We start from the raw sequence: 166,883 nt of genomic DNA, 5'->3' as shown, positions 1-166,883 counted from the left end.
TAAGTCTGCTAAAGGGTCGTTGGAGACCACAACGTTGATAGGCAGGGTGTGGAAGCGTGGCGACACGTTAAGCTAACCTGTACTAATTGCCCGAGAGGCTTAACCATACAACGCCCAAGTGGCTTGTATGCACGCTATCGAAATCAGCTTGCTAGTTAAAGACAGACAACCAGTTACGCCTGGTGGCAATAGCGCTGTGGAACCACCTGATCCCATTCCGAACTCAGAAGTGAAACGCAGCTGCGACGATGGTAGTGTGGCATTCGCCATGCGAGAGTAGTACACCGCCAGGCACCTTATTCAAGCAAAAGGCCTACCCTCACCGGTAGGCCTTTTTGCGTTAAAGCGCCTGAATGAGGTTTCAGCCTTGAGCCGCTAAAATTTGATAGTCTGCTTCAGTGAGTGACCCTCTATAACGTAACCCTGCCAATCCTTGCAAGCCACCAGTATGAAAGAAACTAATACTACTGCCCTTGGGAAATGCGCCCTGTGCGATCAACTGGTACAAAGCAGACATGGCTTTGCCGGTGTAGATCGGTTCAAGGGTGATCTGATGGCGCTGTTTGAAATCCAGACAAAACTCCAGCAGCTGTGCATCAAAACGGCCATAGCCCTTGCCGGTATAACCGGTTATCAGCTGCCAGTTGTTTGTCTGTGGGCACCATTGTGTAATCCTGGCCGGCAAGCTCAGATCCTTCACCACGGCGATACCTAGCACTTGAGCATCTGGGTTACCAAGGGCTAACCCTGCGAGAGTGCCACCACTGCCGGTGGCTGTTACTATAAACTGGCTGTTGCCATGCGGGGTTTTGGTTAAATCCAGCTCTGATACACCTTGCACGCCAAGCATGGAACTGCCACCTTCCGGCACAATCAGAAAATCCGGATACTGTTGTTGCAACTGCGCTAACCAGGCTGGGTTGCTTCGCAAACGATAGTCAGTTCGACTGATGGGTACAAGCTGCATGCCTGAAGCAAGGCAGTGTTTTAGGGTTGGGTTCTCGGTATCCAGCTGATCGGTGCGAACCAAACCAATGGAGAGCAACTGATGCTGCTGGCAAGCTATGGCGCTAGCCGCCAAGTGATTGGAGAATGCACCGCCAAAGGTCAGGATGCCCTTTTTTCCTTGTTGCAGAGCGACTTTCAGTGGATAGTGCAGCTTTAATCCTTTATTGCCGCAGAGGGCATTGGCTGCTTGTGTTGTCTGGTAAAGCCATAGCCCCACTTGATGCTGATCAATGGATGGCTCCCAGATTTGTTGCCAGTTATTTGCTGGCTTCTTGATCATCATGCTAAGCTAAACCTAAAAGATACCTGAACAGAATTAAAACAACAGTAAAGTCGTGGATTATAACGGCTTTTAACGCAGGTTAGATCCTTTATGTGGACATCGCTTCAAAAGCTTTTTCAAAAGCATGTCAGTGAGCGTTCAGTCGCTGCACTGCATTGGATGAGTGACGGCTGCACTCTCATTGTCTTGAGTCAGGATAAGCTGTCGCTGCGTTGTACCTTTCGGCGAAGTCTGATGTTTCAAAACAATGACTGGCTAAGACCATTGCAAAAGCTACTTGCAGAGCTGCCCCCAGTTCAGCAAATGACGGTTACTCTGGCTCCTGAATTTTATCAATTGGTCCAGCTTGATAAGCCTGAAGTTCCTGAGAATGAACTAAAAGCAGCGCTACGCTGGCAACTGAAGGATTTGGTTTCGTTCGAGCCTGGTGACATGCAATTTGATTACATCGACTTACCGGGTGCTCATCAGCAGCAGAGTCGGCTTCAGGTGGTTGTAAGCAGCCAGAGGATGTTGCGACCATTGGTGCATTGTCTGCACAGCGCCAGAGTTCCGGTAAAAACGATACTACCGGAAGAGTGGGTGCTTAAAAATCTATTGCCGGCTCAAACGCAACCGGTGCTGCTGTTATCCCAAAGAGTCGGTCAGGACTTATCAATAATGATTTTACGCGCTGGCAGGGTATGCTTTTCGCGACGGGTTCGTGGATTACCGTCGCCTGAGCAGCTTAGCTTAGATAGTTTGCACCAAGGTTATTTGGATGCTCTCAGCCTGGAGGTGCAGCGTTCAGTTGACTATTTTGAAGGTCAGTTAAAGCAGGCGCCGGTCCGGCAATTGGTGTTAGCAATCAATACCGCTTTGCAGGCCGATATTGCCGGCTTTTTCCGTCAACTTGGCTTTGCTGAAGTGCAACAGCTGCAATTCAGCCAATGGCTACCGGAACTCGATCTTCAGCAACAAGCACAGTTCGCCACATCGTTGGCAGCCGCCCTGGAGTATGAAAGTACTGCAGAGCAGGAGGTCGGGTATGAAAACGCAAGTTAATTTGTTTGATGCTGCTTTATTACCAGTCACAGAACGCTGGAGCTTATCACAATTGTTGTTCGCGCTTGGTATTACAGTGTTGCTGCTTTCACTGGTTTGGGGCGGTATGATTTTTCAGCAACGTCAGATAAATCAAGACGTGCACAGTATTCAGCGGCAGTTACAGCAACAGGCATTGCATCAGGAGCAGTTTACGCAACTGTTGCAGCAACGTGCGCCTTCTGCGGAGCTGACTCGCAAGCAAGCTTTGTTGCAGGCCAGGTTGCATCGCAGCCAGCGCTTGAATGAGTTGTTGCTGCTGCAGCAGCAACAACAGCAGGTTCACTACTCACAGGTATTGACACACCTTGCAAAGGTTGATGTGCCTGAGCTTTGGTTAACTGAGTTTACCTTACATCAAAACCACAGTAGTTTTCGGGGATACTCTTTGCGTTCGGCTGCGGTACCTGGCTGGCTCCGCCGTTTGGCAGAGCTGCCGTATTTTGAAGGGCAGGGTTTTCAGAGCCTAACCATGCAGCAAGCAGATGAATCCGGGCTTTTGCTCTTTCAAGTGCAATCCCTACCTGGGAGTGCACCATGAATTGGCAACAACTAAAGCATCGATACGATACCCTAAAGCTACGTGAGCGGCGGCTGGTATTTTTTACGAGCTTGGCGCTGTTGTTGTGGTTGGTAGCAATCTATTGGTTGGAACCTGCCTGGCAAAGCACTCAGCAACAGCAGCAGGAGCTCCGTCAGGCAAGGCAGCAGTTGCAACAGACAGAGCTAAGTATTGCCGAGTTGCAGCGTGAGCTTGGGCGTGATATCGATCAGGATACCCGGCAGCGGATTGCGCGATTGGAACAACGTCTGGCCCTGGAGGAGCAGCAGTTGGCCGAGCGGGCGGTACATTTTATTGGTGCGGACAGAATGTTGCCGATGCTACAAAACCTCTTGATAAGCGACCCTGACGTTCGGTTGTTATCGTTAAGCAGCCAGGCCCCCAAAGTGATAGCGCATGACGAAGCGCAACAGGCACTGTTGTATGAGCACCGTATCCAGTTAGTGTTGCAAGGTGAGTATCAGGCACTGAGTGCGATGATGCAGCAGCTTGAGCAACTACCCTGGCAACTGGGCTGGCGCAATGTGCACTATCGCGTTATGCAACACCCTTTAGCTGAGCTTTCAATCGAAATTGTAACGGTGGGTGATCATGCAGATTTTATCCAGCTTTAGTGTTTTGTTGTTACTGATTAGTATGGCTGCCATGGCCGATCCAACCCGCCCGGCGCGGGGAGCTAGCCAGCTGAGCCAGCCAGGCGCAGCTGATGTCATCATGCAGCTGCACTTAATTCGATGGCAGGAGCACAACGCACATGCTGTGATTAACGGCCGGGTTCTGCAGGTAGGAGACGAAGTGAATGGGTACCGTTTGCAGGCGATCCATCCCGATCATGTGCAGCTGGAACAGGCGGGTGTACAGCAGCAATTATTTCTATTTCAGAAGATGACCCACAATAATGAATAAAGTATGTTTCAGACGGTTAAGCTTTAGCTGTGCGTTGGCAATCGGATTGAATGGCTGTCAAGGTATGCAAAGCGGCCATCAGGCCCAGCAGGCAAAAGCCACTTTAGAGCAAGCCGTGTCCGCATCACCTGCTCTAGCCGCGGCGGAAATCCCGCCATCGGTCACTCAGGATCTGTTGGCTATGGCAGCAAGGCCGCAACCAGAGATCATGGTGTCTGAACCACGTTTTAATGTTGCAGCCAGCCAGGTTGGGTTGCAGGATTTTTTTGCCTCCCTGGTTGTAGACACCGATTACAGTATCGCGGTACACCCGGATGTACAGGGTACTATTAGCCTGAATTTACGCCAGGTTACCCTGCCAGAGACCTTAGCGGTGGTGCAGGATTTGTATGGCTTTGATATTCGCCGGCAAGGCAGGGTGTATCAAGTACAGCCTGCTGGGTTGAGAACTGAAACCATCGCGGTGAATTATCTGATGTTAAAGCGCAGTGGCTTTTCTGCCATTTCGGTTAACTCCGGTGGCGTGTCGCAAGACATGCGAAGTGGGCATCAACAGCGTGGTCGCAGTGTGCAACAGCAAAATCAACTGTCGCAAAATCCGATGTTGGGTACTCAACAGGGCATGCAACAGCAATTCAGTGGCAGTAACATACACAGTGAGAGTGAAACGGACTTTTGGAAAGATTTGCAGGATGCATTACGTCAGATGCTTGGCTCAGGCGCTGATCGTATGGTGGTGGTAAGCCCACAAGCGGGGTTGGTGACGGTGCGCGGTATGCCGGATGAAATTGCTGCGGTACGAACCTTTCTTGGCGTTGCCGAGCAGCACCTGCAGCGTCAGGTGATTCTGGAGGCCCGAATTATTGAAGTGACTTTAAGTGATGAATTCCAGCAAGGGATTAACTGGAGTAATGCGCTGGCCTCGGTTCGCTCCACCAATTTCAATTTTACTACGACCGGCGTTACACCCGGTAACCCAACCAGCTCTGCCCTCGGAGGAGTGACTGCGATTTCTTTCAGCAACGCGGATTTTAATGGTGTGATCAATTTGCTGGAAACTCAGGGCAGTGCCCAGGTGTTATCCAGCCCCCGGGTGACCGCTATTAACAACCAGAAAGCTGTGATCAAAGTTGGCCAGGATGAGTATTATGTCACCAATATCAGCAGCGATACGACTGCTACGGTGGGGGGGACCATCAGCACACCGTCGATCGAGTTGCAGCCGTTCTTTTCAGGTATCGCATTGGATGTGACGCCGCAAATTGACCAGCATGGTCAGGTCATTTTGCATGTGCATCCATCGGTCACTGAAACTGCTGAACAAATCAAGACCATTCGGCTTAGCAACGAAGAGGTGGTGCTGCCACTGGCTCGTAGTAATATCCGCGAATCAGACACCATTATTCGTGCCCGCAGTGGTGAAATTGTAGTGATTGGCGGCTTGATGCAAACGGTTAGTACGGACTCTGTATCAAGAACGCCAGTGCTTGGCTCTATTCCTTTGCTTGGGCAACTCTTTACCAGCAAGAATACGCTGGAACAAAAAAAGGAACTGGTGATTTTGCTGCGCCCTGTGGTGGTAGAGCCGGAGCAATGGCAGCCGCATATTCAGCAATCGGCAGATAGCCTTAATCGCTGGTATCCCTGAGGCTCTGGCCATGTACCTTGAGCACTTTGAGCTGCAGCAGTTGCCCTTTAGCCTGACGCCAAACACGGTGTTCTATGTTGGGTTAGTGCCACACCAGCAAGCTTTTGAAGTATTGCAGACGGCGCTTACAGCCGGGGAAGGTTTTATTAAAATTGTTGGGGAGGTTGGCACTGGCAAAACCCTGCTGTGTCGCAAGTTGCTGCACTCGGCGCCAGCACATTGGCGCCTTGCGTACCTGCCAGACCCGTCGTTATCGCCTATTGAGCTGCGCTGGGCTTTAGCGGCTGAGCTCGGTTTGCACTATTCCGGCAATATTGATCAACAACAGTTGCATCAGCTACTGCAGCGGCATTTACTGTTGCTGGCCGCCAGGCAGCAGCAAGTGATCCTGGTGATTGATGAGGCACAGGCATTGCCTGATGAAACTCTGGAAACATTACGCCTGTTAACCAACCTGGAAACGGAGCAACGCAAGCTGTTGCAGGTGGTGCTCTTTGCTCAGCCGGAGCTGGATCTGCGGCTGGCCAAACATCGGTTTCGTCAGTTACGTCAGCGCATCAGTTTTTCTTACCAATTGCGGCCTATGACTGTGGCTGAGGTCGGGGCTTATGTCCAGGCTCGTTTGCAGATTGCAGGCAACTCAGATCTGCGCTTTAGCTCCTTGGCGCTGCTTGGGCTGGCTAAATACAGTCGTGGTATTCCAAGGCTGGTAAATGTTCTGGCACATAAAGCCTTGATGTTGGCCTATGGCCGGGGGCAGTTGCATATTAACTGGAGGCATATCCGTGCGGCGGCACAAGATACCGAAGACGTGCCAGCAGTTCGCTTTGCTGCCTGGGTACCGGCAGTCTTTATGTTGGTGACCCTGGTTGGGGCCGCATTCTGGCATTGGGGTCCTTTATGAGTGTGATCAATCAGATGTTGAAGGATTTGGACCAACGCCAGTTGGCTGCACAGTCTCAGCCAGGTGCATCGCGGGTGTTACCTTCGCAATCAGTGGTCCGACGCTGGTGGCTTCTTTTGTTGCCCGTCGGGATCCTCGTAGTGTTGCTATGGTTCTGGTCGCAATGGTCTGCAGGTAGTCAACAGGCGCAGCTATCTCCTGCTGCGATGGAAGCTGCAATTCCCGCGCTGGCAGCCGAGCCTGAGCTTAGTTTTGAGCAGAATGAGGCAGAACTTTCTCTGCTGGTAGCGACAGAAGCTGTCATTGAGAGCAGCAAAGAGCCTAAGTCAGGGTTGCTGCCAGATCCTATTGGCTCTACCGGGCCTGCAACGCCGCCTCAGGCGGTACAAGCCATGGTAGCGGAGCAAAAACCACAGCACGCGGTGGATGCCGCAGAAGCGCCGCAGGCACAACTGAAAATAGAGCGGGTTGAGTTAAGCGCGGTAGAGCAGCAACAGCGTTTGCGGCAACAGGCACTAGAGGCCGAGCAAGCGGGTCGGCCTGATGCAGCTCGTGCGGCATGGCAGCAGTTACAGGCCCAGGCTCCGCAGCAGCCCGAGGCCTATCAGGCTTTGGCTCGCATGGCGCAGCAGGCTGGTTATGAGGCAGGTAGCCAGTATTGGTTGCAATTGGGGTTGGCACAAGGGGCCGATGCCAGTCAGTTGGTGCCGCTGCTTGCTGCTAGCTATGGTCGTCAGCAGTTGTGGGCTCAAGCGCTTCAGGCATTATCACAGATGCATGAGTCTGGTTTGCAGCCTGCTGAGCTGGCACTTCGGGCCACGGCCTGGCAGCAACTGGGGGAGCATCAAGCTGCGGTGGTGGCTTTTGAGCAATTAGCCAGGCTGGAGCCTCAGGAGGGACGTTGGTGGCTGGGGATGGCTATTAGCTCCGATGCGTTAGGTCAGCGGTCTATGGCTGTGGCGCAGTTTCAACGCAGTTTGCAATTGGGGAATGATTTGAACCCGGCAACGAAAGAGTATATCCGGCAGCGTTTACAGGAGCTGAATTGAGCGATGGCGAAACCTAAACTGAAAATGCGGTTGGGTGATCTGCTGGTGCATGAGCAGATGATTACCGAGCAACAGCTGGAGCAGGCCTTGGCAGAACAACGCCAGACCGGGCGCAAGCTGGGTTCTACGCTGATTGATTTGAACCTGTTGCAGGAAGATGAGTTATTACGCTTTTTAGCGCAGCAACTGGCGGTGCCTTTTCTGGATTTAAGTCAGCAGCGACTGGATCCCAAGGTAGCGCAACTCTTGCCCGAAGTGCATGCCAGGCGCTCCAGGGCCTTGGTGTTGGAAGCGGATCAGCAGCAGGTTTTGCTTGGCATGAGTGATCCGGCCGATTTGTCGATCCTGGATCAACTGGCTCCCATGTTAGCCCCCCGGCAAATACAGATTGCGGTAGTGCGCGAAAGTCAGCTGATGGAAGCCTTTAACAACCTGTATCGGCGCACCAAGCAGATAGAAAGTTTTGCGACCCAGTTAAAAGAAGAATACGCCGAAACCAGCGATTTCGATCTTAATGCATTGAACCTGGACACCGAATCCGATACCACCATTGTTAAATTACTGCAGTCGATTTTTGAAGACGCAGTGCAGGTGCGGGCCTCTGATATTCATATTGAACCGGATGAAACACTGATCCGCATTCGTCAGCGGGTGGATGGCGTGTTGCAAGAGAGTACTTTGAATGAGGTTAGTATTGCTTCTGCTCTGGTGTTGCGATTGAAGCTGATGGCCAATCTGGATATTTCCGAAAAGCGATTGCCACAGGATGGACGCTTTCAGATCCAGGTAAAAGGTCATCGCATTGATATTCGTTTGTCGACCATGCCGGTGCAGTATGGCGAATCTGTGGTGATGCGGTTATTGGATCAAACGGCAGGGTTATTGTCGCTGGAACAAACCGGTATGCCAGATGATTTTATTCGGAAATTACGGCAACTGATGAAAAGCCCACACGGCATGATCCTGGTTACCGGCCCCACCGGTTCGGGTAAAACGACGACTTTGTATGGCATTTTGAGCGAGTTGAACCAGGAAGGCAGTAAAATTATCACGGTAGAAGACCCGGTAGAGTACCGTATTTCACGCATTAATCAGGTTCAGGTGAACTATAAGATAGGGCTGGGTTTTGGCGAGGTGCTCCGAACATCATTGCGGCAGGATCCGGATATTATCATGGTGGGGGAGATGCGTGATCAGGAAACCGCTGAGATGGGGTTGCGCGGCGCATTGACTGGCCATTTGGTGTTATCCACGCTCCATACCAATGATGCGGTTACCAGTACCTTGCGTTTGGTGGATATGGGGGCCGCACCATACCTGGTAGCCAGTTCGCTGCGGGCCATTTTGGCGCAACGTCTGGTGCGACGCATTTGCGAGAAATGCAAAGCGCCCTATCAGCCGGATGAACTGGAGCAGAACTGGCTGCGCCATAGCAAAGCAGATCTTGCCAGGCAGTACTGGCATGGTAAGGGCTGCCAGTCGTGCCATCACACCGGTTTTAAAGGGCGGGTTGGGGTGTTTGAATTATTGATTATGACCAAGCCTTTGGCCGACGCATTGCGACGGGGGGATAACGAAGCCTTTGCCTCGCTGGCCTATCACAGTGAGCATTTTCGTAGCCTGGGGCAGATGGCACTTGGCTATGCCCAGCAAGGGATCACCACGCTGGATGAAGTGATTCGGGTGTCGGAGTATCTGGAGGTTGAATCAACGGTCGTTGGTGGTTCAGATGCCTGAGTTCAGTTATCGGGCACGTGACGCGCAGGGCATGGCTGTACAAGGCCAGATGGAAGCCGGCAATGAAGCCGGTGTGGCTGATCTATTACGTCAGCGCCAGCTTATTCCGGTTTCAATAGAGCCGGTGCCGGTTCAGAACAAGACCGAACTTCGTCTATCAGGCTGGTTTAGCGGCATCAGTCTTAGTGAGCTAACCATGTTTTGCCGGCAAATGTATGCGCTGATGAAAGCTGGCATTCCGATGATCCGGGCCATTGAAGGGCTGGCCACCAGCACCAGTTCGGCGCGATTGCGTCAAGTATTGACTGAACTGGGTGGCGAGCTGGAAAAGGGCCGAACTTTATCGGTGGCGATGGCCGGTCATCCCAAGGTATTTAATCGGCTGGTTGTTAGTATTGTGCATGTGGGGGAAAACACTGGCCGCCTGGATGAAGCTTTTTTACAGCTATCGGAGTATTTGGAGCAGGAGCAGGAAACACGCAAGCTGATCAAGCAGGCTACTCGTTACCCGAGCTTTGTATTGATTGCACTGGCACTGGCTCTGGTTATTTTGAATGTGCTGGTTATTCCGCAATTTGCTGCCATGTTTGCGCGCTTTAATGCGGAGTTGCCCTGGTCAACCCAGGTACTGTTGGCAACATCTGCTTTTTTCCAGCAGTACGGCTGGCTGTTATTGGTGCTGCTGATTATCAGTGGCATAGCACTGCGTTACAGCATTGAAACGGATAAAGGGCGGGTGCGTTGGGGACGCTTTAAACTAAAGGTGCCGCTGGTCGGCGATATTATTAATCGCGCTACTTTGGGGCGTTATGCCCGCAGTTTCGGTTTAATGCTCAAAGCCGGAGTGCCGATGACCACTGCACTTAGTCTGGTGGCCGAGGCGGTCGATAACGCCTATCTGGGCGATAAAATTCGCGAGATGCGGCGAAAAATTGAGCGCGGTGAAAGCCTGTACCGGGTCAGTGCACAAAGTCAGATGTTTACCCCACTGGTGATGCAGATGGTAGCGGTGGGCGAAGAAACCGGCCAGATGGATGCCATGCTGGCGGAGGTCGCCAGTTTTTATGAGCGTGAAGTTGCCTACGATTTAAAAACACTAACCGCACGGATTGAGCCGATTTTGATCACCATAGTGGCCGTGATGGTGCTGATTTTGGCGCTGGGTATTTTCACACCCATGTGGGATATGCTCAGTGCCTATCGGGGAGGGAACTAGCCAAGTTGAAAAAGCGTGTAATTTTAACAAGTCGCTCTATACTAAAACAAAGTAACTCGGGAGATGGACGATGAAAAAGCAAGCAGGTTTTACCCTAATCGAATTGGTGATAGTGGTCATTATCTTAGGATTACTGGCTGCCACTGCGCTGCCTCGATTTTTAAATATTACCGAGCAGGCGGAAGATGCTGCTATCGATGGTGTGGCTGGTGGTTTCGCCTCTGCTGTCGGGCTGGTGCGTGCTCAATGGGAAGTCGAAGGCCGGCCTGCAGGCGAGGTTTTATACGATGGAGTCCCCGTAGCGGTAGGAACCAATGGGTACCCAAATGGTGGTGGGGCTGTGACAGCCGCAAGTTGTGCCACCATTCTTGAGGAGATTTTGCAAGCAGCACCACAGGCAACAACAACGGATACTCAGGCTGCGAGACGGCAGGCAAGTATTTTTGTGCGTACTGATGGTGATGCAACCTTGTGCCGTTATTATCAAACGCAGTCTATCCGGGCTATTGCAGATGGTGGTGTGGTTGATTCGACCACTCAAGGCAACCTTTTCCAATATGAACCGGGCACAGGCTTGGTTCGCGTATTTAAAAACTGACAGGACTTATTGACGTGATGAAAAGAAATCAAGGTTTTACATTGGTTGAACTGATTATTGTGATCGTTATTCTGGGTATTTTGGCGGTGACGGCTGCGCCACGGTTTTTAAATTTGTCCGGTGATGCACGTGCCAGTACGTTAAATGCAATCAAAGGCTCGTTGGAATCAGCATCCGCTTTGGTGTATGGCAAAGCCATTATTGCCGGTGTGCAGAATCAGGGTACCGCGACAGTAACGGATCCGGCGGGAGATATTGCTACTGTATTTGGCTACCCGGCAGCAACTACAGCGGCTATAGCAATTATGCTGGATCTGGGTGAGGATGATTGGACAGTGGTTGCGGTAGCAGATGCAGAGCCAGCGACTATTGCGATTACGCCAGGTAGCACCGCTTATACAGCAACAGAAGAGCAAGCCTGTCAGGTGCTCTACACCCAGTCTGCAGAGGCCCAGGCCAAACCCATCATTACTGTGCAAACGGCAGGCTGCTAGTTAAGGAGTCCGTATGGTCAGGCAGTACAGGTCATCGAACGGCTTTACCCTGGTAGAGCTGATTGTGGTGATGGTACTGCTTGGTATTTTGAGTGTGACTTTGCTGCCCCGCTTTTTTAGCGGGGCAGGTACGTCTGAATATCAGTATCGGGAACAGGCTCTGGCGGTGCTACGCCGGGTGCAGCTCCAGGCGATGCAATGTACCGATAGTGTTTTTTGTCCGGAGGCTCAGTTAGCATTAAGTGCATCTGCTTTGGGCATCACTGCGGATTGTCGTAACGATGCAACTCATCTCTGTATCGCCAGTCGCGATAATGTCACCTTAAGCGCTAACTTTAATCAGCTTAGCTTTGATACCCTGGGGCGCCCGCAGGGTTGTGCTGTGGCCTCACCGGCTTGTGTCATTACCATCACTGGTCGCAATAGCCTGCAAGTCTGCATTGAAAGCCAGGGGTATATCCGGTCATGTTAGCCACTAAGCAGCAAGGCGTGACTCTGATTGAGCTGGTGATTGGCATCACCGTGCTGGCGGTGGCGTTAACGCTGATCACATCGGTCTTATCACCACTCTTTGTCCGCAGTACCGATCCCTGGCATCAGGTGCGGGCGGCTGAATTGGGTCATAGTTTAATGAATGAAATCCTGGCCCGCTCTTTTGATCAACAGAGCGACCGAAGTGGCGGTTTTTTGCGCTGCGACGAGGGCGGCCCCCCCTGTACTGATCAAAATGACTATGGTCCGGATGGCGCTGAAACCCGGCTGTGGTTCAATGATGTGGATGATTTTCATGGTTTTGGCGCCGAGGGCAGTGCCATTCTCAGTAATATTCTGGCTGCAGAGTTGAATGATGCTTATCGGAATTACCAGGCTGAGGTCTTTGTGTCTTATGTTGATCCTGATCCGATTACGAATCGTTCTCCGTTGAAACGCATTGATGTGATCATTACCACGCCAACCAATACCGAAATCATCTTTAGCGCCTACAAGGGGAATTGGTGATGGTTGGTCGTGGCTTTACTCTGATTGAGCTGATTACCAGCATCGTCCTGCTAAGTATTTTGGCTATTTCGGTGACCAGCTTTATTGGCTTTGCTGCCCGGATGTTTGTGGATGTCAGCGAACGTGAACAACTGCTGGGGCAAAGCCGTTTTGCGATAGAGCGCCTAAGCCGCGAGTTGCGAAGTGCCGTGCCTAACAGTGTGCGCATAGCCAGCAGTGGGACTGTGCAATGTCTGGAGTTTACGCCTTTTGTCCTGAGTGGTTTGTATCTGCAGGCACCCATCAGCCCGGATGCTTCGGCTGAGCTGGAACTGGCCAGTGCTGCTGGTTTTGATGCTGTACAGGGCAATGAGCGGTTGGTGCTTTACCCACGTGACGCTGCCGATATTTATGATGCATCACGGGCTCAGAATGCGGCCTTAGAGGGCATTACCGCCGGAGCCTCACCTGCATTGGCGGTAGCGAATCTGACCGGCATTCACAGTTTTCCCCAGCACTCGCCTGAACGGCGCTTTTATCTGTTGGCAGCGCCTATCAGCTATTGCGTGCAGGGCAGCCAGCTTTGGCGTTATTCGGGCTATGACTTTTCTGCCAGCCAGCTAGCGCCTGCCGCCATGGGCACCGGTGTTTTAATGGCCGAGGGTTTGAATACGGCTGTACTGCCTGCAGGACAGGTATTTCGCTACGATGCGCCGGTGCTGAGCCGCAATGCCGTGGTGCATATTGTGCTGAACTTTGGCAGCACCTTGACTGACGACTTGTTTTTCAACCATGAGGTGCATCTGCCTAATGTACCTTAACATAAAACAACAAGCAGGCAGTGCGTTGGTGGTGGCCATTTTTGTGATTGTGGTGATCTTCGGCTTGCTGCTGGCAATGAGCCGGCTGCTACAAAGCAGCAGTGAATCGGTGGTGTACGAAGTCTTGGGGACCCGAGCCCTGTTTGCTGCCCAAAGTGGCCTGGAGTTGGCAGCAACGGAGCTTTTTCCTTTATCAGAGCCAACAGCAAACTGCCCGGATAACCCGGTGACCTATTGGTTTGCTGGTGAAGGTTTGCATCAGTGCCGGGCCTGGGTGACATGTAGGCCGTCCGGCTCCTCGGCAGAGGAGCAGTTGGAGTTGGATGGACGCAGCGGTCATTTATTCCATCTGACCAGTATCGGCCAATGTCGCAGCCTGGCGGATTGGTCGCAGCCTTCTTGCCAAAGCAACGAGCTCTGCACCAGTCGAACGGTACAGATGGAGGTGGGCTTGTGACTCATGGTGCAAGGCTGTTGCAGTGGGCGCTTTGGCTCTGTCTTTTGCTCAGTGCGGCGGCGGCAGCAGTACAATGCGATGAAATCTGGACACAGGCCATCCGTAGCAATAGTCCTGTACCGGCAGTGATCAACTATCCGGCACCAAACCCCAGCTTTCCTGAACCATTACAGGCTGGTGACTATTACTACGACAACAATGCAAACTGGCAAATTCCCGCCAATACGATCCGAACTACTGTTGCACCGACGGCGCGTTTATTTATCAACGGCAACTTGACCATAGGCGCCAATAGTCGTTTAAACGACACGGGTGTTGCTGAACATTTTATCCTGGTGGTGAGTGGGAGTGTCACCATTCAAAGTGGCACCCGTATCAATGGTTTTATTCTGGCTGGTGGAGCTATCACACTGAATGATAATGTACAGATCCAGGGAGGCATTACAGCCAAAGGCGCTTTGGCCAACTTTGGTGCCACTGTGCAGTTTGACGCTAATGCACTAACCCGGCTGCAGGGTGGAGGCTTGTGCAGTGCTACATTGGGGTGCCAGACCGATAATTTCAGTGATGGGCTTCTTTCCGAGGACTGGGTCACTTCGCGCAGCAGTGGTACCTTTACTCCCTCTATCGTGAATGGTCGCCTGCGATTAACCCAGGCGGTTGGTAACCAATCGACCTCTGTTACTTTTCAACGGCTGTTTCCTGCTGCTGACAACCTGGTCATTATTGAGTTTGATTATTTTGGCTGGTCACCTGCCAGTGGGCAAGGCGCTGATGGCATAGCCGTCATTTTGTCGGATGCCAGTGTTACCCCGCAACCTGGTGCCTTTGGCGGGTCGCTCGGTTATGCGCAAAAGGGGCCCGGTACGGATTGCCCGAATTGTCCGGGCTTTGCCGGCGGCTGGCTTGGGATTGGCCTGGATGAATGGGGGAATTTTTCCAACCCAACCGAAGGCCGGGTAGGTGGCCCAGGTTTTCGCCGTAATGCGATCTCTATTCGTGGGGCGCAAGCAAATCAGTACCGTTACCTGGCCGGGACGGCTGCCGGCCTTTCTCCACCCATTGATCAGCGGCCAAGCAACACGGCGGCACCGGGGCACCGCTATCGCATAGTTATTGACTCGCGCTTATCTGGCCAGGCACTGGTATCGGTAGCGCGGGATGTGAGAGCAGGTGCTGGTTTCCAAAACCTGGTGGAGCCTTTTAATGCCTTGGCACAGCCCGGTCAGGGAGCTGTGCCAGAGAATTTCTTTCTGTCTTTTACTGGTTCAACCGGCGGTTCCAACAATAACCATGAATTAGATAATGTCAGTATCTGCGCCCTGCGCTCTTTACCTGTTGGGGTGCAAATTGATCATTTTGAGTTTGACCACAGTGGCCAGGCGTTGACCTGCCAGCCGGAAACTTTAACGGTAAGGGCTTGCTTAAATGCGGATTGCAGTCAGTTGTATACTGAGCCGGTTACGGCCACTCTGAGCCCTCAGTTGGTGCCAACTGGAGAGTGGCTTGGTGGTCATACTATCAACTTCAGTGGTGGCAGCACTACGGTGCAACTGCGGCGTAGCACCCCAGGCTCAGTCACTGTTGGTGTAAGCGGCTCTGTGCCGGGTACCCGGCCCCTCAGCACGACCTTGTGCCGGGCCGGCAGCGGGCCGAAGAATACGACCAGTTGCACACTGAACTATGCCAGCAGTGGCTTTGTGCTTGAAATACCGGATGGGATTGCCAATCAGCCTGACTCCGATGTGCGCCTGCGGGCCGTTCGTCAGAGCGATGCAACTCAGGCTTGTGTGCCCGCTTTTTCTGATGTCACCCGCACAGTGCAGTTTTGGTCCGATTACATTACCCCCGATGCCAGCAGCCGGCCGGTATCCTGGCCTATTCTGGTGAATGAACAAGCTGTCAGCCTGTCAGGTACCAGCCCCAGCAGTCAAGTTTTGACTTTTAATGCGGCTGGCGAAGCTGTGTTGCAGGTGAACTATGCCGATGCAGGTCGGGTGCAGCTTACTGCGCGCTATCAAGGCTCAGCTGCCACCGAGGATGCCGGTTTGGTGCTGCAAGGGGCCGGGCAGTTTAGCAAGCGCCCTTACGGTCTCTGCGTACAGACCGCTGCAGATTGTGCGGCAGGCAATGCCAGCTGCCCGATGTTTGCACGAGCAGGGGAGTCCTTTCCTGTAGTTGTCAGTGCTCATGCCTGGCAGGATGGAGCCGCTGCGGTGTGTGCTATGCCAGTCACGCCAAACTTTAGCCTGGCTGGCATTGCGTTAGAGCAGGAGCTGTTGGCACCGGTGGATGGTATACCAGGCCAGTTGCAACCTGCCAGCTATCAGCATCAACGCGGTCTGACGGGGAGCACCCAGATCGATGCATTGCTCACAGAAGTGGGGGTCTTTCGCTTAACTGCCCGGCCTGCGCCTTTGTCTTATCTTGGAATGACGATACCGCCCGCCAGCAGTCAGCCGGTAGGACGGATTACGCCGGATCATTTTACCTTGTTGTATGCCGATATTACGTCAGGCTGTTCAGGCTTTAGCTACATGGGGCAAGAGATGGACTGGTCGCTGGATCTTCAGGCGCGAGCAGTATCTGGCCAGCCGACGTTCAACTATGTTGGTGACTTTGCCCGTGCAGCAGTGCAGTCTGACTTTGTCGCCGAAAATGCCAACAATGGAGTGGTGCTATCCAATAGGCTGGAGCCAGCTGGTCCGACATTGCAATGGCTATCGGGCGAAGCCAGTTGGCAGCAGACCGTTGTTTTTGGTCGCAGCCCAACGCTGGATGGTCCGTTTCAGATGATGCAATTTGGCCTGGATTTTGTCGATGGCGATGGCATTGGTTTGAGCGGGCTCGATATGAACCCTGGTACGAGCAGCGATTGTGCTTTGCTGGGGGAGTGCAGTGCTATCCGCTTGGCTGGTATGCAGGATATTCGCTATGGCCGGCTGGCGCTGGAGAGTGCCTTTGGGCCAGAAGATGAGCCATTGCCACTGGCCTTTCGAGCGGAATACTGGGATGGCGAACGTTTTGTGCACAATGCAGCTGACCACTGTACGCAAGTAACGAAAACTGAAGATTCGCTGACGACAGTGGAGGGCCCCTCTACACTTAGCCTTGATGGAGTGGGGGGATTGCTTGAAAATGGGCGTTTCCCAGCACAGACGTTGTACTTGAATCCTCCAGGCCTAGTTAACTACTGGATCATTGAGTATCGGGTGGATCCCTGGCTGCGAGATGGTGGTGTTAATTTGGATCAGAACCCGCAGGCTGAAGTGTTCTTTGGCCGCTATCGCGGCAATCCACGTCGGATCTACTGGCGTGAACCATTGCCATAAAGCGCTGTCGAAGCCATCAATTCAACGAATTGTTCTTTTCTGCAAGGAATTCAGTAAAAATGCTGGATAAAGCTGTTTTCTTGCGGCATTGTTACATAGAATAACCACAGAATTTTTGTCTATCTGGCACCCGAGACTGCAGGCAGCCCCTTAGGGCTCTGGCTGACAGCATCCGGGCTTGACTGAGCATAAGGATCAATCAGTTCCATGTTTAATAAACTGCGCGGTATCTTCTCCAACGACTTATCCATCGACCTGGGCACAGCCAACACTCTTATTTATGTGAAAGATCAAGGTATTGTGTTAAATGAGCCTTCAGTGGTTGCTATCCGGCAAGAGCGGGCCGGTGGCCCTAAGAGTGTAGCTGCGGTCGGTCATGCCGCTAAGCGGATGTTGGGCCGAACGCCTGGCAATATCAAAGCCATCCGGCCGATGAAAGATGGTGTAATTGCGGATTTCTATGTCACTGAAAAAATGCTGCAGCATTTTATCAAGCAAGCACATAGCAACAGTTTCCTGCGGCCAAGTCCGCGGGTACTGGTTTGTGTACCTTGCGGCTCTACCCAGGTTGAGCGTCGTGCTATTCGTGAGTCTGCACAGGGTGCAGGTGCCCGAGAAGTGTATCTGATTGACGAGCCGATGGCAGCTGCTATTGGCGCGGGTATGCCGGTGTCTGAAGCGACGGGTTCCATGGTGGTGGACATTGGCGGTGGTACCACCGAAGTGGCCATTATTTCATTGAATGGCGTGGTTTACTCCTCCTCGGTGCGTATTGGTGGCGATAAGTTTGACGATGCCATCATCAATTACATTCGTCGTAATTACGGCATCTTGATTGGCGAAGCCACCGCAGAGCGCATCAAAACTGAAATTGGCTCGGCCTACCCAAGTGATGATGTGCTGGAAATTGAAGTGCGTGGTCGTAATTTGGCCGAAGGGGTACCACGCAGCTTTACCATGACCAGCAATGAAATTCTGGAGGCACTGCAAGAGCCATTAGCGGGTATTGTCAGCTCGGTGATGGTGGCTCTGGAGCAATCACCGCCAGAGCTGGCATCGGATATTTCCGAACGTGGTATGGTGCTGACCGGTGGTGGCGCTTTGCTGCGTGATCTGGATCGTTTGCTGATGGAAGAGACCGGTATCCCGGTGGTGGTGGCGGATGAGCCGCTAACCTGTGTGGCACGCGGTGGTGGCAAAGCCCTGGAAATGATTGATATGCACGGTGGTGATGTATTCAGTTATGAATAATCCACAATGGTGGTGGCAGCTCTATGCTTTTAGGGCTGCCTGATGAACCCGATTTTTGAACGAGGTCCCTCTTTACGACTGCGGTTAGTTTTTGCGCTGCTACTCAGCGTCTGCCTTATGGTGGTCGATCGTTATACCGACAGCTCCACTCAGATACGCAGCTATTTGACAGCCGCCGCCAGTCCGCTGATTTACATCGCCAGCTTGCCCCAGGTGATTTTAACCGGTGCTTCTGAACAATTTATGTCGCATCAGCGCTTGCTGGCAGAAAACGACGTACTGCGGGAGCGGCTGTTGCAGCAAAGTGGCAAGCTGCAGCGATTGGAGTTTTTGCAGCAGGAAAACAATAAACTGCGCGAGTTATTGGGATCAGCTCCTGTGGCCGAAGGGCAGCGCTTGGTGGCTGAAGTGTTGGCCGTGTACAGTCACCCATTTAGCCACCAAATTGTACTGAACAAAGGCAGCAACGATGGAGTGACTGAGTTCCAGCCATTGATCGATGAGTTGGGTATTTTGGGGCAGGTGGTTAGTGTTGGCCCCACCAGTAGCCGGGCTTTGCTTATTACCGATACCACCCACGGTATTTCTTTGCGCATTGAACGAACCGGAGTCAGCGTCGTGGCTGAAGGACTTGGCCAGTGGGACCGCATTCGCCTGGTGCATTTACCACACAGCATTGATATCCAGCAAGGCGATCGTTTGGTGACGTCGGGTCTGGATGGTCGCTTCCCGGAAGGCTATCCGGTTGCCCGGGTTAGTCAAATCCAGCGTGATGTCAGTCAGCCGTTTATGCAGGTCCATGCAGAGCCTTTTGCCCAGTTGGATCGCATTCGTTATGTCTTGTTGCTCTGGCCTCAGGTTGAGCAGGTAATGCAAGAGGAAGAGCACTGATGCAAAAAGCCAAGGGTATTGGTGTTATTTATTTATCCTTATTACTGGCATTGATCTTAATGGTGATGCCCATGCCTGCCATGGTCAAGCTCTTCCGGCCTGATTGGGCTTTGCTGGTGTTGTTGTACTGGGTGTTGGCGTTACCCTTTCGGGCTAATATTGGCACTGCCTTTGTGGTGGGCTTTTGGGTCGATGTGCTGGTCGGGACCGTTTTAGGGGTGAATGCACTGGCATTCTCTTTGGTTGCCTTTGTGGTGGCCTCAAACCATCTGAAGATCAGGAATTTTTCCGTGCTGCAGCAATCCTTGTTGATTGGCTTGTTGCTGGCTTTGTACCATTTGCTTATTTTCTGGTTAAGCCACTTTCTGACCGGCGTTTACTTTCTGCCTGCATACCTGTGGCCGGTGCTCACTGGTACTCTGGTATGGCCATGGATTTTCTGGCTGCTGCGCCGGGTGCGACGACAATTTAAAGTACGTTAAGAACAAATCGATGAAAACTACCATTGGATTGGCTTCGGCCTCACCGCGTCGGCGTGAGCTGCTAAGCTTACTGCAACAGCCCTTTGAACTGGTTCAGGGCGAAGTGAATGAATGTCTGCTACCTAATGAGGCGGCACTGGACTATGTACAGCGACTGGCTCGTAACAAAGCGGAAGCTGGCCTTGCTGCCTGCGCGGGACGGATGCCGGTGCTTGGTGCCGATACTATCGTCGTGATTGACGATCAAGTGCTGGGGAAGCCTCGGGATCAGGACGACTTTCGCCGGATGATGCACCTGCTGTCAGGTCGCATCCACCAGGTTCATACCGCTGTGGCTCTGGTCTTTAAAGGGCAATTGTTGCAGCACCTGGTCAGTACCAGGGTGCACTTTTGCGTTCTGTCTGATCAGATGATCAGCGAATACTGGCACAGTGGTGAGCCGGCAGACAAAGCCGGTGGCTATGGTATTCAAGGGATAGGTGGTCGTTTTGTGGTGTCGCTGGAAGGCAGCTACAGTGCTGTAGTTGGTTTACCGCTGTACGAAACGGACCTGTTGCTGCAGCAGATGGAGGAAGCACTATGAGCTCTGAGCTGTTGCTGAATGTGACGCCCAGTGAGACCCGGGTGGCGCTGATTGAAAATGGGGTGTTGCAGGAAGTCCATATTGAACGTCAGGCCAAGCGGGGCTTAGTGGGCAATATTTACGTTGGCAAGGTCAGCCGGGTGTTGCCGGGGATGCAGGCCGCCTTTGTGTCCATTGGTTTAGATAAAGCTGCTTTTTTACACGCTTCCGATATCGTGCAGCCTCAGTTGGGTGAAGACGCCGAACCATCGTCAGTCAGTAAAGACATACGCGGCCTGGTACATGAAGGGCAGCTGTTGCTGGTGCAGGTGGTGAAAGATCCTTTGGGCACCAAAGGGGCCCGCTTAACCACCGACATTACCCTGCCTTCACGTTATCTGGTGTTTATGCCCGATGCCAATCATGTTGGTGTGTCGCAACGTATTGAAAGTGAAACAGAGCGGGCACGCTTAAAAGCCGTGGTCTCGGAATTTATTGATGAACACAGCGGCTATATTATCCGCACTGCCGCAGAGGGCGCGGGTGAGGAAGAACTGAAGCAGGATGCGCGCTTTTTAAAGAAGCTTTGGGCTAAAATCAGCAAACGCAAACAAAAAACCCGCAAAGAAGGCCGGGTGTACGAAGATCTCAATTTATCTTACCGGATCCTGCGAGACTTTATTGGCACCGATCTGGAACGGATACGCATTGATTCCAAGCTGACTTATCAGGAATTGCTGGCCTTTACCGATGAGTTTATTCCTCAGATGACCCCTTTGCTAGAGTACTACCCAGGCGAGCGGCCAATTTTCGATATGTTTGATGTTGAAAATGAGACCCAACGGGCATTGGAACGCAAAGTGATGCTAAAAAGCGGGGGCTACCTCATTATCGACCAGACCGAAGCGATGACTACGGTCGATGTGAATACCGGAGCTTTTGTTGGCCATCGCAATCTGGAAGACACCATCTTTAACACCAATATTGAAGCCACTCAGGCCATTGCCCGGCAGTTGCGGCTACGCAACCTGGGGGGCATTATTATTATCGATTTTATCGATATGCAAAATGAAGAACATCAGCGTCGGGTGCTGCATAGCCTGGAAGTGGCGCTAAGCCGTGACCGGGCTAAAACCAATATTCATGGCTTCTCTGCCTTGGGGCTGGTGGAGATGACGCGCAAAAGAACCCGAGAAAGTCTGGAACATATTCTCTGTTCCGATTGTCCAGTATGTAAGGGCCGTGGCAGTTTGAAGACGGTAGAAACTGTCTGCTTTGAGGTGCTGCGGGAAATTGTACGGGTGAATCGGGCTTACGATGCTGATGAGTTTGTGGTGTATGCGTCGCCAGCCGTGAAGGATGCCTTAACCAATGATGAGTTTCATAATCTGGCGGAAGTTCAGGTATTTATTGGCAAGCAAATTAGTGTTCAGTTGGAGCCCCTGTACAATCAGGAACAATTCGATGTGGTGATGATTTAGTGCAAAAAGTCGGACGGCTTTGTTTATTTTGTTTGCACAAACTGTGGCTATTGCTGGCTGTCAGTTTGGTGCTGCTGGCGGCGCTGGTATCTATCCTGCGTTACAGCCTGCCTTATGCCGCACATTATAAAAGCGGGATAGAAACCTTTCTCTCCAGTCAGTATGGAACTGAAGTGCGTATTGGTGAGCTCAGTGCCAGCTGGCAAGCGGGTGGCCCGGCTTTATTGCTGCATGAACTGGAGTTTGCCAGTGACAGCCAGCAATTGGGATTTTCCGTTGCCAAAGCCAGTATTCAGCTGGATTTTTGGCGCAGCATCCGCAGTATGCAGCTGCGCTCCAGCCATGTTGGACTCTCTGGTGTTGAATTGCGTTTGGTCGCTGATCATCTGCTTGCTGGCGGTGACGACAACCGGCAGGAGCCACTGACCGAGGCCCTGGAGCAGCTGTTTTTCCGGCAGCTACAGCAATTTATTATCCATGATAGCCGCGTCCGGCTGGAGTTAGCTCACAGCGCCCCGATTTGGCTGTCTGTACGGGAGTTGAGCTGGCGAAATCAAGGGTTGCGTCACCAGGGGCAGGGCCGCATTGCGGTTGAGGGGGTGACCGGTAACAGCTTGTCCTTTGTGTTGGATCTACACGGTGAGCGACTTGAAACTACCTTTGGTCAATTGTATGTGCAAAGTGAGCAACTGGACATTCAGCCCTGGCTTCGCCAATTTTTGCCGGAGCTGGCTGAATTGGAGTACGCCCACGTCAATCTACAGGCCTGGGGTCGGGTAGATCAAGGTGCGATTCAACGCATTCAGGTGGATTTGGCTGATAATACGCTGGGATGGCACGACCAGCAGCAACAGCAATGGCTTAAACTCAGCCAGGGGCAGTTGCTTTGGTATCCGCACAGCAGTGGCTGGTCCCTGTTCTCGTCTGAATTGCAGTTGAGCGATGCTGAACAGAGCTACCCCGGGATAGAGTTGCAAGTACACCGTAAACAGCAAGCGGTGTTTGGCCAGTTGCAGCAACTGCAGTTGGATGCACTGCAACCACTGATTGCCTTGATAGCAGAACAGCGCAGTGAGCTGGCTATGTTGGCACGACTGCAGCCAGGTGGACAAGTATCAAAGTTGTCCTGGCAGGTGCAACCTGATGACTGGCAACTGACAGCAGAGCTGGTGGACCTGCACAGTCAGCCTGATGGCGATATTCCTGGTGTGCAACAATTGAACGGTCACCTGGTTGCCGCGGCGGGCTTTGCTGAGCTCGAGCTGCACAGCCAGGACAGTGCGTTGCTCTGGCAGGGAGCATTCAGCGAACCGATGCGTTACCAGCAATTGCAGGCCAGGTTGCAGTTGCGTCAAAGCCGGAATAACTGGCAGCTCCGGGTGCATCAGTTCAGTATGCAGGATGAGCAGGTACAGGCTGATGCTCAGTTGGTGCTAAACTTTTCTGACCAGCCAGAGTTATTTCTACTGGCAACAGCCGATGGGGTAGCGGTCAGTAATGCCATGCACTTTTACCCGCGTCATTACATGCCTGCAAGTATTATCGATTACTTATCCGAATCCCTGCAAGGGGGCGAAGTCCGCCATGCCGCCACGCTCTGGCATGGGCCTTTGGCCAGCTTTCCATTTCGTCAGCAGGAGGGCGTGTTCCAGTCGACCGGTCAGGTAGAGCAGGGTCGGATGCAATTCCAGCCGGACTGGCCGGAACTCACTGGTATTGCTGCCGAACTCTGGTTTGAAAACAGTAGCATGCAGATTGAAAGTCGCGCTGCACATTTGTTAGGGCTGCATATCAGTGAGCAAGTGGAAGTCCGGATTGATGACTTGTTTCAGGCGGACACCTTATACATCGCGATTGAAACCGCGGCCGAGGCGCATGAAGTGCAAGCTTTGATGCAGCAATCCCCGCTAGCGGGCTCGGTAGGTGAAGCATTGGCCTATGTTGGTTTGCAGGGGCCGGTTCAGAGCTCGGTGCAGCTTGCTATTGGTCTGCAGCAGCCCAGTGTGCGGGCGCAGGGCAAAGTACGGTTTGATGGTAACCAGGCCTATTTGCGGGCTCCCGAACTAAAAATTGAACAGATCAGCGGCCAGCTGCAGTTTGATAATGACCGGATTGATGCTACTGAGCTTGCCGCCAGTTGGCTGGGATTGCCTTTTGCACTGCAACTGACGGGTCAGCAAGACAATGAGCAATACGAGCTGGGACTGCAATTGGCAGGACAACAGGACGCTGCCCAGTTGCTGAGTAAACTGCCCATCACACTGCCTGAGTTGGCCAGTGGGGATGCCGGCTGGCAACTGCAGTTGGATGTGCAATTGCCGGGTGATGGTTTTGCCTATCAGGCCCAGCTGCAGGCCAATTTTGACCAGACCGAACTGGCATTGCCGGCTCCTTATGCCAAAGCCGCTGGCGAGGAAGCAGCTCTGGAAGTCTGGGTGCAGGGTACTACCGAGCAGAGCCTGATCCGAGCAGCGTACTCAAAGCCACTGTATTTTCAGGCCCGTTTGCAACACGATAGCGGTGCGATGGATCAGGTATTGCTTCGGCTGGGAGGGCGGCATTACGGAACTCTGGAGCCAGGCCTGGTGGTGGATATTGAGCTGGAGGCAACCGAATTGATGCCCTGGTTTGAGCTGTTACTGCCTCCACTGACGGCGGACACGCAGGGGACCCACCGCCTTTGGCCTGCTTTAAGCCGGGTGCGGGGCCGGGTGGCCAGTATGCAATTGACCGACCAGTTGGCATTGCATCAGACCCTGTTCGAACTCACTCCCAATGAGGAGTACTGGGGGTTGCAGCTAAATGGCGCTGAGCTGGCCAGTCAATGGCGTTTTTATCACGACTGGTATCAGCGTGGCATCGAAATAGAGATGGATTATCTGCGTCTTAAAGCGCAAAGCACTGAGCAGCCCCAAACCGACCAGCAGCCTGCAGCAGAGCGGCAGCCAATGACCTGGCTGCAGCAATTGCCTCCCATTCGGCTGCGCTGTCAGGACTGCAGCTATAACTCCTATGCGCTGGGGCAGGTACAGGCCGAACTGGCCAATACTGAGCAGGGCCTTGAGCTCATACGTTTACAGGCTGACTATAAGCGCAACCAACTGCAGTTAAGTGGGTACTGGCAACCAGACCATGGTCTTGGCCAGAGCCATTTTCAGGGCCAGTTGAGCAGCCCGAACTTTGGGGCCTTGCTCAGTGAATACGAACTCAGCAGCGCCATCAGCGGCAGCCGGGCAGATATTCTGTTCGACTTGCACTGGCAGGGTAGCCCGCTGCAATTTGAGCTGGCCAGTCTGGGGGGAACCGCCAGTTGGTTGTTGGGCGAAGGCTCTTTGTCTGAAGTCAGCGACAAAGGTGCCCGTTTATTTTCGCTGTTTAGCTTGAACTCTCTGATGCGAAAACTACGGCTTGATTTTCGTGATGTGTTTGCCAAAGGCTTCTATTACAATCGGATGCAGGGGGATATCAGCCTGCACCAGGGGGTGGCGCAAACCAGCAACAGCACCATTGATGGCGTGGCAGGCAATCTTAGCATGCAAGGCTATGCGGACCTGGTGAACCGTAAGCTGGATTACCAAATGACCTTGGTGCCCAAGGTGACCTCCAGTTTGCCAGTGATTATTGCCTGGATGGTCAACCCGGTATCAGGCCTGGCGGCGCTGGCGCTGGATGAAATGTTTACCTCGGCCGAAGTGATTTCCCGGGTTAATTTCACGGTAACCGGTACCATTGATGAACCTATCGTGACCGAGGTGAACCGTCATAGTACCGAAGTGCCTGTGCCTGTCCGGGTAGCGCAGCCAAAGCCAGGCGATGAATCCGAGTTGCATAATGACCAGCCGCATGGTGACTGACTGGCAACTGTCGGCCTTGCAGTGGTGCAGCACACCAGAGCCGGCCGAGAACCTGGCCAGGCTGCGTGCGTTACTGGCTTTGCTGCCAAGGCATCCGCATCATCTGGTGGTGCTGCCAGAGTGTGCACTTATTTTCGGTGGGCCCGAGGGCTGGCAGCAAGGTTTTAGCGAGCCACTAGGACAGGGGCCCTGGCAGAGAGAATTGTCAGCGCTGGCATGTGAGTTTCAGCTTTATTTACTGCTGGGCTCTTTCCCAACCTTAAGTACCGATCCTGCCCGCTTTTCTGCCAGCAGCTTACTGTTTGCTCCTGATGGCAGTTTGCTGGCCGATTATCAGAAACTGCATTTATTTGATGTCGAGGTGGCGGACAGCACTGGTAGTTACCGCGAGTCGGACAGTACCATGGCGGGTGAAAAAGTCACGCTAGCCGATTGTCAGGGGCTGAAGCTTGGTTTGACGATATGTTATGATGTGCGTTTTCCCGGCCTGATGCAGCAATTGGCAGCGCAAGGCATGCAGGTGCTGGCGGTACCCTCAGCGTTTACCAGGGTAACAGGTGCTGCCCATTGGCACAGCTTGCTGCGGGCCAGAGCCATCGAAACCCAGTGCTTTGTGGTGGCGCCGAACCAAACCGGTGTGCATGCCAATGGCCGTGAGACCTTTGGTCATAGCCTGATTATTGATCCCTACGGCCGGGTGCTGGCGGATGCCGGCGTTGAGCCAGGCTGGATTAGCAGCCGTATTGATCTGAACGAATTGACGGCCGTGCGTCAGGCCATGCCACTTTGGCAACACAACCGTTTTAATTGTGAGTTGACACCATGAACCGAGTCGAACAAAACCTGCTGCATGCCCATGACCTGACCGAGCAGCAGTTGCAACAGAATTTAGGCTATTTGCTGCAGCATCAACTGGATTATGCCGATCTGTATTTTCAGTCCAGCGTGCATGAGTCCTGGGTGCTGGAAGATGGTTTGGTAAAAGACGGCTCTTTCAATATTGAGCAAGGTGTTGGTGTGCGCGCCATCAGTGGCGAGAAAACCGGTTTTGCTTATGCCGATACCATCAGTCAGGATGCGCTGCTGCAAACCGCCACTGCTGCCCGGGGTATTGCCAGCCATGGTCAGCAAGGCACAGTGAAAGCCTTTAGCCGGCGGGAAAATCAGGCGATTTACCTGCCGTGTGAGCCACTGCAAAGCCTGAGCAATACCGAAAAAGTGGCCTTGTTGCATCAGATTGAAGCCTTTATTCGCACACTGGATACGCGGGTTAAGCAGGTGATGGTCAGTTTATCCGGCGTGTACGAAGAAATGCTGGTGGTGGCCAGTGATGGCACCTTTGCCACCGATATCCGGCCGTTGATCCGGCTCAATTGCTCCGTGCTGCTGCAGCAGGGTGAGCGCCGCGAGCGCGGCAGTGCCGGCGGTGGTGGCCGCAGCAATTACGATTACTTCACCGCCGAGGTGGATGGCAGCCCGCGCTGGCAGCAGTATGCCCGCGAAGCAGTGCGGATGGCACAGGTGAATTTGACCGCCATTGATGCACCGGCTGGCACCATGCCGGTGGTGCTGGGCGCTGGCTGGCCCGGCGTCTTGCTGCATGAAGCGGTTGGCCATGGCTTAGAGGGTGATTTTAACCGCAAGGGCTCTTCTACCTTCAGTGGCCGCATAGGGGAGCAGGTGGCGTCCAAACACTGCACCATTGTCGATGATGGCACCCTGGCGCACCGGCGTGGCTCGCTTAATGTCGATGATGAGGGCACCCCATCGCAGTACAATGTGCTGATTGAAAACGGCATATTAAAAGGTTACATGCAGGATAAACACAACGCCATGCTGATGAATACAGCGCCTACCGGCAATGGCCGCCGTGAGACCTTTGCCCATCTACCGATGCCACGGATGACCAACACCTACATGCTGGCCGGCGACCATGCACCGGAAGACATTATCGCCAGCGTGAAAAAAGGCATCTATGCACCGAATTTTGGCGGTGGTCAGGTCGATATTACTTCCGGCAAGTTTGTCTTCTCGGCGTCGGAAGCTTACCTGATTGAAAATGGCAAGATCACGGCGCCGATTAAAGGCGCAACCCTGATTGGCAACGGCCCGGCTGCGATGCAGCAGGTGTCAATGGTGGGCAATGATCTGGCACTGGATGCCGGCGTTGGTGTTTGTGGCAAACAAGGCCAGAGCATCCCGGTTGGCGTGGGTCAGCCCACCCTGAAGCTGGATGCCATGACGGTCGGTGGTACCCAATAGCTATAAAGCCTTAGCTGGTGGGATTAGTTTGCCACTCAGGCAGCCAGTGAGTACACTCAGGCCCTTACGGATTTGTTTTAGCAACCCGCCTCAGAGCGGGCTTAGACCCCGAACCTTACAGGAAGAAGTTATGGCAGCATTTGGTACCGTTTTTATGCCAGAAATGGCAATGGCCCGCTTCAGTGACGGCGCCTGGAGCAGCGCAGAGATTGTTTCATCCAACAGCATCAGCCTGCACCCGGGTGCGCATGTGTTGCATTATGCCAGCACCTGCTTTGAAGGCTTAAAAGCCTTCCGCCATGAAGATGGTTCCATCCATCTGTTCCGGATGGATCGCAACGTGGCCCGGATGCAACAAAGCAGCGAGCTGTTGTCGTTGCCTGCCTTTGAGGCGCCGATGCTGGAGCAGATGATCATCGACATCGTGCAGCGTTTTGCCGCCGAAGTACCGGCCCCGCCGGGATCCATGTACATCCGGCCGACGCATATTGGTACCGAGGCGGCCATCGGCAAAGCGGCGGCGCCGACCTTATCCTCCATGTTGTATGTGTTGCTGTCGCCGGTTGGTGATTACTTCGCTGGCGGTGCCAAGCCACTGCGTTTGTTGCTGGAAGAAAATGGTGCCCGCTGCGCCGCCCATATGGGCATGGTGAAAAGCGGCGGCAACTACGCCAGCGCGCTGCAACCGATTTTAAAAGCCCGCGCCAGTGTGCAGGCCGATCAGGTGCTGTTTTGCCCGGGTGGCGATGTGCAGGAAACCGGTGCCGCCAACTTCCTGCTGATTGACGGCAATGAAATCATTACCAAGGCGCTGGATACCAGCTTCCTGCACGGCGTAACCCGCGATTCTATTTTAACGCTGGCACGCGATCTGGGCATGACGGTATCGGAGCGAGAGCTAAGTGTGGAAGAGCTGCTGGAACGCGCGGCCAAGCCAGGCGCCGAAGCTGCGCTGTCGGGAACAGCAGCCGTGCTGACCCCGGTGGGCACCTTGATCCGTGGTACCCAGGAGCACCAGGTCGGTAGCGGTGAAGCCGGCCCGGTCACCATGAAGCTGCGCCAGGCACTGAATGCCATCCAGTGGGGCAAAGCGGAAGACAAACACGGCTGGCTGCGCAAAGTCTAAACCGTACTGCGCTTCACAACAAAGGCCCGTTTTGGGCCTTTGTTTTGTGCAGTTAATCCATCAGACCAAAGCTGGTTAACACATTGACCAGTGCCGCTTGCCAGGCTGGTTGCAACTTCTGGAGCTCATCTTCTGACAGCAGCATGGAAGCAGCATTCCAGCGCAGGGTAAAGGGGCTGATTTTGGCTTGCTGCACCCTTCCAGCGGTATCCAGTAGCAGGGCCTGCAGCACAAAATCGTGCTGGTAATCCCCATGGGCATCCGCTTCCAGCCACTGATCAAAATCGGCGACACTTAACTGCAGCATCAGCCAATGGCTGACGCCAAGCTCATCCGAAAGTGCACCCAGTAAACGGCGGGTGGGTTTGATATCAAGGTTAAAACGATCTTCGCGCTCGAAGATTGAGCTTTGTGGATTCCAGTTCATGACCAATAGATAGCGGGAGTCATCTGTAGCCTGAGCAGTTAGGTACCCTTCGAGTTGCCAGGCCGAAGAAGCGTCCCATGCCCAACTAACGGGCATTGGTTTCAGCGTGCATGGCTCTGGGGTTGGAAAAGCACAATCCAGATAGTTGTAGCGAGTAGTACCATGAATAAAACGAAACTGCTCGATGCTGCCCCAAAAAATATCTGGCTTGTGCTCACGATCCCATGGCAATTGGTTGTTCAACTGTGGCGCCTTAGCCAAGGTCGAGTGCAGCTCAGTCGTTATCTGCGATTGAAGCTGCGTCAGCAGGGATGCATTCACAACAGCCCCATAAGAAGATGAAGCTTTGTATAAGGTTGTGCCGCGGTATTTTTTGTTGTCTTTTCTTTGAAAGATGCGGGTGGTTGGGTGACTGTCGATCAGCCGTGGATCCAAAGATACAGGCAACAGGCCGACATGTGTCAGCTGGTTTGTGGTCATGATCCAATGTGGTGCGCTTTCATCGCTTTGCAGGGCACGGTATACCCGATATTTGTCTAGCCAGCCGTTTGGATCTTCATCCCAGTTGTAGTGGTTAAAATCTATCGTGCTGCAGGCTGCAAGGCTTGCAGTGAAGAGCAGTATCAGAAGGTTGCATCGAATTGTATGGGCCATTAGTGCATCCCTTTGATGGTCAATTGTAAGTTGGCAAATAGCTGAAACAACGCCTGAAAGGCGGGGCAGGCTGCATTGTGCTCACACTCAGCAATGCTTTGGCGGATATTGCCTGCATTCAGTTGATACCATATCCTGCGATCACTGCGGGTTAATGATGACCAGAAAAAGCCGTCATCGTAATAGCTGGTCCCGGCCTGAAAGCCTTCCGTTGCAGCGGCAATCACTTCTCCTTGTCGGTTAATCAGCACCGCCTGGTAAGCCAGCGATTCAAAAAACTCAGTCCCCAGTCTGGCTTTTTCGCCCCGCCCCTGCCAACTGCTTTGTGTCAGGTAGGGCGGTATGCTGCCTTGGGGAACCAGGGTATTGCGGCCAATAAAAAGTAGCAACAGACTGTCTGTTGCCTGGTACTGTGGTTGCTTCATTGCCTCAGCAAAAACGGTACTTGCTCCCCAGGCCAACAGAGAGTTGTGTTGTTTTTCGGTATTATGAGACAGCTTTAGGCCTGGGTAATGCTGATTATGCACCGCAGGGGGCGGCAGCACCGCAAGATCGGTATGCTGCTGCAACCATCGTTCTGTCATCTGCTGCAATGACATCAGCAGCTCAGCGGTAAAGGCAACCTCAACTATCCGATCATCAGAGAAAGTGTTTATCAGAACCGGTAAGCGGCCAGGCTGAATACCATCAGGCATCGGCAGGTTGCGCAGCACAAAAGGCGGCCTGGCGTTTTCCACCGAGCAGAGGGTGCTTTTGCCGCAACGAGCCCGTTCATCGGCCAGAGCAGAAGCTGTACTAAAAACAAGCAGGGTAAGTGCAATAAGCAGGGAGTGTTTCATGGAAATAAACTCAGATTACGGCAGGCGCGGGATTATAGCACAGAGAAAATAATGTTAATATTTGGTCTCTCAACCGTTGAAAGCGTCTGGAGCTGGGTTTCTGTTGTGCAAGTTACGGAGAAAAACACCAGTTACAGCTTGGCTTAAAAGCCCCGGCTCTTGCTGATGCTGTAAAGCCTCTGTTTGTGTACTAAAGATACAACGGTAGACATCACAATTAATTACAGTCTAATCCTGCAAGGTAGGATAGTGTGATCCGGCAACGAGGTGATTCGGAGAAACATCATGTGGCGTACTTTTTTTCCATGCTTGGGCTTTATTCTGCTGCTATCTGCTTGTGGTTCGGATCCGGATGCGGAGATTTCCCCGCCCCAGGAAGCACCTTTTACCTTTCAGCATCAGGGGTTAACCGGCATCACGGTCAATCGCCTCTACCAGCAACAGGACTGGCTATTAGCTGCCACCAGCGATGGACTTTACCTTAGTCATGGCGATGGCAGTTGGCAGCAAGCCGGTTTGGCGGGTTACTCCCTGTTCGATGTGGTTGCCATTACCGAGCAGCACTTTATGGCCAGTAGCTACCGGCAGGATGACGACGGCTATTTCCACTATCTGTTATTCGAAAGCTACAATGCCGGTGCCGATTGGCTGGAAGTTAAACACCAGTTTGGTTTTGCCGGGGAGGAAGAAGGCATATACGGCTTGCTTTATGATGCAGAAAAGAGCCGTTTGTATGCCTCCGGGATAGAGGTACTGGCCTATTCGGATGACTTTGGCCTGAGCTGGCAAATCATCCATGGTTTTTGGGGCGGCTTTGGCCAACCTAAGTCGGCCTTGGCTTATCATGCGCAGCACAACGAACTCTGGTACGGTGGCCAGGGTGCCATGGAAAACCCGGTGCTTTTTCAGGTACCGCTTGATGGCTCTGAGGCCACCATTTACCCGACATTATTTCCAGCTCCTGCGGTCGTCTACGGTATCCGTTTTGCACCCAATGATGCCGATACGCTGTACATCAGTGGCGAAGGCGGTATCGTAAAATCGACCGATTATGGCAATCACTGGCACAATCTGTTCGGCGATGTCGATTACCGCTTTTATTACGATCTGGCGATTGATCCTGCTGACCCGCAGCGACTCTTTACGGCAGGCTGGGATAAAAAGTTTGATGAGCCTCAGCCGCTTATTTTGGAGTGGTCGTACGATGGCGGTGCCAACTGGCAACGCTATCAGTACCCGGCCGCGGCGAGCTTCTATGGCGGTGTGCGTAGTATGCTGCTGGTACAAGAGCAAGATGCCACTGTGCTTTATCTTGGGTTATGGCGGGGCGGTATTATGCGGGTCACACCGCGCTGATCATTCCCGCTTTGTTATACTCTGTAGATGCAGCGCCTTACATCCAACCCTTACCACTGCTTTGGCTGTGGTAGAGGAAGGTATTTGCGATTTTATCGGCGTCCGGTGCGGGCATATAGGGCACGGTCAGGCTGCCGGAAGCAAACACCAGTTGCAGGTGCATCAAACCGGCGCGACGCATCAGCCAGTGTTGTTGGCGGCTTAATTGCTGCAGTTTGTACAGCGGCAGGCAGTAATAATCCACCCCTATCACACCGCGGCGCAGGTAGAAGTAGTGCTCATCCACTGCATAGCCAAAGCGGCGCCAGCGCAGCAGTAAAAGCCCCAGCAACAGCGCAAATAGTGGCAGTAACAGATTGGCCAGCAGCGCATCGTCCGGGCGCAATGCCCATTGGCTGAAGCCCAGTGCCGGCAACCAGAACAGCAACAGTGAGGGCAGTAAAAAGCGCCAGTTCACTGCTGAAAAGGCGGTGCCACTGACGTTTTGGTCGGGCATGGCCTCCGTCATCAGAGCTCCGGCCTGCTCTGGCTGCAATGCGGGTACCATGATTTTGCCGTGACCGGCATGTCCCTGCGCCGCAGCCATGGGCATGGATTGCACCTGTTCGTAGTACAGATTGCAGCGGCCAAAGAGTTTATCCAGCCAGTCTTGTTGCAACTGCAGCCACTGCAAACGCGAGGGGCGCATGCTGATTTCATGGCGGGTAAAAAGGCCGCTACGCCGGATATAGCGCTTTTCGCTGCGCGTCAGGGTAAAACCATAGTAACTCAGTACTGCCGCTGCAATCGAAAACAAGGTGATCAACAGCATGATCATCAGGGTTAAGGTGAGCACTGCCAGTCCCAGCCAAAACCAGGATTGCTGCTCCGGATTAAACCAGTGGGCGATATCCAGCCCGAACCGTTGCATCAAGTCGCCTGCCAGGTTGCTAAGTCGGTTGTAAAAAGGGGCCGCCAGGCCAAGTGCCAGCAGTACCCGGTTATTGCTGATACCGTACAGCACCAGATCGCCGACCGAACGCTGACATAGCAGCTGTTCGTCCTGACTGGGGGCCGCTGCCGGACTCTTTGTGACCATGCTGGTTTCGGCGGCCGGGGCTGGCTCTGCTGGTGCTTGCGCCTGGTGAACTGCTTGCTGACGCTGGCTGGTATAAATCGCTTGTTGCAACTCAGTAGCCAGTGCTTTGGGTAAAGCCGCCAATTGAGCTTCCTGTTGCCTGGAGCCGGCGGTATCGAGTTGCAGGCACAGATGCCCGGTTGGGCGGTAGTACAGAGGTTGCAGCAAGCGCACATTCTGAATGCGGCTAAAGGGCAAATTGAGCTGGGTTTTTCTGAGTACACCAGAGCGGATCTCCACCGTATCAGCATGCACCCGAAAACGAAAGGCCAGGTAGCGCAGCAAAGCAATCAACAGCAACAGGCCAATCAGTGCCAGAAGGCCGAGGGCAAAATAGCCGGGCTGGCGCTTGATGCCCTGATAAAACACCAGCAAGGTTGGTGCTAAATAAGCAAGGTTGCCAAAGACAGCTTTGATCAGCCGCAGCGCAAAGTACAGCAGGGCAATGGGTGATACTCGTTGCCAGTGAGTCAGCGACCGTAAAACCGGGGTGGTGGTCGCACTGGCGTGTGGTTCAGTCATGCTGGCGGTTATCCTTATGCTGCAGGATAAATTGACGGATCTTCTTGGCTTCAATCAGCGGCAAGCCGGGGATTTCGAAGGTATGCATGGCGCCACCGGCACTAAATACCTGCAAGGTGGCAAGGCCAGCCCGTCGTTCAATCGGACCGCGCTTGAGTTCGATGTGCTGAATACGCAAAATCGGCTGGGTGACGCTTTTCTCAAACAGCAAGCCACTGTGAAAACTGATATCGTGTTCGCGTAGAGCATAGCGCTTACGCGGATAGGCCAGCAGACAGTACAGAGTTTTCCATAGACTGGCGGCAACCAACAGACCGGCAAAACCCAGCAGCAGCTTATGATTCGACTCATCCGGTTGCCAGAACGGTTGCAGCCAGTAGGTCAGCGACAATAGCACCAGCAGGAATGTTACGCAGCTATTGAGCCAAAAGGCCAATCGGTTGTAACGGGGCGACAGCGGCTGCCATGTCAGTTGTTGCAGCTCTGGCAACAGGCTGGGTGGCAGCGGTGCATTCTGAAAAGGCGTTGCGTCGGATGAGCTGCTAGCCATACGGCAGTGTTCCATTTACCATAAGTACGCCGAATGGTAACTGAATTTAGTGCTGCCGACTATGGCTTTTCAAAGGGCGAAGGTTGGGTTACTCCGCCTCCACCACCCAGGGCCGGATCAATTGAAACAGTTCACGAAAGGCTTTCGGTGGCTGCTGTTTCTGTTGCTCTTTTTGCGCCTGACGGATCAGCTGACGCAGCTGCTGCACGTCTACCTCCGGGTACTCGGCAACAAAGGCGGTGACGGCATCTTTTTCTGCCAGCAGGCGATCGCGCCATTGTTCCACCAGATGAAACTTGCGGGTAGCCGCCTGGTTGGTATTGCGGATCAGCGCCAGCGCCTGCTCAATCGGTTCGATATCCCGGCTGCGCATTAAACGGCCAATAAACTGGATATGGCGACGCAGCGCTTCGCGCTTGCTGGATAGCTTGTCGGCCAGCAGCAAAGCATCTTTCAATTCGTCGTCCATCGGAACTTTGGCACGGGAGGCCGGTGCCAGTGCCAGCAGCTCTTCGCCCAGTTTTTGCAAGGCTTCCATTTCGCGCTTTACCTGGCTCTTGCTCTTTAGCTCTTCGTCTTCATCCCAGTCGCCGTGGAGAAATTCTGTCATCTTGTCACTTATCTGAGTACACTATATGCCATCATTATAACGTATCGCGGTGGGAAAGAGCAGCGCCTTGCAACGAGCCTGCTCTTTATTGCAATAACGAGGGGCTATGCAAGCATCACAGCAGCACATACAGCAAGATATCCAGCAGGAAATTGCGGAAGTTAAAGAAGCGGTCAGCCAGGTTCTGGCGCATGCCAAACAGCTGGGCGCCAGCAGCGCTGAGGCGTCGATGAGCCGTACCCGCGGCCTGAGTGTCGAAACGCGCCATGGCGAGGTGGAAACACTGGAGTTTAATCAGGATGGCGGCCTTGGTATCAGCTTGTACTTTGGTCAGCGCAAAGGCTCGGCGTCTACCGCTGATCTCAGCCCGCAAGCGCTGAAGCGTGCGGTTGAAGCCGCGGTCGATATTGCCCGCTATACCTCGGAAGATCCCTGCGCCGGTGTCGCCGAAGCTGCCTGGCTGGAGTTTAACCCGCCAGAGCTGGATTTGTTTCACCCGCACCAGGTGGATACCAGCGACGCCATTGCCAGCTGTGCCCGCGCTGAGCAAGCGGCATTTGATTACGATAGCCGTATTGTTAATTCCGAAGGGGCGTCGTTTTCATCGCATCAGGGCATCAAAGTCTATGGCAACAGCCATGGCCAGTTGGTGGGGTATCCCAGCAGCCGGCACAGCATCAGCTGTGTGATGATCGGCAAAACCGAGCAGGACATGCAGCGCGATTACAGCTACAGCGTGCACCGCGACTTTACCCAATTGCTCAGTCCGGAGCAGGTGGGCCGTGAGGCGGCAGCAGAGACCATTGCGCGGTTGGATGCGCGCCAGGTGCCTACCGAGAAGGTACCGGTGATTTTCCGCGCGGATATCGCCAGCAGCTTGTTTGGCCATCTGGTCAGTGCCATCAGCGGTGGCAGCATCTACCGCCAGTCCAGTTTTTTGCTGGATAAGTTAGGCCAGCGTATTTTCCCTGAACATTTGAACATCATCGAGCGGCCTCATCTGCGGCAGGGGCTGGCCTCCAGTCCTTTTGATGCGGAAGGGGTGAAAACCCGCGACTTAGCCGTGATTGAGCAGGGCGTACTGACCAGTTGGTTGCTGACCAGTTACTCGGCCCGCAAACTGGGCTTGGCCAGTACCGGCCATGCCGGCGGTATTCACAACTGGCTGGTACAGCATGGCGAGCAGGATTTAGCGGCCCTTTGTCAGCAAATGGGCCGGGGCCTGTTGGTGACCGAACTGATGGGCCAGGGAGTGAACACCGTTACCGGTGATTACTCGCGCGGTGCCGCAGGTTTCTGGGTCGAAAACGGTGAAATCCAGTTCCCGGTGGCTGAAGTGACCATTGCCGGTAACCTGACCGAGATGTTCCAGCGCATTGTCGCCATCGGCAAGGATGTGGATGTGCGCGGCGGCGTGCAAACCGGCTCGGTGTTGATAGAGTCGATGCAGCTGGCTGGCAATTAACGGGTACAGTGCCAAACGCAGGCCCGCGTGAGCGGGCCTGCAGCAGGCAACGGATAGGCAGGCCTTCAGGCCAGCACCGAATCGAACAATTGCAAAAAAGTGGGCGCAGGGGTGACTTCAAGTGGTAGCTGCAGGCGCTTTGCAATCACCTCACTGCTCAGTACGCCGCGGATCTGATGACTATCGCGCTCCAACACCAAACAAAATGCTTCCCCCTCCCGTTGCAAGGTATGCAGTACATCCCCTATCTTACTGTGTGCTACATCCTGATAGGCCAGGGCTTTTAATTTGGTGCGTGGCAGCATCAGATCACGCACGGTGATCTCATCCCGGGCATCGCCCATCACCACCCGGCGCATAATGCTTTGTGCCGATAATTGCTGTGGGCTAATCAGTCCAACCAACTCCTCATCTGCATCTACCACCAGTTTCAGATGGCTGTGCTCGCGTTCCAGCATCATTAGCGCATCGGTGGCCAGGGTATCGGCTTCCAGCAAACTAGGCTGGTGCTGCTGAAAATCGGTGAGCCAGCTGATGGCCGGTGTATTCAGTTCGTGCGAATTACATTCATTGGGTTGTACCAGATGATCGTTGGCATCCAGCGGGTAAAGGGTCAGGTGTTTCATGGTCAATCCTCCGCAGCAGCCGTTTTGGCTGATGCAACAAAGCAGTTAGGCTCCTTGGCTGGAGCAAAAATATCGCTGTTGTGTCAGAAGGATAAAACCGGTGGGGCTCTGGCAGGGTTAGGATTGCGTGTCGCAGCCAGTTCAACAGTATTGGTATGGCTCGCCGTTTGTTGCAAGAATGCCAACAACGATGGCGTGACGTTTAGGGTTGCAGCGTCATGGTCATCGTGCGAGTCGGAGTGCTGCAGCCAGTCGCTGCTGTGCTGCAATAATGCAGCGCTGCAGTCCTGCAGTGGCAGCAGAGAGGCTTCGCTGCTGGCATAAGGTTGCGACTGGCTAAAGCCAGTGACCAGCAACAACAACCAAAGCGAACGGATCAACTGCATCAATGCTTCGCAAAATAGCTAAGGGTAGATCCTAAGATGGCGGTTGTGCCGAAAAAAGGCAAGGGGGGCACGTCAAAAAAACTGCGCGATGCGGTAGTTGGCGGTTGGCGCTACTTTGTTAAAAGCGACAGGCCGCAAGCGAGAGCTTACGGCTGTGCAGCTTCTTCATGCTTACTTGGCTTGCTGCTCGTCATGGCCAATTTTATACAAAAAGTACACTGCATAAAAAATGCACAGGCCAATCACAATGGCGAGACCAGTAAAAGAAATAAAGATCACCGGATCCGATATAAATTCTTGCCACAGGTTCATGGGATGCTCCTCCTGTCTGATAACTGCATTCAGTGTAGAAGCAAGTGGTTGGATGAAAACTGACCTGGATCAAGCTTTGCGGTGGCTGTGACAGCCAAGCTGTGGTTAGCGAGCCTGGCTTTGACGCAGATCAAATAATGTCTGCTGCCAGCGCTCAGTTGACGGGGCCAGCTGCGTTAGATAGTCACGGATCAAATCGGCAGCTTTACCGGCTGTGTGTTCTGGCAAGGCCGCGAGTAGAGCTTGCTGCTCCAATTGCTCTGCGGCCAGCTCGGCTTGCAGCAGGGCGGCTTTGATGGTTGGCTGCTCACTTAACTGGCGGCGTAATTGGCGAATCGGCAGGGTGACCTGCTGATTGACAGGCAGCACCGCCTGATGCAGTCGGGCTATCTCTGCTGCAGACCAGTGCCAGTGTTGTTGCTCTGCATAAAGCAATAACAGCAGCAGATTGACATTGGCACCCCAGTTATCCTGTAACCGGAGCAAAGGCTGCTGTATGGCTGGATAGCACTCAAGACAAAATTGCCAGAATTGCTCAGTAGTTGGTAACTTAGCCATGTTGCTGCCAGAAGGCTTGCTCGGTTTGCTCTAGTTCATCCTGCAACAAGAACCAGTCTTCTTCCACCTGAGCCAGGGTTTTGCTGGCATTGGCCTGTTCGGCCAGTCGCTCGGTCAGTTCCGCCTTGCGCACTGCTTCGTACAGCTCTGGCTCGGCCAGTAGCTGCTCCAGCTCAGTTAGCCGGGCCGTTAACTGCTCTTGTTGGGCTTCCGCCTGCTCCAGCTTTTTTTTCAGTGGCCTAAGCAGATTACGCAGCTCGGCTTCGAGGCGTTTTTGATCTTTGCGCTGGCTGGCACCGTCCGCTTTGGGCTCTACCTGGTTGTTTTGCTTGCGGCTGTCTTGTTGCAACCATTGGTAGTAATCCTGCAAATCACCGGCAAAAGGGGCGACCTTGCCATCGGCCACCAGATAAAACTCATCGGTGGTGCTGGTTAGTAAGTGGCGATCGTGCGACACCACCACAATGGCGCCTTCAAAGTCCTGCAGCGCCATCACGATGGCTTCGCGCATATCCAGATCCAGGTGGTTGGTTGGTTCATCCAGCAGCAGTAAATTTGGGCGTTGGTACACCAGCAAGGCCAACACCAGCCGGGCTTTTTCACCACCGGAAAAAGGTGCACAGGGCTCCAGCGCTTTATCACCATGAAAACCAAAGCCACCGAGAAAATCACGCAGGCTTTGCTCGCTGGCGGCCGGGTCCAGCCGTTGCAATTGCAGCAAGGCTGAGTCGCTTGGGCGCAGCGTTTCCAACTGGTGCTGGGCAAAATAACCCAGACTGATGCCGCTGGCGGTCCAAAGCTCACCGGCCTGGGCTGGAAGATTGCCTGCCAGGTGTTTGATCAGCGTTGATTTACCGGCACCGTTACGGCCCAGTAAGCCAATGCGGCTGCCCGGCAGCAGCTGAAAATTGATGTTGTGCAAAATGGTGTGATCGCCATAGCCCAGTTGCACTTTTTCCAGCTTCAGTAGCGGGTTTGGTAAGGCTTTGGGGGGGCGAAACGAAAAACTAAAGGGCGAGTCGACATGGGCTGGCGCCAGCATCGTCATGCGCTCTAAGGCTTTCACCCGGCTTTGCGCTTGCTTGGCTTTGGAAGCTTTGGCTTTGAAGCGGTCGATAAACTGCTGCAAATGCGCCACTTGCTGCTGCTGTTTCTCGAACATGGATTGCTGCTGAGCCAGCCGCTCGGCGCGTTGGCGCTCAAACTGGCTGTAATTGCCCTTGTACAGTTGCACTTGTTGGCGTTCAATGTGAATAATGCTGTCAGTGACGGCATCCAGAAAGTCGCGGTCGTGACTGATCAGCAATAAGGTGCCATCGTAGCTTTGCAGGTACTTTTCCAGCCAGAGCACGGCATCCAAATCCAGGTGGTTGGTCGGCTCATCCAGCAGCAAGAGTTGCGAGGGCTTCATCAGCGCCCGCGCAAGGTTCAATCGCATACGCCAACCACCGGAGAAGGATTTCACTGCCTGCTGTTGCATGGCGCCATCAAACCCCAGTCCCGCCAACAAAATGCCGGCTTTGGCCTCAGCGCTGTAGCCGTTTAGCTGTTCAATCTGTTGGTGCGCTGTGGCCAGCAGCTCGCCATCGCCGCCTTGTTTCAATAACTGCAGTAAAGGGTAGAGGGCTTCATCACCCTGCAATACATACTCCATTGCCGGGCAGTCCAGTGCTGGTGTTTCCTGCGCTACTGTCGAGATTTCCCAACTGGCCGGGATGCTCAGCTCTCCGGCATCGGGGGCCAATTGGCCCAAAAAACAGGCAAATAAGGACGACTTGCCGCAGCCATTGGCACCAATAATGCCAATTTTCTGGCCGGGGAAGATGGTCAGGTTGGCATCGCTGAACAGGGCTTTGCTGCCGCGGCGTAGTTCAAGTTGTTGCAGTTGGATCATGAAAGCATCTCGGTTGCGGGCTGGCACAAAGCAGGCAGTATACCTGAAGAGGGGGCTGCTCAGCGAGTACAGTGGGTGACCGTGCTGATCATTTCTGTGGCTACTGATGTATAATGGCCAGAGTTCACTGATCGAGAGTTTTATGGATACCCGCAAGAAAAAGCGCTTTATCGCCGGCGCAACCTGCCCCAAATGCCATGCCATGGACAGCATGATGCTGTTTTTAGAGCACAATGTAGAAAAGGTGGAGTGCGTACACTGCGGCTACCAGATGACCCAGCCGGATGCGAAGGTGAGCAAGGCAGCAGGCAGCAGTGAGCAATTGATTGGGGTTTTTAAGCCGGATTAACCTGTTAGTAATGCGGCGGCGGTGGCTCCTGATCCTGCGGCATCATTTCATCCTGCTCCTGCCGCTGCAATTGCTTCGCCAGCAGCAGTACCTGCTGCTGCAGTACCTTAATTTGCTTCTGGTGCTCCAGCAACTCTTTGCTCAGGTGCTGCATGGCATCATCCTGAAAAGCAATCTTACTTTCCAATTCAATAATATGAAGTTCGACTTTGTCGTGTTCTGAGGTGCTCATAATGTGATTCGCTTTGTTCGCGGTGCTGAAGTCTACGCAACCCGCTTAGTCGTTGTCCAGTTGGATTTGCCACACTTCAGCCAAACCACTGGAGCTTTCACTAATCAGTTGATTGGGGCCAAAAAAGGCGACTGCATGCACGGCCGCGCTGGGTGGCCGGCTGCCGACGCGGGGCGAGACCCGCCAGCGCTGCAATTCCCGGCCCGTTTGTACATCCCACAAGGCTAAGTTGCGGCTGGGGGCACCAGTGGCCAGCCAGCGGCCATCGTCGCTAAAGCGCACGGCACTGAAAATTTGCTGGCGGGCGGTAAATTGCAGGCGGCTCACCAGTTGGCCGGTTTGAATATCCCAGATTTGAGCGGTGCTTTGGCTATCGGCAGTAAAGGCAAAACGGCCTTGCGGGTCCAGCGCTACCTTGGTGACCCGGCTTGGGTGCGGAAAGCTGTGAATGATCTGGGCAGTCTCGGTATTCCACAAATAGGCCATGTAATCGTTGCCACCGGTCAGGGCAAAGCGACCATTGGGCGATAAATCGACGCTGTTGATGCGCTCACTGTGGCCGAGAAACTCCAGCCGGCGGCCACTTGCAAAGGTTATGTGTTGCACACCGCCATTGCCTTTGCCAATTAACAGATGCTCGGCATTGTGCGAAACGGCAATATCACGCACCGAGGATTCATCCAGTTGCCAGTAGCCAACATTCTCGCCATCGGCAATACGCCATAAGGCAAAGTTGGTGCGGTCGGCACTGAGCACATGGCTGTTGTTCGGGCTAATCGCCAATGCGAACACAATGTTTGCATCGGCATCACGATGGTTCCATTGATACATTAAGCCTTCGCGCTCAGTATCCCAAATGGTAATGCCATGCTGCACCGACGATTGCACCGCATAGCGGCCATCGCTGGAGATGGCTGCTGCATAGGTTGCTTGAGCTGCATGCTTCCACTGCTGTATCGGGGTGGTTTCCACCCGGCTACAGGCGGCTGTTATCAGCAAAAACAGGAAAATTGGCAGATATTTGCTGTGATGGCTTAACCTCATCTCCACAAACCGTTAGTATAGGATGACGATTAAAATCATAACACAGTGTGCAGCTTAGGCTGCCCGATTTGGAGAAAATAATGCGCGTAACAACCAAACTCAGCCTGGTGGCTGCATCCATCCTTGCTTTGTCTGCCTGTCAACCCGCTCCAACGGAAGGTCCGGTGACACTGGAGACGGACACTCAGCAGCAATCCTACAGCTTTGGTGTCTCTGCCGGTTACTATATTGAGAATGCAGTGGCTGAGCATCAGGCTATGGGCATTGATCTGGATGCCGATCTGATTGTACGTGGCATGAAGGATGCGATTGCTGGCAAAGCCATCGTAACAGAGGAAGAGATCCAGCAGCACCTGACTGCGCTGGATAAAAGCTTCCGGGAAAAGCAAGAGCAGCAAGCGGAAGCCGCAGCTGCTGAAGTTTTGGCGGCAGGTCAGGCGTATCTGAACGAAAATGCCAGCAAGGAAGGGGTGCAAGTGACGGAGTCCGGCCTGCAGTACGAAGTACTGGAGCAAGGCGATGGTGCTAAGCCTGCTGCTACGGATACCGTAAAGGTGCATTATCAGGGATCCTTGCTGGATGGCACGACCTTTGACAGTTCCTACGAGCGTGGTGAACCGATTGAATTCCCATTAAACCGGGTTATTCCAGGTTGGACTGAAGGTGTGCAATTGATGAATGTTGGTTCTAAGTTCCGCTTTACCATTCCGTCTGAACTGGCTTACGGTACCCGCGATATGGGCGTGATCCCACCGAACAGCGTACTGGTGTTTGAAGTGGAATTGCTGGATATCAAGACCGCCACTGAATAAAGCGGTATTTGTCTACAAAAAGGGCAGCTTTACAGCTGCCCTTGCTATTTTGGCCTGGAAACTTATCAGGCTGTGGTTTGCTGATCGCTGTGTTTATGATGCAGGGTATGGATCAACTCGTCTTCCAGCTCAAAGCGCCCTTCCAGCGCTTGTCCCAGATCGGATAGTTCCAGATCAAAGGCGCCACTTTGCCGGGTGCTGAAATGCTCGGCGTACTTATCGTTAAACTCGAGCGCCAAGTCGGTTGATACGGCAATTTTAGGATACAAGCGATTGGCCAGTTGGCGGCTGTCGGTGCCGTTGACAGCACATTCAGATACGATCTGCTCATACACCTCAAAATGACCGGCAGAGAGGTAATCCATCAGCAGTTGACAGAACTCTTGCACTGCTTCCTGACTTGGTTTGGCGCGCTGTTTGTCATCAAAGGGCGGTAAGCCTGCCAGTTTGCAGTAACTGATAATCAACTGCTGGCGTTCTGTCAGCCAATGATCGATTGCGGTTAAAGCGCCGCCCCACTTTTGTTGTGCTGCCTGAACCCGCCTGTACATGACTTGCTCCTTACCCTGTCTGGTCTTTGGTCTACTTAAAAGAATTCAGCTGCTAAAATCAATGGTTTTTTCATTGGTCTGAACTCTTTGACCATTTATCATACCCCCAGTCAGGCAACAGGCCAACCATTGTTGCCAAATGTTCCTAAAATGAGGATGGAGTATGATCAGTCACAGCTTACCGCTCAAGGCAGAGACTCATGGCTACTGGCTGGTAGTAAATCAGCAGAAAATTTACTGGCCACCAACACAGCATGGTTTGCACTACAGCAGCATGGCGGAGCTGGTGCCATTCTTTGGTGAACCAGAGCAAAGCGGCACGCTAGGCCTGTTTAATGGTAAGCCGGTGTATTATTGGGTGCTCAATGACCAGCGACAGGATGAAGAAAACTGGCTGAATCCCCGGCAATTACTGCAACAGGGTGAAGCGGTGTTTGAGCTGGCGGCCCGGGCTGTGCAGGTAGCGCTGTTTTTACAAACACATCGTTACTGTGGCCAATGCGGCTCGGCCATGCAACTGGTAAGCTGGGAACTGGCGGCTTTGTGCCACCGTTGTGGTCATCGCTGTTACCCGCGTATTGCCCCTTGCGTACTGGTGGCTGTGGTGAAAGACGATCAGTTGTTGCTGGCGCGATCCAGCCGGCACAAAGCGGGCTTTTTCTCTATTCTGGCCGGTTTTGTCGAGTCGGCCGAAACGCTGGAACAAGCCGCGGTGCGTGAAGTAAAAGAAGAAGTGGGCATTGATATTGACCAGCTAGAGTATGTCGGCAGCCAGCCCTGGCCCTTCCCCCATTCACTGATGACTGGTTTTATTGCTCGTTATGTCGGCGGTGCGATTCGGTGTCAGCCGAATGAAATTGAAGAAGCGCATTGGTTTGATTTAGCTGCTTTGCCAGAGGTACCACCGCTGCAAACGCTATCCGGGCAAATGATTGAACAAGTGAAGCAGCGAATCGCAGGCAATAAAAAAGCCACTTAACGTGGCTTAAATCACTAAGTGCTTGAAAACACAAGGTGATTAACAGGTCCCGTGAACGGGCTTCTTTATTCTTATTCTTCACTAGCGCCCTCATTTTATAGCAGATGTATTTTCAGCATACAAGCATCTTTTTGAACTTTTTTTGTGATATTCAGTCTGCAGTCAGTTTGATTCGGATCAGTATTCGAGCTAGAGCCCACTGGCTAGCAATGCTAAGATAACAGCATTCTTATTTGGATTGATGACATCATGCAATTAAAAAACGATCGTTACCTGCGCGCACTGTGCAAAGAACCTGTAGACCGTACCCCTATCTGGATGATGCGCCAGGCTGGCCGTTATTTGCCGGAGTACCGTGCGACCCGGGCTCAAGCCGGTGATTTTATGTCATTGTGCAAAAACCCTGAGCTGGCTTGCGAGGTCACCTTGCAGCCGCTGCGCCGTTACCCGATGGATGCGGCGATTTTGTTCAGTGATATTCTGACCATCCCGGATGCCATGGGCTTAGGCCTTTATTTTGGTGCAGGTGAAGGGCCAAAGTTTGAGCGGCCAATCCGTGATTTTATGGATGTGGTGAATTTGCCTATCCCGGATCCTGAGCAGGAGCTGCGTTACGTGATGGATGCGGTGCGTACCATTCGCCGCGAGCTGAATGGCGAAGTACCACTGATTGGCTTCTCCGGCAGTCCCTGGACCTTAGCGACCTATATGGTCGAAGGTGGCAGCAGTAAAACCTTTAGCATCATTAAAAAGATGATGTACAGCGAGCCGGAAGTGTTGCATATGCTGCTGGATAAGCTGGCGCAGAGCGTCACCTCCTACCTGAATGCTCAGATCGCTGCTGGCGCTCAGTCCATTATGATTTTCGATACCTGGGGTGGGGTGCTCACGCCGCGCGATTACAAAGAGTATTCGCTCAGTTACATGCAGCAGATTGTCGATGGCCTGACCCGTGAGGCCGATGGCCGCAAGGTACCGGTGACCCTGTTCACCAAAAATGGTGGTCTTTGGTTGGAGCAAATCGCCGCTACCGGCTGTGATGGTGTGGGCCTGGATTGGACCATGGATATCGGCCAGGCGCGCAAGCGCATCGGCGATAAAGTTGCGCTGCAAGGCAATATGGACCCGAATATTTTGCTCGGTACACCAGAGCGTATTCGCCAGGAAGTGCAAACCATCCTGGATGGCTACGGCCAGGGCACAGGCCATGTCTTTAACCTCGGCCATGGCATTACGCCTGATGTAGACCCGGAGCGGGTCAGTGTCTTTGTCGAGGCCGTGCAGTCGTTTAGCCCGACTTACCATATGAATACCGACGATTAAATATTCTTTTGGCCCACGAAAGCCTGGTCTTTAGCCAGGCTTTCGTGGGTATCCCTGGGTTTATAAACTTAGAAATTGTTTGAAACGGCTGCTGTGCCGGCGTGATACTTCTACCACACTGCCATTGCTCATGCAAAGTTGCAGGCTTCCTGCAACGGTCAGTTCAATCGCCCGGATCTGCTTGATATTGATGATGCACTGGCGGTTGGCACGGAAAAAAAGCTGGGCCGGCAAGCGTGTTTCGAGCTGATTTAATGTCTTGTGGACCAGTGGCCTGTGCCCATCAAAATGCACCTCGGTGTAGTTGCCGGCACTATTAAAAGAGATAATCTTGCTCAGCTCTATCATCCAGCATTGTTCACCATCTTTCACAAACACCGAGCTGTTGGTTTCAAGTTTTGAGAAGAGCTCAGTCTGGTTGGTTAACTTCTGATCCAAGCGTTGCAGTGCCTGCTTTAACCGCACAGGCTCTATCGGTTTTAGCAGATAATCGACAGCATCGTATTCAAAGGATCGCACTGCATAATGATCGTAGGCGGTGGTAAAGATAACTGCCGGCTGTTGGGGTAAAGCATCCAGTAATTCGAAACCGTTTTTGCCCGGCATTTGAATGTCTAAAAATACAACATCAGGTTGTAACTCTTGAATGGCAGGGATAGCACTGTCTGGCTCTGAAAATTCGCCAAGTATCTGAATATCATGGTATTGGCCTAGCAGGTTATGTAACTCAAGGCGTGCCAGGCGGGAGTCTTCAACAATAATGGCCGTCGTCATGTCAGCTCTTCGGTTGCAGTGGGAATGCGTAAATCAGCGATCACAGTACCGCTTTGTTCGTACAAGTGGAAGCTGGCCTGGTGCTGGAACAACAGCTGAAGTCGCTGCGCAATATTTTTTAGCCCGAGCTGTGTCGACTCAGCAGCGCTTGCACCTGGCTTCAGGCTGCCGTCATTGGTCACTTGAATGCACAGCTGTTGCTGTTGATGATAGATACGCAACTTAAGCCTGCCGCCATCTTTACGTTGCGCTATGCCATGTTTGATAGCATTTTCTATCAGCATTTGGATCATCATCGGCGGAATATGAAAGTGCGCTGGGATGACGTCAATGCGGGTTTGCCATTGCAGTCGCTGTTCATACTGAATGCCAGCCAGTGCTACAAAGTCCTGCACCGTATCAAGCTCACTTTGCAGCGGCACCAGGCTTTGGTTCGGTGCAGTTAAGCCGTAACGCAAGACGTTTGCCAACAAGGTTAAGCTATCGCGGGCCTGCGGGACACTTTCCAGCATTAAAGCGCGAATATTGTTTAAAGCGTTAAACATAAAGTGAGGGTTAATTTGCCCTATCAGCGTGTTTAGTTGAGCATCCTTTAACGCATTGGCCAATTCAAGCTTATCCAGTTCAGACTTACGCCAGCGCCGCAGATACTGACTGGCTAAGTAGAGACTGCTCCACATCAGCATGATGGGATAAATACCTACCAGGTTGGCCAATATCACCCGGGCATTAAACAGCGTGGCAGGGGCGGTGAAGGTCAGACTGAGCAAGGTTAAGATACACAGAATAACTGCCGCAGTTGCCAGCAGTGACAGCAACAATACTGGAACTATCATGCGCAGAATTGGCAGCTCAATGAGCTGCAGTTTGCGATAACTTAAGCGTAAGCCATGAGAACTCGCAACACCGAAGGTGATAAAGGCCAGATTGGCAAACAACTGCTCCAACACTCTGACGTCCGGTTGCAGCATCTGCAACAGAAAGTTGACGCTGGCTGCTATGAACCAGCCAGCCAGTTGGCACTTCCAGTAACGACTCAGTGGTTTTGTCATTGAGTTAGCCTGACAGAGTGAGATGGATTGGTAGTCTTCTGACACTAGCTTACCATTGCCACAACGCTAAGCCGAGATAATCAAACCTGAAACAGTAGACTGCAAAAGCGTTGGCGGCTAAGACACTGAGTACCGCAAAGTAGCGCGCAGGGCCGGAAGGCTCCAGGCGATACCTATAGAGTACAGCCGCTGTCGCGATGGCACCATGCAACGCAAAAGCAAGGGTCCCCCAATAGATGGTCAGTGTTTGCCAATTTACCTTGGCAGCTTCAGGCAGTGACAAATTAAATAATGCGACCAGCACTGCAGCCAATAAGGTGACGTTGACTAAAGGCAGTGCTCTCAGCCAGAGCTGTGCAGGCGAACTAAATTTCCCCCGGATGGCGTTAATAAGCCAGATGGGAGCATAGCCCAGCGTCAGCACAAAGATACTGCAGCAAAAGCCCAGCAGCAACATGGGCAACCAGGCGCTGAGGGCAGATACTTTCAGCAAATAGTCGCCATGTACTTCAATGGCAAATCCTTCGGGCGTGTGACCAATCACCTTCAGAGTAGCGTGGCTTTCACCGGCTTTGGCAAACTGGCCATGCCCCAGGTGTTGGTAGTGATTGGCGGCACCCAGGATAGGGGCTGCTAATAGGTCGCTGCCTTTTGTGGTAACTTTCCCTACGGCTGTGATAAAAGCAATACCGGCAAAGAGTTGGTTGCGGATATTGCTTGCCCGATAATAGCCATCGATTTCAGGGCGATCGATAGCAACCAGCGTGGGGGTGGCTATGGTCGCATCCGTCTGGAGATTTTGTGTGATGATGTCTGTTAGCCGTCGCAAGCGGACATTGCTGCTGTTGAGCATCACCACATAGCCCAGATCCAGCTCGCGGTTGTAGCCATACGACGTTAAAAAGCCATCAATGCCGCCATCATGGCCAAGCCATTCCCGGCCACTGCGGGTACTGGCATAAATGGCTTTGGCATAACCATAGGTGAGACCTTGCTGTGCGGCCAGGGTTGATTCAGGCCGCTCCAGCTGACGGATGCTGCTTGTGTCCAGGTGGGGCAGTTGCGCTGTTTGCGCCTGACTTAACAACCAAAGGCCCAGCTGCGCCATAGCGGCTGCGTTGCACTCTAAGTTACCGGCTGAGCGCAGATAAATTTGTTGAAAGGGAACCGTCTTCGCATGGCCAAAACCATGGCTTAGCCTGGGATCCGGCTTAAGGGATGTGCTGAGCTGACAGGATGACATCCCAAGAGGTTGCAGGACTTGCTGCTCAATATAGTCTTCAAAACGCTGTGTACTGTATTTTTCGATTAAATGTCCGAGAATGCCGTAACCTGGGTTGCTGTAGGCGTGTCTGGTGCCTGGCTGCCAGCGAACTTTTAACGATGCAGCATCGCGATTCACAGCATCCAGTAGTTGGATCCCAGGCTCATGACGATTATAAATATTGCGAAAGTGCATATCATCGAGCCCTGCTGTGTGCTCTAGCAAGTGAATCACACGCACAGGGTGGCTGCTTTGCCATGGGTTTTGCAGCAGCAGCGCCGGCTCCAGCTGCAGTACCTCATCTTGCAGTGAGAACTTGTCTTGCTGCACCAGTTGCATAATGGCCAGTGCTACCAGGGTTTTGGTGGTCGAACCGGCCCGGAATAAGGTGTTGTCACTGACTGGTATTTGTTGCTCTGAATCTGTAAAGCCGAAGCTGGCCTGCCACAGCAGTTGCTTGCTGTTAAAGACAGCAACTTGAGCGCCTGGTACTTGCTGTTCTTGCAGTATGCTGTCCAGTTGAGAGTGTAACTGCGCAAAATCCAGTGGACTGGAAGTAGCAAACAGGGGGCCGCTGTGTGCGTAGAGTAGGACGCAGAGGCTGAGTAAGGCGTGTTTTAGCATAGGGTGTTCTCCAGGCATCGTATTGATACAGCCCTACTGTAAGGCGCTGGAGAGCCTGAGTCTTAACAATTACATGGGCGGCAGTAGCAGCGGATAAGCGGTATTAAGCCGGCTGTGAAAGCCTGATTTAGGGCAAGCCTGACTCTCAGACTTGCCCCTTAGTTATTCAGAACAACCGGTTTAAGCCATTCAATGCCGCCACCCGGTAGGCTTCGGCCATGGTGGGGTAGTTGAAGGTGGTGTGCACAAAGTACTCGATGGTATTGCCGCCATTCTTTTGCATCATAATGGCCTGACCGATATGGACGATTTCTGCCGCCCGCTCGCCAAAGCAATGGATGCCTAAAATTTCTTTGGTCTCGCGGTGAAACAGCAGTTTCAAACTGCCGGCATTGGTGTTGGCAATTTGTGCCCGGGCCAGGTGTTTGAATTGGGCCCGGCCTACTTCGTAGGGAATGCGGGCAGCGGTGAGTTCCTGCTCGGTTTTACCAACCGAGCTGATTTCCGGAATGGTGTAAATGCCCACCGGGATATCGGTAATCAGCTGGCTTTCACACTGGCCCTTCACAATAGCGGTACCGACAATGCGGCCCTGATCGTAGGCAGCGCTTGCCAGGCTAGGGTAACCAATCACATCGCCCACCGCATAAATGTGCGGCACTTCGGTCTGGTAGTTGTCGTCGACCTTCAACTGGCCACGACCATCGGCTTTCAGCCCCACTGCAGCCAGGTTCAGGCTGTCGGTATTGCCGGTGCGGCCATTGGCAAACAAAATGCAGTCGGCTTTCATTTTTTTGCCGGATTTTAAATGTAGTACCACCCCATCGTCGCGGCCTTCGATGCTGTCGAATTCCTCACCATGACGGATATTGATACCGGAATTCCAGAAGTGGTAGCTGAGCGAATCGGAAATCTCGCTGTCCATAAAGGCCAGCAGGCGATCGCGATTATTGACCAAATCGACCCGTACCCCAAGGCCGCGGAATATCGAAGCGTACTCACAGCCAATCACGCCGGCACCATAAATAATGACATGGCGTGGATCGTCACGCAGCGACAAAATGGTATCGCTGTCGTAAATGCGCGGGTGATTAAAGTCGACAGAGGCTGGCCGGTAAGGGCGTGAGCCGCTGGCAATGACAATATTGGCGGCGCTAAGCACCTGCTTGGAGCCGTCGGCTTCGGTGATCTCCAGTTGGTGCGGGCCAACAAAGGTGGCATCCGCATGAAAAATCGTCACCCGGTTGCGATCGTAAAAGCTGCTTCTGAGTCGTACTTGTTTGCGAATAACGCCGGCGGCGTGCTTTAAAATTTCATCAAAGGTCAGGTGTGTTTTGTTTTCATCCAGCTGAAACAATGGGTTTTCTTTGTATTCAATGTAGCGGCTGACGGAGTGGCGCAGCGCTTTGGAGGGGATGGTGCCCCAATGGGTGCAGCCGCCACCGACCGACTGATAGCGTTCAATCACGGCGACCCGTTGGCCACTTTTGGCCAGGCTCATCGCCGCCCCTTCACCGCCCGGGCCGGTGCCGATAATAATGCTGTCAAAGTCGTAGGCAGGGGTTTTTTGCTTGTTTTTTGTCGCCACAGGCGGCTCCATCTTAGCGAGTTTCAAAATTAGTATAACAATAGCCTGATTTGACACTGAAAAAAAGCCGACGAAGGTCGGTACGACGGAGATTTAGCTGGCTGCTTGCTCAGGATACCTGGGCAGGACCAGCCGCACTTCCAGCCCAGCTTGGGTATTGGCTTGGGTATTGTGCAAACTGATGCTGCCGTTATGGGCTTCGATAATATCGCGGCACAGCGTCAGGCCAATGCCGGAGCCTTGTTGCTTGGTGCTGTAAAACGGCACCAGCGCATGCTGTAGTTGTTGCTCCGTCATGCCGCAGCCGCCATCTTGCAGCCGGATCTCTAGTTGCTGGTCGGATTCACGGAATTGCAGCTTGATTTGCTCGGGTGGGGAGCCGCTTTCAACGGCATTTTTTAGCAGATTCAGCAGCAGTTGCTGCACTTGCTGCGGGTCGGCCTGCCAGCTGCTTTGCGGCAAGGGGCCGATGAGCTCAAAATCGTACAAGTCCTGCAGTTGATTGACCAGCCGGCTCCAGTTGACGGGGTGTCGTTGCGGCGGAGGCAGTTTGGCAAAGTGGATATAAGCCTGCACAAACTGGTTCAGATCGGTGGCCCGCGCCTGCATGGTGCCAAACAAGTCAGCCAGCTCTGTTTGCTGCAGCTGCTTGGCGCGTTGCTGGCCAGAAAAAGCCAGGGAGGAAAGCGGGGCCAGGGTGTTGTTCAGCTCGTGGCCAATCACCCGCAACAATTTTTTCCAGGCGGTCAGCTCTTCCCGTTGTATTTCACGGGTCAGTGGTTTTAGCAAATACAGCCAATGCTGTTTGTGATTAAGTTGAAACTGATTGATGGCAAGGTGCCAGACGCTCTGATCCGCCAGGCGCAGCATGCCCGGCTGCTTTTGCGCTATGGCTTCAGCCAGGGCGGGGATGGCTTCTGTGACGCTGGCCAGCTTGCTGCCGGCAAAGGATTGGCTGGTTTGCAGCAGTTGCTGCGCAGCCGGGTTGTACATCAGCACGGTATCGCTGGTATCGGTCAGCAAAAAGGCGGAGGGGCTGCTTTGCAGCACGCTATCGAGCAGCAGTTCGCGCTGATACAAGGTGGCGCGCTCGGTTCGCAGTTGCGCCGACATCTGTTGCAGGCTATTCGCCAGACCGCCAAGTTGTCGGATGCACGCCTGATTGGCGCTGGTATTAAAACTGCCATCCTGCAGGTTTTGCGCATGCAGGTTCAGTGCTGCTATCTCCTGCATCAAGGGCTGCAGTGTCCAGTGCAGCAGCAAAGCTAGCCCCAGGCCTGCCAGGCAAATGGCCGCACTGAGCCAGGGGGCGCTGCCGATAAACAACCACTGCAGCCCTAAAGCCAGTGCAATCAGCAGCAGGCAGAGCAGATTAAAGCGGCTCTGGGTGCTGAGCGGGCGGTTAAGGAGCGTCAATGCCATAAAACTCCATCCGCCGGTACAGGGCCTGGCGGCTGATCCCCAACTGACTGGCGGCGCGCGAGATCACGCCCTCGGCTTGTCGCAGCGCCTGCTGCAGCTGTTCGCGGCTGATATCATCCAGCGCCCGTTTGTTCTGGGGCGTTTCCGGCAGACCCAGTGCTTCGGCCTGGATTTCCTGGCTGCTGCTTAGCAACAGGGCGCGCTGACAGACATTTTGCAGCTCGCGCACATTGCCAGGCCAGGGGTAGCGCAGCAATCGCTGTTCGGCGGCCTGGCTAAGTGCTTTTTGGCCGGCCAGAAAATGACGGGCCAGCGGCAGGATATCCTCTGACCGCTCGGCCAAAGCAGGCAGGGCCAGTTGCACCACATTGACCCGGTAGTACAAGTCCTGCCGGAAGCGACCCTCGGCAATGGCGGCGGTTAAATCGGTGTTGGTGGCGCTGATAAGCCGCACATCGACGGTACGGGTGACACTGGAGCCCAACCGTTCAAACTCACCGCTTTGCAGCACCCTCAGTAGTTTGGCCTGGCCGGATAACGACAAATTGCCAATTTCATCCAAAAATAAACTGCCACCATCGGCGGCTTCAAAACGGCCGATACGGGTTTTATGGGCACCGCTGTATGCGCCGGCTTCAGCGCCAAACAGCTCAGCTTCCATCAGGTCGGCGGGCAGGGCACCCATATTTACTTTGATAAAAGGTTTTTGTTTGCGCGGCGAATTGGCATGCAGCAGATTGGCAATGCCTTCTTTGCCAGCACCATTGGGGCCGGTGATCAACACAGCAGCATTGGCGGGAGCCAGCTGCAGCGCCATCTGCACCAGTTGCTGCATCGTGCTGCTGGCAAACACCAGGCCGCAGAGATCTTTACCGGCAAAAACGGCTTGCTGCTCACGCTCGCGCCGTTGCTGCTGGGCGGTTAAGACCTTCAGCTTCAGGGCATTGGCGACCGTCAGCAGCAGGCGCTGATCATCCCAGGGTTTGGCAATGTAGTCGGTGGCACCGGCTTTTACCAACTCGACGGCCATTTCCAGTTGGGTCCAGGCCGTCATCAGGATCACGGGAATCGTTGGGTAGTCTTGCTGCAATTGGTAAAACAGTGCTTTGCCCTGAACGCCCTGCATTTCGCCGGCGGCAAAGTTCATATCCTGCAGCACCAGATCCATGCTGTGCTGTGCCAGCAGTTGCCAGGCTTGCTCTGCCGTTGTGGCTGCATGCACCTGATAGCCCTGCAGTGAAAACAGTGTCTGCAGGGCCTGGCCAATTGCCGGATTGTCGTCAATTACTAAAAGGTTCAGCATCATTTATAAGGCTTTGGTGGCGCTGGCCGGGGAGACCCGGGTGGCAATGCTGGCAGGATACCATGTGGCCAGGGTGACACAAAGTAGCAAGATAGCGCTGGTGAGAAGTGGCAGCCACCAGTTGAGCGGTGGAATTGAGATCACTTGTGCTAGCGCCTGATTCAAAAACAGCGCTAAGCCCAGACCAAACAGGGCACCAAGAGCGGTGCAAAGCCAGTTTTCAGCGAGCAGCTCCAATGCAATCGTAATTTTAGTGGCACCTAAGGCGCGCTTGATCCCTATTTCTTGCTGTCGTTTCAATGCGTGAAAATGCGTACTGCTGTAGCTTGATATCATCGTCACCAGTAACATCAGTGCCGTTAAAATAGCGAGTAGCATCGCCAGACCATATTCATTGCTATACACCCGCTGATGTTGCTCGGCCAGGTTACTGATATGGAATAGCTCAATATTGGGTTCAACAGCGCGTAAAACATTGGCCAGTTGCTGCCGCACGGCTGCAGTTTGTGCAGGCTCCGTGCGAAGCAAAATACTGTAACCCCAGTCAACACTGTAGGGGGGCGTTACCTGTAAGCTGTTGAACATCACATTGTCACTGCGGCGCTGGCCATAGAAATCACTGATCACTGCGGCAACTCGGCCAAGGTTCACCTCGCGTCCGACAGCTGGCTGCCCGGCAAACAGTTGCTCGGCTATACTTTGGGTCAAGATCACTTCTGGCTGTGCCGTGTCACCAAAGGGGGTGGTATAGTGCGGCAGCTCGCCCTGCAATACGTTCACATTGAGCACCGTGAAAAAATCCTTGGACACAAAGTACAGCGGTACGTAAGGCACATTGGTTCGCTCTTCCTGCTCAATGTCATACAGATTACCTCCGTTACCGCCTTGCACCAGGACAGATTGATTGGCATAGGCGGCAGCGATAACGCCAGGAATCGCCTGTACCGCCTGAAGTTGTCGATCCAATAAGTCCTGCAATGCCGGATAGACACGTAACGAGGCGGTAGCGGGTTTCAGCTGCACCTGCAGAGTGTGTTCCAGATCAAGCCCTGTGGGCTGGGTAAGTTGTTGCTGGGTTTGTTGCGCCAGCAAGATACTGTTTAGCAGCAGTGCTAATGCCATGGCTAATTGCAGGAGCAGCAATGTGGTGACCACTTTCCGGCTGAACAACACTTTACAAAGTAAATAGAAAGACATGGTAATTACTCCTTAAGCTGCTGATTTAAATTGCCAAAAGAAGCTCGAAGCGACGGATAAAGCGTAACCAGGTAGCTGCAGGCGAAGGTGATCGTCAGTAAACTTAGTAACAGGGTCAGATTCCAATGAGAAAACAAGCTGTTATTCGGCAAGAGTTGGTTCATCAGCTGAATACAGGCATAGCCTGTCAGCAGTGCACCAACCAGAGTAAAGGCTGCCATTATCAGGACGTCGGCCAGCATTTGCTGCTGTAGCTGACTGCGGCTGGCACCCAGAGCACGGCGCAGGCTAAATTCGTACTGGTTACTGAGATAGCGGTTCAACGATAAATGGCTGGCGTTAAACAGGCATACCAGTAAAAAAAGCAGTGTGACCAGCGCAAAAGCCTTGATATCACCTGGATCATCACCGAAGTAATCGACAATGTCAGCCATGGCAATCAGCTGGTTGTTGATGGGGGAAGGGTGACGACCGGCGGCTTTTTCTGCGTTGGCCAAATTCAACATAAACTGTCGATACGCCTGCTGCTGTGCAGGGGTATCCAGTTGTACCCAATATTGCAGCATGTGCCGTGCACCGGTTCGGCCCTCGGTACTTAACTTGCGGTAATCGGTCTGGTCGAATGTCCTCGAGTTCGTTCTTGACTGGTAATTCAAGTCGTACCCTGTTTCCAGCGGCAGAAAAATATCTTCACCCGGACTTAAGTGATTACGGCCATTGGCATCGTACAAGCGTGGCAACATCTGCCAATGATCCAGCACGCCAATCACGCTGAAGTAGCGGTCATCCAGTAGCAACTGCTCGCCGATCACATTAATACGTCCAAATAGTTTTAGCGCCATAGCGCGACTAAGCAGCACTTCATCGCGGGCGTTGTCGTCAGGCCAGACCGAGCCATGGCGTAGGGGTACATCAAACATGGAAAAAAAATCGCGCTGGGTAATTCGAAGCGTCACTGGCACCGGCGGTTGCTCGGCATGAAGCCTGGCATAGCCATTAGCACTGTACATAGCTGCTTTGGCGGATGGAATATCACTACTGGATAGCTTTTGCACATTGCTGTAACTAAGGATCCTGGGGGGCAGACAGTCATTGCAATCGTGCGGCACTATTAAGGTCATCGGGAAAAATAACTTGTCGCTTTTGTGTGGCAGCGGATCGGAGTTCAACTGGTAATAAAACGTAGCATTGGCAAAGAAAACCCCTAGGCCGACGCTTAAAATAAAGATGGTGAGGGCATAGGGCAGCGGTGCTCGCTTAATGCTAAGCAGGCTGATCCGAATGTAGTAGATGAATTGCTCCACGCTCTACTCCTTAGGCGCTTTGCGCTGATAGAGGCTCATACAAAGTACTGTCGTGCAGCTGGCCATCGACAATCTGAATATTCCGACCAGCGCGGCGCGCCTGATCCGGATCGTGCGTCACCATCAAAATGGTGCAGCCCTGCTGGTTAATTTTTTCCAGCAGCTCCATCACCTGACGGGCCATTAACGAGTCGAGGTTCCCGGTTGGCTCATCGGCCAGTAAAATACGTGGCTCACCGGCAATAGCCCGCGCTATGGCTACCCGCTGTTGCTGGCCACCGGACAGCTGGCCCGGCAGGTAATCACGCCGGGCATGCAGCCCGACCAGTTCCAGTGCCTGTTCAATCCGCTGTTTGCGCTCGCTGGCTTTCAAGCCCCGGTAGCGCAGCGGCAGCTCGATGTTGTCGTAAATGCTGAAGTCTTTGATTAAGTTAAAGCTCTGGAAGATAAAGCCGATTTTTTCATTGCGCAATCTGGAGAGCGCCGCATCCGACAAGCCTTGGACTGAGGTGCCATCCAGCAGATAGTCGCCGCTGTCAAAGTTCTCCAGCGTACCAAGGATATTCAGCAGTGTGGATTTGCCGGAACCAGAAGGGCCGGTCAGGGCCGCAAACTCGCCTTCGTTCACCTGCAGGCTCACATCGCGCAGCGCATGGGTTTCAATCAGTTCGGTACGAAAAATTTTGCTTAAATTGCTGAGTGTTATCATCAGTTATCCCTATTCATTATCTGGAAAATCGTTAGTTCAGGTTGACCCGCTCTGAATTTTTAAAATCACTCAGATTGGAGACCACCCACTGCTCCCCCTCGCTGGCACCGCTGAGTATTTCTACCCACTGCACCGATAAGGCACCTAATTCCACTTGCTTACGCACTGCCTGGTTGTTCAGCACCTGATAGGCCTGACGGCCACCCCCAGAGCTGACAAAGTCGCCGCGGGCAATTTTCAACACATCGGGTTTGTATTCCAGAATCACCCGGGCTGATAAGCGTTGGCTTTGGCGCAGGCTTTGGTTGTCAATGGCGTCAAACCGCACCCGGGCACTGACCTGGTTGTTACGCACTTCTGCCGCTATGTGACTGATGGAGCCGTTCAGGTGCTGGTGGCCTAGTTGCACCTCCACCTGCTGGCCGGGGGCCAGCTCGCGGCCATAACTTTCTGGTACTGCGAGTTCTGCTTCGTATTGGCTTAAATCAATCACCGTGACCAGTGGTTGACCCGGCAATACATGGCTGTGTTGTTCGGTTAACCAGTTGCCTAACTGGCCGGTGACCGGGGCGGTAATATGTAAAGCGGCGACTTTGCGTTCCAGCTCGTTTACTACCAGGTGCTGGCGATGAATATCCTGAGCACGGGAGCTTTGTTCAAACCTAAGCTTATCTCTGGCCAGCTCCACTTTGCGTTTGGCGTGGTCAAACTCCAGTTCGGCTTTGGTCAGATTGTCGCCGGCGATATCAAAATCCAACTGACGGATCACGCCCAGCTCTATCGATTGGCTGGCACGCTGCAGCTCGCGTCGGGCGGCCAGTAAATTGACCTGAGCGGCATTCATCACCTGCTCCATATCCAGTTGTTGCTCCCGCGCGGCCAGCTCAGCGCGCTCGGCTTCACTTTGCATGCCTGACAGCACGGCTTCTTGTTGCTGCAAATCATTCTGCAAGGCCGGGCTGGTAATGGTGGCCAGCAGCTCACCCTGCATCACCGCCTCGCCAGGCTGTTTAAACAGTTGCACCTGGCCAGTCTCCTGGCTGTACAGGGTGGGGGCATTGGCTGCGACGATGCGCCCTTGCACCGCAATATCGCGTACCAAATCCCCCCGCTGCACCGTAGCCAATTGCAGCTGGTTGCGCGGTACTACCAGACTGGCGCTTTGCCCCAGTGACTGGAAAAAAGCCACCACCAGCAGCAAAGCGGTACCGGTGATGGCAACGGCTGGGAAAAATCGACGCAGCGCACTTTTGGCTGGTCGTTGAATGATGTGATCTTGTTGGCTGGTGCCCTGAATCATTGATCTGGTCCTTGCGTGATAACTGCAAGGGAACAGCAGTTTTAATGCCAATATTTATCTTGTTGATTTATAGGTGTATTTGTAGTTTGCTTTCCCCGCGTTTTGTGTCCGCGGACACTTTAGGCTGTCCGCGGGGGCTATTGCCAAAGTTGCCTGATCACGTAGAATCGGTGCAGGACTTTTACATAACAAGAATAACCAGCATGGAAACCTTGCCTCAACGCTGCGATAACTGCGGCACTGCTCTGGAAGGGGCCTTCTGCCATGAATGCGGTCAAGAGAAAAAGAGCTACATTCGCAACTTGACCGGGGTGCTGAGTGAGTTTTTCGGCGAGTTTAGCAACTGGGACAGCCGTTTATGGCGAACCTTATGGCCGCTATGGTTTCGACCGGGGTTTTTAACCCGCCGTTATGTGCAGGGACACCGGGTGCCTTATGTGCCGCCGCTGCGGCTGTATATTTTTACCTCTGTGCTTACTTTTCTTATTCTGGCCCAGTTGGTCCCGCATCAGGCGATTGGGGAAAGTTCTCACACCGATCCAGACAGCATTCTGATCGAAATTGAAGATGGCAGTAAGCTCACTCTTAGCGAGCTGATGCGGAAAATTGAAGCTGAGGCCCGTGGTGACGCAACAACAGAACCTGGCAATGAGCTGCCTCAGTTGCTTGGAGCGGAAAAGCTGCCCTATGAGTTGCCACTGCCTTTTATTTCCGATGCAACCCAGCAGCGGGTTGATGAGCGTTTTAATGCCTTGATTGCCAGCCCCAAGCTAGCGATCAATAAGTTTTTTTCGCTGGCACCGCAAATGATGTTCTTGCTGCTGCCGCTGTTTGCCTTATTGCTGAAGCTGATGTACATCCGCTCCAACCGCTTTTACATGGAACACCTGATCCTGGCGTTGCACAGTCACAGTTTTATTTTGCAAATGGGCGTTTTTGTGTTGCTGCTTGGTATGTTGCAAAGCAGCATCCCCTGGGGCTGGCTTGCCAGCCCGGTCGGTTGGCTGAAAACTGCTTTACTGTGGTGGATCCCTCTGTATTTGCTGCTGTGCCAAAAGTTTTACTACCAACAAGGGTGGGGTAAAACCCTGCTGAAATTCTGGCTAACCAGTTCCATCTACAATCTGACTTTCATCAGCGCTTTTCTGACACTGATTGTGCTCAGTGTGCTGTGGATGTAGGAATGCGCCGTATGTTTTTGGATAACAACGGCATCGCTATGCGTAAAAGCCAGGTTTACAACTCGCTATGAAAGAGCTTCGCGCTTTTTTACTACTATTTGAAACCTTTATCGGGTTCTGTCTGCCCTTGTACTTGTGGGTTTTTGGGGTAATGTTGAGCCCCTTGCTATTGTTAGCTTTGGTAGCTGAGGGAGCCTTTGAGCTGGTGTTGCCTTTGATTGCACTTGTGTTAGGGGCTTTTGGTGTCTGGGGAGTATTGCAGTTGATGATTAAAGTGCTTAGGCCCGATGCCCGGGTGGCAGCACCTGGGATCTTACTAAGATACATTGCCTGTGGTCTGGTCGCGCTGCTGCTGGCGTCAGTTTTTATTGGCCCGCCACCCATGAGCCTGGTTTTGATGCTTGCTCCACCCATTGTGGTTTCTGCTCACTTTTTATATTTGAGCCGGCAGTATCTGTGGCCGAAGACTGCACCGTCACAGCGGTAACGGTGCTAACGCAATCTCAACGGATAAAATAGCCAACTGTGCGCCACTCATCCTGTTCGAAGCTTAATGTCAGAGTTTCAATGGCTGCAGCTTTGTGTTCAAACTGGCTTTGTAAGGTCAGGATCAGGTAACGGCCATCCGGTGCGCCGGGCAAAGAGCTGTGCTCTTGTTGGCTAAGTATTGTGCGGCTTTGCAAGGCCCCAAAAGGTTGCCGTGCCTTTTGCACCATCTGCTGCCACTGGGTTTCAGTCAGTTGCTGCTGCACTATAGTGCCGGCCTGCTGCCAACTGGTTTCATACTGGCCTTGATCAATCAACTGCAGCCAGTTTAAGGCTGTGTTCTTGCCATCCGCGGCGGCAAAACAAAAACTGCTAAACAGCAGGCAGCAGCTGGCAATAAGGTAATGTCTCATAACGGATCAGGCTCCTTTGCTGAAAAGGGCGGGACTGTTTCGCCGCTTGCTTACCATAATAAAAAACTATTTTGTGAAATAAAAGGTTTTTATTTGTGATGTTTTTGGCGGTCTGACTGCACGGCGTGTAGCAAAGCATCCCTATTCTGGCTGAAGTGTTGATCCGAATAGTTGGTCATCCAAAGCAATAATAATGGCTGTAACAAGTCTTGCCGTGTTTCGATGCTGTAGTCGCCTCCACTGAGAGCATCAATCAGGTCTGCTGCAATTTGACGGCAGTACCATAGGCCAGCAGCTCGCTGGAACCGGCCAAAATTGCGCTGGTGGTAAAACGAATACCCACCACAGCATCGGCGCCCAGTTTGCTGGCTTCTTCCACCAGTCGCTGAATGGCTTTATCCCGCGCTTCGCTCATCATCTCGGTGTAGCCTTTCAGTTCGCCGCCAACAATGCCTTTCAGGCCAGCCATAATATCGCGGCCAACATGCTTGGATTGCACTACATTGCCGGTGACAACACCAAGCACCGCTTGGATCTGATAGCCGGGCAGGGTATCGGTGGTGGTAAATAACATGGCAGGGCTCCGCTAGCACAGTGAGCATTTAAAGTAGCGAACCTGCGGGTAAAACTAAAGGAGCTTGCTTGCTCTAATTTGTAACGAAGGATGAATGGGCTTGTGATTCATGCTTAAAGCCGGGCTCTTGATTAATGTTATGTGACAAATTCAATTTTTGTGAGTTGCCTGATTGTTGGTGCATCACATTTCCATTATGATGCGCCAACCAAAAACAACATGGATCTGGTGGAGACTCTTCAAAGACATGAAGGTTTCTTAAGCATTCCAGAACCGCCTAATTAAGCAAAGGAGAGCTTTTTCGATGAAGTACCTGTTACCGGCATTATTCTTGTTTCTTGGCGGCTGCGCCTCAACCCTGCCAACGGCCCAGTACACCAACACCAGCACAGTCATTGCGGCGGCAGCGGAGGTTGCACCAGACGGAGTTACAGGTGAATTTATTCTGCCTATCAAAGCATCAGGTGTACGACGTGGGAAAGTTTTTTTAAATACGCAGCTGGACTACCGGGATCAACGGTCGATTACTGTTGCTATCTCGCCAGAAGTTGCAGCAAAGCTTGCCGAGCAACACGGTCAATCGCCAGCTGAGTTTTTCATCAACAAAGATATCCGGGTTAAGGGCACGGCCAGACGCGTAACCATAGATTTATTCTGCCAAGGCAGGTTAATGGATACCTACTATTATCAAACGCATATCGAAGTGACCAATCCTGCACAAATCGAGCTGTTAAATTAAGCCTGCTGCCTGTCTGGGGGAGCTGGAAGAGTGGATGGCATCAGCCCCGAAACCGGGACTGATGCCAGGCGCTTACCCCAGCCAGGGCTGGCTGGTTTTGCGGCTTTGCTCAAAATCGCTAATTTGCGGCGCGAACTGCTCGCTGCTGCCGATAAAATCCAGCCCGCTTAACAAGCGCTGTTTGATATCTGGATCAATCTCAAAGCCCAGCGCGGCATTGTTGCCAAAGCGGATTTCCTGATTTTTTAAATCGATTTGCCACTGCTGCGGCCCTTCGCTGCAGCGGGTGAACAGGCTGTCGATATTGCCCTTGCTCAGCGCAATCAGCAGCATGCCGTTGTTGGCGCAGTTGTTGTAGAAAATATCGGCGAAGCTCTCGGCAATAATCACCTGAAAACCATACTGCTGCAGGGCCCAGGGCGCATGCTCCCGGCTGGAGCCGCAGCCGAAGTTGGCCCGGCTTAGCAGGATATTAGCCCCCTGATACTGCGGGAAGTTCAGCACAAAATCCGGGTTTGGGCTGCCATCGGCCAGATAGCGCCAGTCGTAAAACAGCGCTTCGGCAAAGCCATCGCGGCTGACCGAGGTCAAGAACTGCTTTGGAATGATCTGATCGGTATCAACGTTGTTTTTATCCAGCGGGCAAACCAGGCCGCTGGCAAATACCGGGTGGATGCTTGGATTCATGCCCAGTCTCCTGTGGTGATGTCTACAAAACGGCCGGCAATGGCAGCGGCGGCAGCCATGGTCGGGCTGACCAGATGGGTACGGCTGCCGCGGCCCTGACGGCCTTCAAAGTTGCGGTTGCTGGTCGAAGCGCAGCGCTGACCGGCATCAACCCGGTCGTCGTTCATGCCCAGGCACATCGAGCAGCCCGGCTCACGCCATTCAAAACCGGCATCTTTGAAAATGGTGGCCAGACCTTCGCTTTCGGCCTGACGCTTCACCTGGCCAGAGCCAGGCACTATCAGGGCGCGCACGCCGGCAGCCACCTTTTTATCCTTCACCAGGCTGGCGGCAGCGCGTAAATCTTCAATCCGGCTGTTGGTGCACGAGCCGATAAAGACCACATCCACCGCTAGGTCGGTCAGCTTCTGACCAGGCTGTAGCCCCATGTACTCGTAAGCACGGCGGGCGGCATCCTGCTTGCTGCTTTCGCTGAAGGACTCGGCAGATGGAATGGGTTGATCGACCGCGATCACCTGCTCCGGGCTGGTGCCCCAGCTGACTTGTGGCTTGATTTGGCTGGCATCCAGCGTGACCACTTGATCAAACACAGCGTCCGCGTCTGAATACAGGCTTTGCCAGTAGCTGACCGCCGCCTCCCAGTGCTCGGCTTTGGGCGCATGCTCTTTGCCTTGCAAATAGGCGATGGTGGTGTCGTCCGGCGCAATCAAACCGGCTTTGGCGCCCATTTCAATGCTCATATTGCACAGCGTCATCCGGCCTTCCATGCTCATGGCGCGGATGGCGCTGCCGCAAAACTCGGCGACATAGCCATTGCCACCGGCGGTGCCCAGCTGGCCAATCACCGCCAGGATCACGTCTTTTGGCGTCACATGCGCCGACAGCTTGCCGTTAATTTCAATCTTCAGCGTTTTGGCGCGCTGCTGCGGCAGGGTTTGGGTGGCCAGCACATGCTCGACTTCGGAGGTGCCGATGCCAAAGGCCAGGGCACCAAAAGCGCCATGGGTCGAAGTGTGTGAGTCGCCGCAGACAATGATCATGCCAGGCTGGGTTAAGCCCAGCTCCGGGCCAATGACATGCACAATGCCCTGATCCGGGTGGGTTAAATCCAGCAGTGGAATGCGGTGCTCATCGCAGTTCTCTGCCAGGGCTTCCAGTTGCTTGCGTGAGGTTTCGCCTGCGGCGTCCATGCTGCGGCGCTGGGTCGATACATTGTGATCCATGGTGGCAAAGGTCAGATCCGGCCGGCGCACCGGCCGCCCGGCCTGCTTTAAACCGGCAAAGGCCTGTGGCGAGGTGACTTCGTGGATCAGGTGGCGATCGACGTACAGCAAATCGGTGCTGGCATTTAACTGACCGACAACATGGCTCTGGTAAATTTTCTGGTATAAGGTCTGGCCCATGCTCAGGCTCCTGCAATGGCGTTGGCGATGGCACTGCCGACATCGGCGGTACCATAGGACGAATCGGGTTGAATATCGCGGGTGACAATGCCCTGCTGCAGGCACTGCTGCACCGCCTGCTCAATGGCTTTGGCGGCGTCTTCCAGCCCAAAGCTGTAGCGCAGCATCAGGGCGGCACTTAAAATTTGGGCGATGGGGTTGGCAATGCCCTGGCCTGCGATATCCGGCGCGCTGCCACCGGCCGGCTCGTACAGGCCAAAACCACTGCCATTCAGACTGGCCGAAGGCAATAAGCCCATCGAGCCGGCAATGGCGGCCAGCTCATCGGATAAAATATCGCCGAACAGGTTGTCGCACAGCAGCACATCAAATTGCTGCGGGCTGCGGATCAGCTGCATGGCGGCGTTGTCGATGTACATATGCTCCAGCGCAACATCCGGGAAATCTTTCGCTACTTCGGTCACCACTTCGCGCCACAAAATACTGGTTTGCAGCACATTAGCTTTGTCGATGGAGGTCACTTTGTGGCTGCGTTTTTGCGCCGCTTCAAAAGCGACCCGGGCAATGCGGCTGATTTCGGCAGTGCTGTAGGTCTGGGTATCGAAGGCGCTGTTCTCGCCACGGCCTTTTTCACCAAAGTAAATGCCACCGGTCAGCTCGCGTACGCACAGCACATCCATGCCCTGACTGCTGACCCGCGGGTGCAGTGGCGATAACTCGGCAAAGGCCGGGTAAATCTGGCCAGGACGCAGATTGCAGAATAAATCGAAGGTTTTACGCAGCGGCAGCAAAGAGCCGCGCTCGGGCTGTTGATCCGGTGCCAGCCCGGTCCACTTCGGGCCGCCGACCGAGCCAAACAAAATGGCATCGCTTTGCTGGCAGATGGATAAGGTCTGTGGCGGCAGTGGCTGACCAACGGCATCAATGGCAGCGCCGCCGACCAGCGCCTCGGTGCGCTCGAAAGTCACGCCAAAACGCGCTTCCACCGCATTCAGTACCTTGTGGGCTTCGGCCATCACTTCCGGCCCAATACCATCGCCTGCCAGGACGGCAACCTTAAAACGTGTCTGACTCATTCTGTTTCTGCTCCTGCGGTTCGTTGACGCGCTTGCTTGCAGGCATCGACCTGCTGGGCGCGTTGGATCATATTCAACACATGGACATAGGCCAGCACCGAAGCGCGGACAATGTCGGTGGCAAGGCCGGCACCATGAAAACGGCGGCCTTCAAATTCGGTAATAATATCGACCTGGCCCAGCGCATCTTCGCCGCTGCCTTTGGCGGATAAGTTAAAATCCACCATCCGGATGGGCAGCTTGCTGATGCGCTGTATGGCCAAAAAAGCGGCTTCGACCGGGCCATTGCCGGTGGCCGCTTCGGTCAGCAGGTCGTCGCCGCAGCGCAGGCCGACGGTAGCACTTGCCACATGGCCGGTATGGGTGGAGGAGCTTAAAAACTCCAACCGGTAAAATTCATCCTGCTCCTGCAGGTTCTGGAAAAACACCAGGGCTTCCAAATCGTAATCAAACACCCGGCCTTTCTGATCGGCCAGTGCTAAAAAGCTCTGGTACAGCTCTTCCAGGTTGTAGTCGTTTTGGCTGTAGCCCAGATCGCTTAACCGGTGCTGGATCACATGGCGGCCGGAGCGCGAGGTCAGGTTCAGTTCGTTCTGACGAATACCCACTTGCTCCGGGGCCATGATTTCGTAGGTATTCTGTGCTTTTAACACCCCGTCCTGATGAATGCCGGATGAGTGGGCAAAAGCATTTTCGCCGACCACCGCTTTGTTCGGCTGAATGGGCATATTGCAGATCTGGCTGACCAGATGCGAGCTGCGGTAAATCTCGGTGGTTTTAATATCGGTGTACAGCGGCGCGAACACATCCTGGCGGGTTCGTACGATCATCGCCACTTCTTCCAACGAGCAGTTGCCGGCACGCTCGCCAATGCCATTGACGGTACACTCAATCTGGCGCGCCCCGGCCTGCACTGCGCTGATGCTGTTGGCCACGGCCAGCCCTAAATCGTTGTGGCAATGCACGCTCAAACGGGCTTTGTCGATGTTCGGTACCTTGTTTTTCAGCGCATGAATAATGGCGGCAAATTCGGTTGGAATGGTGTAGCCCACGGTGTCCGGGATATTGATGGTGGTGGCACCGGCGGCAATGGCCCGCTCAATGATGTAACACAGATCGTCTATTGGAGTGCGACCGGCATCTTCGCAGGAGAACTCGATATCGTCGGTGTAACGGCTGGCCTGGCGGATGGCCGCCACCGCTTGCTCGGTCGCCTGCTGCAGGGTTTTACGCAGCTTGTACTCCAGGTGCAGCGGCGAGGTGGCGATAAAGGTATGGATCCGCTTGCGCTCGGCGTCTTTTAACGCTTCGCCGCAAGCTTCAATATCGCCGGCCACGGCCCGGGCCAGGCCACAGATAACCGGGCCTTTGACTTCGCGGGCAATGCGCTGCACCGAGTCAAAATCACCGGGGGACGACACCGGGAAGCCGACCTCCATCACATCGACATTCAGCCGGGCGATGGCATGGGCCAGTTGGATCTTTTGCTTCTGGCTTAAACTGGCCCGTAGCGCCTGTTCGCCGTCACGCAGGGTGGTGTCGAAGATCCAGATTTTATTGTCCGCACTCATGCTGCTTTTCCTTTCATCGTACTTGTCAGTGGTAGGCCCCGGCTGGGATGGTGCTGCCTAAAAGCAAAAAACCCCGGCCTTAGGCACGGGGTTTTTTCAGAATTTGGCTGCGTTACTTGCGCACAGCACCAACTGCCCCGTGTGGTATACGACGGAGGAGGAGGTTGATAATAATGCTGTGTTGGCAAGCATTCAGTGGCATTGTGGTTCGCCTTATTTTTGTACTGGCTCTATTAGTACCACCATTTATTTTGTGTTGCAACAGTATAGATGGCTAAACGTCGATCTTTTTCAGTGGTCGGTGCAGCCGGTAAGTCACGGCCAAACCCCGTATTTTCGCGGCTTTGCAGCCGGTGTCGCAAAAAAAAGACAGTATAACCACTTGTTTTTAAATGATTTTGTTTTCATGTCGTTTTTGCTGTCGCCAATCGGAGACACTTTCGCAGTCCTCTTTCACTGGTTTTTATCTAAGTGATTGATAGTTAACAGATAATAAACTTGGCACAACAGTTGTATTAATCACCTCAGAACGCGCTGGAATTTCACCATGAATTTTGTATCACAGCGCCTGAGGAGAATACGATGGACCCTGTCATTGCTACGTTGGTCACTTTTTTGATTCTGAATCTGATGCTGGTTACGGCCATGCTGCGTCGTATCGACCTGAACAATGAAAGCGTAATCGCCTGGGAACGTGAGCAGGCATTGGCAGACGCTGCTGCAACAGCCCTGTCGCCAGAGGTTGAGCCTGTCACGGGCAACTAAGTCCCCTTGGCAGCGACAGTCTGGGGATGTTGTCACTCCGCTCTCAGACTGTTGCTTGCCCTTAAAACACGGTATGCTTGAGCTAAATCGGACGACCGTATCCAATCGATGAAACTTCAACTGCTGCAAACCGCTTCCCTGCGACAACTGGTGTTGTCCAGCTTTGTGCTGGCGCTGATCCCAGTGGCGGTGTTGATGTGGCAAAGTCACCGTGCGCTAACCGGCATCAGCCAGCAAGCGGTGGAGCAGGCCAGCAACTCGGCTGCCAGTGTGCGGCGGATGGAGCAAATGCAAAACCAGGTGGTGGACATCGAGCGCGCCATCCGCCAGTTTGCCGTGCTGAAAACCGAAGCACTGGCCCGGGTGGCGCAAAACCATCTGGCCAGCTACCAGCAACTGTTGCCTCAGGTCTGTCAGTCACTCAGCGAAAGTACCTTATGCCAGCAACAAGAACTCACCCTGCAGCAGCTCAATCAATCTTTTACCCAGCAAAGTGCCGACCAGCTCGAACCCTTGTTGCAGCAACTACGACAGCAGCAAGGCCGCTTGTCGCAGCAGATCTGGCAACAACTGGAGCTGCAACTGGCGGCGCAGCAGCGCGATGTCGCCTCCGCTCAGCAACAACTGACCTGGCAAACCATTCTGTTGGTGTTTTTAACTCTGCTGTTGGTAATTTGGGGTTCGCGCCGTATTACCAGCCCGGTCACCATGCTGGAGCGGATGATCCGCGCCATTGGCCGGCAGCAGCCGTTTCCGGAAGCCAGAGTGCAGGGCCCGAAAGAGCTGACCGAGCTGGGCGAGCAGCTGCGGGTACTGGCTGGTCGCTTGCAGCAACTGGAGTCCTTGCGGCTGATTTTACTGCGCCATGCCTCGCATGAACTGAAAACGCCGTTATCCAGTATCCGGGAAGGCTGCTCCTTACTGACCGAGGAGTTGGTCGGGCCTTTAACGCCCCAGCAGCAGGAAGTGGTGGCCTTGCTGAACGGCAGTGCCGACCGGCTCAGCCAACTGACCGAGCAGTTGCTGGATTACAACCGCTTACTGCAACAAGCCAAACCTGAGTTAAAATGGCATCCGGCTCGCGCCATGATAGAAGCCTGTGTGCAGGACCATACCCTGGCGCTGCAGCAGCGCGGCCAGGCCATTCGGCTTAATTGCCAGGTGGAACAGCTGTACACCGATGGCATGTTGTTCCGGCGTATTTTGGATAATCTGATCAACAATGCCCAAGCCTATGGTGCTGAGAACAGCGAAGTACGGATTGAATTGCAGCAGCATGAGCAGCAGTGGTGGCTGGATGTCGCCAACAAAGGCCACAGCATAGCGCCCGAGCAGCGCGAACGTTTGTTTGAGCCTTTCCAGCGCGGCCAAAGCCCGCGCCACGATCAGGTGCAGGGCTCCGGTCTTGGCCTGTCCATTGTCGCAGATTGCGCCCGCTTGCTGGGTGGAAAAGCCGACATTGTCGATTCACCTCAGGCGGATTTTTGTGTCCGTATCCGCCTGCCTTTGCCCGAGGAATTGGTATGAAAGTGATCTTGGTTGGTCTGGTGCTACTGAGCCTGGTGGGGTGCCAGTTGCTTGGTTCGCAGCAGGCTGCACCCGAACCTGAGGTTGTGCCCGATCAGGTAGAGCTAGAACCCGAGCCGGAGCCGACTGCGGAGCCACAGCGACAACTGACCCTTGCCGACGACAGCGACAGCCTGCTGGCCTGGTTGCAGTTTCGCCAGCAGGTGCTCAGCAGCAGCTCGCTGCAACGGGAGCAGTGGGAGTTGGAGGAGCAGCCTGAACTGGCCGCCATCCAGACCAGCCTGATGCAGCTGCACCCGGAGAACAACTACTTAACCCGTTTTCGGGCCCAGATGCAGCTGGCCGAGCACCTGATGCTGGCGGCGCCGGATCTGGCTGCTTTGTTTGGCTGGGACCTGGCCTTTAACCAGAAGCTGCTGGAAGCCGAGTCGGCCATCAGTGCGCTGTCGCGCACCCTGGCCGATGTGCAGCATGAACACGAACAGCTGCGGGCCCGCAATCTGGAGCTGGAGCAACAAATCGAAGCCCTGACCCAGATTGAAGCCCGATTGAATCAGCCGGATAACGGAGTGAACAATGAGCAACCCTGAGGGCCGCGTCTTATTGGTGGATGATGATCCCAGTTTGCTGCGTTTGCTGACGCTGCGACTGGAAGGCGAAGGCTTTGTGGTGCTGACCGCCGATTGTGCCGAAGCGGCGCTGGATGTGCTGGCCAGGCAGGATGTGGAGGTGGTGCTGAGCGATCTGCGGATGCCGGGGCTGGATGGCATGGCCTTGTTCGATGAAATCGCCCGCCGCAATCCCGGCTTGCCGGTGATTTTAATGACGGCCCATGGCTCCATCCCCGAAGCGGTAGCCGCTACCCAGCGCGGTGTGTTTGGTTTTTTAACCAAGCCGCTCGATCACAGCGAGCTGCGCGATATTCTGCAGCAGGCGCTGCACCAAAGCGTGCCGGAGCAGTCGGATTGGCGCGCGGCCATTATCAGCCGCTCCGAGCAGATGGAAACCGTGTTGCAGCAAGCGCAGCGGGTGGCGCAGCGCGATGTCAGTGTGCTGATCACCGGCGCCAGTGGCACCGGCAAGGAGCTGCTGGCGCGGGCCATTCACTGTGCCAGCCCGCGGGCAGAAAAACCCTTTGTGGCGATTAACTGCGGCGCTTTGCCCGAGCACCTGCTGGAGTCCGAGCTGTTTGGTCACACCAAAGGCGCCTTTACCGGCGCAGTCAATGAGCACAATGGCCTGTTCCGTGAAGCTGATGGCGGCACCTTATTTTTGGATGAAATCGGCGATATGCCGTTGCCGCTGCAGGTCAAATTATTGCGCGCCTTGCAGGAGCGGCAAATCCGGCCGGTTGGCAGCAGCAAAACCATCCCGATCAATGTGCGGGTGCTGTCGGCCACCCACCAGGATTTGCAGCAGGCGATGGGCGAGGGCAGCTTTCGCGAAGATTTGTACTACCGGTTGAATGTGGTCAATTTGCAGTTGCCGCCGCTGGAGCAGCGGCCGGAAGATATTCCATTGCTGGCGCGCCATGCGCTGCAGCAAAGCGCCGAGCGTCATCAGGTCAACGCCACCCGCTTTACCGACGATGCGATGCAGCTGCTCACCACCGCCAAATGGCCGGGCAATGTCCGCCAACTGGTTAATGTGGTGGAGCAGTGCGTGGCTTTAACCCATGGCCCGGTGATCAGTGCCAGTTTGGTCGAGCAGGCCTTAGCGCAGGACAGCAGCTACTGGCCCACCTTAACCGAAGCGCGCGATCAGTTTGAGCGCCAGTACCTGGTGCGGGTGCTGCAAATGACCGACGGCCATGTCACCCGGGCGGCTGAGCTGGCCGGGCGTAACCGCACTGATTTTTACAAGTTGCTGAAAAAACACGATCTGAGCGCCCAGCAGGTGACGGAAGACAAAGAAGCCAGCGAGTAAAGCGCCCGGCCAGTCCAGGCTGGGTTAAAACCCAGCGCTGGGCCATGGTATACTGCGGGCAGTAACCGTGTTTAAGGAAACCCCATGACTGCCATCACCCCACCGGAGGTTGAAACCCCGGAATTGATCAAAGCCAAAATCACCAGCGAAACCGCCCGCATCAACTGGCTGGAACTGCAAAAATTCTACGCCGCCGGTTCGGTGGTGGCGGTGGATCTCAGCCTGGATTTGGTGGATGTGGCTTATGCCTTTAGTCAGGACCACAGCCAGCAGGTGCAAAGCTGGTTGACGCAGGGGCAGGTGAAGCGGGTCGAGGAAGCACAAGCCAAACAGTGGTTTGATGCCGAGCAAGAGCTTTGGGCTGTGGTGATCGCGCCCTGGGTGCTGGTGCAGGACAAACCCACCGCCAGCCAGCTGAACTAAGCTGTCCGCCACAGGTTGGTGGCGGACCTTATATCCCAGACAGAATAAAATCGACCGCGGCCATCACCTCAGAGCGGTACGCGGTCAGATCATAAGCCTGACCCCTAAGCTGACTGCGATCAATCCCGGCAATGTCCTGAGTTCTTACAATAAACACCTCACCATCAAGCGCGCAAGATGGATTTAGTCTGGTCAGGCTCATCGGCGCTGCGATTTCAGCCGGCGAGAGCGGAATCACGACCGTTGTTTTCAACTCGCTCAATAAGTCGCTTTGAATATCCAGCAAGTAGGGGTATTGCTGTCGTGTCCTCGGGTTGGCGTTTTTGTACGCAAAAAACTGCGCCATCAGAACTTCCTTACACTGTCACTGAAGGTGCCGTTGGCTTCAACAAATTGATTGTAGGCCTGAATGGCATCGGCGTTCTCGCGCAACCATTGTGCCCGTTGCTCGTTTCGTACTTGCTCGGCCAAGGCTTGCTCCAGTGTCGCGGACAGGTTGATGTTCAGCCCCCGGGCTTTTTCGAGTAAATCGCTATTGATGCTGACATTAGTCGGCTTTTTAGCGGCTCGGGTGTCGTAGGCATGGTTCATAGCTGTTACTCCATACAAGGTATGTGCATATCATATGCGTATAGGGTATGGAAAGCAAGGCTGCATGGCAATGGCACCAGTCAGTCTTACGGCAGGGCGAAGACCTGTGCGCTTTACCATCCTGCAGGCTTCGGCTAGAGTGTTTAAAACACCAGCCGGAGCTTTTATGGGCGCAGACTACAAAACCGTTGCCAGTTCCAAGGTCACCTTATCGCAGCTGATGCTGCCATCGCATTCCAATTTCAGCGGTAAAATCCACGGCGGTTACCTGTTATCCTTAATGGATCAGGTGGCGTTTGCCTGCGGCTCCAAGTTCAGCGGCCGCTATTGCGTCACCGCTTCGGTCGACCGGGTGGATTTTCTTAACCCGATCGAAGTCGGCGAGCTGGTCACCTTAAAAGCCTCGGTCAATTTTGTCGGCAGCAGCTCCATGGTGATCGGCATCCGGGTCGATGCGCAAAACATCCAGACCGATGCAGTGAAGCACTGCAACTCTTCCTACTTCACCATGATTGCCAAAGACGAGCAGGGCCAAAGCGTACCGGTGCCACGGCTTATTTTAACCAGTGAGCTGGAAGTGATGCGCTACCTGCAAAGCGCCGAACGTATCCGCCAACGCAAAGCCCGCCAGGCGATGACACTACCCTGCGGCGGCGCCCTGCAGGCCGCACTGACCGAAATCCGCCAGCATTTTGATGCGAAAATTGAACTGGCTGATTCTGAGCTTAGTTAGGGTTGTATAGGCTTAGATGGATGCATCGGTGTTTGCTGGTGGCACTAGCTGTTTTCTTCTGTAAATGATTGTCATCATTAAAAAACTGGATTTTGTTGGGTGCATAAATTTCACAAATCCGGTCTGGTCTGTGCCTAAACATGGATTATTAGATCGAATAAGAATTAAAAGTAAGGAGAGCGTATGGCCGATTGGCTCAATGCAATTGAAATAGAATCAAAGTCCTATAAATGTGGGTTCTGTGGGAATGTTGTTGCATCTGCTCATGGATATGCTGATCGTCGTACTAGTTTTCTTCGCATAATGATTTGTCCACATTGTACTAATCCAACTTATTTCGGGAATGGGGTTCAAATTCCGCAAGTTGCTCCTGGTAATGAGGTGCATCACCTTCCAGGAGATGTTGATGCTTTATATAAAGAAGCGAGAAACTGTGTTTCAGTTAATGCGTACACCTCATCTGTTCTTGCTAGCAGAAAATTACTTATGAATATAGCTGTGACGCAAGGGGCAGAAGAAGGAAAAAGCTTTTTCCACTATGTAGAGTTTCTAGCTAACAACGGCTTTGTTCCACCTAACGGCAGAGGCTGGGTAGATCACATCAGAAAGCGCGGTAACGAAGCAACGCATGAAATAGCAATCATGTCCCAAGATGTCGCAGAGGAACTTATCGCATTCATAGAGATGCTGCTCAAATTTATATACGAGTTTCCAGCTAGGGTTCCAGCTGCTGATTAACTTTTAACAAGGTATAAAAAATAGGCTGGTGGTCAATTATGTTTAGTGAACAAGAACAGCAGATAAAAAAGCTATTGGATGCAAAGTTTTTTTCCATAGCACTTTGGTCTGTGATAAAAGTCGCAGTTGCAGTTTTTTTGATTATGTATTTTGAGTACGGTTTATATGTTGTCATTGGTTACATTATTTATATATTAGAGAGCTCAATGCACACAAAGCATATTAATAATCAGCAGGTTGAGTTGCAGCTAAATATCATTCATCGGAAACTTGATGAGCTTAGCAAAAAGTAAATGAGCCTTAACAAAGCGCAGTACTCGCGGCCTGCGACCGCTGGGATACCACCCACTGCTCAGTCGTTACGCGAGTGCTTTACGTCATACACTCCAGTAACATCCAAACTACCTATGGAGAAATGAATTGTCGCTATTACATCAAATTCAGGAGTCAGTAGTCCAAGAGGGAACCGATTTGGGCTCAGTTTTGTTAAAGCTTAGGCTTCTTGCTGCAAGGCTTGGTAGTGAGATTCTAGAAGTGTGGGTTAAGCATGAATCTGAAGGCTACCCTAAAGACGCAGAACTCCCTGACTACAGAATTATAGGTGTCAGTTACCGAGGAACGTTCTCTGGCCCGTTCGGCTCAGGTGGTAATCATCCCAGAAAATAACTGACGTCAAAAGTAGAATTTTCTCGTAACATAAACGCAGGAGATTCTGCATGAAAACATCAAAATTTAGCGACAGCCAGATCCTGGCAATTTTAAAACAAGCCGAGGCAGGCGCACCTGTTCCTCAACTATGCCGTGAGCATGGCATGAGCTCAGCCACCTTCTACAAGTGGCGTGCCAAGCCGCAGCCAGTTGTTCTGTCTGACGAGAAGTCATCGGTTTACAGGCAGGTACTGAACTGATAGCGCGGCGCACAGTTCTTTCAGTGTCTGCTCGTAGAACGGTTCAGCGTCTGCCAGCGCGAAGTCCAACTGCTTTAGTACCTCCATGTTCAACACGCCGCACACCCGGACCCAGCCGTTGAGGAACACATGCATCGCCACCGGCGGCAGGCGTCCGCCGGTGCGCTGCGAGTAGGCACATAGTTGTTCGCTCAGTGCAGGAGACAGTGTGTTAGTTGCGGGTACCGGGAATGATTTGTGCCGCCAGATGCGAGCGACTTCCTCCAGGAATAGTTCGCCGAAGGCGCTTCCGGCGTCGCTGGCTTCGGCCAGGAAAGGGCTGGCGAACAGGAACCGGAACTCCGCGGGATGGGCAGTCGCCCAGGTACGCATGGCCCGGCACATTGCGAGCAGAGGCACAGTGGCGGTGCCAGACTTTTCGCCCGCCAATGCAATCCGCCCGGCAAGTTCGTCGTACAACTGCGAGGCTAGCGCGGCAAGCAGGTCGCGGTGACTGCGGTAATAACGGTAGAGTGCCGGCGCGCTCATGCCCATCGCGCGCGCGATAGCGCTGATAGTAACGGCATCCGGACCTCCCTCGACCAGCAGGTGGCGTGCGAGCCCGTGGATTTCGGCGAACACCGCTTTGCGCAACCGCTCTCGGCGGCCAGGGTTTGAAGGGATCATGAGACGAGCCTAATGCAGACCGCGCTTGCCGGGCGCCCAAAAGGGTTTGACCTGAATCCGCGTCGGTTCCCAGCCCTCCGCAATCAGGTGCCTGCGCACTATCTGGCACGTCTTGGCTTCGCCGGCAACGTAGGCCAGAGTGTTGTGCGCCGCAACACCAGCGTTCGCGACTGCCTCCAGCAGGCGAGTCGAGGCCACCGGTGAGGCACCGAGCCGGTACACCCGACGTAGTTCACCGTTAGTGACGGTGAGTGGTAGCATTGCGTCCGGATTCTCGGCCTCGACGATGGCGATCGACTCTTCGTCCGCGCCGACGGCACGAAGCATCGGCCCGAACGCCACTGATGCGGTCTCGTCGCCGACAAACAGATGACGCGGTGCGCTGCCGACCAGGAAGTTGCCCTGTGGTCCCCAGAACCGGACTCTGTCGCCGCCGCGGACCTCGCGCATCCAGTTCAGGCCGATGCCGTCACCGTCACTTCGATACAGATGTGCCCGCAGCTCGAACGCCAGTGCCTGCCTGTCCCAGTCCCAGATCGTGTAGGTGCGCATGGTTTCCACCGGCCGCAGGATGCCGTAAAGCGAGAACGGGTCCCGGATTTCGATGCGTACATGCTGCCCTGGCGCGTAGTTGAGCCTGTGCATAGCCGGGCAATGAATGCGGACCGCGCGCCAACACCCCAACGTTTCTGCCTGGATAACGACACCATCGGCGAAGTGCTTGGCGAAGAAGCGAGGCAACGGGTTGATCGTGGAATGCGTGGCGGGTTGGCGTCGAGTAGGGGGGGCCATTTAGGTATCCTGTTAGTTTCGTATAGCCATTAACTAAAGTTATAGGCTATAACGATTTTCGAGAAACTGCAATAGGGTATCCGGTTCCGAGGCTGCCGCCAAGTACCTCACTGCGTATTCTGGTCCAAAGTGAACACCCGTTCTGATTTAATGTGAACACCTATTCTGGCGCAAAGTGAACACTTTTGCCCGATTTCCAGAATCAGTGTTCACATAATTCCAAAAATTCGGGGCAAAATTTACGATCTAGTGGTATTACATCGAAAAAGGATTTAATACAGAACGTTGATGACTTCGTAGCTGCTATCTCAGTGCATGGTGAGAAGTCACAAACTGATCTTTGCTACGATGAATTAGCGTTTGGTAATTTTATTGTTAATTTCTATGTTGATCTGCCAGCCTGGCGATGAGCGGGTACTTGCGGTGATGAATCAGTTTTCTTCCACTGAAATGCAGCGCCTGCAGCATGCTTCGGCGCTTTACGACGAGCATTTACTGGCCATTGCCGCCAGCGCCCTGATTGGAGCCAGCAAACATCAATACAATGCATTTCAGCAGTCCATTGTCCGTTATCAGCAAGCGCTGATGGATTTGCATGACGTCAGCCAGGCCAAGACACAGGCGCGTGGTGCTCGCGGCCGGGGTGCTTACAACCCGCAGTTAGCGGCAAAAGAAGCTCAGGTCCGCCGCTTGCATGCCGACATGCAGCAACGCTTTCAATCACAGCTGGCGCGCTACAAAGCCAATCTGGGCACGCAAGCCAACCGCTCCACGCTGGCCAATGTGGATCGCGGTGTTAATGTCGCCCGCAGCGGCCGCTCAATGCACAGCAATACCGCCGAAATGGCATGCTTTGGGAGGGGCGTTTGAAATCATCCAACAGCAGTGGTCAGCCAAAAATTTTAGCTGGAGTTTCACTTGCACATGCTATTAAAGAAAAGATGGGGCAGGATTATCATGGCTTGCTGCCGCCTCATTTCGCTCTTGGTATGGTGGCATTATTTAAGCTGGCGCAACTGTATTCAGTGCTTTGTATCCTTTTAGGCTGTGTGTGGTTGCTGCTGAGCCAACAAAGCGTTCATCCGCCATTGCTGACTGCACTAGCCTTATCAGCAATCGTTGCAGCTGCGATTGCAGCTTTCCTCTTCAGTACTAAAGGGTTCAAAAAAATGGTGTGCTATCAGCAACGAGTGTTGCATATAAAGCAGGAGCTGTTGAAGAAGCGAACCAAGTCTGCTTAAGGAAAGGGTGCTCCCCGAAGCGTCCAGGACCTGATTAGAGCCAGTAACTTTAGGATTAGCTCAAAATTCTCGAGCTTATCCGTAGATGGAAATTGGTCATAAGAAAGATATCGCCTGCTTCGATTTCCGCAAGTGCATCAGATCGGTATACCAGTGCATTTTATCCAGTGTGGCAGCAATCGAATTGGTAAAGATCAATTGCGCTTTTCCCCCTCATAAAGCACAGTTAGTAGTACATTCGCACACAGGGTTATGTTGCCATGACAAAGCTCAGAGTAGATGAAGATAGCCGTCCGTTATCCGGCTTCGGGGCGGGAATAGCATCCTTCGTGAAGCAGGTTAACGAGACGCAGCGCCCGATAGTGCTAACTCAACATGGCCGTAAGGTTGCGGTGCTGATCGGCATAGATGAATACCAACGCATGCAAGAACGGTTAGAGCTGCTGGAAGCTATTTACGCTGCTGAAGCGCAAATAAAGAAGGGTGAGGGGGTGCCTCATGCCGAGGCGAAAGCAATGATTTTAAAACGGTGGCGTACATGAAGCAGGAATGGACCAACCCGCTGCGCGGCTTTCCGCGTTAAACTCGAGCGTTAGTAGATATGATAGAAACTCTATTTCAACTCGCGGTACTGGTTTCTTTGCCAACTTACTTTGGTGTAAGGCATTACTATGAGTATGAATCTTTTAATCGTACTTTGTGGGGGTTTTCGGAAAAGCTTGCCGCTTTATTCTTCATTATTTACATTGGCTTTTTTTTGCTAGTTGGTAAGGAGTACTTGTATTCTTTACGTGAATTTGGAACGGAAAACAGAAAATTTGGCACATTTTTTGTGTTTCCTTCTGTTGCATTTGCAATTGCAATGTTTCCAAGGATTGCGGCAGAGTTTTCTGATAATTATTCAGGGTTGGCTGCAACAGGAATGCAGAGGGCAATTGGCATTTTTGGTTGGATTTATTTATTTATCCTGTTGTTTGTTTTAGTTTTTTAGTGATTTTCTTCGTTAGCGCTTGTTAGCGCATCATGGTCTGTTTCGCCGCAGCAGTGAGCACAAATGGCTTCATCAAGCGTCTTCACTATCGAGTTCACTGATCAAGCTATTGAGATCATAATCGGCATCACCACTTTGTTCCCCTTCGAGCAGGAGTTGTCGCAGTGACTGCAGTTTGGCTTCCTGATTTTCGAGTAAGCGCAGTGCCGAGCGAATCACTTCACTGGCGGAGCCGTAACGCCCATTTTCAATCTGGCTTCTAATAAAGCTTTCGAAGTGATCGCCAAGCGTGATGCTGGTGTTTTTAGCCATGAATAGCCCCAAATACCAAAAAGTACCTAATTATGGTATCTGATGACTTTAAGCGCAAGGCGCATAACCACTAAAGTCTTGAAATGGATGGCTTACCTATCTAAGTGCTGCGGCAGTTTCTCGAGTATCTTTTCGCAGAGTTGATGGGTTAACAACGCAGCATGGTTGGCTGCTGAGTCCGTTTTACCCGTTTTCAGTAACTGGATAAACTGGTCCAGCATAGCAACAAAACCACGCTTATACAGCGTACTTTGCCAGTCATCAAAGCCCAATATCTGGCGTTGATTGTGGCAGCTGTATTCACCCTGCCTTAAATTATCGATTTGCCAGTGCTGATCCTGGCTAAAATACTCCAGCCGCTCAAAGCTGCTACCGGCCATTCTATTCATGGCCGCACTGAACAAGGCATCCTTGTAGTGCCACTGCAGCTGTACACTGCATAATGCTGTAGCAGTGCTGTGTTGAAACAACTGAAAGTCACACTGCTGTAGGCTCGATACCCCACTGACATGACGGACAAAATCCACCACGTGAATAAAGTCATCGTAGATAAAAGTACGGGCTGGGGCGCACTGGTTATGTCGGTGCTTTTGATAATGAACTTGCAGTGGTTTCGTCGCCAGTGCCGGCTGATACAACGGCGCATAGCGCCGGTTAAAACCAACAAAAAATGGCAGATTTTTCTGCTCGGCCAAATTAATCAGCTGTTCGCACTCCGGGAGCCTATCGCTGATCGGCTTATCCACAAAAACAGCGATACCCGCTTGCAGCAGTCGCGTTGCAATAGCGAAATGGCTGCTGGTGGCACTGTGGATCATGACCGCATCCGGTTTCGCTGCTATCAACTCAGCAAGATCTGAATACGTTTCCTCAATGCGGTATTGTTGCGCGAACTGAGCCAATACCTGAGCGTTACGGGTGCAGAGTAGCGGCACTATCTCTGCATGTCCGGTCACTAAAGGCAAATAGGCTTTTTGCGCTATATCCCCTAACCCAAGTAGTGCGATACGCATACGCTTCCCTTTCTCCAATTCGCGAACACCCGGCAGCGCTGCAATGATGGCAGCGCTGCCTTGTCACTAGGACTCTTTGACCACATCAATAAAGTACTTCACTTCGCCTTCTACCGTCTCCCGGACCAGACCATGCACATCGGTCTCAAAGCCCGGGAACTGGTCGTTAAAGGCGCGGGTAAACTGAAGGTACTTAAGAATGGTTTTATTAAAGCGCTCGCCTGGCACCATCAGCGGAATACCCGGCGGGTAAGGGGTGACCAGCATCGCGGTGACACGGCCTTCGATAGCATCAATAGACACCCGCTCAATTTCCCGGTGCGCCATCTTGGCCCAGGCATCCGCCGGAGTCATCGCCGTTTCAATATTCGACAGATACATCTCGGTGGTGACTTTGGCTACATCAAACTGCCGGTAAATATTATGAATTTGCTGACAGAGATCACGCAGGCCAACGCGCTCATACTGCGGGTTTTTCGCCACAAACTCTGGCATTACCCGCCACATCGGCAGGTTTTGATCGTAATCGTCTTTAAACTGCTGCAACTCGGTCACCATCGAGTTCCAGCGGCCCTTGGTAATGCCAATGGTAAACATAATAAAGAACGAATAGAGGCCGGTTTTCTCAATGATAATACCGTGCTCAGCCAGATACTTACTAACAATCGTGGCCGGTATGCCATGCTCGTCAAACTGGCCCTGCAGCGTCAGGCCCGGGGTAATAATGGTGGCTTTGATTGGGTCCAGCATATTAAAGCCAGAAACAATATCACCAAAGCCATGCCAGCTATCCGTGGCATGCAGCATCCAGTTATCACGTTCGCCAATGCCTTCTTCCGGCAAATGCTCCGGGCCCCAGACGGTAAACCACCAGTCATCATCACCAAACTCTGCATCCACCTTGCGCATGGCCCGTCTGAAATCAATCGCTTCGAGCAAGCTTTCTTCCACCAGTGCGGTGCCGCCTGGTGCTTCCATCATCGCCGCTGCCACATCACAGCTGGCAATAATGGCGTATTGCGGGCTGGTCGAGCTGTGCATTAAATAGGACTCGTTAAAACGGTGGGTATCGAGGCTGCGGTGCTGGGCATTTTGTACCAGAATTTGCGACGCCTGCGATAAGCCGGCCAGCAATTTATGGGTCGACTGGGTGGCGAAGACCAGGGTTTCTTCAGAGCGCGGCCGGTCTTTCCCAATGGCATGCATATTGTGGTAAAAGCCATGGAAGCTGGCATGCGGCAACCAGGCTTCATCAAAATGCAGCGTATCGATGGTGGAGCCCAGCTGCTGCTTAATTTCTTCCACATTGTACAAAATACCGTCATAGGTACTTTGGGTAATGGTTAAAATACGCGGTTTTTTGTTTTTGGCGTTGCGGGCAAAAGGGTTGGCTTCAATCTTTTTCGCGATGGACTCAGGCGAAAACTCGCTTTTCGGAATGGGACCAATAATGCCGTAATGGTTGCGGGTTGGCATTAAAAATACCGGGATGGCGCCGGTCATAATGATCGAGTGCAAAATAGATTTATGGCAGTTGCGATCCACCACCACGATGTCACCCGGTGCCACCACCGAGTGCCAGACCATTTTATTCGAGGTCGAGGTGCCGTTGGTGACAAAAAACAAATGATCGGCGTTGAAAATACGGGCAGCATTTTGCTCACTTTGCGCCACCGGCCCGGTGTGATCCAGCAGCTGGCCTAACTCATCGACCGAGTTGCAGACATCGGCCCGTAGCATGTTCTCGCCAAAGAACTGATGAAACATCTGGCCGACCGGGCTTTTCAAAAAGGCGACGCCGCCCGAGTGCCCCGGGCAATGCCAGGAGTAGGACGAGTCCTCGGCATAATCCATCAGCGCATTAAAAAACGGCGGTGCCAATGCATCCAGGTACTTTTTCGCTTCGCGGATAATATGGCGGGCGACAAACTCTGGCGTGTCTTCAAACATATGAATAAAGCCGTGCAGCTCGCGCAGAATATCGTTCGAAATATGCCGGCTGGTGCGGGTTTCGCCATATAAAAAAATCGGGATATCGGCATTGCGCTTGCGCACTTCTTGCACAAAGGCCCTAAGCTCGGTCAAAGCGGCACTGACTTCGGCATCGGTGCCGCTGCCAAACTCTTCATCGTCAATCGACAAAATAAAACAGGAGGCACGGCTGGCTTGCTGGGCAAAGGCCGTTAAATCCACGTAGCTGGTGTACCCCACCACTTCAAAACCGTGGCTGCCGATGGCCTCGGCTAAATCACGGATGCCTGAGCCAGAGATATTCTCGGAGCGAAAATCTTCATCGATAACAATAACTGGAAAACGGAATTTCATCGGTTCATCCTTCGTTGTAAGCGGTTGTTTGCCGGGCCTTTATCAAACGCTCCGGCTTGACGTTCTGCAAGACCGTTCCGTGTGTTTTTTGCTCGGGCTATAAGGGGCTTGCCTTTACTGCATTCTACCCGTATTGCTGTACCCATCTGCAACGATTTGCAAAAATAATTCATCCGATACGTCTGGTTGGCAAACGGCCATGGCAATGCTTAAGGAGTGTGATATTATCACTTTATTGCCCAGGTTATTTGTCATCATTGCGAGTCCGTTATGCCGGTTATCAGCCCCACAGCCCCGAAAATTTCTGCATTATTTCGTTACATAGAGCAACTGCAAGGCGATGCGCCCTGGGGCCATCTGCTGGATGCTGGTACCGGCGTCAATTCTCTGCAATGGATCAGCACGTTAAAAACTGAGCGCTGGACCGCCATTACTGCCTCCGAAGCCATGGCCCGGCAAAGTGCGCAACATTACCCGACCGCCATGCGGCCAGACGATCGGCTGGTGGTTGGCAACTGGATGGACGAACAGCTGCTGGCCGGTGAGCAGTTCGATACCATTTTATTGGATTACTTTATTGGCGCCATCGATGGCTTTGCGCCTTATTGGCAGGATCAGGTACTGCCACGTATTCGCCAGCACTTAAAACCAGGCGGGCGCTTGTACATCACCGCACTGGAGCCTTATGTGCCACTTTACCGCAACAACGAGGTCGATCAATTTGTCACCGAACTTGGCCGGCTGCGCGATGCCTGCCTGTTACTTGCGCAGGAGCGCCCTTACCGCGAATACCCAGCCGACTGGACCTTACGCCAGTTGGAGCGCAGCGGCTATCAGGTGCATAGCTGCAAGCATTTTGGCATCCGTTACGGCGAGCGTTTCTTGCTAAGCCAGCTGGGCATGTGCCGCCAGCGCGCCCAGCGTTTTGGCAACCAGGCGCTGACCGATGCCATGCTGCGCCACGCCGATGCGCTGCAACAGCGCGGTGAAGCCCTACTGGCAGAGCACGGCGTACTCGCCAGCGGCCATGATTATGTGATTGCTGCCAGTGTGCCGGGTTAGTTTGATGGTCAGCATTGAATGGATGACTGCCTGAATTACACCTGAGCATCCTAACCCCATATAGGTGAACTGACGCAATGAGAATGGCATTTAAAACTGGATTGGTTCTGTTCCTTACGCATTGCGTCTTATTGTATGCCACTATGGGGCGGGATTTAGGCGTTTGGTCGGAAATCCTGCTGGCGTCCATCTATCTTCCTCTGATGCTGCTGCAGCAACTTGGTGTACCTGTCCTCGGTGCGGCAGAATCCTGGGGCTGGCCTGCACCCACTTTGCTTGGTTATGTGCTTCTTGTGCTGTTCTGGTTGGGGAGCTGGATGCTGGTTGGGTATTTAATCACACGAGTCATGCTACAAATAAGATAATTACTGACAAACTTGTACTAATGAGCCCAGTCTTGTTCTACCTTCAGAGCCAGCTTATTTTTTCGACTAATAGCCAATAGGTTCTGGCCTGCAATGGCGTTATACTGAGTAAAATCCTCTGGTTAGCATAGGGATGGTGAGATGTCGCACCGGGCCCATTTATTTTCCTTGCGCATTTGCCATGCTCTGCGTGAAAGCCTGGCCGAGGGCTACAATCGGCGCAAGCTGATGAAAGATCTGCTGGCCGGTGTGACGGTGGGCATTATTGCCATCCCACTGGCGATGGCGCTGGCCATTGCCTCGGGGGTGCCGCCGCAGTATGGCCTGTACACCGCCATCATTGCTGGTTTTGTGATTGCGCTGACCGGTGGTTCGCGCTTTAGCATCTCGGGCCCAACCGCGGCCTTTGTGGTGATCCTCTATCCGATTGCTTTGAAGTATGGCCTCAGCGGCTTGTTGCTGGCCTCGGTGCTGGCCGGAGTGATGCTGGTGGCTATGGCATTGTTTCGGCTTGGCCGGTTGATTGAGTACATTCCTGAATCCGTCACCCTGGGTTTTACTTCCGGCATTGCCATCGTGATCGTCATTTTGCAGCTCAAAGACTTCTTTGGTTTGCCGCTCGAGGCCCTGCCAGAACATTTCGCCGATAAGATCTGGCTGCTGGTGCAGACCATGCCGCAAGCCGGCTGGGCCAGTGTGCTGGTGGCCAGCACCACCTTACTGGTGATGATTGGCTGGCGGCGCTTGAAAACGCCGGTTCCACCGCATTTACCGGCGCTGTTGGTGGGCACCTTGCTGGGCATGTTGTTGCTGCATTTTGGCGCTGATCTGGCGACAGTCTCTTCCCGTTTTAGTTATCTGACCAGCGATGGCAGCCTGGCCGCCGGTGTACCGCCGTACTTGCCTTACTTTGACTGGCCCTGGAACCGCCCCGGCCCGGATGGGGTGGCGCTTAGTTTTAGCTGGCAACTGGCGAAGGATTTGCTGGCGGCCGCTTTTGCCATTGCCATGCTGGGAGCCATTGAATCGCTGCTGTGCGCCGTGGTGCTGGACAATGCCAGTGGCCGGCGGCACAGTGCCAACAGTGAATTGCTTGGGCAGGGGCTTGGCAACATCATTACGCCATTCTTTGGCGGTATTACCGCAACGGCAGCGCTGGCTCGTTCTTCCGCCAATTTCAATGCCGGGGCACAGTCGCCCGTTGCCGGCATGGTGCACGCCCTGGTGGTGTTGCTGGCACTTTTGCTGCTCACCCCTTTATTGGCCTATATCCCGATGGCGGCGCTGGCAGCCTTGCTGGTGATGGTGGCCTGGGGCATGAGCGAAGCGCCGAAAGCAGTGCATTTGTTAAAAACCGCGCCACGCAGCGATGTGCTGGTGTTTATGGTGTGCCTGCTGCTGACGGTGATTCTGGATATGGTCATCGCCATTACCGCTGGCATTTTGCTGGCGACCTTGCTGTTTATGAAAGATATCGCTGCCATGACCAAAGTGACCGATATCTCCAAAAACCGCAAGCAGGTGGAACAGCCATTACCAGCAGGCTGGAAGGTACTGAAAATCAGTGGCCCGCTGTTTTTTGCCGCCGCCGATCGTATTTTTGCTGAAATTGGTTTACTGAGCGCGCAGCAGCGCGGCTTGCTGTTGTATATGGATGGGGTGCCGCTGCTGGATGCCGGCGGCCTGGCAGCCCTGGAAAAACTCAGAGCACAGTGCCGCAAACAGCAGGTCGAACTGCTAATCGCCGATCTGCAGTTCCAGCCTCTTAAAACCCTGGCTAAAGCGGGTGTGCAGCCTGAGCCAGGCATCCTTACCTTTTATCCGACCTTGCGTGAAGCGCTGGAGCAGTTGTATGCTCGACAGTCTAGCCCCCTGAATTGACAGCAGCATGCCAACACTTGTAACCATTGAGGTTTTTACCAACCCTGTTGAGGCCCATCTTGCCAAAGGGCGGCTGGAAGCTGAAGGGATCCCTGCCTGGATCGCGCATGAGCATCATATCTGGGCGAACTGGAGTCTGTCTCAGGCCCTCGGTGGGGTCAGAGTGCAGGTTCAGGCAGAGCAGGAAGTACAAGGCCGGACTATTTTGCAGCAGCATCTGGCTGGGGAGTATGAGGCCTCCTTGCAGCAGGAATTTCCGGATACAGAGCCGGAGGGATGCCCCCATTGCGGCGCGAAAGCCATCCAGCACAGCATACCACCAGCCATGCTGCTGTTGCTTATCTTAACGCTGGGGGTCGTCGGGGTTATTTTTCCGGTGCGTAAAGCCAGGCATCGTTGCCACGGTTGCGGCCATCGATGGAACCTCTAGCAACCAAGCTCTTTCTACCTCCAAAACTCCCCCTTGTGCTATGGTTATGGCTGCAAACGTATCAGGAAGTACCCAAACTCACCACAAGGAGGTTTTATGTTTTTTCCCGCGATGGCCTTACTACTAAGCACTTCTGCCATGTCAGCTGGTACCGGCACACTGTGGCTGGACGGTGAAGCCTTCCCGGTGGAAGTGACCAGTTGTGCTGAAGATCCGGAAACAGCTGGTGCACGGGGCACGCTGGCCGATGGGCAAAGCGTCACGCTGATGTTGCAACGCTGGCCGGGTATGCACGCATTGTCGGTCACTTACGACAACGCCCAGTGGGTGCATCGCGGCCCTGAAGACAGTGCAGAGGCCCCTGAACTCAAGCGCTGGGTGGACGATGGAATATTGAAAGCCTCCGGCACGGTCTCGGTGTTTCCGCCGATCCGGCAGGCCAGCATGACGGTGCGCTTTGAGGGGCGTTGCCCTGGCTAAGCGCTAGAGCGTATGCTGCTCCAGGGCAGCTTTCAGCGCCGGGCTGAGCGCTTTGGCTTTTTGCAGTTGGTAGTCAAAATGCACCAAAGCCGCTTTGCCTTCGGCGCAGCAGTGGCCGTGCTGCCAGGCTTGCTGGGTGACCTCAAAAGAGCTGTTACCAATCCGACTGATCCAGCTGCGCACTTCTACCTCACTGCCATAATGCAGCTGGGCTTTAAAATCCACTGCTATGCTGGCAACGATCAATGGCCAGCGCTTTAGATCCAGCTCTGGGGTGAAAATCTGAAAAATAGGCGTGCGGCAGGCTTCAAACCAGACCGCGACCACGGTATTGTTAATGTGACCTAACGCATCCGTTTCTGAAAAACGCGGTTGTATAACTTCTGTGAACATTGCAAGAGAGACCCATGACTGATTTTATTGAGGTGTACGATGATGCGCTAAGCCCGGCTTTTTGCCAACAGCTGATCGCTGATTTTGAGCAAAGCGCACACAAAGCTCCTGGCCGCACCGGTGGTGGGGTAGATCCCAGCAAAAAAATAAGTACTGATCTGTACTTAAACGAGCATGCCGCATACCAGCAGCACCTGCACACCATTATTGAAGCAACGTCCAACTATGCCGAGCAGTATTTTCGGAAGCATCACTTTGCTTTGATTGGCCCTATTGCATTGACCATCCGCCATCCACAAACCGGCCAGCCGGTGGCATTGACCCACGATAATTTTACCGAGTTCGGTAGTGATAAAGTGGCTGACTATATGCGGGCCTTGTTTCGGATTGGTGCGGTGCAAATGCAAAAGTACGACGCCGGCAAAGGCAACTACAATTACTGGCATTCCGAAGTATATCCGCAGCAGCCACACAACGAGGCTTTGCACCGGGCGCTGTTGTTTATGTTCTACCTGAACGATGTTGAGGACGGCGGTCAGACCGAGTTTTATTACCAGAACAAAGCCATCCAGCCTAAAACCGGTCGCATGGTGATAGCACCGGCCTACTTTACCCATACCCACAGAGGCTGTATTCCGGTATCCAACGATAAGTACATTCTAACCAGTTGGATTTTGTTTCAGCGTGCGGAGTATCTATACGGCAGTGCTGGCTAAGGGGCATGCAAAGAGACCGGTTCAGTCGCGAGGGCGCAGAGGAAGTGCGCCCTTATTAAGTAAAACAATATCACAATTCAATTGACAATCATTATCATTAGCGCTTAGGATCCTGCCCCAAACAGAACAACAAGAGCAGTGGTTACGCACACTGCTGATTGACGATTCATTCTTAAGTTAAGGGGTATCATCATGGCTGTAGGAAGAACATTTACACCCAATAAATTAGCGTTGGCACTGGCACTTGGTGCTATGCCACTGACTACTCTGGCTGGCGAAGTTGTTGGCGACGACGATGGCGCACAGCGCTCATCAGCTCCGCGCATTGAAGTGATCCGTGTGAAAGGCGATCAACTGAGTCATGCCCATATTGAAACCGGTACGGTGATTTTGATCAGTCGTGATCAGATTGATGCTATTCAGCCTTTGTCGACCGAAGACGTATTGCGCCGTGTCCCGGGTATCAATATCAAGGGCGAAGAAGAAACTTCCATTGTTGCCAACTTTGGTTTACGTGGTTTGTCGGCCAGCGAATCCAAATCACTGGTGCTGGAAGATGGCGTACCGGTAGCTCCGGGGCTTTTTATTGGCAATGATCGTTATTTCAACCCGCGTATTCAACGTATGGACGGTGCAGAGATCTTAAAAGGCTCGGCGTCGTTGCGTTATGGCCCATCCACCATTGGCGGTGTTGTCAACTACATCACCAAAACACCGGATAACGGTGTAGAGCTCTCTGGCCGTATTGGTTCTTTCAATATGCGTGAAGCCAGCATCGAAGCCGGTGGTAAAAATGCTTCGGGCGATGCGTATGCCGGTGTGGTCGCCACCCATGCCAAGAGCGATGGCTTTATGGACAAAGGCTACGAGATGAGCGATGTGATGGTAAAAGCCGGCACCGCCATTGGTGACAACCAGCGCATTGGTGTGAAATTCTCTTACCATGAAAACGATGCCAATATTTCTTACCGTGGTTTGCTGTTGAACGATTACCTGGCCGGTGAGCGTTACAATCCGGCACCGGACGACTGGTATCTGCAAGATCGCAAAGCTTTTGACGTAAACCACGAATGGACTATCAACGACACCACCACCCTGAAAACCCTGGTGTACTGGAGTGATGTCAGCCGCGATTACTGGCGTTACAATGTGGATACGGCTGCATCCAATGCTGCCGGGCGTTGGGTTTATACTGATGATTTAACCGGCAATAACCGTAGCTTCGAGCGTTTTGGTGTCGAGACCCGTCTGAGTCTTTCACATCAGTTGGGTGACCTGGCTGCTGACACTGAGTTTGGTTTACGGCTGATGCGCGAAGAGTCCAACGATATGCGTATTCGCGCTACCCGCGCATCGGATCGCACTGGTGTGAATGACCGCCATATTGTTGACTCGGCCGATAGCATCGCCGCCTATGTGCAAAGCCGTATTGAACTGACTGAACGCCTGGCGGTAACACCAGGGGTGCGGATTGAGTCGTATGAGCAAGAGCGGGAAATCCTGACTCAGAACAATGCTTCAGCCAAAACCAGCAACACGGAAGTATTGCCAGGTCTGGGAGCGACGTATGAGCTGACTCCTGCTGTGCAACTGTACGGTGGTGTATACCGTGCGTTTTCTCCGGCATCCAATGGCGTGGCCCTGGATGGCCTGACCGATCAGAAGCTGGATGGTGAGCGGGCTACCAACTATGAGATTGGTATCCGTGGCAGCGAAGGCGCGCTGAGTTTTGAAGTGGCTGCTTTCTATATGGACTTCAGCAATCAGGTGGTAACGGGCAACAGCGATCCAAACTTGTCTCAGTCCAATGCAGGTAAAACCGAGCACAGCGGTATGGAGTTGGCACTGGCTTATGATTTTGGTGCCGGTTTTAGCCTGGATACCAATGCCACCTGGATCCCAACCTCTAAGTTCAAGACCGGTGATCACAAAGACAATCGTTTGCCGTATGCCCCTAAGTTTATGGCCAATATTGGCTTGAACTACAGTGCAGATAACCTGAAAGCGGCGCTGACAGCACACCACCGTGGTGAGCAGTACGGTGATCCGAGCAATCAGGTTGAGTTGCCAACCGGTGCCGGTGGTGGCATCTGGGGTGGCTTGCTGCCTTCGTATACCGTGTTGGATCTGACTGCACAGTACAGTGTAAGCAATGAGTTTACCCTGTTTGGTGCTGTGAAAAACCTGACCGACAAGCAATACATCGCTGGTTTGCGTCAGGGTATCTATGTTGGCCCGGAGCGCTCTTTCGAGCTGGGCTTCCGTTACCGCTTCTAACCGCTCTGTACTAGCTGGTCACTGCCAGTCCATGGCAGTGACCAGGACCTACCTATCCCCCATATTTTCCCAGTCTTCGGGTTTTACTCCTTCCTGTTATTGCTCTGCTGCTGATGCTCGGCAACTAGCCCCTATGCTAGATGATAATTGTTTACATTTGCTATTGATCTTAATGGTGAGAATCATTATCATTTGCACCGCGCTATCGAGTGTCCCCAATCTGGCACCGTTATAACAACAGGAGAAACGAATGAAAACCTTCCGTCGCAGTGCTGTCGCTGCCCTTGTCGTGTCTGCTATACACCTACCAGCCTTGGCCGGAGTCAAGATGGATTTGCCGGAGTACGATGGCGAAGTCATCGTTGTCACCGCTGCAGGCTTTGAACAAAAGCTGATTGATGCACCTGCCAGCGTCACTGTGGTTACACGGGAGGAATTAGCGGCCAAGCCTTTTACCAGCCTGGCAGATGCGCTACGCGATATTGAAGGGATTGATGTTGGTAGTGGCCAGGATAAAAACGGCAATATCAGCATTACCATGCGGGGCTTGCCATCCGATTATACGCTGGTGTTGTTTAATGGGCGTCGTCAAAGCGACATTGGCAACATAGGCCCCAATAACTTTGGTAACAGCCAGTTTATGTACATGCCGCCACTGGCTGCGATAGAGCGCATTGAAGTAGTGCGTGGCCCTATGTCTACCTTATATGGTGCTGATGCCATTGGCGGGGTTATTAACATCATTACCCGGCGCCATATGGACAGCACGCATGGCAGTGTGACAGCCAGCTACAACTGGCAGCAAGACAGCCAGTATGGTGATGATAAAAAACTGGACTTATTTTTAAGCGGACCAGCCGGTTTAAATGGGTTGGTGTATCAACTGCGGGCTGGTATTTATGACCGGGATGATAGCGATCCAAGCTATCAGACGGCATTGCCCTTGCCGGATGGTAGCATCTGGTCGGAGCAAGGCAATTTCGGTGATCGCAAAATTGTGGCAGCAAAGAATTGGAATGCTGGTTTTTCATTGAACTATGCCTTGACCGAGCAACAGGATGTGGCGGTTGAATACGATATATCTAAGCAGCGTTACGACAACCGTCTGGGGCAAACCGGCACACTGGATTCGCCAGAAAGCCTGTGGCGGGCCAGTCGCGGCATTGTGATGCCCAGAGTCGGTTATACGCCATACCAGCGGGTAGAGCGGGAACAGTTTGTGCTTAGCCATCAGGGGCGCTTTGATTTTGGCAATTGGCAAAGCGCATTAACCAAGAGCCGCAGTGAGAACTTTGGCCGCTCTTTACCGCTGACGGTGCAGGAACGTTTGCAGGTGCAAGCCATTTGGGACCAGGCCATTGCTGATCAGGGCGTGACAGCTCCGGTGCTGACTGATGCCATTCGGTCGCAATTGGAAGATGAGTTTTTACCACGGCCGCTACGTACTCTCAAAATTGATAATCTGATCATCGATACCAAGCTGGAATCGCAGTGGCAGAACCATTTCTTTGTGGTGGGTGCGCAATACTTTAATGCCGATATGGAAGACGGTGTTTTTGGCATGTATGGTGATGGCTACCGCGCAGGTACCGAAGCCAAACACCGTCAATGGGCTATTTTTGCTGAAGACAGCATGGATCTGACCACTGATTTAACGGCAACTCTGGGTGCCCGCTACGACCATCATAATATTTTTGGTAGCCAGGTCAGCCCGCGTGCTTACCTGAACTGGCGTGGTTTAAGCAACTGGACGCTGAAAGGCGGCATCAGTACCGGCTACAAAACACCGCGTCCAGAGCAATTGTTCTCCGGTATTACCGGCTTTGGTGGTCAGGGTACCAGTCCTTTTGTCGGCACGCCTGATCTGCAGCCGGAAACCAGTATCAACTACGAAGTCGCGGCCTATTACACCGGCAGCGATCGCTTCAGCGGCAACATCACGCTGTTTTACAATGATTTTAAAGACAAAATTATTACTCAGGATAGCTTGCCCAATTGTGAGGTGGCGGCGGCTGGTGAAAGCTGTGTCGATGTGGGGGCTGGATGGGCTGATTTAGGCTACGTTAGTTTTAGCCAGGCAGCCAATGTCGATAAATCCGAGACCCGTGGGGTTGAACTGGCAGGTAAGGTGAAACTGAGCGACAACTGGTCCATGACAGCGAACTACACCTTTACCGACAGTGAAGTTAAAAGTGGCAACAATCAGGGCTTACCTCTGGTTAGCACGCCACGGCATATGATCAATGCCAATCTGAGCTGGCAACTGACTGAGCCATTCTCTTTATCGCTGATCTCAGAAATTCGCAGTAAGCGCTTCCGTGGTACTCAGATTGATCAAGGCCCGGATGGCCCTGAAACCAATAAACTCTACTATAAATCGTACCAGTTGTTCCATCTATCAGCCATGTATCGGGTATCGGATGCCTGGGTGGTCAGTGCTCGCATCAACAACCTGCTGGATGATGATTTATCCAGTCGTACTTGTCGACTGACCGAAGCGCAGGATGCTTACAGCTGTACATCGGATTACAACACCTCGATGAAAGCACGTAGCTTCTGGCTGTCTGCGACCTACAACTTCTAAGGTGGCGGATGAAGCCTAGTCCGTTCAATCTGCAGCGCCTGATGCGGGCGCTGCATACCTACAGCGCGATGTGGGTGCTGTTGTTGTTGCTGTTTTTTTCTATCACCGGCATCACCCTTAATCACCCGAACTGGCAGAGTCAGTGGGGCAGTTATCAGCGCCTGGAATTGCTGCCTGTACCGGCTGAGTTGCAGCGTGATGCGATGCCCGAGGCACCGGATCAGCAACACTGGTATGCGCAGGAAGTGCAGCAGTGGCTGCAGCAACAGCATGGTGTGCGGGCTACTGAGTGGCGCTATCAGTTTGATAATGATGATGAACTGCTGGAGCTGGAGTTTAAGCGCCCTGCTGGTTATGTCACGGCGCTGCTGGACTTTGACGCGGCTGAGCTGGAATTGGAGCAGGTGTTTGCCGGTTATCTGGCGCTGGCCAATGATTTGCACAAAGGACGTGATGCCGGTGGTCTTTGGGCCTGGTTGATTGATATCACGGCTATCAGCTGCCTGGTGTTTGCGCTGACTGGTTTTTATTTGCTGCTGAAATCGCAATCGATGCGAGCCATCGGCAATACCTTGGCATTGCTGGGTGGCATGGCCGCCATTCTGATTTACCTGATGTCTTTGCACATCTGAATTTGCAATTTAATGAAGGGAGTTTGTATGCGATCACTGTTGTTTACTGCTGCGTTATTGCTTGGCCTCGGCTTGATTGCTCCGGCCAGTAAAGCGCAGGAACTTACTATCTCACTGGAATTGCCGGTGATAGAAACCGCTCAATACTATCGACCTTATGTGGCTGTCTGGGTGGAGGATGAAGCGCAGCAACCGGTACGTCTGATTGCGCTTTGGCGTAAAGAGCCAGACTGGCTGAAGGATATTCGTCGCTTCTGGCGCAAAATTGGCCGCAGTGAGACTGAACTGGTCGATGCCCGTACCGGTGCTACCCGCACCCCAGGCCGTTACCAACTGAGTTGGGATGGACTGGATGATGCCGGCCAGCCATTGCCAGCCGGTGAATACACTGTTTTTGTTGAAGCCTCGCGTGAGCAAGGTGGACGCAGTTTGCAACGTCAGAGCTTTCAATGGGGCGGCGCGGCTCAGCACTATACCCAGGAAGCGATGCCGGAGCTGGGCGAACTGAAAATTACTCTAAACTAAAAGGACCATCACGCATGAAAAAAATGATTTTAGCAACCCTGTTAACGCTGTGCAGTGCCAGTGCTGCAGCCCATACCTTGTGGGTGTTACCCAGTCACTTTGTGCTGTCATCGGAGGACAGCTGGATTTCGGTGGATGTATCAGCAGCCAATATGACTTTTGTGGCAGACAAAGGGGTGAGCCCGGCCAATCTGTCGATTGTTTTTCCGGATGGTCAGCGCCAGGCTTTTGCTCAGAGTTACCAGGGCAAGCGTAAGTCGCAAGCAGATCACCAGTTGACCATGGATGGTACCTACCGCATTGAATTGGGTGGGCCGGCACGTTACTTCACCTTTTTCCAGGAAGATGGTCAGCGCCGTCGTATTATGGCCAATAAACAAGAGCGGGCAGCTCAGTTACCAGCCAATGCCACCAATGTTGTTACCACCCGTAGCCGTGGCCGGGCACTGAGCTATGTGAGTGTCAATGCCCCCAATCAGACGGCACTGGCACTCAGTAATGATGGGCTGGAGTTAAAGCTGTTGACTCATCCGGCCGATGTGGTGGCGACCGAGCCGGTGCGCTGGCAGTTTGTGCTGGATGGCAAGCCGGTGGCTGATGTGCAGGTAGAATTGTCGCGCGAAGGCGAGTTGTACCGGGACGATGCCGGCCGTGAGGTGCTAAGCTCAGATGCCAATGGTTATCTGACCTTTACCCCGCAGGTGCCAGGCCGTTATGTGATTGAAGCCAGCGTGCAACTGGACAGCAGCAATGCGCTGGCAGATCAGGTGCGCGAAAGTTTGACCCTGACGTTTGAAGCCGCCTTGCCTTAATCGTTTAGCGATAGGGTAAGATCATCTTCAGATGAGGAATATCGTCTTCCAGGTAGGGTTCACTGGCTGCCTGGAAGCCGTGTTGTTCATAAAACTGCTGCAGATAACACTGGGCAGAAATATGAATATCCATACGTGGCCAGTGTTCTTTGGCCACGGCGATGGTTTTCTCCACCAACACCTGGCCCAGCCCTAAACGCCTGGCCGTTTGCGAGACGCAGACCCGGCCCACGCCAGGGTAATGATCAAAGGCCACTCCAGGCGCCAGTACCCGCGAATAGGCAATCACTTTGTCGCCTTTTTTCAGCAACACATGCCGGGTTTGCGGATGCAGGTCCCGATCATCCAGTTCCGGGTAAGGACAGTTTTGTTCTACCACAAAGACATCGACACGCAGTTGCAACAGGGCATACAGCGTATAGGTATCCAGTTGCTCAAAAGTCAGCACCTGCCATTGCATGCAGTTTGGCTCCTTGCAGATTATTCATACCGTTTTACTATACCAGAACTGGCAAAGTGGGTGTGAGCAAAAGGCTGCTTTGTGCTTCGCTCAGCGCCAAAGCTCCGACAAGGGAGTGTCCGGGCTAAAGCGATCAGCAATTTGGGCTTGCAGTAACTCGGCACAGGCCAGCGCATCGGTTAGCGCATGGTGCGGCCGGTAATCTGGCAAACCATAGCGGCGGCGACTATCTGCCAGCCGAATGGAGACCGGTTGGCGGCCCAGCAATTTATCCAGCAGGCTGGGTGGTCTGGCCCGATGCAGCCGTGCTTCCAGCTCCATGGTATCGATCACTGGGAAATCAATGCCTTCACCAAGCCTGTCCCGCAAGGTTGCGGCTAAGAAAGGGCGTTCAATGCCACGAAAATGCACCACCACTACCTTGCCGGCCATTTGCTGCAGCAGTTCGGGTAAGATCTCGGTGATATCCGGCGCGCTTTCGATGGCGCTATGGGTAATGCCATGCACCACCACCGATTGTTCAGTTAAAGCAAACTTGGGTTTGAGCAACCAGTGCCGGGCCTGACTGCTGTGGATCCGGCCAAGGCTCATCGGCACTGTTCCTATGCTTAAAATGCCATCGCGTTTGGCATCAAAACCGGTGGTTTCAAAGTCCATAGCCAGCAGTGGTACCTCAGACAGGATGCTATCGGCAGCAGGAATTCCTGCCTGGTAATACTGCTGCAGTGCCCAATGCCTGCTTTGCTTAGCCCGATTGGCAAAGTGTTGCGGCCAGTCAGCCACGGCCGGATCACCAGGCAGGCGGCGTTGCTTCTGTTTGGCTGGCCCCAGATACAGCATATCAGCTCCGGTTGCCCTGATAGCGAAACTTCAGGTACTTCTGGGCGTTACTGAGCACCTGAAAGGCTTCTTTTAAGTTACGGCGCTCAAAATCAGACAGCTGCTCCGGTGCCAGTTGATTATCCGGCTCGTCACCGGCTTCCAGCGCCAGTGCCTGATGGCGAATACGGGCCATGGCTATCACCTCCAGCGCATCGCGCAAATCCTCGCCGCGCCCTGGTGGCAGTACGCCGGCTTTGATGATGGCTCTGAGCCGGGCGAACGAGTTATTCTCGCTGCAACCAATCGCCAGCGCATGCACCCGAATAAGATCTGCCATCGGCGCGGTACCCCGACGTTTGATATTCAGCGAGTTGTTCTGCCTGCCATCTTTTTCCATCACGAAATCTTTGAAAAAACCCAATGGTGGTGTGCGCTGCAGTGCATTACGTACCATGGATGCGAGAAAAAGAGGGTGCTTGGGTGCCTGTTGCCAAATACTGCGGTTTAATTGCTCCGCCCATTCCAGCCTGCCCCAGACGCCAGCCAGATCAAAGAAAATAGAACTATGCAGTAAGCGCTCAGCACTGGGAGCTGTGATCCAATCCCGAAAATATTGCTGCCAAACGTGCAGGGGCTGCCGCCACCTGGGATTGGTGGCCATGATGTCACCGGTGCAATAGGTGTAGCCACAGGCGTCCAGGCCATCGCAGACAAATTGGGCCAGTTCTTGGAAATAGGCATCGTGTTGTTCCGGCACAAAATCGTTGTGCAGAATAAGCGCATTGTCCTGATCGGTGACAATCAATTGCTCTTCCCGTGCCATCGAGCCTAATGCTAAAAAGCAATAGGGCACAGGCGGCGGGCCTAACTGTGCTTCAGCCAGTTCCAGCAAGCGTTGTTTAAAACTGCGGCCAATCACTGCCATAGCGCTGCCTATCATATGAGAGTTGGCATCTTCGTTCACCATACGCACAAAGCAGGCACGTACATCCGGCACCAGAGCCGCCAGCTCGCTGACCGATTGCTGACGGAAAATACTGCTGACTACAAAAAGGCTGTTTTTCGACTCGTAACGAATAATATCGGCTATGGCAATCACCCCAAGCGGCTGACCTTGCTTTAATACCGGCAGGTGATGCACATTGTGGCGCAGCATCAGCAGCATGGCCTCGAACACAAATTGATGATGCGAAATGCTAATCAGCTCGGTGGTCATGATGTCGCGTACCGGGGTTTCGAACGGCAGCCCTGGTGCAACCAGGCGGTTGCGCAGGTCGCGGTCGGTCAGAATTCCTGCCATCTGTTGCTCTGCCATCACCAGCAAGGATGAAACGCCGGCTTCTTGCATTGCCATGGCGGCGTCACGGGCACTGCTGTCGATGTCCAGCAGCACCGGAGCTCTGCTGATCAGGGTGCTGACTTTCGAGGTCATCAGCTCATTGGCATCTGCCCGGCGATTGGGGGTGTTTTTACGGCGTTCCTCATCGCTGATCTCAACATAATCGGCAAAAAAATCACTTTGCTCACACAGTTGATCAAACTGCTCGGCCGGGATCAGATACAACAAGGTGTCTTCCAGCGCTGTCGCAGGGAAACGGACTTTGCGGTTTCTTAGCAAGCCCTGCTCGGCAAAAATGCCACCTTCACTGAGGCGGTTGTACAGCTCACCGGTACGACGAAAGGTTTCTACGGCGCCACTGCGAATCACATAGAGTGCATCCAGTGGTTGATCGAAGCGAAGAATGGGCGTGCCAGCCTTGAAATAGCAGATATCGATGTTGCTGGCGACTTGCTGCTGCAAGTCATCCGGTAATTCTTGAAAAGGTGAGTGCCGTTTCAGAAACTCCAGAATTTCAATTTGTTCAATCTGCATAGTAAAAGCTGCCTGGCTATGGAGTGTGTCGGGGCGTATTGCGACGCCCCTTCCGGATACGGCTGCCATGTACCTCTGATGACTCAGGCTTTTCCCGGCCGTGGTTCAGACATTAATCCTTTCACCACTGCGATACAAGCCACCAGTAATACTATGGTAAAGGGAAAACCTGTGGATACGGCCATGGCCTCAAGAGCTTTTAAGCCACCTCCCACCAGCAATGCAATGGCAACCAGGCCTTCAAAGGTACACCAGAAAACCCGTTGTGGTGTGGGGGCATTCACCTTGCCGCCGGCGGCAATGGTGTCGATTACCAGGGAGCCGGAATCAGACGAAGTAATGAAAAACACCACCACCAGAATAATGGCAATAAAGGATGTGACTTGGGCCCAGGGCATAAAGTCCAGCATGTTGAACAGCTGCAAGGGCAACTCCGCCGAAGCGGCAGCCTCGTAGCCATGATCGACCACCTGACGAATGGCAGTCCCACCAAACACCGACATCCAGAGTACACAGGCCAGTGATGGGATCAGCAAGGCTGAAATAAGAAATTCACGCACGGTACGACCACGCGAGACGCGTGCGATAAACATCCCGACAAATGGAGACCAGGATATCCACCAGGCCCAGTAGAAGGCAGTCCAGCCTTGTGCAAAATTGGCATCTTCGCGGCCAATCGGATTGGCCAGTGCCGGCAAATGGTGCAGGTAAGCGGTGAGGTTTGCCACAAAACCAGTCAGAATCGCTACTGTAGGCCCGACAATGATGACAAAAAGCATCAGCAGTGCTGCCAGCGTCATATTGATTTCCGACAGGCGTTTTACCCCGGCTTCCAGGCCCGCCAGCACTGAAACCAGAGCGATTAAAGTAATACCAATCACCAGCAGCACCTGCATGGCGGTGTCCTGCGGCAAACCAAACAGGTAATTCAAACCGGCACTGGCCTGGGCGGCGCCCAGACCCAGCGAAGTGGCCAGGCCAAATAAGGTGGCGAATACGGCGAGAATATCAATGATATGACCAGGCCAGCCCCAGACCCGCTCACCAAGCAATGGGTAAAAAACCGAGCGTACGGTTAACGGTAATCCCTTATTGAACGAAAATAATGCCAGCCCAAGCGCCAGTACCGCATAAATGGCCCACGGATGCAGCGCCCAATGGTAGATGGTGGCGGCCATACCCAGCCGTTCAGCTGCGGAAGCATCGCCACCCGCTCCGCCTAAAGGCGCCGAGTCGGCACGGACCCCCTCTTCAAAACTGGTACCGGCATAGGCATTGCTGAAGTGGGTGAGGGGCTCAGAAACACCATAAAACATCAGGCCTATGCCCATTCCGGCAGCAAATAGCATCGAAAACCAGCCCAGGTAGCCAAAATCCGGCGTAGCCTCGGTGCCGCCAAGTCGGACCTTGCCGAGGGGGGATACGATCAGAACCAGGCACAGCACTACAAAAATATTGGCCGCGGAGATAAAAAACCAAGCAAGATTCGAGGTAAGCCAGCCGCGTAAGCTGGCAAATACAGGTTCTGCCTGGCTATGGAAGCTGATGGTCAGGATCACAAAAGCGATCACGCTCAGACCAGAGATTAAAAATACCCGGTTGTGAATATCCAGGCCAAAGGGGCCCACTTGTACCACGATATTGTCCTGACCTATCTGGTAGTCGGTATCGATTGGATTGACCTTGCCATCCGGCTTCAGAGGGTCATTTGGATCTGCCATCAGTGCTTCTCCTGGTTGTCGTTGTTTGTTGCAGCGTCAAAGAGCAAAGGCCTGAGACAGGCCTTCGTTGGGCAGGCTAGAAATAATAGCCAATATTGATGTTAAAGCGTCGTTCGGTATCGTTGCTGTCACCGGAAGCGGAGCCACCGACGAAGGGTTGGTTGCGGGCATGCACTAAATCGAAGTAGCTAAAAAAGCCGCCGGCGGCAACGGAGAAACCAGTGACATTCATCCAGGTGTCGGCGGTGTTGTCGGATTTGTCGTATACCAGGCCATAGTTGTTGTAGAACTGCATCCCGGTCACCGGCCCCCATTGCACCGGCAGGCTGTAGGCCAGATTGACGGTGCTGGTTGTGGCCTTGGCGGCAATGCTGTCAAAAAAAGCATAACTACCTACCGCCATACGATCCATACCATCGACATTGTAGCGATACTCACCATGTTGCAACTGCAGATTCCAGCGATCAAAGTGGCTGTTTAGATGCAGCGCCCAGGCGTTGTAATTGCCAGCCCGGCTCACGCCATCGTGCAGGCCACCATGCAGGGCCGAGATACCGACTTCGGTGGTGACCCCTTCACGGTGTTCAAAATGATAGGCAAAACGGCCGGATAGGGTGTTGTATTCCCCCAATGGCTGGGCCGGGTCATCATAAATGCCATCGCCGGGCAAACGAAAACCAACCACATCGTACGAATAGCGATCGGCCCGGCTGCTGACATAGCCATCGACCCCACCCAGTTCATCATTTTTGAAAAAAGCCAGATCCAGCTGCCAGTTGTCTTTGACGCGGCGCTTGAACAGGATGCCTAAATCGTGGTCGTCTTCCAGGCCAAGGTAGTAGTTGGTGCTGAAAAAGTAATTGTGGGAGTTGTAGGGCCAGTTGCCGAAAGGTACCTGGGTAATGCCGGCCTGTACCTGCCAGTCTTCGTTCAGCTGATAGCCAACATAGGCGTATTTTACCGCCGTCATGTAATCGAAAAAGCGGATTTCGGCATTCAGCAACACATCACCAATACTGCCGTTTAAATTCAAACGGAAAATATCAAAAGCAAAATCACCACCACGGTTTTTATTGCCATCGCTATACGAGGTATGGCTGTAGTTGGTGCGGATAGCGCCGCCCAGCGAAATACCATCACTGCTGGCTTTAGCCGGCTCCAGGTTTTTCAGGGTAGAGGCCACTGCCGTACTGCTTTGCTCCACGCTCTCAATGCTCTGCTGCTGGGCTGCCAGTTGTTGTTCCTGCTGCTCAATTTTTTGCTCGAGCAGTTGCAGTTGTTGCTTTAACAGTTCCAGCTGCTGGCGCAGCTCATCCACATCGGAGGCGTGCAGGGTGAAGGGGCTAAAAACCAGGGCGAGACAAAGCGCCAGGCGACTTTTACAGTGCATGGGGTTTACCTGTTTGATATAAATAAAGATTTGTAAGGAAGATCATAGCTTAAATCTGGCAGGAACCCAAATTTACGGCATACTTAATCCATCTCTTAATTAACTTTGTAAGGTCGGCAAAGTATGGCCATGTTTGCATTTAAAACCATGCGCAATCAGATTTCTGTTATCGCAGGCAGTTGCTTAATTGTCGTGGTTGCAGCCAGTATCGGGCTCGGTGTTGTACTGTCGCATCAATTGTTCCAGTTCAACCGGGCCAGCAGTACCGCCTTGTTTCAGCAAGAGGTAGAACGATCACTAACTAATCAGTTGCAAGTGCGGGCGGATGAAATTGAGCACCTGATTGTGCAATCACTGGGGGTAGCCAAGGGGCTGGCGGATAGCATGCAGTCACTGATGGACTCCGGTGCTATAGAGCAACTAAGCAGAGAGCACATCAGTGAACTGGTGCATACGGCCATGCGCAATAATGCTCAAGCTCTGGGGGCCTATATTGTCTGGGAGCCGAATGCGGTAGATGGGCGTGATGCTGAATTCCGTGGGGAAGGGCGTCACTCCACCGATGAGGGACAGTTTGGCCCATACTGGACCCGCGACCAGCGTAACCGACTGGATCTAAGGCCAGTGACCACCACGGATCTGTACAGCGAAACCCGGGATGCCCAGGGCATGCGCCTGAACGAATGGTACCTGTGTTCCAGAGATCGCCGCAATTCCTGTGTGATTGATCCTGCAGTGTGGGATGTGCAGGGCGTGCCTACCCTGATGAGCTCCATTGTGCATCCGGTGTTAAGCAACAACCGCTTTGTGGGGATGGCCGGTGTCGATATCTCTATGGCGTTTTTACGGCAGTTGTTGGCGGAGTTGGATACGGAGTTGTACCAAAGTGCTGGCGATTTACGCATTGTGTCTTACCGTGGTTTTTTGGTGGGCAGTACCCAAAGCCAACAAGGGGTGGGGGAGCCTCTGGCGGCCGCGGAGTGGCAGCAGTTGCAGCCCTTGGTGCGTTCTGGCAATGCCAGCTTCCGACAACAGGGAGACGACTTTGTGGTGACAGTACCCATTGCGCTCAGTGCTTTTGAAACGCCCTGGTTATTGGAGTACAAAGTGCCTATGGCGGTTGCTTTGGCAGAGATGGTGCAACTGAGCGATACCTTAAGCAGTCGTTTTAACCAGAGTTTATTCTGGCAAGTGTTGCTGGGAGTTGTCGTGGCACTGGCGGGGGCTGCCTTACTCTTTGTCGTAGCTGGCCGTCTGGCGAAACCCTTGCAGCAATTAACATTGATGGTGGATAACCTGGCTCAGTCGGATGGTGATTTAACCCAGCGTATCGGTTTAAAACGGCAGGATGAAATAGGCCAGCTTGCTGTTGCATTGGATCTGTTTCTGGATAAAACCCATCAGATAGTACGGGATACGGCCCTGCTGGTACAGAGCCTACAACAGTCATCAGCTGCAAGTGCTGATATTTCACAGCGTACACATCAGGAAGTGGCCCAGCAGCAACGCTCGATCGAGCAGGTGGCTACGGCTGTGACTGAAATGTCGAGTACCGCCTCGGAAGTGGCATCGCAGGCATCTTTAACGGCTGAATCCGCCCAGGAGGCAGCGGGCTCTGTGCAGCAAGGCGATCAGGCGGTGGTCACTACGGCTCAGGTTATTAGTGAGCTGGCCGACAGCATGCAGCAGGCCGGTAGCATGATGAGCGAACTGGAGCAGGCCAGCAGCAGCATTAACAGCATTGTGGAGGTGATACGCAATATTTCTGAGCAAACCAATTTGTTGGCACTCAATGCTGCTATTGAAGCAGCCCGGGCAGGGGAACAGGGCCGGGGTTTTGCGGTGGTCGCCGATGAAGTCCGTAGTTTGGCATCCCGAACTCAGGATTCTACCGGAGAAATCCAACAGTTGATCACCGAGCTGACCGGCAAAACTCAGGCGGTAGTGCATGCGATGCAGCAAAATCAGCACATGACCGGGCAAACCCAGCAGCAAGCTAAAGCGGCACAACAAAAACTGGAATTGGCGATAGAGGCCACGCACCGGATTAGTGATGCCGCCACCCAAATAGCCAGTGCGGCTGAAGAGCAAAGCGTGGTGAGTGAAGATATCAGCAAGAATGTGGTTGAAATCAGCACAGCGGTCGCAAGCTTAAGCCAGGCCGCAACCGATGCGGCCGAGCAAAGTCAGTTGATTGCAGCTATTGCGCGGGATATTGATGCGCAGGTTAGCCGCTTTAAATATTGATCAGGTCGCCATCCCGAAGCAGTCTTCTGGCTGGCGACTAGTAAATACCGGAGGAGAGATAGCGATCGCCACGATCGCAGATAATGGCGACTATCACTGCATTATCGAGCTGTTCTGCCAATTGCAAGGCAGCATGAACCGCACCACCTGAGCTTACGCCGGCAAAAATACCTTCCTCCCGGGCCAGCCGGCGCATAGCGGTCAGCGCATCCTGCTGGTCGATATCGATCACCCGATCGACCCGGCTTTTATCGAAGATCCCCGGTAAATAGGCTTCTGGCCAGCGGCGGATACCTGGGATTTGGCTGCCTTCTGAGGGCTGCAAGCCAACAATTTCAATTGCCGGGTTTTGTTCTTTTAGGTAGCGTGACACGCCCATAATGGTGCCGGTTGTGCCCATGCTGGACACGAAGTGCGTAATTTTGCCTTGGCTTTGCTGCCAGATTTCAGGGCCGGTACCGGCGTAATGGGCTGCCGGGTTATCCAGATTGTTGAACTGATCCAGCACGATGCCTTTGCCTTCGGCTTGCATGCTAAGCGCCAGATCACGCGCCCCTTCCATGCCTTGTTCTTTGCTCACTTCAATCAGCTCGGCACCATAGGCGCGCATCCCGGATTTGCGCTCTTCGGTAGCATTGGCCGGCATAATCAGTGTCATGCGGTAGCCTTTAATGGCCGCTGCCATAGCCAGAGCAATGCCAGTATTGCCGCTGGTGGCCTCGATAATGCAATCACCAGGCTTGATGCGGCCACTGGCTTCTGCCTGCAAAATCATATTCAACGCCGGTCGGTCTTTCACTGAGCCTGCGGGGTTATTGCCTTCCAGCTTCAGCAGCACAGTGCTGCTGGTATGGCTGGCCAGACGCTGCAGCCGTACCAAAGGGGTCTGGCCGACATAAGATTCGATGGTAGGGAACATGCTGATCACCTGTTGGTCAATTTGCTTCAGTATACCCAAGTTCACCAGCTGCTGTCAGGCGCTGCAGATTGTCGCAAATAATGGCGGCGGCAATGCCAACATTTAACGACTCCGCATCGCCAAAAGCCGGGATGGTAATTTTACGGCTGATGCATTGGCCCACTTCCTTGCTGATGCCATTGGCTTCATTGCCCAGCACAATAAAGCCACCCGGCTTAGTCAGGCTAAGCTGATGAATGTTTTCACCTCCCAAATAGGCGCCATACACCGGTAGATGGCTGTTGGCCAATACCTCGGGCAGCGCCAGATAATGCAGTTGTACCCGTAAAAAGGAGCCTTTGGCTGCTGCCACAACTTTGGGATTGTAGCAATCCGCGGTATTGGCTGAGCAGAGAATGTGCTGAATGCCATACCAGTCCGCAATCCGGATAATGGTACCCAGGTTGCCCGGATCATTGATGTTATCCAGCACCAGGGTCCATTGTTCCGGTGTGGCCTGAAACGAGGGCCATTGTGGCATGCTGACAAGCGCCAAGGCTGCATCATTGCTGGTGAAAGTGCCCACCTTTACTAAATCCTCACTACTGCAAGTGTGGACCTGAAGTGCTGTCTGAATGGCTTCCGGGTGCTGCTGCAAAAAGCCTTCAGTGGCAAACAAAGCGGGCACCCGCCAGCCGGAAGCCAGCACTTCCAGTACGGCTTTTTCGCCTTCGACGATAAACTGCTGCTCCGCCTTACGGTATTTTTTCAGGTGCAGGGACTTTATCTGCTTGACCCATTTATGGCTGATCATGGTCGCATCGTATTTAAGGTTTCTTGCCACGTATTTTAACCAGACTTTGCTACTCTGTCCGATTAAATTCGCTGCTCCCCCCTTGCTTGTCGATGATCTCGTCTCCAAATAGTAGATAAGGGAAACATTTCAGCGCCAGGATGGTCCATGAAAAGAGTTTCCCACTTTCAAGTGATTATCAAAGGAGTTGTCTATGCAGATCCAAATCAACAGTGATCGCAATATCCAGGCCGATGAGCGTTTGGCTGAGTTTGTCCGTGATACGTTAAAAAGTAAGTTAGAGCGCTTTTCTGATCACATTACCCGGATTGAAGTGCACTTAAGCGATGAAAACAGCACTGCAAAGCAGGATGGCAATGACAAGCGCTGTTTGCTGGAAGCCCGCCTGCAGGGGATGGACCCTATGGCAGTGACCGAGCATGCTGCAGTAGTTGGTCAGGCGGTCACCGGTGCTGCTGACAAGCTGCAGCGCAAGTTAAGTTCGGTGATTGGTAAGCTGCGTGATAAGCAAAGCCGCTCGGTCAGCCCTGATTTTTCTGAGCCAGAGCCAGCAGAGCCTGAGCAGGGCTAAACCCCAGTAAGACCTTCACACACGGAAACGGCGCCATAGGCGCCGTTGTTCGTTATTCGCGGTGAAACACTTTGTTGCCAGCCAGCCAGGTTTGCAGCACTTCCAACTGCCACAGCTGCTCTGGCTCCATGGCAAAAGGATCCTGCTCCAGTACAATAAAATCTGCCCACATACCAGGAGTCAGCGAGCCCAAACGCTCCTCCTGAAAGGCACCGTAGGCGGCATCGCGGGTAAAGCTGCGCAGGGCTTCGGTTAACGTAAGCCGTTGCTCGGGCAGCCAGCCCCCGACCGGCTGGTTGTGCTGGTCCTGCCGGGTGACGGATGCGTGCAAGCCATAAAAGGGGTTGGCCAGCTCGACCGGAAAGTCTGAGCCACCCACAATGGGGCTGCCCTGATCGACAAAAGTACGCCAGGCATAAGCACCGCGCAGCCGTGCTACGCCCAGTCGATCACCGGCCATATTCATATCCGAGGTGGCATGCACCGCCTGCATCGACGGCAACACATGCAAGGTTTTAAAGCGCGGAATATCTTGCGGCGAGACGATTTGAGCATGCTCCATCCGGTGACGACCTTGCGCTAATTGCTCCTTGGTTGCTATCTGCTCAAATCTATCCAATACCATACGGTTGGCCCTATCGCCAATGGCATGCACATTGGCCTGAAAGCCTGCCTTGATGGTAGCCTGCATCTGGGCAGTCAGCCGGTCCGGCTCTGTCACCAGCAAACCACGATGGTCAGGCTGATCACTGTAATCGGCTAACAGGGCTGCCCCACGACTGCCCAAAGCGCCGTCACCGTATAGTTTTACCGCCCGGATCAGCAGCAGATCCCGCTCGTCGTCGATAATACCCTGATCCAGCCAGTCCTGTAGATCGGGGTTACGGGCCGAGAGCATGGCATAAATACGCAGTGGTAAGGCGCTTTCTGCCCGCAGCCGTTGGTACAGCTGTGCCAGGCTGCTATCAATGCCAGCATCGTGCACACTGGTAATACCCAGCGACAACAGCTCGGCAAAGGCAGCTTCCAGTGCCTGAATCACCTCGGCCTCATTCGGTTCTGGCAAAACAGCACCGATATACTGACGGGCGTTGTTGAGCAATACGCCTGTCGGATTACCCTGTTCATCACGCAGAATGCGGCCACCGGGTGGGTCCAGCGTATCTTTGGTAATGCCAGCCAGTTTCAGCGCCTTGCTGTTGGCCCAACCGGCATGCCCATCAATGCGGCTTAGCCAGACGGGCCGGTCTGAAACGGCTTCATCCAGCAAGGCCGTGCTTGGGAATTCGTTGTTGTCCCACAGTACCTGATTCCAGCCGCGGCCCTGGATCCATTGTTGCTCCGGGTGACGAGCGGCAAATTCAGCGACCCGTTCCACCGCCTCTTGCTCGCTTTGAGTGCCGCGTAGTTCTACCTGCATCAGGTTCTGGCCCAGCCCCAGAATATGGCCGTGGCCGTCAATCAGGCCTGGCAGAATCGCTTTGCCCTTGCCATCCTGCCAGTTGGCATCGGGAAAATCTTGTTGAATGGCATCGCCGCGGGCCAGTACTTTGCCGCTGTCGGTATCGATAATCAGTTGCTGAAATTGTACCAGTTGGCCATCGGCATCAAAGCCATAACCCTTGATATTGGTCCAGCCCAGTTGCTGGGCGAAAGCACTGCTGCAAAGCAGCAGGGCAGAGGTAAGCGCTAGTATGGATCGCATGGTCTGTTCCTGAAGTTATTGTTATGGTGTTGATTATTTTTATAAGCTGCATCCGACGGCGCCAAGCCGTCGGATTGACTATAGCAGCTGTTATTTGCCGTTGTCAGGCTCTGCGATGACTGGGGGGCTGGCAACGGCCAGGCGGATCATAGCTTTAATTTGCTCGACAATGGCGGCTGTGGTGTCGGGCTCAAAAGCAGCGATGCGTGGTGTGTGGATATGACCCGCCGGCAGCTCTGGGTTGTAGCGGTCACGCAGCAAAATGCTACGGTAGGAAATCTCATTCGACAAATAGCCACCACCACCGCCCTGCACCGCGGTTTGATCAGCTAATTCGGCCAGAGACTGAGCGGCAAACTCGCCACGCTCTAAGCTGGTGACAGTGCGATTGTCATTGATTTGAAAACGCCCCTCGGCCTGCATCATGGCCTGATAGGGCAGGCTGTAGGCAACAAACTCCGGGCCTGCCAAAGGCACACCATCCAGCAGTGGCAGCACTGGGTTGTTGGCGTTGCCGCCAGTGAGCACATTCAGGTTATCCGGAGCTTCGGCACTGCGGCGTCGGCCTGGGAAGTGCTCCAGATCAAAGTGCTCGCGGCCCATACTGACTGTTAGCAGCATATCGATGCTTTGCTGTTGCAGAAGTGGGCTTAGCAACTGTTCGATCATGCCCTGATCAAAATCGACAAAGCGCACTGGGATCATCGCACTTTGTACTTCGATTTGCTGGCCATCTTGCTGAAATACCCAGCCATCCAACATCAGGGCGGTGACACCGGACGGGTTGGACTGGTTCAAATTGCGATCCAGCAAGAAGGGATCGAATCCTGTCAGCAAAATACGGACATCGCTGTCTTTTGAAAACCGAATGCTCAGCTGACCACGGCTACTTAATTCTAAGGCTTCGAGCAGCAGCGGCAAGTGGGTACAGGCTTGTTGTTGCTGACACCATTGACCAAGGGCCTGTGTCATCATTAGCCGGGCCCAGTACAGAGCCCGATCATCGTAGTCGGGGGTGGTACTGGCCTGATAGACTGCTTGTTGCCACAATTGCTCACCATGCTGGCGCAAGCGGGGTGCCAGATCCTGGCTGTGTTCGGTGAGTTGGAGCTCCAAACGCAGGTTATTTACCAAAGGTTCAAAGCGACTGAGCACCTGCGGCATCGTTTGCCAGGCGGCTTCCAGTCGTTGCTCTTCGATTGTTTCTGTCAATGAACTATCTGCCTGCGCTGATAACATAAAAAAAATGCAAGTAAGGCTAAGCATGGTACGCATCAGGTATTTCCGGTTTAAAGTGGATAACTCACTTTAGCATGGAATCTTGCCGTGGGCAGCAAGGCTACCTGAGCAAACAGGCTTACACTATACCGCCCTGACACAACTTGGCCGGATCCAGCAAAGCTTTAAGTTCTTTTTCCGTTAAATCGGTTTCCTCCAGCGCAACGTCCAGCACCGGCCGTTGTTGCTGATAGGCTTTCTTAGCGATATCAGCCGCTTTCATGTAGCCGATCACCGGGTTTAAGGCGGTAATCAGAATGGGATTGCGATGCAGTGCTTGCTGAATATGGGCTTCATTAACGGTAAAGCCAGCAATGGCCTGGTCTGCCAGTGCCTGGCAGCCATTGGCCAGGAGTTCAATGCTCTGCAACAGGTTGTAGGCTATCACTGGCAGCATCACATTGAGTTCAAAATTGCCGGACTGACCGGCCACCGTAATGGTGCTGTCGTTGCCAATCACTTGTGCACAGAGCATGGCAACAGCTTCCGGCACCACCGGGTTGACCTTGCCGGGCATAATGGATGAGCCCGGTTGCAGGGCCGGTAGTTCGATTTCAGCCAAACCAGCCAGTGGGCCGGAGTTCATCCAGCGCAGGTCATTGCTGATTTTCAGTAGGGAGACAGCTAAGGTCTTAAGCTGACCCGACAGAGTCACACTGAGATCCTGGCTGCTGATGCCAAAGAAAAAATTATTCGCCGGGCTGAACGGGTAGCCGAGCTCATTGCTTAGCTGCTGACAAAAACGGCTGGCAAAGTCTGGATGAGCATTGATGCCGGTACCGACCGCCGTCCCGCCTTGCGGTAACTGGCGCAAACTGTGCAGCAAGTGCTGCAGTTGCTCGCGGTTATGCAGTAGCTGGCTTTGCCAGCCACTTAGTACCTGACCAAAGGTAACCGGCATGGCATCCATCAAATGAGTACGGCCGGTTTTTACCAGATGACCAATGCTGCGTTCTTTCTGTTGTACTATGGTTAGTAAATGCGCGAGCTTTGGCAGCAGTGCCTGTTCCAGCGTCAGAACGGCACTTAGTTGGATCGCGGTTGGGATCACATCGTTGCTGCTCTGCCCAAGATTGACCTCATCATTTGGGCTGACGGGTTCACCAAGCTGCTGACTGGCCAGTGTGGCCAGCACCTCGTTTACATTCATATTGCTGCTGGTGCCAGAGCCGGTTTGAAACACATCAACCGGGTAGTGCTTTAAGTCGGTTTGCTGCAACTGGGATTTGGCCGCTGTGATAATGGCATCCGCTTTGGTCGCAGCCAGTAATCCCAATTGTTGATTGGCCCCGGCTGCTGCCGCTTTGATGTGCAGCAAGGCCTGAATAAAGCGCACCGGCAGGGTTAAGCCGCTTAGTTGAAAGTTTTGCACTGCACGCTGAGTTTGGGCCTGATAGAGTGCATCGGCAGGTACCTGCAGTTCTCCCATGCTATCGCGTTCGGTACGTGTGGTCATTTCAGAGCTCCTTTATTCGGTGACTGGGCTACGGTATACAGTCGTTGGTTCAGATCGGCGCGTAACCGGCAAATCTTGCGATAGGCATCAGGCTCGGCCTGATACAAACGCTGTAAAGCCAGTAAAGGCAGGTACAGTTGATCGGCAGCCTGTTGCCGGCAGACGCCATTGGCTAACGCTGCGGTCAGTTGGGCCAGTAAGAACAGACTGCGTTTGAGCACCCATTCTTGCAGCAAGCGATTGGATGAACTGGCTAACTGGCCGGCCAGGCGACAGCCTTGGCGAGTATAATCGGCAATCAGGCAGGCATTGAGCTCATCTTGTGTCAATCCGATTTGCAGCTGTTGCTCAAGTCTACACCACTTCATCCAGCTTGCCTGAAAATCAACCATCTTGCTTTCCAACTGTATGGCACAAAAGTTACAGAGTAAAGTATTGCAAATGAGAATGATTTGCAATAGGATCCAATGCAAATAAGAATCAATACCAACAAAGGAGTAACCATGCGTTGCTTTGCTGCTGTGTGCTTGCTAGGGCTGTCGATGCAAGCGATGTCTCACACCCCTTATTTATTGCCCGCAGATTTTGAGGTGCCGCGCAGTGGCTGGGTCAGTCTGGAGGCCTCTTTTGCCGATACGTTTTTTGTGCCGGAAGTCGCTTTTAACAATGATGGCTATCAGGTAATTGCCCCAGATGGCCGACCGCATAGTCCTGATACCTTGTTTACTGGCCGGGTCCGTACTTTGGTAGAACATCAGCTGCAGCAGGAAGGGACCTGGCGTTTTAGTACTGGCCAGCGTTACGGTGCAGAATTTCGTACCTACCTGCTGAATGGCCGCCGGGGCAGCGTGCGGGATCCAAATCAGCCCTTGCCGGAAGGGGCTGAACCATTGGCACATTTCCAGGCGGTGACTCTGGCGGAAGCCTATGTTTCGTTAGGGCAACCGAATGAAAGGGCGCTGCAACCGCATGGGCAGGGGCTTGAGCTGGTTTTTCAAACCCACCCGAACAGTTTATTTGCTGCCGAGCCTATTCAGCTGCAGTTGCTGTTCGATGGCAAGCCATTACCAGAGCAGGTGGTGCGTGTCTTTGCTGCTGGCAGCGATGACGATTCTCCCGCCGAGCTAGAGCTGGAAAGCGATGCTCTGGGGAGCCTTCATTTCCAACTGCAGCAGCCTGGCCGGTATTTGTTGTTAAGCCGATACCGTCACCCAGCACCCGAGACCGCCTCTGTGCCTGAGTACAGCTATAGCTACAGCGTTGTCATTGATGTCACCCACTAATCAATCTAAGTAAGAAGGAACAGCACCATGACCTATTCAACCCGCACCCTGTTGGTTTTTCTGGCCACCAGTGCCTTATACCTGCAATCGGCTGCGGCCTCTGTATTGCCATTTAGCAGTGTGGAAGAGCCTTTGGCTGAGCAACGTTATCGCTTTATTGATCGTTTTGCCGCCGATGAACAAAACCAGGTCAGTCGTCAGGACTTTCTGAATGCCTGGCAACAACGTTTTACGGCATTATCTGACTTCGCTGCAGGCAAAATCAGCGAAGAAGTTTTTGTCGCCTTTGAAATGACAGAGTTGGAGCAGCAGCTGCTCAATGCGCGGGAAGCGCATATACGACAAACGCTTAACCGTTTTAATGCGTTGGATCGCGATAATGACGGCAACATCAGTTGGGAAGAATACCAGGCCTCAGGTCAGCGTATTTTTGACCGCTTTGACACCAATCAAAATGGCGTCGTCGCTGTGGGTGATCCTGATCCGGCCCCTCGCCGCCGTGCCCAAAGTAATACGCAAACTGATAATGAACGCCGCCGGGTTCGTTCTTTATTGGCGATGCCAACCACGCACAATAATCAGGGGTTTCTGACCATGTTTGCCACGGATGATAAGCAACAAGTGAGCTGGCAGGATTTTGAACAGCAGCGCCGCAGTGTGTATGACCGTACCGATGTGAATGGCGATGGTCTGGTTAGTCGCGGTGAATACCTCGATGAGTTTATGTCCAGAGTAGCGCGGCGGGAGCAGGAAGTTCGCCAGACGCATAAAGAGCTGGCACAGCATGTGTTTCGCCAGATGGATCAAGCACAGCGGGGCTGGCTAAGCAAAAAAGATTTTGTTGCCTACGGGCTGGCGGTGTTCCAGTTGTGGGATACCACCAATGAGCAGCAGATCTCAGAAGCTCAGCCATTGCCGGAGCAAGAGCCTCAGTTGCAATTGGCAGTCCGCCAGCCTTGATAACCATATTTCACATTCACTATTTGATCAGTTAAGGAGTACAGCTTGCGTACTGTAGTAAACAAATCGTCTGTGCGGTTGCTTTGGCTGGCCTGTGCTGCCGCCATGTCTGGCTCACTCTGGGCCCAGCAGGCACAGTTGCCTGAAGTGCAGGTAACCGCCGAAGCGCCAGAGCCAGAGAGTTCCGCTCAGATTAATCAGCAACGCGTCAGCGCTGCTGAACTCAATGAACAGCAGGCCAGTCAACTGTCTGATGTTGTGCGCTATGCGCCTGGTGTGACGCTGACCAATATTGGGCGTTTTGGCTCGACAGGCTTTAACATTCGAGGGATGGATGGCGACAGGGTCGCTATTACCGTGGATGGTCTGGCCCTTGCTGAGCGGCTGGATCCATCAAACCTGGCGCCCTATGCATTTTTCCGCTCTGGTCGCGGCGGCATTGAACTGGATAGTTTAAAGCAAGTTGAGATTTTAAAAGGGGCCGATGCGCTGCTGGCTGGCAGTGGCTCACTGGGTGGTGCTGTCTTGTTCCAAACCAAAGACCCTGCTGATTTTCTGCAAACCCAGGGCGATGAAAGCCATGCTGGCATTAAGTTGGGGTTTGACGGGGCTTATCACGAACGGCAGTTTAGTATCTCGGCGGCGAATCGCAGTGGTCCGGTGGAATCCATGGTCTTGGTCAGTCGTCGGGATGGAGAGCAGCAACGCGTTCCCCATAAAGGCGATGATGTGACAGGTGGTGCGCGCAGCATCCCGGAGCCGCTGGATAATCAAAGCCTGAATGTTCTGGCAAAATTGCAATGGCAACTGCAGCCTGAACATCGGCTGGGCTGGACTGTAGAGCAATTCAAAGCCAATGCGGAGGCCGACGAGCGGGCTAAGATTGGCGGGACTTATTTGAGCCGGGATACGGATGATGAAAGTCGCCGGCGTCGTGTCGGGATGGATTACCAATGGCTGGCCGGCTCGCCCTGGTTTGATGCGCTTAGTCTGAAATTCGATTGGCAGGATACACGTAACTTTGGCGTGACTAAAATGCTGATGGACTATGCAACCTGCCCGGAGGGGATTCGGCCCTGCATGCGTCACGAGGATCGTGGCTTCCGTCAGGTGCAGCAGCGGCTGGCGTTGGCATTTGATAAAGAAGTGTCGCAGGGCACCTTGCATCAGCAGTGGCTGTATGGCGTGGGGGTGGAGCGCAAGCGTATTTCCAGCTGGCGTACCAATACGCACTTTTTAGGGGAGAGTGACCAGGTAGGTCGCAGCGAAGCATTTGCCTTTGTGATCCCTCATATTGACATTGATCAATGGTATCTGCTGGCGCGCGATCAGATTACTTTGGCCGGTGGCAGCCAGTGGACTTTGGGGCTGCGTTACGATGATTTTAATTACAAACCTGAGTTGTCTGATTTGCTGCAAGATCAGTCCGGCACCATTACCTCAGGTCGCTTTAGTAACCTTAGCGGCCAGATCAGTTACCAGTACCCACTGACTGACTCTCAGCAGCTCAAAGCACAGTGGGGACGGGGCTTCCGTATGCCAAGTGCCGACGATATGTACGGTGGCGTCAGCAGCTCCACGGTGACAGACATTAACGGTGACACTGTGGTGATCTGGAGTTCTGCAGCTAATCCGGATTTAAAAGCTGAAACCAGTCAGAATCTGGAGTTGGCCTGGAGCTGGCAGCCGGCAAGACGCCAACAGCTACAACTCTCTGTATTCCGCCAGGATTACCGCAATCTGATCGAGTCTCAGGTGCAAACACGTTTGCCTGATCTGCAGTATCAGCAGTGTGTACGTGGAGAATGTACCTTGATTGAGGGCAACAGGTACAGTCAACCGCAAAATATTGGCCGGGCCAGGGTGCAGGGTATTGAGCTGGAGTCTTTACTGCAGTTGAGTCAGGCTTTTAGCTTGCGGCTGGCCGGCAGTCGCCAATATGGCAAAGACAGCCAGGGGGAGCCTCTGCTAAGTGTCAGTCCGGCCAATGCGTTGGCATCGTTGCGCTATCAGGCACCGGGACAGAACTGGCAATTGCTGACCACAGTGCAGCACCTGGCGGGAAAAAATGAGGCCGATACCCTGCAAACTCAGGCGGACGGCAGTAGGACCTCGGCAGTATTGCAAGTGCCTGGTTCTGCTACTGTGGTAGATGTGAATGCCAGTTGGGATCTGACGGCCGCACTGCAGTTACAGCTTGGGATCTTTAACCTGTTTGACCGCGAGTACTACCTGTGGGATCGGATGCGTTTTATTCACCCTGGCGGCGGTGGTCCTCGTGGTGATGTGTCACCAGGTACTGATGGTTACCGGCGTTTTGCCGAGCCTGGGCGCTATGTCAAAGCCAGTGTAAGTTATATCTTTTAAAGCTTCTCCCTGGAGGCGGTGCTTTCAGGGGGAATAATCCGCGTTCCTCTGGAGTTTAGCGGCTTTCGCAACCACCTGCCGGGAAGACAGGTGGTTTTTTTATTTTCATGGGAACCATTTTTTCCCTTGGTAATCGAAGCGGAATTGGTTATTTTTGTGATAGTATCCTAAAATCGCTGAGGCAGTGGTCACCACTGTCTGTTGTCAAACCCTAGAACGATAAAAGCGCTTTCGCATGCCGCAACCTATGCACACTCTTACAAATGGGCTTCCAACGACACATCGGCGCATCCTGTTGTCACTGGTGTTGGTTAGTGGCTTGATCTTGCTTTGGCCAGGCAGTTCAAAGCCGGAAAAACCTCTGGTAACACTGATGCCAGCTTTACTTACCGCCAGTTGGGTTCAGTTGGGGTGGGAAGATAGATTGCAGGAAAGCTGGTCAGAATGGCAGCAGGCATTGTTATCAGAGCCAGAGCCGGAAGTGGATGACAGTGTCATTCATTACGCCATTCAATCCGGGGACAGTTTAAGCCGAATTTTTTCCCGTCATGGATTTAGTCAGCAACTGATGCATCACATTATGGCGGCCGATCAATCCTTGCTGGCATTGGATGTGTTACGACCTGGCCATACTTTTACTTTTCGGCTGGATGAACAAGGTGAATTGCAGTCGATGGAGCTCTTTGTGCATGCTGGTAACCGAGTGTTATACCAGCGTGAGAGCGATGGTGAGTTCAGTTATCAGGAGTTGCTGGACGAAGGTGAGTGGCACAGCCAAACCTTGGTGGGGGAAATTCACGGCAGCTTTTATGTATCTGCGCAGCGGGCTGGTTTGAACGATGCTGAAATTGCGACAGTCAGTCAGTTGTTTAGGGATAGGGTAAATTTTTCGCGTGATATTCAGGCTGGTGCCCGTTTTCAGGTAGTGCGTAGCGACAATTATGTCGGTGAAGAGGCCACCGGCCAAAGTCGGATCGAAGGGATCCGGATATTTAATCGCAGACAACAATTGACGGCTTTTCTGCACGACAATGGTCAATATTACGATGCCGATGGCAACAGCCTGCAACGGGCTTTTATGCGGATTCCTTTGCAGCGTGAATACCGTATCAGTTCCGCTTTTAATCCGCGTCGGCTGCATCCGGTCACACGGCGAGTTTCTCCGCATAACGGCACCGACTTTGCTACCCCCACAGGCACCCCTGTGTTGGCTGCGGCCGATGGTACCGTGATCCGGGTAGAAAACCACCCCTTTGCTGGCCGCTACATTGAAATTCAGCACCATGGCCAATACAAAACCCGCTATCTGCATCTGGACAGGGCTCTGGTTCGGAATGGGCAACGGGTTGAGCGCGGCCAACGCATCGCTCTTTCCGGTGCCACTGGCCGGGTTACCGGGCCACATTTACACTATGAGCTGCATGTGAACAACAGACCAGTCAACCCGATGACAGCGAACATACCGCTGGCACAACCTATTCCGGATGAAGGCCGAGATGCCTTTTTTGAAAAGGTTGCTTTTATGATCCAGCAGATGGATGAAGAAACCCTGCTGGCACAAAAGCGCTAAGCTAACTGTTCTACTCTGATGCTGGCTTATCTGACGCTGTTTGTCAGCGCTTTTACCGCAGCCACCTTGCTGCCCGGTTCTTCTGAAGTATTGCTACTGGCTTTGCAGCAGCAGGGCTACTTGTTGTTCTGGCTTTGGCTATCGGCCACCCTGGGCAACACCCTTGGCTCCTGTGTCAATTGGTACCTCGGCAAAGAATTAAATCGTTTTCAGCATAAGCGCTGGTTTCCATTCACCCCTGAACAAATGACAGCAGCCAGTCGCCGCTTCCAGCGCTATGGCAGCTGGAGTTTACTGCTCAGCTGGTTGCCGGTGGTTGGCGATCCGCTCACTCTGATCGCTGGTGTATTGCGGGTGCGCTTCACTTTATTTCTGCTGCTGGTGGCACTTGGCAAAGGGTTGCGCTATGCCGTGTTGCTGGCTGTCGGTCATGCGGTATTTATCGTTTGTTCTAGCTGTTCTTAATTCGTATGTCCTGGCAATGAAAGACAGAGCTGTGTTGACTGCTTTAATGAATGAAATAGCAAATAATTTACTTTTTATACTTTGGTAAATTCCTGTTGAAAATACACTCGGCCTGAATTAACTTGCTAAGCAAATATCCTTGGAATGGAAAATATATGCTCAATCGTTTAATAGCAATTTCGATGGTCGCTATAGTGTTGGTTGCCTGCGGAGGCTCGGGTGGTGATAACAGCCCAGGTACAGCCAATAATGCCCCGACCTTAGGTGGGCCTTTGGCATTTTCGGTCAATGCACAAGAACGGCTGGTAATGAACTACACTTTAACCGATCCAGAGAATGATCCAGTGACTGTCAACTTTACTCAGTTACCGGCCTGGGTGTCGCACCGTGTGGAAAACCAACAGCTCATAGTGACCGTTGAGCCGGATTTTTTTGATATTGGCGATACTCGTTTGTTGCTGACGCTGTCGGATGGTAAAGCACAGCGACAATACAACATTGATATTACCGTGAGCGACAATCCTGCACAGTGGCAAATGGTGTCAAAAAATAAGGAAAACTTCGTCGGCCAGTGGGATCTTGGTGGTTTCTTGCAGTTGCATTTGTATGCCAATCAGACTGGCTTTGCGGTCGATCAAGATGGTGAGAGCTTTCATCTGCAGTGGTTCTATCGTGAGCAAGGTTACGTAGAGATTTCCAGTACCCAACTGAACTGCACGAGTGACTGCTATGATTATCTTGAATTGTTTGTGATAGCAGAAAGAGATGATTTGCAATACTGGGGGCTGGAGTCAGACGATGAACTCCTGGCTCTGATGGCTCATCGTTATCAAGAATTACCCCAGTATGAAGGTAGCTATGTTTCGTCAACTCAATCTGTGGCCCAGGTATTGTCTTTTCCAACAGATAGTAAGGTGGTGGAATGGGAGCTGCCGGTTACCATCGGTTCAGCTGGCAGTAACCGAAGCTGGTTCCAGCGTTTCGAGCTGGAGGTCAATGATGACTTTAGTATTGCTGTGAGGCAACATGAAAAAAGCACCTCTCAGCTTCCTTTCTATAATCTTCAGTTTTATACCTCTGATCAGGTTACATTGCTCTCTTCATTGGAAGCAGTGACGCTGCTGCCGTCCGCAGAAAACATGTTGGTGATTGAATTTCAGATGAAGGTCGAACTGGCAGATCCAAGTATTGAGCCGGAACACTATGACGGTCTGTCTGAGTTATTGGGTAGGGGTAATACCCATACAATTACGTTGTTGCAGGCGAGCCCAGCTGAGGTTCCTGCTCTTCAGTTCGGCAGTCCTTATGTTTCCGGATTTCGTTTTGAACAAGCAATGCCCGAGCACAACTTCTTATTTGGTGGTAATGAGGTTATTTTTCACAGCAATCAGCAAGGTGTCGCTCATTTTTACATTCCCGGTATTGAGCTGACCAATGAAGTTCCTTTTAGCTGGCGCACCGAGCAAGACCACTTGTTCATTGAATTGGCAGGCCGTGAATACAGTTATTACTTTCTTCGAACGCCGACGAATGGTGTTAGTTTGGTTGCAGAAAATGGGGTGTATTATCCCTTTGTTCACAGCGAGACAAATCAAACGGTGTCTTTAGCCGGTAGTTATTTAGTGGAGTCCACAAACTTTCAATTTGATCATTCGCGCATGTACCATACTTTCTATGATGATTACAAAGCCATGCTATTTGGAAGTTATTCGCAGGGCTCTGCCAACTACCTGTGGCGAAAAGAAGACAATGGAAGTGTAACCACTCTTTTTGCCACCAACTGTGCGCTATGGTGGATGAGCTTTACCGATTGTGAGTCGTATCTGAAGCAGTTGCAGCTTGATGGAATAGCAACCTGGCTGCAATACCGAAATTATCAGTTAATTGCTGAAGATGAGCAATCCATTGTGGTCCAGTTAAACTACTATCATGATAACTTGTCGTCAAAGCAGTCTTACCAAAGCATTCAGCGTTGGCTGAAAATCCCTGCTGCTCAGTGACGGCAGGGATTCTTCACTTCACAGGCTGCGTTTGCTGATAAAGCTGCGCAGCCTTACGAGCTTCCTCAATCCGCTCGGCTGTTGCCGGGTGGGTACTCAGGTACTTGAGCAACTGCTCGGATTGTCCGCTATCGCCGTGTTGTTCAGCAAATACAGCCATGGCTTCGGCGAAGGCTTCAGGGGAGCGCCCCATAGCCACCAGGCTGGTATAGGCAAATTGGTCGGCTTCGCGCTCCATATCCCGGGAAAAAGCATTCTGCAGCATGCCTGAGCCTGCCCCGAGAATTAACTCACTCAGAGCCTCGGCATCACCAAAAAATACACCAAAGACCAAGGCAGCTCCAAGTGATTGCGCCACCAGGCGCATACTGTGTTGTTCTTCAACATGACCGATTTCATGCAACAGAATGGCCAGTAGGGCGTCAGGCTTGTTTTTGAGTAACTCCACCAGAGCATCTGTCATAACCACTGTGCCATCTGGTAGTGCAAACGCATTAGCACCTAAGAAAGTGGACTGGTAAAAATGCAGCTGGTACCCATCGTATGTCAGCTCCAGGCTGTGCAGAGCTTCTTGCCAGAGTGCTTGCAGCTCTTCCTGTTGCTCTTCGGACAAGGTACTTGGTTGTAAGATGGTTTTTTGTAAAGCATAGAAGGTTTGCTGACCCATTTGCTGACGGACTTGGTCTGGCACAAAGGGGACCATGGCGCTGGCCATGGCTGGCATTGCTACAGTGACCAGCAACCAGAGCGCCAGAGGGGCCAGAATAACGGCACTGAGAATACTCAGACGGTTGCTTTCCAGCCAGGCTGCAAGGCGAAAGTGAGCCGCCTGCTGCGGCCAGCGAAAGCTGGCATCATCCGGCCGGAAAATACCGCCATCAGTCAGCTCAAGCTCCACCGGTAGGCCTGGAATAATGGAGGCAAAGTGATAGTCTTCAGCAGCACACTCATACAACAGGTGCTCAGTATTTTGCTGGAAGACTTTTAAGCTGCCATCGTCTGCCAGCACGGCTGTCGCCGGGAACAAAGTGCTTTGTCCCGGCTTTTGGAAGTGGCCAGCTACAGCTTGATCACCGCGCATCAGGCCAACGAGATATCAACATCGAACAAACCAGCAGCTTCTTCACCGAATGCTGCCGTCTGTTGTTGTACGGTATCCACCAATTGATCAATGCCAGGTTGCAGCGTTAGGCTGGTAGCATTGGCCAGATAAGCCGTTTTGCGTACTCGGGCCCAAGGATAGGCTAAACCGAAGGTGCACAGGATTGCCAGTAAGTTACTGACAGTGAGCCAGAGGTAAGGCATGACCTGCATCTTGGATGCAAAACTTGCTGTATCTGGCAATACAGTGCGGCTAAACAAGTGATTGCGAATCATGCATTTGTAAATAGCGCCACTTAGCATCAGGATCAGCCAATACAACAGAATAATACCAAACACCAGCACCATGGCCCATTCAGCTCCAAAACTAAAAGGAAACAGGAAGGCAATCACAAAGCCCAGTATAACAGCGGTCATGATCACACCAGTGACTACTGCCATAATAATAAGAACGGCGGCATAGTAGGTTCCGGCATCATTGTTCACTTGCAGCCGTTTACCACCATAGCTGATATTGCTGTGCAAATACTGGTCAATACGTTTCAGCACCCAGGGCATCAACAGATAAAGGGTAAAGATCGACAATATCGGCAACAGCAGGAAGTTAATAAAGGCATCGGCATAGCTGCCATGAAAATCAAAACGAACATTGCGGTAACTGGTCATTCGCATGGAAAAGCGCATGCTAAGTACGATCAAAAAGGGCATAAGAAACATTAAGCCTAGTGCCATCAGTAAGCCAGCAATAGGAGCAACAGCAGACAGAATGAAATAACTGGCAAACAGGGCGACAGCAATCAATCTGCCTTTTAAGATTTGCAGGGGTTTGGCCAGATAGCGGAATGGCTGGTCTTCAATACGGGTATGGCCATAAAAGTATTGATTGGTTCTGACTTTGGCCCAAGCGCTGTAGATACCAAGTGTGAGAATGCTCAGCAAAATGTTCACAATCCAAATACCAAAAAACTCGCCAGCTTTGCCGGAGAACTCAACCTGAGCATGACGGCTTTGTTCGATTATGGGGGAGGTACTGCTTTCCATAGGACTGCTTCCTTGTTGCTGCAATGTAAAAAGAAGTATTATAACCGAACAGTAGGGGGTTACAGCAAGGAGTTTTTGTTCACGTGGCTTTGTTTAAAATAGACCCAAAGCTCACCTAATGGTGAGCTTTGGGTAGTTGCTAGTACCTCGCTGCCTGGTCTTCCGCCGGCAGTGCGGCGCGGATAAAGTTGCGCAAATCATCGTTGGACTTTTTCAAATCCTCGTAGCGCAGGTACATCATATGGCCGCTGCGGTAGCCGGCAAAGTGCAGCCGGTCGCGCATTTTGCTGCTGGGATCCAGTTGCCACATGCTGTACTTGGCATCAAAGTAGTTGGTGGCGCCATCGTAGTAACCCGCTTGAAACAACACTTGCAGATACGGGTTTTGCGCCATGGCCTGGCGCAGATTGTCACCGGTGTTGTCGTTGGTTCTGTCCCAAGGGTGCACCGGGCCGAACATGTTGTACTTGATGTCGGTGACGTAGTTCAGATCGTTGCGAATGTAGTGGTTGATGGCCGGGGTGAACGAGTGCAACCAGGATGTCAGCTCTGCCCAGTAATCCGGTCGCTCGCCAACTTCTTTCTTATCAATGCCTAAGTAGCGGGAGTCCAGCCGGCCGACGGTTTTACCCTGCTCGCGTAGCAAATCTTTCCAGAAAAAGGCGGTGTCGATATCCAGGTTGCTGCCGAGCACCGACTGCAAGGACAAGCCAGAATAGCGGGCTACCTGCTCGGCAATGCGTTGTTTTTCGGCATCCTCGATAAAGGCACCCTTGGCCAGCGCCGGCAGGTACTGATTCAGGGTGAAGTCTTCCACTTCTGGCAATAACTCATACAAGTCGCGCTGCTGCAGATCCGCTGGCAGCACGCCATGGTACCAAGCGGTAGCCGCGAAGTAAGGCAGGCGGTTGGCGGCTTTCACCGGTCCCTGACGGTCGATGCCCATATCAGTTGGTGACACCAAAATGACGCCATTTAAGTACATCCATTGACGGTTTTGCAACTCCAGCGCCAGGCCCGCCACCCGGGTGGTGCCATAGCTTTCACCAATCAGAAATTTCGGTGACGTCCAGCGATTGTGACGGGTGACAAAGGTGTTGATCCATTCGGCCAGGTAGCTGACATCGGCATTCACGCCGAAGAACATCTCACGCTGTTTCTCCCGGGATAACAGTTCGCCCTGGCTATTGGGTACCACCCGTGAATAGCCGGTATTGACTGGATTGACAAATACAATATCCGCCACATCCAGCACCGAGTAGGGGTTGGTTGTTACGCCATAAGGCTGCACCGGGTAGCCTTCGGTATCAATGTTTAACACTTTTGGTCCGGTGTAGGCCACATGCATCCAGACCGAGGCTGAGCCCGGGCCGCCATTGAATGAAATCATCAAAGGCCGTCTGCCGACATCGGACACATCGGTACGGCGGTAGTAGGTGTAAAACAAGGTGGCTACCGGCTCGCCCTGTTCATCCCAGACTGGCTGGGTACCGGTTAAAGCACTGTACTGCACCCGCTGGCCGTTAATACGGGTTTGATGTTTGGTTTCCACCGCCTGATCAATCTCGATCTGACGGCTGTTGGCGTAACTATAGCTGCTGCTAACCAGCAGACAGAGCAGGATAAGCGGACGAAGCATACTGTTTATTCGAATAGCAATAGGTTGTTGCATTTAAGCGGAAAAAAACAACTAGTACCAGAGTCCTGCGGCTAATAACGGTTGGGTACGATAAACCTCATCACCTTCCCTTAAATGGGTATCTTTACTGCTAGCTATTGCCTCTGGTTTTATGCGTATTATAATGCAAATCATTCTTATTTTGTTTTGTCTGGGGTGACTGTGCGTTTGTCGTACTTGGTGTGTAGTTTAGGGCTTGGAGCTTTGCTCGGGGCAGGTTGGTCTCATGCCGCCAGTGTGGAGTTAGGGCGGGTGTTGGTACTGGCTGAAGGATTAAGTCAAGAGGAAGAGCGACAACTGAATCCTGTTGCCAAACAGATTATTGATCGTACCGAACTGGACAAGTTCGATGATCAGACCGTTGGGCAGGTTCTGCGAAGAGTAGTTGGTATCAGCTACTCGGGGCCACCCGGAGTGGTAAAGGATGTGCGGATGCGGGGGATGGATAAAGGCTACACCCAGCTTTTAATTGATGGCGAGCCGGTGCTGGGCACTGCTGGTAAGGAACAACTGCAAGTGGATCGGTTACCGGCCGCTCTGATAGAGCGTATTGAAATCATGCGAAACCCAACGGCGGATGTCGAGCTGGCCGGTGTGGGAGGCACCATCAATATCGTGCTACGTAAAGCTCCAGAGCAACGTTTGGCAAGCTACCGTCTTGGTGCCGGCGTGCAAGGTGATGGCCGGAGCGGTGAGCTGGGTTTGCTCTTTGGCAATCGCAGTTCGGATTTTGGCTGGTTGCTAAACGCATCGGCTCAGCGCCGGCTGGAGCGACTGGAAGATGAACGCCGTCAGCTCAATGCGGATGGCAGTTTACGTCAGCGACAAACCGAGCAAAAGCCGGCTGATATTGATGAGTACAGTCTGGCGCCCCGTTTTGACTGGCAGATCACTGAGCAGTGGCAACTGGAAGTTGATCCTTATCTTTCCTGGACCCGTGAAGACAAGGAAAAAGCCAAACAGGAGTATCGGGCAAATGGAGCTTTGCATAAAGCTGAACAGGAACAGGAAGAGCGGGATCGGCTGCTGAGTCGCTTGCGCCTTGGTTTAGTGCACCAGCACGAGGCAGGGCATCGTACCCGGCTGCGTCTCAGCAGTCAGTATGGTCGTGAAGATAAAGACAAGTGGAAGCAAGAGTTTGATGGCCAGGGCCAGCTGAGTAAAAATGAAGCTGAGTGGGAAGAGAAACGTGAACGTGAGCACAGCTTGCGCTTGGTGCATGAACGAGCACAACAAGGGCTGCATCGTTGGCGGTTTGGTGCCGATGTTCGTGAGCTGGATCGTGATGGCATCAAAGAAAAAGCGCGTGATGGTATTCACTTTGAACCAGACAAAAGTGAAACTCTGGATGAGCGTTATTACGCCCTGTGGCTGGATGATGAAATCCAGTTGCATGAACAGCACATCCTCACTTTGGGGGCGCGCTATGAGCAATCCAGACGGCGTCAGGACTTTGACCCGGTCGCCAATAAACCCAGCGTATTTAGCCCAAGCGCTCATTACCAGTGGTGGCTGGGCGAGCAGACGATAGTACGTTCCAGTATCGCCCGCACAGTGCGGTTGCCGAAGCTGGGCGATATCAGCTCAATGGTTGAAGAAAAAGACGGTGACATTTTTAAACCGGATAAATCCGGTAACCCTGAACTTCGGGCCGAGCGGGCAACCGGACTTGAGCTGGGGCTGGAGCATTACCTGGCGGCTAAACAGGGCTTGGTGGTGATCAATGCCTTTCAGCGACGGATCACTGATTTGATTGAAAAAACCACCCGCCTGGACAGCAGTACAGGGCGCTATATTGAACGACCGGATAATGTAGGTAATGCCAGCTTGTATGGACTGGAGCTGGAAGGCCGCTATGCGCTGGATGCGCATGGTTTACCAGGCTTGCAACTGAGCGCCAACTACAGCCGTTTGTATTCGAAGGTTGATTTAAAAAATGATCAGCCAGAGCGTCGCATGAAAGATCAGCCAAAATTTACCGCAAACCTAGGTATGGATTATCAGTGGTCACCACAGCTGAGCTTTGGTGTGGCCTTCAATTATCTGGCGGCAACCGTGGAAGACGAAGTACCGGATGGCAAGCTGAAAATAAAGCGTGAAAGCGCAAAGCGCTTGCTGGATGCTTACCTGGCTTATGACTTTGGTAGCGGTTACCGGTTAAGGCTCAGCGGTAGCAACTTGCTGCAGGATACTAAGTCAAGAACGGAGCAACAATTTAACCTGGATGGCAGCTTGGATCGCATTGAGCTGCGTGATGAAATGCCAAAACGCCTGGTCGCACTTAGTTTCGAAGGTCGATTTTAAGCCGAAGGAGGCCATATGAAGCTTCGTTTTAATGCCAGACAATGGCACAGCTGGATCAGTCTGATTTTGGCCGTACCGATGTTTTTGGTCGGCATCACAGCCGTATTACTGGCCCACGATAAGTCCCTGGGGCTGAAAGATCGTCCGGTTTCCGTCGGTTGGTTGCCCGGCTACAGCGAGCTGGCGATCCGGTACGAGCAGCAGTCTGTGCGTGCCTTGCATGTGCAAGCGGATGGCGCCTTACTGCTGGGCACCAAACAGGGCGTGTACCGGTTAAAGTCGGAGCAGTTGCAGCCACTGGGTGCCAACTATCAGGGCGAAATGCGGGCGTTTGCTGAATGGCAGGGCCAGTTATTTGGTGCGGCCAAAGATGGCATCTGGCGCTATGAGCCCGGTGGTGATCAATGGAAGCGACAGCTTAAAGGGGACTTTCATGCCTTAACGCTTAACGGTGGGGAAGTATTGGCCAGCGATAAAGACGGCCAGGGCTACCGGTTGGACTCTCGAGGTTGGCAAGCCGCTACCCCCTGGCAACAGGGGATGGCAGCTTTACCGGTGCAGGCTGTAGAGCAGGTGACTCTAGGAAAACTGGTGAAGGATATTCATACCGGCAAAGCTTTTACCGGTGCGCGCTATGAGTGGGTGTTTATCGATGTGGTGGGCTTTGTGTTGGTATTCTTGTCTTTGACAGGAGTGTTTTTATGGTGGCGAAACCAACGCCGGCAACAGCAACTGCAACAGCCGCGACCTGAACCTAAACCAGAAAAAACCGGAATAACCGAGCCAGTCCTTACAGGGACGGAACAGCCGCTGCATGATCACTGAAGCTTTGCTGTGGCTGTTGCTGTTGTTTTCTGTTGCGGCTCTGTTGGTGCTGTTGTACTGGACACTGCATGGATTGGCCTGTTGGTTGCCACGCATCTGGCAAGGCTTGCAAAAGCAACCTTTACGGCTGCAAGTGGTTAGCCGGCAGGATGTCAGTGATGATCTTTTTTTGTTGCAACTCAAAGCTGCAGGCTGGCGGCGTTATACCGGCAGCTTACCAGCTTTTCGGCCTGGGCAATATCTGACGTTGCTGTTGCCCGCAGCACAACAGGCGCAACTGAAGCGCGCCTACTCACTGGCGGCATGGCAGGCACGGCCTTTTAGTTACCAGTTGGGTATTAAGCGTGAACCGGGCGGTCGCGGCTCTGGCTGGTTGCATGCGGAGGTTCAACCAGGCGTGCGTTTGCTGGCACAGCGGCCACAGGGGCACTTTGTATTGCGGCACGCCGAACAGCCGGTGGTACTGCTGGCAGGGGGTATTGGTATCACGCCACTGCGTGCCATGTTGCACCGGTTACAACGATTGACCAGGCCGCCACGAACCTTGCTGTGTTACGGCGCTCGTAACCAGCGGTCCTTATTGTATTGGCAGGAATTTGAGCTGCTAACGAAAACGACAGACTGGTTTGAGTTTTATCCGCTGCTAAGCCAGCCAGACGCTTGCTGGCATGGTCTGACCGGCCGATTATCCGCCTCACAGGTGCTGGCCTGGCTGGGTGAGGATGCGCAGCAGGCGCACTACTATTGCTGTGCCAGCAATGCCATGATGGACGAAATTTTCCAGGGATTGACGGCGGCAGGTATTCCGGGCGAGCGCTTGCATCGCGAAGCATTTGCTGTGGCTGCCAATCTGGATCAGCAGCCGTATCCGGTTTCTGTGCAGGGTCATACCTATGAGTTTTCGGGACAATCCAGTTTATTGCATGCGCTGGAAGCATGGAATCTACCCGTTGAAGGGGACTGCCGGGCTGGCGATTGTGGTCTTTGCGCCATGCGCCTGCAGCAAGGGCAGGTGCGCTGGCTGTTACCCGATGTTGCGGCAAAAGTTCCGCCACAGCAGATCCTTTGTTGTTGCACGGTACCTGCGTCACCGATCGCCCTAGCGTTTTGCTCCGGTTCACCCGGCGGGAACGGATAAGCATGCTGGTAGAATCGGTTTGCTTGTGTTAATGATAATTGATATCATTCGCATCTAATTTACTCTCATTTCTACCTGGAGTCATCCATGACAGCTGTTGCTTGTCTGCCTGAGTTTACTGTCTGGGCAGAGGATAGCAAACCTATGGTTATGCAGGCACAAGGTCCAACCCGCAGGAGCGATGTTGGCCTGGTGCTGCTGGTGCTGCTGGGGCACCTGCTGGTGTTGCTGGCTGTTGGTCAGGTGGGTACAGCGCAGCCGATAGTGCAAGCTCCAGTGCTGCAGGGGGCTTTGGTTCAGGCCGCAGCGGCCGTGCAACCTGAACCTGTGGCGGAGCAGGTCCCTTTGCCTGAGCCGAAGCCTGCAGAGCCTGCGCCAGAGCCAGAGCCTGTATCAGAGCCGTTGCCGGTAAAAGACGGGCAATTGGCGTCTGTTCCAAAGCCGCTACCAGAGCAACCAGCATTCGATCCCGTTGTCAAAGAGCATGCAGAACAGCCTCCTGAACCGGTCGCTCAGCCGCAAGAGCCGGCACCGCCCGCCAGTGCCCCGGTCACGGCACCCAGAGCCGATGCCAGCCATCTAAACAATCCTGCGCCGGCTTATCCCATGCTGTCACGCCGGCTCAGGGAACAAGGCACCGTATTGCTGGAGCTGTTGATCGAAGCCGATGGCCAGATCAGTGAGCTGGCCGTGCTGCAAAGCAGCGGCTTTCCAAGGCTGGATCAGGCTGCACTGGAGGCAGTAAAGCAGTGGCGCTTTGAACCAGCCCGGCAAGGGGATACCGCTATTGCCTATCGTTACCAGCAACCCATAACCTTTCAATTGCACTAGCAGGAGCATCCATGGACAGCACCTCAATGAGTTTTTCCAATCTTTGGTTGTATGGCGATCCCCTTAGCCGGGCAGTGATGCTGTTGCTGTTGCTGATGTCGCTGGTAAGTTGGAGTGTGCTGGTGATCCGGGGCTATCATCTGTGGCGTCTGCATCAGCCGGGCCAGGCTGCGATGCAGCGCTTCTGGCATTGCCAGAGTTTTGTTGATGGGCTAACGGTGCTGCAGCAACAGGGTTCGGATAATCCATACCAACGCCTGGCGCTGGAAGGAGCCGATGCAGTGGAACACCATCGGTTGCATACCTCTGATCTGCACGGCCACCTGCCGCTGACCGATTGGTTAAGCGCTTGCTTACGTGGCAGCATCGAGAACTCGATGGAAGGGTTGAACCGGGGGCTAGCTATTCTTGCCTCGGTGGCCGCCACGGCACCCTTTCTGGGGCTGTTTGGCACGGTCTGGGGCATTTATCAGGCTTTGATCAGCATCAGTGCATCCGGTCAGGTGGCACTGGATAAAATTGCCGGCCCGGTCGGGGAAGCACTATTGACCACGGCAGCCGGCCTGGTGGTCGCTATTCCGGCCTTGTTGGGGTACAACGCTTTAAGCCGCGCAAATCGTGGCGTGCACAGCAAGTTGAACCGCTTTGCTCATCAGTTGCATGCCTATTTTCTGACCGGCGCAGCCCCGCTGCAGCGCAAACAAACACAGTTACGAGAGGTGCGCTAACATGGCTTTTGGAGGCGGCCTGGAGCCGCAACAGGACATGATGACCGAGCTGAATATGACCCCTTTGGTGGATGTGATGCTGGTGCTGCTGATCCTATTCATGATCACCATGCCGTTACTGACCCAGGCGGTAGTGGTGAATCTGCCAACGGCCAGCGAACAACCTGTGCAGACAGATCCTGAGGTAGTGGTGTTGTCGGTGGATAAAGATGGCTTATGGTACTGGCAACAGGATTTGGTTACCGAGCAGCAAATGCAACAGCGCTTGCTGCAAGCGGCTGCTCAGCAGCCGGTCCTGCATCTGCAAGGCGATAAAGATGTGCCCTATCAGCATATGGTGCGTTTAATGGCGCTGGTGCAACAAGCAGGGATTGAGCAGCTTGGCTTTGTGACGGTACCTGCAGATTGAAAATACATCCTAAAGACGAATCATTATCAATGCTATCCTGTTGATGGTAAAGCATTTTTTTGTTTTTATTTCCGTTTTAGGCTATGCTTAGTACCCGTTTAAATTTTCGGAGTTTGCTATGCAAGGCCATCCGCAGGTGTTGGCGCAACTGAATCAGTTGCTTACCACCGAATTAACCTCGATTAATCAGTACTTTTTGCATGCCCGCATGTACAAAAACTGGGGCTTAAAAGGCCTGAACGATGCGTGCTACAAAAAATCCATTCTGGATATGAAGCAATCCGACAGCCTGATTGAGCGCATTCTGTTTTTGGAAGGGCTGCCGAACCTGCAAGCATTGGGCAAACTGAATATTGGTGAAGCGACCGAGGAAATGCTGCAATGCGATATGGACTTTCAGTTGCAACAAGTGCCGCAACTCAAGCAAGCCATAGCGCTGTGTGAGCAGCATCAGGATTATGTCAGCCGTGACCTGCTGACCGAGATGCTGGAAGATGAAGAAGAGTACATCGACTGGCTGGAAACCCAGCAGCACCAAATCAGCAGTATGGGGCTGTCCAACTACCTGCAACTGCAGACAGGAGGTGATTAATGCAGGGCAAGCAAGTCATTATTGACGCATTGAATACCTTACTGGCCAATGAACTCAGTGCGATGGATCAGTACTTTATCCATTCGCGCATGTACCAGGACTGGGGCCTTCAGAAGCTGTATCAGCGCATCGACCATGAATTCGACGATGAAAAAGGCCATGCCGCTGCTTTGATTGAGCGTATTTTGTTTTTGGAAGGGGTACCGGATCTGAGCAAACGCGATGGCATCAAGGTGGGCAAAGATGTCCCCGAAATGCTGCAAAACGATCTGGATGTGGAATACCGGGTGGATGCCTTACTCAAAGATACCATGGCGTTGTGCGAGAAAGAGCAGGATTACGTCACTCGCAGCATCTTGCAACAGCTGCTGGATGACACCGAAAACGACCACGCCTACTGGCTGGAACAACAGCTGCGCCTGATCAAACTGCTGGGCCTTCCCAATTACCTGCAATCGCAAAGTTAAATTTAATCGAAGCCCGGATGCTATGTAGTGTAAAATACCAGCGCCGGGTTTATTGCGATGTGGGATGAATTCATGGCTTTTGAGACGGATAAACTTATCAGGCAAGAAGAAAGTTGATAAATACCAGAATATTGGTAATCACAAGACCTTGACCAATACGCAGCATGATTTCACAGTTTGCAGCTTTTGCATCTGCAGTATACTTTCCCACTAACAGCCAATATTGCAGCATGAATAATACTGGTAGCATAGAAATCCCGCGGATGTCTTTTGCTATAACCCAGTCCATTCTCTCTGAGTTGGTAGTCAAGTTATTGTAGATATGCGGTAGCAACATAAAAAACAAAAAAACCGTCAGTACTGGCCAGTGCAGTAGGCCTAGCACAATAAACCATCCAATTTTCCGTTTCGACCATAAAGAGTTGTCACCCTCAGCGATTTTCTGCCTGTCTAAGGCTGTGTCCTGCTTATGCGAAGGATTGGGTTTGATCATGAAGACTTGACGAATGCTACATTGGTCATAACATAGTACACCTCGATCCGGCATTAAGAATAATCGCCAATCCAATCCTTCACTGGTCGTTGCTGTAGCTTCGATCACAGAGCTAGGTAATCTGTAATCAGGGAAAATGTTTTGCAAAAAATGGGCATGCAGTGCTTTACGCTCGCCTTGTTTTAGTCTGCGTCCTGTGAGCCGTGTAAAGTATACTGGCTGCTCTAGCTTAGTGGTCGCATGTTTTGGTTGCGCTGCGTAGGCGTAAAAGGGAGCGTTTAATATGTTCAACCAACTGGATGTAGAACGAGGCTCCAGACGGTGCCCGTACTCACTACAGGTTAAATAGAGCTTTCGTTGTAGGACACTATGTCGAACTGCAGTGATTGCTTCTGAGGGAAGTACAGCACATTGTGCTGACGCTGGTTCTGCATACACCAAAGCGGCAAAACTCCCCAGAATAAAGGCAACCCCGTACATCAAGGCGATTTTCATATTTCTCATCATCCGTGTTTAAAAAATCCATATGTTTGTAAAGTGGGTAGCTTACTGAAAAAAGGTGTAGGCGCAATCAGAATATGCATACAGCTAAGTATTCGGGAACTAACTTGCTGGTATCAATCGCATAAGACAATCACAAACAGTGAGTTCAACCGCACTTAGGATAGCAGTTTTAGGGCATGGCAGACCAGCCGTAGGGGAGAGCTACGATGGTTTGCTCGATGGTAAATAGTTGCTAATGCAAGCTTGTACTGGCGGCACTCACCCAATTTTGGGCGCGCTGCGGTGTGACTGACTCGGTACTTGCGGCTTGATGGGTATACAGCAGTTGTCGCAGCCGGCAGGACTCACGCAGCAAAGCTACGGTTGCCGGATGGCTGCTACAAAGCAGAGATTGTAACTGCTGAAAATCCCGTAAAGCCCTGTTCAGCAGTGTACTGCAACGTTTTATGCGCCCCTGGCGGTAGTAGGTATCGGCCAGATTCTGCACTGCAATGGATAAACAAATGATGCCAAGAGCAGCACCCTGCGCGGGTTGTTGCAGCAACATCGGTAAGTGATGACGCAACAGTAGAATGCTGTGCAGATAAAAGTGGCTGGCACTTTGCCAGCGTTGCTGAGCAAATTCATGATTGCCCATGCGTTGTAATGTTTTCCAGTCTTGAATCAAATCCATAACCACCTCCACAAATTTTCTAACCAGCATGCCTTGCAATTCAATTTAATGCAAATGATAATGATTATCAGTTTGCTGTTGCTCTACTTTGGAGAATCTTATGGTCTTTGAACTACCTGCTTTACCTTACGCTTATGATGCACTCGAGCCTTACGTTGATACCCTTACCATGCAAATTCATCATCAGCGCCATCATCAAACCTACGTCAATGGCTTAAACCAGGCGCTGTCTGACACCGATTATCAGGATTGGCCTTTGACCAAACTTTTGCAACGGATCCAGGAGTTGCCGCCTGAGCTGCAAACGGCAGTTCGTAATCATGGTGGCGGTCATGCCAATCACTCCTTGTTCTGGCAGGTGATGTCACCGCAAGGCGGCGGCGAACCAACGGGGGATCTGGCCAAAGCGATTCAATGCGATTTTGATGGCTTTCATATTTTCAAACAACAGTTTACCCAGGCAGCACTCAGTCGTTTTGGCAGTGGCTGGGCCTGGTTGGTGATCAATGATCTTGGCCGGTTGGAAGTGACCAGCACTGCCAATCAGGACAGCCCCTGGATGGATGGGCAGATCCCTATTCTGGGGTTGGATGTATGGGAGCATGCTTATTATTTGAAGTACCAGAATAAAAGACCCGAGTACATTGACGCCTTTTATCAGGTAATCCACTGGTCGGAAGTTGCCAGACGCTTTACCGCGCATGAGTAAACAGCCCAGGCAATGTTCTAGGTTTAAATCAATTTATATGGCTCATCTTAATCCATTAAAGCGAACGCCATCATCGATTTAAATTGAGAACAATTCTCATTTGATTTTGATCCTGAGCCGCTTTTTCATCCTATAATAAAGTGAATGACTTTTCGGAGAGAGCAATGAACACTGCCAGCCTGGCCAAATTTAGCAAACTAAACCCAAGGAAACTGCTGGGTTGGGCTATTTTATTGTTAGGTGCTGGTTATGGCTTGCAGCAACTGGCTGTTCTTATGGAGCAGCAGGAACATGTTCGTTATGCATTCTATGCCGGTATGGCGGCGGCGGCAGCCACCGCCTTAGGTGCTATTCCAGCCTTGTTCTCCCGTCGTCTCTCCGCCCGTTTGCATGCAGCTATGTTGGGTTTTGGGGGCGGGGTCATGTTGGCAGCCAGTATTTTTTCGCTGATTGTGCCAGCACTGGCGCTGTTTGAAAGCAGTACTCAAAGCTGGCAAGGGCCCTTGCAAGTGGCTGCAGCTATTCTGATGGGGGCTTTGCTGATGCTGGCACTGGAACGCAGTGTGCCGCATGAACACTTTATTAAAGGAGCCGAAGGCCATCAGGCATTGGCATTAAAGCGTAGCTGGTTGTTCGTAATCGCTATTATTCTGCACAATATTCCGGAAGGACTGGCCATTGGTGTCGCTTATGCCAGTGGCGATGCAGTAGGCGCTTCGGCGCTGGCGACCGGTATCTCTTTGCAAAATGTACCGGAAGGCTTTGTGGTGGCCATGGCGTTACTTGCTGTAGGTTACAGCCGGTTGGTGGCCTTGAGCGTTGGTATGTTATCTGGCCTGGTGGAGCCCATCATGGCGGTGACCGGCGCCATTGTGATGACCAACCCGATGCTGCTGCCCTGGGGCCTGGCGATGGCGGCAGGTGCGATGTTGTTTGTGATTAGCCATGAAATGATCCCGGAGTCGCACCGTCAGGGTCATGAAATGGCCGCCACCAATGGTTTGATGTTGGGCTTTGTGTTGATGCTGGTGCTGGATACCGCACTGGGATAATAAATTAATTTGTGATACTATCACAAATTAATTGAAATTAGGAATCATTCGCAATAAAATGCGATCTCTATTGTTGAACGCTAGGAGATCGCATGAAACCCAATATCCATCCTGAGTACCGTCAGGTACTGTTTCACGATATGGCAGCCGATGCCTATTTTTTGGTAGGCTCCACCATTCAAACCGAGCGCACCAAAACCTGGAGTGACGGCAACACCTATCCATATGTGCCGCTGGATGTGTCCAGCGCCTCGCACCCCTTTTACACCGGCAAGCAGAAGCAAATCAGCAGCGAAGGCCGGATGGCAAACTTCGGCAAAAAGTTTGGTCGTTTTTTGGCAACTAAAGGAGATGCCTGATGAAAGTGTTGTCGTCGTTGAAGTCGGCTAAAAATCGCCACCCGGACTGTCAGATCGTCAAGCGGCGCGGCAAAGTCTTTGTTATTTGCAAAAGCAATCCGCGTTTTAAAGCACGGCAAGGTTAAAGTACGCTAGACTCACTGTGATAATATCACACTTTAGGAGTTGCTATGTTGTGGCAATTGATGTTGGCCGCATCCTTGGTGGTGTTGGTAGCAGTGTTTGGGGGAGTATTGTTGCTGCTGGCACGCCCCTGGCTGAAGTGGCTACAGCCTTTGTTGTTGTGCCTGGCTATTGGTGTCTTACTGGGCAGTGCTTTTTTGCATCTGATCCCGGAAGCGTTAGAGCTCTCAGCCTCATCGCAGCCGGTGATGCTGGCAGTCCTGTTTGGCTTCTTGTTGTTCCATGGGCTGGAGCAGGGATTGCACTGGCACCGCCATGAGCTGCCAACGCAGGAAGAAAAACTGCCGGCCTATGCCCGGATGAATCTGCTGGGCGATGGCCTGCACAATGCGGTCGATGGCATTCTGATAGGCGCCAGCTTTCTGGTCGATCCGGCGCTGGGCTGGGCCACCACGCTGGCGGTGGTATGGCATGAACTGCCGAAGGAATTGTCGGATGTGGCCATCCTGCTGCATGGCGGTGCCAGTTTTAAGCGTGCCATCGCATTAAATGCGCTGTGCAGCCTGCCGGTGTTTGCCGGCGCTTTGTTGCTCTATCTTGCAGGCCAATGGCTGGTACTGCCACTGGCGGCGCTATTGGCCATCACAGCAGGTGGTTTCTTATACATTGCCTTGATCGATCTCTATCCGCTGCTAAAAGGCTTGTGGCAACAACGGCTGCTGTCACAGCATCTGGCCTTGTTTACGGGTATTGGTTTGATGTTGGGCTTTGTGCTGTTGGAAGGGCATTAAAGCCGGCTGCAGCCTGTACAGCCGGCTTTGATTGGAGCAGATCAGAAGGTCAGGCCATGAAACTGAAAGGGTTTGGCCTCTGAAAATTTGGCCGAAGTTTCACCGGCATACACCTGATTGGCATCGGCGCGCAGCACTTTGACCGGGGCATTTTCACTAAAATCCAGTTTCGTCAGGTCGACCCAAAAGGTATTGGGCGTCAGCGCGGTTTCAAAGAAATAACGCAAATGCTTGTGATCGGCCACTACCCGCCATTGGGTGGTGGATAAATTGGGGTAGCCTTCAATCTGATAGCCATAGGGTACCGAGGTATTGCGGATCACGCTAAAGACGCTGGCGGTAGCGATGTGAGGATCGCTGGTTTGCGGAATGCTGTGGATGTAGTAGTGCGCCCGCACAAAACGATCCGGGGCTTTCACCGTACCCGGTAAAAACTGATTACCCGGAATGCTGTCCCAGTACTTTTGAATGGCCAGTTGCTGCTGATACGGCGGATCATTGGTCATCACCACGTAGGATGGGTCATGGTGGATCACCAGCTTGCCTTCGATGTACTCGAAAATGGCGTTATCGCCGCTTGGATCCGACAACGATAAATGGATGGTGGTCATTCTATCGGTGCCTGGGATCACGTCGGTCACCACCACAAAGTCTTCCCGGCCAAGCGCGGCTACCGCTTCGGCGACGGTAGCGAAGTTATCCAGCGCATACTGTGCCCACAGCGAAATGGCCAGACCGGGCTTATCACCTTGTGGGCTAAAAGTTGGGTATTCGGACTCCACCAGCCACAGCATATTGGCCACCAGGCCTTTTTCGTTCATGCCATCCGAAGTGGCAATATCCCAGGAGCTGACCGCCAGGCTACCGTATTTGGCAGTCCAGCGCACCGAGTTAGCACCCACTTCGCCCTGTCGCTCGATGCCGCGCGGAAAGACCCAGAGATTGGCTGGTATTGGCATGGAAAAATCCATGCTTCGCCCGGTCAGAATGGTCTGTTCCGGACCCTTGTACATCACCCGGGTGCAGGCCTCTGCCTGCTGGCTGGTGATAGCGAAGGTCAGACTGGCGGCTAGCAGCAGGCTACTTATTTTATTCAGCGAAAAGCTTTTATTCAGCGAAAAGCGCATCGGTTCCATCTCCATGGTTACTTTGGGATAAGCATCTTGCTTAGTCTAGTCAGGCCACACTGTTTTGACCAGATTTACCTCTATTTAACCTGAGCAGTACTGCGACATTATGTCGCATCCCCGCAGCAGCTTGCCTCTGGTAGAGTAAATCAAATCAATTCAAAGGTTTATTCATGATTTCTAATATTTGCTTGGCACTTATGGCCATGAGTACAGCTGCCTCAGACACGCCTACCAAGGGAGCGGCTGCACCGGATGGTGTTGAAGTGATGGTAGTGACCAGCAGCCGTCAGGCGCAGGCACTAACCAACCTGGCGGAATCGGTCGCTGTGTTGGGTGAAGACAGCATCCAGAATGTCAGCCCCGGCCACCCGGCTGAGCTGTTAAACCGGGTATCCGGGGTGCATGTGAATGACTTGGGTGGTGAAGGCCATATGACCGCTATTCGCCAGCCTATCACCACCGGCGGGGATTACCTGTTTTTGGAAGATGGCCTGCCAACCCGGCCAACCGGCTTTTTTAACCACAATGGGTTGTATGAAATTGATATGCCAAATTCCGGCCGGGTGGAAGTGACCAAGGGGCCGGGCTCTGCGCTCTATGGCAGCGATGCCATTGGCGGCATTTTTAATATTCTGACCCCAGAGCCGACCGATCAGCTCAGTGGCCGGCTGCAAGCCGAGCTTGGCAGCGACGGCTGGCAACGTGGCCTGATGGCCGTGAGCGGTGCTTTGAATGCACAGCACCGGGCCCGGCTGCAACTGAATCGCACCCAAAGCGATGGCTTTCGGGAAGAAGCCGATTATCAGCGTTTTTCCAGTAGCCTGCGGCTGGACAGTGACCTCACACCGCAGCTGCAACTTAAAACCCTGGCCAGTTTTGGCAGCATTGACCAAAGTGGCACCTCGGGCTTAAACCAGGCTGATTTTACCAGTAATCCGCGCAAAAACCGCTTTCATGGCGATATGGGCGCGCGCGATGTGCAGGCGTTTCGGTTCTCGACGGAACTGCGTTATCAGCTGTCCGATCGCAGCGAATGGATGTTGACACCCTTTTACCGCAACAACCGCTCGGATCTGATGCCCAGTTGGATGCTGACCTATGATCCGGTGCTGCAATCCACCCGTTTTTCCTCCTATGGGCTACTGACACAGTTCTCGCAGCAGGCGTCAGCGGACTTCAACTGGACAGCCGGGTTGGATCTGGACGTGACACCTGCCACCTTCCGCGAGCAGCAAATCAGCATCGTGATGCAGGAGGATATTTTTGTTGATTACCAGCAAACCGGGCGAACCAATTACCACTACGATGCGGATCAAACCAGCATCTCGCCCTATGCGCAGTTGCAATGGTTTGCCTCCGAGCAATGGATCCTGAGTCTGGGCGCGCGGTACGATTGGTTTGAAGTCGATTACACCGATCGGCTGGATCCGTCGGTGCCACAGCAAGTAGGGCGTACTACCTGGCTTCGGCCTGAGTCGCAGCGTATTCGCTACCAGCAGCTGAGTCCCAAATTCGGCGTTGTTTACAAGCTGGCCCAGAATCAGCAGCTCTATGCCAATCGCCGGCATGCCTTTCGGGTGCCTTCGGTCGGGCAGGTGTTTCGCCCGGGTTCCAGTCAGGATACCACCGAGCTAAAACCGGTCACTGCCATCAATCATGAATTAGGCTGGCGGGCGCAGCTGGATGGGCTGCGACTGGATGCCAGTGTCTACGATTTGCAAATCAAAGACGATGTGGTCAGTTACATTGATGGCAACACCCGCAAGGTGATCAATGCCGGCCAAACCTCGCATCGGGGGCTGGAGCTGATGGCCAGCTGGCAACTCAGCGACGCCTGGACGTGGAACCTCAGTGGCACCTTTACCCGGCAAAAGTACCGTGATTTTCAGTATTTATTTAGCTGCTTTCCGCCGGCCTGTGTGCCTGCTATCAACGAAACCCGCAACTTTGCTGGCTTTGAGGTGGGCAAAGCGCCGCGTCAGCTTTGGCAAAGCAGCCTGAGTTACCAGCCACTCAGCATTGAGGGGCTCTGGCTGGAGCTGGAATGGCAGCAGGTTGGTCGCTACTACACCGATGAGACCAACACCAATACCTACCCTGGGCATGATCTGTTCAACCTGCGGGCGCGCTATCAAATTGGCGAACACTGGCAGCTGGCCATTCGGCTAATGAACCTGACTGATAAGACCTATTCCAGCCTGACCAGCAACCAGGTAGGCTCGACCGACATCGACTACCGGCCCGGTATGCCGCGCAGCGTTTTTGTGTCGGCGACCTGGCAATTTTAGGCTGTATAGAGTGAGGATGTAGCCATGACCACATCAAACGCAATACGTACCAGTCAGTTGGTGCGCTGGCACCGTGTACTGCTCTGGTTGGGTGGCATCACTTTGCTGCTGTTTGCGCTAACCGGGGTGTCGCATCCCATTATGAGTTGGACCGGCCCGCAGGCCGTTACTATGCGACCGCCGACACTCAGTTTGAGCGAAGCCGAGCTGAACCAAGCCATGCAGCGGTTGCAGCAAGCCAATCTGCCCGCTCAGTCGCTGGTGAAGCTGGTGCCCTATCAGCAGCAGGTGCTGTTGCAGCTGACCCCGGATTTGCAAAGCCCACGCCAGTACCTGAGCTTGCATGATGAAGATAGTGCCATCAGCGATCAGCAGATGGCTATTTGGCTGGCCAGTCATTACAGCGGTTTGGATGAAAGCCAGGTGCGCAGCAGCCGGTTGCAAACCGAGTTTGACAGCGCCTACCCGTCGGTCAATCGCTTATTGCCGGTGTGGCAGGTCGATTTTGACTCCGGGCTTAGCCTGTATGTGCATACCGAAACTCTGAGCCTGGCGGGCATTACCAATCGCTATAAAACCAACTTGCAGGCGCTGTTTCGCCAGTTTCACAGCTGGCAATGGCTGGATGGGGTGCCCATCATCAAAGCCCTGGTGATGACGCTGTTGCTGGGCAGTGCCTTGTTGCTGGTGCTGACTGGTGGCTGGCTGTTGCTTCGACTGCCGTTTAAGGCAAAACGTCGCGGCCTGCGCCGCTGGCATTATCTGTTGTCCTGGGGATTATTGCTGCCGGTGACGCTGTATTTGCTGACTGGCATCTACCATTTTGCCTACAAGTACGTAAAGCCCGAGACACTGGGCTTAACGGCCAGCAGCGCTCAGCCATTACCAGAGCATTGGCAGCTGCCGGCAGGCGTGTTGCCGACCGATGCTGTGCTAAACAGTGCCAGTCTGGTACAGGGGCCCGCTTCGCACTGGTACTGGCGCTTATCACTGCACAATGCCGCACAGCAGGCCGATCGCCACAGCCGCTTTGCCGGTCAGGCATCAGAGCGCGGGGCGCTCTTTATTCCGCTGCTGTCGGATGCACCGGCGCTGGACGATGCTTCCTATGCGCAGCTATTGGCGGAGCGCTTTATTGGGCTAACCCCCGAAGCGATATCCGGACAACAGCTGGTGCAGCGTTTTGGGCCGGATTACGATTTTCGCAACAAGCGCCTGCCGGTCTGGCAGCTTGATTATGCGAAGGGGCGGATTTTTGTCGACAGTGCCAGTGGTCAACTGGTCGAGCAACAAAGCCGCAGCAGCCGCTATGAGCGTTACAGCTTTTCCTTTGTGCACAAATGGGGCATTTTGCAGCCCTGGCTGGGGCGCGATGGCCGCGATAGGGTGGTGGTTGGCATGATGGCACTGGTGTTGCTGCTGGCCGGCATGGGTTTTGCGATGCGGCTTAGACGGCGTTAATCTTGCTCAGAGCCAGGTAATAGGCTATAAATAGTCCATTAAAAGACTACTTAGAGCCTATGGCCGGATTTGCAATGCGTATTGAAACCATCAGTTACATCAAACAGCATGCTGCCAAGCTGGAACTCGAAGAGCCGATTGTGGTGACGCAAGGTGGTAAAGCGGTGTATCGGATAGAGTCTGAAGCCAGCGCCCGCCTGCGGGATGAAGGCATTGCCTTGCTAAAGTTGATGAACCTGGCCGAGCGCGATATCCGTGATGGTCATACCTTAACGCTGGATGAAAGCCTGCAGCAGTTGCGCCAAGCGCTGAGCGGAGCGTCAGAATGACGCAACTGGTGGTGACCCGACTGGCGCACCAGACCTTGTTGATGCTAACCCGCTATATGACCGAGTTTCTGGGTGCCGAGCAAGCGCTGTCATTGGCAGAGCAATTGCTTGGGTACTGTAAAGAGCGGTTAGACCCAGGGCAAATGGGCCCTGGGCCGTTGCAGTTTCCACTTTGCTATGAGCTGGAGCGGTTGGGGGTGACCGACTACCGACAAATCACGGTCGATAAATACAAAATCCTCTATCGCTACGATGCCGATAAGGATACCGCTTTTGTGATGGCTTTTTTACGGCAAAAACAAAGCGCTCAGCAACTGCTGATTGCATACAGTTTGTTGCCCTGACGTCCTGTTACTCATGCTGGCTGCGATACGACTCATGGTATTCCCTTAACTGCGAACTCTTAATTGCGATGCGATCAGCTGCGACACTATGTCGCATGGTGCTTTTGGGCGGCAGCCGTTATCCTTATTGCAGACTTTTCCACTGCAGTGCGATAGTCTGTGATGACATTTTGCAACGGCTGCCTGGCAGCCGTCTTTTTTGTGGAACCTGTGTGTCATGCTTTCCCTGACTGTTCTTGAACCGCAGCACCAATTGCGTCAGTTGGCCCGCTTTCGTTGGGGGGTGATTGGCTTTATTGCACTGGCGATGCTGGCTGCCTGGTTGCTGCATTACCCGGTTAGCTCCTGGCCTTTGCTGTTGCTCTTACTGGCCCTTTTTGCTGCTTCCAATCTATTGCTGCCTGTACTACCCAATGCCAGCCATTACAGCATGCGCTTGTATGCGCTCTATGCATTGGCAGATATTGTGTTGTTGTGCTGTATGCTGCTGTTAAGCGGTGGGGTCAGCAATGGCCTGGTCGCACTGTTGCTGTTGCCGGTGGCAATGGCTTCGGTGCTGTTGCCTGGCCGTTTGTGTTATCTGGTGGCGTTAATTGCAGTTCTGTCGTATACCTTGTTGCTGCAGCTGGGTGATCTCAGTGCGCTGTCAACTGCCGGCCCCTGGTTGGAGCTGCAGCCGGAAAACGCAGCCACCCCAGCGCATGCGCATCATGGCACTGGACATGGCGTTGGACATGGTAGTTTTGATCAGCATCTGCTGCAAATGTGGTGGGCCTTTGCACTTTCTGCCGGTTTGATCAGCTGGTTTATCAGTGCTCAGGCCCGGCAAATTCGCAAGCAAGCCAGAGTGCTGAACCAGTTGCAGCAACAACAGCTGCGACAGGAGCAGATGTTGGCTCTGGCCACCTTTGCTGCTAATGCCGCCCATGATTTAGCTACGCCGATCCAAACCATGGCATTGATTGCCGACGAGCTTCAGGTCGACGCCACTCAGGCTGAACAGTGGCAGGACTTGCAACAACAACTGCAGCGTTGTCAGCATCTGGTGCAGCAGCTGCGTCAGGATGCCGGTAGTTTACGTCAGCCGCAGCAAGCCGAACCGGTATTGCAACTGACCGAGCAAACGGTACAGCGTTGGCTGGCCAGCCGGCCCGATATTGAAGCCGACTGTCAGTTTGACAGTGATGCCACTGATTTTTTACTGGCCGAGCCGCAAAGCCTGGCGGCGGCCTTGCTGAATATTCTGGATAACGCCGCTGATGCTAGCCTGGCGCGGCAACAACCCAAGCTTTCAATTGCTTGCCAGCTCAGCGAACAAGGCTGCAGCATCCGCATCCGCGATTATGGCGAGGGCTTTTCCGAGCAACGCTTGCAGGAGCTGGGGCATTTGCCACAGCTTAGTAGTCAGGGCCTTGGCATCGGTCAGTTTCTGGCCAATGCCAGCATCGAGCGATTAGGCGGTAAGGTCGTCCGCAGTAATCTGGCCGATGGCGGGCTCACCTGCATTGAGCTGCCAAGGAATCCGGTATGAATGAGTCGCAGCGCATCAAGCTGGTGCTGGTCGATGACGATGCGGTGCTGCTGCGCACCCTGGCACGACGTTTTGAGCAAACCGGTGCCAGCGTGGTGACTTTTGCCGAGCCCTGCACCAGCGCCCAACTGATTACCGAGCAAGCCGATGGCTATCTGCTGGATTTGCGTTTTGCCAGCCAGTCTGGCCTGAGTTTTGTCGAGCCGCTGCGTACAGCGCTTCCCAACTGCCGGATTGTGCTGCTAACCGGCTATGGCAGCATCGCCAATGCAGTTCAGGCCGTGAAATTAGGTGCCGACGACTACCTGACCAAGCCGGTCGATTTTCAGCAGTTACGCCAAGTACTTTGCGGCCGGAATTTGCCTGCGGAGGCAGGCCTGCAGGCAGCTGACCCCCCCGACAACCAGACAGCGTCCAGTCTGCTCAGCCCTGATCAGCTGGAATGGGAACATATCCAACGGGTACTGACCGAACAGGATGGCAATATCTCGCAAACTGCCCGGGTGCTGGGCATGCATCGCCGTACTTTGCAGCGTAAGTTGCTAAAACGCCGCCCTTAACCGCTGTATTGGCTTTGTTCATCTTGTTTTAATCTATTCGCTGTGTTCTGTTCATCCAGTTGCAGGTTTTCCCTTCATGCCTCAGCAGTAAAGTAGTGCGTGTCCGGTGTGACTGCACCCTTCACTGAAAAGGAAAACCTATGTCGATTCGAATTGTATCCATCATTTCTGGCACTGTGCTCAGCCTGGCTGCTTTGCAAGTGGCTGCAGCGCCGGTGGTCAATAACAACATCACCGAAGCCGAGGTCAAAGCTGCCCAACAGGCCTGGGGACAGGCACTAATTGCCATCAGCTCCGCCTACAGCGAAAGCGGCCGTGATAAGGCGGAGCAAAAAGCTCGCTCGGTGCTGGACGCGGCTTATGGCTATGGCCATGGCGCTGTATTGTTTAAGCCTACATTGGCCAGTGGCGAACAAACCTTTCGTACCAGTTATGAGGGGGCTTTGGCCTATTTTGTTGGCGGCAACAGCACATTTCCCGATGACAGTGGCTTTGCGCTGAAAGGATGGACCGGTTATCAGTTTAACAACGCGGCGGTGTACATCAATGGCGACCTGGCACTGACCATGGGCCATGTGATGCTGACCGATGCCAGTGGTGCCGTCACTACCGTGGACAAAACCTGGGGCTTCAAAAAAGACGAGCAAGGCGCACTTCGCATCGTACTGCATCACTCGTCATTGCCGTTTAGCGCTAATTAAGGGAACGAGTAGGGGAGCAATGGCAAGGATGCCATTGCCAGGTTAACGTGATTTAGTAAGTAAGCTGGTTATTGTTTCTGTAAGTGTTGTTCATCCCAACCCAGTTTGGCTGGCCATCTCTCCTCTGCGGCCAGCCTTTTTTATTCCGGCTGCAGGCAATACCCCAAACCGCGGCGGGTATGCAGCAGCTTGACTGCATGGGATTCATCAATTTTTTTGCGTAGCCGCGCCATATACACGTCCACTATGTTGGTGAGCGGGTCTTCATTCAGCCCCCAGACATTGGTCAGAATCCGTTCCCGGCTATAGACTTTGCCGCTGTTGCTCATCAGCAACTCCAGAATACCGAGTTCCTTGGCCGTTAACTGCAGTGTTTTACCGGCGCGTTGAGCTTGCATGCTGTCTAAATCCAGCACCAGATCGGCCACCTGTAACTGACGTTGATGCAGGCTACTGACATCCCGTTTCGCCAGGGCTTCAATCCGGGCTAATAGCTCTTCAAAGTGAAACGGCTTGCCCAGATAGTCATCGGCACCGGCCCGCAGACCCCGCACACGCTCATCAACTTCGGATAGAGCCGATAAAATCAGAATACGCGCCTGAATTTGCTGGCTGCGGATTTGCTGGCACAAGGTCAGGCCATCCAGTTGCGGCAGCATACGATCCAGCACAATCACATCCGGTTCGAACTGCCGCACCATCTCCAGTGCATGCAAGCCGTCCTGCAATAGCTGAGTCAGGTAGCCCTCGGCTTTTAAGCCTCGTGATAAAAAGCTGCCAACTTTCTCATCGTCTTCAATAATCAGTATTTTCATGCTGGGTTCCGCTAAAAAGTGGCAGCTTAAGGCATACTCGGGTGCCTCGGGGCTGATTGGGATGCAGTTCAATGGTGCCATCCTGCACTTCCATAATGGCTTTGGCAATGCAAAGACCTATCCCCAGACCATCGGGTCGGGCGCTTCGGGCCGCGATCCCGCGGAAGTGACGCTGAAACAAGCGATCCTGTTCTTCTGCGCTGATGCCAATGCCCTGATCGGCTAGCTCCAACTGCAGTTCATTGTCACTCAGTGCCAGGCTAAGCTGCAGCTCTGGGTTATTGGCGGCATACTGCTGGGCATTGTCGGTAATAATCCGCAGCACACTGGCAAATTTGTCTGCATCGAGCAGCAACCAGGCGTCGGCCGGTAACTCAGCTGGCGTGTTCAGCGTTAACTGGTAGCCGCTATTCAGCTGCTGTTGCACCGTAGCCGTGGCCAAAGCCTGAAAATCCAGCACGCTGATGCGCTGCAAGTGCACTTGCAGTAAGCGCTCTTCACCTCTTGCCAGCAGCAACAAATCCTCAATCCGCCGGCTTAATTGCTGGCTGGCGGCCAGAATGCGGCCAAAGGCTTCTTTGTATTCAGCGCTGTCTTTGTCCTTGCCGCGCAAGCTGATTTCGGCTTCGCCCTGAATGCTGGTGGCTGGGGTGCGCAGCTCATGGCTGATATCCGCCAGCAATTGCTTTTGCCGGTGCTCGGTTTCATGCAGTTGGGCCAGCGCTTGCTGCAATTCAGCGGTACGGGCCTGAACCCGTTGCTCAGTCGCTAGCTGGCTTTGTTTCTCCTGGCGGGCAAAATCTTCAATGTAGCCTGACATCAGGTTAAATTGCCGGGCCAGTTCGGCAAATTCGGTTGGCCCCTGTTCCTGAATGCGGTGGGCAAAGTTGCCTTGCTGCAACTGCTTGGTGCCATCCAGCAGCCGCTGCAATGGCTGGCTCAAGGCCCGGGATAAATGCCAGCCAATCACAATGGCAAACAGCAAACCAAGCAGGCTGATCAGCAGCATGGTGAGCTGCACCTGTTGCACGGCAGAGAGCGCATCCGCCTCGGTACTGCTGGCCCGCTGTTTTTGATCGGCAATGGCCTGCTGTAACAATTCAGACAGATCGGTGTCCTGAAACTTATCAAACAAGCTAATCAGGGTACGCCAGCGCTCCAGATCATCCTGATAGGCAGCGATTTCACGGGTTTTCAGTGCATGTTCCAGCGTGTGCAAATTGGATTGCAGCAAGGAAATGACTTTGACCTGCTGCATAATAAGCTGCAAGTCGGATTCATTGGTGCTGTAAAGTTGATCGCGAATGGCCAGTTGATCCAGGGTCTGCAACTGCTGTTGCATGCGGCCAAACAAAGTATCGCGAAAACCGGTATTGGCATCTTCGGTCAGCAGGTACTCGGCCAGCCAGACTTTGAGCCGTTGTTTATCGGCCCGCAGCGAAATAAACTCGGTCAGCATCTGGTTGGCAATGCGGTTGCGCTTGGTATGAAATTCCGAGTTTTGCTGCGCCCAAAAACCAATACCCGACAGCAGCAGGCTAATACCCACCAGAATACAGAGCGATACGATCAGTTTGCGTAAATACATCGATATAGCCCATTCACTGCACTATCAGGCAGTATATGGGCTTTATCGGTTTGGATCATGAATATCGGGTTAAATTCATGGATCGCTTTGCGTTCATCAGCAACAGGGTTGCAAGTGCTTACGCTTTTTCGCTTGAGTGCGCCGCAGAGCCCCAAGAGCAAAAAGACCGGCCAGCAGACCGCCAAAGCTTGCAGGCTCAGAGACAGTGGCCTGCTGGTTAAAACGAATACCAACCTGATAATACCCGTTTTGCCAGCCAGTGATAAATTGATACTGCGGTAACTGGCTAAGGCCCGTGAAGCTGACTCTCTGTTGGTCGAACCCCGTTACGCTTTGTGCGCTGAATAAACTCCAGACATCGTCCAGGCTGGGTAACCAGTTGGAGAGATCCAACGTCAGCCAGCTATCAGCACCAAAGGCCAAATCGCCATCAATTGCCAGCAGGCTAGTTGCAGCCAAATTGCTCAGACTCAAGCTAAGCTCTCCATCCAGTAGGGCATTGCCCTGCACATCTAGCTGCGCATTGGAGTCGATAGCGAGAATATCCCCAGCGTTGATTTGAAGATCGGCCGCCATCTGCCAAATGCCTTGCTGCACTTGCCAGGACTGGAATTGCTCAATATGACCAAAAGAGCCATGACCATCGCCGGTGAGAAGCAACTGATTCTGGCCAGTACCGCCCAGAATGCTGCCCTGAATCATGCTGCCGGCATGCAGCTCCAGGCGGTCATTCCCACCCCCCATATCAATAGCAACCCCTTGATTACGGCTGATGATGCTACCTTTGTTAATCAGGGTATCGTCCCAGTCGCCACGCAACTGCACCCCTTCATTCAGCGCATCAATGGTACCGGCATTGACCAGCAGGGTGGCACCAAAGGCCGCTCCGCCATCGCTGTCATCTATCAGGATCCCCCGATCGCTGCTGTAAATGGTCGCCCCACTGTGATTGATGATACGACCACCCCCCATGGCAATGCCATCTGCCCGATTAGGATCGCCATTCTTTACCCCAGCTGCGCCAATGCCTTCAATCCAGCCATAGTTTTCAATATCGCCGATAAAGTCGATATCAATGCCATCGCCATCCCCTTCGCTAAGCTGCGGATTGTAGCGGCCTGAGATCACACCGTAGTTCAGTACCCGGCCATTGCCATCCAGGTTCACGCCTGAGCCATTCCAGCCAATAATGGTACCGTCGGCCTGATTAACCACTTCAATAAAGCCATTGCCGGTGACGCCATGACGAGCCCCCTCGATACGTCCACCCGCCAGATTAAACACCTGGCCATCGTGCTGCTGAAAATCAACGCCATCGGCCGAGGTGCTCTCAGCGCCCTCCACCACACCGGCACCGCCGGCACGAATCAAACCAGCATTAAACACCTGGCCATGGCCGCCCGGGCGAACAGCATCGGCATCGGCACTTTGGATGATGGCACCGGCATGGTTGTGGATAATGGCATGGGCAGCCGTGCCAGTGACTGAGTTAAAATCAAGCGCTTGGCCGGAGTCATCACCAAGGCCAGTGGTTTCGATAAGGCCATCATTTACCAGCACTAAGTTGCCGCCGGTGAGATCGTAATTAACCCGAATGGCGTCGTTTTGCGCCTGAATCACGCCACTGGCGCTGTTGTGAATGTCGATAAACCGCTCACCACCATCACCATTAATATCAATACCACGGCGCCCCTGGCCCTGACTGCTGATGGTACCGGAGTTGTTGATGGCCACTGTGGTCAGATTGCCGGTTCGAATGGCATCGTGCTGCACCGAGTGCATCCTACCAAGGTTGTTCAGGATCAGCTCGCCTTGCTGCATGTCAGCAAAGTCCAGCACCTGGCCTTCATTGGATCGCATGGTACCGGCATTGTCGATGTGGGCGGAGCCAAGGATCCCGGAACTGAAGTTCAACCGGAAGGCATCGTTGTCACTGTCAATCAGCGCATGCTCACGATTATACAGCTTAATATGGTAATTGGCTGATGTTGTATTGCCTTGGGTGTCGATGGCTCTGGCCCCATTTGTAGCAAGCACCTGGCCACTATTATCAATGCTTACAGTACCTTCCTGGGCGGCTGACCATCTAATCGTCTGATTTCCTGGCTGCTGCAAGGTAGCACCGATACCAATAGTTCCTGTTTCATTCCCTGTTAACGTCTGGCGACCTGTCACCATCTCACCGTCTTTGATGGTAAAAGGGGTAGCGAGCACAGGCTGACTGAGAAAAGCTGAGCTAATGCAGATTGCGAGTAGAGACTTGATCATCGGAGACTTCATAGCACTTTCCTTGTTGGCAAGACAGATGAAAATGCATGTTAAATTCACGATATGACAAGGCTGTGACACGGCAGAGCTTTGCGTTAGCTTTCTTGTTACCACACAGGATCGAGGGTCAGCAGCAGACGTTTACCTGAACTGGCCGGTGAGCGGTGACTGATGGCATAACACTGGCTGTCTTCCCAGCCACTGCCTTTGAGCAGAGCAACATCGGCAGTTTGCAATTGCATGGTGGTTTCAGGCCGGGCAATGGGCCCGCCATGCCACTCGGTCGCAGGGCCGCTGTAGGTGCAGACCAGCCGGCACAGCAGGTGGTCGGTATGAAATTTGGGACACATAGGCTTTTCGAGCACCCGCAGGCGCAGCCCAAGCTGCGGACAGTCCATCAGGCAGCCAAAGATGTCCGCCAACTGCTGGATATCGGCAATAAAGTCGGCTTTGCCACTGCCTGTCGGCAGAACATCCGTCAAGGCATTGGCAATCTCATCGATGGGCAGCATACGTTGCAGCGGCAATTTCAGTTGCTCCAATAGCACTTTGCAGTACGAGTCTATGGCAGGTGCAAATACACGCTGCCAGACCGCCAAATTGACATCGGGCTCGAAAATCGCCAGCAGGCTGTCACGCTCTGAACCTAGTTGCTGTCTGGCAAAAGAGTTGGCTGGGTTGGTTTGTGTGACAGGCTCTGGCCGAATGCGGGCAATGGTACTCATGCCTGGGCGTCTACCTTGATATTGATCTTACTCCAATCATGAGCCATAACGGCAGTGCGCAGGCCATCGCGGTTGTGCAGGATCTGATTCAGCAAGGTGGTCTTGCCTGCACCCAAAAAACCGGACAGCACGGTGACGGGTAAAGGCGTAGAGGTTGTGGTGGCCATAAGGACCTCAAAAGTGTGATGGTATAACATCGCAATAGTAGCATGCTGGCTAGCTCTGTAAAGCCCAATCAGCCGGCGATACAAGCAAGCGCCTGACAACCTTGGGCTGTGTCAGGCGCATCATCAGCGATCTGTGAATGGTGTTATGGCAGCCGCCGCTGCTGGCCAAGCTGATAAAATTCACTCTGGGGTGACCAGTTGGGCCATTGGCCTGAGTTGGCCAGCTCTTCCAGCACGCCGTAATGCAATTGGGTATCTTGCAATAGAGCACCAAAGTCCCAATCGTCACTGAAGGTATCGTCCGGCGTATGGTAGCGGCTTTGCGTGGCTTGCAAAGCCGCTTCGCCAACGCCAGTGCCGCCTGACAGGCTGTCGGTGCCTGGCCCCATAAACAAGCCTGGGACACCGACCTGGGCAAAGGCAAACTGATCAGAGCGGTAGAAAAAGCCTTTTTCCACTTCCGGATTGCCGGCTACAACCCGGCCCTGACGCTCGGCCTGGCGGCGAACGACGTCATCCAGCTCTGATTGGCCTAAACCAATGATCCAGACATCGCGGGTTGCCGGCACCGGCAACAGCGCATCGATATTGATGTTGGCGACGATATTGGCCAACGGCACGGTGGGGTTGGCGGCATAATGCTTGGTGCCCAGTAAGCCAGACTCTTCCAGCGTCACCACCAGGAACAACACCGAACGTTCAAAACCGCCTTGTTGCTGCGCTTTAGCTGCAATTTCCAGCAGAGCCGCCACGCCACCGGCATTATCAATAGCGCCATTGTAAATGGCCAGTTCGCCACTTTCTGAGGTAATGGCTCCCAGATGGTCCCAGTGGGCGGTGACCACTATCCACTCATCAGCACGGCTGGTGCCGGGGATGCTGGCAAGCACATTGTCGGAACGACCGGTTTGAACGTCCAGCTCGATGCTGGCACTGAGTTGATGGCCGGTTAGTGGAACTGCCTGAAAGCCTGGTTGGTGGGCCGCAGTTTTTAAAGCCTGAAAATTCAGTCCGGCACTGGCAAACAGCTGTTCTGCACCCGTGCTGGACAGCCAGCCAATAACGGGGGTCTTCTCACTGCTGTTGTCGGCTAAATCAAACTGGGCCCGCTGCATCATGTTTTGCGCCACAGCAAAGCCATAACCGGCAGCTTCGGTGTCATGCACAATCAGGCAGGCCGCTGCTTGTTGCCGGGCACACTCTTCGAACTTGTAGGTCCAGCGGCCGTAGTAGGTCATTTCCGGGCCTTTAAATAAAGCTGGATCCTGGCTGGCAAAGCCAGGATCGTTCACCAGCACAATCACGGTTTTACCAGTGGCATCAAAAGCCGCGTAGTCATGCCACTGGTATTCCGGGGCTTCAACGCCATAACCCGCAAAGACAATATCGCTGGGTTCAAGTGTGACTTGCGTTTGACCGGTACGGGAGCTGATCACCAAATCGCTGCCTATCTCAGGTTGCCAGCCGCTTGGGCTACCGCTTAGCTGCACCTTTGGATTGCCGATATTGGTGACTTGCATGTAGGGCACGGCCTGGGTATAGCTACCGGCATGACCGGGTTGCAAACCCAGTTGCCGGAAGTGTTCGACCAGGTAATGCACCGTGCGGGTTTCGCCTTCGGTGCCCGGCTGGCGGCCCTGAAACTCATCGCTGGCCAGGGTGCGGATATGCTGAGCCAGTGCTTCGGACTGGAAATCAGGCAGGGCCTTGCTGGCAGCAGGTTCAGGTGCTTTACTGCAAGCGCTGAGAGTCAGGCCTAGCAGTGCCAACGTCAGTAGGGGGTGCTTGTTCATTGTGATTCCTTAGTGTGATGGCTATCGGCAAATACAAAAGGTTTACCTTGCGGCGGTCCCAGCACTTCATCGCTGTGCATCACCAAACGACCGGCAATGATGGTCGCGATGGGCCAGCCGGTGACTTGTTGGCCGTGATAGGGTGTCCAACCGGCTTTGCTGGCGATCCAGCGGTTGTCGATGGTGCGCTGGGCTTTTAAATCGACCAGGGTAAAATCGGCATCGTAGCCAACGGCGATGCGGCCTTTGCCCGTCAGGCCAAAAATTCGGGCCGGGTTGCTGCTGGTTAAATCGACCAGCCGCTGCAAACTGAGCTTACCGGCGGCGACATGGTTCAGCATCACCGGCAGCAGGGTTTGCACTCCGGTCATGCCACTGGGGGAGTCCGGGTAGGGGCGGGACTTTTCCTCCAGGGTATGAGGCGCATGATCGCTGCCCAGAATATCGACCGTGCCATCGGCGATGCCTTGCCACAGGCCTTGCTGGTGCTTGCTATCGCGAACCGGCGGGTTCATCTGGGCCAGACTGCCAAGGCGCTGGTAGCAATCCGGCGCCACCAGTGACAAATGATGCGGGGTGGTTTCTACCGTGACGCGATCTTTAAAGGCTGCCAGATAGGCCATTTCATCGGCAGTGGAAATATGCAGAATGTGCAGCGGCCGGTTGGCTTGTTCGGCCAGAGCGATGATCCGCTGAGTGGCCAGCAGGGCACTTTGGGCATCACGCCATAGCGGGTGGTTTTCAACCTCGCCGGCGGTCAGGGCTTTGCGCTCACGCAACCGGGCTTCATCTTCGGCATGAATGGCCACCCGGCGCCGGCCATCCTGCAAGATGTGCAGCAGCAGCTCGTCTTGCTCTGCCAGTAAGTCGCCAAAGGAGCTGCCCATAAAGACCTTGATGCCAGCACAACCCGGCAATTGCTCAAGCGCTGCCAGCTGGCCCAGATTGGCGGCACTGCCGCCAATGTAAAAAGCATAATTGCAGTAGCTCTGCTCTGCGGCGATGCTGAGCTTTTGCTGCAAGCAGTTAGCAGAGAGCGTCAGCGGATTGGTATTGGGCATTTCAAAGAAGCCGGTGATGCCACCCAGTACCGCGCCTTTGCTGCCATGATGGATGTCTTCTTTGTGGGTGAGCCCCGGCTCACGAAAGTGCACCTGGGTATCGATCGCGCCGGGCAACAGGTGCAGGCCTTGGGCATCCAGCTGGCGTTTGGCCTGCCAGCCGCTACCACCAATGGCGGCAATGCGCCCGGCAATCACAGCGACATCGGTTTGCTGCAGTCCCGCTGGGGTCATCACCTGTGCACCCTGGATCAGCACATCGGCGTCTTTGTGCTGGATGCGGGTTAACCAATCGGTCGCGTTCATATTATGGCTCCCTGGAAGCATGAATTCGGGCATAAGCATCGTGCGGATGCAGGCTTTCCAAATGCTGTACCTCAATGCAAACATCGGGGTACTGTGGAGCTAAGCTGGCAGCAAGGCGGCGCGCGGCATCTTCAACAAACATCAGATTGGCACCATTTAACCGGGCAAATTCCTGCTCATCGGCACGTTTGACTGCCGTTTGCACCGGGGTGGCTAAAGCCGTTTCGGCCTGTTCAATAACAGCACTGATCGGAAAGCCGCTGGCAGCCGCTGTCAGCGATAGCTCAATGCTGGCGACACTGCGCTGGCTGTGGGGCGTGGCATAGCTGCCGTGCTGCAGCAGCCAGTCGGCTACGTTGGCTTTGGGCAGGACTTCATCGCTAAAATCGGCCAGAAACTTTTGTTGCAGCAATTGCCGGCTTAAGGCAGCCGAGCAGGGGCAGGTCGATGAATACTGCACGGCCACGGTTAGCTTTAGCTGAAAGCCTTTAGGGCTCAGGCTGGCTTTCAACTTGATCGGATAACGGCGCCAACCGGCAAGATCTGGCGTCACCAGCGCCGGGCGCTTGCAGAGGCGATCAAAAGAGAGCTCCATTAGCACCTGATCGCTGTGGCAATCCTGATGACTGTGCAGCAATTGCTGCAGCAGTTGTTTCAGGTTCGCTGGGGTGCACAGCTGCTTATCGGCAAAGTCATTCAGTAAACGGTACAGGCGCGACATATGGATGCCGCGCGCATCGGTTCTTGGCAAATTAATGCCAATGCTGGCTTTTACCTGTTGCACCATGGCATCCCCGCCATCGGATACCTGCAGCAGCAAATCCAGCTGCTGCATACCTACTTCATCCAGCTTACTGCTGGCTTGCTGCAAGGCTTGCCGGGTGATGTCCGGCAACTCTGTTTGCATCATGATTGGTTCCTGCTCCAACGACAAAGTGTGATAGTATCACATTTTGTCGTTGGAGCATGCCTGCTGGCCGCAGTTTTGTTGCGATAGAGCGTTGCATGCTTTAGCATGCCCCGATTTTTAAAAGTTTGTAGTGGAGTTGCAGATGCTAAAACTGTCCCCGTTGGCCTGCGCTGTTGCGTTGGCGTTGCCTGCTGTGCTGAGTGCAGGTGAAGTGTCTTTGGATGATGACCGGGATGACGCCCGGCTGGAGCGCATTGAAGTGCGCGCCTCTGGCTTACGCCGTGATGTGGTAGAAATGGCAGGACCGGTCTCGGTGCTAAGCGGCGATGAGTTGCTACGCCGTACCGAAGCCAGCATCGGTGAAACCTTAAAGTTCGAACCTGGGGTGCACGGCAACTACTTTGGCCCTGTGGCATCCAGCCCGGTGATCCGTGGCCTGGATGGCCCGCGGGTGCAGGTGATCCACAATGGCATGAGCACCGGCGATGTCTCGCGCGAAGGGCCGGATCACACCATTACCGCCGATGCCATCACGGCCCAGCAAATTGAAGTGCTGCGTGGCCCGGCGACCTTGCTCTATGGCAGTGGCGCCATTGGTGGTGTCATTAATGTGGTGGATAACCGTATTCCCCGTAGCGCCCTGGCACAGCCGGAAACGGTGTTGCAAGGGCGTTTGAACAGCGCTGCTGCCGAGCGTTCGCTGGCCTTTGCCCATGACAGCGCAGCCGAGAGCCTGGCGTTTCATGCCGACGGTTATTACCGCAAGGGCAATGACTACCGGGTGCCGGAATATCAGAGCGATGAAGGCTTTCGCAGCAAGCGGCTGGACAATTCCTGGTCGGAGCATCAGGTGCTCAATCTGGGCTCCAGCCATGTCGCCGACTGGGGATTTGTCGGTATCAGCTATGGTTACATCAGCAGCGAATACGGCTTGCCGGAAGGGCCACAAGACCCGCTGGATGACGATGATGGCGAATTGATTAAACTGAACCAGCAGCGGCTGGCACTGGCGGCCGAGTACCGGCCACAGCATGCCAACTGGGAGCTGCTGACCGCCGATTTGGCCTTTACCGATTACGACCATGCCGAATACGACGATGGCGAAGCCGAAACCGAGTTTACCAGCAAGCAGTGGGAGCTGCGACTGACCGGCACCTATTTGCTGGACTCAGGCTGGCGCGGTATTGTCGGTTATCACGGTACTGTACGGGATTACGAAGCGCTGGGCGAAGAAGCCTTTACGCCCAATACCGATACCGACAGCCATGCACTTTTTGTGTTGCAGGAAAAAAGCTTTGGTGATCTCAAATTTGAGTTTGGCAGCCGTTTTGAACGTTTAACGCAAAACGCCAGCGAGGTCGAGGATGTGCTGGGCGTGCGCGATATTCGCGATCCTTTCAACCTCTTTAGCTGGTCGGTTGGTGCGGTCTATCAACTGGCCGATGGCCATCAGCTGACCGCTGCTTTTAGTCAGGCCCAGCGGGCACCGGCGGCCAACGAACTCTATGCCAATGGTATCCATGTCGGCACCCGCTCGTATGAAATTGGCACCGCCTATCGGGTGACGCACAGCGATGGCCAAACTGAAATCCTCAGCGATGCCAGTTTATCCAAAGCAGAAAAAGCCAACAACGTCGATTTCGGGGTGCGTGGTCAACTGGATAGCGTGCAGTATCAGTTCAACCTGTTTTACAACCAGATTGATGATTTCGCCTATTTAAGCAATCTGGGCTTTGAGATTGCCGGCTTTGATGCCTACCAATACCGGCAGGACGATGCCCGTTTGCATGGCGCCGAAGCCAGTATCCGCTGGCAACTGGCACCGGACCATCAACTAAGCCTGATGGGCGATCTGGTACGGGCCCGGCTCAAAGATGGCGGCGATCTGCCGCGGATCCCGCCGTTCCGACTGGGGGCGGAGTACCAATACACTGCTGATGCCTGGAGTGCTCAGCTCGGGGTAATGCATCATGGCCGACAAAGCAAGGTTGCTGCCAATGAAACGCCGACCGACAGCTACACCCTGGTCGAAGCCGCGCTGAACTACCATTTCAGCTGGCAGCAGTGGGAGCTGATGGCCTTTGCCAAAGCGCAAAACCTGACCAATCAGCTGGCTTTTGTCCACAGCTCTTTTATCAAAGAGGATGCGCCTTTGGCTGGTCGCAATCTGACGGTTGGCATGCAACTTCGTTTCTGATCTTCCGGCCAGAACGCTGCCTGTGGTATAACAGCCACAGGCAGTAAACGAAGGAGCTGGTATGGCAGGCTGGTTGGATCTTATCGCGATTTTTTGGTTTTTAACCATTTGGGTTGGCTACACACTGTACGCCAAACGCCGGGCCAAAACCGTCAGTTGCTTGTCCTTTGAATTGCGTCGCAAACGCAACGACTGGATGAAGCAGATGCTGAGCCGCGACAACAAAATGGCCGATGTCGGGCTGATTTCCACCCTGGAGCGCAATGTCAGCTTTTTTGCCTCCAGCACCTTGCTGGTACTGGCGGGTTTGTTAACTGCTTTGGCCTCGGCCGATAAAATCAGCCTGGTACTGCGCAATATTCTGCCCTGGAGTTCGCAGGCCGAAGTCTCTTTGCAATTGAAGCTGTTGTGCATCGCCCTGATCTATGTGTTCGCTTTTTTCCAGTTTACCTGGTCGCTGCGCCAGTACGGTTTTGGCGGCGTTTTGATTGGGGCTGCGCCGGATGGCCGCAGCATGGAAGAAGCCGATCGTCAGGCTTATGCGCTGCGTACCGCCAAAGTGATTGACCAGGCAGGCCATTCTTTTAACTATGGTCTGCGTGCCATGTATTTATCACTGGCCGCTTTGGCCTGGTTTATCGATCCGGTGTTTTTTATGATGGCCACGGTGCTGGTGGTGGTGATTATGAAGCAGCGGGAGTTTCATTCTAAGGTATTGCATGCGCTTAGAGATTGCTAAGAAGTGGCGCTGAAACGGCAGTTAAGATACCGTTTCAGCAAACCCTGGGGTTATTGCACTTCGAAAGCCCTTATTACCCGGTTCACGCCATCGACATGACGGGCTATTTCGACCGCTTTGTCGGCTTCTGCCGGTGTCACCAGCCCCATCAGAAAGACTTCGCCGTCTTCGGTGACGACTTTAATATTCAGGCCGCTGATGGCACTGTCGGATAAGAACATCGACTTTACCCTGGTGCTGATCCAGCTGTCCCGGCTGCGGGTGGATAATGAAATGGTGTTGCCGACCCGGATTTGATTGTGCACATCCCGCACACTTGCTAAATCCCGGGTAATTTGACCGGCACGTTGCCGGACCTGCTCACTTTCTACCTGGCCGGTCAGCAGGACCACGCCATTGTAGCTAACCACATTGATTCGGCCTTGTTTGTTTAGCTCTTCTTCCGTAAACAGTTGACGGGCACGCATGCTGATGCCTTTGTCGTCAATCTGGTAACCAAGGGTACGTCTGTCTTGCGCCGCCACTACGGCAGCACCACCGCCTGCTACCACAGCCGCAGCGCAACCTTGCAAAATACCTACCGTGAGTAACAGCATCCAAAGCTGGTTCTTATTCATAGCTCCCCCTGTTGTGGGAAAAGGTTTAATTCAATCAGTTCGCACAGACAATGCAGCAAAAAGGCATAACACTCGAACACCCTGGCATGACGGTGGGCGGGAACCCGTAGCTCGGTATCCTGGGCATTCAGTAAACCTGATAACTCATCTGCCCCTTCGACGGTCAGAGCGACCACGCTCATATCGCAGGTGAGTGCTGCTTCGACCGCTTTGATCAGGCTTTGTTCGGTGCCTCGCAAAGAAATAACCAGCAGAATATCGCCTTTTTGGCCCAATGCCTTGACCTGGCGGGCGTAGTAATCGCAATTTTGGCCAGAGCCGGCATGCATGGCTGCCAAATCCTGATGCAGTGCCATAGCCGGCAGGCAAGGGCGCTCAGTTTCGTATTGATCCAGCAGCAACTGGGCAAAGTGTTGTGCCAGACTGGCACTGGCGCCATCGCCACAGCACATCACTTTACCGCCCTCAATCAAACTACTGACAATCCGAAAGGCTGCTTGCTCTATGGGGCCTGCCAGTGCTTCACTGGTGGCGATCATAGTTTGAATGTTTTCGCTAAAGAGCTGGCGAATTTTGTCTTGCATCTAAGATCCTGTTCTGGCTGTTTCTATGAGGGCACCCGCCCTGTTAGTTTGCCTGAATCGCATTTTGGATCCAGTTAAACTGGTAGGGCTCGGTACCACTGATGGTTAGCACATCAAAGCGGCATGGCCCTGTGTGTTTGCTGCGTTGCAAATAAAGTTGTGCGGTGCGCAGCAGTTTTTGCTGTTGCCGGTAACTAATAGCTGCACTGGCCCCGCCATAGCTATTGGATGCGCGGTATTTGACTTCAACAAACACCAGTTGCTCCCCCTGTCGCATCACCAGATCAAGCTCACCCAGTTTGGTGTTGTAGTTGCGGGTTACTGAGCTCAGGCCTCGTTGTTGCAAATAGTGTTCTGCCAATTGTTCATACAGCACACCAAGCGTATTGGCCATGGCTTAGGGCTCCTGTATCAGCTGCAGCTCTCGTTGGCTGTAACGTGCCCAATTGAGCTCCCGCCGTATCGTTTGTGTCTCGGTCAGGCCAAGTGTCCCTGTCAGACCACGATAGCGCAGCGCCGGAAAGGCCCGTTGTTGCTGGAGCTGTGGGATTAAGAGCAGTGCGTCATACCCCATCGCAAACAAACGTTGCAGGTTTTCGTCCTGCTCCGGAAACAACTGATCAAACTCTGCCCGTAGTGCCTGGCTCTGTTGGTCCGATAGCATCCAGGGCATGTCCGTCAAAGTAAGGCCGGCCAAGTCCCGATGATCGCTGCGATCGGCCTGAATGCTGTGGCTACGTGAGCTGGCGTAGATTGGCAAGCTCGGAGCCGTTGGGCTGACGGATACATCCAGAAACGGCTTGATCAGCCTGGTTTGAGTTGGATCCGCAATCAGATAGATGGCATCAATATCCAGTCGGCTATGTGGCTCTGACTCCACGGTGCCCGGAATCAATTGACTAATCTGACGTACCCGTTGGCGGCTTTGCTCCAGATCCAGTAAGCGGGCGATCACCGGCTCCAGCTCATCACGGGATTGAAAGCTATAAAGCTCGGGGCTGGAATGACCATATTGCTGCCATTGCCGGCTAAAGTGACGCGCCAGGCGCTCGCTGCCGGGGTTTTGCGCATAAATCACAACTGGCCGGTTGAAGTTCCTGCGCTGAAAGAACTCCGCCAACTGACTGCCTTCGTCTTCCAGACTCAGACTAAAAAAATAGTGTTCGTCGTTCAGTGACTGCTGTTGACTACTCTGGTTTAAGAACAATGTCGGCCATAACCAATTGGCATCTTGTTGAATACTATCGACCTGGCTGCGTTGCAAGGGGCCAATAACAAAATCGATATTCAGTGCTTGCAGCTCCTGAGAAAGCAGCTCAGTGCCTTGCATGCTATCCAGGAAAAAAAGCTCCAGTTCGGGTTGATTGGATGCGGCAGCCAGAATGCCATTCTGAATGGATTGCGCATGCTGTCTGAGCTGACCGTGAATGGGTAACAATACCGCAATCCGCTTAGGCTGGTAGGGAACCAGTTCGGTTAATTGCCCTATGGCCGTGGGTAATTCGGACACATCCGGCATATAGGCATAATTTCTTTGCCACTGGTGCAATGTTCGGGTCAGATCGCCGGATTGTTCCAGTTGCTGCTGCACCGAACGGGTCAGTTGCAGCCAGGCCAGTGTGCGAGGCCCTGCATCAACCCGCAATTGATTCAACTGCACTGGGTCCAATTGGCTAAGCAAGCGCCACAGCCGTTGCCATTCGTCTCCGGAGTGCTGTTGCAACGCCGTTAACTCATCCCATTGCAACAACCAAAAGGCGGCTTTACCAGGCTGGTTCAGCTGTTTAAACAAACGGGCCGCGGCCAGACTAAAGGCAATGCGGGCATCCTCATCAAGTTGCCCAAGGTTGGTTTGCTCAACGATACTTAAAGCGGTTTGATACTGTTCCAGTTGCAGCCAGGCCTGCAACTCCAGGGCAGGCAACTGGCCTTGCAACCATGGCTCGGGCTGAACCGCAAGCTCCCTGGTTATCGACAAGGTTAGGGTAGGATCGGCCTCTTTAAGAGCAGCCGATGCTGCTTTTAACAACAACGCCGGCTGACGGCTTACGGACTCCCTGGCCGCTTGTTGCAGCCAGTATTGGGACGAATGCTCGCTGTCATCCGGTGGTAACTCAACAGTGCTGCTGCTATCCACAATGGGGGCAGGGCTCTTTGGAGCAGGTTGCTGAGCACAGCCGGTAACAATGGCTACCATCAGGCCAAGCGCGAGGTATGGCTTTTGTTTGCTGCTAATCACAATGCACAGTACCATAGTCAAATGTTGGCACTATCTTACTGAGTCCTACTCATAAGCTCAAACAAAAGCGATCAGATGACTACTGAAACCGGACAACTGTACATTGTAGCAACCCCAATCGGCAATTTGGCCGATATCAGCCAGCGGGCGCTGGATATTCTGGCAAGGGTCGATTGGATAGCGGCCGAGGATACCCGGCACTCCTCCCGCTTGTTGCAGCATTATGGCATTCAAAGCAAGCTGCTGGCGCTACACGATCACAACGAAAAACAGCGGGCAGCCTCTTTACTGGAAAAGTTGCAGCAAGGGCAAAGCATTGCGCTGATTTCCGATGCTGGTACCCCTTTGATCAGCGATCCTGGCTACAGCCTGGTGCGTCACTGCCAACAGGCCGGAGTGCAGGTCGTGCCGGTACCAGGTGCCTGTGCGCTGATTGCTGCGCTATCGGCTGCCGGCTTGCCGACCGACCAATTCCTGTTTATTGGCTTTTTGGCCGCCAAACAACAGCAGCGGCTGAATCAGCTGCAGGCTATTCCTGCCGGGGTAGGCACTTTGGTCTGTTATGAAACAGCGCGGCGCATTCAGGACACCCTGCAGGATGTGCAGCAAGTGTTCGGCCACGAGCGCGAACTGGTGCTGGCCAAGGAGCTGACCAAAACCTTCGAGCACTTTGCCCGTGGCACCGCCGAAGACATTTTGCAGTGGTTGCAGGAGGATGCCAAGCGCTGCCAGGGCGAAATGGTGTTGATGATAGCGCCAACGGCGAAAACCGAAAGCGAAATCAGCGAAGCCGCGCTGCACACTCTTAAGCTGTTAATGGCAGAGCTGCCACTGAAAAAAGCCGCCGCCCTGACAGCAGAGATCCACGGCCTGAAGAAAAATGCGTTGTACCAGCATGGCCTGAGTTTGCAGCAAAAGTAGGGGGTTAGAACAAAAAAAAGCCACTGTCGTAAAGGTGTCGTATAGTTGTCGCCCTATTATCGGCGTTTAGTCGTAAAAGTTTCCTGACTTTTGGTAGAGCATGAAGTTGCCTCACCAACTAAGAGATTATGGGTACGTATGAAAATAAATGCAGAATTGATTTTTGAGCTACGGACCAAGCGGTCATGGTCACAAGAGGAGTTGGCTTTAGCGGCTGGCGTAAACTTGAGGACCATACAACGCATTGAGAAAGAGGCCTCAGCATCGTTGCAAACCAAAAAGGCGTTAGCCGCTGCACTTGACATACCTATTTCTGATCTGGAACCTCAGGAAACATCAAAGATGAAAAAGTATGAGTATAAAACCATCGAAATTCAGACCAAAGAGGGCTTCCTGTCTGGGCTAAAGAAGCAAGAGCTGCCAGATTTTGAGTCTATCTTGAACAAAGAAGGCCAAGAAGGCTGGCTGTTAGTTCAAATTTTGAGCCCCGAGCTAGCTCAAGGTGTTTGGTCGGGTAAAACCGGTAATTTGCTTGCTCTGTTGCAACGTGAGTTAACAACGTAAGTTCAGTTTACTTGGTTTTGAAAAAGCGACCCTGAGGTGAAGCAGCGTCGGCCTTGATTTGGTGCGCCGAAGGAGTATGATAATATCATACTATTCGTGTGTCAGGAGCTGCAGCCATGAGCATGCACCGTAAAACCATTACGCTGACTGAGCAGCAAGACAACTGGGTGAAAAGCCAAATTGAAAGCGGGCACTTTGGCAATGATAGTGAGTACATCCGCGATCTTATCCGAAGGGATCAGCAGGCGCAACAGCGTCTTTCGATGCTGAGGCAGGCCCTTGCTGAAGGGGAGTCGAGCGGGACACCCAAGCCACTTGATCTTGCTGCCATCAAAGCCGCTGGCCGTCAGCGCATGCAAACGGAAAATTCGTGATCACCTTGCGCATTTCACCGAAAGCAGAATCCGACCTCATCGGCATCTGGGTGTATAGCTGCGAAAAATGGGGTGCTGATCAGGCTGATAACTACCTGGATCGGATGGAAACAGGAATGAAGCAGCTGACTCATCATCCGTTGCTTGGCACGGACTATGCTCATGTCCTTCCAGGTTATCGCAGATTGCAGGTCGAACAGCACGCTGTTTTTTATCAAGTACTGAAAGCTGAGATCCTCGTTATCCGTGTGCTGCACCTAGACATGGATGCCCCCGCAAGGTTGCTGGATTAATTAGATGCAACCCTGAGTTTGCCATCTCTTGCTCTTTGCCTCTATCAAGCCGTTGCATCTTATTTGCGAAACCCCGCCCAAAATAATACCTGCGCTTTCGCTGCATTTAACGTATACTGCGCGCCGAGTTGGCCAGGGCAATCGCTGCTTGCATGTGCAAGGGGAGGAAAGTCCGGGCTCCACAGGGCAGAGTGCCAGGTAACGCCTGGGCGGCGTGAGCCGACGACTAGTGCAACAGAGAGCAGACCGCCGATGGCCCGCTTGCGGGATCAGGTAAGGGTGAAAGGGTGCGGTAAGAGCGCACCGCGCGACTGGCAACAGTTCGTGGCACGGTAAACTCCACTCGGAGCAAGACCAAATAGGCCCCCGATGGTACGGCCCGTACTGGGGGCGGGTAGGTTGCTTGAGGTGCATGGCGACATGCATCCTAGAGGAATGGTTGCCACCTTGGAAACAAGGTACAGAACCCGGCTTATTGGCCAACTCACTTCTTTTTTTTGTTTGCTTTTCTTTTGTGACCGCTTTGATTGGTTCAAAGCCGCTCTGCCGCGTTGCTCTTACTTTCACTCCCACTTTCCTCCACAGAATCAGGCATTTTGCTGCAGCCTGCATTTTTGCTGGATCTTTCCTGTTAAATATGCACCGCTTTTACCTTGACAATGGTCGGATCACGGCCCTAAACTGTAGCATTGTGGGGATTTGTGGATAATTGTGGATCGCGATGGATCAGTCGCTGATCTCAGGGCACAACTATGCTTCGTGGCTCGTTTACACTGACAATGGACACCAAAGGCCGGATCGCGCTACCAGCGCGCTACCGCGACTTTCTGCTGTCCGAGTGTTCCGGCCAACTGATTTGCACCATCGATCACAAAGATCCCTGCCTGATGTTGTACCCCTTAGCTGAGTGGGAAGACATTGAAGAGAAACTTAAGCGTTTATCCAGCTTTAATGCGCAGGAATTGCGCTTAAAGCGTTTGCTGTTAGGCCATGCCTCCGAGTGCGACATGGATAAGAATGGCCGTATTTTGTTGCCTGCGCCGCTGCGCAGTCATGCCAGCCTGGAGAAAAACATTCGCCTGGTTGGCCAATTGAATAAATTCGAGATCTGGGATGAAGCCGCCTGGTTAGACCGTGTGGAACAGGACATGGCGCTGGAGCGGGACATGCCGGCTGAAACTGAACTTTCTGAACGATTACAGGACTTTGCACTGTAAATGACTGCCAGCCCTCATACCTCCGTATTATTGCAGGAAGCAATTGACGGACTCGCCATTCAACCGGACGGGATCTACCTGGACGGGACTTTTGGCCGTGGTGGACACAGTCGCCAAATTCTTGCCAGGCTCTCTGCCGAGGGCCGTTTATATGCGATTGATCGCGATCCCGCCGCTATTGACGCTGCAGCCCCACTGCAAGCCGATCCCCGCTTTCACATTAGCCGCAGCCCTTTTGCGGCGCTGGAACTGATCTGCCAGCAACAAAATATTTATGGCCAATTGGACGGTATCCTGTTGGATCTTGGCGTCTCCTCCCCACAATTGGATGACGCTGAACGAGGCTTTAGCTTTATGCGCGATGGGCCATTGGATATGCGGATGGACCCCGATGCCGGTCTGTCGGCCGCAGAATGGTTGGCCAGTGCTGATGTGGAAGCCATTAGTTTTGTGCTTAAGGCCTATGGTGAAGAAAAATTTGCCTGGAAAATTGCCAATGCCATTGTTGCAGCCCGCACCGAAGCGCCACTGACCCGTACCCGGCAACTGGCTGAATTGATAGCCGCTGTGGTGCCGAAAAGTCCAAAAGAAAAAAAACATCCGGCCACCCGAAGCTTTCAGGGCATCCGTATTTACATCAACAGTGAGCTGGAGCAAGTCAAGCAAGCGCTGGATGCGGCATTGAAGGTGTTAAAGCCAGGTGGCCGTCTGGCAGTGATTAGCTTTCACTCGCTGGAAGATCGCTTGGTGAAGCAGTTTATGCGTCAACACAGCAAAGCTGCACCTGTGCCGCGAGGCTTGCCACTTACCGATGCGCAGCTTAAGCAGCATTTGCCGCTAAAGCTGGCCAGTAAAGCGATTATGCCGACCGCGGCAGAGCAGGCAGCGAACCCCAGAGCACGCAGTGCTGTGCTGCGGGTCGCAGAGAAAACCGCGGAGGTGCCGGCATGAGTCAGATCCGCTTAACTCAGGTGATTCTTACCGACTGGCGACGCTTTCGCTGGCCGGTGCTATTGCTTGCTGCCTGTGTGTTCACTGCCTTGGCCGTGGTGCAGCTGTCACACAGCAACCGCTTGCTGGTGAATGCACAAAATCAATTGTATCAACAACGGGATGCACTGGATGTCGAGTGGCGTAACTTGTTGTTGGAGCAACGTGCTTTGTCGGAGCACAGCCGGGTTGAAGATATTGCCAGTGCACGTTTGAACATGCTTCGTCCAAGTGGCGAGCGTGAAGTGGTGGTGACCTTACCATGAGCAGAGCCGCACAAAAAACACACGCGAAGCGGAATCAGGCACCAGGCATTGTTGGCTGGCGTTTTGTGTTTGTAATGTTGGCATTGTCTACTGTCTTTGTGGTGCTGGTGGCCCGTGCGGCTTATTTGCAGGTACTGGAGCCTGAGATGCTGGTCACTCAGGGAGATTTGCGCAGTTTACGGGTGACTTCCAATAGCGTATTGCGTGGCATGATTTTAGATCGCCATGGCGAAGAGCTGGCTGTCAGTGTGCCGGTACAGGCGATCTGGGCCGATCCTAAAGTGGTGCTGGAGCGTGGCTCTCAGCAGGATATCCGCCGTTGGGAAGCTTTGGCGGAAGGTTTGAATATGACGGCCGAACAGCTTAATAGCCGCATAGGCAACGACAGCCGTCGCCGCTTTGTCTATCTGCAGCGCCAGGTTAGCCCGGCTGCGGTAGATTATATCCGGCGTTTAAATGTGCCTGGTGTCTATTTCCGTCAGGAGTCACGTCGTTTTTATCCGGCGGGTGAAGTCACTGCGCATCTGATCGGATTTACCGATATTGATGATGTGGGTGTGGAGGGGATTGAACGTCGGTACAACACACTGTTAACCGGTACGGCGGGCCGCACGCTGGTACGGCGGGATGCCAAAGGACGTGATATAGAGGTCCTGGAACGCGAAGATGCACAGCCGCCGCGTAACCTGCAGTTAAGTATCGATCAGCGTCTCCAAAGTGTGGCGTACCGCGAGTTGAAAAAAGCCGTGCTTACTTATGGTGCAACTTCAGGCTCTGTGGTAATTGTGGATGTACACAGCGGTGAAGTGCTGGCAATGGCCAACAGCCCATCCTACAACCCAAATAATCGCCGCAATACCCCGGTACACCATTTCCGTAATCGCGCCATTACCGATATGTTTGAGCCAGGCTCTACCATCAAGCCATTGCCGATCCTGGCTGCACTGGAGTTTGGCAGTGCCGATTTGAACACGGTGATTGATACGGCGCCGGGCATGTTGCGGGTTGGTGGCAGTTGGGTGCGTGATGTTGGCAGCAACAATGGCAAGCTGGATTTAACCGGCATCATGCAAAAATCCAGCAATATTGGTGTTACCCGCTTGGCCTTGTCGATGCCACATCAGCATCTGCTGGACTTATACTTTTCGATGGGACTTGGCGTCGATACCGGTTTGAACCTGACCGGCGAGAGTTCTGGCATGTTGAGCCACCGTAGCCGCTGGTCAGAACACGAGCTGGCCAGCCTGTCTTTTGGCTACAACCTGTCGGTGACTGCCGTACAACTGGCCCGGATGTATGCCACCATTGGCAATGGCGGCATCTTACGACCACTAACCATTCTTAAATCCGAGCAAGGTTTGCCTGGCGAGCGGGTGCTATCAGAAAGCTATGCTCAGGCCATGCTGGAAATGATGGAGGCCGTGGTAGAGCCTGGTGGTACGGCTACCCGGGGGCGGGTTGATGGCTATCGGGTAGGTGGTAAAACCGGCACCACACGCAAAGCCGTAGCTGGCGGCTACGGCGATGATTACGTGGCTTCATTTGCTGGTGTCGCTCCCATTTCCAATCCACGCTTTGCCACTGTCGTGGTGCTGAATGAGCCTGCCAGCGACTATTACCATGGCGGAGAAATTGCCGCACCAGTTTTCGCAAATATTATGAACTCGGTACTGCGACTGAAAAACATCACACCAGATGCTGAAGGGGTGCGGATTTCAAAACGCCAGGGAGGTCCGGATGCAGGTTAACACTGCTGGCCGTTGGCTGGGTGCTCTGGCAGCACATCTGCCAGAAGTTGCCTTAAACGATTTGCAAATTGATAGCCGTAAGGTTGGTCCGGGCGATGTATTTATTGCACTGCCAGGTCATCAACAACATGGTAATCATTTTATTGCTCAAGCGCTTGCGCGAGGTGCAGAACTTATCCTGACCGACGAGTTGCCTGCTGAGTTTGCAGAACATTCCAAGGTATTACTAATCAGGGATTTACCCACCCAAGTGCAGGCATTGGCCAGTCAATTTTATCAAAAGCCAGCAGCCAGTTTGCATTTGATTGCTGTCACGGGGACCAATGGCAAGTCCAGTACTGCTTGCTTTGTGCAGCAACTGGCACAGCAGCTGCATCAGCGCTCAGCCGTGATTGGTACTCTGGGATATGGCCGTCCAGGCAATTTGACTCCGTTGCCGAATACCACGCCACATCAGGTGGAGTTGCAGAAAATCCTGGCCAGTCTGCGGCAGGACCATTGCAGCTTAGTGGCGATGGAAGTTTCATCCCATGCGATAGTACAACAGCGGATCACTGGCTTGCAGTTCGATGTTGCACTATTTACCAACCTGAGTCGTGATCATCTGGATTATCATGGCAGCATGGCTGCCTATGGTGCCGCCAAAGCCCGTTTGTTCACATCCGATTATTGCCGTCAAGCTGTTGTGAATGTATCCGACTCTTTTGGTGCCAGCCTGGCTGCCCAGTTGCAGGTGCCCTATTGCGCCGTAGGCCAGCTTGAGGATTGCATCGGGCACGATCGGTATCTTGGCTACCATCAGCTTGAAGCGGTGGCAGGTGGATTTCGCTGTCGCTTGCAAAATGGCGAGCAGGAGCTAACACTGCAATTGCCGCTGATGGGGGATTTCAACGTAGCCAATGCAGTAACGGCCATTGCTGCTTTGTGGCTGCAGGGCCTGCCATTAGCTGAGCTGGTTCAGGCCGGTCATTTTTTGCAAGCCATCCCTGGTCGGATGGAGCAGTTCGATTTTCCTCACCCTATCACTTTGGTCGTTGACTACGCCCATACCCCGGATGCACTGCAGTTGGCACTGCAAGCCCTGCGCTCACATTGCAAAGGGCATTTGTGGTGTGTTTTCGGCTGCGGCGGCGATCGTGATCAAGGCAAGCGTCCATTGATGGGACGGGTGGCTGAACAATACGCCGACCGGGTCGTGATCACATCAGACAACCCCCGCCATGAGGATATGGTGCAAATTTGTCAGCAGATAGCCGCTGGCATGTCGGAAGGGGCTTGCTATCAAATCGAACCTGATCGCGAGTTAGCGATTAAATTGGCGCTTACTGAAGCGCAAGCAGGCGATATCATTTTGCTGGCGGGCAAGGGCCATGAAAGTTACCAGCAAATCGGGGATGAGTTCCGCGACTACGATGAACGTGCTTTTATTGCTCAGTTGCAGCGGGAGATGGGCTTATGATCGCGCTGAATACACAAACCTTGGCCACCATCACCGGTGGCATCCTGGTTGGTGCTGAGGTGGCAATTGCCTCTGTCAGCACAGACAGTCGTCAAATAACGGCAGGTGATTTGTTTGTCGCCTTGCGTGGAGCTTCCTTTGATGGCGAAGCATTTGTTGCCGAGGTTGCTGAAAAAGGGGCCGTGGCTGCCCTGGTGCATAGCCCTTTGCCGGTGGCTATACCGCAGGTTGTGGTGCCGGATACAACCATTGCTCTGGGTAAGTTGGGGGCCTGGGTGAAACAGCAAGTGCCGTTGGCTTCTGTGGCCGTGACAGGCAGCGCCGGTAAAACCACGGTGAAAGAAATGCTGGCCGCTATCCTGGCACGACGCGGTAAGGTGCTGGCCACCGCCGGCAATTTTAACAATGCCATTGGGGTACCACTGACCTTGCTGCGGCTTGGTCCTGAGCATCATTTTGGCGTGTTCGAGCTGGGTGCCAATCATCAGGGCGAGATCGCCTATACCAGCGCACTGGTTCAACCGGATGTGGCTATTATCACCAATGTGGCTGAAGCACATCTGGAAGGATTTGGAGATCTGCAAGGCGTCGCCCGGGCCAAAGGCGAAATTTTCAGCGCGTTAAAGCCTGGGCAGGTAGCCGTTATTCCAGCCGATAGTGAATTCACCATGTATTGGCAAAGTCGTTTGGCGAAGCAGCGGGTGCTTACTTTTAGTGTGACTGGTGAGGCAGATTACCAGGCTGCCCATGTGCAGTTGGATAGCCATGGTAATGCTGGCTTTGAGCTGATTTGTCCGGCTGGTCGGAGCTTTATTCAGTTGACTGTTCCAGGAGTGCATCATGTGGCCAATGCATTAGCAGCGGCAGCAGGGGCTATGGCGCTTGGAGCCAGTTTACAGGATGTGCAGCTTGGCTTAGCCCAGCTCACCAGCATCAAAGGCCGTACTCAGGTGATTGAGGTGCGGGATAACCTGCGGATTATCGATGACAGTTACAACGCCAGTGTCGGGGCTGTCAAAGCAGCTATTGACCTTTTGGTCAGCTACAGCGGCCAACGGGTGTTGGTGTTGGGGGATATGGCAGAGTTGGGCACTGATGCGCGTTTGTACCACGAACAGGTTGGAAAATACGCAAAGGAGCAAGGGGTTAATCTATTGTTCACGCTGGGCGTGCTATCACAGAGCGCCAGTGACTGTTTCAATGGTCAGGGGCATCATTTCAGTGCGCGCCAGACATTGGTTGAGCGACTGATTCCTTATTTAGCCCAGCAAGCCACTACCATCCTGGTGAAAGGTTCACGAAGCGCCAATATGGAGCTGGTGGTGCAAGACTTGCTAGAACGTTGTCAGCAGGAGACCCCCCAATGCTAGTGTGGCTCGCCGAGTACCTTACTCAGTACATGACTTTCTTTAACGTCTTTAGTTATCTGACGTTTCGCTCGATTCTGGGCATTTTAACGGCCCTGCTCCTGAGTGTGTACTTCGGCCCTAAATTAATCGCCCGCTTGCAAGCGATGCAAATTGGTCAAATGGTTCGGAATGATGGGCCAGAGAGCCACTTTTCCAAACAAGGTACTCCAACCATGGGGGGCTTGTTAATCCTTGGTTCTGTGCTGATTAGCACTTTGCTGTGGG

At 53.3% G+C, this 166,883-nt stretch carries 165 protein-coding genes, 2 rRNA genes, 1 other RNA gene and 2 pseudogenes (1 of these 170 running past the window's edge); 103 read left to right on the top strand and 67 right to left on the bottom strand.

Annotated elements, in window-relative coordinates; all coding sequences use genetic code 11:
• Both ABC502_RS05285 and rrf read left to right on the top strand, forming a co-directional pair.
• A 23S ribosomal RNA gene (locus ABC502_RS05285) occupies nt 1-107 on the top strand; the annotation flags it as partial.
• Nucleotides 108-178: 71 nt separating this feature from the next.
• Nucleotides 179-293 (top strand): 5S ribosomal RNA (gene rrf / locus ABC502_RS05280).
• 68 nt (nt 294-361) lie between these two features.
• On the opposite strand, the gene ABC502_RS05275 is transcribed toward rrf, so the two are convergent.
• Entirely contained in the window at nt 362-1,291 is a 930-nt protein-coding gene (locus ABC502_RS05275) for a pyridoxal-phosphate dependent enzyme (protein ID WP_330089240.1), read from the bottom strand.
• Nucleotides 1,292-1,381: 90 nt separating this feature from the next.
• On the opposite strand from ABC502_RS05275, the gene ABC502_RS05270 reads away from it, so the two are divergent.
• The 25 genes from ABC502_RS05270 (at nt 1,382) to ABC502_RS05150 (ending at nt 28,985) form a co-directional block, all read left to right on the top strand.
• Nucleotides 1,382-2,335, top strand: a complete 954-nt coding sequence (locus ABC502_RS05270; protein WP_330089239.1) for a hypothetical protein — start codon at nt 1,382-1,384, stop codon at nt 2,333-2,335.
• Complete coding sequence (locus tag ABC502_RS05265) at nt 2,319-2,915, top strand: PilN domain-containing protein (RefSeq protein ID WP_345915114.1); 597 nt, start codon at nt 2,319-2,321, stop codon at nt 2,913-2,915. The genes ABC502_RS05270 and ABC502_RS05265 overlap by 17 nt, the downstream gene beginning before the upstream one ends.
• The gene (locus tag ABC502_RS05260) at nt 2,912-3,550 is read left to right on the top strand and encodes a hypothetical protein (RefSeq protein ID WP_345915113.1); all 639 of its coding nucleotides are present in this window, start codon (nt 2,912-2,914) and stop codon (nt 3,548-3,550) included. Before ABC502_RS05265 ends, ABC502_RS05260 begins: the two co-directional genes overlap by 4 nt.
• Nucleotides 3,528-3,842: an MSHA biogenesis protein MshK gene (locus tag ABC502_RS05255; protein ID WP_345915112.1), complete on the top strand. Its 315-nt coding sequence runs from the start codon at nt 3,528-3,530 to the stop codon at nt 3,840-3,842. Before ABC502_RS05260 ends, ABC502_RS05255 begins: the two co-directional genes overlap by 23 nt.
• A gap of 64 nt (nt 3,843-3,906) precedes the next feature.
• Nucleotides 3,907-5,490, top strand: coding sequence for a pilus (MSHA type) biogenesis protein MshL (gene mshL / locus ABC502_RS05250; protein ID WP_330089235.1), 1,584 nt, complete (start codon nt 3,907-3,909; stop codon nt 5,488-5,490).
• Nucleotides 5,491-5,500: 10 nt separating this feature from the next.
• The gene (locus ABC502_RS05245; protein ID WP_345915111.1) at nt 5,501-6,394 is read left to right on the top strand and encodes an AAA family ATPase; all 894 of its coding nucleotides are present in this window, start codon (nt 5,501-5,503) and stop codon (nt 6,392-6,394) included.
• The gene (locus tag ABC502_RS05240) at nt 6,391-7,443 is read left to right on the top strand and encodes a hypothetical protein (protein WP_345915110.1); all 1,053 of its coding nucleotides are present in this window, start codon (nt 6,391-6,393) and stop codon (nt 7,441-7,443) included. Before ABC502_RS05245 ends, ABC502_RS05240 begins: the two co-directional genes overlap by 4 nt.
• A 3-nt stretch (nt 7,444-7,446) precedes the next feature.
• Nucleotides 7,447-9,180: an ATPase, T2SS/T4P/T4SS family gene (locus ABC502_RS05235; protein ID WP_330089232.1), complete on the top strand. Its 1,734-nt coding sequence runs from the start codon at nt 7,447-7,449 to the stop codon at nt 9,178-9,180.
• A complete protein-coding gene (locus ABC502_RS05230; protein WP_330089231.1) occupies nt 9,173-10,396 on the top strand; it encodes a type II secretion system F family protein in 1,224 nt (407 codons plus the stop codon). The genes ABC502_RS05235 and ABC502_RS05230 overlap by 8 nt, the downstream gene beginning before the upstream one ends.
• Before the next feature lie 70 nt (nt 10,397-10,466).
• Nucleotides 10,467-10,994, top strand: a complete 528-nt coding sequence (locus tag ABC502_RS05225; protein WP_345915109.1) for a type II secretion system protein — start codon at nt 10,467-10,469, stop codon at nt 10,992-10,994.
• A gap of 17 nt (nt 10,995-11,011) precedes the next feature.
• Nucleotides 11,012-11,488, top strand: coding sequence for a prepilin-type N-terminal cleavage/methylation domain-containing protein (locus tag ABC502_RS05220; protein WP_345915108.1), 477 nt, complete (start codon nt 11,012-11,014; stop codon nt 11,486-11,488).
• A gap of 13 nt (nt 11,489-11,501) precedes the next feature.
• Nucleotides 11,502-11,960 carry a type II secretion system protein gene (locus ABC502_RS05215; RefSeq protein WP_330089228.1) on the top strand — a complete coding sequence of 153 codons (459 nt, stop codon included), beginning with the start codon at nt 11,502-11,504 and terminating at the stop codon, nt 11,958-11,960.
• Nucleotides 11,954-12,487 (top strand): prepilin-type N-terminal cleavage/methylation domain-containing protein, encoded by a 534-nt coding sequence (locus ABC502_RS05210; RefSeq protein ID WP_345915107.1) that lies wholly within the window; start codon nt 11,954-11,956, stop codon nt 12,485-12,487. Before ABC502_RS05215 ends, ABC502_RS05210 begins: the two co-directional genes overlap by 7 nt.
• Complete coding sequence (locus tag ABC502_RS05205; protein ID WP_345915140.1) at nt 12,487-13,287, top strand: type II secretion system protein; 801 nt, start codon at nt 12,487-12,489, stop codon at nt 13,285-13,287. Before ABC502_RS05210 ends, ABC502_RS05205 begins: the two co-directional genes overlap by 1 nt.
• Complete coding sequence (locus ABC502_RS05200) at nt 13,277-13,744, top strand: type II secretory pathway component (RefSeq protein WP_330089226.1); 468 nt, start codon at nt 13,277-13,279, stop codon at nt 13,742-13,744. Before ABC502_RS05205 ends, ABC502_RS05200 begins: the two co-directional genes overlap by 11 nt.
• Complete coding sequence (locus ABC502_RS05195; protein ID WP_345915106.1) at nt 13,741-17,076, top strand: DUF6701 domain-containing protein; 3,336 nt, start codon at nt 13,741-13,743, stop codon at nt 17,074-17,076. Before ABC502_RS05200 ends, ABC502_RS05195 begins: the two co-directional genes overlap by 4 nt.
• Before the next feature lie 207 nt (nt 17,077-17,283).
• Nucleotides 17,284-18,327 (top strand): rod shape-determining protein, encoded by a 1,044-nt coding sequence (locus tag ABC502_RS05190; protein ID WP_091345165.1) that lies wholly within the window; start codon nt 17,284-17,286, stop codon nt 18,325-18,327.
• 42 nt (nt 18,328-18,369) lie between these two features.
• Complete coding sequence (mreC, locus tag ABC502_RS05185) at nt 18,370-19,218, top strand: rod shape-determining protein MreC (RefSeq protein WP_345915105.1); 849 nt, start codon at nt 18,370-18,372, stop codon at nt 19,216-19,218.
• A complete protein-coding gene (gene mreD / locus ABC502_RS05180) occupies nt 19,218-19,700 on the top strand; it encodes a rod shape-determining protein MreD (protein ID WP_330089223.1) in 483 nt (160 codons plus the stop codon). Before mreC ends, mreD begins: the two co-directional genes overlap by 1 nt.
• A gap of 10 nt (nt 19,701-19,710) precedes the next feature.
• Complete coding sequence (locus tag ABC502_RS05175) at nt 19,711-20,283, top strand: nucleoside triphosphate pyrophosphatase (RefSeq protein WP_345915104.1); 573 nt, start codon at nt 19,711-19,713, stop codon at nt 20,281-20,283.
• Nucleotides 20,280-21,743, top strand: coding sequence for a ribonuclease G (gene rng, locus ABC502_RS05170; RefSeq protein ID WP_330089221.1), 1,464 nt, complete (start codon nt 20,280-20,282; stop codon nt 21,741-21,743). The genes ABC502_RS05175 and rng overlap by 4 nt, the downstream gene beginning before the upstream one ends.
• Entirely contained in the window at nt 21,743-25,597 is a 3,855-nt protein-coding gene (locus ABC502_RS05165) for a YhdP family protein (protein WP_345915103.1), read from the top strand. Before rng ends, ABC502_RS05165 begins: the two co-directional genes overlap by 1 nt.
• Nucleotides 25,575-26,423: a carbon-nitrogen hydrolase family protein gene (locus ABC502_RS05160; RefSeq protein ID WP_345915102.1), complete on the top strand. Its 849-nt coding sequence runs from the start codon at nt 25,575-25,577 to the stop codon at nt 26,421-26,423. Before ABC502_RS05165 ends, ABC502_RS05160 begins: the two co-directional genes overlap by 23 nt.
• Complete coding sequence (gene tldD, locus ABC502_RS05155) at nt 26,420-27,859, top strand: metalloprotease TldD (RefSeq protein WP_345915101.1); 1,440 nt, start codon at nt 26,420-26,422, stop codon at nt 27,857-27,859. The genes ABC502_RS05160 and tldD overlap by 4 nt, the downstream gene beginning before the upstream one ends.
• Before the next feature lie 130 nt (nt 27,860-27,989).
• Nucleotides 27,990-28,985 carry a branched-chain amino acid aminotransferase gene (locus ABC502_RS05150; protein WP_345915100.1) on the top strand — a complete coding sequence of 332 codons (996 nt, stop codon included), beginning with the start codon at nt 27,990-27,992 and terminating at the stop codon, nt 28,983-28,985.
• A 52-nt stretch (nt 28,986-29,037) separates the two neighbouring features.
• On the opposite strand, the gene ABC502_RS05145 is transcribed toward ABC502_RS05150, so the two are convergent.
• Together ABC502_RS05145 and ABC502_RS05140 are read right to left on the bottom strand one after the other, a co-directional pair.
• Nucleotides 29,038-29,892, bottom strand: coding sequence for a hypothetical protein (locus ABC502_RS05145; protein ID WP_345915099.1), 855 nt, complete (start codon nt 29,890-29,892; stop codon nt 29,038-29,040).
• Nucleotides 29,893-30,065: 173 nt separating this feature from the next.
• Nucleotides 30,066-30,905 (bottom strand): hypothetical protein, encoded by an 840-nt coding sequence (locus ABC502_RS05140; RefSeq protein ID WP_345915098.1) that lies wholly within the window; start codon nt 30,903-30,905, stop codon nt 30,066-30,068.
• Nucleotides 30,906-31,190: 285 nt separating this feature from the next.
• Between ABC502_RS05140 and ABC502_RS05135 the strand changes: the two genes are divergently transcribed.
• On the top strand, nt 31,191-32,261 hold the full coding sequence (locus ABC502_RS05135) for a hypothetical protein (RefSeq protein ID WP_345915097.1): 1,071 nt from the start codon (nt 31,191-31,193) through the stop codon (nt 32,259-32,261).
• Nucleotides 32,262-32,298: 37 nt separating this feature from the next.
• On the opposite strand, the gene ABC502_RS05130 is transcribed toward ABC502_RS05135, so the two are convergent.
• The 3 genes from ABC502_RS05130 to yjgA form a co-directional block, all read right to left on the bottom strand.
• The gene (locus tag ABC502_RS05130; RefSeq protein WP_345915096.1) at nt 32,299-33,900 is read right to left on the bottom strand and encodes a PH domain-containing protein; all 1,602 of its coding nucleotides are present in this window, start codon (nt 33,898-33,900) and stop codon (nt 32,299-32,301) included.
• Nucleotides 33,893-34,450, bottom strand: coding sequence for a PH domain-containing protein (locus tag ABC502_RS05125; protein ID WP_330089209.1), 558 nt, complete (start codon nt 34,448-34,450; stop codon nt 33,893-33,895). Before ABC502_RS05125 ends, ABC502_RS05130 begins: the two co-directional genes overlap by 8 nt.
• Nucleotides 34,451-34,538: 88 nt before the next feature.
• Nucleotides 34,539-35,060 (bottom strand): ribosome biogenesis factor YjgA, encoded by a 522-nt coding sequence (gene yjgA, locus ABC502_RS05120; RefSeq protein ID WP_345915095.1) that lies wholly within the window; start codon nt 35,058-35,060, stop codon nt 34,539-34,541.
• A gap of 106 nt (nt 35,061-35,166) precedes the next feature.
• Here yjgA and pmbA point away from each other — a divergent pair, with 106 nt between their 5' ends.
• The gene (pmbA, locus tag ABC502_RS05115) at nt 35,167-36,525 is read left to right on the top strand and encodes a metalloprotease PmbA (protein WP_345915094.1); all 1,359 of its coding nucleotides are present in this window, start codon (nt 35,167-35,169) and stop codon (nt 36,523-36,525) included.
• A 65-nt stretch (nt 36,526-36,590) separates the two neighbouring features.
• Here pmbA and ABC502_RS05110 read toward each other — a convergent pair whose 3' ends face one another.
• The 5 genes from ABC502_RS05110 to ABC502_RS05090 all read right to left on the bottom strand — a co-directional run bounded on the left by ABC502_RS05110 (nt 36,591) and on the right by ABC502_RS05090 (nt 40,301).
• The gene (locus ABC502_RS05110) at nt 36,591-37,151 is read right to left on the bottom strand and encodes a CBS domain-containing protein (RefSeq protein WP_330089206.1); all 561 of its coding nucleotides are present in this window, start codon (nt 37,149-37,151) and stop codon (nt 36,591-36,593) included.
• An 83-nt stretch (nt 37,152-37,234) separates the two neighbouring features.
• Nucleotides 37,235-37,537 (bottom strand): hypothetical protein, encoded by a 303-nt coding sequence (locus ABC502_RS05105; RefSeq protein WP_345915092.1) that lies wholly within the window; start codon nt 37,535-37,537, stop codon nt 37,235-37,237.
• A gap of 171 nt (nt 37,538-37,708) precedes the next feature.
• Entirely contained in the window at nt 37,709-37,849 is a 141-nt protein-coding gene (locus tag ABC502_RS05100; RefSeq protein ID WP_330089204.1) for a DUF3149 domain-containing protein, read from the bottom strand.
• Between the two features lie 105 nt (nt 37,850-37,954).
• A complete protein-coding gene (locus ABC502_RS05095; RefSeq protein WP_345915091.1) occupies nt 37,955-38,407 on the bottom strand; it encodes a TIGR02444 family protein in 453 nt (150 codons plus the stop codon).
• On the bottom strand, nt 38,400-40,301 hold the full coding sequence (locus tag ABC502_RS05090) for an ATP-binding cassette domain-containing protein (protein WP_345915090.1): 1,902 nt from the start codon (nt 40,299-40,301) through the stop codon (nt 38,400-38,402). Before ABC502_RS05090 ends, ABC502_RS05095 begins: the two co-directional genes overlap by 8 nt.
• 142 nt (nt 40,302-40,443) lie before the next feature.
• Here ABC502_RS05090 and ABC502_RS05085 point away from each other — a divergent pair, with 142 nt between their 5' ends.
• On the top strand, nt 40,444-40,650 hold the full coding sequence (locus ABC502_RS05085) for a YheV family putative zinc ribbon protein (RefSeq protein ID WP_330089199.1): 207 nt from the start codon (nt 40,444-40,446) through the stop codon (nt 40,648-40,650).
• A 4-nt stretch (nt 40,651-40,654) separates the two neighbouring features.
• Here the strand turns inward: ABC502_RS05085 and ABC502_RS05080 are convergent, their stop codons facing one another.
• Nucleotides 40,655-40,882, bottom strand: coding sequence for a SlyX family protein (locus ABC502_RS05080; protein ID WP_330089198.1), 228 nt, complete (start codon nt 40,880-40,882; stop codon nt 40,655-40,657).
• Nucleotides 40,883-40,927: 45 nt separating this feature from the next.
• Nucleotides 40,928-41,926: a hypothetical protein gene (locus tag ABC502_RS05075; RefSeq protein WP_345915089.1), complete on the bottom strand. Its 999-nt coding sequence runs from the start codon at nt 41,924-41,926 to the stop codon at nt 40,928-40,930.
• Nucleotides 41,927-42,006: 80 nt separating this feature from the next.
• On the opposite strand from ABC502_RS05075, the gene fkpA reads away from it, so the two are divergent.
• Complete coding sequence (gene fkpA, locus ABC502_RS05070) at nt 42,007-42,738, top strand: FKBP-type peptidyl-prolyl cis-trans isomerase (protein ID WP_330089196.1); 732 nt, start codon at nt 42,007-42,009, stop codon at nt 42,736-42,738.
• Between the two features lie 65 nt (nt 42,739-42,803).
• On the opposite strand, the gene rsd is transcribed toward fkpA, so the two are convergent.
• Nucleotides 42,804-43,289, bottom strand: a complete 486-nt coding sequence (rsd, locus tag ABC502_RS05065) for a sigma D regulator (RefSeq protein WP_330089195.1) — start codon at nt 43,287-43,289, stop codon at nt 42,804-42,806.
• 163 nt (nt 43,290-43,452) lie between these two features.
• Here rsd and nudC point away from each other — a divergent pair, with 163 nt between their 5' ends.
• Entirely contained in the window at nt 43,453-44,268 is an 816-nt protein-coding gene (nudC, locus tag ABC502_RS05060; protein WP_330089194.1) for an NAD(+) diphosphatase, read from the top strand.
• 249 nt (nt 44,269-44,517) lie between these two features.
• Nucleotides 44,518-45,591 carry a uroporphyrinogen decarboxylase gene (gene hemE, locus ABC502_RS05055; RefSeq protein WP_345915088.1) on the top strand — a complete coding sequence of 358 codons (1,074 nt, stop codon included), beginning with the start codon at nt 44,518-44,520 and terminating at the stop codon, nt 45,589-45,591.
• Nucleotides 45,592-45,651: 60 nt separating this feature from the next.
• Here hemE and ABC502_RS05050 read toward each other — a convergent pair whose 3' ends face one another.
• From ABC502_RS05050 to ABC502_RS05005, 10 genes are all read right to left on the bottom strand, one after another.
• Nucleotides 45,652-46,365, bottom strand: a complete 714-nt coding sequence (locus tag ABC502_RS05050; RefSeq protein ID WP_345915087.1) for a LytTR family transcriptional regulator DNA-binding domain-containing protein — start codon at nt 46,363-46,365, stop codon at nt 45,652-45,654.
• Nucleotides 46,362-47,417, bottom strand: a complete 1,056-nt coding sequence (locus ABC502_RS05045) for a histidine kinase (protein ID WP_345915086.1) — start codon at nt 47,415-47,417, stop codon at nt 46,362-46,364. Before ABC502_RS05045 ends, ABC502_RS05050 begins: the two co-directional genes overlap by 4 nt.
• 49 nt (nt 47,418-47,466) lie before the next feature.
• Nucleotides 47,467-49,305 (bottom strand): serine hydrolase domain-containing protein, encoded by a 1,839-nt coding sequence (locus ABC502_RS05040; protein WP_345915085.1) that lies wholly within the window; start codon nt 49,303-49,305, stop codon nt 47,467-47,469.
• 166 nt (nt 49,306-49,471) lie between these two features.
• The gene (sthA, locus tag ABC502_RS05035; RefSeq protein WP_345915084.1) at nt 49,472-50,905 is read right to left on the bottom strand and encodes a Si-specific NAD(P)(+) transhydrogenase; all 1,434 of its coding nucleotides are present in this window, start codon (nt 50,903-50,905) and stop codon (nt 49,472-49,474) included.
• Nucleotides 50,906-50,986: 81 nt separating this feature from the next.
• Entirely contained in the window at nt 50,987-52,315 is a 1,329-nt protein-coding gene (locus ABC502_RS05030; RefSeq protein WP_345915083.1) for an ATP-binding protein, read from the bottom strand.
• Nucleotides 52,296-53,618 (bottom strand): sigma-54 dependent transcriptional regulator, encoded by a 1,323-nt coding sequence (locus tag ABC502_RS05025; RefSeq protein WP_345915139.1) that lies wholly within the window; start codon nt 53,616-53,618, stop codon nt 52,296-52,298. Before ABC502_RS05025 ends, ABC502_RS05030 begins: the two co-directional genes overlap by 20 nt.
• 3 nt (nt 53,619-53,621) lie before the next feature.
• Nucleotides 53,622-54,815 (bottom strand): FtsX-like permease family protein, encoded by a 1,194-nt coding sequence (locus tag ABC502_RS05020; RefSeq protein ID WP_345915082.1) that lies wholly within the window; start codon nt 54,813-54,815, stop codon nt 53,622-53,624.
• Nucleotides 54,816-54,820: 5 nt separating this feature from the next.
• Nucleotides 54,821-56,119, bottom strand: coding sequence for an ABC transporter permease (locus ABC502_RS05015; protein ID WP_345915081.1), 1,299 nt, complete (start codon nt 56,117-56,119; stop codon nt 54,821-54,823).
• 10 nt (nt 56,120-56,129) lie between these two features.
• Nucleotides 56,130-56,828, bottom strand: a complete 699-nt coding sequence (locus ABC502_RS05010; protein WP_345915080.1) for an ABC transporter ATP-binding protein — start codon at nt 56,826-56,828, stop codon at nt 56,130-56,132.
• A 31-nt stretch (nt 56,829-56,859) separates the two neighbouring features.
• A complete protein-coding gene (locus ABC502_RS05005; RefSeq protein ID WP_345915079.1) occupies nt 56,860-58,128 on the bottom strand; it encodes an HlyD family efflux transporter periplasmic adaptor subunit in 1,269 nt (422 codons plus the stop codon).
• A 203-nt stretch (nt 58,129-58,331) separates the two neighbouring features.
• On the opposite strand from ABC502_RS05005, the gene ABC502_RS05000 reads away from it, so the two are divergent.
• Both ABC502_RS05000 and ABC502_RS04995 read left to right on the top strand, forming a co-directional pair.
• Complete coding sequence (locus tag ABC502_RS05000; RefSeq protein ID WP_345915078.1) at nt 58,332-59,309, top strand: DUF3667 domain-containing protein; 978 nt, start codon at nt 58,332-58,334, stop codon at nt 59,307-59,309.
• Nucleotides 59,310-59,376: 67 nt separating this feature from the next.
• On the top strand, nt 59,377-59,796 hold the full coding sequence (locus ABC502_RS04995; protein WP_345915077.1) for a hypothetical protein: 420 nt from the start codon (nt 59,377-59,379) through the stop codon (nt 59,794-59,796).
• Between the two features lie 16 nt (nt 59,797-59,812).
• Here the strand turns inward: ABC502_RS04995 and ABC502_RS04990 are convergent, their stop codons facing one another.
• Both ABC502_RS04990 and ABC502_RS04985 read right to left on the bottom strand, forming a co-directional pair.
• Complete coding sequence (locus tag ABC502_RS04990; protein WP_345915076.1) at nt 59,813-60,208, bottom strand: DUF4019 domain-containing protein; 396 nt, start codon at nt 60,206-60,208, stop codon at nt 59,813-59,815.
• A 253-nt stretch (nt 60,209-60,461) separates the two neighbouring features.
• Nucleotides 60,462-60,782, bottom strand: a complete 321-nt coding sequence (locus tag ABC502_RS04985) for a heavy metal-binding domain-containing protein (protein ID WP_345915075.1) — start codon at nt 60,780-60,782, stop codon at nt 60,462-60,464.
• 304 nt (nt 60,783-61,086) lie between these two features.
• Between ABC502_RS04985 and ABC502_RS04980 the strand changes: the two genes are divergently transcribed.
• Nucleotides 61,087-61,521 (top strand): hypothetical protein, encoded by a 435-nt coding sequence (locus ABC502_RS04980; RefSeq protein ID WP_345915074.1) that lies wholly within the window; start codon nt 61,087-61,089, stop codon nt 61,519-61,521.
• 72 nt (nt 61,522-61,593) lie between these two features.
• On the opposite strand, the gene leuD is transcribed toward ABC502_RS04980, so the two are convergent.
• From leuD to leuA, 4 genes are read right to left on the bottom strand one after another with little or no spacing between them, the layout of a single operon-like run.
• Nucleotides 61,594-62,208 (bottom strand): 3-isopropylmalate dehydratase small subunit, encoded by a 615-nt coding sequence (gene leuD, locus ABC502_RS04975; protein ID WP_345915073.1) that lies wholly within the window; start codon nt 62,206-62,208, stop codon nt 61,594-61,596.
• On the bottom strand, nt 62,205-63,611 hold the full coding sequence (gene leuC / locus ABC502_RS04970) for a 3-isopropylmalate dehydratase large subunit (protein WP_305945181.1): 1,407 nt from the start codon (nt 63,609-63,611) through the stop codon (nt 62,205-62,207). The genes leuD and leuC overlap by 4 nt, the downstream gene beginning before the upstream one ends.
• Nucleotides 63,612-63,613: 2 nt before the next feature.
• Nucleotides 63,614-64,687 (bottom strand): 3-isopropylmalate dehydrogenase, encoded by a 1,074-nt coding sequence (leuB, locus tag ABC502_RS04965; RefSeq protein WP_345915072.1) that lies wholly within the window; start codon nt 64,685-64,687, stop codon nt 63,614-63,616.
• Entirely contained in the window at nt 64,684-66,258 is a 1,575-nt protein-coding gene (leuA, locus tag ABC502_RS04960; RefSeq protein ID WP_345915071.1) for a 2-isopropylmalate synthase, read from the bottom strand. The genes leuB and leuA overlap by 4 nt, the downstream gene beginning before the upstream one ends.
• 582 nt (nt 66,259-66,840) lie before the next feature.
• Between leuA and ABC502_RS04955 the strand changes: the two genes are divergently transcribed.
• From ABC502_RS04955 to ABC502_RS04935, 5 genes are all read left to right on the top strand, one after another.
• Entirely contained in the window at nt 66,841-67,023 is a 183-nt protein-coding gene (locus tag ABC502_RS04955; RefSeq protein WP_345915070.1) for a hypothetical protein, read from the top strand.
• Nucleotides 67,024-67,131: 108 nt separating this feature from the next.
• The gene (locus ABC502_RS04950; protein ID WP_345915069.1) at nt 67,132-68,550 is read left to right on the top strand and encodes a HAMP domain-containing sensor histidine kinase; all 1,419 of its coding nucleotides are present in this window, start codon (nt 67,132-67,134) and stop codon (nt 68,548-68,550) included.
• Nucleotides 68,547-69,140, top strand: a complete 594-nt coding sequence (locus ABC502_RS04945) for a hypothetical protein (protein WP_345915068.1) — start codon at nt 68,547-68,549, stop codon at nt 69,138-69,140. Before ABC502_RS04950 ends, ABC502_RS04945 begins: the two co-directional genes overlap by 4 nt.
• The gene (locus ABC502_RS04940) at nt 69,127-70,476 is read left to right on the top strand and encodes a sigma 54-interacting transcriptional regulator (RefSeq protein WP_345915067.1); all 1,350 of its coding nucleotides are present in this window, start codon (nt 69,127-69,129) and stop codon (nt 70,474-70,476) included. The genes ABC502_RS04945 and ABC502_RS04940 overlap by 14 nt, the downstream gene beginning before the upstream one ends.
• Nucleotides 70,477-70,560: 84 nt before the next feature.
• The gene (locus ABC502_RS04935; RefSeq protein ID WP_345915066.1) at nt 70,561-70,899 is read left to right on the top strand and encodes a DUF2288 domain-containing protein; all 339 of its coding nucleotides are present in this window, start codon (nt 70,561-70,563) and stop codon (nt 70,897-70,899) included.
• A gap of 28 nt (nt 70,900-70,927) precedes the next feature.
• Here the strand turns inward: ABC502_RS04935 and ABC502_RS04930 are convergent, their stop codons facing one another.
• Both ABC502_RS04930 and ABC502_RS04925 read right to left on the bottom strand, forming a co-directional pair.
• On the bottom strand, nt 70,928-71,245 hold the full coding sequence (locus ABC502_RS04930; protein WP_345915065.1) for a CcdB family protein: 318 nt from the start codon (nt 71,243-71,245) through the stop codon (nt 70,928-70,930).
• Nucleotides 71,245-71,490 (bottom strand): type II toxin-antitoxin system CcdA family antitoxin, encoded by a 246-nt coding sequence (locus tag ABC502_RS04925; RefSeq protein WP_330127910.1) that lies wholly within the window; start codon nt 71,488-71,490, stop codon nt 71,245-71,247. Before ABC502_RS04925 ends, ABC502_RS04930 begins: the two co-directional genes overlap by 1 nt.
• Nucleotides 71,491-71,656: 166 nt before the next feature.
• Here ABC502_RS04925 and ABC502_RS04920 point away from each other — a divergent pair, with 166 nt between their 5' ends.
• The 5 genes and pseudogenes from ABC502_RS04920 to ABC502_RS04900 form a co-directional block, all read left to right on the top strand.
• Nucleotides 71,657-72,223 carry an acyl-CoA thioesterase gene (locus tag ABC502_RS04920; RefSeq protein WP_330089241.1) on the top strand — a complete coding sequence of 189 codons (567 nt, stop codon included), beginning with the start codon at nt 71,657-71,659 and terminating at the stop codon, nt 72,221-72,223.
• 183 nt (nt 72,224-72,406) lie between these two features.
• Nucleotides 72,407-72,961 carry a DUF4145 domain-containing protein gene (locus ABC502_RS04915; protein ID WP_345915063.1) on the top strand — a complete coding sequence of 185 codons (555 nt, stop codon included), beginning with the start codon at nt 72,407-72,409 and terminating at the stop codon, nt 72,959-72,961.
• A gap of 38 nt (nt 72,962-72,999) precedes the next feature.
• Nucleotides 73,000-73,254 carry a hypothetical protein gene (locus tag ABC502_RS04910; protein ID WP_345915062.1) on the top strand — a complete coding sequence of 85 codons (255 nt, stop codon included), beginning with the start codon at nt 73,000-73,002 and terminating at the stop codon, nt 73,252-73,254.
• A gap of 127 nt (nt 73,255-73,381) precedes the next feature.
• Nucleotides 73,382-73,627, top strand: a complete 246-nt coding sequence (locus tag ABC502_RS04905; RefSeq protein ID WP_345915061.1) for a hypothetical protein — start codon at nt 73,382-73,384, stop codon at nt 73,625-73,627.
• 50 nt (nt 73,628-73,677) lie between these two features.
• Nucleotides 73,678-73,809, top strand: a pseudogene (locus ABC502_RS04900) (transposase); the annotation flags it as partial.
• Nucleotides 73,810-73,839: 30 nt separating this feature from the next.
• Here ABC502_RS04900 and ABC502_RS04895 read toward each other — a convergent pair.
• The gene (locus ABC502_RS04895; protein WP_345915060.1) at nt 73,840-74,535 is read right to left on the bottom strand and encodes a TetR/AcrR family transcriptional regulator; all 696 of its coding nucleotides are present in this window, start codon (nt 74,533-74,535) and stop codon (nt 73,840-73,842) included.
• A gap of 9 nt (nt 74,536-74,544) precedes the next feature.
• A complete protein-coding gene (locus tag ABC502_RS04890) occupies nt 74,545-75,327 on the bottom strand; it encodes a siderophore-interacting protein (RefSeq protein ID WP_345915059.1) in 783 nt (260 codons plus the stop codon).
• A gap of 384 nt (nt 75,328-75,711) precedes the next feature.
• Here ABC502_RS04890 and ABC502_RS04885 point away from each other — a divergent pair, with 384 nt between their 5' ends.
• From ABC502_RS04885 to ABC502_RS04870, 4 genes are all read left to right on the top strand, one after another.
• Nucleotides 75,712-76,197: a hypothetical protein gene (locus ABC502_RS04885; protein WP_345915058.1), complete on the top strand. Its 486-nt coding sequence runs from the start codon at nt 75,712-75,714 to the stop codon at nt 76,195-76,197.
• Nucleotides 76,194-76,568 carry a hypothetical protein gene (locus ABC502_RS04880; protein ID WP_345915057.1) on the top strand — a complete coding sequence of 125 codons (375 nt, stop codon included), beginning with the start codon at nt 76,194-76,196 and terminating at the stop codon, nt 76,566-76,568. The genes ABC502_RS04885 and ABC502_RS04880 overlap by 4 nt, the downstream gene beginning before the upstream one ends.
• 260 nt (nt 76,569-76,828) lie before the next feature.
• Complete coding sequence (locus ABC502_RS04875; RefSeq protein ID WP_345915056.1) at nt 76,829-77,110, top strand: type II toxin-antitoxin system Phd/YefM family antitoxin; 282 nt, start codon at nt 76,829-76,831, stop codon at nt 77,108-77,110.
• A gap of 59 nt (nt 77,111-77,169) precedes the next feature.
• The gene (locus ABC502_RS04870; RefSeq protein WP_345915055.1) at nt 77,170-77,559 is read left to right on the top strand and encodes a hypothetical protein; all 390 of its coding nucleotides are present in this window, start codon (nt 77,170-77,172) and stop codon (nt 77,557-77,559) included.
• A gap of 72 nt (nt 77,560-77,631) precedes the next feature.
• Here ABC502_RS04870 and ABC502_RS04865 read toward each other — a convergent pair whose 3' ends face one another.
• From ABC502_RS04865 to ABC502_RS04855, 3 genes are all read right to left on the bottom strand, one after another.
• Nucleotides 77,632-77,871, bottom strand: coding sequence for a type II toxin-antitoxin system ParD family antitoxin (locus tag ABC502_RS04865; protein WP_345915054.1), 240 nt, complete (start codon nt 77,869-77,871; stop codon nt 77,632-77,634).
• A 92-nt stretch (nt 77,872-77,963) separates the two neighbouring features.
• Complete coding sequence (locus ABC502_RS04860; protein WP_345915053.1) at nt 77,964-78,884, bottom strand: Gfo/Idh/MocA family oxidoreductase; 921 nt, start codon at nt 78,882-78,884, stop codon at nt 77,964-77,966.
• Between the two features lie 66 nt (nt 78,885-78,950).
• A complete protein-coding gene (locus ABC502_RS04855; protein ID WP_345915052.1) occupies nt 78,951-81,209 on the bottom strand; it encodes an arginine/lysine/ornithine decarboxylase in 2,259 nt (752 codons plus the stop codon).
• Nucleotides 81,210-81,479: 270 nt separating this feature from the next.
• Here ABC502_RS04855 and ABC502_RS04850 point away from each other — a divergent pair, with 270 nt between their 5' ends.
• From ABC502_RS04850 to ABC502_RS04830, 5 genes are all read left to right on the top strand, one after another.
• Nucleotides 81,480-82,271 carry a class I SAM-dependent methyltransferase gene (locus ABC502_RS04850; RefSeq protein WP_345915051.1) on the top strand — a complete coding sequence of 264 codons (792 nt, stop codon included), beginning with the start codon at nt 81,480-81,482 and terminating at the stop codon, nt 82,269-82,271.
• An 83-nt stretch (nt 82,272-82,354) separates the two neighbouring features.
• A complete protein-coding gene (locus ABC502_RS04845; RefSeq protein WP_345915050.1) occupies nt 82,355-82,636 on the top strand; it encodes a hypothetical protein in 282 nt (93 codons plus the stop codon).
• 141 nt (nt 82,637-82,777) lie between these two features.
• Nucleotides 82,778-84,517, top strand: coding sequence for a C4-dicarboxylic acid transporter DauA (gene dauA, locus ABC502_RS04840; RefSeq protein ID WP_345915049.1), 1,740 nt, complete (start codon nt 82,778-82,780; stop codon nt 84,515-84,517).
• Nucleotides 84,518-84,524: 7 nt separating this feature from the next.
• Nucleotides 84,525-84,947 (top strand): DUF2007 domain-containing protein, encoded by a 423-nt coding sequence (locus ABC502_RS04835; RefSeq protein WP_345915048.1) that lies wholly within the window; start codon nt 84,525-84,527, stop codon nt 84,945-84,947.
• A 96-nt stretch (nt 84,948-85,043) separates the two neighbouring features.
• Entirely contained in the window at nt 85,044-85,427 is a 384-nt protein-coding gene (locus tag ABC502_RS04830) for a hypothetical protein (RefSeq protein ID WP_345915047.1), read from the top strand.
• A gap of 3 nt (nt 85,428-85,430) precedes the next feature.
• Here ABC502_RS04830 and ABC502_RS04825 read toward each other — a convergent pair whose 3' ends face one another.
• On the bottom strand, nt 85,431-85,820 hold the full coding sequence (locus tag ABC502_RS04825; RefSeq protein WP_345915046.1) for a thioesterase family protein: 390 nt from the start codon (nt 85,818-85,820) through the stop codon (nt 85,431-85,433).
• A gap of 14 nt (nt 85,821-85,834) precedes the next feature.
• Between ABC502_RS04825 and ABC502_RS04820 the strand changes: the two genes are divergently transcribed.
• The 6 genes from ABC502_RS04820 (at nt 85,835) to ABC502_RS04795 (ending at nt 93,366) form a co-directional block, all read left to right on the top strand.
• A complete protein-coding gene (locus ABC502_RS04820; RefSeq protein ID WP_330086426.1) occupies nt 85,835-86,536 on the top strand; it encodes a 2OG-Fe(II) oxygenase in 702 nt (233 codons plus the stop codon).
• A 192-nt stretch (nt 86,537-86,728) separates the two neighbouring features.
• Nucleotides 86,729-88,813: a TonB-dependent receptor gene (locus ABC502_RS04815; protein ID WP_345915045.1), complete on the top strand. Its 2,085-nt coding sequence runs from the start codon at nt 86,729-86,731 to the stop codon at nt 88,811-88,813.
• A 250-nt stretch (nt 88,814-89,063) separates the two neighbouring features.
• On the top strand, nt 89,064-91,397 hold the full coding sequence (locus ABC502_RS04810; protein ID WP_345915044.1) for a TonB-dependent receptor: 2,334 nt from the start codon (nt 89,064-89,066) through the stop codon (nt 91,395-91,397).
• 8 nt (nt 91,398-91,405) lie between these two features.
• Nucleotides 91,406-92,029, top strand: coding sequence for a PepSY-associated TM helix domain-containing protein (locus tag ABC502_RS04805; RefSeq protein WP_330086429.1), 624 nt, complete (start codon nt 91,406-91,408; stop codon nt 92,027-92,029).
• Between the two features lie 27 nt (nt 92,030-92,056).
• Nucleotides 92,057-92,554, top strand: coding sequence for a DUF2271 domain-containing protein (locus tag ABC502_RS04800; RefSeq protein ID WP_330086430.1), 498 nt, complete (start codon nt 92,057-92,059; stop codon nt 92,552-92,554).
• Nucleotides 92,555-92,568: 14 nt separating this feature from the next.
• Nucleotides 92,569-93,366, top strand: a complete 798-nt coding sequence (locus tag ABC502_RS04795; protein WP_345915043.1) for a DUF4198 domain-containing protein — start codon at nt 92,569-92,571, stop codon at nt 93,364-93,366.
• Between the two features lie 4 nt (nt 93,367-93,370).
• Here ABC502_RS04795 and ABC502_RS04790 read toward each other — a convergent pair whose 3' ends face one another.
• The 5 genes from ABC502_RS04790 to ABC502_RS04770 all read right to left on the bottom strand — a co-directional run bounded on the left by ABC502_RS04790 (nt 93,371) and on the right by ABC502_RS04770 (nt 99,632).
• On the bottom strand, nt 93,371-93,826 hold the full coding sequence (locus tag ABC502_RS04790) for a GNAT family N-acetyltransferase (RefSeq protein WP_330086432.1): 456 nt from the start codon (nt 93,824-93,826) through the stop codon (nt 93,371-93,373).
• Nucleotides 93,827-93,916: 90 nt separating this feature from the next.
• The gene (locus tag ABC502_RS04785; protein WP_345915042.1) at nt 93,917-94,666 is read right to left on the bottom strand and encodes a 3'-5' exonuclease; all 750 of its coding nucleotides are present in this window, start codon (nt 94,664-94,666) and stop codon (nt 93,917-93,919) included.
• Nucleotide 94,667: 1 nt separating this feature from the next.
• On the bottom strand, nt 94,668-96,521 hold the full coding sequence (locus ABC502_RS04780) for a DUF294 nucleotidyltransferase-like domain-containing protein (RefSeq protein WP_345915041.1): 1,854 nt from the start codon (nt 96,519-96,521) through the stop codon (nt 94,668-94,670).
• 83 nt (nt 96,522-96,604) lie between these two features.
• Nucleotides 96,605-98,242: a BCCT family transporter gene (locus ABC502_RS04775; RefSeq protein WP_345915040.1), complete on the bottom strand. Its 1,638-nt coding sequence runs from the start codon at nt 98,240-98,242 to the stop codon at nt 96,605-96,607.
• Between the two features lie 76 nt (nt 98,243-98,318).
• Complete coding sequence (locus ABC502_RS04770) at nt 98,319-99,632, bottom strand: porin (protein ID WP_345915039.1); 1,314 nt, start codon at nt 99,630-99,632, stop codon at nt 98,319-98,321.
• Between the two features lie 129 nt (nt 99,633-99,761).
• Between ABC502_RS04770 and ABC502_RS04765 the strand changes: the two genes are divergently transcribed.
• Complete coding sequence (locus tag ABC502_RS04765; protein ID WP_345915038.1) at nt 99,762-101,879, top strand: methyl-accepting chemotaxis protein; 2,118 nt, start codon at nt 99,762-99,764, stop codon at nt 101,877-101,879.
• A gap of 37 nt (nt 101,880-101,916) precedes the next feature.
• On the opposite strand, the gene cysM is transcribed toward ABC502_RS04765, so the two are convergent.
• Together cysM and ABC502_RS04755 are read right to left on the bottom strand one after the other, a co-directional pair.
• Nucleotides 101,917-102,804: a cysteine synthase CysM gene (cysM, locus tag ABC502_RS04760; protein WP_330086825.1), complete on the bottom strand. Its 888-nt coding sequence runs from the start codon at nt 102,802-102,804 to the stop codon at nt 101,917-101,919.
• 10 nt (nt 102,805-102,814) lie between these two features.
• Nucleotides 102,815-103,591, bottom strand: coding sequence for an RNA methyltransferase (locus tag ABC502_RS04755; RefSeq protein WP_345915138.1), 777 nt, complete (start codon nt 103,589-103,591; stop codon nt 102,815-102,817).
• A 193-nt stretch (nt 103,592-103,784) separates the two neighbouring features.
• Between ABC502_RS04755 and ABC502_RS04750 the strand changes: the two genes are divergently transcribed.
• On the top strand, nt 103,785-104,162 hold the full coding sequence (locus tag ABC502_RS04750; protein ID WP_330086441.1) for an HPF/RaiA family ribosome-associated protein: 378 nt from the start codon (nt 103,785-103,787) through the stop codon (nt 104,160-104,162).
• 52 nt (nt 104,163-104,214) lie between these two features.
• Here the strand turns inward: ABC502_RS04750 and ABC502_RS04745 are convergent, their stop codons facing one another.
• From ABC502_RS04745 to ABC502_RS04730, 4 genes are all read right to left on the bottom strand, one after another.
• Complete coding sequence (locus ABC502_RS04745) at nt 104,215-105,867, bottom strand: amidohydrolase (protein WP_345915037.1); 1,653 nt, start codon at nt 105,865-105,867, stop codon at nt 104,215-104,217.
• 90 nt (nt 105,868-105,957) lie between these two features.
• Nucleotides 105,958-107,079, bottom strand: coding sequence for a hypothetical protein (locus ABC502_RS04740; RefSeq protein ID WP_345915036.1), 1,122 nt, complete (start codon nt 107,077-107,079; stop codon nt 105,958-105,960).
• 145 nt (nt 107,080-107,224) lie between these two features.
• Nucleotides 107,225-108,601, bottom strand: a complete 1,377-nt coding sequence (locus ABC502_RS04735; RefSeq protein WP_330086444.1) for a class II fumarate hydratase — start codon at nt 108,599-108,601, stop codon at nt 107,225-107,227.
• The gene (locus tag ABC502_RS04730; RefSeq protein WP_330086445.1) at nt 108,598-108,969 is read right to left on the bottom strand and encodes a hypothetical protein; all 372 of its coding nucleotides are present in this window, start codon (nt 108,967-108,969) and stop codon (nt 108,598-108,600) included. Before ABC502_RS04730 ends, ABC502_RS04735 begins: the two co-directional genes overlap by 4 nt.
• A 135-nt stretch (nt 108,970-109,104) precedes the next feature.
• Here ABC502_RS04730 and ABC502_RS04725 point away from each other — a divergent pair, with 135 nt between their 5' ends.
• From ABC502_RS04725 to ABC502_RS04700, 6 genes are all read left to right on the top strand, one after another.
• Complete coding sequence (locus ABC502_RS04725; protein ID WP_345915035.1) at nt 109,105-109,884, top strand: DUF4198 domain-containing protein; 780 nt, start codon at nt 109,105-109,107, stop codon at nt 109,882-109,884.
• 27 nt (nt 109,885-109,911) lie between these two features.
• On the top strand, nt 109,912-110,844 hold the full coding sequence (locus ABC502_RS04720; RefSeq protein WP_345915034.1) for an EF-hand domain-containing protein: 933 nt from the start codon (nt 109,912-109,914) through the stop codon (nt 110,842-110,844).
• A gap of 45 nt (nt 110,845-110,889) precedes the next feature.
• On the top strand, nt 110,890-113,211 hold the full coding sequence (locus ABC502_RS04715; protein WP_345915033.1) for a TonB-dependent hemoglobin/transferrin/lactoferrin family receptor: 2,322 nt from the start codon (nt 110,890-110,892) through the stop codon (nt 113,209-113,211).
• A gap of 373 nt (nt 113,212-113,584) precedes the next feature.
• Nucleotides 113,585-114,781 carry a peptidoglycan DD-metalloendopeptidase family protein gene (locus ABC502_RS04710; RefSeq protein ID WP_345915032.1) on the top strand — a complete coding sequence of 399 codons (1,197 nt, stop codon included), beginning with the start codon at nt 113,585-113,587 and terminating at the stop codon, nt 114,779-114,781.
• Nucleotides 114,782-114,802: 21 nt separating this feature from the next.
• On the top strand, nt 114,803-115,246 hold the full coding sequence (locus ABC502_RS04705) for a YqaA family protein (RefSeq protein WP_345915137.1): 444 nt from the start codon (nt 114,803-114,805) through the stop codon (nt 115,244-115,246).
• Between the two features lie 155 nt (nt 115,247-115,401).
• Entirely contained in the window at nt 115,402-117,246 is a 1,845-nt protein-coding gene (locus ABC502_RS04700; protein WP_345915031.1) for a hypothetical protein, read from the top strand.
• 13 nt (nt 117,247-117,259) lie between these two features.
• Here ABC502_RS04700 and ABC502_RS04695 read toward each other — a convergent pair whose 3' ends face one another.
• The 3 genes from ABC502_RS04695 to ABC502_RS04685 form a co-directional block, all read right to left on the bottom strand.
• On the bottom strand, nt 117,260-118,327 hold the full coding sequence (locus ABC502_RS04695) for a M48 family metallopeptidase (protein WP_345915030.1): 1,068 nt from the start codon (nt 118,325-118,327) through the stop codon (nt 117,260-117,262).
• Nucleotides 118,327-119,388: a YjgN family protein gene (locus ABC502_RS04690; RefSeq protein WP_330086451.1), complete on the bottom strand. Its 1,062-nt coding sequence runs from the start codon at nt 119,386-119,388 to the stop codon at nt 118,327-118,329. The genes ABC502_RS04695 and ABC502_RS04690 overlap by 1 nt, the downstream gene beginning before the upstream one ends.
• A gap of 139 nt (nt 119,389-119,527) precedes the next feature.
• Nucleotides 119,528-121,027 (bottom strand): carboxypeptidase, encoded by a 1,500-nt coding sequence (locus tag ABC502_RS04685; RefSeq protein ID WP_345915029.1) that lies wholly within the window; start codon nt 121,025-121,027, stop codon nt 119,528-119,530.
• A gap of 201 nt (nt 121,028-121,228) precedes the next feature.
• Between ABC502_RS04685 and ABC502_RS04680 the strand changes: the two genes are divergently transcribed.
• From ABC502_RS04680 to bfr (ABC502_RS04645), 8 genes are all read left to right on the top strand, one after another.
• Entirely contained in the window at nt 121,229-123,370 is a 2,142-nt protein-coding gene (locus tag ABC502_RS04680) for a TonB-dependent receptor (RefSeq protein WP_345915028.1), read from the top strand.
• A 15-nt stretch (nt 123,371-123,385) separates the two neighbouring features.
• Nucleotides 123,386-124,195 (top strand): hypothetical protein, encoded by an 810-nt coding sequence (locus tag ABC502_RS04675; RefSeq protein WP_345915027.1) that lies wholly within the window; start codon nt 123,386-123,388, stop codon nt 124,193-124,195.
• On the top strand, nt 124,185-125,333 hold the full coding sequence (locus tag ABC502_RS04670) for a 2Fe-2S iron-sulfur cluster-binding protein (protein WP_345915026.1): 1,149 nt from the start codon (nt 124,185-124,187) through the stop codon (nt 125,331-125,333). The genes ABC502_RS04675 and ABC502_RS04670 overlap by 11 nt, the downstream gene beginning before the upstream one ends.
• Nucleotides 125,334-125,420: 87 nt before the next feature.
• Nucleotides 125,421-126,164 (top strand): energy transducer TonB, encoded by a 744-nt coding sequence (locus ABC502_RS04665; RefSeq protein WP_345915025.1) that lies wholly within the window; start codon nt 125,421-125,423, stop codon nt 126,162-126,164.
• An 11-nt stretch (nt 126,165-126,175) separates the two neighbouring features.
• Nucleotides 126,176-126,892, top strand: a complete 717-nt coding sequence (locus ABC502_RS04660; protein WP_345915023.1) for a MotA/TolQ/ExbB proton channel family protein — start codon at nt 126,176-126,178, stop codon at nt 126,890-126,892.
• A gap of 1 nt (nt 126,893) precedes the next feature.
• Entirely contained in the window at nt 126,894-127,301 is a 408-nt protein-coding gene (locus ABC502_RS04655; protein WP_345915022.1) for a biopolymer transporter ExbD, read from the top strand.
• Between the two features lie 118 nt (nt 127,302-127,419).
• Nucleotides 127,420-127,893, top strand: coding sequence for a bacterioferritin (gene bfr / locus ABC502_RS04650; RefSeq protein WP_330127955.1), 474 nt, complete (start codon nt 127,420-127,422; stop codon nt 127,891-127,893).
• On the top strand, nt 127,893-128,360 hold the full coding sequence (gene bfr, locus ABC502_RS04645) for a bacterioferritin (RefSeq protein ID WP_330127956.1): 468 nt from the start codon (nt 127,893-127,895) through the stop codon (nt 128,358-128,360). The genes bfr (ABC502_RS04650) and bfr (ABC502_RS04645) overlap by 1 nt, the downstream gene beginning before the upstream one ends.
• A 97-nt stretch (nt 128,361-128,457) precedes the next feature.
• Here bfr (ABC502_RS04645) and ABC502_RS04640 read toward each other — a convergent pair whose 3' ends face one another.
• Together ABC502_RS04640 and ABC502_RS04635 are read right to left on the bottom strand one after the other, a co-directional pair.
• Nucleotides 128,458-129,348 carry a hypothetical protein gene (locus ABC502_RS04640; protein ID WP_345915020.1) on the bottom strand — a complete coding sequence of 297 codons (891 nt, stop codon included), beginning with the start codon at nt 129,346-129,348 and terminating at the stop codon, nt 128,458-128,460.
• A gap of 241 nt (nt 129,349-129,589) precedes the next feature.
• Nucleotides 129,590-130,030: a hypothetical protein gene (locus tag ABC502_RS04635; RefSeq protein WP_345915019.1), complete on the bottom strand. Its 441-nt coding sequence runs from the start codon at nt 130,028-130,030 to the stop codon at nt 129,590-129,592.
• A gap of 100 nt (nt 130,031-130,130) precedes the next feature.
• Here ABC502_RS04635 and ABC502_RS04630 point away from each other — a divergent pair, with 100 nt between their 5' ends.
• From ABC502_RS04630 to ABC502_RS04610, 5 genes are all read left to right on the top strand, one after another.
• Nucleotides 130,131-130,739, top strand: a complete 609-nt coding sequence (locus ABC502_RS04630; protein ID WP_330086460.1) for a superoxide dismutase — start codon at nt 130,131-130,133, stop codon at nt 130,737-130,739.
• Between the two features lie 164 nt (nt 130,740-130,903).
• Nucleotides 130,904-131,791 (top strand): ZIP family metal transporter, encoded by an 888-nt coding sequence (locus ABC502_RS04625; protein ID WP_345915018.1) that lies wholly within the window; start codon nt 130,904-130,906, stop codon nt 131,789-131,791.
• Nucleotides 131,792-131,883: 92 nt separating this feature from the next.
• Nucleotides 131,884-132,150 (top strand): type B 50S ribosomal protein L31, encoded by a 267-nt coding sequence (locus ABC502_RS04620; RefSeq protein ID WP_330086462.1) that lies wholly within the window; start codon nt 131,884-131,886, stop codon nt 132,148-132,150.
• The gene (gene ykgO, locus ABC502_RS04615; protein ID WP_330086463.1) at nt 132,150-132,275 is read left to right on the top strand and encodes a type B 50S ribosomal protein L36; all 126 of its coding nucleotides are present in this window, start codon (nt 132,150-132,152) and stop codon (nt 132,273-132,275) included. Before ABC502_RS04620 ends, ykgO begins: the two co-directional genes overlap by 1 nt.
• A gap of 45 nt (nt 132,276-132,320) precedes the next feature.
• Nucleotides 132,321-133,064, top strand: coding sequence for a ZIP family metal transporter (locus ABC502_RS04610; RefSeq protein WP_345915017.1), 744 nt, complete (start codon nt 132,321-132,323; stop codon nt 133,062-133,064).
• Nucleotides 133,065-133,105: 41 nt separating this feature from the next.
• Here the strand turns inward: ABC502_RS04610 and ABC502_RS04605 are convergent, their stop codons facing one another.
• Nucleotides 133,106-134,191: a linear amide C-N hydrolase gene (locus ABC502_RS04605; protein ID WP_345915016.1), complete on the bottom strand. Its 1,086-nt coding sequence runs from the start codon at nt 134,189-134,191 to the stop codon at nt 133,106-133,108.
• Nucleotides 134,192-134,364: 173 nt separating this feature from the next.
• Between ABC502_RS04605 and ABC502_RS04600 the strand changes: the two genes are divergently transcribed.
• The 7 genes from ABC502_RS04600 (at nt 134,365) to ABC502_RS04570 (ending at nt 141,408) form a co-directional block, all read left to right on the top strand.
• Nucleotides 134,365-136,482: a TonB-dependent receptor gene (locus tag ABC502_RS04600; RefSeq protein ID WP_345915015.1), complete on the top strand. Its 2,118-nt coding sequence runs from the start codon at nt 134,365-134,367 to the stop codon at nt 136,480-136,482.
• Nucleotides 136,483-136,506: 24 nt separating this feature from the next.
• Entirely contained in the window at nt 136,507-137,943 is a 1,437-nt protein-coding gene (locus ABC502_RS04595; RefSeq protein ID WP_345915014.1) for a hypothetical protein, read from the top strand.
• A 74-nt stretch (nt 137,944-138,017) separates the two neighbouring features.
• Nucleotides 138,018-138,272 (top strand): type II toxin-antitoxin system Phd/YefM family antitoxin, encoded by a 255-nt coding sequence (locus tag ABC502_RS04590; protein ID WP_330086468.1) that lies wholly within the window; start codon nt 138,018-138,020, stop codon nt 138,270-138,272.
• Entirely contained in the window at nt 138,269-138,616 is a 348-nt protein-coding gene (locus ABC502_RS04585) for a type II toxin-antitoxin system RelE/ParE family toxin (RefSeq protein WP_345915013.1), read from the top strand. Before ABC502_RS04590 ends, ABC502_RS04585 begins: the two co-directional genes overlap by 4 nt.
• 217 nt (nt 138,617-138,833) lie before the next feature.
• Nucleotides 138,834-140,147 carry an ATP-binding protein gene (locus ABC502_RS04580; protein WP_345915012.1) on the top strand — a complete coding sequence of 438 codons (1,314 nt, stop codon included), beginning with the start codon at nt 138,834-138,836 and terminating at the stop codon, nt 140,145-140,147.
• The gene (locus ABC502_RS04575) at nt 140,144-140,707 is read left to right on the top strand and encodes a response regulator (RefSeq protein ID WP_345915011.1); all 564 of its coding nucleotides are present in this window, start codon (nt 140,144-140,146) and stop codon (nt 140,705-140,707) included. Before ABC502_RS04580 ends, ABC502_RS04575 begins: the two co-directional genes overlap by 4 nt.
• A 140-nt stretch (nt 140,708-140,847) precedes the next feature.
• Nucleotides 140,848-141,408: a phosphoribosyl-AMP cyclohydrolase gene (locus ABC502_RS04570; RefSeq protein ID WP_330086472.1), complete on the top strand. Its 561-nt coding sequence runs from the start codon at nt 140,848-140,850 to the stop codon at nt 141,406-141,408.
• Nucleotides 141,409-141,548: 140 nt separating this feature from the next.
• Here ABC502_RS04570 and ABC502_RS04565 read toward each other — a convergent pair whose 3' ends face one another.
• The 8 genes and pseudogenes from ABC502_RS04565 to folE2 all read right to left on the bottom strand — a co-directional run bounded on the left by ABC502_RS04565 (nt 141,549) and on the right by folE2 (nt 151,041).
• A complete protein-coding gene (locus tag ABC502_RS04565) occupies nt 141,549-142,223 on the bottom strand; it encodes a response regulator transcription factor (protein WP_345915010.1) in 675 nt (224 codons plus the stop codon).
• On the bottom strand, nt 142,204-143,811 hold the full coding sequence (locus ABC502_RS04560) for a HAMP domain-containing sensor histidine kinase (RefSeq protein ID WP_345915009.1): 1,608 nt from the start codon (nt 143,809-143,811) through the stop codon (nt 142,204-142,206). The genes ABC502_RS04565 and ABC502_RS04560 overlap by 20 nt, the downstream gene beginning before the upstream one ends.
• A 96-nt stretch (nt 143,812-143,907) precedes the next feature.
• Nucleotides 143,908-146,091, bottom strand: coding sequence for a hypothetical protein (locus tag ABC502_RS04555; RefSeq protein ID WP_345915008.1), 2,184 nt, complete (start codon nt 146,089-146,091; stop codon nt 143,908-143,910).
• Between the two features lie 95 nt (nt 146,092-146,186).
• Complete coding sequence (locus ABC502_RS04550) at nt 146,187-146,804, bottom strand: DUF1826 domain-containing protein (protein ID WP_345915007.1); 618 nt, start codon at nt 146,802-146,804, stop codon at nt 146,187-146,189.
• 17 nt (nt 146,805-146,821) lie between these two features.
• A pseudogene (locus tag ABC502_RS04545) lies at nt 146,822-146,971 on the bottom strand (GTP-binding protein); the annotation flags it as partial.
• Between the two features lie 143 nt (nt 146,972-147,114).
• Complete coding sequence (locus ABC502_RS04540; RefSeq protein ID WP_345915006.1) at nt 147,115-148,764, bottom strand: M28 family peptidase; 1,650 nt, start codon at nt 148,762-148,764, stop codon at nt 147,115-147,117.
• A complete protein-coding gene (locus tag ABC502_RS04535) occupies nt 148,761-150,131 on the bottom strand; it encodes a dihydroorotase (protein ID WP_345915005.1) in 1,371 nt (456 codons plus the stop codon). The genes ABC502_RS04540 and ABC502_RS04535 overlap by 4 nt, the downstream gene beginning before the upstream one ends.
• A gap of 1 nt (nt 150,132) precedes the next feature.
• Nucleotides 150,133-151,041 carry a GTP cyclohydrolase FolE2 gene (gene folE2, locus ABC502_RS04530; protein WP_345915004.1) on the bottom strand — a complete coding sequence of 303 codons (909 nt, stop codon included), beginning with the start codon at nt 151,039-151,041 and terminating at the stop codon, nt 150,133-150,135.
• A 142-nt stretch (nt 151,042-151,183) separates the two neighbouring features.
• Between folE2 and ABC502_RS04525 the strand changes: the two genes are divergently transcribed.
• Entirely contained in the window at nt 151,184-153,238 is a 2,055-nt protein-coding gene (locus ABC502_RS04525; RefSeq protein ID WP_345915003.1) for a TonB-dependent receptor, read from the top strand.
• A 61-nt stretch (nt 153,239-153,299) separates the two neighbouring features.
• Nucleotides 153,300-153,977 (top strand): DUF599 domain-containing protein, encoded by a 678-nt coding sequence (locus tag ABC502_RS04520; RefSeq protein WP_345915002.1) that lies wholly within the window; start codon nt 153,300-153,302, stop codon nt 153,975-153,977.
• A 50-nt stretch (nt 153,978-154,027) separates the two neighbouring features.
• Here ABC502_RS04520 and dolP read toward each other — a convergent pair whose 3' ends face one another.
• The 4 genes from dolP to ABC502_RS04500 are packed head-to-tail and all read right to left on the bottom strand — an operon-like array spanning nt 154,028 to nt 157,432.
• A complete protein-coding gene (gene dolP, locus ABC502_RS04515) occupies nt 154,028-154,594 on the bottom strand; it encodes a division/outer membrane stress-associated lipid-binding lipoprotein (RefSeq protein ID WP_345915001.1) in 567 nt (188 codons plus the stop codon).
• Nucleotides 154,591-155,178 carry an SIS domain-containing protein gene (locus ABC502_RS04510; RefSeq protein WP_330086483.1) on the bottom strand — a complete coding sequence of 196 codons (588 nt, stop codon included), beginning with the start codon at nt 155,176-155,178 and terminating at the stop codon, nt 154,591-154,593. The genes dolP and ABC502_RS04510 overlap by 4 nt, the downstream gene beginning before the upstream one ends.
• 43 nt (nt 155,179-155,221) lie before the next feature.
• Nucleotides 155,222-155,572, bottom strand: coding sequence for a YraN family protein (locus ABC502_RS04505; protein ID WP_330086484.1), 351 nt, complete (start codon nt 155,570-155,572; stop codon nt 155,222-155,224).
• 3 nt (nt 155,573-155,575) lie between these two features.
• Nucleotides 155,576-157,432, bottom strand: a complete 1,857-nt coding sequence (locus ABC502_RS04500; RefSeq protein WP_345915000.1) for a penicillin-binding protein activator — start codon at nt 157,430-157,432, stop codon at nt 155,576-155,578.
• A gap of 60 nt (nt 157,433-157,492) precedes the next feature.
• Here ABC502_RS04500 and rsmI point away from each other — a divergent pair, with 60 nt between their 5' ends.
• The 12 genes from rsmI to mraY form a co-directional block, all read left to right on the top strand.
• Nucleotides 157,493-158,338, top strand: coding sequence for a 16S rRNA (cytidine(1402)-2'-O)-methyltransferase (gene rsmI, locus ABC502_RS04495; protein ID WP_330086486.1), 846 nt, complete (start codon nt 157,493-157,495; stop codon nt 158,336-158,338).
• A gap of 138 nt (nt 158,339-158,476) precedes the next feature.
• A complete protein-coding gene (locus ABC502_RS04490; protein WP_345914999.1) occupies nt 158,477-158,902 on the top strand; it encodes a DUF4177 domain-containing protein in 426 nt (141 codons plus the stop codon).
• Between the two features lie 116 nt (nt 158,903-159,018).
• Complete coding sequence (locus ABC502_RS04485; protein WP_345914998.1) at nt 159,019-159,276, top strand: type II toxin-antitoxin system ParD family antitoxin; 258 nt, start codon at nt 159,019-159,021, stop codon at nt 159,274-159,276.
• Entirely contained in the window at nt 159,273-159,569 is a 297-nt protein-coding gene (locus tag ABC502_RS04480; RefSeq protein ID WP_345914997.1) for a type II toxin-antitoxin system RelE/ParE family toxin, read from the top strand. Before ABC502_RS04485 ends, ABC502_RS04480 begins: the two co-directional genes overlap by 4 nt.
• A gap of 124 nt (nt 159,570-159,693) precedes the next feature.
• Nucleotides 159,694-160,060: RNase P RNA component class A (gene rnpB / locus ABC502_RS04475), an RNA gene on the top strand.
• Nucleotides 160,061-160,321: 261 nt separating this feature from the next.
• Entirely contained in the window at nt 160,322-160,786 is a 465-nt protein-coding gene (gene mraZ / locus ABC502_RS04470) for a division/cell wall cluster transcriptional repressor MraZ (RefSeq protein WP_091343630.1), read from the top strand.
• Nucleotides 160,787-161,737: a 16S rRNA (cytosine(1402)-N(4))-methyltransferase RsmH gene (rsmH, locus tag ABC502_RS04465; protein WP_330086496.1), complete on the top strand. Its 951-nt coding sequence runs from the start codon at nt 160,787-160,789 to the stop codon at nt 161,735-161,737.
• On the top strand, nt 161,734-162,042 hold the full coding sequence (gene ftsL / locus ABC502_RS04460) for a cell division protein FtsL (RefSeq protein WP_330086497.1): 309 nt from the start codon (nt 161,734-161,736) through the stop codon (nt 162,040-162,042). Before rsmH ends, ftsL begins: the two co-directional genes overlap by 4 nt.
• Nucleotides 162,039-163,790: a penicillin-binding transpeptidase domain-containing protein gene (locus tag ABC502_RS04455; protein WP_345914996.1), complete on the top strand. Its 1,752-nt coding sequence runs from the start codon at nt 162,039-162,041 to the stop codon at nt 163,788-163,790. Before ftsL ends, ABC502_RS04455 begins: the two co-directional genes overlap by 4 nt.
• Entirely contained in the window at nt 163,780-165,249 is a 1,470-nt protein-coding gene (locus tag ABC502_RS04450) for a UDP-N-acetylmuramoyl-L-alanyl-D-glutamate--2,6-diaminopimelate ligase (protein ID WP_345914995.1), read from the top strand. Before ABC502_RS04455 ends, ABC502_RS04450 begins: the two co-directional genes overlap by 11 nt.
• Entirely contained in the window at nt 165,246-166,619 is a 1,374-nt protein-coding gene (gene murF, locus ABC502_RS04445) for a UDP-N-acetylmuramoyl-tripeptide--D-alanyl-D-alanine ligase (RefSeq protein ID WP_330086500.1), read from the top strand. The genes ABC502_RS04450 and murF overlap by 4 nt, the downstream gene beginning before the upstream one ends.
• On the top strand, nt 166,613-166,883 hold the start of the coding sequence (gene mraY / locus ABC502_RS04440) for a phospho-N-acetylmuramoyl-pentapeptide-transferase (RefSeq protein ID WP_330086501.1). It continues 812 nt past the right edge of the window; only the first 271 of its 1,083 coding nucleotides appear in the window; it begins with the start codon at nt 166,613-166,615; its stop codon lies off the right edge, out of view. Before murF ends, mraY begins: the two co-directional genes overlap by 7 nt.

Source organism: Alkalimonas sp. NCh-2 (assembly GCF_039631345.1).
GTDB classification, from domain to species: Bacteria; Pseudomonadota; Gammaproteobacteria; order Enterobacterales; family Alteromonadaceae; genus Alkalimonas; species Alkalimonas mucilaginosa.
Note: the sequence above shows the minus strand (reverse complement) of the source record. Positions and strands in the feature narration are given on the sequence as shown.

Excerpts from the sequence above, each read along its gene's own strand:
- ABC502_RS05275 (WP_330089240.1), bottom strand. The coding sequence starts at position 1,291 with ATGATGATCAAGAAGCCAGCAAATAACTGGCAACAAATCTGGGAGCCA.
- ABC502_RS05270 (WP_330089239.1), top strand. The coding sequence starts at position 1,382 with ATGTGGACATCGCTTCAAAAGCTTTTTCAAAAGCATGTCAGTGAGCGT.
- ABC502_RS05265 (WP_345915114.1), top strand. The coding sequence starts at position 2,319 with ATGAAAACGCAAGTTAATTTGTTTGATGCTGCTTTATTACCAGTCACA.
- ABC502_RS05260 (WP_345915113.1), top strand. The coding sequence starts at position 2,912 with ATGAATTGGCAACAACTAAAGCATCGATACGATACCCTAAAGCTACGT.
- ABC502_RS05255 (WP_345915112.1), top strand. The coding sequence starts at position 3,528 with ATGCAGATTTTATCCAGCTTTAGTGTTTTGTTGTTACTGATTAGTATG.
- mshL (WP_330089235.1), top strand. The coding sequence starts at position 3,907 with ATGCAAAGCGGCCATCAGGCCCAGCAGGCAAAAGCCACTTTAGAGCAA.
- ABC502_RS05245 (WP_345915111.1), top strand. The coding sequence starts at position 5,501 with ATGTACCTTGAGCACTTTGAGCTGCAGCAGTTGCCCTTTAGCCTGACG.
- ABC502_RS05240 (WP_345915110.1), top strand. The coding sequence starts at position 6,391 with ATGAGTGTGATCAATCAGATGTTGAAGGATTTGGACCAACGCCAGTTG.
- ABC502_RS05235 (WP_330089232.1), top strand. The coding sequence starts at position 7,447 with ATGGCGAAACCTAAACTGAAAATGCGGTTGGGTGATCTGCTGGTGCAT.
- ABC502_RS05230 (WP_330089231.1), top strand. The coding sequence starts at position 9,173 with ATGCCTGAGTTCAGTTATCGGGCACGTGACGCGCAGGGCATGGCTGTA.
- ABC502_RS05225 (WP_345915109.1), top strand. The coding sequence starts at position 10,467 with ATGAAAAAGCAAGCAGGTTTTACCCTAATCGAATTGGTGATAGTGGTC.
- ABC502_RS05220 (WP_345915108.1), top strand. The coding sequence starts at position 11,012 with ATGAAAAGAAATCAAGGTTTTACATTGGTTGAACTGATTATTGTGATC.
- ABC502_RS05215 (WP_330089228.1), top strand. The coding sequence starts at position 11,502 with ATGGTCAGGCAGTACAGGTCATCGAACGGCTTTACCCTGGTAGAGCTG.
- ABC502_RS05210 (WP_345915107.1), top strand. The coding sequence starts at position 11,954 with ATGTTAGCCACTAAGCAGCAAGGCGTGACTCTGATTGAGCTGGTGATT.
- ABC502_RS05205 (WP_345915140.1), top strand. The coding sequence starts at position 12,487 with ATGGTTGGTCGTGGCTTTACTCTGATTGAGCTGATTACCAGCATCGTC.
- ABC502_RS05200 (WP_330089226.1), top strand. The coding sequence starts at position 13,277 with ATGTACCTTAACATAAAACAACAAGCAGGCAGTGCGTTGGTGGTGGCC.
- ABC502_RS05190 (WP_091345165.1), top strand. The coding sequence starts at position 17,284 with ATGTTTAATAAACTGCGCGGTATCTTCTCCAACGACTTATCCATCGAC.
- mreC (WP_345915105.1), top strand. The coding sequence starts at position 18,370 with ATGAACCCGATTTTTGAACGAGGTCCCTCTTTACGACTGCGGTTAGTT.
- mreD (WP_330089223.1), top strand. The coding sequence starts at position 19,218 with ATGCAAAAAGCCAAGGGTATTGGTGTTATTTATTTATCCTTATTACTG.
- ABC502_RS05175 (WP_345915104.1), top strand. The coding sequence starts at position 19,711 with ATGAAAACTACCATTGGATTGGCTTCGGCCTCACCGCGTCGGCGTGAG.
- rng (WP_330089221.1), top strand. The coding sequence starts at position 20,280 with ATGAGCTCTGAGCTGTTGCTGAATGTGACGCCCAGTGAGACCCGGGTG.
- ABC502_RS05160 (WP_345915102.1), top strand. The coding sequence starts at position 25,575 with ATGACCAGCCGCATGGTGACTGACTGGCAACTGTCGGCCTTGCAGTGG.
- tldD (WP_345915101.1), top strand. The coding sequence starts at position 26,420 with ATGAACCGAGTCGAACAAAACCTGCTGCATGCCCATGACCTGACCGAG.
- ABC502_RS05150 (WP_345915100.1), top strand. The coding sequence starts at position 27,990 with ATGGCAGCATTTGGTACCGTTTTTATGCCAGAAATGGCAATGGCCCGC.
- ABC502_RS05145 (WP_345915099.1), bottom strand. The coding sequence starts at position 29,892 with ATGACCACAAACCAGCTGACACATGTCGGCCTGTTGCCTGTATCTTTG.
- ABC502_RS05140 (WP_345915098.1), bottom strand. The coding sequence starts at position 30,905 with ATGAAACACTCCCTGCTTATTGCACTTACCCTGCTTGTTTTTAGTACA.
- ABC502_RS05135 (WP_345915097.1), top strand. The coding sequence starts at position 31,191 with ATGTGGCGTACTTTTTTTCCATGCTTGGGCTTTATTCTGCTGCTATCT.
- ABC502_RS05130 (WP_345915096.1), bottom strand. The coding sequence starts at position 33,900 with ATGACTGAACCACACGCCAGTGCGACCACCACCCCGGTTTTACGGTCG.
- ABC502_RS05125 (WP_330089209.1), bottom strand. The coding sequence starts at position 34,450 with ATGGCTAGCAGCTCATCCGACGCAACGCCTTTTCAGAATGCACCGCTG.
- yjgA (WP_345915095.1), bottom strand. The coding sequence starts at position 35,060 with ATGACAGAATTTCTCCACGGCGACTGGGATGAAGACGAAGAGCTAAAG.
- pmbA (WP_345915094.1), top strand. The coding sequence starts at position 35,167 with ATGCAAGCATCACAGCAGCACATACAGCAAGATATCCAGCAGGAAATT.
- ABC502_RS05110 (WP_330089206.1), bottom strand. The coding sequence starts at position 37,151 with ATGAAACACCTGACCCTTTACCCGCTGGATGCCAACGATCATCTGGTA.
- ABC502_RS05105 (WP_345915092.1), bottom strand. The coding sequence starts at position 37,537 with ATGCAGTTGATCCGTTCGCTTTGGTTGTTGTTGCTGGTCACTGGCTTT.
- ABC502_RS05100 (WP_330089204.1), bottom strand. The coding sequence starts at position 37,849 with ATGAACCTGTGGCAAGAATTTATATCGGATCCGGTGATCTTTATTTCT.
- ABC502_RS05095 (WP_345915091.1), bottom strand. The coding sequence starts at position 38,407 with ATGGCTAAGTTACCAACTACTGAGCAATTCTGGCAATTTTGTCTTGAG.
- ABC502_RS05090 (WP_345915090.1), bottom strand. The coding sequence starts at position 40,301 with ATGATCCAACTGCAACAACTTGAACTACGCCGCGGCAGCAAAGCCCTG.
- ABC502_RS05085 (WP_330089199.1), top strand. The coding sequence starts at position 40,444 with ATGGATACCCGCAAGAAAAAGCGCTTTATCGCCGGCGCAACCTGCCCC.
- ABC502_RS05080 (WP_330089198.1), bottom strand. The coding sequence starts at position 40,882 with ATGAGCACCTCAGAACACGACAAAGTCGAACTTCATATTATTGAATTG.
- ABC502_RS05075 (WP_345915089.1), bottom strand. The coding sequence starts at position 41,926 with ATGAGGTTAAGCCATCACAGCAAATATCTGCCAATTTTCCTGTTTTTG.
- fkpA (WP_330089196.1), top strand. The coding sequence starts at position 42,007 with ATGCGCGTAACAACCAAACTCAGCCTGGTGGCTGCATCCATCCTTGCT.
- rsd (WP_330089195.1), bottom strand. The coding sequence starts at position 43,289 with ATGTACAGGCGGGTTCAGGCAGCACAACAAAAGTGGGGCGGCGCTTTA.
- nudC (WP_330089194.1), top strand. The coding sequence starts at position 43,453 with ATGATCAGTCACAGCTTACCGCTCAAGGCAGAGACTCATGGCTACTGG.
- hemE (WP_345915088.1), top strand. The coding sequence starts at position 44,518 with ATGCAATTAAAAAACGATCGTTACCTGCGCGCACTGTGCAAAGAACCT.
- ABC502_RS05050 (WP_345915087.1), bottom strand. The coding sequence starts at position 46,365 with ATGACGACGGCCATTATTGTTGAAGACTCCCGCCTGGCACGCCTTGAG.
- ABC502_RS05045 (WP_345915086.1), bottom strand. The coding sequence starts at position 47,417 with ATGACAAAACCACTGAGTCGTTACTGGAAGTGCCAACTGGCTGGCTGG.
- ABC502_RS05040 (WP_345915085.1), bottom strand. The coding sequence starts at position 49,305 with ATGCTAAAACACGCCTTACTCAGCCTCTGCGTCCTACTCTACGCACAC.
- sthA (WP_345915084.1), bottom strand. The coding sequence starts at position 50,905 with ATGGAGCCGCCTGTGGCGACAAAAAACAAGCAAAAAACCCCTGCCTAC.
- ABC502_RS05030 (WP_345915083.1), bottom strand. The coding sequence starts at position 52,315 with ATGGCATTGACGCTCCTTAACCGCCCGCTCAGCACCCAGAGCCGCTTT.
- ABC502_RS05025 (WP_345915139.1), bottom strand. The coding sequence starts at position 53,618 with ATGCTGAACCTTTTAGTAATTGACGACAATCCGGCAATTGGCCAGGCC.
- ABC502_RS05020 (WP_345915082.1), bottom strand. The coding sequence starts at position 54,815 with ATGTCTTTCTATTTACTTTGTAAAGTGTTGTTCAGCCGGAAAGTGGTC.
- ABC502_RS05010 (WP_345915080.1), bottom strand. The coding sequence starts at position 56,828 with ATGATAACACTCAGCAATTTAAGCAAAATTTTTCGTACCGAACTGATT.
- ABC502_RS05005 (WP_345915079.1), bottom strand. The coding sequence starts at position 58,128 with ATGATTCAGGGCACCAGCCAACAAGATCACATCATTCAACGACCAGCC.
- ABC502_RS05000 (WP_345915078.1), top strand. The coding sequence starts at position 58,332 with ATGGAAACCTTGCCTCAACGCTGCGATAACTGCGGCACTGCTCTGGAA.
- ABC502_RS04995 (WP_345915077.1), top strand. The coding sequence starts at position 59,377 with ATGAAAGAGCTTCGCGCTTTTTTACTACTATTTGAAACCTTTATCGGG.
- ABC502_RS04990 (WP_345915076.1), bottom strand. The coding sequence starts at position 60,208 with ATGAGACATTACCTTATTGCCAGCTGCTGCCTGCTGTTTAGCAGTTTT.
- ABC502_RS04985 (WP_345915075.1), bottom strand. The coding sequence starts at position 60,782 with ATGTTATTTACCACCACCGATACCCTGCCCGGCTATCAGATCCAAGCG.
- ABC502_RS04980 (WP_345915074.1), top strand. The coding sequence starts at position 61,087 with ATGAAGTACCTGTTACCGGCATTATTCTTGTTTCTTGGCGGCTGCGCC.
- leuD (WP_345915073.1), bottom strand. The coding sequence starts at position 62,208 with ATGAATCCAAGCATCCACCCGGTATTTGCCAGCGGCCTGGTTTGCCCG.
- leuC (WP_305945181.1), bottom strand. The coding sequence starts at position 63,611 with ATGGGCCAGACCTTATACCAGAAAATTTACCAGAGCCATGTTGTCGGT.
- leuB (WP_345915072.1), bottom strand. The coding sequence starts at position 64,687 with ATGAGTCAGACACGTTTTAAGGTTGCCGTCCTGGCAGGCGATGGTATT.
- leuA (WP_345915071.1), bottom strand. The coding sequence starts at position 66,258 with ATGAGTGCGGACAATAAAATCTGGATCTTCGACACCACCCTGCGTGAC.
- ABC502_RS04955 (WP_345915070.1), top strand. The coding sequence starts at position 66,841 with ATGGACCCTGTCATTGCTACGTTGGTCACTTTTTTGATTCTGAATCTG.
- ABC502_RS04950 (WP_345915069.1), top strand. The coding sequence starts at position 67,132 with ATGAAACTTCAACTGCTGCAAACCGCTTCCCTGCGACAACTGGTGTTG.
- ABC502_RS04945 (WP_345915068.1), top strand. The coding sequence starts at position 68,547 with ATGAAAGTGATCTTGGTTGGTCTGGTGCTACTGAGCCTGGTGGGGTGC.
- ABC502_RS04940 (WP_345915067.1), top strand. The coding sequence starts at position 69,127 with ATGAGCAACCCTGAGGGCCGCGTCTTATTGGTGGATGATGATCCCAGT.
- ABC502_RS04935 (WP_345915066.1), top strand. The coding sequence starts at position 70,561 with ATGACTGCCATCACCCCACCGGAGGTTGAAACCCCGGAATTGATCAAA.
- ABC502_RS04930 (WP_345915065.1), bottom strand. The coding sequence starts at position 71,245 with ATGGCGCAGTTTTTTGCGTACAAAAACGCCAACCCGAGGACACGACAG.
- ABC502_RS04925 (WP_330127910.1), bottom strand. The coding sequence starts at position 71,490 with ATGAACCATGCCTACGACACCCGAGCCGCTAAAAAGCCGACTAATGTC.
- ABC502_RS04920 (WP_330089241.1), top strand. The coding sequence starts at position 71,657 with ATGGGCGCAGACTACAAAACCGTTGCCAGTTCCAAGGTCACCTTATCG.
- ABC502_RS04915 (WP_345915063.1), top strand. The coding sequence starts at position 72,407 with ATGGCCGATTGGCTCAATGCAATTGAAATAGAATCAAAGTCCTATAAA.
- ABC502_RS04910 (WP_345915062.1), top strand. The coding sequence starts at position 73,000 with ATGTTTAGTGAACAAGAACAGCAGATAAAAAAGCTATTGGATGCAAAG.
- ABC502_RS04895 (WP_345915060.1), bottom strand. The coding sequence starts at position 74,535 with ATGATCCCTTCAAACCCTGGCCGCCGAGAGCGGTTGCGCAAAGCGGTG.
- ABC502_RS04890 (WP_345915059.1), bottom strand. The coding sequence starts at position 75,327 with ATGGCCCCCCCTACTCGACGCCAACCCGCCACGCATTCCACGATCAAC.
- ABC502_RS04885 (WP_345915058.1), top strand. The coding sequence starts at position 75,712 with ATGTTGATCTGCCAGCCTGGCGATGAGCGGGTACTTGCGGTGATGAAT.
- ABC502_RS04875 (WP_345915056.1), top strand. The coding sequence starts at position 76,829 with ATGACAAAGCTCAGAGTAGATGAAGATAGCCGTCCGTTATCCGGCTTC.
- ABC502_RS04870 (WP_345915055.1), top strand. The coding sequence starts at position 77,170 with ATGATAGAAACTCTATTTCAACTCGCGGTACTGGTTTCTTTGCCAACT.
- ABC502_RS04865 (WP_345915054.1), bottom strand. The coding sequence starts at position 77,871 with ATGGCTAAAAACACCAGCATCACGCTTGGCGATCACTTCGAAAGCTTT.
- ABC502_RS04860 (WP_345915053.1), bottom strand. The coding sequence starts at position 78,884 with ATGCGTATCGCACTACTTGGGTTAGGGGATATAGCGCAAAAAGCCTAT.
- ABC502_RS04855 (WP_345915052.1), bottom strand. The coding sequence starts at position 81,209 with ATGAAATTCCGTTTTCCAGTTATTGTTATCGATGAAGATTTTCGCTCC.
- ABC502_RS04850 (WP_345915051.1), top strand. The coding sequence starts at position 81,480 with ATGCCGGTTATCAGCCCCACAGCCCCGAAAATTTCTGCATTATTTCGT.
- ABC502_RS04845 (WP_345915050.1), top strand. The coding sequence starts at position 82,355 with ATGGCATTTAAAACTGGATTGGTTCTGTTCCTTACGCATTGCGTCTTA.
- dauA (WP_345915049.1), top strand. The coding sequence starts at position 82,778 with ATGTCGCACCGGGCCCATTTATTTTCCTTGCGCATTTGCCATGCTCTG.
- ABC502_RS04835 (WP_345915048.1), top strand. The coding sequence starts at position 84,525 with ATGCCAACACTTGTAACCATTGAGGTTTTTACCAACCCTGTTGAGGCC.
- ABC502_RS04830 (WP_345915047.1), top strand. The coding sequence starts at position 85,044 with ATGTTTTTTCCCGCGATGGCCTTACTACTAAGCACTTCTGCCATGTCA.
- ABC502_RS04825 (WP_345915046.1), bottom strand. The coding sequence starts at position 85,820 with ATGTTCACAGAAGTTATACAACCGCGTTTTTCAGAAACGGATGCGTTA.
- ABC502_RS04820 (WP_330086426.1), top strand. The coding sequence starts at position 85,835 with ATGACTGATTTTATTGAGGTGTACGATGATGCGCTAAGCCCGGCTTTT.
- ABC502_RS04815 (WP_345915045.1), top strand. The coding sequence starts at position 86,729 with ATGGCTGTAGGAAGAACATTTACACCCAATAAATTAGCGTTGGCACTG.
- ABC502_RS04810 (WP_345915044.1), top strand. The coding sequence starts at position 89,064 with ATGAAAACCTTCCGTCGCAGTGCTGTCGCTGCCCTTGTCGTGTCTGCT.
- ABC502_RS04805 (WP_330086429.1), top strand. The coding sequence starts at position 91,406 with ATGAAGCCTAGTCCGTTCAATCTGCAGCGCCTGATGCGGGCGCTGCAT.
- ABC502_RS04800 (WP_330086430.1), top strand. The coding sequence starts at position 92,057 with ATGCGATCACTGTTGTTTACTGCTGCGTTATTGCTTGGCCTCGGCTTG.
- ABC502_RS04795 (WP_345915043.1), top strand. The coding sequence starts at position 92,569 with ATGAAAAAAATGATTTTAGCAACCCTGTTAACGCTGTGCAGTGCCAGT.
- ABC502_RS04790 (WP_330086432.1), bottom strand. The coding sequence starts at position 93,826 with ATGCAATGGCAGGTGCTGACTTTTGAGCAACTGGATACCTATACGCTG.
- ABC502_RS04785 (WP_345915042.1), bottom strand. The coding sequence starts at position 94,666 with ATGCTGTATCTGGGGCCAGCCAAACAGAAGCAACGCCGCCTGCCTGGT.
- ABC502_RS04780 (WP_345915041.1), bottom strand. The coding sequence starts at position 96,521 with ATGCAGATTGAACAAATTGAAATTCTGGAGTTTCTGAAACGGCACTCA.
- ABC502_RS04775 (WP_345915040.1), bottom strand. The coding sequence starts at position 98,242 with ATGGCAGATCCAAATGACCCTCTGAAGCCGGATGGCAAGGTCAATCCA.
- ABC502_RS04770 (WP_345915039.1), bottom strand. The coding sequence starts at position 99,632 with ATGCACTGTAAAAGTCGCCTGGCGCTTTGTCTCGCCCTGGTTTTTAGC.
- ABC502_RS04765 (WP_345915038.1), top strand. The coding sequence starts at position 99,762 with ATGTTTGCATTTAAAACCATGCGCAATCAGATTTCTGTTATCGCAGGC.
- ABC502_RS04755 (WP_345915138.1), bottom strand. The coding sequence starts at position 103,591 with ATGATCAGCCATAAATGGGTCAAGCAGATAAAGTCCCTGCACCTGAAA.
- ABC502_RS04750 (WP_330086441.1), top strand. The coding sequence starts at position 103,785 with ATGCAGATCCAAATCAACAGTGATCGCAATATCCAGGCCGATGAGCGT.
- ABC502_RS04745 (WP_345915037.1), bottom strand. The coding sequence starts at position 105,867 with ATGCGATCCATACTAGCGCTTACCTCTGCCCTGCTGCTTTGCAGCAGT.
- ABC502_RS04735 (WP_330086444.1), bottom strand. The coding sequence starts at position 108,601 with ATGACCACACGTACCGAACGCGATAGCATGGGAGAACTGCAGGTACCT.
- ABC502_RS04730 (WP_330086445.1), bottom strand. The coding sequence starts at position 108,969 with ATGAAGTGGTGTAGACTTGAGCAACAGCTGCAAATCGGATTGACACAA.
- ABC502_RS04725 (WP_345915035.1), top strand. The coding sequence starts at position 109,105 with ATGCGTTGCTTTGCTGCTGTGTGCTTGCTAGGGCTGTCGATGCAAGCG.
- ABC502_RS04720 (WP_345915034.1), top strand. The coding sequence starts at position 109,912 with ATGACCTATTCAACCCGCACCCTGTTGGTTTTTCTGGCCACCAGTGCC.
- ABC502_RS04710 (WP_345915032.1), top strand. The coding sequence starts at position 113,585 with ATGCCAGCTTTACTTACCGCCAGTTGGGTTCAGTTGGGGTGGGAAGAT.
- ABC502_RS04700 (WP_345915031.1), top strand. The coding sequence starts at position 115,402 with ATGCTCAATCGTTTAATAGCAATTTCGATGGTCGCTATAGTGTTGGTT.
- ABC502_RS04695 (WP_345915030.1), bottom strand. The coding sequence starts at position 118,327 with ATGCGCGGTGATCAAGCTGTAGCTGGCCACTTCCAAAAGCCGGGACAA.
- ABC502_RS04690 (WP_330086451.1), bottom strand. The coding sequence starts at position 119,388 with ATGGAAAGCAGTACCTCCCCCATAATCGAACAAAGCCGTCATGCTCAG.
- ABC502_RS04685 (WP_345915029.1), bottom strand. The coding sequence starts at position 121,027 with ATGCTTCGTCCGCTTATCCTGCTCTGTCTGCTGGTTAGCAGCAGCTAT.
- ABC502_RS04675 (WP_345915027.1), top strand. The coding sequence starts at position 123,386 with ATGAAGCTTCGTTTTAATGCCAGACAATGGCACAGCTGGATCAGTCTG.
- ABC502_RS04670 (WP_345915026.1), top strand. The coding sequence starts at position 124,185 with ATGATCACTGAAGCTTTGCTGTGGCTGTTGCTGTTGTTTTCTGTTGCG.
- ABC502_RS04665 (WP_345915025.1), top strand. The coding sequence starts at position 125,421 with ATGACAGCTGTTGCTTGTCTGCCTGAGTTTACTGTCTGGGCAGAGGAT.
- ABC502_RS04660 (WP_345915023.1), top strand. The coding sequence starts at position 126,176 with ATGGACAGCACCTCAATGAGTTTTTCCAATCTTTGGTTGTATGGCGAT.
- ABC502_RS04655 (WP_345915022.1), top strand. The coding sequence starts at position 126,894 with ATGGCTTTTGGAGGCGGCCTGGAGCCGCAACAGGACATGATGACCGAG.
- bfr (WP_330127955.1), top strand. The coding sequence starts at position 127,420 with ATGCAAGGCCATCCGCAGGTGTTGGCGCAACTGAATCAGTTGCTTACC.
- bfr (WP_330127956.1), top strand. The coding sequence starts at position 127,893 with ATGCAGGGCAAGCAAGTCATTATTGACGCATTGAATACCTTACTGGCC.
- ABC502_RS04640 (WP_345915020.1), bottom strand. The coding sequence starts at position 129,348 with ATGAAAATCGCCTTGATGTACGGGGTTGCCTTTATTCTGGGGAGTTTT.
- ABC502_RS04635 (WP_345915019.1), bottom strand. The coding sequence starts at position 130,030 with ATGGATTTGATTCAAGACTGGAAAACATTACAACGCATGGGCAATCAT.
- ABC502_RS04630 (WP_330086460.1), top strand. The coding sequence starts at position 130,131 with ATGGTCTTTGAACTACCTGCTTTACCTTACGCTTATGATGCACTCGAG.
- ABC502_RS04625 (WP_345915018.1), top strand. The coding sequence starts at position 130,904 with ATGAACACTGCCAGCCTGGCCAAATTTAGCAAACTAAACCCAAGGAAA.
- ABC502_RS04620 (WP_330086462.1), top strand. The coding sequence starts at position 131,884 with ATGAAACCCAATATCCATCCTGAGTACCGTCAGGTACTGTTTCACGAT.
- ykgO (WP_330086463.1), top strand. The coding sequence starts at position 132,150 with ATGAAAGTGTTGTCGTCGTTGAAGTCGGCTAAAAATCGCCACCCGGAC.
- ABC502_RS04610 (WP_345915017.1), top strand. The coding sequence starts at position 132,321 with ATGTTGTGGCAATTGATGTTGGCCGCATCCTTGGTGGTGTTGGTAGCA.
- ABC502_RS04605 (WP_345915016.1), bottom strand. The coding sequence starts at position 134,191 with ATGCGCTTTTCGCTGAATAAAAGCTTTTCGCTGAATAAAATAAGTAGC.
- ABC502_RS04600 (WP_345915015.1), top strand. The coding sequence starts at position 134,365 with ATGATTTCTAATATTTGCTTGGCACTTATGGCCATGAGTACAGCTGCC.
- ABC502_RS04595 (WP_345915014.1), top strand. The coding sequence starts at position 136,507 with ATGACCACATCAAACGCAATACGTACCAGTCAGTTGGTGCGCTGGCAC.
- ABC502_RS04590 (WP_330086468.1), top strand. The coding sequence starts at position 138,018 with ATGCGTATTGAAACCATCAGTTACATCAAACAGCATGCTGCCAAGCTG.
- ABC502_RS04585 (WP_345915013.1), top strand. The coding sequence starts at position 138,269 with ATGACGCAACTGGTGGTGACCCGACTGGCGCACCAGACCTTGTTGATG.
- ABC502_RS04580 (WP_345915012.1), top strand. The coding sequence starts at position 138,834 with ATGCTTTCCCTGACTGTTCTTGAACCGCAGCACCAATTGCGTCAGTTG.
- ABC502_RS04575 (WP_345915011.1), top strand. The coding sequence starts at position 140,144 with ATGAATGAGTCGCAGCGCATCAAGCTGGTGCTGGTCGATGACGATGCG.
- ABC502_RS04570 (WP_330086472.1), top strand. The coding sequence starts at position 140,848 with ATGTCGATTCGAATTGTATCCATCATTTCTGGCACTGTGCTCAGCCTG.
- ABC502_RS04565 (WP_345915010.1), bottom strand. The coding sequence starts at position 142,223 with ATGAAAATACTGATTATTGAAGACGATGAGAAAGTTGGCAGCTTTTTA.
- ABC502_RS04560 (WP_345915009.1), bottom strand. The coding sequence starts at position 143,811 with ATGTATTTACGCAAACTGATCGTATCGCTCTGTATTCTGGTGGGTATT.
- ABC502_RS04555 (WP_345915008.1), bottom strand. The coding sequence starts at position 146,091 with ATGAAGTCTCCGATGATCAAGTCTCTACTCGCAATCTGCATTAGCTCA.
- ABC502_RS04550 (WP_345915007.1), bottom strand. The coding sequence starts at position 146,804 with ATGAGTACCATTGCCCGCATTCGGCCAGAGCCTGTCACACAAACCAAC.
- ABC502_RS04540 (WP_345915006.1), bottom strand. The coding sequence starts at position 148,764 with ATGAACAAGCACCCCCTACTGACGTTGGCACTGCTAGGCCTGACTCTC.
- ABC502_RS04535 (WP_345915005.1), bottom strand. The coding sequence starts at position 150,131 with ATGAACGCGACCGATTGGTTAACCCGCATCCAGCACAAAGACGCCGAT.
- folE2 (WP_345915004.1), bottom strand. The coding sequence starts at position 151,041 with ATGATGCAAACAGAGTTGCCGGACATCACCCGGCAAGCCTTGCAGCAA.
- ABC502_RS04525 (WP_345915003.1), top strand. The coding sequence starts at position 151,184 with ATGCTAAAACTGTCCCCGTTGGCCTGCGCTGTTGCGTTGGCGTTGCCT.
- ABC502_RS04520 (WP_345915002.1), top strand. The coding sequence starts at position 153,300 with ATGGCAGGCTGGTTGGATCTTATCGCGATTTTTTGGTTTTTAACCATT.
- dolP (WP_345915001.1), bottom strand. The coding sequence starts at position 154,594 with ATGAATAAGAACCAGCTTTGGATGCTGTTACTCACGGTAGGTATTTTG.
- ABC502_RS04510 (WP_330086483.1), bottom strand. The coding sequence starts at position 155,178 with ATGCAAGACAAAATTCGCCAGCTCTTTAGCGAAAACATTCAAACTATG.
- ABC502_RS04505 (WP_330086484.1), bottom strand. The coding sequence starts at position 155,572 with ATGGCCAATACGCTTGGTGTGCTGTATGAACAATTGGCAGAACACTAT.
- ABC502_RS04500 (WP_345915000.1), bottom strand. The coding sequence starts at position 157,432 with ATGGTACTGTGCATTGTGATTAGCAGCAAACAAAAGCCATACCTCGCG.
- rsmI (WP_330086486.1), top strand. The coding sequence starts at position 157,493 with ATGACTACTGAAACCGGACAACTGTACATTGTAGCAACCCCAATCGGC.
- ABC502_RS04490 (WP_345914999.1), top strand. The coding sequence starts at position 158,477 with ATGAAAATAAATGCAGAATTGATTTTTGAGCTACGGACCAAGCGGTCA.
- ABC502_RS04485 (WP_345914998.1), top strand. The coding sequence starts at position 159,019 with ATGAGCATGCACCGTAAAACCATTACGCTGACTGAGCAGCAAGACAAC.
- mraZ (WP_091343630.1), top strand. The coding sequence starts at position 160,322 with ATGCTTCGTGGCTCGTTTACACTGACAATGGACACCAAAGGCCGGATC.
- rsmH (WP_330086496.1), top strand. The coding sequence starts at position 160,787 with ATGACTGCCAGCCCTCATACCTCCGTATTATTGCAGGAAGCAATTGAC.
- ftsL (WP_330086497.1), top strand. The coding sequence starts at position 161,734 with ATGAGTCAGATCCGCTTAACTCAGGTGATTCTTACCGACTGGCGACGC.
- ABC502_RS04455 (WP_345914996.1), top strand. The coding sequence starts at position 162,039 with ATGAGCAGAGCCGCACAAAAAACACACGCGAAGCGGAATCAGGCACCA.
- ABC502_RS04450 (WP_345914995.1), top strand. The coding sequence starts at position 163,780 with ATGCAGGTTAACACTGCTGGCCGTTGGCTGGGTGCTCTGGCAGCACAT.
- murF (WP_330086500.1), top strand. The coding sequence starts at position 165,246 with ATGATCGCGCTGAATACACAAACCTTGGCCACCATCACCGGTGGCATC.